Here is a 169,542-nt window from a genome sequence, read left to right on the forward strand (position 1 = left end):
ACCGGCCACCACATGGTGCGGTCGTAGAACAATCCGTGCAGCAGGACCACCGGCCGGCCGAAGCGGCCCCAGCGGTCGTAGACGAGCCGGTTCTTCGGAGTTCCGTAGGCGTGGGTGGTGCGGCGGGGCGGTTGCGGGTGCACAGGGAATCGTCTTCCTGGGGGCTGCCGGACACGAGACAGACGCCGCCGGCGTGACAGCCGGTGCGCGCGATGGCGTGCGGTGGTGCGGTGAGCAGGGAGGAAGAGCTGCTATACCCGCAGAACGCCCAGCAAACTCAGATCCGCGTCGGCCGCGGCGGCGACGGTGTGCGACGTACGCGGATCCGGGCACAGTGCCGCCGCGTCGACGGCGACCGTGGCGACCAGGGTGACGTCACCGGCCGGACGGGCGCGCGGCGACAGGTAGGCGGTCCAGTCGTCGCCGTGCTCATGCTGGTGGACGGGGGTCTCGCCGGTGTGCGCGTGCGGGAGGCGCGCGAGGTCCGCGACGGTGCCCCGGTCCCCCGCGGCGGCATCGTGGGCGTGCCCGTGATGGGCGCTGCCCGCGGAGAACAGCAGGCCCGCGGCGAGCAGCAGCAGGACCAGGGCCGCGCCGGCGATCCGCATCGGCCGGGCACGGCCGAGCCGGGGCATCCGGAACGGGTACGCGGCCACGTCCTTAGTCAACCAGCCGTGGCGGCCGTCCGCCCGTCGGGAGCCGTCCGCCTCCCGGACGAGCGACGGACACCGGGTCCGGATCATGCGCTCCGGACGGGCCCATACTCGGCCTCCGTGACCCGATCAGTGCCCGGAACCCGGCGCCGCCGCGTCGTGGCGATGCTGCTGACCGCCGTTCTGGGCGCGGCCGCCTGCGATGCTCCGGCCGAGCCCCGCGAGGTGCCGCCCACCGGGCCGGCCGTGCCGCCGCCGAGCCCGGTGCCGGTGCCGGTGTTGCCGGACCAGGACGCGGTGCTGCGCCTCGATCAGGTCGGCTACGGCATGGACGAAGCCAAGACAGCGACACTGCTGGCACCCCGCGACGCCGGCAGAGCCCACGCCACCGTCATCGACACCGCCGGCCGGACCGTGCTGTCACCGGAGATCGGCGGCGGCCGGGGCGAGTGGAATGCCAGGTTCCCGGCGGTCCACCCCATCGATCTCACCGCCCTGACCCGGCCGGGCACGTATCGGCTCCGGGTGCAGGGCTCGGTCACCGCCGAGTCCCCGGCTTTCCGCGTCGCTCCCGCCGCCGAGCTGTTCGGTCCACTGGTGGCCAACTCGCTCGCGTACTTCCAGGCTCATCGCGACGGCGCCGATCAGGTCGCCGGGGCCTGGCGGCGTACGCCGGCGCACCTGGCCGACCGCGCGGCCACCGTCTATGCCGATCCCCGCTACGACGAGGACGGCCGGATGCTCGCGGCGCTGGAGCCCACCGGCGGTCCCGTGGACGTCGAAGGCGGCTGGTACGACGCGGGCGACTTCCTCAAGTTCACCCACACCAGCGCGTACGCCCTGGTCGCGATGCTGCTGGTGCAGCGGGACGGACCGGCCCCGGCGGGCCTGGCCGGCGAGACCCGGCACGGCGTCGACTGGCTGGACAAGATGTGGGACGAGCCCACCCGTACGCTCTACACCCAGGTCGGGATCGGCAGCGGCGTCGCCGCCGACTTCCTCGGCGACCACGACACCTGGCGGCTGCCGCAGGCCGACGACCAGCTCGCCGTCGAGCCGGGCGACGAGCGCTACTACCAGCGCTACCGGCCGGTGTTCCGGGCCGCCGCCCCGGGCGAGAAGCTGAGCCCCAACCTGGCCGGCCGGGTGGCCGCCGCCTTCGCGCTGGCCGCCCAGGTCGAGGCGGCCACCGATCCGGCCCGCGCCCGCCGCCACCTCACCGCCGCGGCGCAGATCTTCGACCAGGCCGGCACCGCCGACGTCGGTGATCTCGTCACGGCTCAGCCCCGCAGCTTCTATCCCGAGGACAGCTGGGCCGACGACCTCGCCACCGGCGCGACCGAGCTCGCCCTCGCCGGGGCCCTGCTGCGTGATCCGCGCACTCCGGACTGGACGCTGCGGGCGGCCCGCTGGGCCAGGGTCAACGCCGACACCGGCCGGACCGACGCCCTGAACGTCTACGACCTCAGCGCGGTCGCCGACGCCGAACTGAGCAGGGCGCTGACCACCACACCGGTGACCGGGGCGGCGATCAGTCCCGGCGAGTTGCGGAGCGACCTGCGCAGACGCCTCGACGCCGGGGTCCGGGCCGCCGAGGCCAACCCCTTGGGAGCAGCCGCGGGCAACGGCGGATACGACTACGCCTCCCGCCAGCTCGGTTACGTCGTCACCGCGGCGCTCTACCGCGGCCTCACCGGGGACGACCGCTACGCCGCGTTCGGCACGGCCCAGCGCGGGGTCGCGCTGGGCGCCAACGGCTGGGGGACGTCGCTGGTGGTGGCCGCGGGTACGACGTACCCCCGGTGCCCGCACGACCAGATCGCCGATCTGACCACCGGCTCCCCCGCCGCCGGCATGACGGGGGCGGTGGTCAACGGGCCCAACAAGGCCGACCGGATCCACGAACTGACCGGGACCCGCGACAGTTCCTGCTCCACCGACGCGTTCGCCGTGTACGACCGCGACGACGTCCACTACACCGACGACGAGCGGGTCTCGGCCAACACCGAACCGTCCATCGACTTCACCGCGACCGGCATGCTGGCCTTCGCGCTCACCGCCCGAGAGCCCTGACCGGCGATCCGCGTCAGCTCCGGCTACCCGCGCACCCAGCGGTCGTAGGCGTCCGGGTCGACGTTGCCGCCACAGATGATCGTGGCCACGTGGCGGCCGGCGAAGCGGTCACGGTCCTCCAGGATCGCCGCGACGCCGAGGGCCGCGGAGGGTTCGACGATGAGGCCCGCGTGGTGCAGAAGCAGCCGCATGCCCGCGACTATCGACGCCTCGCTCACCAGGACCGCGTCGTCGGCCACCGCGAGCAGGTCGTCCAGGACCTCCGGGATGGGAAACCGGCCGGCGACACCGTCGGCGATGGTGTCGGTCGAGTCGGTGGTGACGACCCGGCGTTGCCGCCAGGAGCGGGTCATCGCCGGCGCGCCGTGGGGCTGCACGCAGATCACCTCGACGTCCGGCGACAGCTTCTTGAGGACGTAGCCCACGCCGGTGGCCATCGCGCCGCCGCCCAGAGCGATCAGGACGGTGTCGACGGATGTCCCCGCCTCGGCCACTTCCAGGCCGATGGTCGCCGCGCCCTCGCAGGTCTCGAGGTCGAGGCTGTCCTCGACCAGCCTGATGCCACGCTCGCGCGCGACTTCCCCGGCCCGGTCCCGGGCTGTCTCGAAGTCGCCGTCGGTCAGCAGCAGCTCCGCGCCCAGCGCGCGGATGCGATCCAGTTTCGCGGTGGGCGCCCGGCGGGCCGCGACGACGGTGACGTCGAGGCCCCGGCGACGACCGGACCAGGCGAGCGCCTGGCCGAGATTGCCGGCGCTGGCGCACACCACCGCCGTACCACCCTGGCCGGTCAGCAGGGCGGCCACGAGTTCCGTACCGCGGGCCTTGAAGCAGCGCACCGGGTTCGCCGTCTCCAGCTTGATGCTCACGGTGCAGCCGAGCTCGCGCCCCAGCGCGTCGCACTCGTACAGCGGGGTGTCGAGGAACATCGGGTCGATGTCCCGGCGGGCCACGCGGACCCGGGCGAGATCCAGTCGCGTCGCGATCATGCCCGGCAACCTACCGCGTGCCCGGCGACGATCACCCCGGCCGCAACCCTGGCCGGGGTGATCAACGCTGAGGGGCTGAGCCGGTCACGTCGTCGTCTGCGAAGCGGCCAGGATGAAGACGAAGACGACCCAGACCACGCTCAGCACGGTGAAGACGATGCCGAGCCAGAAGCCCGCCTTGGCCAGGCCGGCGCCCTGCTCGCCGGTCTGCCGGATCTGCCGCTTGGCCACGGCGCCGAACACGATGCCCAGGGGTGCGAAGATGAAGGCGAAGACCAGGGCGAGGATCGCCATCACGTTGGTGCCGGCGACCGCTCCGCCGGCGTGCTGCTGGGTCGGGGAATTCATCGGCTGCGCTTCCATGGTCCCTCCTCGTTGTCCAATGCGGACAACGGCATACCCAGGCCCGGCGGATTTGATGCCTCGATGTCCATCAAGGACCTTCCCGCGGGTCAGCCCGGGGCCTGACGGCTGAGGTGCTCCCAGGTGCGGTACTCCTGCGTGCGGGCCTGGTCCAGCTGCTGGACCAGGTCGTACGAGGCGGAGCCGACGATCAGCCGCAGCGGTGGCTCCGCCAGCACGGTCAGCTCCATGACCACCGTGGCGGCGGTGCTCGGGTCGGGACCGGCGTCCTCACCCCACATCTCGGACAGCTGGACACGCAGCGGCTCGTACTCCGAGCGCGGCTCGGTCATGGTGGTGCCCCGGGTGAACAGGTCCGTGCCGTAGCCGCCCGGCTGCACGATCGTCACCTTGATACCGAACGGCGCCACCTCCATCGCCAGCGCCTGGCTCAGCGAGTCGAGCGCCGCTTTGCTCGCCGCATAGAAGCCCGTCGAGGCGAAGCCGCCACCCGAGCCCATCGAGGTGACCTGCAGCAGGTGGCCCGATCCCTGCGCCCGCAGGTGCGGCACCACGGCCTGGGCCACCCACAGAGCGCCGAAGAAGTTGACGTCGAACTGGGCCCGGACCTCCTCCTCGGTGGCCTCCTCCACCATGCCGAGCAGCATCACTCCAGCGTTGTTGACCACGACGTCGAGCCGGCCGAACGCTGCCGCCGCCCGGTCCACCACAGCCCGTACGGCAGCCCGGTCCGACACGTCCAGCGTGAGCCGGACCAGGTTCTCCGGGTGAGCGCCGGCCAGATCGTCCAGGGGGCTGAGGTCGCGGGCGGCGGCCACGACGCGTTCTCCGGCCTTGAGCGCCGCCTCGGTGAAGGCCCGGCCCAGACCTCTCGACGCGCCGGTGATGAACCACACCCGGGCAGTTGTCATGCGACCTCCTCGCTCGTACGAGACGAGACGGCCCGTCTCGTGTCCGCCGAAGTATGCGCGCCTCCGTGCACCTTGGCAAGACGGAACGTCTCGTCTTGTTCGGTGCTAGGCTCCCGGACGTGTCCCGCCCCAGCGCTCCCAATCCCGCCCGGCGCAGCGAGCGATCCCGCCGGGCCATCCTCGACGCCGCCCGGGAGCTGGTCGCCGAGCTGGGATACGCGAAGATCTCGATCGAGGCCATCGCCGCCCGGGCCGGGGTCGGCAAGCAGACGATCTACCGGTGGTGGCCGTCCAAAGGCGCGGTGATCTTCGATGCGTTCCTGGCGCTCAGCGAGGCCGCGGACGGGGACGGCATCCGCCTGCCCGACACGGGCGACATCGCGGCCGACCTCAGGACCGTCATGCGGGCCACCGTCGCCGAGTTCGCCGATCCGGCCTTCGAGGCACCCATCCGAGCGCTCACCATGGAGATCGTCGCCGACCCGGGCCTGACGGCCCTGTACCGCGAGAAGCTGGCCGGGCCCGTCGACGAAGCCAAGAAGGAACGGCTGCGCATCGCCCAGCAGGCGGGCCAGCTGGCCGCGGACGCCGACCTGGACCTCGTGCTGGAAGTGCTGTACGCACCGCTGTTCCAGCGCTGGCTGCACCGGTCCGGGCCGCTGACCGAGGAGTACGCCGACGCGCTCGTGGACATCACCCTTCGCGCGTTCAGGCCGTGACCGGGTGCTGGCGCAGCTTCCCGATGGCGGCGCCGAGGTCGGTCTCGATGCCGCCGGGCTGTTGCAGGCCCTGGTCGAGCAGCAGCCGGACGAACGGCCGGTGCTCCGGCCGCCCGGCGGTGGCGAAGTACGCGGCCAGCCCGGCTGCCAGCTCCTCGTCGGCCGGCAGCGTGGCCCGGTCGACCAGCTCCTTGATGCCGGTGACGGCCACCTTGTCGAAGGCCGCGATCCGCCGGGCGAACGCGTCGGTGACGGCCTCGATGTCGGCGTCCGGGACGAGCCGGTTCACGTAGCCGTACTCGGCGGCGGCCCGGGCCGGGATGTCCTCGCCGCCGAGCAGGATCTCCAGGGCCCGCCCGCGGCCGACCAGCCGGCCCAGCCGGGCCATCGGGCCGCCACCCGGGACGGCGCCGACCCCGATCTCGAACTGGCCCAGGACCGCCTGCTCGGACGCGAAGCGGATGTCGGTGGCGAGCACGAACTCGCTGCCCGCGCCGCGGGTGCGGCCCCGGATCTCGGAGATCGTGGCCACCGGCACCCGGCTCAACCGCACGAAGTTGTCCAGGTAGGGGTGCAGGCCCGTGGGTCCCGGCGGCATCCGGGCCACGCGGGCGCTGTCGGCCAGGAAGTCCCAGTGGGCCATGAAGTAGCCGGGCCGGTCGCTGCGGAAGACGACGACCGTGAGGTCCGGGTCGTGCTCGATGCGCCCGATGAGCGCGCCGAGCTGCTCGACGGTGTCGGGGTCCAGGAGGTTGACCGGGCCGTTGTCGAAGGTCACCCGCCAGTACGACGGCGACACCTCGTGGACGTGGAACTGCTCCGCGATGCTCATACGATGAGACTCGCTCGACCGGCCAGGGGGTCGCACCAGGGAAACGCCCTGGCCCCGGACCACCAGGGGTCAGCGGCCGAGGTGCACGTAGGAGGCCCAGAGGCGCGGCATCGCGGGGAAGCGCCGGCGTAGCTCGCGTACCGTCTCGTGCAGGGCCCCCGCGGAGGCGGCGGCGTCCAGGCGGCCGGACGAGATGATCCGGCGGTAGACCTCGCTGCTGAGCGCGGCGGCCCGCAGGTCGGGCACCGACCACAGGGTGCCCACGACCCGCCGGTAGCCCACGAAGTGCAGCGCCGCGGCGACGGTCAGCGCCTCGTCGAGCAGCCGCACCCCGCCGGCGGCCGTCCGGCAGGCGGAGAGGAAGGCGAAGTCCCCCCGCGAGCCGGCGGTGACCGCGCGCAGGTCGGCCACCGTCAGGAAGCCGTCGTGCACGGCCAGCCCGCTGCGGCTCGGATCCCGGGGGTTCTGCAGGCCGTGGCAGCTGAAGTGCGCCACCCGGTGCCGGGCGACCAGCGCGGCGACGGCGGCGCGGGTGGCTCGGCCGTCGCTCAGCTCGGTGAGCTCACCGCCGGTCAGCTCGCGCAGCACGTCCAGCTCGCGGACGGCGCTCGGCAGCGGGGGCAGTCCCGGCGTGGCCGGCTGGATGACGGCCAGGACCTCGGTGCCCGGGGTGCCGGACTCCGGGCCGGCCGCGCCGGCGAGCATCCGGACGGTCGGCGTGTACGAGGACACCACCCGGTCGAGCGCGCACTCGAGGCCGTCGGCGCTGGTCGCGGCGTGCAGCGGCAGCAGCATCAGCGGTCCGGTCGGGCACCACCACACGCGCTGGCCGGGCTCCTCGGAGCCGAGCCCCGCCAGCACCGGGGCGACCACGGCCTCCCACAGCCACGCCAGGGTGGCGGTGATCGCGGCATCGTGGGCGGCTCGGCCCCCGCCGCGGTCGGCGGCCTCGTGGGCGGCCAGGCACTCGTTGGTGCGGTCGTACGCGTCGTCGAAGGTGAGCTCCGGCAGCCGGACGACGCGGACGCCGTCCCGGTCGACGAGCAGGGCGTCGCAGCGGTGCCGGCTGATCGTGACGATGACCGCCGTGCCGGCCGGCAGCCCGGTCCTCAGCTCCGCGAAGGTCGCGAGGCGCAGGAAGTCGTCCAGGCCGGGCAGCCGGCGCACCTCCGCCACCGTGAATTCCCACCGCTGAGCGGCCGCCATCCGGTCCTCGACCGTCGACCGGCCGTCGTCGAGCACCGCGCGGAGAGTGTCGAGGCGCGCGCCGAGCTCCGGCGACGCGGCGTTGACCGCGGCCAGGTCGCCGCGCGTGGCGAGCCACTGCGACCACAGCACCGCCCGGCCGCCTTCGAGCAGCTCGACGGCCTCCTCCGGGTGACCGGCCGCGATCGCGGTGGCCGCCGCCTCGTCGACCAGGCCGGCGTACTCGGCCAGCAGGTTCTCGCGGTCCTCGGGCGGCAGGCCACGCCAGGCCACCACGGGCAGCAGGCCGACGGCTGTCCGATGGGCCGCCAGGGCCCCGGCGCTGCCGAACTCCAGCGCCGACTCCAGATCGGCCCAGGTCCGGGCGGCGTCCAGCCGGATCCGGGCCGGCGCGGTGACCGCTTCGGCGGCCTCCCGGAACAGGTCCGCGGCTTCCCGCGCGTCGCTGTCCTCCCCCGCCGCCTCGAACCGGGCCCGCAGCGACTGGGCCAGGTTCAGGGCGTCGAGGGCCCGGGTCGGATCGTCGTCGCGGACGGACAGGTGGCCGGCTCGTCCGGCGAGCACCGCGGCGTCCAGCGCGGCGCGGTCACCCGTACTCTCGAAAAGAGTGCGCAGGCCGACGCCGAGATTGACCGACGCCGGGCCGCGGAAGCGGTGTTCCGGCGGCAGTTCCTCGAGGGCGGCCCGCAGCACGCGGACCGCCTCCCGGACGTCGGCCGGTGCCTCGCCGCCGAGCTGACCGCCCTCCCCCGGGCCCGCGAGAAAATGCCGGTCGAGCAGCGCACAGCCGAGATGGATGGCGCACGGGGCGAAGTACGGATCGCCCGGTGGCGCCGCGTCGACGCCGTGGCGGGCCGCGTCGATGGCCGCCGCCAGATCCGCCGGGTCGCGCGCCAGCCGGAACCGCTCGCGCAGGGCCGCACTGGAGTTGGACCACATGGCGGCCACTTGTCGGCGATCGGGCGCGAGGGCGAGCGCCTCGGCGCAGGCCGCGACCGCCTCGTCCAGGTCGTCACGGGACCGGTAGTGCTCGTAGCGGATCCGCAGCAGGTTGCCGAGGTTGGTGAGGTGGCCCGCCCGGCTCATCCGGTCCGGATCCCGCGCGGCGACGGCCTCCCGCGCCGCGGCGACCGCGGCGGTGAGATCCTCCGGCCGGCCGTCCACCTCGAAGAGCGTGCCCAGCACCGCCGCCAGCGTCGCGAGGGCGTTGGCGCGGGCGGATCCCTCGCGCGGCTGCAGCCGGGCCCGCCGACCGCAAGCGTCCGCCGCCCGCAGGAGGTCATCGTGCCGCTGGCGCAGCTGGAAACGTTGCCGGAGCGCGATCGCCAGGTTGGACAGCAGGACGTCGGTGCCGCGCTCGTCGGCGCCGGGCAGCGCTTCGTCGATCATCACCACGATCTCGTCGAGCACGGCCGGGTCGGCGAACCCGCGTAGCAGCAGGCTTCCGGCGAGGTTCGCGACCAGCACGGGGGTCTGGGGGACGTTCGCGGCGCGGGCCAGGGCGACCGCCTCCCGGTACGCGGTCACGGCGGCCTCGGCGTCGCCCGGTTGCGGATGGTGCCGGAACCGGGCGGCCAGTGCGGCACCCGACCGGGCCAGGGCCGCGATCCTGGCCTCTCCGTCGGCGGTGTCACCCGACGGTTCCAGACCGAGCTCCGGCCACAGTGGCCGGGGCACCCGCTCGGGTGCGGCCGGGGCGATGTAGCCGAAGAACTGCTTGGCCACGTGATACTCGGGTTCTCGCTCGCCCGGCGGCAGCACCAGATACCGGGACCAGTGCAACGACGCCACCAGGTAGACCGCGCGGGCGACCTCCGCCGGTGCGACCGTCCGGTCGCGGAGGGCCCGTACGACCAGATGCGCGTCGGCCAGGGCCTGCTCCGAGGTGACCGCCTCCCGGTCGCCGGTGAGGAACGCCTTGATCCGGTCGCTGAGCGCCGTCAACCCGCCGTCGTCGGTCATCGTCACGGTCCGAGGTCCGGGTTGTCCCTGCCGCCGGCGCAGCGCTGCGGGCGGCCGCGAACGGCATCGACGGGCGTAGGCGCCACGGGTGGAGATTCTATCGGCGCGTGGCACGGTAGAGGGGTGTCAAGTCCACGAGCGGCGGACGTGGTCCTGCTCACCGCGCTGCCCGTCGAGCACCGAGCTGTGCTGCGGGCGCTCGGCGGCGTGCCCCGCGTCGGACCGTACCGGGTGGTCGCGCGGTGCCTGGCCGGCATGGGCAACACCGGCGCCGCGGCCGGGACGCAGCAGCTCATCGACACTCTGCGCCCGGCTGCCGTGCTGCTGGTGGGCATCGCCGGCGGGGCGCCGACGACATCGGGCCTGGCGCTGGGCGACGTGCTGGTGGCCGACACCGTCGTCGGCTACGAGCCCGGCCGCCACGACAAGGCCGGCCTGCACCGGCGGCCCGACGTGCACCGGCCCGACTTCGCGCTGCTGGCCGCGGCGCGGGAGGTGGAGCCGGGCGAATGGGCGCCGTTCATCGACGCGGACCGTCCCGGCGGGAGCCCGGCGCCACCCCGGTCCCATCTCGGCACGGTCCTCAGTGGCGAGAAGGTGATCGCCGACGGCCGGGAGCTGGCCCGGCTGAGCCGCGCCTGGCCGAACACCGTGGGTGTCGAGATGGAAGGCCTCGGCGTCGCCACGGCCTCCTACCGCAGCGGCGCCGGTTTCCTGCTGGTCAAGGCGGTCAGCGATCTGGCCGATCGGGACAAGGACGACGCCTGGCAGGAGTACGCGAGCGAGGCCGCGGCCCGCTTCGCGCTGGCCGTGCTGCGCCGGGAGCCGCTCACCAAGCGCGCCGAGGACGAAGCCACCGCCGAGGCGGAGGCGGACGAGCCGCGCATGTTCGCCCTCGCACCGGCGCACCGATCGCCCTGCCGGCTCGGTGCGGTCGCCGGCAGCATCCGCCGCGTCCGCTTCGCCGACGCCTGGGTGAGCAGCGAGAACACCGACATGGAGATGTCCCGGGCGGCCGAGTTCACCATCTCGGGCATCGTCCGCTACTGGGGTGCGCGCCGCGACGGCGGCGGCCGGATCGTCGACGACACCATCGCCCGCCAGCTGGCCGAGCAGGTGGGCAGCCGCCGGCCGGTCATGCCCGGGGCCGCGTTCGTCACCGGGCCGGGCTCGCTGGCGGACAGCCACCACGTCCGGGCGATCATCCACGTCGCCTCGGTCCAGGGCGAGCCGGGGGCCGGCTTCCGTCAGGTCCGCAACGTCGGCGTGTGCGTGACCAACGCCCTGGCGCTGGCCGAGACCCTGGATGTCACCAGCATCGTCCTCCCGCTGCTCGGCGTGGGCAGCGGCCACGGGGACCCACAGGCCACCGCGGCCGCCATGATCACCGCCGCGATCGATCATCTGAGCGGACGGGCCACGACCCGGCTCCGGGCGATCTACTTCCTCGGCTACACCCGGTCCGAGCTGGACACCCTCACCACGTGCCTGACGGAATCCCCGTACCTCCAGGCCCTGTGACCGCTCACTCCGCGCGCGCCAGCGACGAGAGGATGATCTCCCGCGCCATCCGGACCGTGGCCGCCAAGGCGGCCGGATCCCGGCCGAGGCGTTCGGCGCCCGCGCGCATGACCCCGGACAACAGCTCCACCGCCAGGGGCACGTCGCCGACGTCGCGGAACTCACCGCGGGTGATGCCGTCCCGCACGACGGTCTCCACCTCGACCACGATCGCGTGGAACGGGCTGCCCGGCCCCTTCGGTGCCGCGGCGTCCGGCGGCCCGGAACCCGGCCGGAACATCAGCTGCAGGGCCTGGTCCGTGAACGCCTCCAGCACCGCCTCGATGATCTCCCGCAACCGCTCCGGGGCCGGCTCCGCGGACCGGCCGGCGATCGCGGCCACCCGCTCGACCGTGGGCCGGCCGGCCCGCTCGGTCAGCGCCAGGACCAGCGCGCTCTTGTCGGCGGCGTAGTTGTACAGCGTGTTGCGGGCGAGGCCGGCCCGGGCCGCGATGTGGCCCATGGTGATCGAGTCGTAGTCGCGTTCGAGCAGCAGCTGCCGCGTCGCCTCGGCGAGCTCGGCCCACACCATCGCGTGGTGCTCGTCGATGCTGGCTCCCCGGATCCGCGGCATCCGGTCATCCTCCCCCACCAGGGGGTGTCGATCGTGCCGGGCCCACCCTCACCGCCGGCCGGCCTGCCCGGCAGCCACGGCGATCCCGGCGAGCTGCGGGTTCTCCTGGTGGGCGGCGGTCAGTCTCACCCGGCTGAGACGCCAGCCGTCCGGGGTGCGGACCGCCTCGTTGTCGTAGAAGCCGGCCACCAGCCAGCGGTCCGGCCCGTCGCCGGCCAGCTCGGCCGGGAGCCAGTGCTCGGCGCGGACGTGCGCGTGGATGGTCGCGCGGTCACCGTCGACGGCGATCACGTGGCCGGTGATGGCGTGGTGGGTCGCCGTGAAGGACGCGAAGGAGGCCCGGACGATCCCGACGTAGTCGCTCAGCGGCACGGTCATCGGCGGGATGCCGGCGACGGACTCGAAGTCGATCGTGAGCGGGTCGGTGAAGACGAGGCCGGGCAGCTCGGTGAACTCTCTGCGATCGGCGATGTCGGCGTAGCGGCTCAGCAGCTCGAACAGTTCGGCGCGATCGGTCATGGCGAACCCTCTCCTCAATTTGGCGACAAACTGTCGTAAAGATTACGACAGTTTGTCGTGAACAGCAAGCACGCGCGGTGGTACAGGGATGGACCGCTCGGCCGAGCTGCGGGGCTACCGTCGCTCGTATGACCCTCCGACGGATCGCCGACCCCGCGGTCGGCGCGCAGATCCGCGCCCGCCGCCTGCTTCGTGGGTGGAGTGTCCGGTACGCCGCCAGCAGGGCCGGTGTCTCGCACGCCACCTGGAGCCGGATCGAACGGGGGCTGCAGACGGCCGACAACCGGTTCATGCTGGCGGATATCGCCGGCGCGCTGGACTGCGCCCCGGCCGATCTGGCCGGCACCGGCGTGCCGGCGCTCGACCGGGCGACCGCGTCCGCCCGGGCCGGGGTGTTCGACCTGCGCCGGGCCCTGGTCGACATCGACCTGACCGAGCCGCCGGCCCGGCCCGCGCCGCCGATGGCCGAGCTGCGCCGCAACGTCGCCCTGGCCGACGCCCTGCACCAGGCGTGCGACTACGCCGGTGCCTCCCGCCTGCTCCCCGATCTGCTGCGGGACCTGCACACCGAGACGGCCGGCCCGGATCAGCGGGAGGCGCTGCGGCTGCTGTGCGACGCGACCCACGTCGCGTCCACGGTGCTGCGTGGTCTCGGGTATCCGGCGGACGCCTGGCTGGCCGCCGAGCGGTGCCGCGACGCGGCGGAGGCGACCGGCGACCCGGTGCTGCGGGGACATGCGGCGTACGCCCTGGCCCGGGCGGCCACCGCCTGCGGTTCGTACCAGCGGGGCCAGACGCTCGCCGAGCGGGCCGTGGACGACCTGAGCCGGCACCTCGGGCTGCCCGGCGGGCCGGAGGTGCTCGGCTCGCTGCACCTGGTCGCCGCCCTGGCCGGCCGGTGCCGGCAGCGGCTCGACGACAGCCGGGACTGGCTGGTCGAGGCGGCCCGGCTGGCCCGCCGCACCGGCGAGACCGACACGATGGGCATGTTCTTCGGACCCACCAACGTGGACATCTGGCGGATGAGCATCGAGGCCGGCGACGGCGACCCGGTCCGGGTGGTGGAGATCGCCCGGCGCACCGACCCGCGGGCCGTCCCGGCCGGGGTCCGGCAGGTCTTCTACTACGCCGACACCGCCCGGGCCCTGAGCCGGATCGGCGGGCAGGACCGCGAGGCCGTCCGCTTCCTGCTCACCGCAGAACGGATCGCGCCGCAGCACGTGCGGACGTCGACCGAGGTCGCCGAGACCCTGCGGACCCTGCTGGACCGTTCCCGCCGTCAGGCCGGCGGCACCGAGCTACGCGCCCTGTACGAACGCATGCAGACCGGCTGAGGCCCTCCCGCCGGGCGCCGGCCAGCTCCCGCAGCATCACACCAGCGATCGACACCCCAAGGGTGCAAAGCCGACCGGATTGCCCGTTCAGCGGGCACCTATGCGCATCACGGTGGTCCAGAGTGACCGGTCGGCGAGGATTCCTTCACGCTCCGCGCCCATAGGATGTCCGTGTGTCGATGCCCGGTTCGCCCGACGAACGCCCGGCGCGGACGAGCCGCCTCGACATCGGGGGCGCCACAGCGGTGGCCCTGGTGTCGTTCGCCCTCGGTACCGCCGTACAGCCCCACATCGACCTGCCGTGGGATCGCAGCGGGCCGGCCATGGCCGACAGAGCGGCCTCGGTCCGGCTCGTGCTGGCCCAGCAGGCCGTCCAAGAGCTGACGGCCGATCAGGAGGCCATCCGGTCCACATTGGCGGAGACACAGCTCACCCAGGCGAGCGAGCTGGTCGAGGCAGCCCGCGCGACGGCCACGGACGCGGAGCGACTCAATCACCGGATCTACGACCGCAAGGTGCTGATGGAGGCGCTGAGGATGCGACAGGCCACCGCCGTGTCCGCCCAGGTTCCCGCCGACCGGGAGCTGCAACTCGCCGGCCAGGAGGTGGAGGACAGCCGGAGCGACGCCGCCGACCGCATCAGTCGCTCCGAGCGAGCGAGCCGGGCCGCACTGGCATTCGCGGTGTGGATGGTGGTGGCCTTCGGGTTCGCCGTGGTCCGGGGATGCCGACGCGGACGCAAGCGCCTGGTCCACGGGCGCTTCGTGCTGCTGGGCGGCCTGACCGGCGTCGCGTTGCTGCTGCTGGTGACCGCCTTCGGCTGGCTGATCGCCGCTGTCGTCACCGCCGCCCTGGTCGTCGGCTGGATTCTACGAACGGGGCAGGCCGATGCCGGACACGTCTGACCGGGCGGTGTCCGACCCGAGCGACGATCTGCTGGCCATGGCCGAGGACGCCGCGCGGGTCGCCCGCCGGGTGGCCACCGCGGACCTGCCGTTCACCGTCGGTGTCTACGGCGCCTGGGGTGAGGGCAAGACCAGCTTCGCCAAGCTGGTCGCCCATGACCTGGAACGGCAGCCGGGGTGGCGGGGCGCCCGGTTCATCGAGTTCTCGGCCTGGCCGTTCGTGACCGCGGACGCCGTGTGGCGAGCGTTGCTGGAGACCATCGCCCGCGATGTCTACAACATGCCCGTGAACCAGGCCGACCCACCACACCAGCCGGTACGGGCCAGACTGCGACGGCTCCTGCTCACCGAGGTGCTTGCGACGGGCACGGATCCCGCGGAGGTCGACCGGCAGGCTCTCGAACGCCTGCTGGCGGACTTCCCGGAGGCCGACCGGGAGCCGCTCAGGACTGTGCTGGCTGCCCGGCCCGACATCGATGCGCCGGCGCTCGATCAGCTGCTGGCCCAGCGCACCGAGGCCCAGCGGAGCGCCGTCGAGGCGTTCGTGACCGCACCGACCGAGGCCCAGCGGCGGGCCTTCGAACAACTGATGGCCAGACTCGGCCGGTCCACGGCCCTGACCAGCCGGGGCGCCGAAGACGCGGATACCGCCCGCAAGTTGTCCCTGCTGGCCGGGGTCGTGCTCGACGTGGCAGCCACGGCCGCTTCGCCGCTCAGCTCTGTCCGCGGTCTGCTCGGCCTGAAGGACGACGCGGCGGCGAAGGCGGCCCGCACCGCGGAGACCAGCGTCACGAGCGTGGAGGAGATCCGGCAAGGCGTGCGGGACCTGTTCCAGGCGGCGAGCACGCCCCGGACGGTCGTACTGATCGACGACCTGGACCGCTGCCTGCCGGAGGTCGCCTTCGACATCCTGGAGACGATCAAGGTGTTCCTGGCCGAGAGCGCCGCCACCGAGGCGCGGTGCCTCTTCATCGTCGCGGTCGACCAGGAGGTGCTGACCCGGGGCCTGAACGTGCGACTCGGCGGTGACACCGAGGCGCACCGGCTGGAGGCCCGCACCTACCTGGAGAAGGTCGTCCAGTTCGGCGTCTCCGTGGCGGACCTGCGCGCCTCGACCTCCGAACGGCTCATCGCCGGGCGGTTCCCGGAGTGGGTGGGGGCCGTGGACCTGATCGACCTCGCCACCAGCAGCAACCCCCGACGTCTCAAGCAGCACTGCGAACTACTGACCTTCGGCTACGAGCGGGTGCAGGAGCAACGCGGATGACCGAGACCAGGCACGTCGAGGCATGGCACCGGATGGTCCGCCTCACCGCCACGGACCTGCGGATGAAGGACCCGGACGAACGGCACGCCCTGCTCGCGGAGCAGCGCCTGGCCGGACCGGCCACCCCTGTTCTGCTGCGGTTCGTCGACGCGCACGCCCGCGACGGCGCCATCGTGAGCCGCGACGGGCCGTTCACCTACATCGCGACGACCGTCGCCGAGCAGGCCGCGACCACCTCGGTCGAGTGGCTGCATCAGCGCTTCTTCAGCCGGGTGCTGCGGATCTGGCACGACGATCCGGACTTCGCCGGGATCCTGGTCCAGGCGAGCTTCCGGCAGGACTTCGCGGACCAGGTCGCCGAGCTCGACGCCTGGCTCGACGACAGCGCCGTCCGCGGCGAACCCGGCGCCCGGCCGGTGCTGGTGCGCGACCGCGATCCCGGCAACCAGCTGGACCAGCCGACCTGGCAGTCGATGCTCGTCGGCTCACCCCGGGTGTCGCAGCTACCGGTCGAACATCTGCGGGCGGACATCGGTCAGCTTCCCGCCCACCCGTCCGCCCTGCCCGCGTACAGCGAGAACTCCGACGAGTACCGCAACGCGGCCGATCGGCTGCTGCAGGCGGCGAGGGGCCTCGATCCGGCGTTCGATCTGCAGGTCGAGGCGCGCCTCGACGTGGCGCTCGACCTGGTCCGGCGACGCCGGTTCGCGAAGGTGCGGATGCTCGACCTGGGCTGGCCGGAGCTGGTGAAGCTGGTCCGGATGCCGGGCGGAATCCAGCGCCTGCGCCAGCTGGAGGCCGAGGTGCTCGGCGTCGAGGCGGTCGAGCCGCTGCCCGGAGACTGGACGGCCAATCTGCAGAATCAGCGGCTGGTGGAGTTCCTGCGCATCCCGCCGTACTTCCGGGTGATCTCCGACGACCTCTTCACCCGCGCTGCCGGTCCGGCCCGCGGTGGCGCTTTCACCGTCGAGCGGGAATGGGCGCCCTATCTCGACACCGAACTGACGCTCGTGCGGACCGGGGACCGGGTCGCCGGCCGATGGCGGGGCACCGCGACGCTGCGGGCCAGGTCCGAGGGACCCTCGTGGCAGGTCGATCTCCCCCTCGATGAGCTGACCTCCGCGGTCAAGAATCTGTACGAGCTGTACGTCTACGGTTCGCGCATCATCTCGCGCGACCTGGCAATGATGCAGGACCCCGCCGAGGAGGTCGAGAAGATCGGCGATCGGCTGTGGGAGTTGACGTTCGGCCGCCCCGACGCGGCCGACGCCGCGGAACGGCTGAAGAGACTGCTGACGTCCGGGCGTACCCGGCTCACGATCTCGTCGGACACCGACCTGGTGACCGACCTGCCGTGGGAGTGCCTGCGCATACCGGATCCCCGGGTGACGGCCGGGCTCACCACCAAGCTGTCCGTGGTCCGGCGGGTCGAGGCCCAGGGCAATCTCGTCCGCCATTCGCTGAGCTCACCGCTGCGGGTGCTGGCGGTGCACGCCGAGCCCGCCGGGCAACCGCTGCCCGGCGCACGACAGGAGCTGCGCCTGCTCAAGGAGAGCCTGGCGGAGGCGCAACAACAGAACGTCGCGTCGCTGGTGACGATCGAGAACGCCACGATCAGTGACCTCCGGGACAACCTGCGGCGGTTCCGGCCGCACGTCCTGCATTACACCGGCCACGGCGGTTTTGACAGCAACGGTGCCGCGGCCCTGGTCCTCACCGATGCGGCCCGCCGACCCGTCATGCTCCCCGCCGATCAGCTCGCGGCCGACCTGAAGGGCAACGGCGTGGCCCTCGCCGTGCTGAACGGCTGCCATACCGGGGTGAATCCGGCCGCCAGCAACGCCAACCGCGGCATCTGCCAGTCGCTGCTGCGCAACGACGTGGCGGTGGCGGTCGCGACCGTACGGGCGGTCACCGACAACGCGGCGCTGCGCTTCGCTCAGGAGTTGTACCAGGCGCTGATCTACGGCTACCCGCTGGAGGCCTGCGTGGCCGAGGCCCGCAAAGGCGTCTTCATGCAGGGCTGGGACTGGTCCGCGTGGGCGATGTTCGCCTCGCACTCGGCGGCCCTTGACCAGCTCCGGCTCCGCCGTCCGGCCATGCCCTTCGCGCAGACCCGGTAGATCTCGGCGGTGGTGAGCCGCGGTGAGTCACCTCTCGCGAAGGCACCGAGGGACGGTCCGCCCTCGCGGACCGGGTCTGGTTCATGGACCTCAAGGGGATCAGACAGTGCCCGCCCTGGTCCGGCAGCGGGGTCAACGTTCGGACAGACGGTCGACCGCCGGCGAGGTGGCCGTCACTATGGACTGGTCCGGCCGGCTTTCGCCGAGGAGCTGCTCATGCTCACCGTTCGACTTTCCAGCACTCAGCCCCTGCCCGGCGGCGGGACCCCCGGGTCGAGCGCCGTTCAGCGGGGCTTCCGGGTCGGGGTCGAGATCAGGCCGCACCTGGAGGCCTACCGGGTCGCGGTCGTGTGGACCCCGGACGGGTGGCAGAGCACCCGTTACGTCCCGGGCCAGCTGACCCAGATCGCCGACGGCAGTGAGATCTGGTCGGCCGAGGTCAGCTGGGTCGTGACGCCGCCGACCACCTTCTTCTACGCCGTGGTGGGCGTCGGCTTCGACGGTCCGGTCTGGGACAACAACGGCGGCTGGAACTACCGCTGGGTGTCCTGACTGTCGCGGCCCAGGTCGATCATCGCGTTCATCAGGCGAACGGTGCGGGCCTCGTCCTCGCCGTGGCCGGCCTGCCGGATCAGCATGTGCTCTCGAAGGGGAGCTCGGGGATGTAGCGGGCCCACTCCTCGGCGTTCAGGCCGCGACCGCTGATCGCGCACGCCTGCCGGGCCGGGTCGGCCGCCAGGTCCTTCGGCACCGTGGTGTCCCAGAGCGTGACGGCAGTGCTCGGGCCGCCGTACGTGCCGCCCGCGGCCAGGGTGCGGCCGTCCGGGCTCAGCGCCGTGTAGAAGCTCTGCAGCCCGGGACTCTTCATCGTGGCGTACCGGACCGGGGTGGCCGGGTCGGCCAGGTCCCACAGCATCATGGCATCGTCCAGGCTGGCCGTGGCCAGCGTGCGCCCGTCCGGGGTGAACGCCAGCGACATGATCTCGTTGCTGTGGCCGATCAGGGTGGCGATGCGGCTGGGCTGGGCCGGGTCGGCGACGTCCCAGAGGATCGCCGACGCCTCGTTGTCCGTGCCGGCGGCCAGGGTGCGGCCGTCCGGGCTGAACGCCAGCGCGTTGGCGGTGTAGCCCACGAAGTCCGACAGGGCGATCGAGGTCAGCCGCACCGGGGCGGCCCGGTCGGCCAGGTCCCACAGGGAGACGTTGAAGCCCTCGGCGACGGCCATCGTGTGCCCGTCCGGGCTGAACGTGACGGCTGTCAGCGTCTTGCGCAGGGCGAGCGTGGCCAGCAGCGCGGGATGCCGGCGGTCGGCCAGGTCGTACAGGGTGGTCTTGCCGTCGCGGCGACCGACGGCCAGGGTACGGCCGTCCGGGCTGAACGCCACCGCGTAGACGAGGTCGCCCTCCTCGGTGATCGTCGCCAGCTGGGTGGGTGCGGCCGGACGGGCCAGGTCGAACAGCGTCACCGTCTTGTCCGCGCCGGTGGCCGCCAGCGTACGGCCGTCCCGGCTGATCGTGGTGGCCTCGACCTTGCCGGTGCTCAGCGGTACGGCGTCGCGCCGTACGGGCCGGCCCGGCTCGCTCAGGTCCCACGGCACGGCGGTTCCCTGGTGGCCCGCGACCAGCAGCGAGCGGCTGTCCGCCCCGTACGTCAGTCCGACGATGCTCCCCGGGTACGGCCCGGGCAGCTCGGCCAGCGCGTCGCGGGCGAAGCGGCCCCGGGTGTTCCACAGCGTCGCCGTCCGGCGGTCACCGACCGTGGTCAGCGCGCGGGTGTCCTGGCTGAAGGAGATCGACCTGACCGGGCCGCCCCGGGCCGTCACGGTGGCCACCAGGGTCGGCAGCCACGGCCAACCGTCGTTCTCGTCGAAGGTCCACACCGCGGTCGAGCCGTCCGAGTCGCCCAGGGCCAGCATGCCCCCGTCCGGGCTGAACCGCAGCGTGTTCAGGTGGGACTGCCCGGAGGCGGCCAGCTGCGACGAGCCGCGCCGGGGCTGGGCCGGGTCCGTCAGGTCCCACAGCCGCAGGTAGTCGCCGTACTCCTCGACGGCCACCACCGGCAGCTTCGGGTTGAACTCGATGACGGGCTCGACGACGGGGTCGCCCCAGAGCTGGGTGAGCGCTTGCCCGCGGACCGGGTGGGCCGGATCGGTCAGGTCCCACACGGTGACCGCGGTGCCGCTGGTCACTCCGGTGCGCCCGTCCGGGCTGAACTTCAGGGGGTACGCCTCCGGCAGCGTGGCCAGCGTCGACGGGGTCGCCGGGGCGACGTCCCACAGGACGGTGTTCTTGTCGCCGTTGCTCGTGGCCACGGTGTGCCCGTCGGGGCTGAACGTGACGGTGAGGATTCCGGCGGCGTCGGACAGGGCTGCCTTCCGTACCGGATGGGCCGGGTCCGTGACGTCCCACAGCACCGCCTGCGGGCTGCCGTCGCAGACGGCCAGGGTCCGCCCGTCCGGGCTGGTCGCCAGCGTCTTGTCCGCATTTCCGCCGGGCGGCAGCAGGCCGATCCGGGCCGGCCGGGCCGGGTTCGCCGTCTGCCACAGCGTCACCGGCCCGCCGGGCCCGGCGACCGCGACAACCTGACCGGCGACGGATACGGCATCGACCGCGTCGCTGAGAGCGCCGGCGTAGTGCGTCGACATGGCGAGGTGGCTGAGCTCCTCGAGGGTCTGGTCGTCGGTGTGCAGGCGCTGCGCGGCCACGCCGAGCATGAGGGCCTTGCGCGGGTCGTCCGTGATCATCGTGCGGGCCCGGCCCATCAGCCGCCGGTTGATCACGGCGCGCTGCTGCAGAGCCATCTGCTCGCGCTGGCGGCGGGCGTCCGCGGCCGCCTCCCGCGCCAGCTTCTCCTGCTTGATGCGCTCCTGGTTGGCCTGCCGGGCCAGCTCGCGGTGGTGGCGGGCCAGCTTCTCCTGCTCCTTCGCGCGGGCCGTCGCCTGCTTGGCCAGCTCCTGCTGCCGCCGGGCGTTGGCCAGCTGCTGGGCGGCGTTCTCCCGCTGGCGGGCCGCGTCCTCGGAGGCGTCGCGCGCCGCCGCCTGCTGCCGCTCGGCGTTGGCCTTCTGCCGGTCGGCGCTGGCCCGGTACTGCTCGGCGCTGGCCTGCTCGCGCTCGGCTTCGGCGGCGGCGTCCTCGGCCAGGGCCTGCTGTTCCTGAGCGAGCTGAGCCTGCCGTTCGGTCTCGGCCACCGCGTCCTGGGCCTTGACCTCCTGGACCCGGGCGTTCTCCTGCTGGCGCAGCGACTCCTCCGTCGCGCGTTCGGCCGTGCCGCGCTGCTCCGTGGCCACCCGCTGCTGCCGCAGCGCCTCCGCGGCGGCGGCGTTGGCCCGGCCGGCGTTGCGCGTGGCGACGACGCCGGCCAGCGACGCGAGCAGGGTGAGCAGGACCAGCGTCGCCACCGCGACGGCCGACAACCGCCGGGCCCGCCGGTGGTACCGGACGTCCTCGCCCTCGAGCTCGTCCTTGCTCACCCCGTGCATCGGTGCGGCGAGCTGGGCGATCGCGTCGCGGAAGCGGATGTGCTGCAAGCTCAGGTGTACGTCGTCACGAGCCCAGCGCAGGTCGAGATAAAGCGGTTCCTCGGTGAACACGCCCCGCAGCGCGGCCGGCACCGCCGTGGAATCGGCGGTGAAGTCCCGGGCGCCGGCGTCCCAGCGCCATTCGCCGTCCGTCACCACCGGGAGGATGCGGTCCGGTGACTTGGTCGCCACCCAGTGCTCGATCTCCCGGTTCACCCACGGTGAGCTCGCCGCCTCGGGCGAGGCCAGCAGGACGAAGTACTTGGAGCCGTCCAGGGCCTGCTGGATGGAAGTCCACAGCGCGGGCGTCACCGCCAGCCCGGTCTGGTCCCGGAAGATCCACAGTGCGCGACGCCGGTGCCACGGCTTGGCCAGCCGGTGCAGGCCCCGCTGGACCGCGGGGGCGAGACGCCCGTCGGCGGCATGGCTGTAGGAGATGAACCCGTCGAACGGCATGACTGTCCCCGTAATCCGCTTGATTGACGGGGACCGATTCTCCACGTGACCGGCGTACCGGTAAAGCGTGGGGCCGGGCGTCCTCGCCGACGCCCGGCCTCATTCGTGTCGCGGCCCGATCAGAGCTTGCCCCAGAGCTGGTTGGCGGTGGCGGCACAGTCCCAGAGCTGCAGCGCGGCGCCGTTGCTGCCGACCCAGTCCTTGATGTCCACACACCGGCCGGACGAGACGTTCACCAGAGTTCGGGCGGAGGTGAGGGTGAACCGCTGCACCGGGTTGGCGTTGCAGTCGGCCAGCTGGATGCGGGTGCCGTTGGCCAGGGCGCCCCCGGCCGGGTCCATGCATTTGCCCATCGCGCGCAGGGTGCCGTCGGACTGGAACGCCCACTTCTGCGCGTCGCTGCCGTTGCACTCCCACGTCTGCAGGAGCGCGCCGGCGTTCGCCACGCCGCCCGGGATGTCGATGCAGCGGCCGCTGAAGTTCGACTGCAGCATCGTGGCGCCGGTGGTCGGTGGCGTGGTGGTCGGCGGGTTGGTCGTCGGGGGTACGCCGGGGTCGCAGTCGTTGGTGCTGACGACGTTGTCGGCGTGCGCGGTGCCCGCGGACCGGTAGCCGTTGATCGCCGCGGTGGCCTGCGCCGGGCTCAGCACCTGCTTCTTGGCGTGGTAGACGTAGTCGACCGACTGCAGCCAGGTGCTGGTGCCACCGGCGTGTCCGGCCAGGTCGATGAACCACTGGTTGAAGTCGATCGACATGTTCTGCCGCGGGTAGACCTTGCCCGAATGGTCACCGACCAGCGCGCCGTCGATGTAGTACTTCACGTGTCCACCGGAGACGGTCGCCATCACGTCGTGCCAGCCGTTGATGCTGCGGGCCTGCTGGCTGTGCTGGTTGTCGGCGTACCAGGGGTCGGCGACGTAGGTGTACCAGGTGGTCTGGTAGTTGATCGGACCCGCCTCGCCCCAGCCGCCGTTCGGCAGGTACTCGGAGAAGTCCAGCTCGGAGTAGGTCGGATCCATCGGCGCGGCCAGCGGGGAGATCGTGTAGAAGGTCTGGTTCACGTGGTCGCCGTCGGAGCCGCTCGCCGGGGCGTCGGAGAACTTGATCCGGGCCAGGTAGGTGCCCTCGAAGAACCGCCGGTTGCTCTGCGAGAACTCGGCGTGCGACGTACCGCCGGCGGTGCCGTCGGTGACCGCCTTGAGCTGGGCGACCTTCTGCCCGTCGACGGTGGGGAAGGACACGTTGTCGGCGAGCCACCGGGCTCCGGCCACGCCGGGGCCGCCGGAGTTGCTCCGGATGCTCCAGCCGCGCTGGCCCAGCGCCGCGTCGGTGCGTGAGGCGTAGTTGAAGTCGTCGAAGAGCACGCCGCAGCCGGCGGCGGCGCTGCTGCTCGGCGCGGCGGCGATGCCGATGCCGGTGAGGGCCGCGGCGGTCGCGGCGATGGTCGCGCCGAGGGCGACCTTGCGGGTTGACGTCAGACCCATGGGGGGTGGGCTCCTTCGGGTGAGAGGCGCCGGCGGGCCTGTCGGGGGTGCCCGCCGGGGATACTGCGCGGCCGGTGCCTTTCCCCTGGAACTGACCAGTGGTCAGGTAATCGACCGCCCGAGTACCGTCGTCCATGCCAGTGGCCCTCGTCAATACTTATTTGTAAGGTTTCCTTTATTGCACGTCATGAAGGGCTCGACAGACCAGGCCGGCGACCGCGACACTGTGCGAGGCAGACCACTGGACAACTTCTGCGGGGGACGCGGTGCGGCGTGCTGAGGTACGGGACAGACTGCGCGAGCTGATCGACACCCGCGCCCCCGGCGACCCGATGCCGTCGGAACGCTCCCTCTGCGAGCACCTCGGCGTCTCGCGGCCGACCGTCCGGGCCGCCATCGACGACCTGGCCCGCGACGGCCTGCTGGTCCGCCAGCACGGCCGGGGGACGTTCACCAGTCCCCACAAGATCTCCCAGGAGATCCCGGCGGCGTCGGGCCTGCCCGTCCCCCCGGCCGACGGCGACTGGCTCAGCGAGGTGCTGGAGTTCCGCACCGAGTCGGCGGGCGCCCGGCTCGGCCAGCGACTGCACGTCTCCCCCGGCGATGACCTGCGCTATGTGAAGCGCCGGCGGATCGTGGACGGCGAGCCGATGGCCCTCGAAGAGATCAGGCTGCCCGCAGCGCTCGTCCCCGGCATCACTGCCGACGACTTCGTCTCCGGGTCGCTGTACAAGCTGCTCCGCGAGCGGTATCGGGTGGATCCGACGGACGCGGTGCAGACGATCGCGCCGACGGTCACCGACGCGGGCGAGGCCCGGCTGCTGGGAGTGCCGCCGTACTCACCGGCTCTGCTCTTCGAACGCACCGCCCGCGACAGCGCGGGCCGGGTCATCGAGTTCACGCGCTCGATCTACCGCGGGGACCGCTACCAGATCACCAGCCACCTGAAGCTCGGACCGGACTCGGGCTGACCCCGCCTCAGGGGGTGTAGACGACGGCCATCCGGGTGAGCTCGCCGTTCTCGGTGGCCACGGCGACCATGGCCTGCTTGTTGAGCTTGAACCACCCGGCGAACTCGCGCTGCGTCATCGGGCACGTCCCGCCCTTCTCGGGTGCGTCGATGCACACGTCCCCGTTGGTGTCCTCCCACGTGTAGTACTTCACCGCCGCCGCGATCGGGACGGTGACCTTGGTGTGGCTCTCCTCGGTCACGTACTCGGCATGGACGCACCGGCCGTCCGTACGCTTGATCTTGAAGGCCCGGCAGTACGCGTCGCCGGTCATGAAGATGATCGGCTCCACGACGGCGGACGCGTTCTCCGGGTCGTAGGTGTGCAGCTTGACCACCGACGTGGTGCTGCCCTGGGTGAGGTCGGCGAACCGGGGCTGCGGCACGGGCTTGCTGCTCGCCGCCGGCGCCGACGAGGCGGGCACGGACGGGGGCGAGGCCGAGACGTCCGGCGGGTTGGTGCCGCACCCGCCGGCCCCGAGCACCAGCACCACGGCGAGCAGTTTGCGCTTCACAGTTTCACGACCTCCGCGTGGGCGAACGCGGCCCGGGCGTCGCCGCTGATGACATCGTCGATGACGCCGAACGTGACCCGGCCGGACGCGAGGGACGCCTGGTCGAGCCGGGTGGTGAGCACGGCCGCGCCCGCCACCGAGACGGTGGCCTGCTCGTCGCGTACGAGAATCTCGACCGGGCGGGCGCCGCCCGGCTGCGTACCGGTGAGCGGGGCCTTCACCTCGTCGGTGACGCCGTCCTGGGTGTCCACGCCCAGCCGGACCTCGGTCTCGCAGACCGACACCAGGTACGCCTTCACGCCGGTGACGCGGAACCAGATCACCGCGCACGCTCCCGGCGTGAGGATCGCCGCGTCGACGGTGATCGCCTGGTCCCCGGCGAACTTCTCCGCCGGCCCCTCGCAGCGGTACACCGGGGACATCCCGGTCCGGGCCTCGAGCCGGTCCCGCTCGAAGACGCACCGCCCGTCGGGGTCGGTGCGCGTGTCCCGCCACTGGCCGGGCCGGTCGAGGCGGTCGACGATCGCCAGGCCACCCGCGGCCCGCTGCCAGGACGGCGCGGGAATCGGACCGGCTCCGGCCGAGGAACCGGTCTGCGTGTTCGTCGTCAGGCCCAGCCGGGACAGCACCGGGGCGGTGACCAGACCCGCCACGGCCAGGGCCAGCACGGCCGCGCCGGCCAGGACCATCCGCCGGGTCCGGCCCGATCGCGCGCCGCCCCGGGAGATCCGGTGGGTGCGCTGCGCGGCCGTGGCCACCTCCAGCAGCTCCGGGCGGATCAGCTCGGTCTTCTCGTCGGCGTCCAGATCCAGCAGCAGGTCGAGCAGCTCATGCGCGGTCGGCCGTTCCACCGGGTCCTTGGCCAGCGTGCGGGCCACCACCCGGCCCAGCGCCTCCGGCAGCCCGGACAGCTCCGGCGGCTGGGTCAGGATCCGGGCCGCGGTCGCGGCGGGCGAATCCGCCCGGAACGGGGTCCGGCCGGTGCCCGCGTACGCGACCACGGCGCCCCAGGCGAACACGTCGGCGGCCGGGCCGACCACACCCCGGTGGTCGGTGTCGAAGCGTTCCGGCGCCATGTAGGCGACCGTGCCGACCATCTGATCGGTACGCGTGTGCTGGCTCGTCACCTCGAAGGCGCGCGCAATGCCGAAGTCGATCACCTTGGGCGTACCCAGCGCGAACAGCACGTTGGCCGGCTTGAGATCGCGGTGGATCACCCCGGCACCGTGGATCGCGGCCAGAGCTGTCGCCACCCCGACCGCGACGCTGTGCAGGCTGCCGCCGGCGAGCGGGCCGTGCTCGGCGATCACCTCGGCCAGGCTCGGCCCGTCCACGTACTCGACCACCAGGTACGGCGTCGGATGGTCAGGGTCGGCGTCGAGCACCTCGGCCGTGCAGAACGGCGGGACCTGGCGGGCCCGGTTGACCTCGCTGCGGAACCGGCCGCGGAACTCGGTGTCGCCGGCGTACTCGGGCCGGATCATCTTGACCGCGACCAGCCGGCCGCCGGCATCCCGCCCGAGGTAGACGGCACCCATGCCACCCTGGCCGAGCCGCCCGAGCAGCCGGTAGCCGCCCAGCTCGGCCGGATCCCCCGGCAGGAGTGGATCAGTCACGGGCAGGACGATACATCGAGAGCTTTCAGCCGCCCGCCGCGCCGGGTCGGTCCGTCCCAGGTCCGGAGTCGTCCCGGGTAAGTTCGCCCCATGGCGGTGGATGAGGTCGCGGCGTCGTTGCTCTACCAGGTGATGGCTGTGGCCGGCCAGGTCACCGGTCGGATGCATGACGGCCTGGAACGGCTGCGGCTGACCGGGCCGACGGCGAACCTGCTCTGGGTGCTCAATCCCGGTGCCGAGCCACAATCGCTGCGCAAGCTCGCCACCCTGTTGCACTGCGACCCCTCCAACATCACCCTGCTCAGCTCGCAGCTCGAGGAACGCGGGCTCGCCGAGCGCCGCCCGCACCCCGGCGACGGCCGGGTCCGGACGCTGGTGCTGACTCCCCAGGGCCGGGAGATACGGGAGCAGCTGCTCGCCGTCGTCGCGAAGCGGTCCCCCTTCGCCAGCCTGGATGCCGAGGAACAGCAGCTCCTGCAGGCGCTTCTCACCAAGGCCCTCGCCAACCGGTAGATCCTTGAGAAACTCATGTACCTTCTCAACATGACCATGAACGCAGGCTCCCGCCGGGTCCGGCTGACCTCGACCGGAGGTCCCGAGGTGCTCCGTGTGGAGGCCATGTCGGTGCCCGCGCCCGGCCCGGGCCAGATCCTGATCACCATGGAGGCCGCGGGGGTGGCGTTCCACGACGTCACCACCCGCCGAGGGCTCACCCCCGGTGCGCTGCCCGAGGTGCCGGGCTTCGACGTCGTCGGCCACGTCGCGCGGGTCGGAGCCGGCGTCACGGAGTTGACCGTCGGCCAGCGGGTCGGCGCCCTGGTCGGCGACGGCGGATACGCGACGCACGTGCTGGCACCCGCGCTGCGGGCGGCCCCGCTGCCCGAGGGGCATCCCGCCGAGGTGCTCGACGCGCTGGTGCTCAACTACCTCACGGCCTGGCAGATGTTCCACCGGGTGGCCCGGCCGGCCCCCGGCCAGTCGGTGCTGGTGCTCGGCGCGGCCGGCGGCGTCGGGTCCGCGCTGAGCCAGCTCGCCCGGACCGCGGGAGTCGAGGTCTACGGCACCTCCAGCCCGGCCCGCCGCGCCCGGGTGGAGGCGGTCGGCGCCACCTGGGTTGCGGACGCGGCGGCGGTGCCGGCGCCGGTCGCGGCCACCTTCGACCCGGTGGGCGGCCCGTCGCTGGCCCGCTCGCGGCGGGCCACGAGCCGGTCCGGCGTGGTCGTCTCCTATGGATTCAGCTTCGCCACCGGCGCCGGATACTCCAAGGCCGGCGCCCTCACGCGCACCGCCGGCGCCCTCCTGCGCGCGAAGCTCTCACCGGGCGCTCGCCTGGTGGTGCACACCGTGCTGGGAGCGGTCGACAAAGACCCGGCCGGCTTCCGGGCCGACATCGCCGCCCTGGTCGAGCAACTGGACGCCGGGACCCTGCGGCCCGACGTCACCACCCTGCCGCTCGACCGGGCCGCCGAGGCACACCGCCGTCTGGAGAACCGCGAGGTCGACGGCAAGCTTGTCCTGGTCCCGTGAGCCGGGCTCAGCTCGGCCGCGCCGCGCCGGGCACCCCGGCCGGCGTCAGCGCCGACGAGGCGAGCAGCGCCAGCTTGCCGGCCGCGTCGGTGCCCGCGTCCGGGTGGTAGATGACCAGCATCTGGCCGGCGGTGCCGCTGATGCCGAGTTTCTCCCGGTTCAGGCGCAGCTCACCCACCTGCGGGTGGTCGAGGTGCATCGGGGCACCTTCGCGCACCCGTACGTCGTGACGCCCCCACAGCTGCCGGAAACGCGGGCTGGCCAGCGCCACCTCACCGACGAGCTCGATGCAGCGGGGGTCGTCGGTGCCGATCCCGACGGATTCGCGGAAGCCCGCGACGAGGCGCTCGGTGTCGGTGTCCCAGTCCGGGTAGAGCTCACGCTCGGCGGGCTCCAGGAAGACGTCGCGCAGCCGGTTACCACCGACCACCAGCCGCGGTGACAGAGCGGTGGCCAGCGCGTTCGCGGCCAGGACGTCGAAGTAGCGGCCCTCCACGAACGCGGGCAACGGCAGTGTGGCGACGAGCTTGGCGATGCCGGCCGGGACGCTCTCGCGCCTCGGGCGGCGCCGCGAGCGGCGGGGCTTCTCCGCTCCCAGACCGAGCAGGTACGCCGTACCGTCGTCGTCCAGATGCAGCACCCGGGCCAGCGCTTCGAGCACCGGCACGCTCGGGTTGCGGTCGCGACCCTGTTCCAGCCGCAGGTAGTAGTCGGCGCTGATCCCGGCCAGCATCGCGACCTCCTCCCGGCGCAGCCCCGGCACCCGCCGCAGGCCCAGCACGGGAATGCCGGCCTGCTCGGGGGTCACGAGCTCGCGGCGGGCACGCAGGTAGTCGCCCAGCGGGTTCGACTCGACGCTCATGAGTTCACCGTAGGCCGCGGCCGGAGCCGGTGGCTGGTCCTGCGACCCCCGCTCATCCGGCGACGGCGTCGAGTTCGGCGACGGTCGCGGCGTCCAGGTCGAGGGTCGCGGCGGTCAGGTTCTCCCGCAGGTGCGCCACTGACGACGTACCCGGGATCAGCAGGATGTTGGGCGAGCGGTGCAGCAGCCAGGCCAGCGCGACCGCCTTCGCCGGCTGTCCCAGCCGGGCCGCGACCGTGTCCAGCACGCCCGACTGCAGCGGGTCGAAGCCGCCCAGCGGCCAGAACGGCACGTAGGAGATGCCCTGGCCGTGCAGGTCGGCGATGATCGCCTCGTCCCCGCGGTGCGCGATGTTGTACCAGTTCTGCACGGTCACGATCGGCGCGATCGACTGCGCCTCGCGGATCTGCCCGGCGTCGACGACCGACACCCCCAGGTGCCGGATCTTGCCCTGGTCACGGAGCTCGGCCAGCGCACCGAAGGGCTCCGCGAGCGAACCGGGCACGGGCGAGTGCCCGTCCGCGCCGCCGCCGGCGCGCAGGTTCACCACGTCCAGCGCCTCGACGCCGAGGGTGCGCAGGTTCGACTCGACCTGCTCGCGCAGCTGCCGCGGCGAGCGGGCGTGCAGCCAGCCGCCGTTCTCGTCGCGTACCGCGCCGACCTTGGTGACGATGTGCAGGTCGTCGCCGTACGGCGCCAGCGCCTCGCGGATGATCTCGTTGGTCACGTGCGGACCGTAGAAGTCCGCGGTGTCGATGTGGTTCACGCCGGCCTCGACCGCCGACCGCAGCACCGCCACCGCCTCCGCGCGGTCCCGGGGCGGCCCCCAGACCCGCGGTCCGGCGAGCTGCATGGCGCCGTAGCCCATCCGGACCAGGGCCGGACCGTTCTTGATCTCGAATACTCCACCGGGCATGTTCTCCGTCATGTCGTCCAGGGTGCGGCGCGGTCCGCGGCGCAGGCAGACCTCCAGTGATCCTGGGAGTGACAGGGACAGTCAGGCCGGCGTCCGCGGTGCGGCGAACCGCCCTCGATCAGCCCGACCCGGACAGCTGACCCTAGGATCTGGCGAACGGGCACCGCGGACGGAGGAGCTTTCTTGACGGACTCGGCGACGTTGCTCCTCGACCGCCTGCGGCGGGCCGGGATCGGCCAGGTCGTCTCGGTGGAGCCGGTGATCGGCGGGCTGGCGGCCCTCGCGGGCATAGCGACCCGCCGGGACGCGCCGCCGGTGTTCGTCAAAGCTTTCGCCGACCCGCCGGACGACGACGTCTTCGCCGCCGAGGCCGAGGGGCTGACGGCGCTGCGCGAGCTCGGCGGCGTGGCGACACCCGACGTGATCCGGGCCGATCGCGAACTGCTCGTGCTGTCGGTGCTGCGTCCACGGCCGCGCGACGAGGACTTCTGGGAGCAATTGGCGCATGCGCTGGCCCGTCTGCACCTGAGCACCGTCCACGGGCGCTTCGGGTGGCACCGCGACAACTGGCTGGGCCGTCGCCGGCAGACCAACACCTGGAGCGAGGACGGTTTCGCCTTCTTCGCCGAGCACCGCCTGCTGCGGTGGCTCGGGCAGCCCCGCGTCGACGCGGCGCTCGACACGAACGACCGGGCGGCGCTGGAACGGCTGTGCCGGCGCCTGCCCGACCTGCTGCCGGACCGGCCGGCCTGCCTGACCCACGGCGATCTGTGGACCCAGAACGTCCTGTCCACCGCGGACGGCCGGCCCGCGCTGATCGACCCGGCGGTGTCCTACATGTGGGCCGAGGTCGACCTCGCCCACGTCTGGTCCACCTCACCGCCGCCCGAGGCCGGGCGGTTCTTCGCCCGCTACGCCGAGCTGACCGCCCTCGACAGTGACTGGCCGGCCCGGATGCCGATCATCCAGCTGCGGCAGCACCTGGCCGTGCTGGCCCAGTTCGACGACGACTGGGGCGCGGCCGACCAGATCCGGGCGACGCTCGCCCCGTTCCGGACGCTGAGCTGACCGGTCACCGAGCGCGGCGCGGTCCGCCGGTCGGCGTCAGCCGCCGGCCTCGGCCACCAGAGCGTCCAGCACACCGCGGAGTCTGGCCAGCGTCTCGGCCTGTCCCGCCAGCTCGAAGTCCCCGGCCATGGCTCGAGGGTCCCGGAACGCGAGCTGCGTGCCGTCGTCGCCGGACCACACCAGGATGCGCAGCGGCAGGTCGAGGCCGGCGCGCGGGTCGGCCTGCATCAGCGGCGTCCCGGCGGCCGGATCGCCGAACACCAGCACCACCTCGTCGGCCAACTCCAGGCCCACGCCCCGGGCGCCGGCCCCGTGGTCGATGGTGGCGAACAGTGTGATGCCGCGTCGCTGCAGGGTGGCGGTCAGGTGCCGCACCGTCGTCGCGACGTCGGACCGGGAGCGTGCGGTGATCAGGGCAGCCGTCATGGCATCTCCTCCGTATCAGGACGGCCCCAGTCTTGCGCACATCACGACCGGTTCTTCGCCGGCTTTCCGGGCCTGGCTGAGCTTCTGGTGCCAGTGCCACAACCGATCAGTCAGGAGTCGGGCACATGCGCATCAGAGCAGTGATCGGACTGACCGTCGCGGGCGGCGCCGCAGTCGTCGCGGCGGGGCCGGGCGGCACCGAGACGCCCTGATCCACGCGTCTGAGCATCACGCGGGCAGGCCGGCGGCCAGCTCGGCGACGGTGTGGGCGCCGATGCCGCTGAGCGGTTCGCCGGTGCAGGCCGCGGCAACCGCCCGTACGTGTTCCTGGGCGTCGGGCGCGAGCCCGTCGTAGATGGCGACGAACAGGTCGCGGGCGGGCTCGCGCAGCCATCCCGGCGGGAGCAGCCGGCTGGGCAGCCCGGGGTCGAGGATGGGCAGCCGCCGATAGGTGTCCATGATCCCGGTGCGGGCCCGGACCGCCTCGGGCCCGCTGATCCGCCCGGCCCGCTGGCGGGGCAGCACCGGCCGCCACGTCGCGATGAAGGATTCGTACCGGCCGGCGATGGCCGCGGTGTCCCACGCGTCGAGGGGTGAGCGGCCGGTCCCGGTCGCCAGGTCGAGGTGCCGGCCCTGGAAGACGGTCATGGTGGCACCGAACGCGGCGAGCTGCTCCCGGGCCTTCCCGGTGAACCGGCGCGGGGAGACCCAGAGCCCGTCGTACAGCGGGGCGAAGCCCATCCAGCGCAGTTGCGCGCGGAGCCCGCGCCGCTGCGCCGCCTGGTCGCGCGGCAGTGAGAAGGCGAGCACGGTCCAGCGCTCGTCCCACGGTTCGGCCACGACGGGTGAGACGATCGCGCTGCCGCCGACGGACAGGAAGCCGGCGGCGGCCGGGGTGAGCCGGTAGGAGCTGCGCCGACCCTGCCGGCTGCCTTCCAGCACGCCGCGCCGGGCCAGCCGGCTGATCGCGGTCCGGGCCCCGGCCTGGCTGACGCCGGCCTCGGCCAGCAGGGCGACGATGGCCGCCGACGGCAGCCAGGCCCGGTTGCGCAGGGTGTAGTCGGCCAGCAGGGTCACCGTCAGGCCCTGCGGCGAGCTGCCCGCCTGCCGGCGGGGCAGCCGCACCGTCTCCGCGGCGTCATCCGGGAAGATCTCCTCGATGTCGTACGGACTTGTCACGCGCCGACTGTAACGGCATCCGGTGACATCGGCCGATTGACTACTGTCGATTGACAGTTTGCGGTCCTGGGTGCACGCTAACTGCCATACGACGGGGTTCGCGCCGGGCCGCGCGACAGATGCCGTGACACAGGGCAGTCACGCGTACGTCTCCGACGATGTTGTGCGCCGTGATGATCCGGCGTGCACCGGTTCTGCCTTCCCCAGGAGTGACAAGGCATGAAGATCAGACGTCATCTTTTGCTGGCCGCCGCCACCGCGCTGGCCCTCATCGGGCTCGCCGTCCCGGCCGCCCGGCCCGCGTACGCGGCCGCGCTGACCGAGGTGACCAGCTTCGGCAGCAACCCGGGCGGGATGCGCATGCACATCTACGTCCCCGACGCGCGCCCGGCCAACCCCGCGATCGTCGTGGCCATGCACGGCTGCGGCGGCTCCGGCCCCGGCTTCTACTCCGGCAGCGAGTTCGCCTCGCTGGCCGCCCGGTACGGGTTCATCGTGATCTACCCGTCCGCGATGCAGGAAGCCGGCTTCGGCAAGTGCTTCGACACCTGGTCGGCGGCGGCCAAGCAGCGCAACGGCGGCAGCGACCCGGTCTCGATCGCGTCCATGGTGGCCTACGCCGGTCAGCGCTACGGCGGCGACCAGAACCGGGTGTACGCCACCGGCAGCTCGTCCGGCGGCATGATGACCCAGCACATGCTCGCCCTCTACCCCGACCTGTTCAAGGCCGGCGCCGCGTTCATGGGCGTGCCGTTCAACTGCTTCGCCAATGCGGCCGACTACCCACCGGGCGGCCAGTGCACGGGCGGCAGCATGAACCGTACGCCGCAGCAGTGGGGTGACGCCGTCCGCCAGGCGTCGCCGAACTTCACCGGCGCCCGGCCGAGGATCCAGCTGTGGCACGGGACGAACGACACGCTGGTGCCGTACTCGCTGCTCCAGGAGTCGATCGAGCAGTGGACCAACGTGTTCGGGCTCAGCCAGACACCGTCGTCCAGCGACACCCCGCAGGCCAACTGGAACCGCCGCCGCTACGCCGACGCCGCGGGCACGGTACAGGTCGAGGCGTACAGCATCCAGGGTGCCGGGCACAGCCTGCCCAGCACCGGCATGGCCGCCGCCGCCATAGCCTTCTTCGGCCTCACCACGCCACCGTCGACCCCGCCCTCCACGCCACCGTCGACGCCTCCGTCGAGCCCGCCCTCCACGCCGCCGTCGACGCCGCCCGCGACCGGGGCGTGCCGGGTATCCGACACGATCAGCGCCTGGAACACCGGTCTGACCGCGAACATCACCATCACCAACACCGGGACCACCGCCGTCAACGGCTGGTCGCTGGTCTTCACGCTGCCCGGCGGCCAGAGCATCACCTCCGGCTGGAACGCCACCTACTCCCCCGCCACCGGTCAGGTGACAGCCCGCAACGTCGGCCACAACGCGGCGATCGCTCCCGGCGGCTCGGTGACCGTCGGGTTCCAGGCCACCCACACCGGCAACACCGGACGGCCGCCCTCGTTCAGCCTCAACGGCGCGTCCTGCACCGTCGCGTGAGCCGTCCGAACGCACCAGTCAGGAGGAACCAGATGACACTGAGACCATGGCGCCGGCTGCTGGCCGCGGCCGCCACCGCCGGGACGGTCCTGATCGCCGCGGGAGTCGTGGGGCTGACCGGGGGCACCGCCTCGGCGGCCACCGCGGGCTGCGGCAAGACCCCGACCCTGCGCGACGGCACCTACACGATCCAGAGTGGCGGCCAGAACCGCTCGTACATCCTGCGGCTGCCGGGCAACTACAGCAACAGCCGGGCGTACCGGCTCGTCGTGGGGCTGCACTGGCTCAACGGCAGCGCCAACGACGTCGTCGGCAACGGCTTCTACGGCCTGCAGCAGCGCGCCGAGAACAGCGCCATCTTCGTGGCCCCGCAGGGTCTCGACGCGGGCTGGGCCAACACCGGCGGGCGGGACGTCACGCTGGTCGACGACATCCTGCGGGTGGTCGAGAACGACCTGTGCGTCGATCCGGCGCAGCGGTTCGCGCTGGGCTTCAGCTACGGCGGCGCGATGAGCTACGCCCTGGCCTGCGCCCGGCCCACCGTGTTCCGGGCGGTCGCCCCGATCGCCGGCGCCCAGCTCAGCGGCTGCGCCGGGGGTACGCAGCCGGTCGCCTACTTCGGGATCCACGGCATCCGCGACAGTGTCCTGAACATCTCCCAGGGCCGGGCGATCCGGGACACCTTCGTCCGCGCCAACGGCTGCACCGCGCAGAACCCGCCGGAGCCGGCCCAGAACAGCGGCACCCACATCACCACCGCGTACGCGGGCTGCCGGGCCGGATATCCGGTCCAGTGGGCGGCGCACGACGGTGACCACGTCCCGCTGCCGACCGACCGCAACGCCTCGACGTCCTGGGTCTCCGCCGAGGTGTGGCGGTTCTTCACCCAGTTCGGCAGCACCACCCCGCCGTCGAGCCCGGCGCCCGGGCCCTCGACGCCCGGACCGACCACCCCGGCGCCCGGGACCGGCGCCTGCCGGGCCACCGCCACCGTCAACGCCTGGAACAACGGGCTGACGAGCAACATCACCGTCACCAACACCGGCAGCGCCGCCCTCAACGGCTGGGCCGTGGCCTTCACCCTGCCGGCGGGTCAGAGCATCACCGGCGGCTGGAGCGCCACCTACTCGCCCACGTCCGGACGGGTCACGGCGACCAACGTCAGCTACAACGCGAGCCTGGCCCCCGGAGCGTCGGTCAGCTTCGGGTTCCAGGCCACCCACACCGGCAACAGCGGAGCCCCGAGCACGTACGCGCTCAACGGCTCCGCCTGCACCACCGCCTGACGGGGAGCTGAGGTCCAGGGCGACCTGGACCTCAGTCCTTGCCGATCCCGCTCGTGAGGCCGCTGATGAGCTGCCGTTCGGCGAACGCGTAACACACCAGCGACGGCAGCATCGCCAGCGTGACGTAGGCGAGGATCCGCGCGGTGTCCGCCGAGTACTGCGACTGGAACTGCTGGACGCCCAGCGGCAGCGTCCACCAGCGCGAGTCGTTGAAGACGATCAGCGGCAGCAGGAAGTTGTTCCAGCTGCCGACCACGGCGAGCACCGCGACGGTGCCCAGGGCGGGGCGGGACATCGGCAGCAGGATGCGCCAGAAGAACCGGAACGGGCCGCAGCCGTCGAGCACCGCGGACTCCTCGACCTCGGCCGGAATCGTCCGGAAGAAGCTGCGCAGGATGACGATGGTGATCGGCAGGCCGAACGCCGCCTGCGGCAGGATCACCCCGAGCGGGTTGTTCAGCAGGTTCATCTCGCGCAGCAGGACGAACAACGGCAGGATCGCCACGGCGAACGGGAACATCAGCCCGATCGCGAAGAGCATGAACAGCAGCTCCCGGCCCGGGAAGGCATAGCGGGCGAAGATGTACGCGGCCATCGCGCCGACCAGCACCACCAGCACCGTGCTGGCGATGGCCACGCTCAGGCTGTTGGTCGCCTGCAACCAGAAGGCTCCGGAGCCGAGGGTGTCGAGATAGTTGCCCGGCACCCACGGATCGGGCAGCCCGAACGGATTGGCGAACAGCTGACCGTTGTCCTTGAAACCACCGAGGACGCCGAAGACGATCGGCACCACCACGACGGCGCCCACGAGGATGCTGACGACGTGCAGCGCGCCCGCACGCGCGACGCGGCGCGGGTTGCGGGGCCTGCGCTGGGTGGCGGCGGTCGTGCTCATCGCTGATCTCCGATCGTGGTGATCGCGCCCTCGAGGTCCCGGCGCAGGACGAAACGCTGGTACAGCAGGCCGAAGGTGAGGCTGATCAGGAAGATCGCCATGCTGATGGCGCTGGCGTAGCCCACGTGGAACCGCTTGAAACCCTCCTGGAACATCGTCACGGCGAGGGTCTCCGAGGACCGGATCGGGCCACCGCCGGTGAGCACCCAGACCATGTCGAACAGCTGGATGGTGCCGAGGATCGACAGGAACACACTGATCCGGATGGTCGGTCCCAGCAGCGGCAGGGTGATGCGCCGGAACGCCTGCCACGGTCCGGCCCCGTCGATGGCCGCGGCGTCGTGCAGCTCCGGCGGGATGCTCTGGCGGCCGGCCAGGTAGAGGATCGTGTGGAAGCCGAAGTACTTCCACGAGATCACCAGGAACAGCGAGTACATCACGGTGTCGGGGTCGGCCAGCCAGGTGGCGCCCAGGTCACCCAGCCCGATCACCCGGGTGACGTGGTTGGCCAGGCCCTGATTGGGCGAGAAGATCATGGTGAACAGGACCGCGGTGACCACCTCGGACAACACGTACGGGGTGAAGAACAGCATCCGGTAGGCGCGCCGGCCCCGCAGCGGCTGGTTGAGCAGCATGGCCAGGGCCAGCGAGACCGGCAGCTGGATCGCCAGCGAGAGCACCACCAGCAGCAGCGCCCGGCGCAGGTCGCCCACGAAGATCTCGTCGGTCAGCAGCCGGTGGAAGTTCTCCAGCCCCACGAACGCGGTGGGCGCGCCGAAGCCGTTCCAGTCGAAGAAGCTGCCGTACGCGGCGATCACGATCGGGGTGAGCACCAGCACGGCGAACAGCACCAGGGCGGGGCTCAGGAACGCCACCACGGTGGGCCAGGGTCGCCGCCGGCGCGGGGTGGGCCCGGCCGGCGGCTGCGGCGGAGCCGGCGCGGGCCGGCGTTCGTCGGTGAGCACCGCCGCTCAGCCCTGTTTCGCCGCGGTGGTGACGGCCTTGACCACCTGTTCCGGTGATGACTTGCCGGCCAGCAGCTCGGCCACGCTGTCGTTGACCTGCTGGCCCACGGCCGGGGCGTAGGCCTGGTCGAGATACAGCTGGAAGCCGGTCGCCCGGTTCATCGTGTCGGCCACGAGCTTGAGGTTGGGATCGGTGACGGCGTCGGAGGCTGCCTTGACGACCGGCAGCACGCCGGCCGTCCTGGCCTCGATGCGCGCGTTCTCGGGCTGGGCGATGAACTTCAGGAACTCGACGGCTTCCGGCGGCGCGTCCTTGCCGACGGCGAAGCCGCCACCGCCGCCGAACGCGTCGGTGATCCTGCCCTTGCCGCCGTCGACCGCCGGGAACGCGAAGAAGCCGAGCCGCTCGCCGAGACCCTTCTTGCCGGCCGAGTTGTCGCGCTCGACGACCGGCGCCCATTGGCCCATGAGCTCCATGGCCGCCTTGCCGTTGCCCATCGTCGCGGCCTGACCGTCCGCCGTGGAGTAACCCGCGGCCAGATAGCCCTTCTGGAACGGCTGCAGCGCCACGAGCTCGGCCAGCCGGGCGCCGGCCGCGACGAAGTCGGGCGTGTCGAAGTTCTTGTCCCCGGCCGCCTGCCGCAGCGCGTCCAGGCCGCCGATCCGCAGGGCCAGGTAGGCCCAGTAGTAGTGGCCGGGCCACTTCTCCTTGCCGGCCAGCGCGATCGGCGTGATGGACGCGGCCTTGAGCTTGCGGACCGCCTCCAGGTACTCCGCCCAGGTGACCGGCGCCTTGCTCACCCCGGCCCGCTCGAAGAGTTCCTTGTTGTACCAGAAGCCGACCATGCCGGTGTCGACCGCGGACGCGTACGTCTTGCCCTCGATCGTGTACGCGTCGAGCGCGGTCGGGATCAGCGTGTCCTTCCACTGCCCGACGTCCGCGGAGAGGTCCTTGACCATGCCCGCGTCGGCCTGCTGGGCCAGCACGCCGCCACCCCAGGTGTGGAAGATGTCCGGCGGGTCGCCGGCCTGTACCACGGTGGTGAGTTTGGTCTTGAAGGCCTCGTTCTCCAGCGGCGTGATCTCGAACTTGACGCCGGGGTGCGCGGCCTCGAACTGGCGGGCCATCTTGGCCCACTCCGACAGCATCGGGTCGGCGTTGGCGATGTGCCACCACCGGATCTTCTTGCCCGAACCCGACCCGCCCTCGTCGCCGCTGCACCCGGCCAGGACGGCGCCGGCTGAGGCCGCGGCGGCCAGTCCGAGTACCGATCTGCGGCTGAACCGCACGGAATCTCTCACGGTCAACTCCCCCTTCGACGCCGTTCCCGGCGCACGGTGGACCGGCGGCCGGGTGTCCCAGCCGCGAAACTTTCATACATTGATCGATATAAATCGGAAACTAATTCGGCACGTTACGAGGTCGTATCCAGCCGGTCAAGACCCATCGCGGAGCGGGTTCGCGCGGCCTGGCCGACGCTTCGCCGAAACCTTCCGGCCTCAACAACCGGCTTGTTGTCGAAACTTCCAGACCTCGGCTGACCTGCTGTTCCACGGTCGCGCCGGCCGCCCGGATATGGTCCGTCACCGCGTGCGAATAGTGTGATTCCCCGGTTCTGAATAACTGTTACGCCAACCGTGGTGCCGAAGTCGCGCCGAACGACAGCACTCAGCGGTGAGCGGATCGATCGGCGGAGCCGGCAATTCGACACAGCAGGCCCTGGGACGCGGGGCTCACCGCCGGTGGCTGCCCGGGTCATGCCGCCTGATCGACCCCGGCCACGCCCGGCCGAATCTTCAGGCGGGCCGGCGCGCGGCGTGCGTCTCGACGAGTCCGTCGATGCCGCGCAGGAAGGTCTCGCAGATCAGGACCGGGTCGAAGAGGCAGCCGGCCGCCATGGCGCCGTCGCGGAGCATGACGAAGTGCTGCGCGGCCGGCTCGGCCGAGTCCTGCTGTATGCGCGCCATCAGGGTGTTGATCGTGTCGAGGAACCATTCCCGGTGGGCGAGGACCGTCCGGTGCACCGGATGCCCGGGATCGGGATACTCCGCGACCGCGTTCAGGAAAGCGCAGCCGCGAAAGCCCGGCGACCGGATGCCCTCGGCGATCGACGCCGCGACGGCCCGGACGGCGTCACCCGCCGGCGGGCCGGCGGCCAGCACCGCGTCCACCTGTCCGCGGATGGCCTGGTCGGCCCCCTGCAGGTAGGCGACGACAAGGTCGTCCTTGCCCGGGAAGTGCCGGTAGAAGGTGGCCCGGGTCACCTGCGCCTCGGTGATGATCCGGTCGACGCCGACGGCGTGGATGCCCTCGGCGTAGAAGATCCTCGCCGCCGTGCTGAGCAGCCGCGACCGGGCCTCGGACGGCCGGTTCGCGGTTTCGGTACGCGCCATCGGCCCATCGTAGCGACAGAACGTTCGGTCTTGACAAGTCGACGACCCGCCGCCCATCATCAGCAAAGACAGAACGTTCGTTCTCCCTACGGGCCCGTCCCGGCCGGAAGCTCCGAAAGGACCACCATGACCACCCTTGCCGCCCCCGGCATCTCCACGACGGCGGCCGCCCTGCGGCGGCTGTACTTCGTCCGCTTCGCGTTCGCCGTGGTCTGGGCTCTCGTGATGTTCACGACCGCCGACCATCTCGGTCCCCTCGCGGTCACGCTGCTGGTGCTCTACCCGCTGTTCGACGTGGCCGCCGCCGTCGTCGACCTGCGCGCCTCGCGCACCACCGGATCGCCCAACCTGCTGTTCGTCAACATCGCGGTCAGCCTGCTCACCGCGATCGGCCTGGCCGTCGCCGCCACCTCCGGCATCCCGGCGGTCCTGCGCGTGTGGGGTGCCTGGGCGATCGTGGCCGGGCTGGTCCAGCTGGTCGTGGGGGTCACCCGCCGCCGGATGGGCGGCCAGTGGCCGATGATCATCAGCGGTGGCATCTCCGTCCTGGCCGGTGGGGCGTTCATCACCGGCGCCTCCGCGGACGACCCGACGCTGACCAACGCGATCGGTTACGCCCTCCCCGGCGCCGTCTTCTTCCTCATCTCGGCCCTGCGGCTCGGCCGCGCGGCGAAGGGCAACTGACATGACGAACACCACGTACGACGTCATCGTGATCGGGGCCGGACCGGTCGGTGAGAACGTGGCCGACCGGGTCGTGCGGGGCGGCCTGACCGCGGCCGTCGTGGAGCGGGAACTGGTCGGCGGCGAGTGCTCCTACTGGGCGTGCATGCCGACGAAGGCTCTGCTGCGCAGCGCGGCCGCGCTCCGGGCGGCCCGGCAGGTGCCCGGCGCCCGCGAGGCGGTGACCGGCGGGCTGGACGTGGCCGCCGTGTTGCGCCGGCGGGACTCCTTCGCCTCGAACTGGGCGGACGACGGACAGGTGTCGTGGCTCGACTCGGCCGGCATCGCGCTGCACCGCGGCCAGGGACGGCTCAGCGCCGAGCGGGTCGTCGACGTGACCGGGCCGGACGGTGCCCCGACGACGCTCACCGCCCGGCACGCGGTCGTCGTCGCGACCGGCAGCAGCGCCCTCGTTCCGGACATCGCCGGTCTGCGGGAGGCCACACCGTGGACGAGCCGGGAGGCCGCCGCGGCCAAGGCGGTCCCGGCCCGGCTCGCCGTCATCGGTGGTGGCGTGGTGGCGTCGGAGATGGCCACCGCCTTCGCGAGCCTCGGCTCCACCGTGACGGTGCTGGCCCGCGACGGTGTGCTGCCGCAGGCCGAGCCGTTCGCCGGTGAGCTGGTCACGACGTCGTTGCGGGACGCCGGCGTATCGGTGCGCCCCGGCGCCGAGGCCGTGTCGGTGACCCGCGACAGCGACGGCACGGTACGGCTGACGCTCACCGACGGCGAGCAGGTCGAGGCCGACGAGCTGCTGGTCGCGGTCGGCCGTACGCCGAACACACTCGACATCGGACTGGACCGGATCGGCCTCGAGCCCGGCGCCTGGCTCACGGTCGACGACACGCTGCGGGTCCTCGGCGCGGACGGGACACCGGCCGGCGACGGCTGGCTGTACGCCGCCGGTGACGTCAACCACCGCGCGCTGCTGACCCACCAGGGCAAATACCAGGCGCGTGCCGCCGGCGACGTCATCGTGGCGCGTGCGAAGGGCGAACCGGTCCAGGACGGCCCGTGGGGACGGCACGTGGCCACGGCCGACGAGCGTGCGGTGCCGCAGGTGGTCTTCACCGACCCGGAGGTCGCCTCGGTGGGGCTGACCGCTGCCGCCGCCGAAGCCGCCGGACTGCGCATCCGCGTCGTCGACCACGACCTGGCCGCGGTCGCCGGCTCCGCGCTGCACGCCGACGGATACACCGGGCACGCCCGGCTGGTCGTCGACGAGGACCGGCAGGTGATCGTCGGCTGCACGCTCGCCGGGCCCGACGTCGCCGAGCTGTTGCACGCCGCGACGATCGCGGTCGTCGGGGAGGTCCCGCTGGACCGGCTGTGGCACGCCGTTCCCGCGTACCCGACGGTCAGTGAGGTCTGGTTGCGCCTCCTGGAGGCGTACGGCCGGAGCTACCAGGCGACGACGCCCTGAGTGCTCGGCTGGATGGTGCCGAGCTTCAGCGACCTCATGGTGATGAGGCTGCGGCTGGGATCGGGGAAGTTCTCCTGGGTCATCACCACGCCCCGCTTCGACGAGGAGAGACTGCCGCGCAGCGTGTTGCCGGTCGGGCAGTCCGAGTCGTCCCGGTCGCAGGCCTCCCACTTGATGCCCTGGAAAGCGCCGGTGCCGGGCCGGAGCACGATGTCGGCGGACTCCCCCGGCTCGTCGACGGCGGCGGTCGGCAGCTGCACCCGTTCGTCGGCGGCGTTGTAGAGGCTGACGAACACGCGGCCGTCGACCCGGCAGGCGGTGTCGGAGTTGTTGGCGAGCGTGACGAGCCCGCGCTGGGGTCCCACCGCGGTCGGGTCGTCGCTCTGCGCGGTGATCGCGATCTCCAGGTCACCGTCGCTGCACCGGCCGGCCTGGGGCGTCTTACGCAGGGTCGGCGCCACCTGCGGTTCGTCGGCGGGGCCGCCGGCACCGCCGTCGGCGCGGCGAGAGGTCCGACCGGTGGCCGGCTCCGGGCCCGCGCTGGGTGAGACGTCGTTCCTGGACGGCGTGCTGTCGCTCGGCACCGGCCGAGCCCCCGCGCCCGGCTCGACGACCGACGACGGTCCGGCCGCCGAGTCCTCCGCAGCCTGACCGGGCAGCAGCTGCCGGACCGGGCTGAAGGCCAGCGCGCCGAGGGCGACGACAGCCGCGGCCGCCAGGACGGGCGCGGTGCGCCGCCACCGCCGTACCGATGTCCCACTGTCGCGACCCGCGGCCGGCCGGCGTCCGGTCTGCCGCGCCGCCTGGGCCGCCTGGGCCAGCGCCGGTCGGCCGGCCAGGTTGACGGTGGTCGGCGCGCCGACCGCCACCAGCTCGTCGAGCAGCTCGAACGCCGTCGGCCGCAGCTCCGGATCCTTCTCCAGGGTCCGCGCGACCAGGTCGCGCAGCGGCGTGGGCAGACCCTCCAGGTGCGGCGGCCGGGTGAGGATCGCCCCGGCCGTCGCGGCCGCGCTGTCGCCGCCGAAGGGCGTGCGCCCGGTGCCCGCGAACGTGACGACGACGCCCCACGCGAACACGTCCGCGGCCGGCCCGATCCGGCTCGAGTCGCTGTCGAAGCGCTCCGGCGCCATGTACGCGACCGTGCCCACCATCTGGTCGGTGCCCGTGTGCTGGCTGGTCGCCTCGAAGGCGCGGGCGATGCCGAAGTCGATGACCTTCGGGGTGCCCAGCGCGAAGAGCACATTGGCCGGTTTCAGGTCGCGGTGGATGACGCCGGCGCCGTGGATGGCGGCCAGCGCGGTGGCCACGCCGACCGCCACGCTGTACAGGCTGCCGCCGGTCAGCGGGCCCTGCTCGGCGACCACCTCGGCGAGGCTGGGACCGTCCACGTACTCGACGACGAGGTAGGGCGTCTCGTGGTCGGCGTCGGCGTCGAGCAGCTCGGCGGTGCAGAACGGCGGCACCTGGCGGGCCCGGTTGACCTCGCTGCGGAAGCGGGCGCGGAACTCCTCCTCGTACGCCAGCTCGGGCTTGACGACCTTGATCGCCACGAGCCGGTCGTGCCGGTCCTCGGCGAGATAGACGGTGCCCATGCCGCCCTGCCCGAGCCGGGCCAGCAGACGGTAGCCACCGAGGAACTGGGGGTCAGTGGAACGCAGCGGCGCCTTCATCGCGCTGGACGATACCCCGTGAACCCGGCCACGGCAGATGTGGTGGTGGCCACGGATCCGCTGGTATGCCCGTTATTACCGGTGGCGGCGACGTAACGTTGAGGGCTGCCCAGGGCGGGTCCACATACCGCACGCCTGGTTGACGCCGACCCTCGAGGTGAAGATGGTGCACGCCCGGTGACCGTGACGACCGAACCGCAGCTGGTCACGCTCCCTCCCCTCGTCGTCGCACCGGTGCCCCCGGCGGTGTTCCGCTCCCCGTCGGCGCCGGCCACCCGCACCCTGGTCGACATCTTCGACGACACCGTGCGCGCGCACCCGGGCGCCCGCGCGCTCGACAACGGCACCACCGCGCTGACGTACCGCGAGCTCGCCGATGAGGTCGAGGCCGTCCGGGTGACCCTCACCGGGCACGGGATCGGCGCCGGCGACCGGGTCGGCGTACGGATCTCGTCCGGCACGGCCGAGCTGTACCTGGCGATCCTCGGCGTGCTCGCGGCCGGTGCCGCCTACGTGCCGGTCGACGCCGACGATCCCGAGGAACGGGCCGAGCTCGTCTTCGGCGAGGCGGACGTCTGCGCGGTGCTCGGTGACGGGCTGAGCGTCTCGCTGCGCCGTACCCCCGAGGGCCGCTCCGCCCGGCCCGGCCCGGACGACGACGCCTGGGTCATCTTCACCTCCGGCTCGACCGGCACCCCGAAGGGGGTCGCGGTCAGCCACGGCGCCGCGGCGGCCTTCGTCGACGCGGAGGCGCGGTTGTTCCTCGCCGGCGAGGTCAGTGAGGCGATCGGCCCGCAGGACCGGGTGCTGGCCGGGCTTTCCGTGGCGTTCGACGCGTCCTGCGAGGAGATGTGGCTGGCCTGGCGCCACGGCGCCTGCCTGGTGCCGGCCGAGCGGTCGCTGGTGCGCAGCGGCGTCGACCTCGGCCCGTGGCTCGCCGAGCAGCGCATCACCGTGGTCTCGACGGTGCCGACGCTCGCCGCGCTGTGGCCGGTCGAGGCGCTGGAGGAGGTACGGCTGCTGATCTTCGGCGGGGAGGCCTGCCCGCCCGAGCTCGCGCAGCGCCTGGCCGTCGAGGGCCGCGAGGTCTGGAACACCTACGGGCCGACCGAGGCGACCGTGGTGGCCTGCGCCGCGCGGATGACCGGCGACGGACCGGTGCGCATCGGGCTGCCGCTGGCCGGCTGGGAGCTCGCGGTGGTCGACAGCGCCGGCGACCCGGTGGCGATGGGTGAGACCGGCGAGCTGGTGATCGGCGGGGTGGGTCTGGCCCGCTACCTGGACGCCGCCAAGGACGCCGAGAAGTTCGCGTCCCTGCCGTCGCTGGGCTGGCCGCGGGCCTACCGCAGCGGGGACATCGTCCGGGCCGAGCCCGAGGGGCTGCTGTTCGTCGGCCGGGGCGACGAGCAGGTCAAGCTGGGCGGGCGCCGGATCGAGCTGGGCGAGGTCGACGCCGCGCTGCAGGCGCTGCCCGGGGTCGCCGGGGCGGCCGCGGCGGTGCAGCGGACCGCTGCCGGCAATCAACTGCTGGTCGGGTACGTGGTGCCGGCCGACGGTGCCGACTTCGACGCTGCCGCGGCGGCGCTGCGCATCCGTGAGCAGCTGCCGGCCGCGCTCGTGCCGCTGCTGGCCGTGGTGGACGCGTTGCCGACCCGTACCTCCGGCAAGGTGGACCGGGCCGCACTGCCCTGGCCGCTGGCCGTCGCCGAGGACGCGGCCGGTGAGCTGACCGCGACCGAGGAGTGGCTCGCCGGCGGCTGGGCCGAGATCCTCGGCGTGCGTCCCACCGCGGCGGACGCCGATTTCTTCAACCACGGCGGTGGCAGCCTGAACGCGGCGCAGCTGGTGGCGTGGATCCGCCGGCGGCACCCGCGGGTCTCGGTGGCCGACATCTACCTGCACCCGAGGCTGTCGCGGCTGGCGGCCGTGCTGGACGCGCTCGACACCACCGCGGCGACCCGCCGGGAGGTCCGGCCGACGCCGCGCCGCGCCGGGCTGGTCCAGGCCGTGCTGATGGTTCCGATGCTCGCGCTGGTCGGGCTGCGCTGGCTGACCGTGCTGGCCGCCCTCGGCAACGTCCTGGCCCTGCTGGCCCCGGCGTCCTGGACGCCGGTCGTGTCGTGGTGGTGGGTGGCGCTGGGCTGGACGCTGCTGTTCAGCCCGCTCGGCCGGATCGCCGTGGCCGCCGCGGGGGCCCGGCTGCTGCTGCGCGGCGTACGCCCGGGCAGTTACCCGCGTGGTGGCGGTGTGCACCTGCGGCTGTGGGCCGCCGAACGGCTCGCGGAGCTGTCCGGTGCCACCAGCGTGGCCGGAGCCTCCTGGATGACCACGTACGCGAGGGCGCTCGGCGCGCAGCTCGGTCCCGACGTCGACCTGCACTCCGCGCCGCCGGTCACCGGCCTGCTGAAGCTCGGCCGGGGCGCGGCGATCGAGCCGGAGGTCGACCTGTCGGGCCACTGGATCGACGGCGACGTCGTGCACATCGGCAAGGTGCGGGTCGGAGCGGGCGCCCGGGTCGGGTCCCGCAGCACGCTGATGCCCGGCGCCCGGATCGGCAAGGGCGCGCGGATCGCCGCGGGCTCGACCGTGTCCGGTGCCGTACCGGCGAACCAGCGCTGGGCCGGCTCGCCGGCCGCACCCGCCGCCAAGGAACCGGCCGGGTGGCCGGCCCAGCGTCCGCCGCGCTCCCGGGTGGCGTCCCGGCTCTGGACCGCCGCGTACGGCATCACCGCGCAGCTGCTGGGGCTGGTGCCCGTGGTGGCCGCCCTGCCGGCGCTCGTCCTGCTCGGCTGGACGGCGACCGTCCGCCCGGCCGCCGGCACGATGCTGGCCGCCGTCGCGGTGGGCACGGTCGCCTACGTCGTGGGCTATGCGCTGCTGGTGCTCGTCGCCGTCCGGGTGCTGAGCGTCGGCCTGCGCGCCGGATACCACCCCGTGCAGGGCCGGGTGGCGTGGCAGGTGTGGACGACCGAGCGGCTGATGGGGATGGCCCGGGTCGGGCTGTTCCCCCTCTACGCCAGCCTGTTCACGCCGGTGTGGCTGCGGCTGCTGGGCGCGAAGGTGGGCCGCGGCGTGGAGGCCTCCACCGTGCTCGCGCTGCCGGCGATGACCACGGTGGCCGACGGGGCCTTCCTGGCCGACGACACCATGGTGGCCACGTACGAGCTGAGCCACGGGTGGCTGCGGGTCGCCCCGGCCCGGATCGGCAAGCAGGCGTTCCTCGGCAACTCCGGGATGGCCGCACCCGGCCGTTCGGTGCCCAAGCGGGGACTCGTCGGCGTGCTGTCGTCGGCCCCGCGCAAGGCGAAGAAGGGCACGTCGTGGCTCGGTGCGCCGCCGATGCCGTTGCGCCGTACCGTCGAGGCGGCCGACACCAGCCGCACGTTCGACCCGCCGGCCCGGCTCAAGCTGGCCCGGGCGGCGATCGAGCTGTGCCGCGTCGTCCCGGTGATGTGCGCCGCGGCCCTGGCTGTCGGCGTCCTGGCCGCGCTCGCGTTCATCTGGCAGCGCTACGGCCTGTGGGCGGCCGCGCTCGCCGCCGGGCCGGTGCTGCTGGGTGCGGCGATCGTCGCCGCCGCGACCGCGACGGCCGCGAAGTGGCTGCTGGTCGGGCGGTTCCGGGTCGCCGAGCGGGCACTGTGGACCTCCTTCGTGTGGCGCAACGAGCTCGCCGACACGTTCGTCGAGGTGCTCGCGGCGCCGTGGCTGGTCCGCTTCGCGACCGGCACGCCGCTGCTCACCGCCTGGCTGCGCACACTCGGGGCGCGGATCGGCCGCGGCGTCTGGCTGGAGACCTACTGGCTGCCCGAGTACGACCTGGTCACCCTGGGTGACGGCGCCACAGTGAACCGCGGCTGTGTCGTGCAGACCCACCTGTTCCATGATCGGGTGATGAGCATGGACGAGGTGACACTGGGCGCGGGAGCCGCCCTGGGCCCGCACGGCATCGTGCTGCCCGGCGCGAGCATCGGCGCCCGCACCACCATCGGCCCCGGTTCGCTGGTGACCCGCGGCGACGCCGTGCCGGACGACAGCCGGTGGCGGGGCAACCCGATCGCGACCTGGCCGGCCCCGGCCAGCCGCCGGCCGTGACCCCGGCGCCGGGGTCCCGTGGTGCCACGCCCGGCGCCGACCACTCCAGCGACTCGTACCTGCCCGGGCACGGCAACGGCGGCTACCGGGTCCTGCACTACGACCTCGACCTCGACTACCGGGTGGTGTCCAACCGGCTCGCCGGCCGGGCGGTCGTCACCGCGATCGCCGAGCAGCCGTTGTCGCGGTTCACCCTCGACCTCGGCCGCCTCCAGGTGCAGGACGTCCGGGTCGACGGCCGCCGGGTGAAGTACACCCACCGGCCGGACAAGCTGCAGATCAGGCCCGAGCGCCCGATCGGCGCCTGGGACACCTTCCGGGTGGAGATCCGGTACGCGGGCAAGCCCGTACCGGTCTCCGGCCGCTGGGGTGACCTCGGGTGGGACGAGCTCACCGACGGGGTGCTGGTGGCGAGCCAGCCGAACGGCTCGCCGTCGTGGTTCCCGTGCGACGACCAGCCCGGCGCCAAGGCCACCTTCCGGGTGGCGGTCACGGCGCCCTCGCCGTACGCGGTGCTGGTGACCGGCGATCCCGTGTCCCGGCGGCGCGGTGCGGGCAGCACCACGTGGGTGTACGAGCGGTCCGAGCCGACCTCGCCGTACCTGATGAGCGTCCAGATCGGCCGCTACGAGCTGATCGAGCTGGCCGCCGGCGACGTGGTGCAGCGCGCCGCGATCCCGCCCGCGCTGCGCGCGAACGCCGCCCACGACCTCGGCCGGCACGGCGAGATCATGGCGGCGATGCAGCGGCTGTTCGGGCCGTACCCGTTCCGCGAGTACGTCGTCGTGGTCGCCGACGACGACCTCGACGACCCGGTCGAGGCGCAGGGCATGGCGATCTTCGGCCGCAACCACCTGGACGGGCGGCGCACGCACGAGCGGCTCGTCGCGCACGAGCTGGCCCATCAGTGGTTCGGCAACAGCCTCACGGTGGCCGACTGGCGCCACATCTGGCTCAACGAGGGCTTCGCCACGTACGCGGAATGGCTGTGGTCCGGCGTCGCCGGTGACCAGCCGGCCGAGGCCCTGGCGGCGCAGTGGTACGAGCGCATCGCGGCCCGCCCGCGGGACGTCATCGTGGCCGACCCGGGCATCGACCGGATGTTCGACCCGCTGGTCTACAAGCGCGGGGCCCTCACGGTGCACGCCCTGCGCAGACGGATCGGCGAGGAGCCGTTCTTCACGATGCTGCGCGCGTGGGTCGCCGAGCACCGGCACGCGACGGTGACGACCGAGCAGTTCCGGGCGCACGCGCAGCGCTTCGCCCGCGAGCCGTTGGACGACCTGTTCGCCGGGTGGCTCGACAGCCGGGCGCTGCCGCCGTTCCCTCGCTGAGCTGAGGAAGCGGCACCACCGCCCGGCCGGCCTCGCCTAGGGTGCGATGGACCAGAGCTGGCACGTGTTGTTGAGCCACATCCAGAGGTCCACCCGGGTGCCGTTGGCTGTGCCGCAGTTGACGTCGTCGAGCACCATGCCGCTGTTCTCCACCACGAGTTCGTAGCGGCCGTTGCCCGCCGGGATGACCGCCCACTGCTGGCAGAGGTTTCCGAGCGGTTGCCACAGGTTGACGGCGGTGCCGAGCGCCTGGCCGCAGTTGACCGCGTCGAGCACCTTGCCGGAGTTGACGTTCGTGATCGTCCATTTGTCGGCGCCGACGCCGGCGAAGCGCCACTGCTGGCACGTGTTGCCCAGTGACTGCCACTGGTCGACCGCTGTGCCGTTGGCCGTGCCGCAGTTGACCGCGTCGAGCACCTTGCCGCTGGCCAGGTTCGTCAGGCGGTACGTGCCGCCGTTCGCGGGGAAAGCGACGTTCTTGCCGTAGCCGACCGAGACGATGTTCGCCTGCACGGCGTTCTCGGTCGCATCGCTCGGATAGCCGCTGGTCATGACGCCCTCGAAGAAGGATCCGACCGAGCCGTTGCTGTTGTCGCCGCCGATGCCGAGGATGATCGCACCCTGCTTGGTCATCGGCCGGTAGCCCGCCTGGCCGGGCAGCGCACCGTTGTAGCGGGTGGCCAGGCCACCGGACTGTGCGTTGCCGTCCTTGATGGCGTACGTGGACGTGCCGTTGTTCTTCAGCACCGCCGTGACGAACGGGGTGCTGCGGCCGGTGTTCGCGGTCCAGGAGCCGTTGCCGCCGGCGAACAGTCCGTTCTCCAGGTCGGCGGCCACCCGGGGGCCGCCCGCGCACGGCGAGAACCAGCACAGCGTGCCGAAGTAGATCGCGTCCATGTCGCCGTTGCCGGTGTCCAGGTTGTTGGTCTCGGCGTTGCCGTAGTCGAAGCAGCACCGGTCGTTGACGTGGGTGCCTTCGGTGACCATGTACATGCCCTCGGGCTGGCTGCCGGTCGCGACACCGTTGGTGGCGTTGTTGCGGTAGCCGTTGCCGGCGGAGATGTAGACACCGTAGACCTTGTGGCCACCCGCCGTGACCGGCAGCGCCGCGGCGTTGGCGCCCTGGTCCGCGGTCGGATTGGCGCCGCCGCCGGGAGCGATCGTCAGGTCGTTGTGCCGGGCGGTCTGGTCGTAGATGCGCACGATCGTGCAGTAGGTGCCCGAGCAGAAGGAGTCCTGCGTGGACGCGTTGGCGTAGCCGCCGGCGCTGAGCACGCCGATGTTGGTGGTGGCGCCGTCCGACCAGCGGCGCACCTGGTAGAGCGGGCCGGTGTAGGAACCGGCCAGCGCGCGGGTGGTGCTGTGCGCGGCGACGCACGGTGTGCCGCCCGCGGCGTAGATGTCACAGGGCTGGGTGCCGGCCGCCCGGGCCGGACCGGGCAGGCCGAACAGCGCCGCGGCGACGAGCGCCGCGGCGGCTCCGGCGGTACGGATCTTGAACCATGGGGTATGCGGTGACCTGGGACGCATGGGGTGCCTTTCGCGTGGCTGCGGCCGCAGCGCGTACCGGACGCTGCGAGGACACGACGTCGTTGTTAACGGTCACATAGATGTAGCCCTATGTTTCAGGAATGTCAACCACCGGATCTTGAGGGCGGCTGCGGCCCCGGGTCAGCTGCGGTTGTCGCCGAAGTCGGTGTGCATGAGCTCGGCCAGGGTCTCCAGGCCGCCGCCCACTCCGGCGGCGGCCACCGCCGCCACGACGGTGACGGCCTGCAACGCGTGGGTGGCTCCCCGGCCGTTGCCGGCCGCGACGAGACCACGGACGACCGCACGCGGCAGGATCCGGCGGACGTAGTCGCGTTCGACGCCCAGTTTCTGGACGCGGGGCAGCAGCCGTGCCATCTGCACCTTGCCGCGGCCCTCGGCGTAGCAGCGGCGCATCAGGAACCGGAACGTGGAGCGTTCGGTGGGCACCTCGTGGTCGATCAGCGCGCCCGGCACGTACATCCAGTGCCCGCCGCCCGCGGCGCTCATCCGCAGGCACAGCTCGGTGTCCTCGGGCCGGTTGCGGTCGCCCAGTTTGCCGAAGCCGGTCCGGAAGCCGCCGACCGCGGTGAAGGCGTCGCGCCGGACCATCATGCTGGCCGACCAGACGTTGCGGATCGGTGCGGTGGCCGTCGGCATGCCGGTGTAGGAGACGCCGACCGTCCACAGCAGTTCGTCGGGCATCCACCGGGGCCGTGCACCGGACCAGGCCGGGAGGATGCCGCCGCCGGCGCCGACCACGGCCGGGTCGGCGAACGGCGCCTTGAGCCGGCCGAGCCAGTCCGGCGAGGCCACGGTGTCGTCGTCGAGGAACGCGATCAGGGGCGTGCCGGTGTGGAACGCGCCGGTGTTGCGGGTGCCCGAGGCGCCCCGGGCGTAGGCGTTCTCCAGCACGGTGACGCCGGGCAGTTCGCGCCGGATGCGGCGGAACAGGGCCGGGTTGTGGTCGACCACGACGACCACCTCGGCCGGGGCGTGCCGCTGGGTGCGGGCGGATCGCACCGTACGGACCAGGGACTGCCAGCGCCGCTCGGTGTGGGTCGGGATGACGACGCTGATGTCGCGGTGGTCAGGGCTCACGGTCGGTACTCCAAGGACAGTGGGGACGCGGCGTAGGGACCGGCGACCGGCGGAAGCTGCTTCGCTTCGGACTGGGCCGTGGCTCCGGCCATGGACACCCGGCGCTTGAACGGCTGCATCGGCGAGTGGCAGACGGTGCCGGCCGCGGGCAGGGTCCCGCCGAGCAGGTAGCGGTCCACGGCCCTGGTCACACAGGTCGAGGTGCCGTAGGCGGTGTGGCCCCAGTTGTCACTGGACAGCAAGCGGCTGCCCGGCAGCAGCTTGGTCGCCGACTCCGCCTGCCGGTAGCTCGTCGCCGGGTCCCAGTAGTTGCCGACGAACAGCACCGGCGCGCTGGTGGTCCGGTTGAACGGCCCCCGGTAGGCGTCCTCGTCCCGCACGGTCCACGTGTTGCCGGCGCAGGGGACGGTGCCCCAGCCCCAGGCGCGGCCGAAGTACGGGGCGCGGGCATCCTCGGCCGCGGTCAGCGCCGGCCACATGCTCGTGTCGCGGGGGTGGTCGGCGTCGGTGCAGATGACGCCGCTGAAGGCGTCGAGCGTGTTGTCGTACGGGAAATCACGGGCCGGCGTCCGTACCCGGGAGAGGTGTGCCCGCAGCTCGGCCCGCGCCACGGACCGCTTCTTCGCGCTCTTGCCCGCGGGTGCCGCGAGCAAGGTCTCGACCGCGGCGGCGACGGCGGTGACGAAGTCGCCGGCCTCGGCGGAGTACAGGCCGGACAGCGTCAGGCCGATGAAGTCGGCGTAGGTCAGCCGCACCGCCTTGCCGTTCTCGTCGCGGCCGAGCAGCAGCGACTTGGCACGCAGGGATCGCGCGATGGCGCGGAAGTGCCGTTCGGGGTCACCAGCGGCGAACACGCAGCGCTTCTTCCCGGCGTGGTCACACCGGGTGAGCAGCGTGCGCAGCGCCCGGTAGGCGGCGTCGGCCGAGCGCAGCCGGTTGTCCTGCAGGGAGCCCTGCGCCGGGACACCGGCCCAGGACTTCGGGTTGACGACACCGTCGAGGGCCAGCGCGCGGACCCGGTCGGGGAACATGTTCGCGTAGTACTGACCGAGCAGGGTCCCGTAGCTGAAACCGAGGTAGGTCAGCTTCGGGTCACCGACCGCGCGGCGCAGCACGTCCATGTCGCGCGCGACCTCGGCGGTGGACATCGCTCCGGCGAGCGTGGCCCCGGTGGTGGAGCAGGCCTGTCCGACCGCGCGGGCCGCCTTGGTGTAGGTCGCCTCCTCGGCGGCGCCGTACGGGAAGAACTTGTTCAGCGGCGCCTGGGTCAGCACCTGCTCGCGGGTCGAGGGGAAGCACTTGAGGTTGTCGCTGGCGCCGACGCCGCGCGGGTCGAAGCCGACCACGTCGAAACGGTCCAGGACGCTGTCGCTGAGGAAGGCGGGGGCCAGCGCGGCCATGTCGGTGCCGGAACCGCCCGGCCCGCCGGGGTTGACGAACAGGCTGCCGATCCGCTGCGCCTGCTTGCGCGCCTTCACGCGGAGCAGGGCGAGCTGCACCGTCGCGCCCTCCGGCTCGTCGTAGTCGAGCGGCAGCCGGACGGTGGCGCACTGGGCGCTTCCGTAGCACGTGTACCACCGCAGCACCGGGGTCGGCACGCGGTCGACCCGCTCGGCCTCCGGCCCGCTGGTCACGTCCGCGGTGGCGGCCTGAGCGGACCCGGCCGGCGCGACGGCGACGCCGGCGAGCAGTGCGGCGGCGAGGCCGGCGCCGAGCAGGCGAGCGGTGAACGACATGCGGGGAGCCTCCTGAAGGGCGAATGAACCGCCGGCACAGCGCGTGATCTCCGTCGGGACAGCACGGATCTCCGCACGCTGATTTCAGGGTCAATTACCGCATCTTGTCCGATCGCTCACCAGTGGCCGACTACACGGAGTAGTTGTCGGAACGATGACGGAGCGTCGATCATCAGCTGGCCGGGATCCCCTGTTCGGCTGAGCGGGTCAGCGCACCGGAAGGTTCACCCGGCGGCCCATGCCGAACTGCGGAGCGTCGGTGTCGGTCACCATGGCGAAGGCTCCGGCGGGCACGCCTTGCCGCTTCGCCACCCGGGAGGCCGCGGCCAGCAGCTTCCGCTCGCTCCCGCCGGCGATGAAGAAGATGTAGACGTCGCCGTACTCCTCGCCGTCGTCGTACTCCTCGATGCCGAGCTCGTCCTCGAGGTCGATCATGAAGTCACCGACGTCGTCGATCCATTCATCGTCAGCGGTCATCGGAATGTGGATCTCCACCAGTACAGCCATGCCGAAGATGATCCGGCACGGCTGCCGGGGCCCGGACAGGGGCCTACCGCGGCGGGTCGACGGCGGGCCGGATGCGGCCACGGACCTCGCCGAGCCCGATGGCGGCACCGTCCGGGCCGGGCGCGCTCGCGCTGATCACGATCTCGTCGCCGTCCTCGAGGAAGGTGCGGGTGGTGCCGTCCGGGAGTCGCAGCGGCTCGGCGCCGCCCCAGGAGAGCTCGATGAGTGAGCCCCGCTGGTCCGGGCGTTCGCCGCTGATGGTGCCGGAGGCGTAGAGGTCGCCGGTGCGCAGCGACGCCCCGTTGGCGGTCAGGTGGGCCAGCATCTGCGCGCCGGTCCAGTACATGCCGTCGGAGCTCGGGCGGGAGACGACGTGGCCGTTGAGCCGGACCTCGAGCCGGACGTCCAGCCCCCACGGCGGCGTCCGGGAGTCGTCGAGGTACGGCAGCAGCGGCACGGTCCGCGCGGGCGGTGCCACCCGGGCGGAGGCGAGCGCGGCCAGCGGTACGACCCACGGTGAGATCGAGGTGGCGAAGGACTTGCCCAGGAACGGGCCCAGCGGCACGTACTCCCAGGCCTGGATGTCGCGGGCGGACCAGTCGTTGACCAGGCAGATCCCGAAGACGTGGTCGGCGAAGGCGGTCTGCGGCACGGGCCGGCCCAGCGACGACGGGGTGCCGACGACGAAGCCCAGCTCGGCCTCGATGTCGAGGCGGCGGGACGGCCCGAAGGTGATCTCGCCGTCGGTGCCGCGGCGCTGGCCGCAGGGGCGGACGATGTCGGTGCCCGAGGCGACCACGGTGCCGGCACGCCCGTGGTAGCCGATCGGCAGGTGCTTCCAGTTGGGGGTCAGCGGGTCCTGGCCGGGCCGGAACATCCGGCCCAGGTTGGTCGCGTGCTGCTCGGAGGCGTAGAAGTCGACGTAGTCGGCCACCGTGAACGGCAGATGCATGACGGCGTCCCGCGCCGGCACGAGCTGGGGGCCGAAACGCTCGGCGAACGCGGAGTCGGCGACCCAGCCGGTCACCAGGGCCCGCACCTGTGACCAGGCCTCAGGTCCGGCGGCCAGCAGGGCGTCCAGGGACGGGCCCGCCACGACGGGGGCCAGCTCCGGGGCGATGCGCTGCACAGCGGCGGCCAGGTCCAGGATCAGGTCGCCGATCGCCACGCCCACCCGGGCCCGGCTGTCCGGAGCGGTGCTGAACACCCCGTAGGGCAGGGTCGCGATGCCGAACGGGGTGGAGACGGTGCTCAACGCGGGTCCTCCGGGAGAAGTCCGTGGCGCAGCAGGCCGTCGACCGGCTCGGTGATGCTGCACGTGCCGAAACTGATGAAGTGCTGCCGGATCCGCCCGGCCCGGGAGTCGTCGAGGCCGGCGAGCGCGGTGGCCACGCGTACGCCGTCCTGGTCGGCCAGCGCGGCGGCGACGTCGGCTCCCCGCAGGGCACGGCCGGTGGCCAGCAGCACGTTGAGGTAGCCGTGGTGTTCGAAGCCGGTGGCGGGATCGCGGTGCCGGACCGGGTCGTGCAGGCCCGCGGTGAGTTTGAAGGCGACGCCGCCGCGTACAGCCGCGTCCAGAACCGCGGCCAGCTGCCGCTCGTCGGGGAAGGCGGTCGCGACTGCCCCGCCGGTGCGGATCTTGAGTCGCAGACCGGCCGCGGCGAGGGTCGCCACCGTAGCGGCGGTGACATCGGCCCAGGGCAGTTCGACGTAGGTGCGCACGGCCGGGGGCACGTGCCGCCCGGCCACGGTCACCAGCTCGGCGAGCCCGGCTGCGGACGCGGGCACCTCCAGCGCCACCAGGTCCACCCGGGGTTCCGCCTGCGCCCTGGCGATCGCGGCGGGAACGTCCGCGGCCCCGCCGGGCAGGGTGAGCGAGACGGGCAGCGGCGATCCGGCGGGCAGTGCCGTGGTGAGCTCCGGCCAGCGGGGCAGGGAGCAGATGAACGGGCCGAGCAGCGGCGCCAGCGGCGACGTGCGGCGCTCCCGGTGCGCCCGTACGGCGTCCGGCAGGGGCTCGTTGCCGGGCGGGAAGATGGCCGCGTCGTCGAACAGGCCGAGGAACAGCCGGGGCGGTGCGGTCACTCTTACCTCCGTCGGGGGTCGCTGCGCCGGTCCAGCTTTGGCCACCGGCTCGAGGTGCACAACGCGTCCAGTCGCGAGCAGGCAATCTGTCCAGATCTGCCGCCAGGGGCCGGGTGGCACTGGGCAACCTGTACAGGCCGCCGGATCACTCCTATATCAGGATGTTAGGTGCGAACAATCACGAGTCGGTGATTTCGACTAATGCGTCATAGCCTGGCCGACGGCGCCAAAGGTAGCCGACAAAGGCTCTCGAACCAGACAGTGGCCACCGTCCATGGATGATCACGGCCCGTCAGAAGCTGTACCCGCACAGTTAGATTCGCTCTCGATCTCACCGGCACGAGCGGGGGCGCCTACCACCATGGACACGATCCGGATCGCCACAGCCATGTACCACCGGGACCTCACCTGTCAGCACCTCGGCATCCAGCTCGACGATCTCGGGCCCGGCCGTGCACTGCTGCGGATGCGGGTCACCGCCACGATGACCAACGGGCACGGGACCGTCCACGGCGGATACCTGTTCCTGCTGGCCGACGCGGCATTCGCGTACGCCAGCAACACCCACGGGCCGGCCGCGGTGGCCCAGCACGCGCAGGTCACGTTCCTGCGCCCGGCCGAGGTGCACGACGAGCTGCTCGCCGAGGCGGTCGAACGGGTGCGCGCCGGCCGCAACGGCGTGTACGACGTGACCGTGCGGCGCCCGACCGGCGAGGCCGTCGCCGAGTTCCGCGGGCACAGCGTGATGCTGAGCGGGCGGCCGTCCGTCGCACCGGGTCAGTGACCGGCGATGGCGCTGGAGCTGGCACTGCTCGGCCCGGTCGAGGCCCGTACGGACGGGGCCCGGGTCCCGCTCGCCCCGCTGGAACGCAGCGTTCTCACCCTGCTGGCGCTGGCCGAGGGCACGGTGCTGTCCACCGAGCGGCTCATCGACAGCCTCTGGTCGGTCAAGCCGCCGGCGGCACCGCGGGCGCGCGTCCAGGGACTGATCTCGTCGCTGCGGCGCAAGATCGGCAGTGCGCTGGTGACCCGTGACCCGGGGTACTTCCTGGCGCTGCCCGCCGCCGCCTGTGACCTGCAGCGGTGTGAGGAGCTGGCCCGGCTGGCGGCCCGGGCGCGGCCGGCCGACGCGGCGGAGAAGCTGCGCCAAGCGCTGGCACTGTGGCACGGCGAGCCACTGGGCGGGGTGGCCGCACCGGGGGTCGAGGCCGACCGGGCCCGGCTGGCCGAGCTGCGGGTCTCGCTCCTGGAGGCGTGCTTCGAGGCGGAGCTGACCCTGGGCCGGCACGCGGAACTGGTCCGCGAGATGGTCGCCGCGGTCGCCGCCAACCCGTTGCGGGAACGGCTCACCGGGCAGTTGATGACCGCGCTGTACCGCTCGAACCGGGGCGCGGAAGCGCTGCTGGCGTATCAGCATCTGCGCGAGCGGCTCGCCGACGAGCTGGGCAGCGACCCGTGCGCGGACCTGCGGGAGCTGCACGCGGCGATCCTGCGCGGCGAGGATCCGTCCCCCCGGCGTCCGGCCGGGGCGGAAACGGTACCGGCGGAGCCGGAGCCGCGGCCGGCGCAGATGCCGGCGGGCGTGGGGCACTTCGCGGGCCGGGACGCCGACCTGGCCGCGCTGACCGCGGCGCTGCCGGAGCCGGGCGCCGACCCCCGGGTCGTGCTCATCTCCGGTGCCGGCGGCCTGGGCAAGACCGCGCTGGCGGTGCGCTGGGCCCACACGGTCGCGGACCGGTTCCCGGACGGGCAGATCTTCGTGGACCTGCACGGGTCGGCCAAGGATGCGGCCCTGTCCCCCGGCGCGGCCGTGGGCGCGGCGCTGCTCGCGATCGGCGTCAACGCGGACCGCCTGCCGGCCGGCGTCGAGGAACGGGCCGCCCTGTTCCGGACCCGGCTGTACCACCAGCGGGTGCTGCTGGTCGCCGACGACGCCGGCTGCGTGGGCGAGCTGCTGCCGCTGGTCCCGCCCACCTCGGGCAGCCTGCTGGTGGCGACCAGCCGCAGCCGGCTCACCGCGCTCACCGCGCACCACGAGGTGCGTACGGTCGCCCTGCGCCCGCTGTCCGGTGAGCTGGCTCGCGACCTGCTGTGCGCGATCGTCGGCCCGGGCCGGCTGGCCGGCCCGGGCGGCGCCGAGGTGGTGGCGCTGTGCGGTGGCTGGCCGCTGACCCTGCGCCAGGCCGGTGCCACCCTGGCCGCCCGGTCCACCCAGTCGCTCGGCTCCTTCGCCGGCGAGCTGCGCGAGCGGGCCGACACCCTGTCGGTGGCCGACGACCCGCGGACCGTCCGGGCCGCACTGGTGCAGGCCCGCACCGGTCTGGACCCGGCCGCCGGGCGGCTGTTCGACCAGCTCGGCGCGCTCCCGGTGGGCTCGGTCAGCCTGGAGCTGGCCGCCGCGGTGGCCGGGATCTCGGTGACCCGGACCCGGCGGCTGCTGGACGAGGTGAGCTCGGCCAACCTGATGGTGGAGACCGGCCCCGACCGGTACGGCTGGTACGACATGGTCCGCCGGTACGCCCGCCGCTGCGGCGCCGCCCTCAGCGACCGGGACGTGGCCGAGGAACGGGCGATCCGCTGGCACCTGTCCACGTTCGAGCGACTCGCGGACCGCCCGGCGCCGGATCCCGAACTCGCCGGCGCGGCGGAGGGCGACCTGCCGGCGGTGGCCCGCTGGGTGGCGCAGCGCGGCGATCCCCAGCTCACCTGGGACTTCGTCAGCAAGGCGTACGCGGTCACCCCGGCCGTGGGCGTCGAGGCGTGCGAGGCGGCGCTGGCCGCCGCGGCGGACCTCGGCGACAGCCGCACGCTGGGAGCCGCGCACACCCAGCTCGGCGCCGCGCTGCTGGCCGACCCGGCCCGGGCCGACGAGGCGGGCCGGCACCTGCAACGGGCCATCCAGCTGCTCGGTGTGGACCAGGGCGAGCACGTCCGGATCGCCACGTTCGCCCTGGGCAGCCTGCTGGCCCGGCAGGGCCGGCCGGCCGAGGCGGGCTCGCTGCTGGAGCGGACCCTCGATCTGCTCGACCCGGGGACCGAGCCGCTGGCCTCCACGATCGCCCTGTTCGCCCACGCCGACCTGCTGGTGCGCACCGGTTCGGCCGGCCGCGGCCAGGAACGCTTCGCCCAGGCGCTGATCATGTGCGAGGCGGCCACCGGGAGCCGGTTCAGCCGCGCCCGGCTGGTGCTGAACGCCCAGGTGGGCGCCCGGTTCCTGGCCTACCTGGACGACTGCCTGCGGGCCCCGCGGGTGACCGGCCCGGACCGGCGGCTGGCGGTCCGGCTGTTCACAGGGGTACGGCGCTGACCCGGAAGTCCCGGGCCGTCACGCCGATCGCGGCCGCCACCTCGTCCGAGGTCCGCCCGCGGAACCGGAACCGGCCGCCGACGTGCTCGTAGTACGCGTCGGCGGCCGGCAGGATCTCCCCCGGCCGCAGCACCGCCTCGGCGTACGGACCGGGCTGGCGGCCCAGCATCGATCCGGCTCCGGTGATCCGGCACGGACGCTGCGCCGGGGCGGGGGCCAGCAGCCAGCCGGCCACCTCACCGCCCGGCTGGGTGAGCGCGGGCGGCCAGTCCCGGGGCGGGCGACCCAGCGCCAGCCGGAACGCCGCCTCCATCAGGTCGTAGCCGTGCACCTCGCGCCACAGGAACGGGATCTCCGCGCCGCCCGCCCGCGCGCCGACCTCCAGGAACGCGCACTCGCCGGTGGCGCGGTCGACGAACAGCTCCAGGTGGAACACGACGGGCCGGTCGGACAGGGCGGCCAGGGCCCGCACCGCGTACGCGCCGACGGCCCGCACCAGGCCGGGATCGTCCTCCTCCACCGAGCCGAGCGGGGTGCCGCCCCGGAAGCCGAGGCAGGTGTTCAGGTACCGCGACACCCGGTACGGGCCGAGCGCCGCGCCGTCGAAGTAGCCGTCCACGTGGTGGATCGGGCGCGGGTCGAACGACTGGGCCATCAGCCGGGGCCGGCCGGTGAGGTCCACCTCGCGCAGGTCACCAGGGCCGTCCAGGCGTACGACACCGGCGCTGGAGCTGCCCGTGCGCGGCTTGACGATCACCGGCCAGCCGTACCGGTCACCGAAGGCGCGGACGGTCGCCGCCTCCCGTACGGTCGTGAAGGCCGGCACCGCCAGGCCCGCCCCGGCCACCATCCCGCTCATCGTCACCTTGTCCCGGTAGGGGCGCAGCTCCCCCGGTGTCCACCCGGCGCAGCCCCACTCCTGCCGCAGCTGCGCGGCGACCAGCAGGTCGTCCTCCTTGAGCGCGACGATCGCGGCCGGCGGCCCGAACTCGTGGGCCAGTTGCTTGACCCGTTCCGTCACGGCGGGCAGATCGTCGGTCGCGTCGACCAGCAGCACGGCGGCCGCTTCCGGGGGCACCGCCGACGCCCCGACCTCAGTGGCGACGTAGGTGACGGTATGCGTGCCATGGTCGAGGTAACGGGCGTACTCGGCGTAGCGGGCCCGCCAGCGGTGGATGACCACGATGTGCGGCCGGGCCGGCATCAGTTGTCCTCGGCCAGCTCGTAGAACGCCGGGCCGTCCAGGTAGCGGAACGTGCCGAAGTCGCGGTCGACGACCTCCTCGATCGGGTGCATCAGGTTGACGATCAGCGGGGTACTCAGGTCGTCGACGGTGCGCCGCAGCCTGCCTCCCGGGGCCACCACCGGGCGGATGTCGTAGAGGCTCTCCAGGCCCTCGATCACCCCGATCAGCGGGTACGCCTTGAGTCGGGCCTCCACCGTGGACACCGCCCAGGCGCTGACCACGTGCTTCCTGATCTCGTAGTCGGTGCCGACCCGGGCGGCGAAGCGCTGCGGGCGCACGTACGCGTCGACGATCCACTCCAGCTGGCCCTCGCCCAGCGCGGGCTGGCAGAAGCCGGGCAGGTCCAGGCCGGCCATCCGGGCGCCGACCTCGACCAGGCACGGCCCCTGCGGGGTCAGCTTGATCTCCAGGTGCGCGGCACCGTAGCGGATGCCCAGCGCCTCGAGGACCGCGAACGCGTACGGCACCAGTGCCTGCTGGACCGCGCCGTGCCGGGGCAGCAGCCGGACCCCGCAGGTCAGGTCGACGATGCCGTTGGCGGTGAGCTTGTCGTACTTCCAGATGTCGGTGACCTGGTGCGCGCCGTCGCCGCTGACCGTGTCCACCACGTACTCGCCGCCGGCCAGGTACTCCTGGGCGACCACGGCCTCGTTGCGGCGGGAGAAGATGTTCTCGCTGCCCAGGATCTTGCGGTACGCGGCGACCGACTCCCGCGGTGTGGCGCAGAAGTGCACCCCGTCGCCGGCCGCGCTACGGATCGGCTTCACCACGATCCGGCCGCCCCGGGCCTCGTGCCAGGCGGCCAGCTGCTCCGCGTTCTGCACGAGCAGCTGCCCGGTGGCCCGCAGGCCGGCGGCCCGCAACGTCTCGATCTGCACGTACTTGTCGCGGCGGGCGACGCTCAGCGCGGTGCCGTTGCCGGGCAGGCCGAGTTCGGCGGCGAGCAGGTCGGCGAACTCCACGCCGATCTCGCCGCCGGCCACCACGGCCACGGGGTCGTGCCCGCGGATCGCCGCGAGCGTGGCGGCCAGGTCGCCGGTGTGCACGATGTTCGCCGCGTACGGGGACAGGTCGAACGCGCCCTGGTACACCAGCGGCGGTTCCGGCGTGCTCTGCACCCGGACCACCTGGTGACCGGCCTGGTGGAACACCGGCGCGAGGCGCCGGGTCGGGGCGTACGCATCGACCATCACGACGGTTCGGGAAGCGCTCATCGCCCCACCGTGGCCGGGGGCGCTGCAGATTCGCCACAGATCCGCTGCGCGGCGGATCCATGGCGGATCTGAAGCGGCGCCGGTCAGGCTGCGTCCCATGTTGCAGCGCATGTGCTGGATCTTCCCGGACCGAGAGTCGACCCGGACCGCGGCGCAGTGGAACGCCGCGTTCTGGCGCACCTATCAGGAGGTGGCCAAGGAACTGGGCCTGAGCTGGGAGCGGACCGCGCCCGAGGCGGTGACGGTGGACGCCCTGGACCCCCGCAATCCCCGGGTGTACGTCGACGGGATCCTGGTGTCCCCGCGGGACACCCTGTTCGTCACCTCGCCGTACACGCTGCCGTACCAGGCCGCGGACGCGTTCAACCAGTTCACCCTCTACGCCGTGCTGGAGCAGGCCGGCTTCTATCTGCCGCACCCGAGCTGGCTGGCCGCGCTCGGCAACGACAAGCTGGCCACCCTGCTGTTCCTCAAGGACTCGCCGATCCCGCCGGTGCCGACCGTGCGCATCGGCTCCGGCCGCGACCTGCTGTACGACGAATTCCTGCCCGCGGTCGAGAACCTGCCGTACCCGGCCATCGTCAAGCCGTCCGGCTGGGCCGCCTCGCGCGGCATCAACATGGCCCACGACGCCCACGACGTCCGGGGACTGCTCAGCCTCGCCCAGGGCGGGGACACCACGCTGGTGTTCCAGCCGTACCTGGGCCGGGCCACCACCGACTACCGGATCCACATGGTCGACGGGAAGCCGCACACCACGCTGGTGCGCATCCCCGGCGACGGTGCCCGCTACCCGCAGTACAGCACCGGGGCGCGGCTGCACTACGCGCCGCTGCCGGACGAGCTCGCCGCGGCGGTGGACTACTTCGCCGAGAAGCTCCCGATGCCGTACTTCTGCGTGGACTTCCTGCACGACGGCGAGCGGTTCTGGCTGTCCGAGGTGGAACCGGACGGCGCCATCATGTGCCCCGACTCCCGCGATCCCGAGGTGGTCGCGCAGAACCGGGCGATCGTCCGGGACCGGTTCCTGGCGTACCGGGACGGGCACGCGCGACTGCACGGAGGTGCGCTGTGACCACGGAATTCTTCTCCGCCGCCCCGCTGGCGGCGGCCACCGTCGCCGACACCCTGGCCAAGCTGCGCTCGGTGCCGGCCCTGGCCGCCCGGTACGCCGACATCGTCGCCCTGGACAGCCTCGAGGACCTGGTGCATGTACCGGTCATGGGCAAGGACGACCTGAACGTGGCGCTGGAACACCTCAGGCCGAAGGCGCAGCACGGCGCCACCTGGACGTTCCAGAGCGGCGGCAGCACCGGCTCCCCCAAGCTGGGTTACGCGCCCACCGGCCTGTACATGACCGAGGTGTACGAGCAGTGGAAGCCGCTGGGCCCGGACGACCTGTTCGTCAACGGGTGGGGTGCCGGCAAGCTGTGGGGCGCGCACTACCTCATGAACTCCTACGCCGACCTGACCGGCTGCACCGGGATCGGGCTGGGCGCGATCAACCGCGCCGAGTACGACGTCTGGCTGGAGTTCTTCGCCGACCGCGGGGTCACCTCCATCGGTGGCACGCCCAGCGTCCTGCGCCCGATCATCGGCCGGGCCCGCGAGCTCGGGATCAAGCTGGCCGACCTGCGTACCGTGCTCTGGCTCGGCGAGGCCTGGAACCCCGGCCTGGACGAGGACCTGCCGGTGGTCGCGCCGCAGGCGCGCCGCTGGGGCCTGTTCGGCAGCACCGAGACCTGGGTCGCCGGCACCAACACACCGCAGTGCGCCGACGACACCTGGCACCCGTTGCCTTCGCAGCTCGTGCACATCGGCGCCGACCAGCTGATCGACTTCACGTCGCTCAAGCCGCACGGCCTCAACCCGGTGCTGCGCTACCAGACCGGCGACGCCGGCGAGTGGGTCACCTGCACCTGCGGGGTGCCCGGCCGGGCGCTGCGGGTACTGGGCCGCCGCGACGGCGAGGTGAAGTTCCGCGGGCTGCTGCTCAACGCGGACGCCCTGCTGCGCGAGGTCGCCGGCGTGCCCGGCGTCTCGCAGAGCCAGGTGGTCATCACCGAGTATCCGGCCCGCGGCAGCACCTGCGAGGTGCTGGTCGTGCCGGCCCGGGGCACGCCGGACGGGCTCGCCGGCCGGGTCCGCGACCACATCCTCGGCTCGGCGTTCGGCGGCCCGAGCACCGCCTTCCAGCGCGACCCCGAGGCCCTGGCGGTCACCGTCACCGACGCGCTGATCCACAACGAGCGCACCGGCAAGGTGTCCCCGCTGGTCCAGCGGCAGGCGACATGAGCTCACCGGCCGTCGCCCCGGCCCGCGAGGACCCCGCCCGCGGGCTCGGCCGCGACTTCAACCTGCTGTGGCTCGGGCAGTCGGTCAGCAACATCGGCGACCGGATCAACGTGTTCGTGGTGCCGACCGTGATGATCCTGCTGCTGCACGCCTCGGCGTTCCAGGTGGGCCTGGTCGGCATGGCCCAGTACCTGGCCATCCCGCTGCTCAGCCTGGCCGCCGGCGTGCTGGTGGACCGCTGGGACCTGCGCCGCACGCTGATCTGGTGCGACCTGATCCGGATGCTGGCCATCACCGCCGTCCCGGTCGCCTACTGGCTCGGCGCGTTGTCCGTACCGCTGGTCTTCGTGGTCGTGGTGCTGGCCAACGCGGCGTCGGTCTTCTTCAACATCGGCTACGTCGCCACCATCGCGGCGATCGTCCCGGCCGGGGGCCGGGTGCTGGCGTACTCGCGGCTGGAGGGCAGCCGCAGCGTCGCCGAGGTGGTGGGTCCGGCCCTGGCCAGCGTGCTGTACCGCCTGCTCGGCGTGGCGTCGCTGCTGGTCGACGCGGTCACCTTCCTGATCTCCGCGGCCGGCGTGCGGGCGATGCGGCCGTACGGGGTACGCACGCGGCAGCACGAGCCGATGTGGACGCGGCTGGTCGCCGGCGTACGCCTCAACTGGAACGATCCGGTCCTGCGGGGCACCATCCTGGGCACCACGCTGCTCAATCTGGGCGGCCCGATCTTCGTGACCGTGCTGCCGATCCTGGCGTACCGGGGGCTGCACCTGTCCGTGCCCACGCTGGGCACGGTGATGTCGGTGGCCGCGGTCGCCGCCGTCGCCGGGGCGCTGCTCGCCCAGCGGGTCAGCCGGCTGATCGGCGCCGATCGGCTGATGCCCTGGTCGGTGTTCCTGCACTGCCTGGCCGGCCTGGGCATCCTGGCCGCACCGGCGCTGCCGCCGGCGCTCGTGCTCGGCGTGACGCTGAGCTTCTACGGGCTGTTCATGGTCTGGTACAACGTCAGCACCGCGGCGGTCCGCCAGGCCCGGGTCGACCCGGCCGACCAAGCCGTCTCGCACGCCGCGTTCCGCACGATCACCTGGGGTGTCATCCCGTTCGCGGCGCTGCTCGGCGGCGTGCTGGTCGAGCTGCTCACCCCGCGGGTGGGCGTCCTGGACGCGGCCCGGATCGCCATGGTCGGCGGCACCCTGATCGGGGTCCTGTTCGCCTGGATCCCCCTGGCCCCCACCCACGCCCGGCTGGCCCGGGAACACGCGGCGGAGGGGACGGCATGAGCCGGGTGGTGCTGATCACCGGTTGTTCCTCCGGGATCGGCCTGGCGACCGCGGTCCGGGCCGCGCGGGCCGGCTGCACGACGATCGCCACGCTGCGCGATCCCGGCCGCGCGGACCCGCTGCGGCAGGCCGCCGACGCGGCCGGCGTGAAGCTCGACGTACGGCGCCTGGACGTCACCGACGAGGCCTCGGTCGAGGCGTGCCTGGCCGGGGTGCTGGACACCCACGGCCGGCTCGACGCCCTGGTCAACAACGCCGGGCTGGCCAACACGTTCGCCGGCGTGGAGACCGCCGGGATGGCCCCGTTCCGGGCCGGGCTCGAGGTCAACCTGTTCGGCGTGGTAGCGGTGACCCGGGCGGCGCTGCCGCACCTGCGCGCGAGCCGGGGCCGGATCGTCACCGTGGGCAGCACCCGCGGGCTGATCGGGCAGCCGTTCAACGAGGCCTACTCCGCGGCCAAGTTCGCCGTCGAGGGGTTCATGGAGAGCCTCGCGCCGGTCGCGGCGAGCCAGGGCGTCCGGGTGGTCATGGTCGAGCCCGGACCGGTGCTGGGCACCGCGTTCGGCGCCAACTCCGGCGTCACCCGCGAGTCGCTGCTGGCCGAGGCCGGCCCGTACGCCGGGGTGCTGGCCGACTATCTGGCCTGGGTCGCACGCGGCGGGCACCCGGGCGCCCAGTCCGCGTCCGAGGTGGCGGAGGTGCTGGTCCGGGCGCTCACCGACGACGCGCCCCCGTTCCGGATCATGACGAGCGCCTGGGGCGAGCGGTACGTCCGCACCAAGCTGGCCGACCCCGGCGGCACCGCGGTGTCGGCGATGACCCGGTCCTGGCTCGCGCCCCGGGCCCTGCACCTGCACCCGGACGTGATGCGGCACAGCGTCGGGACCGTCGGGGCGATCCGCGACGACCAGTGGGACCGGCCGACCCCGTGCGCCGAGTGGACGGTGGCTCAGCTGGTCGCGCACATGATCCGGGAGAACCGCGGGTTCGCCGCGGCGGTCCGGGGCGAGCACACCGGACCGGCGGATTGGCACACCCCGATCGGCGATGACCCCCGGGCCGAGTACGCCGCGTCCGCACGGGAGGTGAGCGCGGCGTTCGCCGCCGAGGGAGCGCTGGACCGTACCGTCCGGCTGCCGCTGATCCGGGACGGGATCTCGCTGCCCGCCCGGCAGGCGCTCTGTTTCCACCTGCTCGACTACGTGGTGCACGGCTGGGACGTGGCCGCGGCGATCGGGCGGCCGGTCACCTTCACCGACGAGGTGATCACGGCGGTCCGGGAGATCGCCGAGCGTGACGTGCCGGACGGGCCGCGCCGCCATCGTCCACAAGCTACCTTCGCACCCGCGCGCCCGGCCGACGACGGCACTCCGCCGCTGGACCGGCTGCTCGCCTTCCTGGGCCGCGATCCTTCCTGGGGCCGGCCATGAGCGCCCGGCCGGACAAGAACGGGCCGGCGATGAGCGTCCGTCCTGACAGGGCTGCGCCCGCGATGACCGCCCGACCGGGTGAGGCCGAGCCGGCGCTGAGCACCCGTCCTGACAGGACCGGGCTGGCGATGACCACCCGGCCGGACGGGGCCGGGCCGGCGGGGTGCGGGCGTTCCGGCGGCGTGCTCGACGACTTTCTCAGCGCGGCCCACGTCCACGCGGATCGCCCGGCGATCAGGGCCGAAGGCGCCGACCTGACATACGCCGAGCTGGCGGCCCGGGTGACCGCCTTCGCCGCCGGCCTCGGCGCGGAGCCCGGCGTGGTCGGGGTCCCGGCCGGCCATCACACCGGCACGGTGACCGCGCTGTTCGGAGTCTGGGCCGCCGGTGGCACCTACTGCCCGATCGATCCCGGCTTCCCCGAGCAGCGCCGCACCGCGATGGCCCGTACCGCCGGCTGCCGGGTGCTGATCGGCGCTGACGGCCGACCGGCACCGGGTCCGGGCGGCCCCGATCCCGAGGCGGCCTACGTGCTGTTCACCTCAGGCTCAACCGGCGTTCCCAAACCTGTGGTCACGTCGCACCGGGCGATCGCCACGACCGTCGGATCCCTGCGCGAGTTGTTCGGCATCACGCCGCACGACCGGGTGCTGCAGTTCGCGTCGCTCAACTGGGACACCTGCTTCGAGGAGATCCTGCCCGCGCTCACCGGCGGCGCGTGCCTGGTGTTCGACGCGGACGCGCACCGCGGCTCGTTCCCCCGGTTCCTGCGGATGCTCGCGCGGGAACGGATCACCGTGCTGGACCTGCCGACCGCGTTCTGGCACGAGCTGGTGGGACATCTGCACGAGTCCGGCGAGGCGCTGCCGGCGTGCGTACGGCTCGTGATCATCGGCGGGGAGGCCGCGGCGCCCGGGAAGGTCGCGCGGTGGTCGGCGTTGCCGGCCGGGCCCGTCCAGCTGCTCAACACGTACGGGTGCACCGAGACGACCCTGATCACCCACGCGCTGGAGCTGACCGGAGCGCCGGACCCGGTCCCGATCGGCCGGGCCCTGCCGCACGTGGCCGAGCACCTGGGCGAGGGCGGCGAACTGCTGATCGGCGGGCCGGCGCTGGCCGACGGCTACCTGGGCCGGCCGGCGGCGACCGCCGAACGCTTCGTCACGGTCGGCGGGCGACGGTTCTTCCGCACCGGCGACCGGGTGTCCCGCGCCGCCGACGGCGTGCTCACCCACCGCGGCCGGATCGACCACGAGGTGAAGATCCGCGGCATCCGGGTCGACCCGGCCGAGGTGGAGGCCCACCTGACCGGTCATCCGGCGGTCCGCGCGGCCCTGGTCACCGGGGTCACGGTGGCCGGCCGCACGGCTCTCGCGGCGTACGTCGTACCCCGGGCCGGCACGTCCGGCACCGGGCTGCCGGACCGGATCGCCGCCCACCTGCGCGGCCGGGTCCCGGCCCACCTGGTTCCCAGTCACATCCACGTCGTGGCCGAGCTCGCCTACACCGCGAGCGGCAAGGTCGACCGGCGCGCGAGCAAGGAGATGCTGTCATGAACGTGCACCAGGCGACCGACCTGTTCCGGCGGGTCCTGGAGAACCCGCGGGTCAGCGAGCAGGACGACTTCTTCCACCTGGGCGGCGACTCGCTGCTGGCGACCCGGGTGCTCAGTGCCGTGGCCCGCGAGCACGGCGTCGAGCTGACCTTCGAGGACTTCCTGCTCGCCCCCACCCCCGCCGCGCTGGCCAGCACGGTCACGGGGGCGCCCCGATGAGCGTCGTGGTGATCGGCGCCGGGCTGGCCGGGCTGACCGCCGCCACCGACCTGGCCACCGCCGGGGTGGAGACCACCGTGCTGGAGGCCCGCGACCGGGTCGGCGGACGCACCCACGGGATCGAGGTGGCGCCGGGGGCGTGGGCCGACGCCGGGGCGGCGTACCTGGGTGACCGGCACACCGAACTGCACAAGCTGCTGGCCGGGCTGGGGTTGTCGGCGACACCGACCGCGATGTGGGGCGGCAGCCGGTTCGCGCTGGGCAGCGGCGAGAAGACCCGGGCCGGCCGGTTCCCGCCGCTCAACGCGGTCGCCCTCGGCGAGCTGTTCGACCTTCTTCACGGACTGACCGCGCGGGTCCGGCCGGACGCACCGTGGCGAACCCCGGACGCGGCCGCCCTGGACACCGTCACGGCCGCGGAGTGGGCCGCCGGCAACCTGCGCCACCCGGACGCGCGGCTGTTCTTCCCGTTGTTCCTGGGCGAGATGATGGCCGCCGACCCGGCCTCGGTGTCGGTCCTGCACATGGCGCTCTACCTGCGCTCGGGCGGTGGGATCAGATACCTCAACGCGTTCGCCGGCGGCGCTCAGCAGGACCGGGTGCTCGGCGGCGCCCACCAGGTCGCCGAACGGCTCGCCGCGCAGCTCGGCACCCGGATCCGGCTGAACCGGCCCGTGCACGCGATCCATCAGCAGGACGGCCGGGTGAGCGTGCACACCGGCACCGGCGAGCAACACCACGGCGACGCGGTCGTGGTGGCGGTGCCGCCGGTGCTGGCCCAGGCCATCGACTACCGGCCGGGCCTGCCGGCCCCCCGGGCCACCCCGGCCACCGGGCGGGGCTGCGCGGTGAAGGTGCAGATCGTCTACCGGGAGCCGTACTGGCACGCGCACGGGCTGTCGGGCTGGTCGGTGAGCGCCACCGGCCCGCTGCTGTCCACGGTGGACGACTCGCCTCCCGGGGGCGGCGCCGGGGTGCTGACCGGGTTCGTGACCGGCGCCGAGGCGTACCGGTTCGCGGCGCTGGACCCCGCGGCCCGCGAGGCCGAGGCCCTGCACCAGGTCGCCGAGCTGTTCCCCCGGCTGCCGGCGCCGGTCGCCGTGCATGTCACGGACTGGGTCAACGAGCCGTACAGCCGGGGCTGTTACGCGGCCGTGTTCGGGCCCGGCGACTGGTCGCGGCTCGGTCCGCACCTGAGCACCCCGCACGGCCGGGTGCACTGGGCCGGCACGGAGACGAGCACCGAGTTCTTCGGGCTCATGGAGGGTGCCATCCGCTCGGGTCACCGGGTGGCCGCGGAAATCCTGTCCAGCCACGAAACCGCAAGGAGAAAGCGATGACCGACAGCCCGATCGCCCCGCTCGACGTGCGCCGGCAGTTCATGACCGAACCGGACCTGGGCGCCGGGAACTTCCTCGACCACGCCGTCCGGTCCAACCCGAACCGGGCGGTGCCGCTGATCTACACGCACGGCGTCGACCACCGGGGCCAGGTGACGCTGCGCGGGCACAGCCTGCTGGAGCTGGCCGCCCTGCGCGACCGGTACGCCCGGTGGTACCGGGCCAACGGGGTCCGGGCCGGCGACCCGGTCGGCATCGTGGTCGCCGAGGGACTGGAACCGCTGATCCACTATCTGGCCCTGACCGCACTGGGGGCCATCCCGGCGATGATCAACGACGCCATGCGGATGGACGTGCTGCTCCGCTACCTCGAGCACGTCGGCGTGGTCGGGGTGGTCGCCGACGACACCACGCGGCTGGCCTCGGCGTACCGGGCCGACCCGGCCACCCGGCCCCGGTTCCTGACGCTCGCGGCCGAGATCCAGGCGTTCGACGACACCGGTACGCCGCTTCCCGAGCAGTACCCGTACCGGCACGGGCCCGACGACGTGTGCGCGCTGATCCACTCGTCGGGCACCACCGGCAGCCCCAAGTCCACCATCCTCGGGCACCGCAGCTTCTGGGACGGCAAACAGGCCCGGATGACCCGGTTCCCGGCCGAGCCGTACGACAGGCTGATGTCACTGATGCCGCACACGCACGCCGGCGGGCTCAGCTACTTCCTCACCGCGGTCCTGCTCGGCCTGCCCACGGTGGTGATGGCCGACTGGCGCCGCGGCGTGGTCGAGCCGGTGATGGAGACGTTCCAGCCGACCATGCTGGCCTCGTTCCCGCGTACCTTCGTCGAACTGGCCACCGGCGACCTGCCGGTGCGCGGCGCGGCCCGGGTGCACTCCTGGTTCAATACCGGCGACTCCGCTCACTACGGCCACATCCGGCGCCTGGTCGGCCTGGGTGAGCGCCCGGCCGGGCTGCTCGCCGCCTGGCTGCTGCCGCGGGATCGGGCCGCGGACGGCGCGCTGCCGGGCTCGCAGTTCATCGACGGGCTCGGCTCCTCCGAGATGGGCATGGCCCTCTTCGGCGGGCTGACCACCCCGGAGACGCCGCGCAAAGACAGGTGCGTCGGCAGACCGCAGGACGCCGTGATCAAGGCGGCGGTGCTCGACGACGACGGGAACGAGCTGCCCGACGGCACGGTCGGCCTGCTCGGCGTGATCACCCCGTCCCGGACGCCCGGGTACTGGAAGAACGCGCGGCTCACCGAGAGCTTCGAGCTCAACGGCTACTGGCTGACCGGGGACGTGGCCCGGCGCGACGCCGAAGGCAACTATTACCACCTGGACCGTACGGTCGACGTCATCGACACCCTGGCCGGGCCGGTCTACAGCCTGCCGCTCGAGGAGGTGCTGATCGCCGACTGCGCCGACCTGGTGCTGGACTGCTCGGTGGTGGGCGTACCGGCGCCCGACGGCTGTGGCCAGATCCCGATCGCCGTGGTCCGCCCGCAGGCCGGCGCGGCCGCGGCCACCCCCGAGCTGATCCTGGAGAAGGCGAACAAGGAGCTGTCGGCGGCCGGGCTGGCCACCCTCGCCGCGGTGGTGATCGAGGATCTCCCGCTCGGTCCCACCGGGAAGGTGCTCAAGCGGGAACTGCGCACCCGGCACGCCGGCCTGTTCCACCAGGACGACCGGGATCCCGTCGGGCCGGTCAGCGGTTGAGATAAGCGGCCAGACCGCCGAGCTCCTCGCTGGCGATGAACACCGACCGCACGTTGATGATGGCCTCCTCGACGTGGGCGGGGCAGCCCCAGGCCGCGTCCCCCCAGGAATCGGCGATCTTGAGCTCGGCCGGTGCGCCGCACCCCGGGGTGCCGCCCAGCTGGCAGCGCTCGGGGTGCGGAACGGCGGCCTGGGTGGCCGCGGCGGCGCGCATCCGGGCGGTGAGCTCGGCGGCCGCGGTGGCGCGCCGCTCGGCCTCGGCCCGCAGTTTCTGCTCCGCGCGGACGGCCCTGGCCAGTTCGTCGTGGGCCGTCCGGGCCTGGGCCTCGGCGGCCAGCTTGGCCTGCTCGATGTGGTGGCGTTCGATGGCCAGGGCCGCGGTGCCGGTGAAGACCCGGGTGAGGGCGAGGTCGGTGTCCTGCGGGACGCGCGGGGTGCGGTGGTACATGGCGAAGGTGCCCAGCAGGCCGCCGTCGCGGGCCAGGATCGGCGTGGACCAGCAGGCGGCCACGCCGGCTTGGTCGGCCAGGGCCCGGAAGTCGTCCCAGAACGGGTCGGTGGCGATGTCGGTGACGATGACCGGTTCCCGCCGGTGGGCGGCGGTGCCGCAGGAGCCGACGCCCTCCCCGGTGGCGATGCCGTCGATGGCCTGGTTGTAGAAGTCGGGCAGGCTGGGTGCGGCGCCGTGCCGCAGGTGCCGGCCGTCGGGATCGGCGAGCAGGACGGAGACGAGGACCTCCTCCGGTGCGAGGGCCTCGATCGAGCGGGCCATGCCGTCCAGCACCTCGCCCAGCGGCGCCTGGCGGACGATCTGCTCCAGCAGGACGCGGTGCTCGGCCATCAGCCGCTGGGCGTGCTTGACCTGGGTGATCTCCACGCCGATCACGTGGATCCCGGTCACCTCGCCGGCGGCGTCCCGGCGCGGCTCGTAGGTGAAGTCGAAGAAAAGCTCCCGCGCGTGCGGGCCGGCCCCGAGCACCACGCGGGCGTCCCGGCCGGTGTAGGGCTCGCCGGTGGCGTAGACCTGGTCCAGCAGGGCGAAGAAGCCCTGGTCGGCCAGCTCGGGCAGCAGCTCCGCGAGCGGGACCCCGGTGCGGGTGCGTTCCGCGCCGACGGTGGCGAAGAACGCCGGGTTGGCCGCTTCCACCACGTGCGCGGGCCCGGCCAGGGACGCGAACACGGCGATGGACTGCCCGAACAAGGTCCGCAGATCCTCCTGCGCGGCAACTCCCGGGCCGGCAGCACCCGGCCGCTCACCTGATACGGCCGTCATGATGGGGTCCGCCTTTTCTCCGCCTCGGGTGCGACCAATCTACGGGACGCCGCCGGGAAGCGCTCCGGGGCTGCGGCCAGGGCCGGAGCGTCGCGGCCCGTATATTGCGGTCATGGCAGACCAGCCCGACACCTCGGCCTTCCCGCCCCGCCGCCGCTCGGCGCGGCTCGGCGTGGCGGTGACCAGCGAGCTCGTCGAGCTCATCGTCACCGGTGAGATCCCCGAGGGTGGCCTGCTGCCCCCGGAGGGCCCGCTCAGCGATCACTTCGGGGTGAGCCGCACGGTGATCCGCGAGTCGGTGAAGCGGCTCGAGGAGAAAGGGCTGGTCGTGGTCGCCCAGGGCCGGGGCACGCAGGTGGCCCGGTCCGGTTCGTGGAACATGCTGGATCCCATCGTGCTCTCCGCGCTGATCGACAGTGACGAGTCGCTGGGCATCCTCGACGAGCTCACCATCGTGCGGGGCAACCTGGAGTCGGCCATGGCCGGCGCGGTGGCCGCGCGCCACACCCAGGAGGAGCTGGCGCGCATCGAGCACGTCCTGGACGCGATGCGGGAGATGCGGCAGGAGAGCGACGCCTTCCGGCAGGAGGACGTCGTCTTCCACTTCACGGTCATGGAGATCTCCCGGAACCGGCTGGCCGAGAACATAGCCAAACGCCTGTACCGGCGCGCGCTGGAGAGCGACCGGTACCAGGGGCTCCGCTACGACGGCGCTTTCGCGTCGACCATCGAGGAGCACAGCAAGGTGGTCGAGGCGATCGCCCGGCACGACGTCGAGGGCGCCGAGCGGGCGATGCGCCACCACATCGTCAGCTCCTGGCAGCGGCGCCGCCCGGCGGCTCCTCCGGAGAGCGGCTCGTAGGTCCCGCCGGCACCGCGCCCGCCGGGATGAGGCCGGCCGAGATGAGGTCACGCCACAGCCCGGCGGGGATGCCGGTGGTGAACCGCTCGAGATCCTCGTCGACCTCCCGGGGCGAGCGCATGCCGATGGCCACGGCGGCGACCGCGGGATGCAGCAGCGGGAAGGCCAGCGCCGCCGCCGGCAGCGGCACGCCGTGATCCGCGCAGATCGACGCGATCCGCTCGGTCCGCCGGATCATCGCGGCGTCGGCCGGGCGGTATTCGTACGTGGCACCGGGCCGGGGCTGGTCCGTCGAGAGCAGGCCGGTGGCGAAGACGCCGGCGGCGACGATCGCGACGCCGGCGTCCCGGGCCGGCGTGAGCACCGTCTCGAGGGCACTGTGGTCGAGCAGCGAGTACCGGTTGGCGAGCATGATCACGTCGACCAGTCCCGCGCGGATGAGCGGTTCGAGGCCGGCGGTCGAATTCGTCCCGATGCCGATGGCCGACACGACGCCCGCTGACTTCAGCCGGGCCAGTGACGCCAGGGCCTCCCCCGCCGCGCCGTCCCAGGCCTGGTCGGGGTCGTGCGCGTAGAGGATGTCGATCCGGTCGAGCCCGAGGCGTTCGAGACTCCCCCGCAGGCAACGTTCGACGCCGTCGGCGGAGAAATCCCAGCGCCGCTCCAGGTCTCCGGGCACGACGAAGCCGTCGTCGTCCTGGTCGAGCGGGGGTACGCGCGGAACGAGCAGCCGGCCGACCTTGGTGGAGACGAGGAACTCGTCTCTCGGCCGGTGGCGCAGTTCGGCACCGATGCGCCGCTCGGACAGCCCGAGGCCGTAGTGCGGCGCGGTGTCGAAGTAGCGGATACCTCGGTCCCAGGCCCGGCGCAGCGTACGGGCGGCCTGCTCGTCGTCCATGGCAGCGGCGAAGTTGCCCAGCGGTGCGCCGCCGAGCCCGAGGATGCCGCGGCGCCGCAGTTGCTCGACCGCACTGGTCATGCGCCGAGACCGTAGCAGGCCGAGGCGGTTCCGGACAGGATCGCGGCCCGCTCCCCCGCGCTCAGGTCGGCCAGCAGTTCGTCCACAGCCGTACGCCAGCCGACCGGGCCGGCGCCCAGACACGCCACCGGCCAGTCGGAGCCGTACATGAGCCGCTGCGGGCCGAACGCCTCGACCGCCACGCCGACCACCCGGCGCAGCCGTTGCGGGTCCTGCACGAGCCCGGCCAGTCCGGAGATCTTGGCCCAGACATTCGGCCGGGCGGCGAGCGCCCGCAGGCCGCGTTCCCAGCCGTCGTCGTCGACGGAGTCGGCGATGCCACCGAGATGGTCCACGATGAAGCGCAGGCCGGGATGCTCCCCGGCGACGGTCGCGGCCAGCGGTTGCTGCCATGAGCGGACGACCAGGTCGAAGCACAGGCCGCGGACACTGAGCGCGTCGAGGGCCACGCTGACGTCGGGCTGGTGCAGCCAGGCCGGATCCGGGTCGAGGTGGACCAGGTGGCGGAGGCCGACCAGCGGCCGGCCCGGCTCCGGACCCAGCGTGTCGAGCTGAGCACCGACGTCGCCGGTCAGATCGATCCAGCCGACCACTCCGGCCGCCCGGGGCCCGGCGCCGGCCAGCAGCCTCCGGGTCTCGGCGATGCTGTTGCTGGACTGGACCACCACCGCGGTGTCGCTGCCGGTCTCGTCGAGCATGCGTTCGAGGTCGCCGGCGGCGAAGTCGCGGTCGATGACCGCCATCGTCGCCGGGTCGATCCAGGGCTGCGGATCGGTGGTGCGGTTCCACAGGTGCACGTGCGCGTCGATCACCCCGCTCATGACAGGTGCCGCAGGTCGCGCCGGGACTCGGGGACCAGCCGCAGCCCGGCTCGCCGGGGACGCACGTGTGGGCCGGTGATCCCGGCGACCGGGTTGGCCGCCCGTACCGCGTTGATGTGCTCCTCGTCGACCCGGATGCCGATGCCCGGTTCGTCACCGAGGACGATGCCGCCGTCCATGATCTCCTGATCGATCCGCAGGCCGATCGGCGAGTCGAGGTGCTGGACCTCGAAGGACAGGTGGTTGGGCACTGCGGCGGCGGCGTGGGCCACCGGGTTGGCGTGGTAGGACACCGGGCTCACCGGCAGGTCGTGGCTGTGCGCGACGGCGGCCACCCGGAGGAAGTGGGTGATGCCCCAGACGTTGCCGACCTGCACGATGTCGACGGCGCCGGCGTCCAGCAGCGGCCGGTACTGCTCCAGGCCGGTGAGGTTCTCGCCGGTCGCCACGGCCGTGCGCAGATGCTGGCGCACCGAGGCGAGACCGGCGGCGTCCCAGCGGCGCACCGGTTCCTCGATCCAGGCCAGGTCGACGGTGCGCTCCAGCTCGCTGACGAAACGGACCGCCTGCGTACGGTTCCAGGCCTCGTTGGCGTCGAGCATCAGCGCCGGGTGCGTCGAGTTGCGGTGCAGCACGTCGCGGACCGCCAGCAGCCGGCGCAGGTCGTGGGTGACGTCCAGGCCGCCCTTGAGCTTGGCCGAGCTGAAACCGTGGTCGGCGTAGCGCTCGTAGAGGCGCACGAGGGCCTCGTCGTCGAGGGCGATGTCGAGCCCGGAGGCGTACCCGGGCACGAAGCGGTCCAGCGCACCGAGGGTGCGCCAGAGCGGCTCACCCGCCGCCTTCGCCTTGAGATCCCACAGCGCCATGTCGATCGCCCCGACCGCACCGAACGTCGCCCCGGCGTGACCGGTCTTGAACACCCAGCTCAGCATGCGGTCGTACAGCGCGGTGACGGCCCGCGGGTCCTCGCCCTCGACGGCACCGAAGACCCGGTCGATGTCGCCGTGGGGACCGACGCCGACGCCTTCGAGCCCGTCGTCGGTCTCGAGGATCAGCACGTGGACGTCGGTGCGCGGCTCGGGCATCACGCCGTTGGCGTCACCGGTCAGCCGCCCCCAGTCGTGCTTGGTCAACAGGCTGCGATAACCGGTGACTTTCATGTTGGCTCCTGGTCGGCAGACATTGGGCTCACTCCTTGGTCCCGCCGGCGGTCATGCCGGCGACCAGGAAGCGTTGTGACACGAGGAAGACGATGAGCACCGGCAGCACCGAGACGACGGTCGCCAGGGCCAGCGTCGGCAGCTGGACCGACTGCCCGCCGGCGGAGCTCGGATTGAACGCCGGGGTGGAGGCGAGCAGGGAGGTCAACCCGACCTGCACCGGATAGCCGTCGCTGGACGGCAGCATCACGAAGGGCAGGAAGAAGTTGTTCCAGTTCTGCACGAAGCTGAAGAACGCGACCAGCGCGACGATCGGCGCGGCCAGCGGCAGGGCGATCCGGGTGAACACCTGGATCTCCCGGCACCCGTCGATCCGGGCCGCCGCCAGCAGGTCGCGCGGGATGCTGGTGGAGAAGTAGATGTAGGTCAGGTAGACCCCGAACGGGAAGAACGACATCGGCAGGATCACCGACAGCGGGCTGCCGATCAGGCCCACCGCGTTGAGCTCCAGGAAGATCGGCAGCACCAGCGCGGTGTTGGGGATCAGCATGACGATCAGGGTCAGCACCAGCAGCAGCCGCCGGAACCGGAACCGGGTCAGGGCCAGCGCGTACCCGGCCGGGATGCTCACGACCAGGGTGATGATGAGCGCGCCGACGGCGTACAGCGCCGAGTTGGTCATCCAGGTGGTGACCGCGCCGTCCTGGAACCCGAACAGCTGGCTCCAGTTGGTGGCCAGCTCACCGGCGCTGCCGAGGGCGAACGGGTTGCCGACGCTCAGGCCGCGCGCCGACTTGGTGGTGGCCAGCAGCAGCCAGACGATCGGGACGGCGAAGAACAGCACGAACACCGTCACCATGACCGCGACGATCGTCCGGCCGCTCCAGCCGCTGACGCCGGGCCGGTGCCCGGCCGCGGAGCCGGTGGGCACAGAGCTCATGGGTTCACTCCCGCTCGAACAGGCCGCCGCGCGTCACGAAGACGGCCGACAGCGCGAGGGCGACGACGAGCAGCAGCAGGGAGATCGCCGCCGCTCCGTTGAAGTCGTTCTGCTGGAACGCGTACTGGTAGGCGAGCTGGTTGAGCGAGTAGTCGTTGGGCACGACGGCGTTGCTGGCCTGCGAGAGCAACTGGGGCTCGACGAAGAGCTGGGTGCCCGCGGCGAGCGACATGATGCCCATGTACGAGATCCACTTGCGCAGCATCGGCAGCTGGATGCGCCAGGCGATCTGCACGGCGTTGGCCCCGTCCACCCGGGCCGCCTCGATGACCTCGGCGCTGATGTTGTTCAGGGCGCCGTACATGATGACGATCCAGCCGCCGGCGCCGGTCCAGAAAGCGATGACGGCGAAGATGACCGGCAGGTTCCCCGGCACGATGACCTGCACGAAGCTCTCGAAGCCGAACAGCCGCAGCAGCCCGCCGACCGGACTGGCCGTCGGGTCGAGGACGAACAGCCACAGCAGCACGCTCGAGGCGCCGGCCAGCGCGCCCGGCAGGTAGAACACGAACCGCAGGGTCCGGCTGAGCCACCGCACCTTGATCGCGTGCACCACCACCGCCAGCACGGTCACCAGCGCCACCAGCGCCGCCAGCCAGATGACCAGGTAGAGCGCCACGTGCCAGACCGCGGGCCAGAAGCGGAAGTCGCCGACCACCTTGGTGAAGTTGGCGAACCCCGCGAAACCGCCCGTGGCATCGGTGAACGCCAGGTACACGGCGTACAGGGCGGGCAGCAGGCCGAAGGCGAGCGTGAGCACCGCATAGCCCGAGATGAGGCCGTAGCTGAGCTTGTTGTCGCGGGTGGCGGGCGGCCGGCCGGCCGCCCGCCCCGTCACCACGGCCGCCGCCTCGGCGGTGTGGTCGACGACCGTCATTTGACCGTGTATCCGTTGACCTGCGCCTGGTTCTTGATCGCCGTCTGCCACTCCGGCAGCAGCGTGACAACGCTCTTGCCGTCGGCGATGGCCGGCGTCATCGTCTTGGCCCAGACGGCCTCCTGGCTGAAGATGCCCGAGCCCCAGCCGGGCCAGATCGACGTGCCGGCGGTGACGATGGCCTTCAGGTCGGTGGCGTAGTAGCCGCTCTCCTCCTGCTTCTTCACCCACTTCTCAGCGGCGGGCCCGTACGCGGGATAGCCGGGAGCGACCGCCACCTGGTAGTCGTCGGCCGTCGTGACGAACTCGGTGAAGGCCTCGGCGGCCTTGAGGTTCTTCGAGTGGCTGCTGATGAACCACGTGCCGCCGCCGACGTTGCCGGTCACCGCGTCCTCACCCTGCCAGGCCAGCGGCGGGGCCACGCCGAGCTGACCGGAGGGCACCTTGAGCGATTGCGGGTTGTTGAAGATGGCGCCGGCGTACCAGGCCGGGCCGGGCATCATCAGCACCTTGCCGGAGTACTTCTTGACGAACTCCGGGGTGAAGACGCTGACGTTCGGCGTGGTGCCGTTCTTGATCAGCGTGTCGAGCATCGCGGCCGCGCGCTGGCACTGCGGCGTCGCCGTGTTCACCGTGACCGTCTTGGGGCCGGTGACGTCGTTGGCCTGGCACTTGCTGCCCCAGAAGAACACCTCCGGGGTCCAGGCGTCGCCCACCGTGCCGACGATGTGGCCGGGGTGTTCCTGCGCGACCTTCTCCCCCAGCGCCTGGTATTCCTGCCAGGTGGTCGGGACCTGGTAGCCGAACTGGTCGAACAGCGCCTTGTTGTACCAGAGCACCACCTGGGCGAGGTCGTTGCGCAGGCAGTAGACCTTGCCGTCGACGGTGCACGGGTTCAGCGCGCCCGGGGTGAACTTGTCGAGGGTGTCCTTGGGCACGAGCCCGCCGTTGAGCACAGCGGCGAAGGCCTGCTTGCCGTTGCTCTGCTGGCTGGCCCAGGCCGCGTCGTTGTTCTGCGTCGAGAACACGACGTCGGGCCAGCCGCTCTGGGTGCGGTCGAAGAGCTGGATCTTGGTACGGAACGAGTTGGAGCCGTTGGCCGACCCGTCGTAGGTCACGACCTGGATCGGCACCTCCGGGTGGGCCTTCTTGAAGGCGTCCGCGGCCTTGGTGCGGTCAGCGTCCACCCACACCGTGATGGCCGCTTTGTCGTCCTGGGTGGCCTGGGGAAATCCGTAGGAGCCGGCGGGCGAACCACTGTTGTCGTCGCCGCCGCATCCGGCGAGGGCGACAGTGAGGACCGCGACGCCGCCGAGGGCTGTCATGAGGGAGCGGATGGAGCGGGCACGCCTGAAACGGACCATATCGGTGTCCTTCTCTGATCTTCCTTATTGACGCCGCGTTCATCGGCCCGAAATATAAGGGCATACGTATGATGTTTGCAAGGGAGAGCTGCGAATGAAGGGCACGACGTACGAGGGCTCGGGCCGGCTGCGGACGGTGTCCGTGGACGTGGCACCACCGGGACCGGGAGAGCTGCAGATCGCCGTGGCCTACTGCGGGCTCTGCGGCACCGATCTGCACATCGTGCACGGCGACATGGACGCCCGGGTGACCAAGCCGCTGGTGTTCGGACACGAGGCCTCGGGCACCGTGGCCGCGGTCGGCGCCGGCGTCCAGGGCTGGGCGGTCGGTGATCCGCTGACCGTGATGCCGCTGCTCTGGGACGGCACCTGCGCGGCCTGCCTGGCCGGGCACCAGCACATCTGTCAGAACCTGGTCTTCGTGGGCATCGACTCCCCCGGCGCGCTGCAACAGCGCTGGAACGTGCCGGCGTCGATCGCGGTGCCGTTGCCCGGTGACCTGGACCTGCGGACCGCGGCGCTGGTCGAGCCCGCCGCCGTGGCCGTGCACGACGTCCGCCGCTCCGAGCTGCAGGTCGGCGACCGGGTCGTGGTCCTGGGCGGCGGCCCGATCGGCGTGCTCATCGCCTGCGTGGCCCGCGAAGCCGGGGCGCAGGTCCGGGTGGCCGAGATCGACGAGTCCCGCCGCAGCCGGGTCGCGGCACTCGGCTTCGAGGTGCTGGACCCGGCCGGCACCGACCTGGCCGCCGAGGTCGAGAGCTGGACCGGCGGCGCCGGCGCCGATGTGGTGTTCGAGGTGTCGGGCGCGGCCGCGGCGGTCCGCGCCACCACCGCCCTGACCAAGGTCCGGGGCACGATCGTCGTCGTCGCCATCCACGCCGCCGCCCGCGAGATCGACCTCCAGCGGGTCTTCTGGCGGGAGCTGCGCCTGCTGGGCGCGCGGGTCTACCAGCGATCCGACTTCGAGCGGGCGATCGAGCTACTGCGCCGGGGGGTCATCCCGGCGGCGACGCTGATCTCGGGCGTCGTGCCGCTGGAGGAGACAGCCACCGCCGTCGCGGACCTCTCCGCCGGCCGGGCCATGAAGATCCTGGTCGACGTGGCCGGAGCGCCGGCGGAGGCGAGGGCATGAGCGGCCTGTTCGATCTGCGGGGACGGCTGGCCGTGGTCACCGGCGCCCGCCGCGGCATCGGCCGGGCCATGGCCGAGGCCCTGGCCGCCGCCGGTGCGGACATCATCGGGGTCAGCGCCCGGATGCACGCCGACGACGAGGTCGCCGAATCGGTCCGCGGCCTCGGCCGCACCTTCGAGGCCCGCGCCGTCGACTTCGCCGACCGCGACGCCGTGACCGCGCTGGGCACCGAGCTGGCCGGCCGGGCGCCGGACATCCTCATCAACAACGCCGGCACCATCGAACGGGCACCCGCGGCCGAGCACCCGCTGTCCTGGTGGGACCGGGTGATCGAGGTCGACCTGTCGAGCCAGTTCGTGCTGACCCAGCTCGTCGCCGCGCCGATGCTGGACCGCGGCAGCGGCAAGATCGTCTTCACCGCCAGCCTGCTCAGTTTCCAGGGCGGCATCAACGTCCCCGGCTACACCGCCGCCAAGTCGGGGATCGCCGGGCTCACCCGGGCGCTGGCCAACGAGTGGGCCGGCCGGGGGGTCAACGTCAACGCCATCGCGCCCGGCTACATCGCCACCGACAACACCACCGCGTTGCGCGCGGATCCCGGCCGCTCCCGGTCGATCCTGGAACGGATCCCGGCCGGGCGCTGGGGCCACAGCGCCGACCTCGCGGGCGCGGCGGTCTTCCTCAGCTCGGCGGCCTCGGACTATGTCTCCGGCACGGTCCTCGCGGTGGACGGAGGATGGCTGGGCCGATGACCGTGAGCCTCAGGGGGCATTGACAAGACATCGATACTTGCCACTCATGAGGCGCTTACAACGGACAGCCATGGCGGCGGCCGTGCTCATCACCACCGCCGCCGCCGTCACCGCGATCCCGCCGCAGGCCGGGGCCGCACCGTCCACCGAGGACCGGCTCGATGTCTACGCCGGCACGCTCGACAACCGCCAGTGGGACACGCTGCGCACCGCCGGCCTGGCGGCGGACGAGCTCGGCCGCGCGCCGGTCCCCGGCCGCAAGGCTCCGGTCGAGGTGATCCTCGGCCGGGCCCAGGCGGACCGGCTCGTGAAGGCCGGCGTTCCCCTGGTCCGCAAGCCGGAGACCGCATCGACGCGCTCCCGCAAGGCCGCCGGCCCGACGGTCTTCCGGCCGTACCACACGCCCGGCGGCATCCGCGAGGAGCTGGTCACCACCGCGGCACGCTTCCCGGCGCTGGCCGAGCTGGAGACGATCGGCACGACGGTCCGCGGGGTCCCGATCCAGGCGGTCAAGGTCACCCGCAACGCCCGGACCGTTCCCGACGGCCGCCGCCCGGCCGTGCTCTACTTCGGCGGGCAGCACGCCCGGGAGTGGATCACCCCGGAGATGACCCGGCGGCTGATGCACCACGTTCTCGACAGCTACGGCACCGACCCCGCCATCACCGGCCTGGTGGACACCACCGAGCTGTGGTTCCTGCCGGTGGCCAATCCCGACGGCTACGACCTCACCTTCACCTCCGACGAATACCGTTACTGGCGCAAGAACATGCGCGACAACAACGGCGACGGCCGGTACGGGCCCGAGGACGGCATCGACCTCAACCGCAACTTCGCCGAGCGGTGGGGATACGACAACGAGGGCTCGTCGCCGGAACCGGACGACGAGACGTACCGGGGTCCCGCGCCGCAGTCCGAGCCGGAGACCCGGGCGATGGACGCTCTGTTCCGCCGGGTCGGCTTCGAGTTCCTGGTCAACTACCACTCGGCCGCCCAGCTCATCCTCTGGGGCGCCGGCTGGCAGGTCGAGACGGTCAGCCCGGACGATCAGATCGCCATGGCGCTGGCCGGCGACGATGCGCACCCGGCCGTACCCGGATATGACCCGGACATCACCGCCGAGCTCTACGTCACCAACGGCGACACCAATCACCACGCCCAGGTCCGGATGGGCACCATCGGTTTCGCCCCGGAGATGTCGACGTGCCAGACCGCCTCGGAATCCGACCCGGACGACGCCTGGCGGCCGGAGGACTGCCGGACCGAGTTCGATTTCCCCGACGACGAGAAGCTGATCCAGGCCGAGGTCGCCAAGAACATCCCGTTCGCGCTCTCGCTGGCCCGGTCGGCGCGGAACCCGGCCGATCCGGTCTCCGTGGTCGGCCGGTCGACCAGCGACTTAGTCCCCGACACCTTCCCTGACTCGTTCGGCACCAGCCAGCAGGTGGCCGTGGTCGCCAAGCGCTCGCTGCGCAACGTGCGGCTGCACGCCAGGATCAACGGCCGAGAGCGTACGGCCGCGGTCGCCGAGTGGCAGGGCGGCCAGAGGTACGGCGGCAGCGCGGACAAGTACTTCGCGGAGCTGCGGGGCACAGTCACCGGGCAGAAGCCGGGCGACCGGGTGACCGTCTGGTTCACCGCCGCCGGCGGCCGCAAGAGCGCACCCTTCACCTACACGGTCAACCAGCAGGTCGGCGGCGACGTGCTGGTGCTGGCCACCGAGGACGTCACCGGCATCGAGCCGGCGAACACCGACGGCGCCACCGCGGCCCGGTACGCGGGCACGTACGTCGACGCCCTCAAGCGGTCCGGGCACACCGCCGACGTCTACGACATGGACACGCACGGCCGGCGGGCCCCGCACCCGCTCGGCGTCCTGTCGCACTACCGGGCGGTGGTGTGGGAGACCGGCGACGACATCGTCCCGCGCAACCCGGGCCAGCCCGACTGGGCCACCACCCGGGCCACCTTCGAGACCGATCTGGCCGTCCGCGACTACCTCAACGAGGGCGGCAAGCTGCTGCACGCCGGCCAGTACGCCCAGTACGCCGCGTCCGCGGGGTACTTCTACCTCCCGCAGGGCCCCGGGGAGTGCGGCGACGGCGGCGACGACCTGGACTGCCAGCCGGTGAGCGACGACTTCCGGCAGTACTGGCTCGGCGCGGGCGCGTACGTCGACAACGGCGGGAGCGCGGCACTGGCCGGCACCGCCGGCAAGCTGGCGGGTTTCTCCGCCCCGGCCGGGCCGCAGCAGCACACGGCGGCGTTCCTGAGCACGTCGAGCGAGCTGCCCCCGGCGAAGTTCCCGCAGTTCACCAGCACCGTCCCGATGGTCTGGCAGCAGGACGGGCCGGGGCCCTACGACCCGGTCGACGGGAACCAGTACCTGTGGAGCGGGCGCTCGGACTCCTCCTGGAAGCGGCTGACCAGGACCGTTGACCTGACGACGGCGCGGGACGCGCAGCTGCGGTTCAAGACGTCGTTCGACACCGATCAGGGCGCCGACTTCCTCATCGTGGAGGCGCACGAGGTCGGCACCGACAACTGGACCACGCTGCCCGACACCGGCGGCCTGACCAGTACGGACGTCGGGTGGACCTGCCAGTGGGAACGCCTCGACCCGCACCCGTTCCTGGCGCACTACTGGGCCGAGGACTGCACGCCGCACGGTTCCACCGGCGACTGGAACGCCGCGACCGGCAACAGCGGCGGGTGGAAGGACTTCCAGGCCGACCTGTCCGCGTACGCGGGCAAGCAGGTCGAGATCTCCATCAGCTCCACGTCCGACTGGTACGTCCAGGGCTACGGCGTCTTCCTCGACGACGTACGCGTGGACGTGGACGGCGCGACCGTCGCCCGTACGTCCTTCGAGACGGACCTGGGCGGCTGGACCGTGGCCGGGCCACCGCCGGGCTCGGCACCCAACCCCACCGACTGGACCCGGGCCGGTCATGTCTACGACTTCGGCGCCGCGACCGCGACGCCGGACACTCTGTACTTCGGTTTCGGACCGGAGAAGCTGACCGCGGCGGACCGCACCGAGCTGTTGTCCCGGTCGATGCGGCAACTCCTGAAGTGAACGGGACGGGCCCACGCCGTGGCGGCGTGGGCCCGTCCGGTCAGCTGATCAGGAGGGGCGGGTCCACTGCTGGTTGGTGCCGCCGTGGCAGGCCCAGAGGTTGATCCTGGTGCCGCCGGCGGTACCGGCGCCGGTGGCGTCCAGGCACAGTCCGGAGGCGACACCGGTGATGGTGTTGCCGGCGTTGAGGTTCCACTGCTGGTTGGGCTGACCGTTGCAGTCCCAGATGATGACGGCGGTGCCGTTGCTGGTGCCCGCCCCGGAGGCGTCCAGGCACTTGTTGCCGTAGACCGTGAGCTGCTTCGACGCGGTGTAGGTCCAGGTCTGACCGCCGGCGCCCGTGCAGTCCCCCAGCTGGGTCTGGGTGCCGTTGGCGGTGGCACCGCCCGGCACCTCGATGCACCGGCCGGACTGCACGCCGACGATCCTGGTGCTCTGCGGGCTGCCGCCGCTCTGCGGTCCGGCGGCTGCCATCACGGCCTGGGCGCCCGCGGGCCAGCTGCCGTTGGTGACCGTGACGTTGTTGTTCACCACGTTGCCGCGGTCGCCGTTGGTGATGTTGGTGCTGCCGTTGGTCGTCCAGTTGCCGGTGACGGTGAAGTTGCCCATGTTCTCGCCGCCCCAGTAGTTGGCCGTGGCCCAGGTGCCGACGTTGTTGAAGACGTTGCCACTGGCGGTGTAGTACTTGGAGCCCTCGTCGAAGTAGAGCCCGAACCAGCCGTTGATCCGCTGGCAGTGGTTGCCGTCGATCCGGGCGCCCGGGTTCCAGGACAGCGTGTAGATGCATCCGCCGTCGGTCATCTGCTGCATCACGTCGTGGATGTAGTTGCCGATGAGCCGGTTGTTCGAGGCGGTCGTCGCCGTGGTGTACCGCGGCTGGTAGTTGTACAGGCCCCGGTTGGCGTACTGGTTGCTGCCGCCCGGCTCGTTGGCGCCCCAGCCGAAGCCGATCGACATGCCGGAGTACGGCATGTTGTAGACCTCGTTGTGCGACATGGTGGCGTTGGTGACGTAGGTCGTCAGGGCCGACACGTTGCCGCGGTACTCGACGCCGAGGTCGTGGATGCGGTTGTTGCTGATCGTGATGTCGCGGTTGATCATCCGCTGGTCACCGGGGTGGTGCGCGTCGGCGCGGACGCCGCCCACGACGATGCCGCCGGCCGAGCTGCGGGCGATCTCCGAGCCGGTGACCGTGATGTTGCTGGCGCCCAGGCCGACCCCGCTGGCGTGGGCGTTGGCGTCGTTGCCGATGCCGATGGCCATCTGGCCCAGGTTGACGAACTGCGAGCCGCTGAAGGTGATGGTGTTGGCCGCGGAGACCTGCACGGCGGCGGGCATCTGGTTCCAGTGCGGCCGGGTGGCCTCGAACTGGGTGCACCCCTCCTGGCAGGCGCTCAGGGCCGGCCAGTTCCAGTTGCCGGTCAGGTAGGCGCCGGTCTGCTGGTCCGCGTAGCCCTGGTTGCCGCTGGCCCCGAGCCAGCTGGTGCCGGTGAAGGTGATCCCGTTGAACGTGACGTGGTGGACGGGGGCGTCGTAGGTGCCACCGATGGTCACCAGGGACTGCAGCGTCGGCAGTTCCACGCTGAGGTTGCTCATGGTCTGGCCGGCCGGCGGCGCGTAGTACAACGTGCCGGTCCCGGAGTTGAGATACCACTCGTTCGGCGAGTCCAGGAACTCGTACGCGTTGGTGAGGTACATCGGACCGGCCCGGTGCGGGGTGGTGAAGGTGTCGTAGCCGAAGGTGTTGTTGTTCCAGCTGGGCTGCTGCATGGTGATGAAGTTGCCGCTGATGCTCTGCACCGAGACGTACCGGTCGGTGAACGAGGCGACGCTCTCCAGCTGGATCCGGTTCTGGTTGGCCAGGTTGTTGAGGTAGCTCAGCGCCCCGTTGGTGAACCGCAGGCCGGTGCTGCTGGCGGTGAAGTCCGACCGGTTCACACTGGTGCGCGCCCGGGTGGCGATGGCCCCGTTGACGTAGAGCTGGCGGCTGTCGGTCCCGGCGCCCACGTTGGCCTGCCAGATGTTGCGGCCGGCGTCGGCGAGGGTCCAGCCGGTGACCGCCCGCGCTCCGCTGATCGCCGGCCGGGCCGACGGCGCCGCCCGCCAGACCACGGAGTGGCCGTTGGTGCCCGAGTCCTCGGCGGTCAGCCGGAACGGCGCCGACAGGCGGTACACGCCGTCGGCCAGCTGCACCACGATGTCGTCGGACATCGCGTCGTTCAGCGATCGCACGGCGGCCTGGGCGCCCGTCAGTGAGCAGGGCTGGGCGCTGGAACACGCGGTGCCGGAGCCGGTGGGGGAAGCGTAGAGAGTGGTGGGCGCGGCCAGGGCGGGGGTCGCCCCGGCGACGGTCACCACCGCGGCGGCCACACCCGCCGCGGCGAATCCGGCCAGCACCTTTCTGCGCAGCGTGGACGGCACGGGCATCTCCTCGGGTCGGGGGCTCATCGCGGCGCGATCGGCGCAGAGTCGCAGCATATGACGTATGACGTTTGCTGCCGCCGACGTTAAGGCGGCGTTTCCACCATGTCAAGCGACCATTGTCGATGCGTAAATCCCGCTGCCGCCGGAGATCTCCGGCCCAAAATGTGTAATGAAATCGGGCCGGACGAAGTCGTATTGACATCCGCCGATTTGTGTACCCATGCTGGCGAACCAACAGCACCGGGAGGCCATTCATGGTCGTTTCCAAACGGCGCCGACACCTCGGACAACTGTTCGCAGCGGGCGTCACCCTCGCGTTCACCCTCGTCGCCGGCACCGCGGCCGCCGCGACCCTGCAACCGGGACAGAGCGCCCCGATCGTGGGCACCCAGTCCGGACGCTGCCTGAGCGTCACCGGCTCCGGCAACGGAACCCAGGCCCAGCTGCGCGACTGCTCCGGCGCCGCCGGCCAGACCTGGACCTACACCGCGTCCAAGCAGCTCATGGTCTACGGCAAATGCCTGGACGCCTCCGGGGCGGGCACCGCCAACGCCACCCCGGTCATCATCTGGGACTGCAACGGGCAGGCCAACCAACAGTGGACGGTCGCCTCGAGCGGCACCATCAGCGGCGTGCCCTCCGGCCGCTGCCTGGACGCCAACGCACAGGGCACGGCCAACGGCACCACCATCATCCTCTGGGACTGCCACGGGCAGAGCAACCAGCTCTGGGACTCACCGGCCGGCCCGACGCCACCGACCGGCGCCGGCCCCTGCGACCTCTATGCCTCCGGCGGCACGCCCTGCGTGGCCGCCCACAGCACGACCCGCGCGCTCTACGGCTCGTACAGCGGCAACCTCTACCAGGTACGGCGCTCGTCCGACAACACGACGCGGAACATCGGCCCGCGGGCCGCGGGCGGCACCGCCGACGGCACCGCCCAGGATGCGTTCTGTGGCGGGACCACCTGCGTCATCACCGTGGTCTACGACCAGTCCGGCCGCGGGAACGACCTCTGGTACCAGGGTTCCAGCGTCGTGCCCGGCTCGACCCAGAGCCGCCCGGCCACCGCGACCTCCGAATCACTGACGGTCGGCGGTGCCAAGGCGTACTCGCTGTTCATCAACCCCGGCAACAGCTACTGGCGCGACGGCCACCTGACCGGCGTGCCCACCGGCAGCGCCCCCGAGGGGATGTACGCGGTGCTCAGCGGCACCCACGTCAACAACGGCTGCTGCTTCGACTACGGCAACAGCGAGACCACGCGGGCGGCCGACGCGGCCGGGGCCATGGACGCCATCAACTTCGGCACGCAGTGCTGGTTCGGCGGCTGCTCCGGCACCGGCCCCTGGGTCCAGGCGGACCTCGAGTGGGGCCTATACCCCGGCGGCAGCCAGTCCTGGAACCCGAACCAGCGGGCCTTCACCAGCAAGTTCGTCACGGCGACGCTCAAGAACAACGGGACGTCCCGCTTCGCCATGAAGGGCAGCAACGCCCAGTCCGGCAGCCTCTTCACGCTGTACGACGGAGCCCTGCCGCCCGGCTACAGCCCGATGAAGAAGCAGGGCGCCATCATCCTCGGCAGCGGCGGCGACTGCTGCAAACCCGGGGGTGGCGCCAACCTCAGCGCCGGCACCTTCTACGAGGGCGCCATGGTCGCCGGCTACCCGAGCGACGCGACCGAGAACGCGGTCCAGGCCAACGTGATCGCCGCCGGCTACCGCTGAACCGCCCATCCCCCACGAGGAACGGAGCACCCATGCGACAAAGCACCGATCGTCATCGGTGGCGAGCGCTGCTGGCCACCGCCGCGACACTCGTCTGCGCCGCGGCCGGCGTCACCGGCATCGGGCCCGCCCCGGCGCACGCGGACGTCACCACCCTGGCGGCGAGCAGCGGCTGCGGCAAGGCGCCGACGCTGACCAGCGGCTCGCGCACGATCCAGACCAGCGGCAAGAACCGCACGTTCATCCTGCGGATCCCCGACAACTACGACAGCAACCACCCGTACCGGCTGATCTTCGGGTTCCACTGGAACGGCGGCACCGCCAACGACGTCGACTCCGGCGGGACCAGCGGCTACCCGTGGTCGTACTACGGGCTCCGGGCGCTGTCGAACAACAGCACGATCTTCGTCGCCCCGCAGGGGTTCAACAACGGCTGGGCCAACTCCGGCGGCGAGGACCTGGTCTTCGTCGACGACATGATCCGGCAGATCGAGGCCGGCGTCTGCGTGGACACGACGCAGCGCTTCGCCGGCGGTTTCAGCTACGGCGGGGGCATGAGCTACGCCCTGGCGTGTGCCCGTCCCACGGTGTTCAAGGCGGTCGCCGTCTACTCCGGCGGGCAGCTCAGCGGGTGCAGCGGCGGCACCCAGCCGGTCGCGTACATCGGTCTGCACGGGCTGCGGGACCCGGTTCTGAACATCTCGCAAGGCCGCTCGCTGCGCGACAGGTTCGTCCGGAACAACGGGTGCACCGCGCAGAACCCACCCGAGCCCGCGCAGGGCAGCCTCACTCACATCGTCACCACGTACGCCGGCTGCCGGGCCGGATATCCGGTGGCCTGGGCCGCGTTCGACGCCGGGCACACCCCCGGCCCCGTGGACGGCTTCCCCGGCGACTTCGAACCCGGCGAACGGTCCTGGACCAGGGCGGTGGTGTGGAACTTCTTCACCCAGTCGCAGGGTCCCGGCCCGGATCCGGATCCGGAACCGACCGGCTTCCGGCTGCGCAGCGAGTCCGCCGGCCGGTGCCTGGACGTCAGCGGCGGGAACTCGGCCAACGGCACGGTGACGCAGATCTGGGACTGCCAGAGCACCGCCAACCAGCAGCTCAGCCAGAACGGACGGGAACTGCGGGTGCTGGGCAAGTGCCTGGACGTGGCGCCGAACGCGGCTGCCGGCACCCGGGTGCAGATCTGGGACTGCAACGGCGGCGCCAACCAGCAGTGGAACGTCAACAGCAACGGCACGGTCAGTAACGCGCAGACCGGGCTGTGCCTGGACGTCACCGGCGCCGGCACCGCGAACGGTACGGCCGTCGTCGTGTGGGGCTGCCACACCGCCGCCAACCAACGCTGGGCCCGCGCGTAATTGTGTTATGCGCAGCGGCATTCAGAAGTCGCAGCGGTCGTAACAAATTCTCACTCTTGAATGCCTGGAAACATTCTGGCAACCTTGTGAATCCGGATGTTAACGTTCACTTCTGAACAGGTCGGTAATCGATGAGAGCTCTGAAATCCTTGCTCGCGGCCGGACTCCTGGTGCTGTCGGGCACGGCGTTCGTCGCTTCCGCAGCGACGCCGGCGCAGGCCCTGGACAACGGGGTGGCCCGTACCCCGCCGATGGGCTGGAACAGCTGGAACACGTTCTTCTGCAACATCAGCGAGTCGTTGATCCGGGGGATGGCCGACAGCATCGTCAGCACCGGCATGCGCGACGCGGGCTATCAGTACGTGGTGGTCGACGACTGCTGGATGAACCCCAACCGCGACGGGAGCGGCAACCTGCAGGCCGACCCGACCCGCTTCCCCAGCGGCATGAAGGCGCTCGGCGACTACATCCACAGCAAGGGTCTCAAGTTCGGCATCTACCAGGCGCCGCTGGACAAGACCTGCGCGCAGTACTTCGGCTCGTACCCGGGGGCGACCGGCAGCCAGGGGCACGAGGCCCAGGACGCCCGGCAGTTCGCCGCCTGGGGCGTGGACTACCTGAAGTACGACTGGTGCTCGCCCAGCGGCAGCATCAACGACCAGGTCACCACGTTCGCGAAGATGCGGGACGCGCTGGCCGCGACCGGGCGGCCGATCCTGTACAGCATCAACTCCAACAGCATCCACTCCAAGACCGGGCCGCAGCGCAACTGGGGCGATGTGGCCAACATCTGGCGCACCACCGAGGACATCCAGCTGGTCTGGAGCACCAACCAGGTCAACGACTACCCGATGGGTGTCCAGAACATCATCAACGTGAACGTGCCGCTGGCCGGCTACGCCAAGCCGGGTGGTTTCAACGACCCGGACATGATGGAGGTGGGCCGGGGCACGCTGACCGACACCGAGCAGCGTTCCCACTTCGCCATGTGGGCGATCATGGCGGCGCCGCTGATCGCCGGCAACGACATCCGCAACATGACCGCCGCCACCCAGACCATCCTGAAGAACCCGCGGCTCATCGCGATCAACCAGGACACCCTGGGCCTGCAGGGCGTACAGGTGGCGGGCGACAGCAACCAGCGGGTGCTGGCCAAGCGGCTGGCCAACGGCGATGTCGCGGTGGCTCTGTTCAACCAGAGCGGCGCCACCCGGACGATCTCCACCACCGCCACGGCGGTCGGCAAGACCGGGTCGTCGTCGTACAACCTGGTCGACGCCTGGAGCGGGGCCACGACCACCACCAGCGGCACGATCAGCGCGAGCGTGCCGGCGCACGGGACGGTCGTCTACCGGGTCAGCGGGGGCACCAGCGGTGAGCCGCCGGTGCCGACCTCGAACAGCCTGGTCAGCACCTCGTCCGGCCGCTGCCTCGACGTGCCGAACAGCAACACCGCCAACGGCACCCAGCCGGTCATCTGGGACTGCAACGGGGCGAACAACCAGAAGTGGACCGTGTCCGGTCAGGCCCTGCAGTCGCTGGGCAAGTGCCTGGACGCGCCGACCGGGGCCACCGCGGGAGCCAAGGCGCAGCTCTGGGACTGCAACGGCGGCACCAACCAGCAGTGGACCTTCCAGAGCAACGGCACCATCCGCAACAACCAGTCCGGGCTCTGCCTCGACGTCAACAACAACCAGACCGCGAACGGCACGCTGACGCTGCTGTGGACCTGCACCGGCGCCACCAACCAGCAGTGGACCCGGCGCTGACGTCACGACCGGCGGGCACCGATCCGGGTGCCCGCCGCTTGCCGGCTCCGGGCGAGGCCGATACAGCACAGGGCGATCCAGCCGAGTCCGGTGAACAACGCGGCCCGTTCGAACACCCCGCTCGGACTGCCCGGCAGCACCTCACCGTCGTCGAGCAGCACGAGCACACTGGCCGCCACGAACGACACCGCCATGGCCGCCGCGACCACCCGGGCCCCCCGCCGCGGTCCGACGCCGGCCACGGCGGCGATCCCCGCGACGCCCAGCGTGACGGAGATCAGCTTGTGGATCAGCCCGCGCGCGGTGTGCTCCTCGGGGACCCCCGGCGGGAAGCCCAGGCCGGCGTCGGTCCGGATCAGGGCGAGGGCGACAAAACAGAGCCCGCACCACAGGATCAGGACCACCGTCCGCCCGGTGGCCCGCCGGTGCAGCCCGAGGGCGCCCAGGATGAGCCAGAGGCCACAGGTGGCCAGATTGACCGTGCCGTACCAGCCGTGCGGTCCGAGCGAGAGCTGACTGATCCAGTTGCGCGTCTCGTCGTAGCCGGGCCGGGTGTGGCCGTCCACTGTGCTCACGACGATCATCTGCACCGCGGCGAGCACGCCGAAAGCCGGTAACAGCCGCCGGCCCCGGTTCATCGCGCGAGCCTACGGGCAAGATGCGAGCCGTGCGGATCGCCCACTTCTGCGACAGCCACGCCGGACGGCCGGACGGCGTAGCCCGGTCGGCCGAGCTGACCGTACGGCTGCTGCGCGCGGCCGGGCACAAGGTGGACTTCCACCGCCCCGATCCCCTGCTCAGCCCCCACGGCGTCCGCTCGGTGCCGGTGCCGTTGCGCCAGGTACGCGTGGGTCTGCCCTTCACGCCCGCACCCGCCGACCTCGTGCACGCGCACAGCACCGGGCCGATCGGGATGACCGGGTTCCGGGCGGCCGCCGACTGGGGCGTGCCGCTGGTGATGACCTGGCACACCGACCTGCTGGCGTACGCCGACCTGTTCGCCGAGATCCCGGTCGGAGCCGCGTGGTGTGCGGTGCGCCTGGGCCTGGGCTGGTCGCCGCGGGAGTTCCTGGAGCTGACCCGGCCCGGAGCGGTACGCCGGCGCCGGCTGGTCGCGCTGGGCCAGGCCATGTTCGCGCGGATGGCGGTGGCCATCGCTCCCTCGGACAAGGCGGCGGCGGGCTTCGCCCCGTTCCGGCCGGCCGCCGAGATCTGCGTGCTGCCCACCCCGGTCCCCACCGTCGCACCCCGTCCGGCCCGTACCGGTGCGAACGTCGTGCTGTCGGTCGGCCGGGCCACCGCCGAGAAGAACCCGGAACTGTTGCTGCGGGCGTACGCCCGGGTGCGCGCGGCCCGGCCGGACGCCCGGCTGGTCCTGGTCGGGGTGTCCCAGCAGCGCCGGCACCTGGCCCGCCGGATCACCGCGCTCGGGCTGGACGGCCACGTCCAGGTGGTTCCGCCCGTGCCGCACGACGCGGTCGCCGGCTTCTACCGGGCTGCCGACGTGCTCGCGTTCGCCTCCACCACCGACACGCAGAGCCTGGTGCTGGCCGAGGCGGAGGCGGCCGGGCTGCCGGTGGTGGTGGCCGATCCGGAGCTCGGCGTCCGACCGGGAGCCGTCGGGGCCGCGCGCTTCACCTGCGCACCGACGCCGGACGCGTTCGCTGCCGCGCTGCTGCGCATGCTGGACGACGACGCCTTGCGGGCCCGGGTGGCCAGGGATGGGCTGGCGGCTGCGGCGGCGTACCCGCCGGAAGTGTTCCTGCGGCGACTGGAAGCGATCTATTACCGGGCCCGCTCTTGACACATCGACGACCGGCGATGTGCAATGCGCTGACAACGATGTCAACGGCAGGGAGCCCGATGATTTTCCGGCGTTTGACCATGGCCGTCCTGCTGGCGGCCGTCACCGGCGCGCCCGGCCCACTGTCCGCGCCCGGCGGCGCGCCCGAGGCGGCCGCATCGGCCGGCACGGCCGGCAAAGCCGCGGCGGCCGACCCGGTGCGGATCATGCCTCTGGGTGCCTCCATCACCTGGGGCACCTCCTCCACCGACGGCAACGGCTACCGCGAGGAGCTGCGCAAGCATCTCGCCGGCGACGCCGGGATCGCGGTCGACTTCGTCGGATCGCAGCAGTCGGGCACGATGACCGATCGCGACAACGAGGGCCATCCCGGCCTGCGCATCGACCAGATCGCGGCCGGCGTGGACGCCTGGCTGGCCGCCGCCCGGCCCGACGTGGTGCTGCTCAACGTCGGCACCAACGACACCCTGCAGAACTACGACCTGCCGAACGCGCCGGCGCGGATGCGCGACCTGCTCGACCGGATCGTCGCCGCCCGGCCGACCGCCGCCGTGGTGTTCTCCACGCTGGTCCCCTCGGGCAATCCCACCAACGACAGCCGGGCGCGGACCTTCAACGCCGCCCTGCCGGCCATCGCCGCGGCGCAGGTCGCCGCCGGGCACAACGTCCGGCTCGTCGACCTCACCAGCACCCTGACGGCCGCCGACATCGGCCCGGACACCATCCATCCCACCGACGGCGGATACGTCAAACTCGCCAATCTCTGGCACACCGCTCTGCGTCCGGCCCTGGGCGCCGGCCGGGCCTGGCCACTGTTCCGCACCGACTTCGGCGATGCCGCGCAGCCCACCTGGACCAACAGCGTCCACGCGAGCGTGAACGTCGGCGGCTTCTGCTGCGGCCTGACCGCCATGGAATCCGCCCGCCGGGCCGAGACCGCGCACGGCGGCACGTACGCCCTCATGTACTCCGGCAACGACACCAGCGCGACGCAGTCGTACTCGTACAACAAGGTCTTCGACGTCCACGTCCCGATCGCCGCGGACACGACGCTGTCGTACTGGATCTACCCGCAGTACCCGGCCACCTCGGTCGCGCTCGACCTGTTCCTCACCGACGGCCGCAGCCTGCGGGACTCCGGCGCGACCGACCAGTCCGGGGTCCGGGCTCACCCGCGGTTCCAGGGCCAGGCCGGTCACCTGCGGCTCAACGAGTGGAATCTCGTCCGGATCCCGCTGGGTGCCCTGGCCGGCGGCACCGTCGACCAGATCTGGATCGGGTACGACCAGCCCGACACCACCGGCCTGTTCCGCGGCTACGTCGACGACATCGACATCGTCAGCGGCTGAGCTCAGTTGCCCCAGAAGATGTAGTTGGCGTGGTAGGGCACGCTCGCCTTCTGGCCGTCGGTGCAGGCGGTGGCCGGGGCCACGCCGCCGAAGGTGTTCATCCGCTGGATGTGGGTGACCGTGCTGAGCATCCCCGACCCGGACCGGGTCCTGACCTCCAGCAGCAGCTCCGGGATCGCGCCCGGCACCGGGGAGTTGGCCACCGGGGCGGCGGTGATCAGCGAGCCGTCCGCCTCGGACTGCCAGGTCGGGCCGCCGAAGTGGTGGATCTTGCGGTTGGCCCCGTCGAACAGGCCCGCCTCGGGGACCGACGAGCCGGTGAACCTGCCACCCGTACAGGTGTAGGTCTGGGTCCCGGTGCCGACCACGAACTGGCCGATGATCCGCAGGCCGGCCGGCGGCTGCAGGGACGGGGCCTCGGCGGCCGAGGCCTGGTAGGTGACCGCGGAGACGCCGGCCGTGACGACAGCGGCCGCGGTGAGGGCGATTTTTCTCTTGAGTGTGGGCACGTGTACGAGTACGCGGCTGCGGCCGTCACCGATGGGTGGCTGCCCGCAAGGGCGCCGAACGTTGCCCGATGAGCCCGCCGGAGGGAACGCCCGATGCGAACGTGCGGTGGCTTGCGCGGCCCACAGCACGTTCGCATCGGACTTTCCCCGGATGAGTGTGGCTTCAACTGGTGACGCAGGGAACTCCGTCGAGGGCGAATCCGGTCGGTGCGGCGCTGTTACCGGTGTGCCCGGCCTGGAAGCCGAGGCTGACCGACCCGCCGGCGGCGACCGCGCCGTTGTAGCTGACGTTGCGGGCCGTCACCTGCCCGGACGTGGGGCTGTAGGTGGCGTTCCAGCCGCCGGTGATCGTCTGCCCGGCGGCGAGGCTGAAGCTCAGCGACCAGCCGTTGACCGCGGTCGTGCCGGTGTTGGTGAGGGTGATGTCGGCGGTCAGCCCGGTGTTCCAGGCGTTGACCTTGGTGGACACCCGGCACCCCTGGCCCGCGGGGTTGCTGGGGCCGGGGCTGCTGGGCACCGGATCGCTGGGTACCGGGCTCGAGGGCGCCGGGCTCGAGGGCCCCGGGGTGGTGCTGATGGGCGAGGTGGCCGGCCCGAACTGGCTCAGGAAGCGCCAGACCTCGCCGGTCGTCCACGTGGTCGCGGTGTTGGTGCCGCCGCCGTCGGCGGGCTCGGGCGTGTGGTCGCCGTCGAAGGCGGCCCACTGCACCGGATACCCGGCCCGGCACCCCGCGTACGCGGTGGTGATGTGCCGCCCGCTGCCGTTCGGGGGCTCCGGCGGGTTCTGCGGGGTGCAGCCGTTGACCCGTACGAACGTGTCACGGATCTGCCGTCCGGAGCTGATGTTCAGCACGCTGTCGTGGGTGCCGTGGATCCCGAAGTAGGCGACCGGCTGGGTGCCGCCGGCGCAGCCGCTGAGCTGAGCACCCGAGTACGCCACGACCGCGCGGAAGATGGCCGGCCGGGCGCAGGCCAGGGCGTAGCTCATCGAGCCGCCGTAGCTCCAGCCGAGCGCGAAACGCTGGGTGGTGTCGACGCAGAGGTCGTTCTCGACCACCCGCAGGATGTCGTCGACCAGGGTCGCGTCCCGGCCGTTGGTGTTGGCCCACCCGGCGTCCAGGCCCTGCGGGGCGATGAAGATCGCGCCGTTGCCGGACGCCCGCTGCTGGCCGTAGAAGGCCCACGCGGCGCCGGCGGCACCGCCCCCGGCGGCCACGTTCTGCGCGGAGCCGTTGAGCCAGTGCAGCCCGACGAACAGCCGGTACTTCAGGGTCGGCTGGTAGTTGTCCGGGATGCGCAGGATGTAGGTGCGGGACTGGCCGCCGCTCTGGATCGTGTAGGTGCCGTTGCGCAGCGTCGGCGTCTTGCCGCACCCGGCGGTCGCCGCCAGCACGGTGGGTCCGCCGGCCGCGACGGTCCCGGCCGAGGCCGCGACCACTCCGGCCCCGACCAGGAGCGCAGCGGCGGCCAGGACCACGCCCACCATCGACGGGATCCGTCTTCTGCTCGCCATCGCTTCACTCCTCGCTGATTGCGCACGAATATGAACGCAGGTTACGGGAGCGCTCCCATGCATTCAAGAACTTCACTGGCAAATAGTTAATCGACCTGCGCCGCGCGTTCTCGTAACAGTTTTTCGACGGCGATGTTCCCCTTATTCGGAACCGCTCTATTGCTGCGCCGGAAGTCGTGTTAGCTTTCCTCGCGCTCACCAGGATCTTTCTGCGTACGGGGGTACGTCTTGTCCGATGTGGTCACTGAGAAGGCAACGAGGTCACGGCTCGTCCGGCTGCTGCGGCACGAGTGGACCGTCGCCACCGCCGGCTCGGTGCTGCTCGCCATCGTCATGGTGTGGCTGCTCCCGCCGTACGTGAGCCGGCTCGTCACCGGCGGCGTCAAGCAGGAGACCATCGCCAACCCGGTGCGCACCATCATCGGCGACGCCGGTGACCCGACGGCACAGGCCTGGATCGTGGCCTGGAACGGCCAGTCGCTGCGGCACGGCCTGCGCGGGCTGTGGCACACCAACGCCTTCTACCCCGACACGTTCGGCCTGGCCTACACCGACACGCTCTTCGGCTACGCGCCGGCCGGGCTGATCGGCGAGGGCGTGACGGCCGCCGTACTGCGCTACAACATCCTGTTCGTGCTGACGTTCGCGCTGGCCTTCCTCGGCGGTTACGCGATGCTGCGCCAGCTGGGCGCCGAACGGGTGGCCGCCGCGCTGGCCGGCGCCGCCCTGGCCTACGCACCCTGGCGTTACGACCATGCGGGTCACCTGAACATCATGTCGACCGGCGGCATCACCCTCGCCGTGGCGATGCTGGCCCGCGGCCACGGCTGGTCGCTGACCCGGGGCTACCGCGGCGACCGGGTCCGGCCCGGCTGGGCGGTGGCCGGCTGGCTGGTCGCGGCCTGGCAGGTGACGCTCGGCTTCGGCATCGGCCTCGGTTTCGTCTACCTGCTCGCCCTCGCCTGCCTCTGCGCGGCGATCGGCTGGCTGGTCCGGGGCCGCCCGCCGCTGGGCCGCCGGCTGGTCCTCGCCGACCTCGCCGGCGGGCTGGTCTTCACCGCGGTCACCGCCTTCTTCGCGTACGGCTACCAGCAGGTCCGCGAGCTCTACCCGTACGTGACCCGGTCCTGGGACTACGTCGCCGTGTTCTCGCCGACGCCGCGCGGCCTGTTCGTCGCCCCGCAGTATTCGCTGCCCTGGGGCACCCTGCACAACGAAGCCCGGGCCCAGCTCGGCAACGCCGCCAACGAGAAGGCACTGCTGTGCGGGTACGCGCTGTATCTGCTGGCCCTCGGTGGCCTCGTCCTGTCCTCCTGGTCGGTGCGGCAGCGCCTCCTGCTGCTCGCCGGCACGGTCCTGGGGATCCTGTTCGCGCTCGGCACCAACGGGCCCACGTACCGCCTCCTGCACCTGTACGTGCCCGGTTTCGACGGCAGCCGGACCCCCGGGCGGTTGATCCTGTGGCCGACCATCTTCATGGCCGTGCTCGCCGCCGGCCTGCTCACCAAGCTCGCCCGGCTGGCCCGGACGGCGACCCTGCCGCAGTGGCGGACCGTCGCCGTCCGGGTGCTGACCATCCCGCCGCTATTGCTGGTGCTGGCCGAGGGCATGCCGGACATGGACCATCCGGACACCCCGGTCGCACCGGCCGCGTTCGCCATGGCCTCGGCGCCGTTGATGGTGCTGCCCTCCGACGAGAACGTCGACACCAACGTCCTGCTCTGGTCGACCGACGGATTCCCCCTGATGGTGAACGGGGCGTCCGGCTACATCCCGCCCAACCACCAGGGGCTCCGCGACCTGATGCAGACCTTCCCCAGCGAGCCCAGCCTGGATCGGCTGCGCCGGCTCGGCATCCGCAGCGTGGTCGTGCTGCGCGACCGGGTCCCGGGCACGCCGTTCGAGGCGGTGCTGAACGCACCGACCCCGCCCGGCGTCATCCGGCAGGACATCGGCCCGGATGTCCTCTACACCATCAGCTGACGTCCTACGGCACGGCGACGATCTTCCAGCGCTGGTTGGCGCTGGTGGAGTCGCTGTACTGCCCGATGCTGGCCCCGTTCGCCGTGCGGCCCATGCTGTCGAGATAGAGGCCGGTGGCCCGGTTGCGCAGCCGCACGTTGTTCGCGTCGGTCAGCACCGACCACTGCTGGTTGGCCGACGTTCCGGTGGTGTACTGGCCGGCGGCGCTGCCGTTGGCGGTCCGGCCCATGCCGTCCAGGTACAGCCCGGTGCCCTGGTTCCTGATCCGGACGTAGGTGCCGGAGTTCTCGACCACCCACTGCTGGTTGGCGCTGGTGGTGGCCGGCCCCTGACCGACATCGGAGCCGGCCGCCGTACGGCCCAGGCCGTCGGCGTACCGGCTGGTTGCCGTGCCGACGATCCGGACCGTCGTGCTGCCGCCGGTGCCCATCCCCCAGGAGTACTGCAGCCGGTTCAGTCCGGAGGCGTTGGTCAGCGTCAGGTTCAGATTCGCTCCGCTGCCGGTGCGCCGGGTCAGGCTGTACCAGTCGCCGTCGCGCAGACCGGGCCAGTAGACGCCGCCGACACCGAGCTCGCGCAGCTTCGCACTGACGCCCCGCAGGTAGTCGGCGAAGAACGACCCGCTCGGGATGTTGTAGTCGATGGTGTCGTACGCGACCCCGTTCTTGCTGCCCGGGCCCATCGGACCACCCCACTCGGTGGCCACCGTCCGGGACGCGTACCCGCCGATGGAGCTGGCGAGATGGTTTCCCCACGAGGTCTCGTCCTCGAAACCGGCGAAGAACGAGTAGTCGTGGACGGCCAGCAGGGTGTTGTTCAACCTGGTGTCCTGGCCGACCGCGGCGACGTTCTGAGCCAGCCCGGCACCGTCCAGGATGACCCGGCCGCGCGGCACCCCGGAGTGCCGGTTGAGCCACGTGCTGTACATGTTGTTCAGGTCGGTCGTGGAATACCCGTGCGGCTCGTTGATGACCTCGAAGTAGGCGTTGCTGTTCCCGGCGTACCGGGCGACGACGGTGTCCCACATGCGGTCGTATGCCGCGGTGTCGCTGGGCCGGCCGCCGCTGTGGGCCCAGTACGCCAGGATCACCTTGCCCTTGGTGAGCGCCTGGTCGATCGCCCCGGTGTAGGTGCCCCAGTAGCTCGCGACGGTCGGCTCGTTGATCGGCATGCGGACGGTGTTGGCCCCGGTGATGGAGTACAGCTGCCCCACCACCCGGTCGGCGACGGTGGCCGCCGAGGCGTACGTGTCGGTCGAGCCGAGACCCGACACGTAGAGCACCCCGTTGACGAAGTTGTCCCGCCGGTCGGCCCAGTTGACGCCCCGGAACTCGGTGGTGGCGGCCTGCGCCGGCTGCTGGGCCACCACGGTCCCGGCCAGGACGAGCACGGCGGCGACCAGGATCCGTCGCGTGCGGCTCATCAGGATCTGATCCATCGCTGGTTGCTCCCGCCGTTGCAGGTCCACAGGCTGACGGCTGTGCCGTTGGCGGTTCCGGCGCCGGTCACGTCCAGGCACAGGCCGGACTGGACGCCGGTGATGGTGCCGTCGGCGTTGACCCGCCACTGTTGGTTGGCGCCGCCGGTGCAGGACCAGATCCGGACCTGGGCACCGGCGGAGGTGTTCGCGGCGTCGAGACACTTGTTGCCGTACACGGTCAGCTGGTTGCTCGAGGTTGACGTCCACCTCTGGTTGGCGCCGCTGTTGCAGTCCCAGATCTGCACCGTCGCCCCGTCGGACTGGCTCTGGGCGTTGACGTCCAGGCAGCGGTTGGAGCCCGCACCGCGGATCTCGCCGGTGGGGGTCGTGCCGCCGCCGAGCGGGGTGATGGTCAGGTTGTCGAACTGGGCCGTCACGCCCTGGCCGGTGGCGTAACCGATCTGGCCGGCGACCCACGCCGAGTCCGAGGCGCTGCCCACGGTCGTGCCGTCGATGGCGGCGGTCAGGGTGCTGCCGTTGAGCGTCAGGGCCAGCTTGTGCCAGCGACCGGTGCCCAGGGCCGCCGTGGTCCCACTGGCCAGCGTGCGCTGGTTGCCGGCGGTGCTGTTGCTGCGGATGGACCACGAGCCGTTGTCGGCCACCCGCAGGTAGTAGGCGTTGAGGTTCTGCGGGCCGTCGTGGTTGTAGTTGCCCGCCCGTCCGACGAGCTGGGCGTAGCCGCTCTTCTCCAGCATGACGTCGGTGGAGACCGTGTAGTTGCGCCAGTTGACGTCACCGAGCAGCGTGAACGGCTCGGCGTGACCCGACGTCCAGAAGATCGGCGCCTGTTCCGACATCTGGCGGATGCACTGCCCGGTACGGCCACCGCCGCACGCGGCCACCTCGAACGAGCCCTGGTGGTCCGACAGGTACTTCGCCTGCCGGCCGGTCTGGTAGCTGTCGAAGTCATCGGCGTACGGCAACGCGAGAGCGCCCTGGGCGGGGCTGGTCGCCGTGCCCTTGCCCGCTCCGGTGGTGGTCGTGATGCTGTAGACGTAGCCGGGCTGGACGGTCAGCGAGTACGAGCCGTTCGACGGCGTGAGGTCCGCGCGCCGCACGAAACGATCGGCCGGGTTGCTCGACCTGACGTTGGTGGACCACACCCGCACCGTCCCGGTCGACAGTCCGCCGGTGACATTGAACTGGAGGTCCTGGGCCGAGCCGGCGTCCATCGTCTCGATCACAGTGCTGTAGTCGCCGGTGGTGGGAGACCTCAGGGAGACGTAGCTGCCGTTGTTGCGGTTGCCGCTGAGGTAACCCGAGGAGTTGTCGAGGTAACGCCATCCGGGGGCGGTGAACTGGGTGGTGTGGGCCATGACCCAGGTGCTCGTACCGATCGAGTAGTAACCGGACCAGGGTTGCGGCGCCACGGCCACTCCGGTGGTGGCCCAGGGGATGTTCGGGGTGATGGCGGCGATGACCGGCCAGTTCAGGTACGCGGTCATCTTCCCGTCGATGTAGTCGCGGTTGATGCCGCGGGCCAGAGCCGGCGCGCCCGCGTTGTAGTCGTCGGAGCCGTTCTCGCTGGCCCACAGCGTCTTGCCGGAGTTGACGGCGTTGGCCGAGCTCGGGCAGGACGTCTGCGCGCTGCGGTAGCCGCAGACATAGTGGCTGCCGACCACCGAGATGGCCGCGCCGAACGCCGGGTCGCGCAACGCGTCGTCCGCCGAGCCCCAGCCGAAGTCGTCCGAGGCCACGATCTTCACGCCCGCGTATCCGCGGGAGTTCAGGGCCGAGCGCAGGTTCTTGTACCAGTTCAGGTCCCGGCCGCGTTCGTTCCAGCCGCCGAGGTAGTCGATGGTCAGGCCGTGCGAGGTGGCGCAGCCGAGCCATGCGATCAGGTAGTCGATCGAGTCGTTGGACCAGAAGTTGCCGTTGCCGATCCATCCGGGCGCACCCCAGGACAACCCGACGAGCTTGATGTTCGGGTTACGAGCCTTGGCCTGCTCCATCATCCACCACTCGTACCCGCGGTTGCAGTTCACCGCGCCCCGGGTGTGTTCGTGGCTCGGTTCGGCGCCGGAGGTCGAGTTGGTGTCTCCCCCGATCTCCACCTTCATGATCTGCATCGCCGCGCCGTAGCCCGGCTTGAACAGGTAGTCGAGAATGTCGCTGCGCTGGGGTTCGGGGTAGTCGAACAGCAGGCGGCTGTTGCCGCCGCCGCCGCTGATCGCGCCGACGCCGTCGAACGTCCGCCCGCCCGACGAGCCGTTGATGGTGATCGCCGTGGCGGCCTGCGCCGGCGCGGGGTACGCGACCAGCGCACCGGCCAGAGCCAGCAGCAGGCTCGCGGCCGCTGCCCAGCCGCGCCGCAGCCGCCGGCCGGGCCCGCCCTCACGTGTTGTCTTCACAGTTCGTTCCCTTCTACCGCTCATGGGACGTCGCCGGTCAGGAGCTGGTGCAGGACAGGGCGCCGGGTGCGGCGCTGCTGGCGCCGTTGACCAGGAAGCCGAAGCTGGTCGAGGCGTTCGCGCCGAGTGCACCGTTGTAGGCGGCGTTGCGGACGCTGACCGTGCCGCTGGTGCCGGTGTTGATGCCGTTCCAGACGTTCGCGATGCTCTGTCCGGAGGCCAGCGTGAGCTGGACGGTCCAGCCGTTGACGGGCGCGGAGCCGTTGGTCACGGTCACCTCACCCTGGTAGCCGCCGTTCCAGGTGCTGGCCGTGTGGTACGTAGCGGTGCAGCCGCCCGGCTGCCCGGTGACCGGCGGGGTGCTCGGTGGCGTGCTGGTCGGGGTGCTCGGCGGGGTGCTGGTCGGGGTGCTCGGCGGCGTGCTCGTGCCGGGCACCGAGGTGGAGGCGGCGTTGAGGGCGTTGAGCACCGAGGTGTACGCGGGCTTGGGGTTGCTGTTGCGGTCGAACAGCAGCGGGTTCTCGTTGCCCCGCCAGGAATCGCTGTCCCGGATGCCCCACGTGGTGATGCCGGTGCAGCGGGGGACGTTCATGCACGCCTGGGTCAGGCCCTGATACTGGCTGGCCGACGCGTTCGTCACGTCAGCCTCGGTCAACTGTACGTCCACGCCCAGCGCGGCGAAGCTCGACAGTGTCGTCTGGAAGTTGCCCGGCAGCGAGCTGCCCCCGGTGAAGTGGGTCTGCAGGCCGACGCAGTCGACCGGTACGCCGCGCGACTTGAAGTCGCGGATCATGTTGTAGACGCCCTGCGTCTTGGCGTACGTCCAGTTCTCGATGTTGTAGTCGTTGTAGCAGAGCTTCACGCCCGGGTCGGCGGCCCGCGCGGTGCGGAACGCCACCTCGATCCAGTCGTTGCCGGTGGACTGCAGGTTCGACGAACGCCGGCTGCCGTTCTCGGCGAAGGCCTCGTTGACCACGTCCCAGGCGTAGAGCTTGCCCTTGTAGTGGGCCATGACGCCGTTGATGTGGTCGATCATCGCGGTGCGCAGGGCGCTGCCGCTGAGGCTGCCCCAGAAGCGCGGTTGCTGGGCGTGCCAGGCCAGGGTGTGGCCCCTGACCCGCATGCCGTGCTGGACGGCCCAGTTGTAGATGGCGTCCCCGGCCGCGAAGCTGAACTGGCCGCGGTTGGGCTCGGTCGCGTCGGGCTTCATCTCGTTGACCGCGGTCATCATGTCGAACTCGCGGTTGGCGATCGTGAGGAAACCGTTGTCGCTGAGGCGGTCCCGGCCCATGGCGGCGCCGAAGTACCGGCCGCTGCGCTCCGCGGCGGCCTTGAGGGTGGTGCCGGGCGGGCCGGTGAGGTCGGCGTGGGCCAGGGTCGCCACGGCGACCGAGGACACGGCGATCGCCACGGCGCAGGCGGCGCCGAGCAGCAAACGGGCCCGACCGCCGGTACGGCGACCCGCGCGGGCAGAAACAGTGGTCATGAGTGTGCTTCCTCCTCGGGATGCGGGCCGGTCAGGCGAGCTTGACCAGGCGCCAGACGTTGTCGGCGGAGCCGTTGTCGGAGTCCTGGACGACCTGGGTGCCCCAGGTGCTCGAGCCGTTGAGGATGGCCAGCAGCTTCCCGCTGTTGACGTTGCGGATCTTGTAGGTGCCGTTGCCGAGGTCGACCAGGGTCCAGCGGTGGTCGGCGGTGCCGGTATCCGACCACTGCAGGACCCGCGCGTTGTCGGCGGTCGACATGTTCTCGACGCCGAGGACCTTGCCGCTGTTGACGTTGCGGAACCTGACCGCGCTGCCGTCGGTGATCCTGACCCAGTTGTGGTCGGCCGTTCCGCTGTCGCCCCAGACCACGGCGAGCCCGCCGTCGGCGGTGGACATGTCCTTCACCCCCAGGACCAGGCCGGTCCCGACGTTGACCAGCTTGTAGGTCTCACCGCCGCCGGAGCTGCTGCCGTTGGCGTTCCAGTAGACGGTGTAGTTGAAGCCGTGCGCGTCGTGGAACGGCCCGATGGGCACGGTTGTGCCGTTGGCCGTCGCGGTGAACGCCAGGCTCGACGTGCTCGTCCTGGTGATGGACGACACCGTCAGCGACGGCGGCGAGGACAGCGCGGTGTTGCCGTAGTTGCCGCAGAGCACCGCCGGCCCGTAGGTGATCGCCTGGACGTTGGCGTTGTCGTTGGCGGCCAGCATCACGACCCGCATCGGCAGGGTGACCGTCAGCGTGTCCCCCGCCGCCCACGCCCGGGTGATGGTCGCGTAGCTGCCCGGCGTCGCGGTGACCGCCTGGGCCGCCCCGTTGACGGCGAGGACCGGGTTCTGCGTCCAGGACGGGATCCGCACCCGGATGCTCCACGTGCCGCTCATGGTGCCGGACAGGGTCAGCGTGGTGGTGTCGCTGACCGGGTACGACGTGGACTGGGTGACCGTGATGCCGCGCTGCGACCAGTTCAGCGTCGAGGGCACGAACAGGTTCACGGTCAGGGTGGTGCCGGCGTAGAAGTAGACCGAGTCCATCAGCCGGGTGTTGGTCTCGATGCCGGTGCCCTGGCAGCACCAGAACGAGTTGTAGTCGGTCGAGTAGGTGCCGCCGCCCCAGGCCGGGCCGACACCGCGGCGCCCGCCCGGCTTGAGCGGCGTGAAGTAGGTGACGCCGCCGTGGCTGTCGGCCGGGTTCTGCGCGCCGATCAGGTGGTTGAGCAGCGCCCGCTCGTAGTAGTCGAAGTAGCCGGCGTTGTTCGGGTCGAGCAGCCACAGCTCCCGGGTCAGCTTGAGCATGTTGTAGGTGTTGCAGTGCTCGCAGGTGTCGTTGCTCAGGTAACCGGCGATCGCGTTCGGGGCGCGGAAGTGCTCGGCCTGGCTGTTGCCGCCGATCGCGTACGTGTGGGCCCGGGTCGTGATCGCCCAGGCGTTGGCCGCGATGTCGCGGTAGCGGGTGGTGCCGGTGGCCTTGTACTCGCGGGCCGCGCCGACCCACTTGGGCACCTGGGTGTTGGCGTGCAGGCCGTTGAGCTGGTCGCTGTTGGCGGCCAGCGGGTTGAACACGGCCTGGTGGTCGAAGCGCTGCGCCACGGTCAGCCAGCGCGCGTCGCCGGTCTGCTGGTAGATGTCGGCCAGCACGTCGTTCATGCCGCCGAACTCGGTGCCCAGCATGGCCTGCAGCTGGCTCGCGCTCAGCCGCGCGGTACGGGTGTCGACCCAGCCGGCCAGCGCCAGCAGCACCGTACGGGCCTGGGTGTTGCCGGTCAGACGCCAGACGTCCAGCAGCCCGGCGAGGGTCTTGTGGACGCAGTAGTAGGGCACGTTGCCGTTGGACAGCGTCCGGGCCTCCAGCGCGGTGAAGTCCGACTCGGGGAAGCCGGACAGGTAGCCCGCGGAGAAGCCGGCGGCCCCGTTGTTGGCCTGGCACTTGGCCAGCTCGGCGACCATGTAGTCGGCCTTGTCCCGGCACGTCGTGTCCCCGAGCACCGCGTAGGCCTGGGCCCAGGCGGTCAGGAAGTGACCCTGCATGTGCGAGCGGAACGGGAAGGACGGGGCGTCCCAGCCGCCGTTGGTCGCCGCGCCGTTGGTCGACAACCGGTGGTTGGCCCGGAAGACGTAGAGCAGCCGGTTGACGTCGACGAACCGCAGGTAGCTCAGGGTGCGGTTCTGGTTGTCCAGGAAGCGGCCGGCGGTCAGCCGTACCTCGCCGGGCTGGAAGGCGTACGCGGCCGCGCCGATGTCCGGACGGGCCGGCGGCACCACCGCGGCCGCGGCGGGCCGGGCTTCCAGGAAGCCGGCCCCGGCCGTGCTGACCAGGGCGGCGGCACCGGTGGCCTGGAGCAGGCGACGGCGGCTGAAGGCGGAGGAGGACATGGGGATCTCCTGTCGGAGGCGGTGGGGGAAAGGCAGATCTGACAGTCGTGCTATCCGACCTTGTTGAGCTGCCACTGCTGGTTGGTGCCGTTCCAGTCGGCGTACTGCACGATGTTGCCGCCGTCGGCGGTCGACGCGCCCTGCACCTCGACGGCCTTGCCGCTGTTGCGGTTGATCAGCTGGATGTAGCCGTCGATGGTCTGGAGGCTGAACTGCTGGTTGGCGCCGTTGTTGTCGGTCCACTGCACGATCGCGCCGCCGTCCGCGGTCGACTTGCTCGCGACGTCCAGGACCTTGCCGGACAGCTTGGACCGGAGCCGGTAGAAACCGCCGCCGGAGTCGACGAACTGCCACTGCTGCTGAGCGCCGTCGTTGCGCGACCACTGGGTGATCCGGGCGCCGTCGTTGGTGGCCAGGTTGTAGACGTCGATGGCGCGGCTGCTGTTGCGGTTGACCAGCACGTACCAGGCGTTCGTGTCCACCGTGGATCCGTTGCCGTTGCCGTTGCCCGCGTTGAGGGCGTTGAGCACGGAGGTGTAGGCGGCTTTCTTGTTGCCGGAGCCGTCGAACAGCAGGGGGTTGTCGCTGCGCCAGGAGTCGCTGTCGCGGATGCCCCAGACGGTGATGCCGGTGCATCGTGACACGGCGAGGCAGGCGCGGGTGACGGAGGCGTAGATGTTGGCCTGGTTGCCGCCCTGCTGGACGTCGAGTTCGGTGATCTGCACGTCGACGCCGAGGTCGGCGAAGCGTTGCAGGTTCGCCTGGTACGTGGAGTCGATGGTGGTGCCCAGGTGGGACTGGAAGCCGACGCAGTCGATGGGTACGCCGCGGGATTTGAAGTCGCGGACCATGTTGTAGATGCCGGTCGACTTGGCGTTGATGCCGTCGGTGTTGTAGTCGTTGTAGCAGAGCTTGGCGTTCGGGTCGGCGGCCCGCGCGGCGCGGAAGGCGGCTTCGATCCAGTCGTTGCCGGTGCGTTGCAGGTTGGAGTCGCGGCGGGCGCCGCTGCCGCCGTCGGCGAAGGCTTCGTTGACGACGTCCCAGGCGTAGATCTTGCCCTTGTAGTGGGTGGCGACCTGGGTGACGTGGTTGATCGCGGCGCTGCGCAGGGTGCTGCCGGACAGCGACTGGGCCCAGCCGGGCTGTTGCTGGTGCCAGAGCAGGGCGTGGCCGCGGACTTTGGCACCCATCGCGATGCCCTGGTTCAGGATGCGGTCACCACCGCTGTAGTTGAAGCTGCCCCGGGCGGGTTCGGTGGCGTCCCACTTCATCTCGTTCTCGGGGGTGACCGCGTTGAACTCGGTGTTGAGGATGCGGGTGTAGGTGGAGTCACCCAGCCGGCCGGCGGCGATCGCCGCACCGAAGTACCGGCCCTTGGCCGCCGCGGAAGCGCCCAGCGTGGTGGCGGCGTCGGCGGAGCCCGCAACAGCGAGCGTGGTGCCGGCGATGAGGGCGGCGGCGGCCGCGGCGAAGGGGGCTCGCCACCACCGGGAAGTCTTAGTGATCATCAGCGGGACTGCTTTCGGGAGCGGGGATGGGGGCGCCGGGCGGCCCGGCGGACGAGCCGGGCCGCCCGACGGATCGGGGTTACGGGGCGGTCAGGTCGAACCGGTTGACGGTGACCGCGCCGCCGAGGGCCTGCGTGGCGTAGTTGAAGATGCCGAAGCGGTAGCCCATGAAGAACTGCCAGTCGTTGTTCAAGGTGAACGCCGGGCCGAGGTTGGTGAAGTTCGTGCCGTTGGTGCTGTACGAGAAGGTGGCCGTACGCCCGGATCCGGGTTGGATGTTGGCCGTGGCCCGCAGCCAGATCGTGCCGCCGGACACCGTCGCGCCGGCGGCCTCGGCGCCGGTCCCGGTGGTGCCCCAGCCGCTGGTGGACATGCTCAGCCCGTTGGTCATCGAGACCCGGGTGACGCCGTTGTCCTTGCGGATGCCGATCCACGCCGACTGGTCGCGCAGCATGGCCAGGCCGGACCGGTCACCGTTGGCCATGGCCGAGTAGTCCAGCTGGATGGTGGCCGTGGACGTGGGGCCCTGGATGCGGTGCGTCAGGGTGTTGCGGGCGTTGTAGAGGTCGCTGGTGACCGTCGCGGTCGACAGCCGCAACCCGTTGCCGACACTGAACTTCGAGGTGTCCGGGTTGTGGTTCCATTCCCAGCGCTGACCCAGCGCGGAGCCGGTGAACGTGTCCGGGCCGATCATCGACTGCACGGTCTTGGTCGTGCTGATGTTCGGCTTCGGGTAGCTGGCGCCCCAGCGGCCGTTGACCGTCTGCAGCACCGGCCAGCCGTCGCCGCTCCAGGTGATCGGGGCCAGCGTCGGCATCCGGCCACCGGGGTAGGCGTCGGTGAAGGCCATGTACCACCAGTCACCGTTCTGCGTCTGCACCAGGCCGCCCTGGTGCGGGACCCCGCCGCCGGAGATCGGCCCGGGCAGGTTGAGCAGGACCTGGCGCTGCTCGTACGGACCCCACGGGCTGGTCGAGCGCAGCACGTACTGGCCGTTGGCCGGGCGGGTCAGCCAGATGTAGTAGTAGTTCCCGCGCTTGTACATGCGGGAGCCTTCGAGGGTGCCGATGCTCGACGGGGTCTGGTAGACCGTCTGCGAGCGCACCTCCGCGGTCAGGTCGGAGTTGAGCTGCGCGACGCTGATCGTGCCGTTGCCGTAGGCCACGTACGGGGTGTCGTTGTCGAACAGCAGGCCGGCGTCGTAGTAGCACTTGTTGATCCGGGCCTTCTTGCTCCAGCCGCTGCCCACCGACACCGAGGTGTAGACGTAGGTGCGGTTGAACTCGGTGCAGCCCAGCCAGTAGTAGGTGCTGTTGCTGGACCGGTAGTTGAACGCCGACGCCCAGATGCCCTTGACGTAGGCGCGGCCGCCGTTGAGGTCGTAGGCGTTGGAGTCGAAGTCCAGCCGCGGCACCGAGTGCCCGGCGTACTCCCAGTTCACCAGGTCGTACGAGCGCAGGATGGGCGCGCCGGGCGAGTAGTGCATCGTCGACGCCGAGTAGTAGTACGCGTCGCCGACGCGGATGATGTCGCCGTCGGCGAAGTCCTGCCACGCCACCGGGTTGGTGAAGGTCCCGGTCGGCGGCGGCGTGGTCGGGCCGGTCGTGGGTGTGCCGGAGCCGACCTGGACCAGCTGCCATTGCTGGTTGGTGCCGTTCCAGTCGGCGTACTGCACGATGTTGCCGCCGTCGGCGGTCGACGCGCCCTGCACCTCGAGGGCCTTGCCGCTGTTGCGGTTGATCAGCTGGATGTAGCCGTCGATGTCCTGCATGCTGAACTGCTGGTTGGCGGCGTTGTTGTCGGTCCACTGCACGACGGCGGCGCCGTCCGCGGTCGAGGCGTTGGAGACGTCCAGCACTTTGCCCGAGAGCCGGGACTTGAGCCGGTAGAAGCCACCGCCGGAGTCGACGAACTGCCACTGCTGCTGGTTGCCGTTGTTCCGGCTCCACTGGGTGATCCGGGCGCCGTCGTTGGTGGCCAGGTTGTAGACGTCCAGCGCTTTCCCGCTGTTGCGGTTGACCAGGACGTACCAGGCGTTCAGGTCCACGGCGGCGGCCGAGGCCGCCGGCGCGGCGACGACCGTGACCGCGATACCGGCCAGCAGGGCCAGCACCGCGGTAATGGCCATGTAACCGCGCCGCCAAAGCCTTTTCGAGGGTGTGCCGCGTGCGTACATTTCGCCGCTCCTTGCCGGGGGATCTGAAGAAAGTGAACGTTAACAACTTGGCGAAGACGGATGCCTGGCGGCGTTGACTCAGGGGGATCCAGACATCAGACATTCAAGGATGGCAATGTTGCCAGAGTGTTTCCCCGCACTCAAGAGCGGTGGCCACCGAAGTTCTACGAATCGGTGTTTTTGCTGGTAGAAAGCCCGGCGTGGCGCTTGCCGGGTCCCACCGGCGCGGCCGCCACCACCCTTCAGACGTCAGATGTACATCGTGGCCGGCTCGGCGTAACACTTTTCCCGCAACCTTTTCCGGACGGGCCGGTGTCCATTTGCACACATGATGACCGCCGATTGGCTTCGCCATTCCCCGAAATGACGAAGCCTGGCCGGAGCAGCATTTGCTGCTCCGGCCAGGCGGGTGGGGACAATCAGCTGCAGGCGGCGCCGTTCAAACTGAATCCGCTGGGCGCGGCGGCGTTGCCGTTGTGGTTGGCCTGGAAACCGATACTCGTCGAGGCACCGGGCGCGATGGTGGCGTTGTAACCCACGTTGGACGCCACCACCTGCCCACTGGTGGGCGAGTAGGTGGCACTCCAGCCGCTGGTGATGGTCTGCCCGGAGGCCAGGGCGAAGTTCAACCGCCAGCCGTTGATGGGCGCCGTACCGGTGTTGGTGATGGTGATGTTGTCCGTCAGCCCGCTGTTCCACGCGCTGACGGTGTTGGTGACCCGGCAGGCGCCGCCCTGGGACGGCGGCGGGCTGGTCGGCGGTGGGCTGGTCGGCGGCGGGCTGGCCGTCGGGGTCGTCGGGGGCGGGGTCGTCGGCTGCGTGGAGCCCTCACTGACGGTGATGGTGGAGCTGCCGTTGCTCTGGTACCCCTCGGTGGCCATGATCTGGTAGTCGTGCGTGCCCAGGTTCAGGCCGAGCCGGGCCCAGGCGTTGAAGTGGTTGGCCGTGGTGATGGTGCCGCTGCTGCGATGCTGCTGACGGACGCTCCAGTACTGGTAGAACGTCGCGTTGCCGATGATGGACGGCTGGTTGACCCGCTGCGTGCGGTAGATGTCGTACGTGCTGCCGTCGGTGGTGACCGAACCCAGTCGCTGGCTGCCCGAGCTGGGGTTGTACGTGCCGAAGTCCTCGACGACGTAGTACTCGATGAGCGGGTTGGTGGTCCAGCCGTAGAGGGCCAGGTAGCCGTTGCCGTTCGGGCTGAACGTGCCCGAGTAGTTCACGGAGTGGCTGGAGCCGGGCTTCCAGCCCTTGCCGCCGACCCAGTTGTTGATGCCGCTCATCCGGACGCTGTAGTTGCCGCCGGCCCCCAGCGTCATCGTGACGTTGCCGCTGTCCTTCCAGTACGAGAAGAAGTAGCCGTTGTGGGTGCCGGTCAGGTTCGAGGTGATGGTCCGGTCGGCGTCGGCGTGGGCGACACCGGCCACGGTGATCGAGGCTGCCGCCAGTACGGCGACGGTGGCGCCGCCGAGGAGCATCCTCAGCCGGCCGCGCCGGCGGGTCGGGGGTGGAACGGAATGGTCGTTCACGTGCGACATCCTTTATTCGTCGGGGGATCAGGCGGGGAGAGTCACCTGGCCGGGGGCCGGACGCTGAGTGGTCGTGCTGTCGCCCAGCTGGCCGTTGGCGTTGTTGCCCCAGCACCACAGGCTGTTGTCACCCTGGTAGCCACAGACGTGGTAACCAGGCGCGAAGTCGCTGGTCCACGTGGTGGCGTTGCCGATCCGGGTGGGCGCGAACCGGTGGGTCGTGGTGCCGTCGCCGAGCTGGCCCGTCGAGTTGTTCCCCCAGCACCACAGGGAGTTGTCGGTGCGGAGCGCGCACGCCGTGTCGAAGCCCGCCCGTACGGCGCTGTAGCTGGTGGCGGAGCCGACCTGACCCGGGGTGTTGCGGTGCGTTCCGCTGACACCGAGCTGGCCGTAGCCGTTCTCACCCCAGCACCACAGGGTGCCCTCGGCGCGGACCGCGCAGCTGTAGGCGTAACCGGAGGTCACGCCGGTCCAGGTGGTCGCCGAGCCGACCTGCGCCGGAGCGTCCCGGAAGGTCAGGTCGCCGACGCCCAGCTGGCCGTCGGTGTTGTTGCCCCAGCACCACAGGGTGCCCTCGGTGCGCACGGCACAGGTGTGGGCGTAACCGGCCGCGACGCTCGCCCAGGTCGTGCCCGTGCCGACCCGTACCGGAGCGGTCGCGGTGTAGATGTCCGAGCTCATGCCGAGCTGCGCGAACCGGTTGAAGCCCCAGCACCACAGGCTGCCGTCGGTGCGGACGCCACAGGTGTGGCTGTCGCCGGCACTGACACTGGCCCAGGTGGTGGCGGTGCCGACCTGCACCGGAGCCTTGCGGGTCGTGGTGGTGCCGTCGCCGAGCTGGCCGCGGAAGTTGTTGCCCCAGCACCACAGGGTGCCGTCGGTGCGGATCCCACAGGTGTAGCTGGTGCCGGCGTCGAGGCTGGCCCAGGTGGTGGCGCTGCCGATCTGCACCGGGGCGGTCCGGGCGGTGGTGGTGCCGTCGCCGAGCTCACCCATGTAGTTGCTGCCCCAGCACCACAGGGTGCCGTCGGTGCGGACCGCGCAGGTGTGGCCGTAACCGGTGGCGACCTCGGAGACGGCCGCGGCGCTCAGCGCGGCGGGGCTGGGCGCGGCTGAGCCGAGCGCGGCGGGGCCGGCTGCGGCGGCCGGGCCGGTCAGGCCGCCGAAACTCAGCGCGGCGAATCCGGTCGCCGTCGCGACCGCGACGGCGATGCCCCGGGCGACCCGGCGCCAGCGGTCACGACGCCCGGAGGCGAAGCTGTGTCTCATGTGTACTCCTGCTCGGTGGGGGGCGGTCCGGCAGCAGGGAGCGTCAGCGTCACACACCCCCTCGCTGCCGGCCGGGCTGAGGTCACGGCGTGCGGCGACAGCAGTTACGCCTGTTCCGGAGGTTGCCAGAATGTTTCCAGACATTCAAGAGTTTCATGGGAGCGCTCCCACCGACTCTGTCGAATGCCGCGACATAACGCTTTTCACCTCCCCAACTTTCGCGTTGAACTGGCCGAAATGGTCTGGCAACATTGCCCGCAGTCAATGGCCGGCCGAGTGCATCCACTGGCGGCGCCCTGGAGGGTGAAGTGCGGAGAACATCGAAGATCAGCACCGGCCTGGCGGCCGTCGTCCTCTCGGTCACCACCGCCGTCGTTGCGCTCGGCACGGCCCCGGCCGATGCGGCGGTGGGCGGCTCCGGCCCCTATCCGGCCGACTACGAGACCTCGACCGGCCTGCCCGACCACACCATCTACCGGCCGCAGACCCTGCCGTCCGAACCGCTGCCCGTCCTGGTGTGGGGCAACGGCGGCTGCGCGGCCAGCGGCACCGCACAGGTCAACTTCCTGCGGGAGATCTCGTCGCACGGCTTCCTGGCCATCGCCAACGGCGCACCGAACGGATCCGGCTCCACCACGTCCCGGATGCTCACCCAGTCCATCGACTGGGCCGTCGCGGAGAACACCCGGGCCGGCAGCAAGTACTACGGGAGGCTCGACACCAGCAAGATCGCCGTCGCCGGCTTCTCCTGTGGAGGCCTGGAGGCGTACGCGGTCTCCGCCGACCCGCGGATCACCACGACCATGATCTTCAGCAGCGGGTTGCTCAATGACGGCGACGACTACCAGCTGCGCGGGCTGACCAGGCCGATCGCGTACTTCATCGGCGGGCCGAGCGACATCGCGTACCCGAACGCCATCGACGACTGGGGCAAGCTGCCGGCCGGGCTGCCGGCCTTCATGGGCAACCTGAACGTGGGCCACGGCGGCACCTACGACCAGACCAACGGCGGCGAATTCGGCCGCGTCGCGGTGCTGTATCTCAAATGGCGCCTGAAAGGTGACGTCACCGCGGGCGCCAATTTCGTGGGGGCCGACTGTGGCCTGTGCCGCGGGCCGTGGACCGTGCAGCAGAAGAACCTGACGCTCGGCGGCGGCGCCCCGTCGACCACGCCGCCGCCGACGTCCCCCTCACCCACTCCGCCCGCTTCGCCCACTCCCCCTCCGGGCGACGGTGTCTGCTCCGCGGTCTACTCGGTGCAGAACCAATGGAACGGTGGTTTCGTCGCCGCCGTGACCGTCACCGCGGGGACCACCGCGCTCAACGGGTGGCGCGTCACTCTGGGCTTGCCGGCCGGGGCGTCCGTCAGTTCGGCCTGGAACGCCGTGGTGAGCGGCAGCAGCGGCACCGTCACGATGACCAACCAGAGCTACAACGGGCGTCTGGGGGCCGGTCAGAGCGCCAGTTTCGGCTTCCAGGGAACGGGAAGTGGGGGCGGCGCCACCGTCACCTGCGCAGGGAGCTGAGTACGGGCGCATCCGCCGCCCGAGGCCAGGCTTCCACCGGAGGTATCGCCCTGCCGGATGTGACCAGGAGACGCCAGCTCTACGCCGGGGTGGCCGGAGTCGGAAGTTGCCGGGATGGACGGTTCTCGCGAATTCCGTTGCGGCGTCTGAGATGACGGCTGGCCGACGACCTTGTGCTGCGGTACGGCGCGCCGCCGGCGCCGACGGCCGGCGAGCACCGTGGTCCGGGTGGCCCGGATGGTGGATGGCCCGGGTGGTCCGATGGTCCGGGTGGCCCGGATGGTCGGGGGCGGCCCGGGTGGGCCGGCGCGGCCCGGGTGGGCCGAGGCGGCCCGGGTGGGCCGAGGCGGCCCGGGTGGGCCGAGGCGGCCCGGGTGGGCCGAGGCGGCCCGGGTGGGCCGAGGCGGCCGGGTGGGCCGAGGCGGCCGGGTGGGCCGAGGCGGCCCGGGTGGTCCGGGTGGTCCAGGTGGCTCCGCCAGGGCGACCTGTGCGCCGATGAGCTCATGCTCCGGCGGATTCCAGGTGGGGCAACGGTGACTGCCGGGGCGACTAACACCTCAGCCTGATCAAGCTCACCTGAGCCTAATCAAGCTCACCTGAGCCTCTTCCAGGACAACCGAGCCGGCGCAAGGACACCTGAGCCAGAACACGGGCACCTGAGCCCGACAACCGGAACGGCGGCCCCGGCCCTGCGTGCGGACCGGGACCGCCGACTCACGATGCTGCGTCAGTACCCGTAGATCATCTTGTAGGCCACCTCAGGCAGGAACTGCCCGGCGGAGGACCCGCCCCCCACCCCGCAGTTGCCGTCGGACTCCCCCGGCGTCTTCAGCCAGAGCAGCATCTCCGCCCCGCCGCCCATCTGGGTCGGGGTGCCGATCCTGCGACCCCCCGGGTTGCACCACTGACCGTTGCCGCCGTTGCCGTTGCGGCTGGTGTCGATCACGAAGGGCTTGCTGTACCCGTAGGACCGCAGCGCGGACGCGACCCGGTTGCCGTAGTTGGTGTTGTCGCCGGTGGTGAAGTAGTTCGACACGTTCAGCGCGAAACCGTGGGCGTTGGCCACGCCGGCCATGTTGAGTCGCTGCGCCATCGTCTGGGCGTCGATCCATCCCGGGTTGCCGGCGTCGAGGTAGGCCCAGGTGTTGGGCGCCTTGGAGCGGAACTGGTTGGCGGCGCGCGAGAGCATGCCGACGCGGTCGTTGATCTGGGCCTGGCTCATGCAGCTGAAGTCGCCCAGCGAGTCCGGCTCGAGGACCACCACGGCGGGCCGGTTGCCGATCGCCGAAGCGAAGGAGGAGATCCAGGCGTCGTACGCGCCGACGCTGCCGGCGCCGCCTCCCGAGTGGCCGCCGCAGGCGTCCCGGCCGGGGATGTTGTAGGCCACCAGCAGGGGGAGCTTGTCCACGGCATCGGCGGCGCCGACGTACCTGCTCACCGTGCCCGCGATGTCTCCGCTCCAGTTGCCGAACCAGCTGGCCATCGGCCGCTGCGCGATCTGGGACCGGATCGCGGCGGCGCGACCGTCGTTGGGGTTGGCCGCGACCCACGACGCGGGGCTGGAGCTGGGGTTCACGTAGAAGCCGCTGGTCTGGCTGACCGGATCGGCGTGAGCGGCGGGCGCCACGAGCAGGACCGCGGGGATCGCCAACGCCAGCGCGGCGGCGAACACCCGGGGACGGGTCGGTCGTTTCATCGGCGGATCTCCTCAGTCTCGGTACGGAAAACTGGAAGCGCTTCCAGACATGTTGGTCGATGTAAATGTCTGGCAACACCCCCGTAATGTCAAGACATCGAGCATCGTCTTGGTGGACCGCTCCGAGAGCGTGGGGTAACTTTCCTGGGACCGCTTCCAGCCGCCTCGCCAGGGATCACGCCGGGCTGACGCGGCCGATATCATCGAGCGGCGAATCCGCACCACCAGGCGACGGGTTGCCGCGGGCCGGGTCGACCAACGACGGAGCTGTCCGGCATGGGTACCGCGAGCGGCGGACGGAGCGCGCAGGCGCCACCGGCAGGAAGGACCCGGCAACGCGATGGCAGCAGACCCACCTCGGCGCCAGCCCACTCTCGACGAGGTGGCCGAGCGCGCCGGCGTGTCCCGCTCGGCCGCGTCCCGGGCCATCAACCAGGCGCCGCACGTCAGCCGGGCCACCCGCGCCGCCGTCGAACGAGCCGTCAAGGAGCTCGGCTACCAGCCCAATCGGACGGCACGCGCCCTGGCCACGCAGCAGACGGGCATCGTCGCCCTGGCGGTCTCCCATGACGCCCCCGAGCTGTTCGCCGACCCGTTCTTCGCCCAGGTCATCGTCGGCGTCTCCGCGGCGCTCGAGGACACCGAGCTGCACCTGGTGCTGTGCCTGGCCAGCTCCGGCCGCGGCCAGACCCGGCTCACCAACCTCCTGCGTACCCGGGGCGTCGACGGCATCATGCTGATGGCCCTGCGCGGGGACGATCCACTGACCCGCATCGTGCGTCAGGCCGGCCTGCCGGCCGTCTACGGCGGGCGGCCGTTGAACTTCGAGCCGCAGTGGTACGTCGACTCCGACAACGTCGGCGGGGCCCGCCTGGCCACCGAGCACCTCATCGGCCTGGGCCGGACCCGCATCGTCACCATCTCCGGCCAGACCGGCACGGAGGTCGGCGAGGCCCGCTACCGCGGCTACCGCGAAGCGATGATCATGGCCGGTCTGATCCCGTACGGCATGGCGGAAGGCGACTTCACCGAGGCCGGCGGGGCCGCGGCGATGAAGACACTGCTCGACAGCCACCCGGATCTGGACGCGGTGGTCGCCGCCAACGACAACATGGCGGCCGGTGCGCTGCGCGTGCTGGCCGAGTCCGGCCGATCCGTACCGGCCGACGTGGCGGTGGTGGGCTTCGACGATCTGGACGTCGCCGAGCGGACCCAGCCGCCGTTGACCACGGTCCACCAGTCGATCCAGGCCCTGGGCAAGGAGATGACCAGGATGCTGATCGACCTGATCGCCGGCCGCGAACGCACCTCCCTCATCCTGCCGACCAGACTGGTCGTGCGCGATTCGGCGTGATCCGAGACCCGGCACCGCCAGGTCGCGGTGACCCGCCGGCCGCTGCGCAGGACGTGGTTGCGGCCGACGGATACGGTCCGGGCCGTGCATCCTCTGACCACCCTCGAGCCCGACGACCTCAGTGGTTGGTGGCTCTGGTCCGCCCTGCTCCAGGTCGGGCGGCTCGTGACGTTCCTCGGAGCGGCCGCCCCCTGGCTCACCGGAGCGGTCGTCGTGGCGCTGGCCGGGCTGGTCGTGCTTCTGCGGTTCGGCGCCCGGCGGCGAGCGGAGGCCCGGGCCGAGGCCGCCGACCAGCCCACCGGAGACCGCGAGGGCCTGGCGGACGTGGGCTTCTGAAGGCGGGCCGGGCACCCTGCTGCACCCGACGTAGATGATGCGCTACAGTGGTCCCGTTGCAGTTTTGATTTCCGTAGACGTTTTCCGGCGCCTGATGGGTTATCCAAAACCTTTCGGGCGCTTTTCGTTTTGGGTGTCGGTTTCGACGCAGGTAATCAACGCGGCGGCGTCAGAGTCCGCGCAGTGCGGTCTCTACAGCCTGCGAAGGAGCAGACATGACTACAGGCACCGTGAAGTGGTTCAACGCCGACAAGGGCTTCGGCTTCATCACCCCGGACGACGGCGGCGCTGACGTCTTCGCCCACTTCTCCGCCATCGCGACGAGCGGCTACCGCAGCCTCGACGAGAACCAGAAGGTGGAGTTCGACATCACCCAGGGCCAGAAGGGCCTGCAGGCGGAGAACATCCGCCCGCTCTGACCTTCGCTCTTCCGACGGCGGTCCGACTGTTTCAGTCGGGCCGCCGTTCGCGTTCCCGTCGAGGGGCACCGCGGGTATCGGCGGCGTATGGAAAATCGCATACGCCCCCGCAACGGCGGACCCTCTTCAATGAGGCCATGAGCCCCAGCAGAAGCCTGTCCGTCGGCCTGGCCGTTGTCGGCCTCGCGGGCGCGGTGTTCGTCGTGCGGCGGCCGCTCGTGATGGCTGCCCCGGCGTGTCTGGCCGGGCGGTGGCACGGCTGCTACGACACCGAGAACGGCCTGATCCTGATGATGCTGGTCGGGCTGGCGCCGGCCGCTCTGCTGGTATGGGCCCTGGCCCATCGGCGGCGGGCCATCGGCGTTTCCCCGGCCTGGCGGATCTCGGTGGCCGACGTGGGCCTGGTCCACGGGACGGTGCCGTTCATCTGGATGACGCTGATGCCGGGTCCGGGCGCGGGTGTCGTGCCCGGCCGGGTCAGCCTGGTGCCGCTGCGGGACCTCGTGACGATGGGACCGCTCGGGATCGGCGGCAACCTGCTGATCCTGGCCGCGCTGGGCTTCTTCGCCCCGATGCGGTTCGCGGTGCTGGCCTCCGTACCGCGGATCCTGGCCCTCGGGGCCGGCTGCTCGATCCTGATCGAGACCGCGCAGTTCGTCTTCCGCCTGGACCGGGTGTCGTCGGTCGATGACGTCCTGATCAACGCGGCCGGCGCCGCGCTGGCCGCACTGGCGTCCCGCCGCTGGTGGCGGACCACGGCGGCGGAGCCGTCCGACCAGCACCGGCCCGCCCCGGCAGCGGTCACCTCCGGACCGCGCTGACCCTAGGCTGCCGGCATGCGCGTACTGATCGTGGAGGACGAGCCCTACCTGGCCGAAGCCGTCCGTGACGGGCTGCGGCTCGAAGCGATCGCCGCCGACATCGCCGGTGACGGCGACGCGGCCCTGGAGCTGCTCGGCGTCAACTCGTACGACCTCGCGGTCCTCGACCGCGACATCCCCGGCCCCTCCGGCGACGAGGTGGCCCGGCGCATCGTCGCCTCGGGCAGCGGCATCCCGATCCTCATGCTCACCGCGGCCGACCGGATCGACGACAAGGCCTCCGGCTTCGCGCTCGGCGCCGACGACTACCTCACCAAACCGTTCGAGCTGCGGGAGCTGGTGCTCCGGCTGCGGGCCCTCGACCGCCGGCGCGGGCACGCGCGGCCGCCGGTCCGCGAGATCGCCGGGCTGCGGCTCGACCCGTTCCGCCGGGAGGTCTTCCGCGACGGGCGCTACGTCGCGCTCACCCGCAAACAGTTCGCCGTGCTGGAGGTCCTGGTCGCCGCCGAGGGCGGGGTGGTCAGCGCCGAGGAGTTGCTGGAACGGGCCTGGGACGAAAACGCCGACCCGCTCACCAACGCCGTGCGCATCACCGTGTCCGCGTTACGCAAACGGCTGGGCGAGCCCTGGATCATCGCCACCGTGCCCGGCGTCGGCTACCGCATCGATCAGGGGTGAGCGTGAGCAGAGCCCCCGGGATGAGCGTCCGCCTCAAGCTCACCGTCAGCTACGCCGCTTTCCTCCTGCTGGCCGGCGCCCTGCTGCTCGCCGCCGTGTGGGTGTTCCTGCTGCGCTACGTCCCCGACCGGGCACTGCTGATCGGCGCCGACCCCGGCAGCACGGGCGTCTTCCCGGTCCGGTCCAACCTGCTGCACGTCTTCGCGCCGCGGGCCGCCGCCGTGCTGGGCTTCGTGCTGCTGTTCGGCCTGGTCGGCGGGTGGGTGCTGGCCGGCCGGATCCTGGCGCCGCTCACCCAGATCGCGGACGCGGCCCGGACCACCGGCCAGGGGTCGCTGGCGCACCGGATCCGCATGCAGGGCCGCCGCGACGAGTTCCGTGAGCTCTCCGACGCGTTCGACTCGATGCTCGACCAGCTCGAGTCCCACGTCGCCGAGCAGCAGCGGTTCGCCGCGAACGCCTCGCACGAGCTGCGCACCCCGCTCGCGATCTCGCGGACGCTGCTCGACGTCGCCCGCAAGGACCCCACCCGGGTACGGGGTGAGCTCATCGAGCGGCTGCACACCGTCAACCAGCGGGCCATCGACCTCACCGAGGCCCTGCTGGTGCTCAGCCGCGGCGACCGTGGGGACTTCACCCGGGAGGGCGTCGACCTGTCCCTGCTCGCCGAGGAAACCGCCGAGACGCTGCTGCCGCTGGCCGAACGGCGCCGGATCAAGTTGGAGGTCACCGGCGGAGCGGCCCGGACCACCGGCTCGCCCCAGCTGCTGCTGCGGATGGTGACGAACCTCGTACAGAACGCCATTGTCCACAACGTTCCGACCGACGGCACCGTCACTGTGCGTACTGAGTCGCACGGTGACACGAGTGTGTTGCGGGTCGAGAACACGGGTCGCCGGCTCCCGCCCGAACTGCTGCCGACGCTGACCGAGCCGTTCCAGCGCGGGACAGAACGGGTACGCACGGACGAACACGCCGGCGCCGGCCTCGGACTGGCCATCGTGCACAGCATCGTCCGAGCCCACGACGGCTCGCTGGACCTCGGGCCCGGCCCCACCGGCGGTCTCCGCGTCACCGTCCGGCTACCCGGTACGCCGTAGCACCGTCGGCGAATCAGGCGTGCTTCTACCAGTGCGCTGCTGGGTATGACATGCGACACTCGCAGCAGGATCGGTGCCAAGAAAGATCCACACTGTGGGTGACGGATTCGCGCGACGGCCAGGAGGGATGACCATGCGATCGCTGGCAGGTCGTTACCGGGTCGAGCAGCCGGTCGGTCACGGTGGCAGCGCCGTCGTGCACAGCGGCTACGACCGTACGCTCAAACGTCGCGTCGCGATCAAGCTGTTCTCGGCGTACCGGCCGGACAGCGGTGAGCCGTTCCTCGACGTGCTGCGCGAGGCCCGGGCGGCGGCGACGCTGAGCCACCCGAACGTCGCCCGCGTGTACGACTACGGCGAGGCGAGCGACGGGGACCAGCGGATCCCGTACCTGATCATGGAATTCCTCGAGGGCGACACGGTCGCCGACCGGCTCGCCGCGACCGGCGCGTTCGAATGGCCGCGCGCCGCCGAGATCTGCGCGGACGTCGCCGCGGCCCTGGCCGCCGCGCACGCGCGTGACCTGGTGCACCGCGACGTGAAGCCCCGCAACGTCATGCTGACCCCGGGCGGCGTGAAGGTCCTCGACTTCGGCATCGCCGCCCTCGCCGGGCAGAACAGCTTCGACGCGCACGGGCAGCTCTGGGGCACCCCGGCCACCCTCGCGCCCGAGCAGCTGCGCGGCGAACCGACCTACCCCGCGGCCGACGTCTACGCGCTCGGCCTGCTGCTGTTCGAATGCCTCACCGGCACCCGCGCCTGGCCGGGCACCACCGTCAGCGACATCCTGGCCGCCCGCTTCCAGCAGCGGACGCCACGGCTGCCGGCCATCGCCGGGCTGCCCCGCGAGATCAACCGCCTCTACGAGGCCTGCGTCGCCGACGAGCCGGCCCGGCGCCCGTCGGCCGCCGAGGTCGCGGAGACGCTGCGGCGGGCCGCGGGCAAGACCCCGACGGTACGCCCGGCCGCCGTGATCACCCGCACCATCCCACCGGTACGGCGTCGCTCCCGCAGCCGCGCGGCCATCACGGCGTCGATAGCGGTGGCCGCCGCGCTCGCCAGCGTCATCGGACTCCAGGTGGCCAACGGTTACGCGACCCCGGCCGGCCGGCCCGCGGAGGCCGCCGCCGACGGTGCGCCCGTACCCCCGGCTCCGCGGCCCATCACCACCCCGGTCCCGACCCCGACCTCGACCCGGCCGGTGCCCGACGTCCCGGAGGACGACGGTGATCGTCCGGTCCGCCGGGTCACCGACACCTGGACCCGCGAGGCCACCACGCCGCCGCAGTATGCGAAGCCGAAGCCCGAGCCGACGAGCAAGGCCCCGACCACCAGGCCGACGACCCGCCCGACCAAGCCCCACCCGACGCCGCCGAGCGACCCGCCGCCGACCACGACGGAGCCGGAGCCGGAGGAGCCGACGGACCCGCCGGCCACCACCCAGCCTCCGGTCGAGCCGACGGACCCGCCGGACGAGCCGGACCCGGTGGACCCGTCGCCGCCGGCCGTGGAACCGGCGCAGGAAGTCGTCCTCGCCGATTCCTGAGGCGGCTGTCCTCAGCGACCGCGCCGGGCCGTGACGATCCAGGCACGCGAGTCGAAGTACACGCCGTCGTCCGTGCGGTGGGCGTCGAGAACGGTGCGCAGCCGCGTCATCGCCGACTCGGCGGCCGCCGCCGTCCACAGGCGCCGCACGGCGTCGAAGGCGGCGGCGCTGTCCGGGCCGTAGTAGACCGGCTCGTGCACGTCGGTGAAGCTGACCTCCGTGAAGCCGGCCGCCGTCAGGACGCCTTCCGTGACGCTCGGATCGGCGAGGGAGAACGCCGGCGCGGCGGTGGGGGCCCAGGGGATCTCGGTGGCCCACTCATTGCGGTCGCGGCCCTGCCAGACCAGCAGCACCAGCCGCGCCGCGGGGCGCAGGGCCTGCCCGATGTTGGTGAACGCGGCAACCGGGTCGGCGAAGAACATCGTGCCGAACCGGCTGACGCAGAGGTCGAAGGTCGCCGGGGCGAAGCGGTGGACCTGGGCATCCGCCTGCTGGTAGGTGACGTTGCGCAGACCCTCGTCGTGGCTGAGCCGGCGGGCCCGCGCGAGCATCGGCCCGGAGAGGTCTACGCCGGTCGCGCTGCCGTCGACGGCGGCGCGGGCGGCCTCCCGGGTGGTCTGGCCGGTGCCGCAGCCGATGTCGAGCACCCGGTCGCGGGCGCCGACGCGGGCCGCGGCGCGGAAGTGCTCGTTGTGCCGATGCAGCTCGGCGTCGTAGTCGAACAGGTCGGACGTCGTCGTCATGGTGGTGACGTTAGAGGGAGGTCATCATCGACAAAAGCGATTGTTTCCGATGGATTTGATCGCTCTGAGCGATCTCACATCCGCCTGCTCAGGTCCGCGGCCGCCTCGACCGCGATGTCGATCGTTCGCACAGCGAGTGGCGAGTGGCTGCGGCCGGCCGGCCAGAGCAGGAACACCTCGCGGGGCGGGAGTTCCGGCCGCAGTTCGTGCACGCGGAGCCGCTCGTCGGCCGCGACGCCGGATCCGTGCACGGCCAGCCAGGGCAGCACCGCCGACCCCATCCCGGCCCGCACCATCGACAGGATCGTGTCGTCGCCGGCGCTGCGGAAGACGATCCGCGGGCGGGCGCCGGCCCGCGCGAGGGCCAGCTCCATCCGGGGCTGATCGCAGACCGGCGGGTAGGCGACCAGGGGCTGACCGTCGAGCTGTTCGACCCGGACCGGGCCGTCCGGGAACGCGCCGGGGCGGGCCACCAGCACGTACCGGTCGTCGAGCAGCTTGACGTGGTCGACGTCGCCGTCGAGCAGGCTGTCGTAGAACAGCAGGTCGAGCTCGTCGATCCGGGGCGGCCGGCCCGGCACCTCCTCGGTCATCCGGATGTCGCAGTCGGGGTGCTCGTCGCGCAGCCGGCGCACGACGGTCGGCAGCATGGCGTTGGACATGCTCTGGAAGATGCCGATGTCGATCCGGCCCGCACCGGCCCGGAACCGGTCGACCGCGTCGGTCAACGCCTCGGCCCGGGCCAGCAGGTCGCGGCCGTGTTCGAGCACCACGGCGCCGAGCGGGGTGATCCGCACCGGCCGGGGGCCACCGGGCCGGTCGAACACCGGGCCACCGACGGCCTTCTCCAGCGCGGCGATCTGCTGGCTGATCGTGGACTGGGTGTAGCCGAGCCGGGTGGCGGCCCGGCCGAACGAGCCCTCATCGGCGATTGCGGCCATGGTGACCAGATGCCGCAGCTCGACCGCGGTCACGGATCGCCCCGATCGGCTGTCGCCACAGCCGCGAGGGTCAGCACGATCGGGAACTCCTTGTCCATCTGGCCGAGCAGCAGCCCGACGATCCGCCCTTCGTGCGACCAGGCCGGGAAAGGCTCGCCGCCGGTGAACATCGCGAGGTTGTAGTCGAGCGTGGAGACGCTCTCGTCGCCGGCCAGCACCCGCTCGTGCTCGGACCGGAACGCGTACGGCTGCGGAGGCCCCCACCGTGCCGTCAGCGCGATGACCGCGTCCTGCCGACGCTGCTCGAAGCGGTGGTACGCCTCTTCCCACAGCCGCCAGGCGGTTCCGTCGTAGTCCGCGGGCGTCTCGTGCAGGCTCGCGAAGACCGCGATCGGCTCGAAGGCGGCCCGGGTGCCGGTCCGGGCCACTCCCTCCAGCCAGTGACCGGAGTCGTCCGGCACGCCGAGGAACTGCCGGGTGGCCAGTTCCTCGGCTGTTGCCACGACGTCGTCGATGTCCACGGCCGGATCGTACTGCGCCGTCCCGTTGCCGATCCTCAGTCGGTACGGCTGCGCAGGCTCCGGGCCAGCGTCGGGATCATCACCGCCGCGGGGACCAGGTGCAGGCCGAGCAGAGCGGCGATCGTGTTGGTGTCCGCCCCGGAGACGAGCGGCGGGATCAACGAGACCGCGGTCAGCGACCCTGCCGTCCACCGGAACCGGTCGGCGGGTCGAGCGCTCCAGCGCAGCAGGGCGGCGGCGATCACGACGCCCACGATGCAGAAGAAGCCGGTCACCACGGCGAAGCCGGACAACGGGATCGTCTCGCCACCGTCGGGGATCGCGAAGTCGACGCCGGCGGCCCGGGCGAGCGCGGCGGCGAGCGTGGTCACCACCGTCGCCGCGAGCGTGGCGACCAGGCCGGTGCCGACGAGCCCGCGGATGCGGTGGCCACGGCCGGGCGAGGCCGGGCGGGCGCCGACCGCGAGGTCGTCCCGGCCGGTCATGCCGTTTCCGCCGGCAGGCGCTCCGGCAGCCCGAGCCGCGGGAACTGGTCGTCGTGGAACGTGATGATCTCGGTGATCGTCCCGCCGCTGACGCGCAGGACGTCGAGTGTCAGCGGCAGGTACGCGCCCTCCTGCTCCCGCCAGTGGTAGAAGGCGAAGGCGGGCTGCCGGTTCACCGCGGTGCGGACCGCACGCAGGCCCGTCATGCCCTCGAAGCCGTCCGCGACCCAGTTGCGCACGACCGCGTCGCGGCCCACGTACAGGCCCGGGGTGGGTGGCATCGAGCAGCGGACGTCGTCGCGCAGCAGGGCGGCGAGCTCGTCGATGTCGGTGGCCACGCTGGCGTCGGTGAAGCGGCGTACCAGCTCGCGGGTCTGCGCGTCCTCCTCGCCGCCGGTCCAGTCCTGCCGCTCGGCCGGCAGGTGCTCCCGCATGCCGGCGCGGGCCCGCTGCAGTGCGCTGTTCACGGAGTTGACCGAATCGCCGAGCAGCTCCGCGACGTCTTTGGCCGGCCAGCCGAGCACGTCGCGCAGGATCAGCGCGGCCCGCGGGCGCGGTGCGAGGTGCTGGACCGCGACCACGTACGCCAGCTCGATCGTCTCCCGCGCGACCGCCACGGCCTCCGGCCCGTCCCCGTCACCCGCGGGCAGCTCGTCGAGCAGCCGGTCCGGGTACGGCTGCAGCCACCGCACCTCGCCACCGGTCGCCGGCTCCGGCCGCCGCTTGGCCAGCAGGTCGAGGCAGGCGTTGGTGGCGATCCGGTACAGCCAGGCCCGGAAGGTCGACCGCCCCTCGAACGTCTCCCGGCGCCGCCAGGCCCGCAGGAACGCGTCCTGCACGGCGTCCTCGGCATCCTCGAACGACCCGAGCATCCGATAGCAGTGCACATGCAGTTCCCGCCGGTGCCGCTCGACCAGCCCGGAGAACGCCGGCTCGCTGATCTCCCCCAGTCCGTTCACGCCCAGCTCCTCCACCACGTCCACACCCATGACGTCACCCTTCCGTCTCGGCAGCCCCGTCGCAGGTATGACGGCCGGGAGCGGAGAAACTCATCAACGGCGGGTCACGCGGATCGAGAACTCGTTGTTCGCGTCGTAGTGCGGCTGCATCGTGACGCCGCCGGTGGTGATCGGCGGGAACACGTACGCGATGTCCTTACGGGCCACGTCGTCCAGGAACCGGCCGAGCCGGACCGCGGGCTCCCCCGGCGCGTGGCGCAGCCAGAGTTGCCAGGTGCCCGCCGGCAGGGCGTCGATCCGTACGGCGAAGCCCGCGTCGGTGACCGCGCCCGGCAGCTCCCGGGTCGCGGTGCTCCGCAGCTCGAGCACCGGTTCGGCGGGCTCGGCGCCGACCAGGCGGCCCTCGATCCGCAGGCCGTCCGCGTCGATCAGCACCCGGGCGATCTCGGCGTACACGGGCCGGTCCCAGACCCGCAGGCCGAGGCAGCCGTCGCTGAGCCGATAGGGCAGCTGGACCCGCTTCGCCGTACCGGGGATCAGGGCCCGGGTGTCCAGCCGGCCGGCCCGGACCGCCGCGCCGTCCGGGGTGCGCAGCTGCCAGGTTCCCTCAGTCAGGTCGCCGCCCGCCGGCACCTTGTCGTCGTCACGCCACCAGATCAGGTCCGCGCTGTCCGCCAGCATCAGCTCGCCGTCCGCGGTGACCAGCGCGTCGACGGTCGGGACGGCGGACGTCGGGGCCGGCCCGAGCACCGGCTGCGGCGGGGCCGGCCGCTCCCGGCGGGGCCACCAGCGCCGGCGGCCGGCCTTGCGGGCCGCGAGCCGGTCGAACAGCTGCTCGTACTGCTCGGCGATCAGGGCCGGGTCGTAGCGTTGCGCGTTCTTCAGCGCGGCGGCGGCCATCGCCTCCCGCTGCCCGTCGTCGTTGATCACCCGCAGCAGCGCGGCCGCCAGGGCGGCCTCGTCCCCGATCGGCGTGAGCAGGCCGTCCATCCCGTCCTGGAGGATCTCGGCCGGACCGTACGGCGCGTCCGTGCTGACCACCGGCACCCCGCACCGCATCGCCTCGACCAGCGTCATGCCGAACGGCTCCTGGTCGGAGGGCACGGCGGCGATCGCGCCCTTGGCCCATTCCGTCTCGATCGGCGTGTACGGGCCCATCATCAGCACGTTGTCGTGCAGCCCGAGCTCGGCGACCAGGGCCCGCAGCTCGGTGCGGAGCTTGCCCTGGCCGTAGACGCGCAGCTGCCAGTCCGGGCGTTCGGCCGTCACCGCGGCGAAGGCCCGGATCAGCAGGTCGTAGCGTTTGCCCTGGACCAGCCGGCCGGCCGCCACGACGATCTTGTCGCGGCCGTGCGACGGGGGCACGACCGGCGCCGGCACGCTGTTCGGGATGAAGGTCAGCTCGGTGTCGGTGAGCCGCACGTGGGCGCGGTAGTCCTCGGCGTCGCGGGCGGTGATCGTCACGAAGGCGTCGAGTTTGCGCAGGTGGCGGGGCAGCTCCTCGCGCATGGCCCTGCGCTGCTGGAGCCGGGTCAGGTGCTCCTGGCCGATCTTGATCATCCGGTCCGGGGCGAACCGGCCGGCGTAGGCGATCAGGCCGGGCCGGGTGGCGATCACCACGTCGGCGTCGCTGGCGGCCAGGTAGCGCGCGTACCGCTGCTCGACCATCCGGTCGTAGTCATCGGACCGGTAGTCGGCCTTCGGGTAGAACCTCGCGGGCTGACCCCGCAGCGGATCGTCGCGGAGGTAGTCGGGGTGATCGGTCCTGGCCTCGACGAGCGCCATCAGCCGGACGGCCGGGTGCAGCGGCATGTGGGGCACGTCGCGCCGGCGGGCGGTGCTGAGCACTTCCACCTGGTGGCCCCGCTCGGCCAGGGCGCTGCCGAGGTTGAAGGTCGTGGTGATGGTGCCACCGATACCGAAGCCGTCGTTGAGCAGGAAAAGGACCTTCACGGATCGGCACCCTAGACCGGTCGTGCGACCTCCGTCCATCCGGTGCGCAGAGCAGAACGCTTGACGACACGTCCCGACACAAGTAAACAATCCTTATCATTCATCGGGGATCATCGATGGGGGTAACCATGAACTCGATCGCCGCAGTGCTGGTGGCTTTGCTGGTGGCGCCGGCCGTCGCAGCAGCGCCACCCCCGTACACGACCGCGGAGGCCGGCAATCCCTTCGTCGACGGCCGTTACGCCGACCCCGACATCGCGCTCTACAACGACCGGTACTGGGTGTTCCCCACCTCCTCCCGGCCCTACGCCGAACAGACCTATCTGGACGCCTTCTCCTCCACCGACCTGGTCACCTGGACCAAGCACCCGACCGTGCTGAGCACCGCGAACGTCTCCTGGGCGAAGTACGCGGTCTGGGCCCCCGCCCCCGTTCAGCGCAACGGCCGGTACTACCTCTACTTCGCGGCCAACGACATCCAGAGCAACACCGAGCTCGGCGGCATCGGCGTCGCCGTCGCGGACCGGCCCGAGGGACCGTACGTGGACGCCATCGGCCGACCACTCGTCGACCGCTTCGTCAACGGCGCGCAGCCGATCGACCAGGACGTGTTCATCGACGACGACGGGCAGGCGTACATCTACTACGGCGGCCACGGACACGCCAACGTGGCCCGCCTGAACAGCGACATGACCAGCCTGGGCACGTTCCCCGACGGTTCGGTGTTCAAGGAGATCACGCCGGCGGGCTACGTCGAGGGCCCGCAGATGCTCAAGCGCAACGGAAAGTACTACCTGATGTGGTCCGAGGGCGGCTGGACCGGTCCGGACTACTCCGTCGCGTACGCGATCGCGGACTCACCGACCGGACCGTTCCAGCGCCTCGACAAGATCCTGGCGCAGGACGCCGCGGTCGCCCGCGGGGCCGGCCACAACTCGGTCGTGAACATCCCGGGCACCGACACCTGGTACATCTTCTATCACCGCCGGCCGCTGGGCGAGACCGACGGCAACGCCCGCTACCTGGCCTACGATCGGATGACCTTCGCCGCCGACGGCACCATCCAGCGGGTGAAGATGCTCGTCAAGGACAACTTCGACGACAACAACGCGATCGGCTGGAAGACCTACGGCGGCTCGTGGACGGCCACCGGCGGGCAGTACCGGGCCCAGCACTCGTACGGCGGCAAGGCACTGCTGACCGACAACCACACGAACGCGGTCTACGACGCCGACGTCACGGTCACCTCCGGCGCGGGCGACGCCGGCCTGGTCTTCCGGGCCACCTCCCCGGCCGTCGGCACGGACAGCTACCGCGGCTACTACGCGGGCATCAGCCCGGCGGGCCAGGTCGTGCTGGGCAAGGCGAACAACAACTGGACCCGGCTCGGTGCGGCGGCTCTGCCGGTCGCCGTGGGCACGCGCTACCACCTGCGGGTCGAGGCGGTGGGCCCGTCGCTCAAGGTGTTCGTGAACGACATGGCGAATCCCAGGATCACGGTCACCGACGGTACGTACACAGCGGGCTCCTCCGGGGTACGCGTCTACAACGCCGCGGCGGCCTTCGACAACCTCGCGGTCACGAACCGGTGAGGCCCGCTCAGTTGCGTTGCCGGGCCATCCACTGCCAGATGTGGGTGCCGTCGATGCGTGGATCGTTGCGGGCCACATAGATCCACGACCAGTGGCCGGGGAACTGGTGGCCGTTCCAGACGACGTTGTCGTAGAGCGACAGCAGCGAGCCGTCGATGAGCTCATGGGCGTGGACGGTGTTGGGCACCGGCGGCACGGTGTCGTCGTCACGGGAGGCCACCAGCCAGGTCGGGGTCCGGATCGCCCGCAGCTCGGCGTCGGTGATCATCGTGGGGCCACCGGGCTGCAGGGACTCGACGACGCCGCAGATGGGCACCGACGCCGCGAACAGGTCCGGGTAGACCGTGGTCATCTTCAGGCTCATGTAGCCGCCGTTGCTGGCGCCGACCACGTAGATCCGGTCGCGGTCGACCGGGTGCCGGCGCGCGACCTCACGGACGATCTCGCGGATCCGGGGGGCGAAGCGGTCGCCGTCCTCGAGCCAGAAGGAGGTGCTCTGCGGGGCCACGACGTAGGCGCCGGCGAAGATCCGCTGGGCTTGCGGGGTGGCGAAGCCCAGCGCACCGCGGTTGGCGCGCAGGGTGGTCTCGTTGTCGTAGTAGTTGTCCGGCAGCGACGCTCCCTCACCGCCGCCGTGCAGCCAGACGACGAGCGGGCGCCGCCCCCGACCGGCGAAGCGGCGGGACGGCTGGAACAGGCGGTACTTCATCCCCGAGGCCGAGACCGCGTACCGGAACGCGTCCACCTCGGGGTTGGACAGCCGGCCCTGGACGAACTCCGTGATGGTGACCGGGCGGTGTCCCCGTACGGTGAAGGGGGCGTTCTGGGTGATCGTGTATGCGAGGTCGAGCCGTACGTTGCGCCCCCGGCTCGCGATGTAGCCCAGCGTGCCCCCGCCGGTCTGGCCCTCGGCGTACGCGAGGTCGAGCACGATGTCGCCGTGGTGGTCGAGCCGGACGGCGGTCACCGCCCGGTCCAGGTCGTACTCGCTGAAGATCTGGTCGCCCGGCGCGATCGGGATCGGGCTCGTCGCCTTCGCGTGCACGGTGAAGGTGCCGGTGCTCAGGCTGGCCGGGTCGATGCGGCCGAGCCCGCCGGTGGCGATGGTGAGCGAGATGACCTGTTCGCCGCCGTCCAAGGTCTCGGCGTTGAGGGTGAAGCGCGCCCTGGTGGCCGAGTGGCCGCCGGCCCGCGCGGCCGCACCCGGCAGGGCCAGCCCCACGGCGGCGCCGGCCCCGGCGGCCAGGACGGATCGACGGCTCATCGACGTGGCCATACGGCCTCCCTGTTTCGATCCCGTTAAAGATTCTGCATTGACATGGGTCTATCACGGTTGTCGCGCCGAGCGGAAGCCCGGCGTCGCGGCGGCCCGGAATGCCCAGGAAGGACACAGAGAACTCTCGGCTGATGCCAAGCGCGCGGACAGACGATCGCGCTATGAGGCAGGCAGCAGCAGCGAAGCCCGAAGAAGCAGCGCCGGAGGATCCCGAGGAACCCTGGCGGCCGCAGCCGCCGTTGTCCCGCGTCGCGGTCGCCCGGCTGGTCCAGCTGGCCGGGCTCTACAACGTCGTCACCGTGGTGCTGCCGTCACCGCACGGCCGCTTCGGGGAGCTGGCCGGGCTGCTGCCGATGGCCGGCGTGCTCACCGCCCGCGCGGCCAGCGCGGCGTCCGGCCTGCTGCTGGTCTATCTCGGGGCCGGGCTGCGCCGGGGCAAGCACCGGGCCTGGCAGGTGGCGGTGGTCCTGGCCGGCGCCGGGGTGGTGCTGCACCTGGCCCGGGGCTGGCACTACGACGCCGCCGCGGTCTCCGTGGCGCTGCTGGTGATGTTGATCGTGGTCCGCCGCCGCTTCCACGCGCAGGCCGATCCGTGGAACCGGTGGCGGGCGCTGGCCGCCTTGATCGGTTTCGCCGGTGCCGGGTTCGCGGTCGGGCTGCTGGAGATCGCCGTACGGATGAACCGGCTCGAAGGCCGGCCGGGGGTGATCGCCTGGATGCAGGAGGCCGCGCTCGGGCTGGTCGGGGTCTCCGGGCCGATCCGGTTCGCGTACCCGCTGGGCGCCGAGACGGTCAGCTACACCACCGGCATGTTCGGGCTGCTCTCGATCGCCGCGGCCGTCGTGCTGCTGCTGCGGCCCGCGAACCGGCTGCCGCGGCGCACCGGCGAGGACGACGCGGTGGTCCGTGAGCTCGTCCGGCAGCACGGGGCGGGCGACTCGCTGGGCTACTTCGCCCTGCGCCCGGACAAGTCGCTGCTGTGGGCGCCGTCGGGCCGGGCGGTGATCGCGTACCGGGTGATCAACGGGGTGAGCCTGGCCTCCGGTGATCCGATCGGCCTGGCGTCACAGTGGCCGGAGGTCATCGCGGCGTGGCTGCGGGACTGCGCCCGGCACGGCTGGACGCCGGCGGTGCTCGGCTGTGGCAATGCCGCCGGCCGGGCGTACCGGAAAGCGGGTCTGGATGTCGTCGAGCTGGGCGACGAAGCGATCCTCGACGTCGCCGGTTTCACCCTGCAGGGCCGGGCGATGCGCGCGGTCCGGCAGGCGGTCGCCCGGGTGGAGCGGGCCGGCTACACCTGTACGGTCACCCGGCTGCGCGACCTCACCCCGGAGGCCCTGGCCGAGGCGCAGCGGGCCGCCGACGCCTTCCGTGACGGCCGGGTCGAGCGTGGCTTCTCCATGGCGTTGTCGCGCCTCGGCGACCCGGACGACGGTGACTGCCTGTTCGTGGTCTGCCGGGACGCCGACGACCGGGTCCGGGGCCTGCTGCACTACGTGCCGTGGGGCACCGACGGGCTGTCGCTGGACCTGATGCGCGGGGACCGGACCGCCGAGAACGGGCTGACCGAGTTCATGGTCGTCACCACCATGACGGCCGCGCCCGGGCTGGGCGTGCACCGGGTCTCGCTGAACTTCGCCGTGCTGCGCTCGGTGTTCGCCCGGGCCGACGAGCTCGGGGCCGGGCCGGTGCTGCGGCTGTCGTACCAGGTCCTCAGGGCCGCCTCCCGGTTCTGGCAGATCGAGTCGCTGTACCGGTCCAACGCCAAGTACCAGCCCGCCTGGGTGCCGCGCTACCTGTGCTTCCCCGCGGTGCGTGAGCTCCCGCGGATCGCGGTCGCGGTCCTGTCGGCCGAGGCGTTCCTGCCCGGCCCGGGCCGGCGGACCGCGCTCACCCGGCCCGCCGCGTCGCCCGCGAAGGTCCACCGATGACGCTCACCGGCCTGCCGCTCGTGCTCGGCACCTGCGCCGCGGCCGGGTCGGCCGGCGGGTTCCTGGTGTGGTCGTGGAACCGCGGCAGCCGCCGCCGGCGGTTGCCCACCCGCGTACTCAGCCTGCTGCTCAGCCAGACCCTGCTGGTGCTCGCCGTGGGACTGCTCTACAACCGTCAGGAACAGTTCTATCCCTCGTGGCAGGCGCTGGCCGGGCGGACCGGCACCCCGGCGGGCATCGCCCCGGCCAGCAGCGGCCGGCTGGACGCCTCGTTCGCGCGGGACCCGAGCGCTCGGTGGCAGCCGCCCGGCTCGGCTTCCTGGCAGCTCGCGGCGCCGCCCCGGGTCACCGTCCCGGCCGGGTACGCGACCCGCCCGCTCGCGTACCCCGTCCTGCTCGCCCTGGGCGGCCGCCCGGCCGGCGCCGATCTGATCGAGGTCACGCTCTCCCCCGGCGGGCGCACCGGCTCGCTGGCCGCGCTGCCCGGGCTGCTGGAGACCGATCTGCGGACGACCCCGCGCGGCTGGGTCCTGGTGGCCGCGGCCGCGCAGGTCCCGCTGGCCCGGCGGCTGGTGGCCGAACTCCCCGGCCGCTTCGCCGCGCTGGCGACCGTCGCCGCGCCGGCCGGCACCGGACCAGCGGTTCCCACGCGCACGTTCCGGACGTGGTCCGCCGCGACCAGCTGGGCCGTCGCCCAGAGCCCGCCCGCGCTCGCGGCCCCCGGGGTCCTTCCGACGGCGTTGCCGGCATGAGGATCGACGGGCTCCCGCTGCTGGCGACCGCCCTCGCCCTGGTCGCCGGCTCCGCGGTGGCCGTGGCGGTGCGCTGGGAGCGGGCCGGCCGCATCGCCCGGGCCGGCCTCATCTCGGCCTGCACGCTGAGCGTGGTGGCCACCTCGGCGATCGAGCTGAACCGGCTCACCGAGGCCTACCCCAGCTGGAGCGCGCTCGGCGGCGTCCAGGAGGACCCGGCCGCCCCGCCGCCGCCCGTCGAGAGCGCCTCGGGGCCCGGGGGCCGGATCGTCGAGATCACGGTGGCCGGCCGGGTCTCCCACATGACCATGCCCGCCTACGTCTACCTGCCGCCCGGCTACGCCCGCAGCCATGAGCGTTATCCGGTGATCGAGGCCCTGCACGGCTTCCCCGGGTCGCCGAAGAGCTGGTTGCGCCGCCTCGACGTGCGGCGGCACCTCGACCAGGAGATCGCCACCGGCCGGATGGCCCCGACCGTCGTGGTGTTCGCCTACCAGACGCCGGACCCGCTGGTCGACACCGAGTGCACCGACCTGGCCGGCGGCCCGAAGGCGGAGACGTTCCTGACGGTGGACGTCCCGGCGGCGGTCCGGGCCGGCTTCCGGGTCCGGTCCGACGGCCCGGCCTGGGGCCTGGCCGGCTACTCGGCCGGCGGGTTCTGCGCCGCCGACCTGCTGCTGCGGCATCCGCGGCAGTACGCCGCCGCGGCCAGCCTGTCCGGGTACGCCTCCCCCGGCATCAAGGTCGGCGACGGCTCCGAGCTGACCACGCACAACGTCGCCTGGCGGCTGCGGCACCTACCGCAACCCCGGGCCGGACTGTATCTGGCGTACGCCGCCGACGACCCGCCGTCCCGCCGGGACGGTCTGACCATGGCCCGGCTGGCCCGCCCGCCGCTGTCGGTCACCACGGCCGTCGTGGCCCACGGCGGGCACAGCGACGCGGTGTGGCAGGCCATGGAGGCGCCCGCGTTCGACTGGTTGTCGTCGTGGCTCACCCGTCCCGCGGCCACGCCGTGAAGGCCGTGGTCGCGTTGCTCGGCGCGCTGCTGCTGGGCGGCTGCGCCACGCCGCCACCGGCCTCGGTCCCGCCGGTCACCGTGGTCACCTTCGGCGACTCCGTCCCGGCCGGGACCGCTTGCCACTGCACGCCCTTCCCCGACCTGTACGCCCGGATGGTGTCCCCGGTGGCGGACTCGGTGAACCTGGCCGAGGCCGGTGCGACCTCGGCCGACGTGCGGCGCGCGCTGAGCGGCGCGCCCGCCCGGGACGCCGTACGGCGGGCGACCGTCGTGCTGGTCATGGCCGGGGCCAACGACGTGGCCGCGGCGCTGGACGACGACGACCCGTACGCGGCGCCCGTCGCCCAGGTGGGCCGCAACGTGACGGCCGCGCTGCGATCGGTGCACGAGCTGCGGCCGGGCGTACCGGTGCTGGTGTTCGGTTACTGGAACGTCGTGGAGGACGGGGTCGCCGCGGGTGACGACGACAACCGGCGCGCGGCGGCCGTGGCGGCCACGGCGGCCTGCGACCAGGCGTTACGCGAGGCGGCGGCCGCGACGGGGGTCACCTACGTCGACACGCTGCCGGTGTTCAAGGGCGGCACCGGGACCGGCGACCCGACCTCGCTGCTCGCCGCCGACGGCGATCACCCCAACGCCGCCGGGCACGAGGCCATCGCGTCAGCGGCGTACGCGGCTGCTCATTGACCGGTCAGCCGGCGCAGCGCCACCTTGGCGAACTTGCCCGTGGCGGTCTTGGGGATCTCGGCCACGAAGCGGAACTCGTCGGGCACCCACCAGGAGGCCACCCGGCCGGCGAGGTGCGCCCGCAGATCATCGGCGGTGAGGGCCCGGCCCGGGGTGACGACCACGCACGCCAGGGGGCGCTCACCCCACCGCTCATCGGGTACGGCGACCACGGCGGCCTCGAGCACGTCCGGGTGCGCCATGATCTCGTTCTCCAGCGTGACCGACGAGATCCATTCCCCGCCCGACTTGACGAGGTCCTTGGTGCGATCGACGATCCGCAGGTAGCCGTCCGCGTCCATCGTGGCGATGTCGCCGGTGCGCAGCCAGCCGTCGGCGGTCAGGTTCGCCTCGCCGGCCCCGGCGCCGAAATATCCGGCCGCGATGGTCGGCCCGCTGACCTGCACCTCTCCCGGCGTGCTGCCGTCGTGGGCCACGACGGTGCCGTCCTCACCGACGAGCCGCACCTCCGTCAGCGGGACCGGGCGGCCGGGTGAGCACAGCACCTCACGCCGGGCGGTGGCGTCGAGCCCGTCGTGGACCGTCGCGAGCCGCGCGCAGGTGACCAGCGGGCTGGTCTCGGTCATCCCCCACGAACTGCTCAGCGTGACACCGGCGTCCTCGTACTCCCGGGCCAGCGAGACCGGCAGTGCGCTGCCACCGCTGACGGTCATCCGCAGCGCCGAGAGGTCGAGCCCGGGCAGCCGGGGCACCAGAGCACGCCAGATCGCGGGTACGGCCGCGGTGAACGTGACCCGGTGCCGGGTCAGCGCCGCCGCGAGCGCGTCCGGGCTCATCCGCGGACCCGGCAGCACCAGGCCGGCCCCGGCCATCGCGGCGGCGTACGGCAGTCCCCAGGCGTTGACGTGGAACATCGGGACGATCGGCATGATCACGTCACGCTCGCTGATCGCGAAGCTGTCGGCCGCGAGCAGGGCCATGGTGTGCAGCACGACGGACCGGTGGCTGTAGAGCACACCCTTGGGCCGCCCGGTCGTGCCCGACGTGTAACACAGGCCGGCGGCGTCGTCCTCGGCGACGACGGCCGGGGCCACCGGCTGCGGCACCCGGGCGAGGAGATCCTCGTAGTCGAGCACCCGGGCGTCGTCCGGGATCGGCTCGTCGCCGCCGTCGTCCATGACCACGACATGCCGGACGGTGGGGGCCGGCCCGATCACCGGCCACACCGTGGGCAGCAGGGACCGGTCGACGAAGAGCACGTCGTCGGCCGCGTCGGCCAGGATGCCGGTCAGCTCGGCGGCGAAGAGCCGGTGGTTGAGCGTGTGCAGCACGCGTCCCGCGCTCGGCACCGCGAAGTAGAGCTCCAGGTGGCGCTGGGAGTTCCACCCGAAGGTCCCGACCCGGGCTCCGGGCGGCACGCCGAGCAGCTCGAGGACACCGGCCAGCCGCCGGGCCCGGGCGACGACCTCGCCCCAGGTGGCGGTGACCTCGCCGGCCGCGGTGGCGGTGACCACCCGTTTGCGCGCGAACAGTCCCTCGGCGCGGCGCATCAGCATGCCGACGTCGAGAGCCCGGTCCTGCATCAGCCCGCGCATGGCTCAGGCGGCCGGGACGTCGACGCGGATCGCGAGCAGGCGGGCCTCGGTGGCGGCCTTGCGGGCCTCGTCGTGGAAGTCCGGCGCGGCGCACGCGTACAGGGTGCGGCCGTCGGACCCGCCCAGGCCGCAGGCGTAGACCGGGGTGCCGGGGCGGATCTCGTCGGTGATCGTGCCGCCCTCGGTCACCCGGATCAGGCGGCTGCCGGTCGCGTCGGCGATCCACAGCGCGCCCTCGGCGTCCAGACAGGCGCCGTCCCCGGCGACGGTCAGCGCCGGCAGCGTCTTCTCCAGCGAGCGGTCGGTGGGCAGCGGCCCGAACTCGGCCCACACCCGGCGGTTCGTCAGCCGGCCGTCGGCGGTGAGGTCGAAGGCGCTGACCCGGTCGCCGAAGGTCTCCACGACCAGCAGGACGCCGCCGGCGGTGATCGCGCTGCCGTTGGGGAACCACAGGTCGTCGGCGACCTCGGTGACGGTGCCGTCGGGGTCGACGCGGTGCAGCGAGGTCGGCTCGATCGGGGCGCCGGCCATCAGGTCGAAACCGAAGTTGCCCACGTACGCGCGGCCCTGCGCGTCCACGCACATGTCGTTGGCGAGGCCCTTGGCGTACGGGGAAAGGTCGGCATGGGTGACGAGCGTGCCGTCGTGCTCCCGGCGCAGCACCCGGCGCTCGGTCATGGCCACGATCAGCAGCCGCCCGTCGGGCAGCCAGCCCAGCCCGGACGGCTGCCCCGGCACCTCGGCCTCCACGCGCAGGTCCGAGCCGTCCTCGGCGGCCGACGAGACGCGGTAGCCGTAGAAGTCGGAGAACCAGATCCGGCCCTCGTGCCAGCGGGGCGCCTCCAGGAAGTGGGCGTCCGAGACCACGGTGGTGGGCTCCGTGCTGCCTGGTGAGTCACTCATGTCGTGCTCCTTCGCTGTGGGTCACAAAGAGAGTCCTCCGTCGACCGGCAGGACGACACCGGTGATGTAGGACGCTTCGTCGGAGGCCAGGAACGCCACGGCGGCCGCCATCTCGGAGGTGTCGGCGAAGCGGCCCATCGGGATCGCCCCGGTCAGTTCGGCGAGCTTGCCGGGCGGGACCGAGGCGATCATCCGGGTCCGCGCGTTCGGTGAGATCGCGTTGACGGTGGTGCCGAACCGCGCCAGCTCCTTCGCGGTGGTCTTGGTGAAGCCGATGATCCCGGCCTTGGCCATCGCGTAGTTCGACTGGCCCGGATTGCCGCGCAGCCCGGTGTACGAGGTCACGTTGATGATCCGCCCCCGGTTCTGCCGGCGGAAGTGCGGCACGGCCGCCCGGGTGAACCGGAAGGTCCCGCCCGCGTGCACCGCCATCACGGCCTCGTAGTCGCCGTCGCTGAGCTTCCACACCACGCCGTCGCGCAGGATCCCGGCGTTGTTGACGAGCACGTCGATCCGGCCCGTCTCGGCCACCACCCGGGCCACGACGGCGTCGACCTGGGCGCTGTCGCTGACGTCGGCGGCCAGGCCCACCGCCCCGACCTCGGCCGCGGTCGCCGCGACGACCTCGGGCTCGACGTCCACCAGGTAGACCGCGGCGCCGGCCGCCCGGAAGTGCTCGCCGATCGCGCGGCCGACGCCGCGGGCGCCCCCGGTGACCAGCACCGTACGCCCGGAGAAGTCGAAACTGAGATTGCCCATCACGCCCCCACCGGCCTGGTCCGGGCCCGGAGGCGTGCCAGCCCTCGGCGCAGGCCCGGCGAGTCGATGGCCACGACCACGGCCAACAGCGCCGCGTAGAACAGCTGGGTCGAGTAGTCCGGCAGGTAGGCGACGGCCACGATCTGGGCGAGCAGCGCCACCGACAGCGCACCGGCGAGCAGCCCGGCCGCAGTGCCGCGCCCGCCGGCCAGCGACGCCCCGCCGAGCAGCGCGGCGACGGCGGCGATGAGCAGCGGCCGGAGCCCGGGGTCGGGGTTCGCCGAGGCGAAGCTGAAGCTCAGCAGCGCGCCGCCGAGGGCCGCGAGCGTGCCCGAGGTGGTGAACAGCAGCACCAGCTTGCGCTCGACCCGGACCCCGGCGACCCGGCTGGCCCGGCGGTCGCCGCCGATCGCGCGCAGTTCCGCACCGAGCCGGGTGCCGCCGAGCACGACCGCCACGAGCACGAAGGCGGCCAGCGTGACCAGACTTCGTGGCGAGAAGACGCCGGCAATCGTGTGGTCGACCCAGAGGGTCGCGGCCCGGTTGGTGAAGGTGACGCTGAGACCACCGGAGATCGCGTACGCGAGCCCGAGCAGCGCGATGTACGCCGCCAGCGTCACCGGCACCGACGGCACCCGCAGCCAGGCGATCAGCGCGCCCTGGACGGCTCCGACCGCGGCACCGACGGCGACCGCGACCAGCAGCCCGAGCACCGCTGAGGACTGGCCGGCCTGCACAGCGATCATCCCGCCGACGGCGTAGGTGCCCACCACCGACAGGTCGAACTCGCCGGCGATCATCGTGAGGCCGATGGCCAGCGCGAGCAGGCCGATCTGGGCGAAGCCCTGCAGGGCGTTGTAGACGTCGAACGTCGTCAGCGGCAGGCCGGTGCCCAGCGGTGTGAGCACGAAGGCGACCACCACCAGCAGCAACGCCGCGGCGGGCACGATCCGCTCCTGCCTCAGCGCGGGCCTCATCGCCGGCCCCGGACATGGACGAGGACCACGACAGCGAGCACGAGGATTCCCTTCACCAGAATCTGCACCCCGGTCGAGTAGCCGCGCAGCAGCAGGACGTCGGAGATGACCGAGATCAGCACAGCCCCGCCGAGTGTGCGCAGCGCCGAACCCTTCCCGCCGGCGATGGCGGTGCCACCGACCAGGACCGCGGCGATGGCGTCCAGCGTGAGCGTCCCGGCGAGATTGGTGGTGGCGCTGGTGTTGAACGCGGCCAGAAAGACACCGGTGACAGCCAGGCACAGGCCGAAGAACGCCCAGGCGACCACCGTCACCCGGCCCACCGGCAGGCCGGCCGCCCGGGCCGCGGCGCGGTTCTCCCCGACCAGGTACAGCTGCCGCCCGGCCGTGGTGCGCCGCAGGATCCACTCGGCCAGCACGGCCAGCACCAGCAGGACGTAGACCGCGAGGGGCAGCCCCAGCGGCGTCGCGTTGAGGACGTCGAAGCCATCGGACGCGGCGCTGACCGGGGTGCCGCCGCTGAACCAGATCGCGCCGCCGCCGATCGCGAACCCGGCGGCGATGGTCAGCACGATCGGGTTGGCCTCCCAGTAGCCGACCGCGAGACCCTGGACGGCGGTGAGGACGACGCCGGTGAGCAGGGCCAGCAGCGTGGCCCCGAGCAGGCCCTGGCCCAGCGTCGCGAGGAAGACCATGGCCACGACCGTCGCCGTCTGCGAGGCCGCCATCGAGACCGCCGACCCGGCGATCATCACCAGCGTCGCCCCGATCGCGGTGATGCCGACCAGCGCGGCCGAGGCCAGGATGGCGCGGGCGTTGCCCAGGGTGAGGAAGCGTTCCGTGGTCACCGCGACCGGCAGCAGCACCACCACGAGGACGGTCAGCGCCACGGCCAGTGAGCCGGGCCGCGCCCGCCGTACCCGGGCGGCGGCGGCCGGTGGCGCCGCCAGGAGGCTCATCATGCCGCGTCCTTCCCCTCGGTCATGTCCCGCATGAGCACCGCGCCGTCCGCCCCGCCCGGGTAAGTGTCGACCACCCGGCCGTCGCGCATGGTGAGGATGACGTCGCCGAGTTCCAGCAGCTCCTCGAGCTCGGTGGAGGCGAAGACGACCACCAGACCGGCCTCGGCGGCGTCGCGCAGCAACCGGTGGATGGCCGCCCGGCCGCCGATGTCGACGCCCCGGGTCGGCTCGTCCAGCAGCAGCGCCCGTACGTCCGGCCGGCCCAGCGACCGGCCGACGAACACCTTCTGCTGGTTGCCGCCGCTGAGCGCGAGCACCGGGTCGGCCAGCCGGTCCGGCGGCAGGCCGGCCAGCTCGGCCAGCGACCGGGCGGTACGGCGTTCGCGTCCGGCGGCGACGAGCCCGCCCCGGCCCAGCCGGTCCAACCGGGTGGCCACGAGGTTGCCCGCCACCGGCTTGTCCAGGAACAGGCCCTCGCCCTTGCGGTCGTTGGACACGAACGCGATCCCCGCGCGGGCCGCGCCGACCGGGCTGCGGAACGGCACGGCGCGGTCGCGCAGCTCGACGCGTCCGGTCGCCCGGGGGTGCAGGCCCGCGACGGCCCGCAGCACGTCCGACGCGCCGCTGCCGAGCTGTCCGGCCAGCGCGTAGATCCGGCCCGCCCGCGCGGTCAGGGTGAAGTCCGCGAGCCGTCCCGGCACCCGCAGCTGCTCGATCCGCAGCGCGTGGGTGAGGTCGGGGTCGGGCCGCCGGGAGGTCTCCAGGCGGTGCGGCGCCTCGCCGAGCATGTGCACGATCAGACGGTCCACGGTCAGGTCGGCCGCGGGGGCGGTGACGACCCGGCGGCCGTCGCGCAGCACCGTGACGGTGTCACAGAGCTCGAGGACCTCGGGCAGGCGGTGCGAGACGAAGATGACGGCGCAACCGCGGGCCGCCACCCGGCGTACCGCGGCGAAGACCCGCCGGCTCTCCACGTCGCTGAGCGTGGCGGTCGGCTCGTCCAGGATGACCACCCGGGCCCGCTGGCTGAGCGCCTTGGCGATCTCGACGAGCTGGCGTTCGCCCATGCTCAGCGTGGCGACGAGCTGGCCGGGCCGCAGCCGGTCGAGACCCATGTCGTCGAGCAGCTCCCGGCACCGGCGCACCGCGGCCCGGCGGCGGGTGACCAGCGGGGCGTCGATGTCGCCGAGGCTCATGTTCTCCAGCACGCTCAGCGCGGGGACCACGCTGAGCTCCTGGTCCACCAGGGCCACCCCGAGGCGCTGCGCCACCTGGCGGCTGCGCAGGTCGACCTGCTCCCCGTCGAGCACGATGCGGCCGGCGTCCGGCGCCAGCTGGCCGGACAGCATCTTGACGACCGTGCTTTTGCCGGCGCCGTTGTGCCCGCACAGGGCATGGATCTCGCCCGCCCCGACGGTGAAGGAGACCTCCCGCACCGCCGGGACGCCGGCGAAACTGCGGGCGAGGGCATCGACGACGACCAGCGGCCCGCTCACGCCTGGCTGCACTGTTCCTCGAACTGCGCGATGGTCGCCTTGGTGACGCGGTCCTCCTTGACCAGCTCGCTCTTCGGCGGGTTCTCGCCCTTGAAGTAGCGGGTGACGTAGGAGGCGGTCTGCTTGGCGATGGTGATCGGATCCTCGGTCGCGGTGCCGTACATCTCGCCGGTCTTGATCGCCGCGATGCCGGCCTTGAAGCAGTTGCCGCCGGTGACGACCAACCCGTCGGTCCCGCCGACCTTGCACCCGGCCTGCTTCGCGGCCTGCACGATCGGCAGGGCCATGTAGTCGGCCATGCCGTAGGCGGCCTGGATGCCGTCGCAGCCGTGCTTGGCGAACAGCTGCTGGGCGACCTTGCCGGAGGCCGTCGGGTCCCAGTTGGTGTCCTGGTCCTCGATCACCTGGTACTGCGCGGCGGTGGCCATCACCTTGCCGAAGCCGCTCATCCGGTCCTGGGTGACCAGCATGGCCTTGGTGCCGGACAGCACGATCACCTTGCCGGAGGCCCGGCCCTGGGCCTTGAGCCCCTCGATGATGTTCTGCGCCGCGAACTCACCGAGCTTCACGTTGTCGGAGAGCACGGACATCACGTCGTCCTGGACCGCCGGGTCGGGCCGGCCGTCGACGATGAGGACGGGCACCCCGGCCTGCTTGGCCTTCTGGATCGGGACCACCGTCGCGGTGGTGTCCCACAACGCAGCGACGATCAGGCTGGGCTTCTGCGAGACGGCCTGGTTGAAGTTCTGCACCTGGGTGCCGGCGTCCATGCTGGTGAGATCGTTGATCTTCACGCCGGACGAGGCCAGCTCGGCCTTGAAGGTCTTGTTGTAGGCGGCGCCCCAGGGGCTGGCATCGCCGTAGCCGACGAAGGCGATGGTCTTGCCCTGGGTCCCGCCACCACCGGCGGCGGTGCCCGCGCCGGACGAGCCGCCGCCGCAGGCCGAGGCGGCCAGCGCCGTGCTCAGGGCACCGATCAGAAGTCCGGCCCGTAGTGATCGATTCCGCATCATTGGCTCTCCTTCGGAGTCGTCCGCGGCCGGTGGCGCCCGCTTACTAAGCGCATAGTTACCTGGTAATCTGCGTGTGTCAACCGTCACACCGAGGTGACAGCCGGGAAACGGAGCACCTGGGCGGATTCGTACCGCCACACGGGGTGCGTAGGGTCGCCGCAGCGGCGAGGAAAGAAGGCGGTCACCCGATGGCGAAGCGACGGCAGGCCCGTTTCACCACCCAGGACCTGGAAGGACTCCCCGAGCTGGACGACGAGTCCCCGACGCTCTGGGACACCTCCCGGGGCGAAGTGCCGCGCAAGCTGCTCACCTCGGCGGTGCGCTGCTTCGCCTCGAACGGCTTCCACGCGACCACCACCCGCGACATCTCCAGCGGCGTCGGCCTCAGCCCGGGCGCTCTGTACGTCCACTTCCCGTCGAAGGAGGACGTCCTCTTCGAGATCATCCGGACCGCGCACCGGCGGGTGCTCAGCTACGTCAGCGAGCCGGCCGTGCTGACCGTCGAGGACCCCGTACGCCACCTCCGCGCCCTGGTCGCCCGCTACACCGAGTGGCACGCCCGCCACCACGTCGCCGCGCGGGTCAGCCAGTACGAGCTCGCCGGGCTCTCCGCTGAGCACTACGAGGAGATCGTCGAGTTGCGGCACGAGACGAACGTCGTCTTCCGGGCCGCGGTCGAGCGCGGCGTCAGCACCGGTGTCTTCGCCGACATCGACGTCAAGCGGGTCTCCCGGGCCATCCTCTCGCTGGGCATCGACCTGATCCGGTGGTACCGCCTCGACGGCTCGGACTCCCCCGGGCAGCTGGGCGAGTTCACCGCCCAGCTGGCCCTCAAGATGGTCATGACGCCGGACATCGATCTCACAGCGGCCGGCGTGGGCGCTCAGTCCACCAGCGCTGAGTAGACCAGCTGACTCAGCTGCTGGCGCAGGGGGTAGGTGCTCGACGGCATGAGCTGGGTGAAGAACATCGCGGTCACCCGGTCCACCGGATCGACCCAGAACGCGGTGCTCGCGACCCCGCCCCAGAAGAACTCGCCGGCGTTGTTGGCGGAACGGCCGGGCCCGGTGTCCTGGGTGACGGCGAAGCCGAGACCGAAGCCCACCCCGGCCAGCGACGTCTCCGCGAAACCGCCGGTCGACAGCGCGGCGAGGTCCTGACCGCCGGGCAGGTGGTTGCGGGTCATCAGCCGTACGGTCCGGGTGCCGAGGATCCGCCGGCCGTCGAGTTCGCCGCCGTTCAGCAGCATCTGGGTGAAGCGGTGGTAGTCGGCGGCGGTACAGATCAGCCCGTGACCGCCGGCGCGCAGGACGGGTGGTCGCAGTGCCTGCCGGCCCAGCTCCTCGGCCGGCACCGGCCGACCGGTGACGGGATCGGCGGTGTACAGCGTGGCGAGTCGCGCGGCGTCGGCCGGCGGAACCCAGCGCCGCACCTCGGTCATGGCCAGCGGGGCGAGGACCCGTTCCTGGAGAACGGTGTCGAAGTCCTGCCCGGCCACCACTTCGACGAGCCGGGCCAGCACGTCGGTGGCGACCGAGTAGCCCCAGGCGGTGCCCGGCTGGAACAGCAACGGCAGGTCCGCGTACCGGTCGACCGTCGTGGCCAGATCCAGGCCCGGGTCCGCCAGGTCGAATCCGGCCGCGCGGTACAGCCGGTCGACCACCGAGGTGTGCAGGAAACCGTAGGTGAGTCCGGCGGTGTGGCTCAGCAGATGCCAGATCCTCATGGGCTCCACGGCGGGGACCGTGAACGGCTTGAGCGCGGAACCCTTGTCGTACACCCGCATGTCGGCAAAGGCCGGGAGCCACCGGCTGATCTCATCGGTCAGCTGGAACCGGCCCTCCTCCCACAGACTCATCGCCGCGACCGACGTGATCGGCTTGGTCATGGAGAAGATGCGCCACAGCGTGTCGTCCTCGACCGGCGTGCCGGCCGCCAGGTCGCGGTGGCCGTAGACGCTGCCGTGGACGATCCGGCCGTGCCGGGTCACCACGATCTGCCAGCCGGGGAGCCGACCGTCGTCGACGTACCGGCGGAAGTGCCGATCGATCCTCAGGAGGCGGCCGGGATCGAACCCTTCGGTGCTCATCGGGCCGGTGAGGGCGGGAAGGGCGGGTCCGGGCGGCACACCGTGCCCGGTGCGGGCGGCCTCGCGGTCAGCAGGTAGTGGCTCACGTGAGCGTCCACACAGGAATTGCGCTGCAGGTGGAAGGCGACGTGTCCCCAGCCGGCGTAGGACAGCAGGCGCGAGTTGGGCAGCAGCCGCGCGGCGCCGACGGCGCCGGTGTAGGGGGTGGCCGGGTCGAAGTAGTTGCCGACGATCAGCACGGGCGCGGCTGTCGGTGTGGTCCACGGCCCGTGGTAGCTGTCCTGGCGGGCACTGGTCGGCCAGGAGCGGCACTGGCTCCACACCCAGGTGTAGATGCGGCCGAAGTAGCCGTACTGCCGCTCGGCGCGGTCGGCGGCGGTCTGCCAGGTGCGGAAGGAGCGGGGGTTGACCGTGTCGGAGCAGGCTACGCCTGGCTTGCCCTCCACCTCGTTCAGATACATCTCGTGCGCCGGGCTCTTCTCGCCCGCCGCGCTCTTCCCGGCCGCGAGGCTCTGCTCCTCTGCCGAGCCGGTGGTCGTCCGTGGGGCCGCCGGCGACAGCTGCTTCTCCACGTCCGCCAGGAAGGACCCCAGGCCGGGCCAGCTCCCCGCGTTGAACACCGCTCCCAGGGCGACACCGATCAGATCGTTGTAGCTCAAGGTTCTCGGCCGTCCGGTAGCGGGGTCGATGATCGTCTGTGGGCCCGTCTTGAGCTTGCCGGCCAGCCGCGCGAAGCGGGCGCTCGACCGCCCCGAGAAGGCGCACGCGGCGCCGGCCGCGTCACAGACCCGGAAGAACTCGTCGAGGGTCCGGCCGGCGCCGTCGGCGGCAGCCATCCGGGACGCGGTCGGCGTCGTCCGGGCCGCGCCGCGGGGGCCCCGGGTGGCCACCACCGGGTCGATCACGCCGTCGATCACCAGGGCGCGGAACTTCGCCGGGAACAGGTTGGCGTAGGTCTGCCCGAGCAGTGAACCGTAGGAATATCCGAGATAGGTCAGCCTCCGGTCGCTCAGGTGAACCCGAAGTCGCTCGAGGTCGCGGGCGACGTCCGCGCTCGACATGTGGTCGAGGATCGGGCCGCCCTGCTCGGCGCACGCGGCTGACAGTTTGTCGTCGGCGCGCCGCCAGATGCGTTCCTCAGCCGGTGTCTCCGGATAGAGGAACGGCGGACGATCGGCCCGGGCCTGCTCGGCGGTGTCATAGCACCGCAGCGCCGTGCTGCCGGCCAGACCGCGTGAGTCGAAGCCGACGATGTCGAAGCGGGCCCGCAGCTCGGCCGGCAGGTCCCGGAAGTTGGCCTGGACGAAGGCGACCCCGGAGAGGCCCGGCCCACCCGGGTTGACGACCAGGGAACCGATGCGCCGCGCCGGATCGGTGGCGCGCATCCGGGTCAGCGCGATGCTGATCTGCTCGCCGCGTGGCCTGTCGTAGTCCAGCGGCACGGACACGGTGGCGCATGCGAAGCCGGCGGCGCACGGCGTCCAGCGGACCGGGGCCGGGCCGGCGGAGGCAGGTGGAGGTGAGGGTGCGGCGGCCAGGATCAGAGCACCGAGGGCACTGCCGACCACAACCTGACGGATCATGGCTGGGCCGGTTCGGCCACGGTCTCATCCGGTACGGCGGGCGTGCCGTCACCCGGCGCCTTCTCCCGCCGTATCGCCAGGGCCAGCACGGGCACCAGCGCGAGGCCCGCACACGCCGCCCCGGCGATCACGTAGTACGGGGCGAACAAGCTGCCGGTGGCGTCCTCGATGCGGCCGTACACGAAGGGTCCGACGAAGCCGCCGGTGATGCCCAGCGTGTTGATGAACGCCAGCCCCGCCGCGGCCAGCAGCCCCGACATCCGGGACATGGCCACGGACCAGAACAACGGCAGGGTGCCGAGGGCGAAGAAGCTGGACAGGAAGATCAGCACGACCCGCCAGACCGCGTTGGTGGACAGCAGGAAGCCGGTCATGATCAGCAGCGTGGCGCCCGCGCAGATGCCGATGAGCAGCACCTCGTGGCCGTACCGGCGGTTGAGCCACGGGAAGAGCAGCACGCCCGCCAGGCCCGCGATGCCGCCGCTGCCGGCCACGACACCGATCAGGAACGAGCTGTCCAGACCGAGTGCCTGCAGTACGGCCGGGAAGTTGAAGCCCACGCCGGAGCTGATCGCCTGGTTGACGAAGTAGATCGCGGCGAGCACGAGGATCACCGGACGACCGAAGGCCAGCCGCAGGTTGCCGCGTACCCGGGTCGCTGAGGGGGCGTCGTTGCCGACGGCCTGCTCGGACAGGACCGCCGCCTCCTGCGGCGTGAGCCATTTCGCGTCGCCCGGGCGGTCCGGCAGGGCGAACCAGACCAGTCCGCCGACCAGGATCGTGACGAGTCCTTCGATCAGGAACATCCACTGCCAGCCGTGCAGGCCGCCGGCGCCGTCCAGTTCCATGAGGGCACCACCCATCGGCGAACCGATGAAGATGGCGATGCAGGGTGCGGTGTAGATCAGGCCGACCATCGTGACGCGGTGCTTCTGGGAGAACCAGAGCGTCACCATGTACATCAGGGCCGGGAAGAGGCCCGCCTCGGCCGCGCCGAGCAGCAGGCGGAGCACGTAGAACGATGCCTCGTTCTGCACGAACATCATGGCGGCGGACACCGCGCCCCAGCTGATCGCGATCCGGGTGATCCACACCCGCGGACCGACCCGGTACAGCACCAGGTTGCTCGGCACCTCGAGCAACGCGTAGCTGACGAAGAACAGGCCGGCGCCGAGGCCGTAGGCGGCGGCGCTGATCCCGATGTCGGCCTCCAGCGCTGTCTTGGCGAGGGCGACGTTGGTCCGGTCGACGTAGGACATGAAGTAGGCGATACCGATGATCGGCAGCAGCCGGACCATCGCTTTCCTGGTGGCCGGCTCGTGTTGTGCGGCCCTGGCGTCCGTCATGCGATGCCTCCGCGTAAGCTCGCTGATCAGGCATACTACTGAGTATTACGTTATGACCATCGATGTATTGTGTCAACGGTCACAGTCGCGATCGGACCGGATAGGCTGGCCGCGGACCAGGAGGTGCCCCTTGAGCGCGACCCCGGAAGTGGCCGCCGACGTCCGCGCGAAGATCCTCGACGCGGCGGCCGAGGCGTTCATGCGCAACGGCTTCGCCGGGACCACGATCGACGACATCGCCCGCGACGTGCGGGCCACCAAGGGCCTGATCTACTACCACTTCCGGTCGAAGTTCGACATCTTCCTGGCGGTCTACGGCGAGGGCATGCGCCGGGTCCGCGAACGCGTCGAGCCGTACACCGCCGGGCCCGGCACCGCCCGCGACCGGCTGGTGGCCATGTCGACCGCCCACCTGCTCAACCTGATGGAGGCCCTGGCCTACCACCACGTCGTCCACCAGGCCGTACGCGGTGAGGTGTCCGCGGCGCTGAAGACGCGCCAGATCGAGGCCCTGAAGGACCTGAACCGGCTCCGCAGCGACTACGAGCAGATGTTCCACGCCGCCGTGGTCGCGGGGATCGCGGACGGCTCACTGCGGCCGGTGGACCCGGGCCTGGCCGCACGGACCCTGCTGAGCAACCTCAACGCGGTCGACATGTGGTACCGCCGGATCGACGACCAGAGCGCCGACGAGGTGCATGACCTCGCCGTCCGCATCGTCGACCTGCTCATCGGCGGGCTCGCCGCCTGAGGCCGGCCGCGGCCGGTCCAGGATCCTCGCCAGGCCGGCCAGGTCGACCCGCATGCCTTCGACATCCGCGGCGGGCGGCCGGTGCCGCGTCTGCCACTCGTGCGCCAGCGGATGGCCGGTCATCACCCCGATCATGTCCAGCCGTGCCGCCCAACGCGCAATCGAATCTCGCATCAGCCGCGAGGACAATGACGCCATGAGCGCCTCACTGTTCGCGACCAGCGATCTGCACGTGTCGTACGCCGAGAACCGCACGGTCGTCGATCGCCTCCGCCCGGAGTCCGACGACGACTGGCTCATCGTGGCCGGCGACGTGGGCGACCTGTTCGGCGACATCGAACGCACCCTCCGCCTGCTGAGAGAGAGGTTCACCACCGTCATCTGGGCACCCGGCAACCATGAGCTCTGGACCCACCCCAGCGACCCGGTCACACTGCGCGGCGAGGACCGGTATCGCGCGCTGGTGCGGATGTGCCGCGACAACGGTGTGCTCACCCCCGAGGACGATTACCCGGTCTGGCCCGGAGCGGACGGGCCGGTCCTGGTGGTGCCGCTGTTCCTGCTCTACGACTACTCGTTCCGGGTGCCGGGCGTGACCTCCAAGGAGGAGTCGTTGAAGCTCGCGTACGAGGCCGGGGTCGTCTGCACCGACGAGATGCTGCTGCATCCGGACCCGTACCCGGACCGGGAGTCGTGGTGCTGGGCGCGGTTGGACGAGACCAGCAGCCGGCTCGACGCCACGGATCCCGCGCTGCGCACCGTACTGGTCAGCCACTGGCCGCTGGTCCGGCAGCCGACCGACGTGCTGTGGTATCCGCAGTTCGCCCAGTGGTGCGGCACCGACCGCACCGCTGACTGGCACCTGCGGTACCGGGCCGCCGCGGCGGTCTACGGCCACCTGCACATACCTCGCACGACGCATTACGACGGCGTGCGGTTCGAAGAGGTGTCACTGGGCTATCCGCGCGAGTGGCAACGGCGGAGCAGCGACCCGGCACCGATGCGCCGGATCATGCGGTCCCGGTGAGGTCCACCGGCCGGCTCGGCCGAAGCGCAGTTCCACCGGGATGTGCGGAGGGTGACCGGCCCGTTGCCGCACTGCTGGGAGTCTCGGGGCATGCGTGGCTCGGAGGGCTTTCTCGGAATTGACATCGGCGGCACGAAGGTCGCACTCCGCGCCGAGATCGCCGGGCATCGTCCCTTGGAGAGCAGGTTCGACTGGGCGCCTGCCGCGACCGCGGAGCAGGACGCCGCCGCGTTGGCGGCGCACGTCCTCGGGCTGGTCCGGTCCTCCCCCGCAGACATCGCAGCCGTGGGCGTGGCCCTACCGGCGACCGTCGAGCACGGTCTGGTCACGTCCTGGCCCGGCCGACCGTCCTGGCTGGGCCTCGAACTCGATGGCCTGCTGAACTCCCTGGTGCCCGGCGCGCTGGTGTCCTGGGCCGACGACGGTGATGTCGCCGCCCTGGCCGAGGCGGACCGGGCCGGCGTCCGGAACCTCGTCTACCTCGGTGTCGGCACCGGGGTGGGCGGCGGGATCATCTCGGCCGGGCGCGGCCTGCCCGGCCCGGGTCGCGGGTCCTGCGAGATCGGCCATCTGGTGATCGAGCGGGGCGGCCGGCGCTGCGACTGCTCGCGCGCCGGGTGCCTGCAGGCGTACGCCTCGGGGCCGGCGACGCTGCGCCGCGCCTCGGCCACCACGGGCCGGGAGATCGACTACGCCACGCTGCGGTCGGCCTGGGCCGACGGCACCGGGTGGGCGGTCGCCGCCGTCGAGGAGACCTGCGCGGCGCTGGGCACGGCCATCATCGGGGTGACCGAGCTCGTACGGCCGGAACTGGTCGTCATCGGCGGCGGCTTCGCGGCTGGGTTGCCGGGCTTCGCCGAAACCGTGGCGCGGCAGTGCGAGCAACAGACCCGCGCCGGTCACCCGGCCGCCCCGGTGCGGCCCGCCGATCACGGCGGCGGGTCCTCCCTGCACGGCGCCGTGCTGCTCGCCCGGACGCTGCAATGACCGAACGAGACCAGAACACCCGTCGCACCTAAGGATGAGATCACTTGACGAAGAGCACCGCACCCCAGAGCGTCGGGCACCGCCGCGTCGAGGTGGCCCTCGGCGAACGGTCGTACGAGGTGACGATCGGGCCGGGGGTGCGGCACACGCTCCCCGAGCAGGTCGCGCGCACCGGCGCCCGCCGGGTGGTGGTGGTCTCCGCCCGCCCGGCGCAGTGGGTGCCCGACACCGGTCTGCCAACCGCCTTCGTGGCCGCCCAGGACGGTGAACAGAACAAGACTCTCGCCGCTGTCGCCGAGCTGTGCCGTCATTTCGCCGGCTTCGGACTGGGCCGCGACGACGTGGTGGTCTCCTGCGGCGGCGGAACCACAACGGACACCGTCGGTCTGGCCGCGGCCCTGTACCACCGCGGCATCCCGGTGATTCACCTGCCGACGTCGCTGCTCGCCCAGGTGGACGCGAGTGTGGGCGGGAAGACAGCGGTGAATCTGCCGGAGGGCAAGAACCTGGTCGGCGCGTACTGGCAGCCCCGCGCCGTGCTCTGCGACACCGACTACCTCGAGACGCTTCCGCAGCGGGAATGGATCAACGGCTACGGCGAGATCGCCCGCTGCCACTTCATCGGCGCCGGCGATCTGCGCGAGCTGCCGCTGAGCGACAAGATCGCCGCCAGTGTGGCCCGCAAGGCGCAGATCGTCGCGGCGGACGAGCGCGACACCGGCCTGCGCCACCTGCTGAACTACGGGCACACGCTGGGACACGCGATCGAAGTCGGCACGGAGTTCGCGGTACGCCACGGTGAGGCCGTCGCCATCGGCACCGTCTTCGCGGGCCGGCTGGCGGGATTGCTCGGCCGCATCGGAGCTGACCGCGTGGACGAGCACCTGAGTGTCGTGCGGTCGTACGGATTGCCGGTGTCCCTGCCGGCCGGCGTGGACGACGAACAGCTCATCCACATCATGCGCTTCGACAAGAAGGCCGCCGGCGAGGGACTGGCTTTTGTCCTTGATGGACCGGAAGGGGCGGCGCTCGTCCGCAATGTGCCGCCCGCCGCAGTCGCGCGGGCGCTGGCCGCGATGCCCAGGGAAACGGCCTGACCAGGGCCGGTTCCGCAACGCACAACCACGGGCCAGTGGGCCGCGAGTTAGCAGACCGTGGGGTGCGCCCGGCCATGCTTGCGGTGGCGGACACGCCGCGTTCGTCGACAGTCACAGACTGCTGATGATCTTCGGTGCACCGCCGGGCTCCATCAGAGCACCGGCGGTGCCTGCGGACGGCCTACGGGGGCTAAAAGTGGAACTGGTCGAACGGGATGGACACCTTGCCGAACTCGGCGCGATCTTCGAGATGTCCAGGACGGGGAAGGGACAGGTGGTGCTCGTCGACGGGCCGCCGGCGGTCGGCCGGACGGCGCTGCTGTGGGCCGCCGGACAGCGGGCCACCGCGGCGGGCTTCCGGTTCGTGAGCGCGACCTGCGCCCCACAGGAACGGTCCCTGCCGATGGGCGTGATGACGCAGGTACTCCAAGCGATCGGCGCAGCCGGTCCGCCGGAGGACGACGACGGGGATCCGGTCCGGCTGGCGGCGCACGCTGCCGCGGCTCTGCTGGCCGCGGCCGGCGATACGCCGCTGCTGATCGGCGTCGACGACCTGCGGCACGCCGACGAGCAGTCCCTGCGCTGCCTGTTCCATCTCGGCCGGCGGATCGGCGCAGCCCGGGTGACGATCATGTTGACCGACACCGCCGACCCGGACCGGCCGGTCGCGGCGGATCTGCTCCGGTTGCCGTACGCGCGCCGGATGACCTTGGCCCCGCTGACGTCCGCCGGGATCCACGATCTCGTCGCGCGGACCTTCGACCGGGCCACCGCCAGCCGGCTGACGCCGGTGATGGACGCGCTCAGCGGCGGCAATCCGCTGCTGCTGCAGGCCCTGCTGGAGGACGACCTCGACGGTTCCGGACCGACCGTGCAGCGGTACGGTCGCACGTTCGTCTCCTGCCTGCACCGCGCGGACCTCGACTGCCTGAGGGTCGCGCACGCCCTGGCCGTCCTCGCCTGCGGCGCGCCGGACGAGGAGGTGACACCGCTCGCCGGGCTCGACGCCGACGCCGTCCGGCACGCGATCTCGGTCATGGACAACGCCGGTCTCCTGCAGGGCGGATGCTTCCGGCACCCGGCAGCCCGGCTCGCGGTGCTCGCCGACCTCTCGTCCGCAGACCGTGATGAGCTGTACCGCCGGGCGGCGGAGCTGGCCCACGCCCGCGGGGCCTCGGCCGACGAGGTGGGCGCTCACCTCGTCGCCGCCAAGGACGCCACAGCGCCATGGGCGCCTTCGGTGCTGCGCGAGGCGGCCGAGCACGCTCTGCTCGACAGCGATCCGGAGCGGGCTGTCGCCTGCCTGCGGCTCGCCCTGACCGCCGGCCTGGCGCCGGGGCCGGCTGCCGAGTTCGGCGCCCGGCTCGCCGAGGCCCGGTGGCAGACCAATCCGGCCGCTGCCGCCGGCGACTGGCCCGCGCTGGCGGCCGACGCCGCGGCCGGGCACCTGGCCCGCCGGCAGATCCCGACAGTGATCCGGGGCCTGTTGTGGGACGGTCGTACCGGGGACGCGGAGCGACTGATGGAGCGCCTGCGCCGGCAGGACGCCGGCAGCGCCGAGGTCGCCGACGTCGATGTGTGGCTCGGCGTGGTGCATCCGTCGCTGACCCGCCGTCGCGCCGGCCTCAGCGGCGCGGACCTCCCGGATCCGCTCAGCGCCGATCCGTGGGCGCGGGCGGCCGCCGGCCTGGCGGACCTCTTCACCCGTGGCCGGCACAGCGACGCCGTCACCGCCGCCCGGCAGACGCTGCGCAACGTCCACCTGAGCCGGACGTCGCTGTGGGCAGCGGAGGCCACCGCACTGGCGCTGGCCGTGCTGACCTACCGCGACCAGGGCGACGCGGTGGAGGACTGGTGCCGGCAGTACCTGGCCGACGCCGACCGACGGGGCACCCGGACGATGACCGCGCTCGTCTCTGCCGGACTTGCCGAAGCGCTGCTCCGCAAGGGTGACCTGGCCGGTGCGGTGTCCCACGCCGAGGCGGCGCTGGCTGCGCTGCCCGGCAAGGCCTGGGGAGTGGCGGTCGCGATGCCGCTGGCCACAGCCGTCCAGGCCCATACCCGGGCCGGACAGCACGATCGCGCCGCCCGCTGTCTGGCTCGCGCGCTGCCGGAGGAGGCCCTGCAGAGCCGGTACGGTCTGCATTACCTGCACGCCCGCGGCGAGTACCACCTGGCGACCGGCCAGCAGCACGCGGCCCTGGCCGATTTCCTCGGCTGTGGCGAACTGGTCCGCGGCTGGGGACTGGACGACCCGGGCATCGTCCCGTGGCGGACCAGTGCCGCCGAGGCCTGGCTGAGCCTCGGAAATGCCGATCAGGCCCGGGCGCTGGCCTTCGACCAGCTGGGCCGGCCGGGCATCGACGACTCGCGGGCCCGCGCCGCGGCGCTGCGGGTGCTGGCCGCCGCCAGCACCCCGGGACGGCGTCTGCAGCTGCTGACCGAGGCCCTGGAGATCTTCGAGGCGCGCGGCGACCGGATCGGCCAGGCCGGCGTCCTGTACGACCTCAGCCGCGCCTACCACAAGCCCGACCAGCGTCGCCGCGCGCGCCTCCTGCTGCGTCAGGCGTTGCACGTGGCGGACCTGTGCGGCGCCCGCCCGCTGTACCACGAGCTGCTGGACCGCGCTCGCGACGCCGGTGACACCGCGGTGACCGCCGGACCGGCCAACGGGCTGGACTCGCTGACCGGCTCGGAGCGGCGGGTCGCCTCGCTGGCGGTGATGGGCTACACGAACCGCGAGATCGCCACCAAGCTCTACATCACCGCCAGCACCGTGGAGCAGCACCTGACCCGCGTCTATCGCAAGCTCGACGTCAAACGCCGCCGGGACCTGCCGGCGGGACTCTGGGCCGAACGCGCGGAAAGCGGCCGGTCCGCGAGAAACGGAGCCTGACAGCGTGAACGTACCCTTGAGCACCGCACCGCACGCCCGGGTCGAAGCGGCGATGCGATTGCCGGCCCACCAGCAACCGCCCTGGCCGGAGCCGGCGATGCTGCACCGGGTCCGGGAGTCGCTCCGCGAACAGCCCCCGATCGTGGCGGCCGCGGAAGTCGAGCGGCTCCGCGAGCGCCTGGCCCAGGTGGCCCGTGGCGAGGCCTTCCTGTTGCAGGGCGGGGACTGCGCGGAGACCTTCGAGGGCAACACCGAGGTCCACGTCCGTTCGACTCTGCGCATTTTGCTGCAGATGTCGCTGGTACTGACCCACGCCGCGAGCCGGCCGGTGGTCAAGATCGGCCGGCTCGCCGGGCAGTACGCCAAACCGCGCTCGAGCCCGATCGACGCGCTCGGGCTGCCGGTGTACCGCGGCGACATCGTCAACTCCCTGGCACCGTCGCCGGCGGCGCGCGTGCCGGACCCCGAGCGGATGATGCAGGCGTACACCCGTTCCGGGATAACGATGAACCTGGTCCGTACGCTGACCGCGGATCCCGCTTTCGCCGACCTGCACACCGTCCAGGGCTGGAACCGGGAGTTGCTGACCGGGACAGCGCCCGGCGAGCGGTACGCGACGATGACCGCGGAGATCGAACGAGCGCTGCGCTTCATGGCCGCGTGCGGCGTCCACGACGGCGCCCTGCACACCACTGAGGTGTTCGCCAGCCACGAGGCGCTGCTGCTCGACTACGAACACGGGCTGCTGAGGCTGGCCGACGACCGGCTCTACTCACTGTCGGCCCACTTCCTCTGGATCGGCGAGCGGACCCGGCAGCTCGACGGGGCGCACGTCGCCTTCGCCGAACAGCTCGCCAACCCGCTGGGAGTGAAGATCGGGCCTTCGGTCACCCCGGCGCAGGCCGCCGAGTACGCCGAGCGGCTCGACCCGCACGGTGAACCGGGGCGCCTCACCCTCATCTGCCGGATGGGCGCCGACCGCGTTCGTGACGTGCTGCCCGGGGTCGTGGAACGCGTCACCGCCACCGGCCACCAGGTCATCTGGCAGTGCGACCCCATGCACGGCAACACCGAGGAGTCCGCGACCGGGTACAAGACGCGCCGCTTCGACCGGATCGCCGACGAGATCGAGGGCTTCTTCCAGGTGCACCGGCGGCTGGGTACCCATCCGGGGGGCCTGCACGTCGAACTGACCGGTGACGACGTCACCGAGTGCGTCGGCGGCGGCCAGGAGATCTCGGAGCTGGAGCTGAGCAGCCGCTACGAGACCGCCTGCGATCCCCGGCTGAACGTGAACCAGTCCCTGGAGCTCGCCTTCCATGTCGCGGAGATGCTCCGCAGCGCCTGATCCCCGCACGAAAGAGCCGGCGACCATGAGGTCGCCGGCTCTTTCGCGTCCCCGGGGCGGCGGAGACGGCAGTGCCGTGGAACTGCCCGAACGGGGGGTGTGGGTCGGGCAGTTCCACGGCACCAGTCCGTAGGCCGGACGGCGGCGCCGGTCAGAGGGGTGCCGGAGAGCCTGCCGTACCGCGGGGCAGCACCCGCAGGATGCCCCACATGCCGGCCTCGGCGAACGGCAGCCGGGAATCGGCGACCAGGTAGTCACCGGTGTTACCCGGCCCGCCACCGGCCGGCCCGACCGGCGCGTCGAGGGTCTCACCCGCCGTGACCGTCCGGGCAGTGACCACTTCGGATCCGCGCAGGCGCGGCTCCAGCGGGAACGAGTGCCCGCTCACCGTGAACGCGTGGAACTGGTCCGAGGCGCCGATCCCCACCCGGAAGACCACCGGGTCACCCTCGCCGGCGACGAGCACCGGTGTCGCCGGATCGCCGTACGGGTCGGAGCTGAACGCCGTCCCGTAGGAGCCGACGACCGTGGCCTTGGTGAAGTCGTCCGGGAACTGCGTGAGCCCGAGGCGGCTGGTGAGCGGAGCGCTGCGGTAGTTGAGGTTGTTGAACCCCTTGTCGAACGTTCCCTTGTTCTGGGCGGTGCCCGGCGGCGCACCCGGTACCGGCGCGGGCGGCACGTTGATCGCGACGGTGCTGTTGAGCCCATTGCCCGCGACCTGTTCCGCGTACGGCTGGATGCTGCGCGAGAACTGCTGATCAGTGCTCTGCATGGTGAGCGCGAACTCCCGGAACTTCTTGCCGTCCGGCGTCCGGATGATCGCCTGGGTGGCGGTTCGGCGGGGGCCCAGCGGGACGCCGGTGCGGCTGTCCGACCAGGTGGCACCCCGGGGCTCCACGATCAGCAGGCCGTACGCGCCGTGCCGCAGCGACGCCGTGCTGCCGAGGTTCTGGAAGACAGTCGTGCCCAGCTCCCGATCGGCGAAGAAGGACAGGGTCAGACTCCCGCCCCGGGCAACGGTGGTGTCGGCGTTGAGACCGACCGCGGCGCCGCCCGCCAGTTGCTGGTTGCGGAGCAGCTTGCCGAGGTCCAGGCCGGCTCTGGTGCCGCCGTACCGGGAATCCGCGGCAACCTCGTTGTGCAGTGTGATCCTGACGCAGTCGCCCTGGTTGGCCCGCAGCACGAGGGGCTCGAGAGGTCTGGTCCCGGCCCGGATCGCCGCGACGTCCGAGGTGAGGGCGTACACCACACCGCCGGTGTCCGGGAAGGGCGCGGTGGGAAGCGCGTGGTCGATCAGCGAGATGTCGTACGCCGTGGTCCGCACCCCGGCGGGACAGGCATCGGCGGTGCCCGAGACGGCCGCGGTATTGACCTTGCCGTCCGGCAGGTACGCCGGCGCGGGATCCGGGCCGGGTTCCGCCTGGGTGTTGCCGGGCGCCGCGATCTGCCTCGGGAATCCGGCCCCGGTCGCGGGCACGGACCGCCCGGGCAGCGGCCGCAGATCGCCGCGCAGCCGGTCATGCACCCGGAGGATGCCCCAGGCACCGCTCTCCAGTGCGAACGTCCGCGTGCTGTAGTACAGATAGTCACCGGCCTGGCGGGCGGGACCACCGGCGCCACCGTCGAGCACGTAGTCGAACCGTTCCGAGACCCCGGTGGTGGCAGTGTCGGTCAGCTGCCCGGCCGCGGCGAACCGCTCCACCCGGAAGCGGTGTCCCTGCACCCGCAGGGCCTCGGCCCGGTCGTTGACTCCGATGGTCCGGATGACCACCGGGTCGCCCGCGTACGCCCGCAGCAGCGGAGTGCCCGGGTCGCCGTACTTCACCGACGAGAACGCATACGGGTCGACGGTCGACACCGTGGCGCGAGTGGTGCTGGCGTCGTAGTTGCCGGGTACATCCGTACGGGTGAAGGCGTTCCGGCACCGCCCGCCGTTGTACTCCTGGCGCTGGTCGGTCGTTGCCGGATCGGCCGGGGTCGCGCCCGGTGGTATCCGCTCGCCGAGGGGCGCCGCTCTCAGATTGATGGTTCCTTCCTCGCATTCCTGCCCCGCGTTGAACGGGTTCAGCCCCGCGGGTGGTGGCGAGGCCAGCTCCTGCCGTCCGCGCCGCCCGTTCTGCAGGAAGACGGTGAACTCCCGGAAGGAGCCGGACTGGCCCACGCCCACCGATCCGGAGCGGTTCACCACGTCGACGATCGTGCCGCTGCGGGCCGGCGCGCCGGTGACCGGGTCGTGATACGTCGAGCCCTTCGGTTCGACGATGTGCGCGGCGAACAGGCCGTGGGCCCAGGACTTGATGGCGTCGACGTGGTCGTGCCAGAACACGGTGCCGGAGTCGACGTCGGAGAACCAGCGGTACTGCACGAATTCGACGGTGACGGGCTCGCCGGCCTGGTGGGCGTTGCTCAGCTCCCGGTCGAGCAGCAGGGTGGTGCCCTCGATCCCGGTGATCGTCCGGATCTCCACGCCGGTACGGCCGACGCCCACCCCGATCGACACACCCGGTCGTAGCCGGCCCACCGTGCTCACCGTGATCCGGCGAGGGTCCGCCACCGACTGCAGAGTGCGCTTCTCCCGGTTGGCGTCGAAGACCGACTGCTCGTACGCGAATCCGGCGACCACGCCGTCGGAGGCCAACGGGTCGAACTGCACCAGGTGCGTGTGCATGTTGACCTTCTGCTGCACCGCCGGCTTGAGCTCGCTGCCGAACGTGATGGCCACGCAGTCACCGACGTTGGAGCGGACCACCAGCGGGTCCACCGGTTTACGACCCGCCTGGACGTCGGCCTTGTCCTCGTTCAGGACGTAGATCTCGCCGTTCTCGTCCCGCTCGCGGGCGGTCGACTGGACCGCGACCGGCACAGCGGTGATGTCGTAGCGGCGGACCGGCGCGGTGCTCGGGCACAACGCGCCCGGTTTCTTCGCGGTCGTGGTCTCGCCGACCCCGGGGGCGCCGGAGTGCCCGTTCGGTGAGAACGGTGGTCGCTGACCGAGGTGGGGTCTGAGCATCGGGTACGCCGGGCGCCCGGTGACCGGGTTGAACAGGATCTCCGGCCGGGTACCGGGATGGGCGGAGCGGTAGTTGGCCCACACCGCGTCGGTCTCGGGTTCGCCCAGATAGACCGGGGCCTCGGCGGTGCCACCCTTCTCCCAGTTCCAGACGGTGGCGTCGTCGGGGTCGGGCCCGTCGCCGGTGTCCCAGCGCGCGCCGCGCGGTGGCAGCGCCGACTCGACGAGCTGCTCCAGCGCGACCTGCCGCGCGCTGTCGGTCAGCGCCGCCGCCAGGACGACGCGCTTGCCCTCGACCGTGCGGCCGAGCAGCCCGGCCGAGTCGACCCCTGCGGCCGGTGGTGCCGCGCCCGGTAGTGCGGCAAGGCCGTCCTGCCTGGTGTCGAAGACGCGCCACAATCCCCACATCCCCGCGATGTAGTGATGGGAGATGTGGCAGTGGTAGAGGAAGTCACCCACGGCCTGCTGGCATCCACCGGCACCGCACTCGTGCTCCAGGTTGAAGGTCTCGGTGGGGCTGATGGTCTGTGAGTCCAGCCGGATCGAGCGGGCGTTCTGGACGGGGACCTTCGACAGGCCCGCGTCCATCGCGGTGTCGTCGGCGCCGGGATTCAGCCGCCAGCGGGTGCCGCCGCCGTGGACGTGGTGGACGTGCAACTGCTCGACCCCGGCGTGCACGACCCTGGTCTTGGTGGGCTCGCCCAGGTACGACCGCGGCATCGGAGTCGCCGGATCGCCGTACGTGTAGGAGCTGTAGGCCAGCGACTTGTTGGCCTGCTGCGCGGCGGAGCCCCGTTTCGCCTCCAGCTGCAGGCGCCGGAAGAACGGCTCGCTGCGGTAGTTGATCCCGCGGCTGGCCGGCCGGTAGGAGTTGGTGCCGCCGCCGCCCTCGTTGGGGATCGTGGGCGTCGGGTCCCGTCCGTCGATCATCGGCAGGGAGCGGCCGTACCGGACCTGGTCGCCGACCGGGACTCCGGGGTCGGCGCCGATCGGGATGCCTTCGTCGTTCTCACGCAGCGGCCGCCGGATGGTGAAGTTCTCGTCGCCGACCTCGTGGTAGATCACGGTGAACTCGCGGAAGGCGGGCCCCGCGGTGGGGCGGATCATCGCCTCCCAGTTGCTCCAGTTCCGGTCGTCGGTGCGGTCCGCGCCGGTCGCGGGGTCGAACCAGCGGGAGCCCGCCGGCTCGGCGATCAACGTGCCGAACAGCCCGTGCGCGGTGAGCTGGGACGAGTCACCGCCGCTGCGGAAGACCCGGGCCCCCTCCCCCATCGCCGGATCGAGGAAGTAGCGGTACTGCCGGGTGCTGCCGGGCGCCGCCATGACCGCGGACGGAGTGTTGCCGACGGCCTGGCCGCCGTTGCCGGCCGCGGCGTCGTACGCGACCCCGGCCAGATCGACTGAGACCGCGGGCACCCCACCGGGCTGGGTGATCACCGGGTTGCCGAACCCGTTGCGGGGCGCCTGGGTGAGCTTGTTGGTCAGATTGATCACGACGCAGTCACCCAGGCGGGCCCGGATCACCAGGGGCTGGATCGCGTCCTGGCCCAGGCCCACGGAGACCTTGCGGGCGGACGGATCGTCCTTGTCCAGCTCGGATGCGCGCAGCAGAGCCGCCTCCTCGGCCCGCACCTCGTCGAGGCGGTCGGCCAGGACGTACATGTAGCCGTACGGGTCGTGGTCGCCGAAGCGGTCCAGGACGATGTCGACGTCGATGGCGTACAGGTCGAAGACGCGCTGGGGCGAGGAGGCACAGCTGCCGCCGCCTTGCGCGGCGGCCGAGGCGCCGGTGCCGGGCACACTGGTCAGGCCGGCGACCAGCAACGCGGCTCCGGCGACGGCCGTCCGGGATCGCCACCCGCGGGGGCCGGTGGGTTCGATCGCCGTCTCCGGGATCGAAGGGATCGCGCGATGCCGCAGCGCGACCGCGACCAGGGCCAGCAGGAGCACGGCCGGCTCGGCTCGCAGCGCCTGCCCCACGCCGTACGCGAGCAGACCGCCGAGGCCTCCTGCCGGCAGCCCGTCGGCGCCGTGGTGTCCCGCACCGGTCGCGTAGATGGTGTGCACGTATGCCTGCACAGTCGCCGCCGGGATGAGCAGGACGGACAGGGCCAGCACGGTGAGGGCGGCCTCGATCGGGAATGCTGCCGCATCGGAGCGGAGACGATGCCGCCCGGCCAGAGCCGCGGTCAGAGCCACTGCCGCGACGGGCAGCAGGATCAGACCGTCGCCCAGGACAAGTGGCAGGTGGCCCACGACGCTGTCCGCGGTCAGCCCGACGGTCCAGTGTTGCCAGAGGGCCACCCCGAAGGCGAGGACGAAGACCGGCAGGGCGTACCGCGACGCCACGACGGCATCGGCAGGCCGCCCGGCGGGCGCCGCGACGGGACGGTCCTGGTCGAGTCGCCAGGTCCGGCGGGATGGTTCGGGCATGGCGGACTCCTGTCCGTACGGCGGGACGCCGAGGGATCGCGGGCGAGAGCGGGGTTCAGGCCCCGTGGTCATGGCCGGTGGTGCCACCGGTCAGCGGTACGGCCAGGCGGCGCTGCCGGCCGTCGCGCTGCCAGATGAGATACAGCGGCGGGTCGTCCGCGGCCGGGACCGGGGCATCGAAGTAGAGGAAGCCGTCGACGGCGCTGCCCGGTCCGAGCCGGGGCAGCGTGCCGAACGTGTCGGAGTGCAGGCGAGCCGGGGCACCGCTGCCACCATCCAGGCGGAACTCGGCGAGCAGGTCGAACAGCTGCACCGACGTACCGGAATTCCGCAGGGTGATGCCGACGCCGAGCCGCATGTCGTCGCCCTCGGGCGCGCCGGGCATCATCTGGGCGGGCATCTGGTAACCGTTGCCGCCGTCCATGTGGTGGTCGTCCATCCCGGACCAGGCGGCCGAACGGGTGGTTGCGGTGAGCCCGCGCAGCGTCGCGCTGGCGACAGCGGGTGTGTCGCGTCCGGCGGTCCGTGCCGTCCACCAGATCGCAGTGGCGGTGAGCACCACGACGGCCACCGCGACCGCCACCACGGCGGACCGGCCCGTCCGCGGGCTGTCACTCCGTCGCCTCATGCCCATCCTCGCCAGTCCTCGCCGGTGTTCTCGTCGGTGTTCTCGTCGTCGATCCGTGCCCGGTGCCGCGATGCTCGCACGCGGGCGGGAACCGGCCGGTAATCCCGCGGTAGTCGGGCCCGGGACCGGCCGGTGCCCGCGCTCAGCCGGCTGTGGTCACCAGGTCACCGGCAGGCTCTCCGGCGCGGACCAGAGCGTGTTGCGGCGCCATGGCACCTCGTCCGCCGCGACCGCCAGCCGCAGCCCGGGCAGCCGCCGGACCAGCGTCGCCACCACGATCTGCAGCTCCAGCCGGGCGAGCTGGGCGCCCAGGCACCGGTGCGCGCCGTGACCGAACGCCAGGTGCGCGTTCTCCGCCCGGTGGAAGTCCATGCGCTCGGCGTCGGGGAAGACCGTGGCGTCGAGGTTCGCCGCCATCATCGACGGCAGCACGGCCTCGCCGGCCTTGACCACCACCCCGCCGAGCTCGACGTCCTCGGTGGCGACCCGCGGGATCCCCTCACCGATCGACGGCGGGATGACGCGCAACATCTCCTCGACCGCCTGTGCGGTGAGGCCCGGATCCTCCCGCAGCATCCGCAGCTCCTCCGGGTGTGTCAGCAGGGCGAAGCCGAAGTTGCCGATCTGGTTGGCGGTCACCTCGTAGCCCGCGATGAGCACGGCCGCGGCCAGTCCGACGGTCTCCTGCTCGGTGAGCCGGTCTCCGTCGTCGCGCGCCTGCACGAGCACGCCGAGCAGGTCGTCGGTGGGCTCGACACGGCGCTGCTGGACGAGCCCGCCGAGGTAGCTCATGAGGTCGCCGTTGGCCCGCATCACCACGTCGAGCGGGTGCTCGGTGGACATGATGATGTCCACCCAGGACTGGAACCGGTCGCGATCGGCGTACGGCACGCCGAGCAGCTCACAGATGACGGTCACCGAGACCGGCAGGGCGAACGAGCGCACCAGGTCGGCCGGACCGTCCTGCTTCTCCATGTCGTCGAGCAGGCCGTCGACGATCTCCTGGATACGGGGCCGGAGCTGCTCGATGCGGCGCATGGTGAACGCCTGGGTCACCAGGCGGCGCAGCCGGGTGTGATCCGGCGGGTCCATCGCCATGATGGTGTCCGGCGGCGGCAGGAACGGCACGAGCCGCGGTGAGTCCTCGCCGAGCGCCCGGGCCCGGCTGAACCGCGGATCGCTGAGGACCGTCTTGACGTCCTCGTGGCGGGTCGCCAGCCAGGCCGGGCCGCCGAACGGCGGCTGCACCCGGGCCAGGCCCTCGGTCTCACGGGCCCGGCGGTAGTCGGGCGACATCTTCTGCCGGTCGGCGCCCTCGAACGGAAACGACTGCGGTTCCTCGGTGGTGGTCATGGCCTGCTCCCCTCATGGGCGGCGACGGTTTGTCGTCGAAACGGTCGTCACCGACTGCGGGAAACGCTAGCAACAAATGCCGAAACAAAGGGGGGCCGATGCCTATCGCGCGGTAATCGGCCGCCCATTACGGCGACCCGGATGCGAACACCGGAAGCGGGGCCGCGCCATCGGCGCGACCCCGCTCGAACAGCCGGAGAACCGGTCAGGCGCGCACCGCCCGCAGCGCCCCGCCCCAGGAGATGACCTGGTCGAGCATCATGGACACGGCCTCTTCCTGCTGGGCCGCCGGCTTGAAGACGCTGAAGTTCTCGAAGTCGGTGTACATCGAGAGCAGCACCTGGGCGGTCACGTCGGCAATTTGGATGCCACTCATGACGCCACGCAGATGCTCGACCGCACGCGCACCCCCGGCGACGCCGTAGCCGACAAATCCCGCCGACTTGTTCGCCCATTCCGCGTACAGGAAGTCAATGGCGTTCTTCAGTGCGCCGGAAGTGCTGCGGTTGTATTCCGGGGTGACGAACACGAATGCGTCGTAGGAGGCGACCGCCTGGGACCACGCCTTGGTGTGGGGGTTGACGTACTGCTGCATCTGCGCCGGCATGGGCTCATCCAGGTGCGGCAGGTTGTAGTCCTTGAGATCGACGAGGCCGACCTCGGCGTCGCCGCGCTTGGCCGCGATGTCGTGCACCCAGCGGCCCACGGCTTCGCCGTTGCGGCCCGGCCGGGTACTGCCGATGATGACTGCGAGCTTGACCATCAACACTCCTCGTTCTGTCGCGGTTGCTTCCGGTGCGGCGCCATCCGGATGGTGTGTGGCGCCGCGCATGGTTCAGATGACGATGCCCTCGGCACGCGCCTCCTCCTGGCCCGCGGCCTGCTCGCCCGGAGGCGGGCCGAACGACATCGGCGGTTGCGGGCGCAGGACCACGACCGCGACGATCACCGCGAGGGCGACGATGCCGGCCGCGATCCCGAACGAGAGAGTGAAGCCGGAGTGCAGCGCGTCGATCGGGGACTCACCCTCGGCCAGCAGAGTGCTGGTGTGGGCCGCCGCAACCGCGACGAGCGCCGCCAGGCCGACCGAGTCGCCGATGGTGCCGGCCGTCCCCGCGACCCCGGAGGCGAGGCCGGCCTCGCTCGGTGACCGCACGGACATCGACAGCATCATGACCGCGGGCATGGCCAGGCCGACGCCGGCGCCGAGCAGCACCGCGATGGGCAGGATGTCGACCGCGTACGCCGGGTCCTCCGGTGCCCGCAGGGCGAGCAGCAGTCCGACCAGGATCCCGGTGAGGCCGGCGATGGTCGTGATCCGCGGGCCGAACTTCATCACCAGGCGGGCGGACAGGCCGATCGAGACGACGGCCGACGCGAGCGCGAGGGGCAGGAACGCGAAGCTCGTGGTCGCCGGCGAGTATCCGGCGACCTGCTGCAGGTACAGAGCGATCAGGATGTTGAAGGAGATCGTCGCGGACACCATCAGCAGGTGGATCACATTGCCACCGGTGAGGTTGCGGGACCTGAAGATGCCCAGCGGCATCAACGGACGCGCCGCCGTGGCCTGGCGTACGACGAACCCCGCCAGCAGCACCACGGACGTGAGGCCGAACCCGATCGTGTTGGCCGAGCCCCAGCCGTAGTCGGGCACCGTGGCGATCGTGTAGACGCCGATCAGCAACCCGCCGGTCACCAGCACCGCACCGAGCACGTCAGCGCCCTCCCGCAGACCGAGGCCCTGGTCGGCGGGAACGAGCCGCTGCGCCAGGAACGCGGCGACCAGCCCGATCGGGATGTTGATGAGGAACACCCAGTGCCAGCTGATGCCCTCGGTCAGGAAGCCACCGGCCAGGATGCCGACGGAGGCGCCGGCGGCCTGCGCGAACCCGAGCGCGCCCATCGCCTTACCGAGCTCCCGCTGGTCCTGGAAGAGCGTGAAGATGATGCCCATGACCACGGCGAAGGCCATGGCGGCGCCGATGCCCTGCACGAAACGGGCGGCGATCAGCCACTCCTTCGACTGGGCGAGGGCGCTGAGCAGCGAAGCGGCGGTGAACACACCGACGCCGGCGACGAACATGCGCTTGCGCCCGATGAGGTCGCCGAGGCGGCCCGACAGCAGGAGCAGGGCGCCGAAGCCGATCGTGTAGGCGTTGGTGACCCAGGCGACGCGCGCCTGCGGGATGTCCAGGTCCTCCTGCATGGAGCGCAGCGCGACAGTCACGATGCTGACATCGATGACGATCATCAATTGGATCGAGCAGAGCGCCGCGAACGCGAGCCAACGGGCGCGCGGAGTCAGGGCCATGGGGGCAGTCATGCGTGGGCCTCCTGTCGGGATTCACATGAGACCGTATCAGAAGGTTCCGACCGGCATAGTAAATTTCGGAACTATATTGCCGGGGCCATCCGATCGGTCAGTTCGCGGATCATCGCCGTCAACTCGTCGCCGGTGGCGGCTCCGCCGTACACGTAGAAGTCCGGCCTGATCAGCACCGCGCGCACGCCGGTCGCCGCGAAGAAGGCGGCATACCGGCCGTCCTCGTCGATCAGCGCCTCGGGCCCGCCGAGCCCGGCCACGTGCACATCCAGCCGGTTCAGGAGTGCGGTACACGCGTCGTCGAGCAGTCCGGCGGGATCGTCCGCACTCAGCAGGACGAAGCCGCGGCCGACGACGTCGTCGAAGAAACCGGTGCGCCCCTGCCACGAGACCCGGCCCTGCGGCATCAGCTCGCCGGCGGGGCGAACGGGGCGGCCACCGGTGCCCAGCCGGAGCAGGCCGGTGGACAAGGACTTGACGGCGGAACGCTGCCCCGGCGGGCCGGGCGCCGGCCGGGCGGCCATGGCCATCATCACCTGATCGCGATCGGCGGCGGCGCGCGCGTCGGTCTGGCAGATGATCCGGCCCAGGTTGACCGACATGCCGATCGCGTGCGCGACGTGGGCCTTGCGTTCCGGCTCGTAGGAGTCCAGCAGCTGCGCACCGGCGCGCCCGGCCAGCACAGCGTCCAGCCGCCAGGCGAGGGCGGCCGCGTCACGGAAACCGGAGGACATGCCCTGCCCGGCGAAGGGCGGCATCACGTGCGCGGCGTCCCCGGCGATCAGCATCCGGCCGGACCGCCAACGATCGGCCTGCCCCGCCGAGAACGTGTAGACGTGGTGCCGTTCCAGGGTCGCCTCGTGCTCGTGCACGTCGAAGAGCTTCAGCAGGCGCCAGGCGCTCTCCGGCGTGTTCAGCTCCTCGACCGTCTCACCGGCCGACCGCATGAACTCCCAGCGGCGATGTCCGGGACCGGCGGACACCGAGGTGCGCGGCCGGGCCGGATCGCAGATCTGCAGATTGTTCGGCCGGTACGCCACCGGCTCGTGCGGACGCACGTCGCAGATGAGCCAGTCGTGGGAGAAGCCGAGATCGCTGAGGCGGGCGCCGATGCGGTTCCGTACGAAACTGTTGGCGCCGTCGCAGCCGACGATCCAGCCGGCGGTCAGCGTGCGCCGCTCACTGTCACGTTCGAAGGTCACCGTGACCGCGTCGGTATGCTCATCGACCTCGGTCACCCGCCATCCGCGCAGCACCGTCAGCGCCGGCAGCGTGTCGCCCCGAGCGGTCAGGGTCGCCTCCAGCCCCGGCTGATACATCGACGTCGACTCCGGCCAACCGCAGTGACCGCGCGGGTCGACCTCGATCTCCAGCAGGGTCTGCCCGGCGGCGTTCTCCCACCGGTACTCCCCGGACGGCTCCCCGACCTCGCCGATGAACTCTCCGATCCCGGCCGTGGCCAGGATCCGGGCACCCTCGCTGTCGAACGCCACGGCCCGCGGCATCGGGTACGCGTTGTCCCACCGCTCGATCACCGTGACCCGGTGCCCGCGCTGGGCCAGCAACAGAGCCAGCACCTGCCCGACGGGCCCGTACCCGACGATCAGCACGTCGGCGTCGAGCGTCTCCACCGCTCCCCCGTCAGCTCGCATCGGTCAGGATCCGGTCGACGACCTCGCGGTACTGCTCGGCCCGGGCGAGCACGCGGACCTCGTCCTTGCCGTCCTCGACCTTGACGTAGCGGCGGCCGATGAGGACCATCTGGCCGTTGTCGAGGGCGCGGCTGTGGATCCGGGTCCCGACCAGGACCAGCTCGACGGGGAAGTCCTCCAGGGTCGGCACCAGGGTGAGCCACTCGGAGAGGTCACGGTCCTGCAGCTTGAAGCGGTACACCGAGCTCCAGTCGGCGCCCTGGCTGCGGCGCTGCAAGGTGTGGTAGTCGCCGTCGGGGACGAGCCGGTAGTCGACGCCGTACTGGGTCTGGATCTCCTCGGTGATCCGCAGCGGCTCGAGGAAGGACGGACCGGCCAGACCCACGTCGGCGAGCCAGATCTCACCGTCGAGATGCACACAGTTGAAGATGTGTTCGAGGTCGGGGCCGAACTCGCCGTTGACCTGGATGACGGCCGCGCCGAGGATGCGCACGTCGAAACCGATGTCGGTGAGCAGGCGGCGGAGCAGGCCGTTGAGTTCGTAGCAGACCCCTCCGCGGCCACCGGCGACGATCTGGTCGAAGACGGCGTCGTCGTCGATGCGGACGTCACCGAGCACCTCGAAGCCACGCTCGGCGTCGGCGTTGAGGGAGTTGTCGAACGGGATCCGGCGCAGATGCTGCTTGTGCACCGCCCGCAGGGTCGCCAGGTCGGGGGTGGCCGGGCCGGTCAGGCCGAGCCGGTCGAGATAGCGGGATACGTCGAACATCGTGGTGCTCTCCTTCGGTCTTCGCGGTCAGGCGGTCTGCGCGGCGAGCTGATCGATCAGGTGATCGGCGATCATCTCGGGCGTGGGGTGGTCGAAGAGCAGCATCGGCGTGAGGGTCAGCCCGGTCGCGGCCGCGATCCGGTTACGCATCTCGACAGCACTCAGCGAGTTGAAACCGACCTCGAAGAACGGCGTCTCGCCGTCGAGCGGTTCGGTCAGGGGATTCTCCAGCGGCGTGGCCGCGGCCTCGGCGATGACGAGGCCGATCAGCGTTTCCCGCTGCTCTGCTGCGGGCAGGCCGGCGTAGAAGTCGCGCAGCTTCGCCGCCGCCTCCTCGTCGGTGCCGGTGGTGACCGGGACGGCGTCCTCCATGGTGCTGTTTCCCTTCAGCCAGTACCGCCGGCGCTGGAACGGGTAGGTGGGCAGCGCCACCCGGTGGCCGTCCGCGATCAGCGATGACAGATCGATATCCGTACGTCGGACGGCCACACGCGCCAGCGCCGTTACGGCGGCCGTCACCTCGTCCGTGTCCCTGCGCATGGCCGGGATCGTCTCCACACCATCAACGATCCCCGGCACCAGACCCGACAACGTCGCATCCGGCCCCAACTCCACAAACGACCTCACCCCACCCTCAACAAACCCCCGCACCGCATCAGCAAAAAACACCGGCTCCCGCACATGCGACACCCAAAAACCAGGATCAGACCACCGACCAAAACCCTCCCCGAACTCCAAACCCCGCACCACCGCAGCAAACTCACCCAACATCGGCTCCATCAACACCGAATGAAACGCATGCGACGTCCGCAACCGCCGCACCCGCCGACCCCGCCCCA

At 71.9% G+C, this 169,542-nt stretch carries 132 protein-coding genes and 2 pseudogenes (1 of these 134 only partly in view); 59 read left to right on the top strand and 75 right to left on the bottom strand.

What is annotated here, in order from left to right:
- Positions 1 to 143 carry the 5' portion of an alpha/beta hydrolase gene (locus AB0C12_RS38635; RefSeq protein ID WP_360555561.1) on the bottom strand. 502 nt of this gene lie to the left of the window's left edge, so only the first 143 of its 645 coding nucleotides appear in the window; the start codon lies at positions 141 to 143; its stop codon lies off the left edge, out of view.
- A gap of 108 nt (positions 144 to 251) precedes the next feature.
- Entirely contained in the window at positions 252 to 656 is a 405-nt protein-coding gene (locus AB0C12_RS38640; protein ID WP_360555562.1) for a hypothetical protein, read from the bottom strand.
- Positions 657 to 773: 117 nt separating this feature from the next.
- Between AB0C12_RS38640 and AB0C12_RS38645 the strand changes: the two genes are divergently transcribed.
- Positions 774 to 2,726: a glycoside hydrolase family 9 protein gene (locus AB0C12_RS38645; RefSeq protein WP_360555563.1), complete on the top strand. Its 1,953-nt coding sequence runs from the start codon at positions 774 to 776 to the stop codon at positions 2,724 to 2,726.
- Between the two features lie 23 nt (positions 2,727 to 2,749).
- Here AB0C12_RS38645 and AB0C12_RS38650 read toward each other — a convergent pair whose 3' ends face one another.
- The 3 genes from AB0C12_RS38650 to AB0C12_RS38660 all read right to left on the bottom strand — a co-directional run bounded on the left by AB0C12_RS38650 (position 2,750) and on the right by AB0C12_RS38660 (position 4,986).
- Positions 2,750 to 3,712 (bottom strand): pyridoxal-phosphate dependent enzyme, encoded by a 963-nt coding sequence (locus AB0C12_RS38650; protein ID WP_360555565.1) that lies wholly within the window; start codon positions 3,710 to 3,712, stop codon positions 2,750 to 2,752.
- An 84-nt stretch (positions 3,713 to 3,796) separates the two neighbouring features.
- Entirely contained in the window at positions 3,797 to 4,075 is a 279-nt protein-coding gene (locus AB0C12_RS38655) for a DUF4190 domain-containing protein (RefSeq protein WP_360555567.1), read from the bottom strand.
- Positions 4,076 to 4,164: 89 nt separating this feature from the next.
- On the bottom strand, positions 4,165 to 4,986 hold the full coding sequence (locus AB0C12_RS38660; RefSeq protein ID WP_360555569.1) for an SDR family NAD(P)-dependent oxidoreductase: 822 nt from the start codon (positions 4,984 to 4,986) through the stop codon (positions 4,165 to 4,167).
- A gap of 119 nt (positions 4,987 to 5,105) precedes the next feature.
- Between AB0C12_RS38660 and AB0C12_RS38665 the strand changes: the two genes are divergently transcribed.
- Positions 5,106 to 5,705 carry a TetR/AcrR family transcriptional regulator gene (locus tag AB0C12_RS38665; RefSeq protein ID WP_360555570.1) on the top strand — a complete coding sequence of 200 codons (600 nt, stop codon included), beginning with the start codon at positions 5,106 to 5,108 and terminating at the stop codon, positions 5,703 to 5,705.
- On the opposite strand, the gene AB0C12_RS38670 is transcribed toward AB0C12_RS38665, so the two are convergent.
- Together AB0C12_RS38670 and AB0C12_RS38675 are read right to left on the bottom strand one after the other, a co-directional pair.
- Positions 5,695 to 6,537, bottom strand: a complete 843-nt coding sequence (locus tag AB0C12_RS38670; protein ID WP_360555571.1) for an enoyl-CoA hydratase/isomerase family protein — start codon at positions 6,535 to 6,537, stop codon at positions 5,695 to 5,697. The genes AB0C12_RS38665 and AB0C12_RS38670 overlap by 11 nt on opposite strands.
- A 69-nt stretch (positions 6,538 to 6,606) precedes the next feature.
- Positions 6,607 to 9,705, bottom strand: coding sequence for a CHAT domain-containing protein (locus AB0C12_RS38675; protein ID WP_360555769.1), 3,099 nt, complete (start codon positions 9,703 to 9,705; stop codon positions 6,607 to 6,609).
- Positions 9,706 to 9,828: 123 nt separating this feature from the next.
- On the opposite strand from AB0C12_RS38675, the gene AB0C12_RS38680 reads away from it, so the two are divergent.
- Positions 9,829 to 11,226, top strand: coding sequence for a macro domain-containing protein (locus tag AB0C12_RS38680; protein WP_360555573.1), 1,398 nt, complete (start codon positions 9,829 to 9,831; stop codon positions 11,224 to 11,226).
- A 4-nt stretch (positions 11,227 to 11,230) separates the two neighbouring features.
- On the opposite strand, the gene AB0C12_RS38685 is transcribed toward AB0C12_RS38680, so the two are convergent.
- Positions 11,231 to 11,839 carry a TetR/AcrR family transcriptional regulator gene (locus AB0C12_RS38685; protein ID WP_360555575.1) on the bottom strand — a complete coding sequence of 203 codons (609 nt, stop codon included), beginning with the start codon at positions 11,837 to 11,839 and terminating at the stop codon, positions 11,231 to 11,233.
- Positions 11,840 to 11,887: 48 nt separating this feature from the next.
- Entirely contained in the window at positions 11,888 to 12,358 is a 471-nt protein-coding gene (locus tag AB0C12_RS38690; protein ID WP_360555576.1) for a nuclear transport factor 2 family protein, read from the bottom strand.
- Positions 12,359 to 12,486: 128 nt separating this feature from the next.
- Between AB0C12_RS38690 and AB0C12_RS38695 the strand changes: the two genes are divergently transcribed.
- The 5 genes from AB0C12_RS38695 (at position 12,487) to AB0C12_RS38715 (ending at position 18,539) form a co-directional block, all read left to right on the top strand.
- On the top strand, positions 12,487 to 13,692 hold the full coding sequence (locus AB0C12_RS38695) for a helix-turn-helix transcriptional regulator (RefSeq protein ID WP_360555578.1): 1,206 nt from the start codon (positions 12,487 to 12,489) through the stop codon (positions 13,690 to 13,692).
- A gap of 173 nt (positions 13,693 to 13,865) precedes the next feature.
- Positions 13,866 to 14,597 carry a hypothetical protein gene (locus AB0C12_RS38700; RefSeq protein WP_360555580.1) on the top strand — a complete coding sequence of 244 codons (732 nt, stop codon included), beginning with the start codon at positions 13,866 to 13,868 and terminating at the stop codon, positions 14,595 to 14,597.
- Complete coding sequence (locus AB0C12_RS38705; protein ID WP_360555581.1) at positions 14,581 to 15,864, top strand: P-loop NTPase fold protein; 1,284 nt, start codon at positions 14,581 to 14,583, stop codon at positions 15,862 to 15,864. Before AB0C12_RS38700 ends, AB0C12_RS38705 begins: the two co-directional genes overlap by 17 nt.
- A complete protein-coding gene (locus AB0C12_RS38710; protein ID WP_360555583.1) occupies positions 15,861 to 17,987 on the top strand; it encodes a CHAT domain-containing protein in 2,127 nt (708 codons plus the stop codon). The genes AB0C12_RS38705 and AB0C12_RS38710 overlap by 4 nt, the downstream gene beginning before the upstream one ends.
- A 216-nt stretch (positions 17,988 to 18,203) precedes the next feature.
- The gene (locus AB0C12_RS38715) at positions 18,204 to 18,539 is read left to right on the top strand and encodes a hypothetical protein (protein WP_360555584.1); all 336 of its coding nucleotides are present in this window, start codon (positions 18,204 to 18,206) and stop codon (positions 18,537 to 18,539) included.
- A 79-nt stretch (positions 18,540 to 18,618) separates the two neighbouring features.
- Here the strand turns inward: AB0C12_RS38715 and AB0C12_RS38720 are convergent, their stop codons facing one another.
- Both AB0C12_RS38720 and AB0C12_RS38725 read right to left on the bottom strand, forming a co-directional pair.
- Entirely contained in the window at positions 18,619 to 21,960 is a 3,342-nt protein-coding gene (locus AB0C12_RS38720) for a TIR domain-containing protein (RefSeq protein WP_360555585.1), read from the bottom strand.
- A gap of 119 nt (positions 21,961 to 22,079) precedes the next feature.
- Positions 22,080 to 23,444 carry an RICIN domain-containing protein gene (locus tag AB0C12_RS38725; RefSeq protein WP_360555586.1) on the bottom strand — a complete coding sequence of 455 codons (1,365 nt, stop codon included), beginning with the start codon at positions 23,442 to 23,444 and terminating at the stop codon, positions 22,080 to 22,082.
- A 266-nt stretch (positions 23,445 to 23,710) separates the two neighbouring features.
- Here AB0C12_RS38725 and AB0C12_RS38730 point away from each other — a divergent pair, with 266 nt between their 5' ends.
- Positions 23,711 to 24,415 (top strand): GntR family transcriptional regulator, encoded by a 705-nt coding sequence (locus tag AB0C12_RS38730; protein WP_360555588.1) that lies wholly within the window; start codon positions 23,711 to 23,713, stop codon positions 24,413 to 24,415.
- Positions 24,416 to 24,422: 7 nt separating this feature from the next.
- Here the strand turns inward: AB0C12_RS38730 and AB0C12_RS38735 are convergent, their stop codons facing one another.
- Entirely contained in the window at positions 24,423 to 24,968 is a 546-nt protein-coding gene (locus AB0C12_RS38735) for a hypothetical protein (protein WP_360555590.1), read from the bottom strand.
- Positions 24,965 to 26,584 (bottom strand): serine/threonine-protein kinase, encoded by a 1,620-nt coding sequence (locus tag AB0C12_RS38740; protein WP_360555591.1) that lies wholly within the window; start codon positions 26,582 to 26,584, stop codon positions 24,965 to 24,967. Before AB0C12_RS38740 ends, AB0C12_RS38735 begins: the two co-directional genes overlap by 4 nt.
- Before the next feature lie 90 nt (positions 26,585 to 26,674).
- On the opposite strand from AB0C12_RS38740, the gene AB0C12_RS38745 reads away from it, so the two are divergent.
- Together AB0C12_RS38745 and AB0C12_RS38750 are read left to right on the top strand one after the other, a co-directional pair.
- Positions 26,675 to 27,097, top strand: a complete 423-nt coding sequence (locus AB0C12_RS38745) for a MarR family transcriptional regulator (RefSeq protein ID WP_360555592.1) — start codon at positions 26,675 to 26,677, stop codon at positions 27,095 to 27,097.
- Between the two features lie 30 nt (positions 27,098 to 27,127).
- Positions 27,128 to 28,111, top strand: a complete 984-nt coding sequence (locus tag AB0C12_RS38750) for a zinc-binding dehydrogenase (RefSeq protein ID WP_360555594.1) — start codon at positions 27,128 to 27,130, stop codon at positions 28,109 to 28,111.
- 7 nt (positions 28,112 to 28,118) lie between these two features.
- Here the strand turns inward: AB0C12_RS38750 and AB0C12_RS38755 are convergent, their stop codons facing one another.
- Together AB0C12_RS38755 and AB0C12_RS38760 are read right to left on the bottom strand one after the other, a co-directional pair.
- Complete coding sequence (locus tag AB0C12_RS38755) at positions 28,119 to 28,973, bottom strand: helix-turn-helix transcriptional regulator (protein WP_360555596.1); 855 nt, start codon at positions 28,971 to 28,973, stop codon at positions 28,119 to 28,121.
- A 52-nt stretch (positions 28,974 to 29,025) separates the two neighbouring features.
- Positions 29,026 to 29,901, bottom strand: a complete 876-nt coding sequence (locus AB0C12_RS38760) for an oxidoreductase (protein WP_360555597.1) — start codon at positions 29,899 to 29,901, stop codon at positions 29,026 to 29,028.
- A 171-nt stretch (positions 29,902 to 30,072) separates the two neighbouring features.
- Here AB0C12_RS38760 and AB0C12_RS38765 point away from each other — a divergent pair, with 171 nt between their 5' ends.
- Positions 30,073 to 30,957: a fructosamine kinase family protein gene (locus tag AB0C12_RS38765; RefSeq protein WP_360555598.1), complete on the top strand. Its 885-nt coding sequence runs from the start codon at positions 30,073 to 30,075 to the stop codon at positions 30,955 to 30,957.
- Between the two features lie 36 nt (positions 30,958 to 30,993).
- Here AB0C12_RS38765 and AB0C12_RS38770 read toward each other — a convergent pair whose 3' ends face one another.
- Complete coding sequence (locus tag AB0C12_RS38770) at positions 30,994 to 31,383, bottom strand: DUF302 domain-containing protein (RefSeq protein ID WP_360555599.1); 390 nt, start codon at positions 31,381 to 31,383, stop codon at positions 30,994 to 30,996.
- Positions 31,384 to 31,611: 228 nt separating this feature from the next.
- Positions 31,612 to 32,562, bottom strand: a complete 951-nt coding sequence (locus tag AB0C12_RS38775) for a PaaX family transcriptional regulator C-terminal domain-containing protein (RefSeq protein WP_360555601.1) — start codon at positions 32,560 to 32,562, stop codon at positions 31,612 to 31,614.
- A 219-nt stretch (positions 32,563 to 32,781) separates the two neighbouring features.
- Between AB0C12_RS38775 and AB0C12_RS38780 the strand changes: the two genes are divergently transcribed.
- Entirely contained in the window at positions 32,782 to 34,113 is a 1,332-nt protein-coding gene (locus tag AB0C12_RS38780; RefSeq protein WP_360555603.1) for a PHB depolymerase family esterase, read from the top strand.
- Positions 34,114 to 34,145: 32 nt separating this feature from the next.
- Positions 34,146 to 35,399, top strand: a complete 1,254-nt coding sequence (locus AB0C12_RS38785) for a cellulose binding domain-containing protein (protein WP_360555605.1) — start codon at positions 34,146 to 34,148, stop codon at positions 35,397 to 35,399.
- 31 nt (positions 35,400 to 35,430) lie between these two features.
- Here AB0C12_RS38785 and AB0C12_RS38790 read toward each other — a convergent pair whose 3' ends face one another.
- The 4 genes from AB0C12_RS38790 to AB0C12_RS38805 all read right to left on the bottom strand — a co-directional run bounded on the left by AB0C12_RS38790 (position 35,431) and on the right by AB0C12_RS38805 (position 39,653).
- Positions 35,431 to 36,294, bottom strand: coding sequence for a carbohydrate ABC transporter permease (locus tag AB0C12_RS38790; protein ID WP_360555606.1), 864 nt, complete (start codon positions 36,292 to 36,294; stop codon positions 35,431 to 35,433).
- Positions 36,291 to 37,259, bottom strand: a complete 969-nt coding sequence (locus AB0C12_RS38795; RefSeq protein WP_360555608.1) for a sugar ABC transporter permease — start codon at positions 37,257 to 37,259, stop codon at positions 36,291 to 36,293. Before AB0C12_RS38795 ends, AB0C12_RS38790 begins: the two co-directional genes overlap by 4 nt.
- A gap of 6 nt (positions 37,260 to 37,265) precedes the next feature.
- Positions 37,266 to 38,561: an extracellular solute-binding protein gene (locus AB0C12_RS38800; protein ID WP_360555609.1), complete on the bottom strand. Its 1,296-nt coding sequence runs from the start codon at positions 38,559 to 38,561 to the stop codon at positions 37,266 to 37,268.
- A 495-nt stretch (positions 38,562 to 39,056) separates the two neighbouring features.
- Positions 39,057 to 39,653 (bottom strand): TetR/AcrR family transcriptional regulator, encoded by a 597-nt coding sequence (locus AB0C12_RS38805; protein ID WP_360555610.1) that lies wholly within the window; start codon positions 39,651 to 39,653, stop codon positions 39,057 to 39,059.
- 126 nt (positions 39,654 to 39,779) lie between these two features.
- Between AB0C12_RS38805 and AB0C12_RS38810 the strand changes: the two genes are divergently transcribed.
- Both AB0C12_RS38810 and AB0C12_RS38815 read left to right on the top strand, forming a co-directional pair.
- Positions 39,780 to 40,337 (top strand): hypothetical protein, encoded by a 558-nt coding sequence (locus AB0C12_RS38810; protein ID WP_360555612.1) that lies wholly within the window; start codon positions 39,780 to 39,782, stop codon positions 40,335 to 40,337.
- A 1-nt stretch (position 40,338) separates the two neighbouring features.
- A complete protein-coding gene (locus AB0C12_RS38815) occupies positions 40,339 to 41,799 on the top strand; it encodes an NAD(P)/FAD-dependent oxidoreductase (protein ID WP_360555614.1) in 1,461 nt (486 codons plus the stop codon).
- Here the strand turns inward: AB0C12_RS38815 and AB0C12_RS38820 are convergent.
- On the bottom strand, positions 41,778 to 43,469 hold the full coding sequence (locus AB0C12_RS38820; protein ID WP_360555615.1) for a protein kinase: 1,692 nt from the start codon (positions 43,467 to 43,469) through the stop codon (positions 41,778 to 41,780). The two genes, AB0C12_RS38815 and AB0C12_RS38820, sit on opposite strands and share 22 nt — an antisense overlap.
- A 177-nt stretch (positions 43,470 to 43,646) precedes the next feature.
- On the opposite strand from AB0C12_RS38820, the gene AB0C12_RS38825 reads away from it, so the two are divergent.
- Positions 43,647 to 47,561, top strand: coding sequence for a Pls/PosA family non-ribosomal peptide synthetase (locus AB0C12_RS38825; RefSeq protein ID WP_360555617.1), 3,915 nt, complete (start codon positions 43,647 to 43,649; stop codon positions 47,559 to 47,561).
- On the top strand, positions 47,558 to 48,895 hold the full coding sequence (locus AB0C12_RS38830) for a M1 family metallopeptidase (RefSeq protein WP_360555771.1): 1,338 nt from the start codon (positions 47,558 to 47,560) through the stop codon (positions 48,893 to 48,895). The genes AB0C12_RS38825 and AB0C12_RS38830 overlap by 4 nt, the downstream gene beginning before the upstream one ends.
- 36 nt (positions 48,896 to 48,931) lie before the next feature.
- Here AB0C12_RS38830 and AB0C12_RS38835 read toward each other — a convergent pair whose 3' ends face one another.
- The 6 genes from AB0C12_RS38835 to AB0C12_RS38860 all read right to left on the bottom strand — a co-directional run bounded on the left by AB0C12_RS38835 (position 48,932) and on the right by AB0C12_RS38860 (position 55,851).
- Positions 48,932 to 50,425: an arabinofuranosidase catalytic domain-containing protein gene (locus tag AB0C12_RS38835; RefSeq protein ID WP_360555619.1), complete on the bottom strand. Its 1,494-nt coding sequence runs from the start codon at positions 50,423 to 50,425 to the stop codon at positions 48,932 to 48,934.
- Positions 50,426 to 50,566: 141 nt separating this feature from the next.
- Positions 50,567 to 51,523 (bottom strand): glycosyltransferase family 2 protein, encoded by a 957-nt coding sequence (locus tag AB0C12_RS38840; RefSeq protein WP_360555621.1) that lies wholly within the window; start codon positions 51,521 to 51,523, stop codon positions 50,567 to 50,569.
- Entirely contained in the window at positions 51,520 to 53,259 is a 1,740-nt protein-coding gene (locus tag AB0C12_RS38845) for an alpha/beta hydrolase (protein ID WP_360555623.1), read from the bottom strand. The genes AB0C12_RS38840 and AB0C12_RS38845 overlap by 4 nt, the downstream gene beginning before the upstream one ends.
- Before the next feature lie 207 nt (positions 53,260 to 53,466).
- Complete coding sequence (locus AB0C12_RS38850; RefSeq protein WP_360555625.1) at positions 53,467 to 53,766, bottom strand: hypothetical protein; 300 nt, start codon at positions 53,764 to 53,766, stop codon at positions 53,467 to 53,469.
- A 43-nt stretch (positions 53,767 to 53,809) separates the two neighbouring features.
- Positions 53,810 to 55,021, bottom strand: coding sequence for a fumarylacetoacetase (fahA, locus tag AB0C12_RS38855; protein WP_360555627.1), 1,212 nt, complete (start codon positions 55,019 to 55,021; stop codon positions 53,810 to 53,812).
- Positions 55,018 to 55,851, bottom strand: coding sequence for a hypothetical protein (locus AB0C12_RS38860; protein ID WP_360555629.1), 834 nt, complete (start codon positions 55,849 to 55,851; stop codon positions 55,018 to 55,020). The genes fahA and AB0C12_RS38860 overlap by 4 nt, the downstream gene beginning before the upstream one ends.
- Before the next feature lie 361 nt (positions 55,852 to 56,212).
- Here AB0C12_RS38860 and paaI point away from each other — a divergent pair, with 361 nt between their 5' ends.
- Together paaI and AB0C12_RS38870 are read left to right on the top strand one after the other, a co-directional pair.
- Complete coding sequence (gene paaI / locus AB0C12_RS38865) at positions 56,213 to 56,635, top strand: hydroxyphenylacetyl-CoA thioesterase PaaI (protein WP_360555631.1); 423 nt, start codon at positions 56,213 to 56,215, stop codon at positions 56,633 to 56,635.
- Positions 56,636 to 56,641: 6 nt separating this feature from the next.
- Positions 56,642 to 59,158, top strand: coding sequence for a BTAD domain-containing putative transcriptional regulator (locus AB0C12_RS38870; RefSeq protein WP_360555633.1), 2,517 nt, complete (start codon positions 56,642 to 56,644; stop codon positions 59,156 to 59,158).
- Here AB0C12_RS38870 and AB0C12_RS38875 read toward each other — a convergent pair.
- Positions 59,139 to 60,362 (bottom strand): biotin carboxylase, encoded by a 1,224-nt coding sequence (locus AB0C12_RS38875; protein WP_360555635.1) that lies wholly within the window; start codon positions 60,360 to 60,362, stop codon positions 59,139 to 59,141. The genes AB0C12_RS38870 and AB0C12_RS38875 overlap by 20 nt on opposite strands.
- Positions 60,362 to 61,618 carry an ATP-grasp domain-containing protein gene (locus AB0C12_RS38880; protein ID WP_360555636.1) on the bottom strand — a complete coding sequence of 419 codons (1,257 nt, stop codon included), beginning with the start codon at positions 61,616 to 61,618 and terminating at the stop codon, positions 60,362 to 60,364. The genes AB0C12_RS38875 and AB0C12_RS38880 overlap by 1 nt, the downstream gene beginning before the upstream one ends.
- Positions 61,619 to 61,715: 97 nt before the next feature.
- On the opposite strand from AB0C12_RS38880, the gene AB0C12_RS38885 reads away from it, so the two are divergent.
- The 9 genes and pseudogenes from AB0C12_RS38885 (at position 61,716) to AB0C12_RS38925 (ending at position 71,455) form a co-directional block, all read left to right on the top strand.
- Entirely contained in the window at positions 61,716 to 62,693 is a 978-nt protein-coding gene (locus AB0C12_RS38885) for a hypothetical protein (RefSeq protein ID WP_360555637.1), read from the top strand.
- A complete protein-coding gene (locus AB0C12_RS38890) occupies positions 62,690 to 63,913 on the top strand; it encodes an AMP-binding protein (protein ID WP_360555639.1) in 1,224 nt (407 codons plus the stop codon). The genes AB0C12_RS38885 and AB0C12_RS38890 overlap by 4 nt, the downstream gene beginning before the upstream one ends.
- Complete coding sequence (locus tag AB0C12_RS38895) at positions 63,910 to 65,193, top strand: MFS transporter (RefSeq protein WP_360555641.1); 1,284 nt, start codon at positions 63,910 to 63,912, stop codon at positions 65,191 to 65,193. The genes AB0C12_RS38890 and AB0C12_RS38895 overlap by 4 nt, the downstream gene beginning before the upstream one ends.
- Positions 65,190 to 66,029: pseudogene (locus AB0C12_RS38900) on the top strand (SDR family oxidoreductase); the annotation flags it as partial. The gene AB0C12_RS38895 and the pseudogene AB0C12_RS38900, both read left to right, overlap by 4 nt.
- A gap of 54 nt (positions 66,030 to 66,083) precedes the next feature.
- Positions 66,084 to 66,623, top strand: a pseudogene (locus AB0C12_RS38905) (TIGR03086 family metal-binding protein); the annotation flags it as partial.
- 62 nt (positions 66,624 to 66,685) lie between these two features.
- On the top strand, positions 66,686 to 68,179 hold the full coding sequence (locus AB0C12_RS38910) for an amino acid adenylation domain-containing protein (RefSeq protein WP_360555642.1): 1,494 nt from the start codon (positions 66,686 to 66,688) through the stop codon (positions 68,177 to 68,179).
- Entirely contained in the window at positions 68,176 to 68,397 is a 222-nt protein-coding gene (locus AB0C12_RS38915; protein ID WP_360555644.1) for an acyl carrier protein, read from the top strand. Before AB0C12_RS38910 ends, AB0C12_RS38915 begins: the two co-directional genes overlap by 4 nt.
- Complete coding sequence (locus AB0C12_RS38920) at positions 68,394 to 69,737, top strand: FAD-dependent oxidoreductase (protein WP_360555646.1); 1,344 nt, start codon at positions 68,394 to 68,396, stop codon at positions 69,735 to 69,737. Before AB0C12_RS38915 ends, AB0C12_RS38920 begins: the two co-directional genes overlap by 4 nt.
- The gene (locus tag AB0C12_RS38925) at positions 69,734 to 71,455 is read left to right on the top strand and encodes a class I adenylate-forming enzyme family protein (RefSeq protein WP_360555647.1); all 1,722 of its coding nucleotides are present in this window, start codon (positions 69,734 to 69,736) and stop codon (positions 71,453 to 71,455) included. Before AB0C12_RS38920 ends, AB0C12_RS38925 begins: the two co-directional genes overlap by 4 nt.
- Here the strand turns inward: AB0C12_RS38925 and AB0C12_RS38930 are convergent.
- The gene (locus AB0C12_RS38930; protein ID WP_360555648.1) at positions 71,445 to 72,728 is read right to left on the bottom strand and encodes a GAF domain-containing protein; all 1,284 of its coding nucleotides are present in this window, start codon (positions 72,726 to 72,728) and stop codon (positions 71,445 to 71,447) included. The two genes, AB0C12_RS38925 and AB0C12_RS38930, sit on opposite strands and share 11 nt — an antisense overlap.
- A 112-nt stretch (positions 72,729 to 72,840) precedes the next feature.
- Between AB0C12_RS38930 and AB0C12_RS38935 the strand changes: the two genes are divergently transcribed.
- Positions 72,841 to 73,590 (top strand): FadR/GntR family transcriptional regulator, encoded by a 750-nt coding sequence (locus AB0C12_RS38935; protein WP_360555649.1) that lies wholly within the window; start codon positions 72,841 to 72,843, stop codon positions 73,588 to 73,590.
- On the opposite strand, the gene AB0C12_RS38940 is transcribed toward AB0C12_RS38935, so the two are convergent.
- From AB0C12_RS38940 to AB0C12_RS38965, 6 genes are read right to left on the bottom strand one after another with little or no spacing between them, the layout of a single operon-like run.
- A complete protein-coding gene (locus tag AB0C12_RS38940) occupies positions 73,538 to 74,569 on the bottom strand; it encodes an aldo/keto reductase (protein ID WP_360555650.1) in 1,032 nt (343 codons plus the stop codon). The genes AB0C12_RS38935 and AB0C12_RS38940 overlap by 53 nt on opposite strands.
- Positions 74,566 to 75,390 carry an amidohydrolase family protein gene (locus tag AB0C12_RS38945; protein WP_360555652.1) on the bottom strand — a complete coding sequence of 275 codons (825 nt, stop codon included), beginning with the start codon at positions 75,388 to 75,390 and terminating at the stop codon, positions 74,566 to 74,568. The genes AB0C12_RS38940 and AB0C12_RS38945 overlap by 4 nt, the downstream gene beginning before the upstream one ends.
- The gene (locus AB0C12_RS38950; protein WP_360555653.1) at positions 75,387 to 76,550 is read right to left on the bottom strand and encodes a mandelate racemase/muconate lactonizing enzyme family protein; all 1,164 of its coding nucleotides are present in this window, start codon (positions 76,548 to 76,550) and stop codon (positions 75,387 to 75,389) included. Before AB0C12_RS38950 ends, AB0C12_RS38945 begins: the two co-directional genes overlap by 4 nt.
- A gap of 28 nt (positions 76,551 to 76,578) precedes the next feature.
- A complete protein-coding gene (locus tag AB0C12_RS38955) occupies positions 76,579 to 77,490 on the bottom strand; it encodes a carbohydrate ABC transporter permease (protein WP_360555655.1) in 912 nt (303 codons plus the stop codon).
- A 4-nt stretch (positions 77,491 to 77,494) separates the two neighbouring features.
- The gene (locus AB0C12_RS38960; protein ID WP_360555656.1) at positions 77,495 to 78,427 is read right to left on the bottom strand and encodes a sugar ABC transporter permease; all 933 of its coding nucleotides are present in this window, start codon (positions 78,425 to 78,427) and stop codon (positions 77,495 to 77,497) included.
- Positions 78,424 to 79,752, bottom strand: coding sequence for an extracellular solute-binding protein (locus AB0C12_RS38965; protein ID WP_360555658.1), 1,329 nt, complete (start codon positions 79,750 to 79,752; stop codon positions 78,424 to 78,426). Before AB0C12_RS38965 ends, AB0C12_RS38960 begins: the two co-directional genes overlap by 4 nt.
- A gap of 133 nt (positions 79,753 to 79,885) precedes the next feature.
- Between AB0C12_RS38965 and AB0C12_RS38970 the strand changes: the two genes are divergently transcribed.
- Genes AB0C12_RS38970 through AB0C12_RS38980 form a run of 3 tightly spaced genes read left to right on the top strand, consistent with a single transcriptional unit; the run spans position 79,886 to position 84,754 of the window.
- Positions 79,886 to 80,923 carry an alcohol dehydrogenase catalytic domain-containing protein gene (locus AB0C12_RS38970; RefSeq protein WP_360555659.1) on the top strand — a complete coding sequence of 346 codons (1,038 nt, stop codon included), beginning with the start codon at positions 79,886 to 79,888 and terminating at the stop codon, positions 80,921 to 80,923.
- On the top strand, positions 80,920 to 81,675 hold the full coding sequence (locus AB0C12_RS38975) for an SDR family oxidoreductase (protein WP_360555660.1): 756 nt from the start codon (positions 80,920 to 80,922) through the stop codon (positions 81,673 to 81,675). The genes AB0C12_RS38970 and AB0C12_RS38975 overlap by 4 nt, the downstream gene beginning before the upstream one ends.
- Before the next feature lie 46 nt (positions 81,676 to 81,721).
- Entirely contained in the window at positions 81,722 to 84,754 is a 3,033-nt protein-coding gene (locus AB0C12_RS38980) for a M14 family zinc carboxypeptidase (protein ID WP_360555662.1), read from the top strand.
- A 48-nt stretch (positions 84,755 to 84,802) separates the two neighbouring features.
- Here AB0C12_RS38980 and AB0C12_RS38985 read toward each other — a convergent pair whose 3' ends face one another.
- Entirely contained in the window at positions 84,803 to 87,202 is a 2,400-nt protein-coding gene (locus AB0C12_RS38985; protein WP_360555664.1) for a ricin-type beta-trefoil lectin domain protein, read from the bottom strand.
- A gap of 230 nt (positions 87,203 to 87,432) precedes the next feature.
- On the opposite strand from AB0C12_RS38985, the gene AB0C12_RS38990 reads away from it, so the two are divergent.
- The 3 genes from AB0C12_RS38990 (at position 87,433) to AB0C12_RS39000 (ending at position 92,041) form a co-directional block, all read left to right on the top strand.
- Positions 87,433 to 88,905, top strand: a complete 1,473-nt coding sequence (locus AB0C12_RS38990; protein ID WP_360555665.1) for an arabinofuranosidase catalytic domain-containing protein — start codon at positions 87,433 to 87,435, stop codon at positions 88,903 to 88,905.
- 32 nt (positions 88,906 to 88,937) lie between these two features.
- Positions 88,938 to 90,272, top strand: a complete 1,335-nt coding sequence (locus AB0C12_RS38995) for a ricin-type beta-trefoil lectin domain protein (protein WP_360555666.1) — start codon at positions 88,938 to 88,940, stop codon at positions 90,270 to 90,272.
- 251 nt (positions 90,273 to 90,523) lie between these two features.
- Complete coding sequence (locus AB0C12_RS39000; protein ID WP_360555772.1) at positions 90,524 to 92,041, top strand: ricin-type beta-trefoil lectin domain protein; 1,518 nt, start codon at positions 90,524 to 90,526, stop codon at positions 92,039 to 92,041.
- A 2-nt stretch (positions 92,042 to 92,043) separates the two neighbouring features.
- Here AB0C12_RS39000 and AB0C12_RS39005 read toward each other — a convergent pair whose 3' ends face one another.
- The gene (locus AB0C12_RS39005; RefSeq protein ID WP_360555668.1) at positions 92,044 to 92,679 is read right to left on the bottom strand and encodes a DUF998 domain-containing protein; all 636 of its coding nucleotides are present in this window, start codon (positions 92,677 to 92,679) and stop codon (positions 92,044 to 92,046) included.
- A 29-nt stretch (positions 92,680 to 92,708) separates the two neighbouring features.
- Here AB0C12_RS39005 and AB0C12_RS39010 point away from each other — a divergent pair, with 29 nt between their 5' ends.
- Positions 92,709 to 93,845 (top strand): glycosyltransferase, encoded by a 1,137-nt coding sequence (locus tag AB0C12_RS39010; RefSeq protein ID WP_360555669.1) that lies wholly within the window; start codon positions 92,709 to 92,711, stop codon positions 93,843 to 93,845.
- A 59-nt stretch (positions 93,846 to 93,904) separates the two neighbouring features.
- The gene (locus tag AB0C12_RS39015) at positions 93,905 to 95,194 is read left to right on the top strand and encodes an SGNH/GDSL hydrolase family protein (RefSeq protein ID WP_360555671.1); all 1,290 of its coding nucleotides are present in this window, start codon (positions 93,905 to 93,907) and stop codon (positions 95,192 to 95,194) included.
- Positions 95,195 to 95,196: 2 nt separating this feature from the next.
- Here AB0C12_RS39015 and AB0C12_RS39020 read toward each other — a convergent pair whose 3' ends face one another.
- Both AB0C12_RS39020 and AB0C12_RS39025 read right to left on the bottom strand, forming a co-directional pair.
- Positions 95,197 to 95,703 (bottom strand): DUF3455 domain-containing protein, encoded by a 507-nt coding sequence (locus AB0C12_RS39020; RefSeq protein WP_360555672.1) that lies wholly within the window; start codon positions 95,701 to 95,703, stop codon positions 95,197 to 95,199.
- A 163-nt stretch (positions 95,704 to 95,866) separates the two neighbouring features.
- The gene (locus tag AB0C12_RS39025; protein WP_360555674.1) at positions 95,867 to 97,216 is read right to left on the bottom strand and encodes a cellulose binding domain-containing protein; all 1,350 of its coding nucleotides are present in this window, start codon (positions 97,214 to 97,216) and stop codon (positions 95,867 to 95,869) included.
- Positions 97,217 to 97,453: 237 nt separating this feature from the next.
- Here AB0C12_RS39025 and AB0C12_RS39030 point away from each other — a divergent pair, with 237 nt between their 5' ends.
- On the top strand, positions 97,454 to 99,199 hold the full coding sequence (locus tag AB0C12_RS39030; RefSeq protein WP_360555773.1) for a hypothetical protein: 1,746 nt from the start codon (positions 97,454 to 97,456) through the stop codon (positions 99,197 to 99,199).
- A 4-nt stretch (positions 99,200 to 99,203) separates the two neighbouring features.
- On the opposite strand, the gene AB0C12_RS39035 is transcribed toward AB0C12_RS39030, so the two are convergent.
- The 8 genes from AB0C12_RS39035 to AB0C12_RS39070 form a co-directional block, all read right to left on the bottom strand.
- Entirely contained in the window at positions 99,204 to 100,622 is a 1,419-nt protein-coding gene (locus AB0C12_RS39035) for an RICIN domain-containing protein (protein WP_360555676.1), read from the bottom strand.
- A complete protein-coding gene (locus AB0C12_RS39040) occupies positions 100,622 to 102,964 on the bottom strand; it encodes a ricin-type beta-trefoil lectin domain protein (RefSeq protein ID WP_360555774.1) in 2,343 nt (780 codons plus the stop codon). Before AB0C12_RS39040 ends, AB0C12_RS39035 begins: the two co-directional genes overlap by 1 nt.
- 103 nt (positions 102,965 to 103,067) lie before the next feature.
- Positions 103,068 to 104,516 (bottom strand): endo-1,4-beta-xylanase, encoded by a 1,449-nt coding sequence (locus tag AB0C12_RS39045; RefSeq protein WP_360555678.1) that lies wholly within the window; start codon positions 104,514 to 104,516, stop codon positions 103,068 to 103,070.
- Positions 104,517 to 104,547: 31 nt separating this feature from the next.
- Positions 104,548 to 106,887 (bottom strand): beta-L-arabinofuranosidase domain-containing protein, encoded by a 2,340-nt coding sequence (locus tag AB0C12_RS39050; protein WP_360555680.1) that lies wholly within the window; start codon positions 106,885 to 106,887, stop codon positions 104,548 to 104,550.
- Positions 106,888 to 106,937: 50 nt separating this feature from the next.
- Positions 106,938 to 108,395 (bottom strand): endo-1,4-beta-xylanase, encoded by a 1,458-nt coding sequence (locus AB0C12_RS39055; protein ID WP_360555681.1) that lies wholly within the window; start codon positions 108,393 to 108,395, stop codon positions 106,938 to 106,940.
- Between the two features lie 79 nt (positions 108,396 to 108,474).
- Positions 108,475 to 110,523, bottom strand: coding sequence for a family 43 glycosylhydrolase (locus tag AB0C12_RS39060; RefSeq protein WP_360555683.1), 2,049 nt, complete (start codon positions 110,521 to 110,523; stop codon positions 108,475 to 108,477).
- 467 nt (positions 110,524 to 110,990) lie between these two features.
- On the bottom strand, positions 110,991 to 112,049 hold the full coding sequence (locus AB0C12_RS39065; protein ID WP_360555776.1) for a glycoside hydrolase family 11 protein: 1,059 nt from the start codon (positions 112,047 to 112,049) through the stop codon (positions 110,991 to 110,993).
- A gap of 78 nt (positions 112,050 to 112,127) precedes the next feature.
- Entirely contained in the window at positions 112,128 to 113,369 is a 1,242-nt protein-coding gene (locus AB0C12_RS39070; RefSeq protein ID WP_360555685.1) for a hypothetical protein, read from the bottom strand.
- Positions 113,370 to 113,677: 308 nt separating this feature from the next.
- Between AB0C12_RS39070 and AB0C12_RS39075 the strand changes: the two genes are divergently transcribed.
- Positions 113,678 to 114,895 carry a cellulose binding domain-containing protein gene (locus tag AB0C12_RS39075; RefSeq protein ID WP_360555687.1) on the top strand — a complete coding sequence of 406 codons (1,218 nt, stop codon included), beginning with the start codon at positions 113,678 to 113,680 and terminating at the stop codon, positions 114,893 to 114,895.
- A 727-nt stretch (positions 114,896 to 115,622) separates the two neighbouring features.
- Here AB0C12_RS39075 and AB0C12_RS39080 read toward each other — a convergent pair.
- Entirely contained in the window at positions 115,623 to 116,591 is a 969-nt protein-coding gene (locus AB0C12_RS39080) for a glycoside hydrolase family 6 protein (RefSeq protein ID WP_360555688.1), read from the bottom strand.
- A 340-nt stretch (positions 116,592 to 116,931) separates the two neighbouring features.
- On the opposite strand from AB0C12_RS39080, the gene AB0C12_RS39085 reads away from it, so the two are divergent.
- The 7 genes from AB0C12_RS39085 (at position 116,932) to AB0C12_RS39115 (ending at position 122,845) form a co-directional block, all read left to right on the top strand.
- The gene (locus tag AB0C12_RS39085) at positions 116,932 to 117,945 is read left to right on the top strand and encodes a LacI family DNA-binding transcriptional regulator (protein WP_360555690.1); all 1,014 of its coding nucleotides are present in this window, start codon (positions 116,932 to 116,934) and stop codon (positions 117,943 to 117,945) included.
- 84 nt (positions 117,946 to 118,029) lie between these two features.
- Positions 118,030 to 118,281: a hypothetical protein gene (locus AB0C12_RS39090; RefSeq protein ID WP_360555692.1), complete on the top strand. Its 252-nt coding sequence runs from the start codon at positions 118,030 to 118,032 to the stop codon at positions 118,279 to 118,281.
- A 215-nt stretch (positions 118,282 to 118,496) separates the two neighbouring features.
- On the top strand, positions 118,497 to 118,700 hold the full coding sequence (locus tag AB0C12_RS39095; protein WP_023361248.1) for a cold-shock protein: 204 nt from the start codon (positions 118,497 to 118,499) through the stop codon (positions 118,698 to 118,700).
- Positions 118,701 to 118,837: 137 nt separating this feature from the next.
- On the top strand, positions 118,838 to 119,521 hold the full coding sequence (locus AB0C12_RS39100) for a VanZ family protein (RefSeq protein ID WP_360555694.1): 684 nt from the start codon (positions 118,838 to 118,840) through the stop codon (positions 119,519 to 119,521).
- A 15-nt stretch (positions 119,522 to 119,536) separates the two neighbouring features.
- Entirely contained in the window at positions 119,537 to 120,199 is a 663-nt protein-coding gene (locus AB0C12_RS39105; RefSeq protein ID WP_360555696.1) for a response regulator transcription factor, read from the top strand.
- A 2-nt stretch (positions 120,200 to 120,201) separates the two neighbouring features.
- On the top strand, positions 120,202 to 121,299 hold the full coding sequence (locus AB0C12_RS39110; RefSeq protein WP_360555698.1) for a HAMP domain-containing sensor histidine kinase: 1,098 nt from the start codon (positions 120,202 to 120,204) through the stop codon (positions 121,297 to 121,299).
- Positions 121,300 to 121,432: 133 nt separating this feature from the next.
- Positions 121,433 to 122,845, top strand: coding sequence for a serine/threonine-protein kinase (locus AB0C12_RS39115; RefSeq protein WP_360555700.1), 1,413 nt, complete (start codon positions 121,433 to 121,435; stop codon positions 122,843 to 122,845).
- 11 nt (positions 122,846 to 122,856) lie between these two features.
- On the opposite strand, the gene AB0C12_RS39120 is transcribed toward AB0C12_RS39115, so the two are convergent.
- The 6 genes from AB0C12_RS39120 to AB0C12_RS39145 form a co-directional block, all read right to left on the bottom strand.
- Positions 122,857 to 123,588 carry a methyltransferase domain-containing protein gene (locus AB0C12_RS39120; protein WP_360555702.1) on the bottom strand — a complete coding sequence of 244 codons (732 nt, stop codon included), beginning with the start codon at positions 123,586 to 123,588 and terminating at the stop codon, positions 122,857 to 122,859.
- A 74-nt stretch (positions 123,589 to 123,662) separates the two neighbouring features.
- Positions 123,663 to 124,562, bottom strand: a complete 900-nt coding sequence (locus AB0C12_RS39125) for a LysR family transcriptional regulator (RefSeq protein WP_360555703.1) — start codon at positions 124,560 to 124,562, stop codon at positions 123,663 to 123,665.
- Positions 124,559 to 125,050: a hypothetical protein gene (locus AB0C12_RS39130; RefSeq protein WP_360555705.1), complete on the bottom strand. Its 492-nt coding sequence runs from the start codon at positions 125,048 to 125,050 to the stop codon at positions 124,559 to 124,561. Before AB0C12_RS39130 ends, AB0C12_RS39125 begins: the two co-directional genes overlap by 4 nt.
- Before the next feature lie 35 nt (positions 125,051 to 125,085).
- The gene (locus tag AB0C12_RS39135) at positions 125,086 to 125,535 is read right to left on the bottom strand and encodes a DUF6069 family protein (RefSeq protein ID WP_360555707.1); all 450 of its coding nucleotides are present in this window, start codon (positions 125,533 to 125,535) and stop codon (positions 125,086 to 125,088) included.
- On the bottom strand, positions 125,532 to 126,524 hold the full coding sequence (locus AB0C12_RS39140) for an RNA polymerase subunit sigma-70 (RefSeq protein ID WP_360555709.1): 993 nt from the start codon (positions 126,522 to 126,524) through the stop codon (positions 125,532 to 125,534). The genes AB0C12_RS39135 and AB0C12_RS39140 overlap by 4 nt, the downstream gene beginning before the upstream one ends.
- A 63-nt stretch (positions 126,525 to 126,587) precedes the next feature.
- Positions 126,588 to 128,447, bottom strand: a complete 1,860-nt coding sequence (locus tag AB0C12_RS39145) for a glycosyltransferase (protein ID WP_360555710.1) — start codon at positions 128,445 to 128,447, stop codon at positions 126,588 to 126,590.
- A 128-nt stretch (positions 128,448 to 128,575) separates the two neighbouring features.
- Here AB0C12_RS39145 and AB0C12_RS39150 point away from each other — a divergent pair, with 128 nt between their 5' ends.
- Positions 128,576 to 130,039 carry a family 43 glycosylhydrolase gene (locus tag AB0C12_RS39150; RefSeq protein WP_360555712.1) on the top strand — a complete coding sequence of 488 codons (1,464 nt, stop codon included), beginning with the start codon at positions 128,576 to 128,578 and terminating at the stop codon, positions 130,037 to 130,039.
- A 7-nt stretch (positions 130,040 to 130,046) separates the two neighbouring features.
- Here AB0C12_RS39150 and AB0C12_RS39155 read toward each other — a convergent pair whose 3' ends face one another.
- The gene (locus tag AB0C12_RS39155; protein WP_360555713.1) at positions 130,047 to 131,303 is read right to left on the bottom strand and encodes a PHB depolymerase family esterase; all 1,257 of its coding nucleotides are present in this window, start codon (positions 131,301 to 131,303) and stop codon (positions 130,047 to 130,049) included.
- 173 nt (positions 131,304 to 131,476) lie between these two features.
- Between AB0C12_RS39155 and AB0C12_RS39160 the strand changes: the two genes are divergently transcribed.
- From AB0C12_RS39160 to AB0C12_RS39175, 4 genes are read left to right on the top strand one after another with little or no spacing between them, the layout of a single operon-like run.
- Positions 131,477 to 133,246, top strand: coding sequence for a phosphatidylglycerol lysyltransferase domain-containing protein (locus tag AB0C12_RS39160; protein WP_360555715.1), 1,770 nt, complete (start codon positions 131,477 to 131,479; stop codon positions 133,244 to 133,246).
- Positions 133,243 to 133,998: a hypothetical protein gene (locus AB0C12_RS39165; RefSeq protein ID WP_360555717.1), complete on the top strand. Its 756-nt coding sequence runs from the start codon at positions 133,243 to 133,245 to the stop codon at positions 133,996 to 133,998. The genes AB0C12_RS39160 and AB0C12_RS39165 overlap by 4 nt, the downstream gene beginning before the upstream one ends.
- Positions 133,995 to 135,017: an alpha/beta hydrolase-fold protein gene (locus AB0C12_RS39170; RefSeq protein WP_360555719.1), complete on the top strand. Its 1,023-nt coding sequence runs from the start codon at positions 133,995 to 133,997 to the stop codon at positions 135,015 to 135,017. The genes AB0C12_RS39165 and AB0C12_RS39170 overlap by 4 nt, the downstream gene beginning before the upstream one ends.
- A complete protein-coding gene (locus AB0C12_RS39175; RefSeq protein WP_360555721.1) occupies positions 134,987 to 135,706 on the top strand; it encodes an SGNH/GDSL hydrolase family protein in 720 nt (239 codons plus the stop codon). The genes AB0C12_RS39170 and AB0C12_RS39175 overlap by 31 nt, the downstream gene beginning before the upstream one ends.
- Here AB0C12_RS39175 and AB0C12_RS39180 read toward each other — a convergent pair.
- From AB0C12_RS39180 to AB0C12_RS39210, 7 genes are read right to left on the bottom strand one after another with little or no spacing between them, the layout of a single operon-like run.
- Positions 135,700 to 137,289: a long-chain fatty acid--CoA ligase gene (locus tag AB0C12_RS39180; protein ID WP_360555723.1), complete on the bottom strand. Its 1,590-nt coding sequence runs from the start codon at positions 137,287 to 137,289 to the stop codon at positions 135,700 to 135,702. The two genes, AB0C12_RS39175 and AB0C12_RS39180, sit on opposite strands and share 7 nt — an antisense overlap.
- 15 nt (positions 137,290 to 137,304) lie before the next feature.
- Positions 137,305 to 138,204, bottom strand: coding sequence for an SMP-30/gluconolactonase/LRE family protein (locus AB0C12_RS39185; protein ID WP_360555724.1), 900 nt, complete (start codon positions 138,202 to 138,204; stop codon positions 137,305 to 137,307).
- 21 nt (positions 138,205 to 138,225) lie between these two features.
- On the bottom strand, positions 138,226 to 138,963 hold the full coding sequence (locus AB0C12_RS39190; protein ID WP_360555726.1) for an SDR family oxidoreductase: 738 nt from the start codon (positions 138,961 to 138,963) through the stop codon (positions 138,226 to 138,228).
- Positions 138,963 to 139,940: an ABC transporter permease gene (locus AB0C12_RS39195; RefSeq protein WP_360555727.1), complete on the bottom strand. Its 978-nt coding sequence runs from the start codon at positions 139,938 to 139,940 to the stop codon at positions 138,963 to 138,965. Before AB0C12_RS39195 ends, AB0C12_RS39190 begins: the two co-directional genes overlap by 1 nt.
- A complete protein-coding gene (locus AB0C12_RS39200) occupies positions 139,937 to 140,902 on the bottom strand; it encodes an ABC transporter permease (RefSeq protein WP_360555729.1) in 966 nt (321 codons plus the stop codon). Before AB0C12_RS39200 ends, AB0C12_RS39195 begins: the two co-directional genes overlap by 4 nt.
- Positions 140,899 to 142,398, bottom strand: coding sequence for a sugar ABC transporter ATP-binding protein (locus AB0C12_RS39205; RefSeq protein WP_360555731.1), 1,500 nt, complete (start codon positions 142,396 to 142,398; stop codon positions 140,899 to 140,901). Before AB0C12_RS39205 ends, AB0C12_RS39200 begins: the two co-directional genes overlap by 4 nt.
- Entirely contained in the window at positions 142,395 to 143,411 is a 1,017-nt protein-coding gene (locus AB0C12_RS39210; protein WP_360555733.1) for a sugar ABC transporter substrate-binding protein, read from the bottom strand. Before AB0C12_RS39210 ends, AB0C12_RS39205 begins: the two co-directional genes overlap by 4 nt.
- 188 nt (positions 143,412 to 143,599) lie before the next feature.
- Here AB0C12_RS39210 and AB0C12_RS39215 point away from each other — a divergent pair, with 188 nt between their 5' ends.
- A complete protein-coding gene (locus AB0C12_RS39215; protein ID WP_360555734.1) occupies positions 143,600 to 144,316 on the top strand; it encodes a TetR/AcrR family transcriptional regulator in 717 nt (238 codons plus the stop codon).
- Here AB0C12_RS39215 and AB0C12_RS39220 read toward each other — a convergent pair.
- The 3 genes from AB0C12_RS39220 to AB0C12_RS39230 are packed head-to-tail and all read right to left on the bottom strand — an operon-like array spanning position 144,295 to position 148,429.
- Positions 144,295 to 145,500 carry a serine hydrolase domain-containing protein gene (locus AB0C12_RS39220; protein WP_360555736.1) on the bottom strand — a complete coding sequence of 402 codons (1,206 nt, stop codon included), beginning with the start codon at positions 145,498 to 145,500 and terminating at the stop codon, positions 144,295 to 144,297. The genes AB0C12_RS39215 and AB0C12_RS39220 overlap by 22 nt on opposite strands.
- Positions 145,497 to 147,083, bottom strand: coding sequence for an alpha/beta hydrolase (locus AB0C12_RS39225; RefSeq protein ID WP_360555738.1), 1,587 nt, complete (start codon positions 147,081 to 147,083; stop codon positions 145,497 to 145,499). The genes AB0C12_RS39220 and AB0C12_RS39225 overlap by 4 nt, the downstream gene beginning before the upstream one ends.
- Positions 147,080 to 148,429, bottom strand: coding sequence for an MFS transporter (locus tag AB0C12_RS39230; RefSeq protein ID WP_360555739.1), 1,350 nt, complete (start codon positions 148,427 to 148,429; stop codon positions 147,080 to 147,082). Before AB0C12_RS39230 ends, AB0C12_RS39225 begins: the two co-directional genes overlap by 4 nt.
- A gap of 130 nt (positions 148,430 to 148,559) precedes the next feature.
- Here AB0C12_RS39230 and AB0C12_RS39235 point away from each other — a divergent pair, with 130 nt between their 5' ends.
- The 6 genes from AB0C12_RS39235 to AB0C12_RS39260 all read left to right on the top strand — a co-directional run bounded on the left by AB0C12_RS39235 (position 148,560) and on the right by AB0C12_RS39260 (position 156,535).
- Positions 148,560 to 149,180, top strand: coding sequence for a TetR/AcrR family transcriptional regulator (locus tag AB0C12_RS39235; protein WP_360555741.1), 621 nt, complete (start codon positions 148,560 to 148,562; stop codon positions 149,178 to 149,180).
- A 196-nt stretch (positions 149,181 to 149,376) separates the two neighbouring features.
- Positions 149,377 to 150,207, top strand: coding sequence for a metallophosphoesterase (locus AB0C12_RS39240; protein ID WP_360555742.1), 831 nt, complete (start codon positions 149,377 to 149,379; stop codon positions 150,205 to 150,207).
- Between the two features lie 90 nt (positions 150,208 to 150,297).
- Positions 150,298 to 151,194: an ROK family protein gene (locus AB0C12_RS39245; RefSeq protein WP_360555743.1), complete on the top strand. Its 897-nt coding sequence runs from the start codon at positions 150,298 to 150,300 to the stop codon at positions 151,192 to 151,194.
- Positions 151,195 to 151,238: 44 nt separating this feature from the next.
- On the top strand, positions 151,239 to 152,291 hold the full coding sequence (locus tag AB0C12_RS39250) for a 3-dehydroquinate synthase family protein (RefSeq protein WP_360555745.1): 1,053 nt from the start codon (positions 151,239 to 151,241) through the stop codon (positions 152,289 to 152,291).
- Between the two features lie 124 nt (positions 152,292 to 152,415).
- Positions 152,416 to 155,187, top strand: a complete 2,772-nt coding sequence (locus AB0C12_RS39255; RefSeq protein WP_360555747.1) for an AAA family ATPase — start codon at positions 152,416 to 152,418, stop codon at positions 155,185 to 155,187.
- A gap of 4 nt (positions 155,188 to 155,191) precedes the next feature.
- Positions 155,192 to 156,535 (top strand): class II 3-deoxy-7-phosphoheptulonate synthase, encoded by a 1,344-nt coding sequence (locus AB0C12_RS39260; RefSeq protein WP_360555749.1) that lies wholly within the window; start codon positions 155,192 to 155,194, stop codon positions 156,533 to 156,535.
- Between the two features lie 151 nt (positions 156,536 to 156,686).
- On the opposite strand, the gene AB0C12_RS39265 is transcribed toward AB0C12_RS39260, so the two are convergent.
- From AB0C12_RS39265 to AB0C12_RS39300, 8 genes are all read right to left on the bottom strand, one after another.
- A complete protein-coding gene (locus AB0C12_RS39265; RefSeq protein ID WP_360555750.1) occupies positions 156,687 to 161,978 on the bottom strand; it encodes a hypothetical protein in 5,292 nt (1,763 codons plus the stop codon).
- 55 nt (positions 161,979 to 162,033) lie between these two features.
- Positions 162,034 to 162,606, bottom strand: a complete 573-nt coding sequence (locus AB0C12_RS39270) for a hypothetical protein (RefSeq protein WP_360555752.1) — start codon at positions 162,604 to 162,606, stop codon at positions 162,034 to 162,036.
- Positions 162,607 to 162,762: 156 nt separating this feature from the next.
- The gene (locus tag AB0C12_RS39275) at positions 162,763 to 163,959 is read right to left on the bottom strand and encodes a cytochrome P450 (RefSeq protein ID WP_360555753.1); all 1,197 of its coding nucleotides are present in this window, start codon (positions 163,957 to 163,959) and stop codon (positions 162,763 to 162,765) included.
- Positions 163,960 to 164,164: 205 nt separating this feature from the next.
- On the bottom strand, positions 164,165 to 164,722 hold the full coding sequence (locus tag AB0C12_RS39280; protein WP_360555754.1) for an NAD(P)H-dependent oxidoreductase: 558 nt from the start codon (positions 164,720 to 164,722) through the stop codon (positions 164,165 to 164,167).
- A 72-nt stretch (positions 164,723 to 164,794) separates the two neighbouring features.
- Positions 164,795 to 166,282, bottom strand: a complete 1,488-nt coding sequence (locus AB0C12_RS39285; protein ID WP_360555755.1) for an MFS transporter — start codon at positions 166,280 to 166,282, stop codon at positions 164,795 to 164,797.
- Positions 166,283 to 166,353: 71 nt separating this feature from the next.
- A complete protein-coding gene (locus AB0C12_RS39290) occupies positions 166,354 to 167,934 on the bottom strand; it encodes a bifunctional 3-(3-hydroxy-phenyl)propionate/3-hydroxycinnamic acid hydroxylase (RefSeq protein ID WP_360555757.1) in 1,581 nt (526 codons plus the stop codon).
- Positions 167,924 to 168,703 (bottom strand): arylamine N-acetyltransferase, encoded by a 780-nt coding sequence (locus AB0C12_RS39295; protein ID WP_360555759.1) that lies wholly within the window; start codon positions 168,701 to 168,703, stop codon positions 167,924 to 167,926. The genes AB0C12_RS39290 and AB0C12_RS39295 overlap by 11 nt, the downstream gene beginning before the upstream one ends.
- A 27-nt stretch (positions 168,704 to 168,730) precedes the next feature.
- Positions 168,731 to 169,542, bottom strand: an 812-nt coding sequence (locus AB0C12_RS39300) for a phosphopantetheine-binding protein (protein WP_360555760.1), incomplete at its 5' end; no start/stop codon positions are given.

It is taken from the genome of Actinoplanes sp. NPDC048967, from assembly GCF_040649415.1.
GTDB lineage: Bacteria > Actinomycetota > Actinomycetes > Mycobacteriales > Micromonosporaceae > Actinoplanes.

Coding starts and splice junctions, on each gene's coding strand:
- AB0C12_RS38650 (WP_360555565.1), bottom strand. CDS start 3,712: ATGATCGCGACGCGACTGGATCTCGCCCGGGTCCGCGTGGCCCGCCGG.
- AB0C12_RS38655 (WP_360555567.1), bottom strand. CDS start 4,075: ATGGAAGCGCAGCCGATGAATTCCCCGACCCAGCAGCACGCCGGCGGA.
- AB0C12_RS38660 (WP_360555569.1), bottom strand. CDS start 4,986: ATGACAACTGCCCGGGTGTGGTTCATCACCGGCGCGTCGAGAGGTCTG.
- AB0C12_RS38670 (WP_360555571.1), bottom strand. CDS start 6,537: ATGAGCATCGCGGAGCAGTTCCACGTCCACGAGGTGTCGCCGTCGTAC.
- AB0C12_RS38675 (WP_360555769.1), bottom strand. CDS start 9,705: ATGACCGACGACGGCGGGTTGACGGCGCTCAGCGACCGGATCAAGGCG.
- AB0C12_RS38685 (WP_360555575.1), bottom strand. CDS start 11,839: ATGCCGCGGATCCGGGGAGCCAGCATCGACGAGCACCACGCGATGGTG.
- AB0C12_RS38690 (WP_360555576.1), bottom strand. CDS start 12,358: ATGACCGATCGCGCCGAACTGTTCGAGCTGCTGAGCCGCTACGCCGAC.
- AB0C12_RS38695 (WP_360555578.1), top strand. CDS start 12,487: ATGACCCTCCGACGGATCGCCGACCCCGCGGTCGGCGCGCAGATCCGC.
- AB0C12_RS38705 (WP_360555581.1), top strand. CDS start 14,581: ATGCCGGACACGTCTGACCGGGCGGTGTCCGACCCGAGCGACGATCTG.
- AB0C12_RS38710 (WP_360555583.1), top strand. CDS start 15,861: ATGACCGAGACCAGGCACGTCGAGGCATGGCACCGGATGGTCCGCCTC.
- AB0C12_RS38715 (WP_360555584.1), top strand. CDS start 18,204: ATGCTCACCGTTCGACTTTCCAGCACTCAGCCCCTGCCCGGCGGCGGG.
- AB0C12_RS38720 (WP_360555585.1), bottom strand. CDS start 21,960: ATGCCGTTCGACGGGTTCATCTCCTACAGCCATGCCGCCGACGGGCGT.
- AB0C12_RS38725 (WP_360555586.1), bottom strand. CDS start 23,444: ATGGGTCTGACGTCAACCCGCAAGGTCGCCCTCGGCGCGACCATCGCC.
- AB0C12_RS38745 (WP_360555592.1), top strand. CDS start 26,675: ATGGCGGTGGATGAGGTCGCGGCGTCGTTGCTCTACCAGGTGATGGCT.
- AB0C12_RS38750 (WP_360555594.1), top strand. CDS start 27,128: ATGACCATGAACGCAGGCTCCCGCCGGGTCCGGCTGACCTCGACCGGA.
- AB0C12_RS38755 (WP_360555596.1), bottom strand. CDS start 28,973: ATGAGCGTCGAGTCGAACCCGCTGGGCGACTACCTGCGTGCCCGCCGC.
- AB0C12_RS38760 (WP_360555597.1), bottom strand. CDS start 29,901: ATGACGGAGAACATGCCCGGTGGAGTATTCGAGATCAAGAACGGTCCG.
- AB0C12_RS38770 (WP_360555599.1), bottom strand. CDS start 31,383: ATGACGGCTGCCCTGATCACCGCACGCTCCCGGTCCGACGTCGCGACG.
- AB0C12_RS38780 (WP_360555603.1), top strand. CDS start 32,782: ATGAAGATCAGACGTCATCTTTTGCTGGCCGCCGCCACCGCGCTGGCC.
- AB0C12_RS38785 (WP_360555605.1), top strand. CDS start 34,146: ATGACACTGAGACCATGGCGCCGGCTGCTGGCCGCGGCCGCCACCGCC.
- AB0C12_RS38790 (WP_360555606.1), bottom strand. CDS start 36,294: ATGAGCACGACCGCCGCCACCCAGCGCAGGCCCCGCAACCCGCGCCGC.
- AB0C12_RS38805 (WP_360555610.1), bottom strand. CDS start 39,653: ATGGCGCGTACCGAAACCGCGAACCGGCCGTCCGAGGCCCGGTCGCGG.
- AB0C12_RS38810 (WP_360555612.1), top strand. CDS start 39,780: ATGACCACCCTTGCCGCCCCCGGCATCTCCACGACGGCGGCCGCCCTG.
- AB0C12_RS38815 (WP_360555614.1), top strand. CDS start 40,339: ATGACGAACACCACGTACGACGTCATCGTGATCGGGGCCGGACCGGTC.
- AB0C12_RS38820 (WP_360555615.1), bottom strand. CDS start 43,469: ATGAAGGCGCCGCTGCGTTCCACTGACCCCCAGTTCCTCGGTGGCTAC.
- AB0C12_RS38835 (WP_360555619.1), bottom strand. CDS start 50,425: ATGCGTCCCAGGTCACCGCATACCCCATGGTTCAAGATCCGTACCGCC.
- AB0C12_RS38845 (WP_360555623.1), bottom strand. CDS start 53,259: ATGTCGTTCACCGCTCGCCTGCTCGGCGCCGGCCTCGCCGCCGCACTG.
- AB0C12_RS38850 (WP_360555625.1), bottom strand. CDS start 53,766: ATGGCTGTACTGGTGGAGATCCACATTCCGATGACCGCTGACGATGAA.
- paaI (WP_360555631.1), top strand. CDS start 56,213: ATGGACACGATCCGGATCGCCACAGCCATGTACCACCGGGACCTCACC.
- AB0C12_RS38870 (WP_360555633.1), top strand. CDS start 56,642: ATGGCGCTGGAGCTGGCACTGCTCGGCCCGGTCGAGGCCCGTACGGAC.
- AB0C12_RS38875 (WP_360555635.1), bottom strand. CDS start 60,362: ATGCCGGCCCGGCCGCACATCGTGGTCATCCACCGCTGGCGGGCCCGC.
- AB0C12_RS38880 (WP_360555636.1), bottom strand. CDS start 61,618: ATGAGCGCTTCCCGAACCGTCGTGATGGTCGATGCGTACGCCCCGACC.
- AB0C12_RS38885 (WP_360555637.1), top strand. CDS start 61,716: ATGTTGCAGCGCATGTGCTGGATCTTCCCGGACCGAGAGTCGACCCGG.
- AB0C12_RS38895 (WP_360555641.1), top strand. CDS start 63,910: ATGAGCTCACCGGCCGTCGCCCCGGCCCGCGAGGACCCCGCCCGCGGG.
- AB0C12_RS38910 (WP_360555642.1), top strand. CDS start 66,686: ATGACCGCCCGACCGGGTGAGGCCGAGCCGGCGCTGAGCACCCGTCCT.
- AB0C12_RS38915 (WP_360555644.1), top strand. CDS start 68,176: ATGAACGTGCACCAGGCGACCGACCTGTTCCGGCGGGTCCTGGAGAAC.
- AB0C12_RS38920 (WP_360555646.1), top strand. CDS start 68,394: ATGAGCGTCGTGGTGATCGGCGCCGGGCTGGCCGGGCTGACCGCCGCC.
- AB0C12_RS38925 (WP_360555647.1), top strand. CDS start 69,734: ATGACCGACAGCCCGATCGCCCCGCTCGACGTGCGCCGGCAGTTCATG.
- AB0C12_RS38930 (WP_360555648.1), bottom strand. CDS start 72,728: ATGACGGCCGTATCAGGTGAGCGGCCGGGTGCTGCCGGCCCGGGAGTT.
- AB0C12_RS38935 (WP_360555649.1), top strand. CDS start 72,841: ATGGCAGACCAGCCCGACACCTCGGCCTTCCCGCCCCGCCGCCGCTCG.
- AB0C12_RS38940 (WP_360555650.1), bottom strand. CDS start 74,569: ATGACCAGTGCGGTCGAGCAACTGCGGCGCCGCGGCATCCTCGGGCTC.
- AB0C12_RS38945 (WP_360555652.1), bottom strand. CDS start 75,390: ATGAGCGGGGTGATCGACGCGCACGTGCACCTGTGGAACCGCACCACC.
- AB0C12_RS38950 (WP_360555653.1), bottom strand. CDS start 76,550: ATGAAAGTCACCGGTTATCGCAGCCTGTTGACCAAGCACGACTGGGGG.
- AB0C12_RS38955 (WP_360555655.1), bottom strand. CDS start 77,490: ATGAGCTCTGTGCCCACCGGCTCCGCGGCCGGGCACCGGCCCGGCGTC.
- AB0C12_RS38960 (WP_360555656.1), bottom strand. CDS start 78,427: ATGACGGTCGTCGACCACACCGCCGAGGCGGCGGCCGTGGTGACGGGG.
- AB0C12_RS38965 (WP_360555658.1), bottom strand. CDS start 79,752: ATGACAGCCCTCGGCGGCGTCGCGGTCCTCACTGTCGCCCTCGCCGGA.
- AB0C12_RS38970 (WP_360555659.1), top strand. CDS start 79,886: ATGAAGGGCACGACGTACGAGGGCTCGGGCCGGCTGCGGACGGTGTCC.
- AB0C12_RS38975 (WP_360555660.1), top strand. CDS start 80,920: ATGAGCGGCCTGTTCGATCTGCGGGGACGGCTGGCCGTGGTCACCGGC.
- AB0C12_RS38980 (WP_360555662.1), top strand. CDS start 81,722: ATGAGGCGCTTACAACGGACAGCCATGGCGGCGGCCGTGCTCATCACC.
- AB0C12_RS38985 (WP_360555664.1), bottom strand. CDS start 87,202: ATGAGCCCCCGACCCGAGGAGATGCCCGTGCCGTCCACGCTGCGCAGA.
- AB0C12_RS38990 (WP_360555665.1), top strand. CDS start 87,433: ATGGTCGTTTCCAAACGGCGCCGACACCTCGGACAACTGTTCGCAGCG.
- AB0C12_RS38995 (WP_360555666.1), top strand. CDS start 88,938: ATGCGACAAAGCACCGATCGTCATCGGTGGCGAGCGCTGCTGGCCACC.
- AB0C12_RS39000 (WP_360555772.1), top strand. CDS start 90,524: ATGGGCTGGAACAGCTGGAACACGTTCTTCTGCAACATCAGCGAGTCG.
- AB0C12_RS39005 (WP_360555668.1), bottom strand. CDS start 92,679: ATGAACCGGGGCCGGCGGCTGTTACCGGCTTTCGGCGTGCTCGCCGCG.
- AB0C12_RS39015 (WP_360555671.1), top strand. CDS start 93,905: ATGATTTTCCGGCGTTTGACCATGGCCGTCCTGCTGGCGGCCGTCACC.
- AB0C12_RS39025 (WP_360555674.1), bottom strand. CDS start 97,216: ATGGCGAGCAGAAGACGGATCCCGTCGATGGTGGGCGTGGTCCTGGCC.
- AB0C12_RS39035 (WP_360555676.1), bottom strand. CDS start 100,622: ATGAGCCGCACGCGACGGATCCTGGTCGCCGCCGTGCTCGTCCTGGCC.
- AB0C12_RS39045 (WP_360555678.1), bottom strand. CDS start 104,516: ATGACCACTGTTTCTGCCCGCGCGGGTCGCCGTACCGGCGGTCGGGCC.
- AB0C12_RS39050 (WP_360555680.1), bottom strand. CDS start 106,887: ATGTCCTCCTCCGCCTTCAGCCGCCGTCGCCTGCTCCAGGCCACCGGT.
- AB0C12_RS39055 (WP_360555681.1), bottom strand. CDS start 108,395: ATGATCACTAAGACTTCCCGGTGGTGGCGAGCCCCCTTCGCCGCGGCC.
- AB0C12_RS39060 (WP_360555683.1), bottom strand. CDS start 110,523: ATGGCCATTACCGCGGTGCTGGCCCTGCTGGCCGGTATCGCGGTCACG.
- AB0C12_RS39065 (WP_360555776.1), bottom strand. CDS start 112,049: ATGCTCCTCGGCGGCGCCACCGTCGCCGTACTGGCGGCAGCCTCGATC.
- AB0C12_RS39070 (WP_360555685.1), bottom strand. CDS start 113,369: ATGAGACACAGCTTCGCCTCCGGGCGTCGTGACCGCTGGCGCCGGGTC.
- AB0C12_RS39080 (WP_360555688.1), bottom strand. CDS start 116,591: ATGAAACGACCGACCCGTCCCCGGGTGTTCGCCGCCGCGCTGGCGTTG.
- AB0C12_RS39085 (WP_360555690.1), top strand. CDS start 116,932: ATGGCAGCAGACCCACCTCGGCGCCAGCCCACTCTCGACGAGGTGGCC.
- AB0C12_RS39095 (WP_023361248.1), top strand. CDS start 118,497: ATGACTACAGGCACCGTGAAGTGGTTCAACGCCGACAAGGGCTTCGGC.
- AB0C12_RS39100 (WP_360555694.1), top strand. CDS start 118,838: ATGAGCCCCAGCAGAAGCCTGTCCGTCGGCCTGGCCGTTGTCGGCCTC.
- AB0C12_RS39105 (WP_360555696.1), top strand. CDS start 119,537: ATGCGCGTACTGATCGTGGAGGACGAGCCCTACCTGGCCGAAGCCGTC.
- AB0C12_RS39115 (WP_360555700.1), top strand. CDS start 121,433: ATGCGATCGCTGGCAGGTCGTTACCGGGTCGAGCAGCCGGTCGGTCAC.
- AB0C12_RS39120 (WP_360555702.1), bottom strand. CDS start 123,588: ATGACGACGACGTCCGACCTGTTCGACTACGACGCCGAGCTGCATCGG.
- AB0C12_RS39135 (WP_360555707.1), bottom strand. CDS start 125,535: ATGACCGGCCGGGACGACCTCGCGGTCGGCGCCCGCCCGGCCTCGCCC.
- AB0C12_RS39140 (WP_360555709.1), bottom strand. CDS start 126,524: ATGGGTGTGGACGTGGTGGAGGAGCTGGGCGTGAACGGACTGGGGGAG.
- AB0C12_RS39150 (WP_360555712.1), top strand. CDS start 128,576: ATGAACTCGATCGCCGCAGTGCTGGTGGCTTTGCTGGTGGCGCCGGCC.
- AB0C12_RS39155 (WP_360555713.1), bottom strand. CDS start 131,303: ATGAGCCGTCGATCCGTCCTGGCCGCCGGGGCCGGCGCCGCCGTGGGG.
- AB0C12_RS39160 (WP_360555715.1), top strand. CDS start 131,477: ATGAGGCAGGCAGCAGCAGCGAAGCCCGAAGAAGCAGCGCCGGAGGAT.
- AB0C12_RS39165 (WP_360555717.1), top strand. CDS start 133,243: ATGACGCTCACCGGCCTGCCGCTCGTGCTCGGCACCTGCGCCGCGGCC.
- AB0C12_RS39170 (WP_360555719.1), top strand. CDS start 133,995: ATGAGGATCGACGGGCTCCCGCTGCTGGCGACCGCCCTCGCCCTGGTC.
- AB0C12_RS39180 (WP_360555723.1), bottom strand. CDS start 137,289: ATGCAGGACCGGGCTCTCGACGTCGGCATGCTGATGCGCCGCGCCGAG.
- AB0C12_RS39185 (WP_360555724.1), bottom strand. CDS start 138,204: ATGAGTGACTCACCAGGCAGCACGGAGCCCACCACCGTGGTCTCGGAC.
- AB0C12_RS39190 (WP_360555726.1), bottom strand. CDS start 138,963: ATGGGCAATCTCAGTTTCGACTTCTCCGGGCGTACGGTGCTGGTCACC.
- AB0C12_RS39195 (WP_360555727.1), bottom strand. CDS start 139,940: ATGAGGCCCGCGCTGAGGCAGGAGCGGATCGTGCCCGCCGCGGCGTTG.
- AB0C12_RS39200 (WP_360555729.1), bottom strand. CDS start 140,902: ATGATGAGCCTCCTGGCGGCGCCACCGGCCGCCGCCGCCCGGGTACGG.
- AB0C12_RS39210 (WP_360555733.1), bottom strand. CDS start 143,411: ATGATGCGGAATCGATCACTACGGGCCGGACTTCTGATCGGTGCCCTG.
- AB0C12_RS39215 (WP_360555734.1), top strand. CDS start 143,600: ATGGCGAAGCGACGGCAGGCCCGTTTCACCACCCAGGACCTGGAAGGA.
- AB0C12_RS39220 (WP_360555736.1), bottom strand. CDS start 145,500: ATGAGCACCGAAGGGTTCGATCCCGGCCGCCTCCTGAGGATCGATCGG.
- AB0C12_RS39225 (WP_360555738.1), bottom strand. CDS start 147,083: ATGATCCGTCAGGTTGTGGTCGGCAGTGCCCTCGGTGCTCTGATCCTG.
- AB0C12_RS39230 (WP_360555739.1), bottom strand. CDS start 148,429: ATGACGGACGCCAGGGCCGCACAACACGAGCCGGCCACCAGGAAAGCG.
- AB0C12_RS39240 (WP_360555742.1), top strand. CDS start 149,377: ATGAGCGCCTCACTGTTCGCGACCAGCGATCTGCACGTGTCGTACGCC.
- AB0C12_RS39245 (WP_360555743.1), top strand. CDS start 150,298: ATGCGTGGCTCGGAGGGCTTTCTCGGAATTGACATCGGCGGCACGAAG.
- AB0C12_RS39255 (WP_360555747.1), top strand. CDS start 152,416: ATGATCTTCGGTGCACCGCCGGGCTCCATCAGAGCACCGGCGGTGCCT.
- AB0C12_RS39265 (WP_360555750.1), bottom strand. CDS start 161,978: ATGCCCGAACCATCCCGCCGGACCTGGCGACTCGACCAGGACCGTCCC.
- AB0C12_RS39270 (WP_360555752.1), bottom strand. CDS start 162,606: ATGAGGCGACGGAGTGACAGCCCGCGGACGGGCCGGTCCGCCGTGGTG.
- AB0C12_RS39275 (WP_360555753.1), bottom strand. CDS start 163,959: ATGACCACCACCGAGGAACCGCAGTCGTTTCCGTTCGAGGGCGCCGAC.
- AB0C12_RS39280 (WP_360555754.1), bottom strand. CDS start 164,722: ATGGTCAAGCTCGCAGTCATCATCGGCAGTACCCGGCCGGGCCGCAAC.
- AB0C12_RS39285 (WP_360555755.1), bottom strand. CDS start 166,282: ATGACTGCCCCCATGGCCCTGACTCCGCGCGCCCGTTGGCTCGCGTTC.
- AB0C12_RS39290 (WP_360555757.1), bottom strand. CDS start 167,934: ATGCGAGCTGACGGGGGAGCGGTGGAGACGCTCGACGCCGACGTGCTG.
- AB0C12_RS39295 (WP_360555759.1), bottom strand. CDS start 168,703: ATGTTCGACGTATCCCGCTATCTCGACCGGCTCGGCCTGACCGGCCCG.